Raw genomic sequence first — 224714 nt, forward strand, 5'->3', positions numbered from 1 at the left:
GATGAAAAACCGCTTGGCGATGTCTTTGGTCGCCTGCGTCATCGAGCCGGACACGTCCATCAGGCAAAACATCACCGCCTTGGAGCTGGGGTTGGGCTGTTTCACTAGCAAGTTGTATTTGAGGTCGAAGGTGTCCAGATACGGGACACGTTTGATCCGCGCCTGTAAGCGTGCTGCTTCTATTTCCAGCTCTTGAATGTCGCCGAAATTGTCGGGTTCTTCGCGTTTCAAACGCTCAAGTTCAGCGAGCACTTCACGGAGTTTGGCGCGGCTGCTGCCAGACAACGCAATGCGTCGTGCGTGGGCTGAACGCAGCGTGCGAATGATGTTGATGCGTGACGGGTTGCCTTCGTTGCTGATGCCTGCGCGCACGGTCTTGAAGGTGTCGGTGCCGCTCAGGTTGCGTTTGACGAGGTTGGGGAGTTCGAGATCTTCGAACATGAACTCTAGGAATTCTTCCTGAGTGATCTGGAACACGAACTCGTCCATGCCTTCGCCGGAATTGCTCGCCTTGCCAGGCCCTTTGCCCCCACCACCGCCCTGAGGACGGGCGATGTGCTCACCGGTGGTGAATTCTTTGTTGCCGGGATGCACGACGGTCTGTTTGCCGCCGCGACCATGATGCAGCACCGGCTCGTCGATATCGCGACCGGGAATGCTGATCTGTTCGCCATGTTCCATGTCAGTGATGGAGCGGCGGCTGACCGCTTCTTCCACTGCTTTTTTAATGTGGTCACGGTAGCGACGCAGGAAGCGCTGCCGATTCACCGTGCTCTTGTTCTTGCCATTGAGACGTCGGTCGATCACATAACTCATACGAGGGCCCCTTCGGGGAGCTGCAAGCCATAAGCCGCAAGCTGCAAGTTTTGACCGCAAACACCACACATCAAGCTACAAGCCTCAAGCCATGCGGTGGTCTATCGAACACGCCGGATCGCTTTTAGCTTGCAGCTTGAAGCTCACAACTTGTCGCTGCTTATTGTGATTTGCGGACGCGCAGGTACCACTCGGACAGCAGCCGCACCTGTTTGTCGGTGTAACCCCGCTCGACCATTCGGGTGACGAAGTCGTTGTGTTTCTGTTGATCCTCTTTGCTGGCTTTGGCGTTGAAGCTGATCACCGGCAGCAGGTCCTCGGTGTTCGAGAACATTTTCTTCTCGATCACCACGCGCAGCTTCTCGTAGCTGAGCCAAGTCGGATTTTTGCCGTTGTTGTTGGCGCGGGCACGCAGCACGAAGTTGACGATCTCGTTCCGGAAATCCTTCGGATTGCTGATGCCAGCCGGTTTCTCGATCTTCTCCAGTTCCTCGTTGAGGGCAACGCGGTTAAGGATTTCGCCGGTTTCAGGGTCACGGTATTCCTGATCCTGAATCCAGAAGTCTGCGTACAACACGTAGCGGTCGAAGATGTTTTGACCGTATTCGCTGTAGGACTCCAGATAAGCCGTCTGGATTTCCTTGCCGATGAACTCGATGTAGCGCGGCGCCAGGTATTCCTTGATGAAGCGCAGGTAGCGCTCGCGAGTTTCGGCCTGGAATTGCTCTTGCTCAATTTGCTGCTCCAGCACGTACAGCAGGTGAACCGGGTTGGCGGCCACTTCGTGCGGGTCGAAGTTGAAGACTTTCGAGAGGATCTTGAACGCAAAGCGTGTGGACAGGCCGTTCATGCCCTCGTCAACACCTGCGCTGTCGCGGTACTCCTGAATCGACTTGGCTTTCGGGTCGGTGTCCTTGAGGTTTTCGCCGTCGTACACCCGCATCTTGGAGTAGATGTTGGAGTTTTCCGGCTCCTTGAGGCGCGACAGAACGGTGAACTGCGCGAGCATTTTCAGTGTGTCTGGCGCGCAATGGGCCTTGGCCAGCGAGCTGTTGAACAGCAACTTGTCGTAAATCTTGATCTCGTCGCTGACACGCAGGCAGTAAGGCACCTTCACGATGTAAATACGGTCGATGAAGGCTTCGTTGTTCTTGTTGTTGCGGAAGCTGTGCCATTCCGATTCGTTGGAGTGGGCCAGCAGAATGCCGGTGAACGGAATTGCGCCCAGGCCTTCGGTACTGTTGTAGTTACCTTCCTGAGTGGCGGTGAGCAGTGGGTGCAGGACCTTGATTGGCGCCTTGAACATCTCCACGAATTCCATCAGGCCCTGGTTGGCCCGGCACAGCGCGCCTGAGTAGCTGTAAGCATCGGCGTCGTTCTGTGGATATTCTTCGAGCTTGCGGATGTCGACCTTACCCACCAGCGCCGAAATGTCCTGGTTGTTCTCGTCGCCGGGTTCGGTCTTGGCGACGGCGATCTGGTTGAGGATCGACGGATAAAGCTTCACCACCTTGAACTGGCTGATGTCGCCCCCGAACTCGGCCAGACGTTTGGTCGCCCATGGCGACATGATGGTATTCAGGTACCGGCGCGGGATGCCGTAGTCCTCTTCGAGGATCGTCCCGTCTTCGGTGGGTTTGAACAGGCCCAAGGGCGACTCGAAAACAGGCGAGCCCTTGATGGCGTAGAAAGGTATTTTCTCAACAAGCTGTTTGAGCTTTTCAGCCAGGGACGACTTACCGCCGCCGACAGGGCCGAGCAGGTAAAGGATCTGTTTCTTTTCTTCCAGACCCTGAGCGGCGTGGCGGAAGTACGAGACGATCTGCTCGATGCAATCCTCCATGCCATGGAAGTCCTCGAACGCTGGATAGCGCCGGATGACTTTGTTGGAGAAGATCCTGGATAGCCGCGAGTTGGTCGACGTGTCGAACAACTCTGGCTCGCCGATGGCCATCAGAAGACGCTCTGCGGCTGAGGCGTATGCACTGCGGTCGGTTTTGCAGAGCTCCAAGTACTCCTGTAGCGAGAGCTCTTCCTGGCGTGTCGATTCAAAGCGTTGTTGGAAGTGGCTAAAAATACTCATGACGTCACCTCGCTCGATACGTGGAGCCGGCGGCGGATCGTCAGTCGATGTTGGATGACAGCTATCAGTCAGCCGTCATTTACCCCCCAAACACCATAAAAGTAGCTACCGATGACCCACGCGCCGGTGTACCGGCTCTCCCCTGATTCGGATGGCCTGAGCACAAGGATAGTTCGGATTCGCACACAGAAAGAAGGAAGGCGTATGAATGTGGTGCAACCGTTCGTCAGTTAGCCTCGCGAGGCCGCGTAGCACGCGGCTTCGCGGCCTGAAAAAATATTTTCCGATCAGCCTTGCGCCGTTTCGGCCGGAAAAGTGTTTTTCCACAGCTCGAAACCGCCGTCCATGCTGTAGACCTCGGAGAAGCCCTGTCCTACAAGATAGGCCGCGGCGCTCTGACTTGAGTTGCCGTGATAGCAAACGACGACGAGCGGTTTATCCAGGTCGGCGTTACGAATGAAGTCGGCAATCGAGTGGTTATCCAGATGATGCGAATCGGGAATGTGATTGCTGGCAAAGGTCTGTGCGTCGCGAACATCGACCAGCACGGCACCGTTTTCACGCAGGGCCTGGGCCTGCTCCGGCGGGATGCGTTTGAAATCGGTCATGGCATGGGCTCCTGGGCCGTTGGGTTCCCGAACTGTCGAGAACTGAAAAAGGGATTCTAACGCTGGGCTGCGGTTTGGTCGCCAGCCGATGTGTCTGGAGATTTTGACGGAGCGAGGGAGCCACGTTCATCGCACTCACAGCGAATCAGTTCGCGGGTGTCGACGTTGAGCATGGTCATCGCGCCACCCCAGACACAACCGGTGTCGAGGGCGTAAACGCCGGGCTCTTCGCAACGGCCTTCAAGGGCGGCCCAATGTCCGAAGATGATGTTCAGGCCTTTGGTCTTGCGGTCCTTGTGGCTGAACCATGGCGCATAACCCGCCGGTGCGCTGTCCAGACCTTCTTTGCTCTTGAGGTCGAGCTTGCCGTCTGCGGTGCAGAAACGCATGCGGGTGAAATAATTGGTGATCACGCGCAGACGGGTGACGCCGTGCAGGTCCTTGTCCCATTTGGCAGGCTCATTGCCGTACATGCCATCCAGAAAAGGCTCAAGCAAGTTGTCGTCACGCAGGGCTTCTTCGACTTCTTCGGCACAGCGGAGGGCTTTTTTCAGCGTCCACTGCGGAGGGATGCCAGCGTGAACCAAGGCGATGTCACGCTCGGCGTCGTAGTGCATCAGTTTCAATTGACGCAGCCAGTCGAGGAGGACTTTGGCGTCAGGCGCTTCCAGTATTTCTCGCAGCGTGTCGCCTTTTTTCAGCCGCTCAATGTTGCGTCCCGCAGCGAGTAGATGAAGGTCATGATTGCCGAGCACGCTGACAACAGAGTCGCGCATGCCATACAGGAAACGCAGGGTTTCCAGCGACTGAGGTCCTCGGTTCACCAGATCACCCACCAACCACAGCTTGTCACTGGCCGGATCGAATGACACACGCTCCAGCAGACACTTCAACGGATCGAGGCAACCTTGCAGGTCGCCGACTGCGTACACCGTCATCAGTGAAGCGCCCCTGGCACTGCCAGCCGGAAAGGCGCGATAACGGCATCGAAGCGTTTGCCATCATCCGCCAGCATTTGATAAGTGCCCTGCATGTTGCCGACCTTGGTGGTCATGACTGTGCCGCTGCTGTAGGTGTGACTTTGTCCGGCCTGAATCAGCGGCTGCTGGCCAACGACGCCTTCCCCGCGAACTTCTTCGACGTGCCCGTCACCGTCGGTGATCACCCAATGGCGCGACAGCAACTTGGCTGGCAGCTCGCCATTGTTGTGGACGGTGACGGTGTAAGCAAAGGCAAAACGGTTCTGATCCGGCTGCGATTGTTCTGAAAGAAAACGGGTGACGACGCTGACGTCGATCTGATAACGAGGATCGGACATGCAAGAGGCCTTAAAAGCGGGAGCGGAAAAAGCCGGAAAAGCCCGGAGAAAGTTGAGTCTAGGACATGTCGCAGTGAAAAAACCAACAAGGGCTTTGACCGGACATGTCCCGAAGGGTTTAAGCGACGACAGGTTTGTCGGTCAACTTGTCGGCCAGACGCACGAACGCTGCCAGATCCAGCTGTTCCGGGCGCAGGCTGCCATCGACGCCCGCCTCAGTGATTTCCTCACTGGTGAGCAGAGCCTTCAGCGTGTTGCGCAACGTCTTGCGGCGCTGATTGAACGCTTCGCGAACGACGCGTTCCAGCGTGCGGTGATCCTTGGCCGGATGCGGCAGCGTCTCGTGAGGCACCAGACGCACAATGGCCGAATCGACCTTTGGCGGCGGATTGAACGCGCCAGGACCGACATTGAACAGATGCTCCACGCGGCAGTGGTACTGAACCATGATCGACAGACGGCCCCAATCACCGCCGCCCGGACCCGCGGCCAGACGCTCGACCACTTCTTTCTGCAGCATGAAGTGCATGTCACGAATCAGGTGTGCGTTCTGCAGCAGGTGAAAGATCAGTGGCGTGGAGATGTTGTACGGCAGGTTGCCGACCACACGCAGGCTGCTGGGCGCTGCGTTCAGGCTGGTGAAGTCGAACTTCAGGGCATCGCCCTGATGCAGGTTGAAGTTCGGCATGCCGCTGAACTGCTGCATCAGGATCGGTATCAGGTCCTTGTCCAGCTCCACGACGTCCAGTTGCGCGCCGCTGCCCAGCAGGCCTTCGGTCAGGGCACCCTGGCCCGGTCCGATTTCCAGCATGCGATCTTCGGCCTTGGCACGGATCGAGCGCAGAATCTTGTCGATTACGCCTGCATCGTGCAGAAAGTTCTGGCCGAAGCGCTTGCGCGCCTTGTGTTGGTATTGCTCAGTCATTAACGGGTCTCGGCCATCTGATAGGCGGTTTCCAGAGCGACCTTGAGGCTGCCGGTGTCGATCTTGCCGCTGCCTGCCAAATCCAGTGCAGTGCCGTGATCCACGGACGTCCGAATGATGGGCAGGCCCAGCGTGACGTTGACGGCGGCGCCGAAGCCTTTGTACTTCAGCACGGGCAGGCCCTGGTCGTGGTACATCGCCAGCACTGCATCACAGTGCTCCAGATATTTGGGGGTGAAAAGCGTATCGGCGGGGAGGGGACCACGCAGGTCCAGGCCTTCGCCGCGCAGACGCTCAAGGGTGGGTTCGATGATGTCGATTTCTTCGCGGCCGAGGTGGCCGCCTTCGCCTGCGTGGGGATTCAGTCCACAGACCAGAATGCGCGGGCGAGGGATACCGAACTTGTTCACCAGATCCGCATGCAGAATGCGCGTCACACGCTCCAGCTTATCGGGTGTGATGGCGTCAGCGATGTCGCGCAGCGGCAGGTGAGTGGTCACCAGGGCCACGCGCAAGTTGCCGGTGGCAAGCATCATCACCACTTGTTCGGTATGGGTCAGTTCAGCCAGAAACTCGGTGTGGCCAGAGAAGGCAATGCCGCTCTCGTTGATCACACCCTTGTGCACGGGGGCGGTGATCATCCCGGCGAAGTCGCCATTGATGCAGCCTTGTCCGGCGCGGGTGAGGGTTTCCAGTACGAAAGCGCCGTTGGCCTTGTTCAACTGTCCGGCCGTGACGGGCGCGTTCAGCGGCGTGTCCCAGACATACAGGCTGCCTGCAGGGGCAGGAATGTCGGGCCAGGCGGACGGTGTGACGGGAATCAGGCTGACAGCCACGCCCAGTTGAGCGGCCCGCTCATTGAGCAGGTCGCAACTGGTGATGGCAATCAGGGGGTGGGGCTGGGACTGCGCGGCGAGCAGCAGGCAAAGGTCAGGACCAATGCCAGCGGGCTCGCCGGGTGTCAGGGCGAAACGCTGGGGTTTCACTTGGCAGCCTGGTCAGCGCCAGGGAGCTTGATTTCAACGTAAGCTTCGTCGCGAATCTGACGCAGCCAGGTTTGCAGCTCTTCGTCGTATTTACGGTTACGCAGTACGGTCATCGCTTGTTGTTCGCGAGCCTGGTTGGTGCCGTCGGTGGCGCGACGACCCAAGACTTCCAGTACGTGCCAGCCGAATTGTGTCTGGAATGGCTTGGACACCACGCCTTGCGGCGTCTCGTTCATCACGTCACGGAACTCAGGCACCAGCGAACGTGGGTCTACCCAGTTCATGTCGCCACCGTTGAGCGCCGAACCCGGATCTTCGGAGAAGCTCTTCGCCAGAGCGCCGAAGTCTTCGCCGTTCTGGATGCGGTCGTAGATGCGCTGAGCCAGCGTCTTGGTTTCAGCTTCGCTGCGAATCTCGCTCGGCTTGATCAGGATGTGACGAACGTGAACCTCGTCGCGCATCTGGGTCTGATCTTCACCGCCGCGTTTCTCCAGCAGCTTCAGGATGATGAAACCACCCGGCGTACGGGCTGGTGGGGTCACCTGACCTGGGCTCATCGAGTTCAACATGTCGCCGAATGGAGGCGGCAGTTGAGCGGCTTTACGCCAGCCCATGTCACCGCCGTCCAATGCGCTTTCGCTGGCCGAAGAAGAAATCGCCAGTTGCTCGAAGTTCGCACCCTGTTGCAGCTTGCCGTAGATGTCCTTGGCCTTGGCTGCGGCGGCCTGGATCTGGTCCGAGGTCGCGCTGTCAGGGGTAGGCACCAGAATGTTGGCCAGGTGGAACTCTTCCGAGAACTGAGCCTTGCCTAAGTCCGAGGCGAGGAAGTTCTTCACTTCCTGCTCCGACACCTGGATACGCTCGGCAACGCGACGCTGACGTACGCGGCTGATGATGATTTCCCGGCGAATCTGCTCACGGGCGTTATTGAACGACAGGCCGTCATGGGCCAGTGCGGCCTTGAACTGGTCGATGCTCATGTTGTTGCGCTGAGCAATGGTGCCGACCGCCTGGTTCAGCTCTTCATCGGTGATGCGAATGCCGGAGCGCTCGCCAATCTGCAGTTGCAGGTTTTCGAGGATCAGACGATCCAGAACCTGCGACTCCAACGCGCTGGCAGGAGGAACGCCCTGGCCGCGCTTGGCGATGGTTTGCTGAACTTCGCGGGTGCGCTGATCGAGCTGGCTTTGCATGACCACGTCGTTGTCGACGATGGCTACCACCTTGTCGATGGTGCGCACTTCAGCGTGCGTCACCGTACCGATGAGCAGTGCGCCCAGTACTAGCGGGCGCAGAGAATCAGAAAGCTTGGTCTTCACGTTCACGATAACCTTGGATGCCTTTGTCGAGGAAGCTTTCAACTTTTTGGCCGACTACGCCACCAAGTCCCTTCAACACGATTTGTAGGAATACGCCGCGGTCGCCTTTCTCGTTCTGTGCAACCTCTTGAGTGGACTCGTCATAGTCGACCCAGTAACGGTTGATCAGGCGCAGCTTCCAGCAGCAGTTGTCATATTCAAAACCACCAAAGGCTTCGAGGGTGCGATCACGGTTGTAGTCATATTGCCAGCGACCAATGGCGCTCCACTGTGGCGCGACAGGCCAGATGACCGAGAAGTCATGCTGCTGGATTTTGTAGTAGTCCTTGATGACCGAGCCATCAGGCAGGGTTGCGTCGCCGCCGCCCACGGACCAGCGGCCAGTCGTCTGGTCGTAACGGACCTGGTCGTTGCGATAGCGGTAGCCAGCGTTGATGATCTTCCCGGGATTGTCTTCAGGCTGGTAATGCACCATCGCGCTGCCGGAGCGAGTGCTGCGGCTGTCCGGGTCCCAGTTGAAGTCCGACGTGGCACGCCAGTCGCGGTTGAAGCGGTATTCGTATTCCAGCGCGTACGGAGACACATCAGACTGTGCGTCTTTGCGGTCCTGGTAGCTGATGCCTGGCAGCTGCACCTTGCGATCGGCGAAGTAGACCGCCTGACCGAAGCTGACACGCTGACGTTCGAAACCGTTGTCTTCGATCCAGCGGTTGGTTACGCCCAGCGACAGTTTGTTCTCGTCACCGATGCGGTCAGAGCCGACGAAACGGTTGTCACGGAACAGCGACGCGTAGTTGAACGTCGTTTCGCCTGTGTCGAAAATCGGGATGTCGTCCTGATTTTTCTCAGGTACGTACAGGTAGTACAAGCGCGGTTCCAGTGTCTGGCGATAGTCCTTGCCGAACCAATTGGTGTTGCGGTCGAAATAGAGGCCGCTGTCCACGCTGAAAATCGGGACGGATCGATCTACGCCGCTATCGAAACCCTGACGCGTAGCGGAGTTCTGGTTGGCATCAGAGGCGATGAAGGCTTTACCTTGCCCGTCCAGGTCCAGATCGTATTTGGTGTAAACGTATTTGAGCTTAGGTGTCACGTAGCCGTAGCTAGCGGTAAGCGGCAAACTAATGGATGGAGCAAGGTTTAACCTGTTGCCGTTGGCGCGCTCGATCCCTTGGACGTTGTTGTCCAGACGGCCTGTTGGAATCCCATCTTCATCCACGAAATTGCCGTCGCGCAGATCACGTTCAAATCGCACCAGCTCCGACTCGTAGTCGAGCTTCAATCCGCCCGGATTGAAAGGCAAGGTGCCGTTCAGGGTCAGTTGAGGCAGACGGCCATACGGCGTGATCTGGGTAATGGTGGTCAGCTGATACTGCTGAACGTTCAGGCGTGCCTGATAACTGTCGCCACGGTAAGTCAGATCACCCTGCTGGTTCAGGAAGTTGTGCGTGCTGACGCCTTCCTGGCCGCTTTTCAGGTCCTTGAAGTAGTAAGGATCGCTGACTTTGGTGTAGTCGACGTGCGCAGTCAGGCGCTCGTCCAGACCACTGCGGTTCTGCCAGTTGATCATCCAGCGAGTGTCCTTCGAATCGGACTCAAGCTTGCGATCATCATTGTCGTCGTTCAGGTAGGCGGCGCCGAATTGACCTTCGCTGCTCTTGGTCAGGTAACGGAACTCGCCTTCAAGCAACAGGCCACGTTTGGCCATGTACGTCGGGTACAACGTGGCGTCGTAGTTCGGCGCCAGGTTGAAGTAGTAAGGCGTGAGCAACGAGAAGCCAGTGTCGCTGCTGGCACCGATGGTCGGTGGCAGGAAGCCGGACTGACGACGATCGTCGATCGGGAAATAGATGTACGGCGTGTAGAGGATCGGAATGTCCTTCACACGCAGGGTGGCGTTGGTTGCCGTACCGAAACCGGTGGCCGGGTTCAGGGTGATGTTGTTGCCCTTCACCGTCCAGGCGTTGCTGCTCGGTTCACACGTGGTGTACGTACCGTCCTTGAGGCGGATGATCGCGTTTTCTGCACGGCGGGCGTACAGCGCGTTACCCCGCACGTTGGACTTGTGCAGCACGTATTCGGCGTTGTCGACTTTCGCTTCACCGGTGTCCAGCTGGACTTCAGCGTGGTCGCCGACGATTAGGGCGCCGTTGTCGCGCAGACGGACGTTGCCGTTCAGCTCGCCACGGTTTTCCGCCTGATGCAGCGCCGCTTCATCGGACTCGACCTGCATGGAGCCCTGGCGCATGACGACGTCACCGGCCAGGCTCGCAATCTGTTCTTCCTGCTGATAACGCGAAGCCTTGGCGCCAATGAACGTCGGGGCGTCGCTTTTCGCGGTCTTGTCGTCCATGCCAGGACGAATCGGCTCGATGTAGGCGCCGGAGCAGTACGGACCTGTCTCTGCCAGTTGGGCAGCGGTCAGCTTCTCGCGTGGCACCCAGTCCAGATGGCTGTAGTCTGCGCTGCGCGATTGCAGGCCCCGGCCCTTGGCCTCGGTGACCAGCATCGTTTTAGGCACGACTTCACCACTTTCGGTGGTGATCGTGGACTCCGTCGTCCCGTTGCTGTTGGACGACACGCTGTTGGCGTCGTGCACCGGCCGCGGAGGCAACTGGGCTGCATTGGTTTTCGGGGAGCAATCCCACGCACCTGTTGCCGACACGGAGCAGTCATACTGCTCGGCCGCAACCACGTACTGGGTGGCCAGAGGTTGCATCGCCAGCAAACTGCCGGTTACGAGCAACGGAAATTTTTTACGAAACGCGGGGGATTTCAATGCCATCTTATTAGTCCGGGCTTCCTGCGCGCCATCTGCCCGCGGGGGGGCCGCACGCCTCTCGATGGGCTGAAAAAGATGTCGGATAATAAAGCATGACCCGCTTGACGGCTAGCGCCGTCGGAGACCCTTGCAATGCCAGATCAAGATGTACGCCTGCAACACCTGAAAGTTTGGCTCGATGAGCAACTGCCAACGTTGTTCGCGGCCCAAGGCTGGGGCGCCATACCCCCGGCCACGTTGACTGCGGCCAGCAGTGACGCGAGTTTCCGACGCTATTTCCGTTGGGAAGGTGAGGGGCGCACTTTTATTGTCATGGACGCGCCACCCCCCCAGGAAAACTGCAAACCCTTCGTCGACATCGCTCATTTATTGAGCGAATCAGGGATTAATGTTCCGAAAATTTATGCCGAAGACCTGAATCAAGGCTTTCTGCTACTCAACGACTTGGGCCAAAAAACGTATCTCGACGTGATCGATGAGCACAACGCCGATCAATTGTTCGCCGATGCCATCGAGGCGTTGCTGGCGTATCAGCAGTTGCCGATGGATGCGCCATTGCCCAGCTATGACGTCGCACTGTTGCGCCGTGAGCTTGAGCTGTTTCCTGAGTGGTACGTGAAGCGGCATCTCGGGGTGACGTTCGATGAGGCCCAGCAGGCCAGTTGGCAGCGGGTCAGCGAGTTGCTGATCGACAGTGCGTTGGCGCAGCCCAAAGTGTTGGTCCATCGCGATTACATGCCCCGTAACCTGATGCTCAGCGAGCCGAACCCCGGCGTGCTGGATTTTCAGGATGCTGTGTATGGCCCGGTGACCTACGACATCACCTGCCTGTTCAAGGACGCGTTCCTGAGCTGGCCGGAAGAACGCGTGGCGGGCTGGTTAAAGGCCTACTGGGAGAAAGCCGCTGGCTTGGGCATTCCCGTGCAGGATGATTTCAAAGAGTTTCGGCGCGCCAGTGATTTGATGGGTGTGCAGCGTCACTTGAAGGTGATCGGTATTTTTGCGCGCATTTGCCACCGTGATGGCAAGCCGCGTTACCTCGCCGATGTGCCGCGTTTCTTCTCTTATATAGAAGCAGTGCTGTCGCGTCGGCCTGAACTCGTTGAGCTGAGTAATCTGCTGACCAGTCTGCGTCAGCCGAAACCCGAAACGGCCGTGTGAAGGAATGGATGTGAAGACTGTTTTGAAGAGGGACGCATGAAAGCGATGATTCTGGCGGCCGGCAAAGGTGAGCGGTTGCGGCCGTTGACCCTGCACACGCCCAAGCCACTGGTGCGTGCCGGCGGTGTTCCGCTGATCGAATACCACCTGCGTGCCCTGAGAGCTGCGGGTTTCAGCGAGGTGGTGATCAACCACGCTTGGCTGGGGCAACAAATCGAAGACCATCTGGGTGACGGTCATCAATTTGGGCTGCGCATTCGTTACTCCCCTGAAGGCGAGCCGCTGGAAACCGGCGGCGGGATTTTTCGCGCGTTGCCATTGTTGGGTGACGAGCCGTTTCTGGTGGTCAACGGCGACATCTGGACCGATTGCGATTTTACGGCGCTGAAAGCGCCCATTCACGGATTGGCCCATTTGGTGTTGGTGGACAATCCACTGCATCACCCCTCTGGCGATTTTGCGTTGGTGGGCGGCGAGGTGCGGGACGAGTCCGCGCCTGCGCGCTTGACCTACAGCGGTATTGCGGTGCTGCACCCGAAGCTGTTTGCGGGGTGTAGCGACGGAGCGTTCAAGCTGGCGCCGCTGCTGCGCGACGCGATGGCGAAAGGGCAGGTGACTGGCGAACATTTCACCGGGCGATGGGTGGATGTCGGAACCCATGAACGGCTGGCGGAAGTCGAACAGATTGTCGCGGTGAAACCCTAGATGCTCTGGCCTTTCACACTGATCGGAGGCGGCGCCGGGTACGCAATTGCCAGCATTCCGGGTGCGATGCTCGGCGCTTTGTTGGGGCAGGCGCTGGATCGACGGCTGCATGTCCAAAGCCTTGCGGAGCTGCGCGAACGCCTCGCTGGTCGCAAGGTGCCACGGGATGACGAGCTGATTTTCATCCTGCTGGGTCGTGTCGCCAAAACAGATGGCCGTGTGGTCGACGGCCATATTCAGCAAGCCCGCGTGGAGATGCGTCGTCTGGACTTGAGCGAACCTGCCACGCGTCGTGCGATTGCGGCGTTCAACCGGGGCAAGGATGGCCGCGACAATCTGCGCGTGCACCTGATGCGGCTGAAAAACCAGCCTCATGCGGCCGAGGGTTTGCTGCGTGCATGCTGGCGCATGGCCTGGGCCGATGGCAGGGCGTCGAGGGGTGAGCGCGAGCTGATCGTGTCGTGGGGCAAATGGCTGGGCTGGACGGCAGAGAAAGTCGAGGCGTTGTCAGCGACCGAAGATGAACAGCGCAGCCGTTCGCCGGCCAGCAGCGGCGGTGAATATCAGGAGGCCTTACGCTTGCTGGGCGTGCGGTCGGATGCGGAGCCTGCACAGATCAAGCGGGCGTACCGTCGTCTGTTGAGTCGGCATCATCCGGACAAGGTGGCAGGGTCGGGCGCCAGTCCGGTGCAGGTGCGCGACGCCACCGAAAAAACCCGGGACCTGCACCACGCCTACGCGGTGGTGCGGGAGAGGCGCGGGTTTCGATGATTCGCCGGGCAGAATCAGACGTCGTTCGTGACCGCCGCTCGGCGCTTTGGATCACTGCCCCTCCAGCCACCCACGAACTCGACGAAACAGTTGTTCCTGTTCCATCGGCGCGTTGCCCGGAATAGCGTTCAGCGTCACCTGAGCGAAGCGCGCGTTTTTCACGCGCTTGCTGGCGTTGAGCCGGTCTTGAGCCTGTTGCCGGGGTACGGGTCGGTCCTTGCTGACAAAGTCTGCGGTGGCGACTTTGAGGGTCGGCAACACTTCCAGCAATGAAGGCGTGTCGGTTCCGGTGTCGACGGCGGTGATCATCACCAGCTTTTGAATCGCAGGCGAAGGGCGTTCACTCATGTATCGAGCTGCCCAGTAGGCCCCGGTGCCGTGACCCAGGAGCACGATGCTGTGCGCTTTGTTTTGTTGCGCGAACGCGATGGCACTGTCGATACGGGCGAAGATTTTCTCGGCATTGGCTTTGGCGATTTCTGCCTGAGCCGCCGCTTGTTCGGCGGCAGCGGCGGCCTCGGCTTCGGCGCTGGCGGCAGGATCAGCGGGCTTGGCGGGTGCGTCTTTTGCCTTGTCTTTGTCCGCAGCGGGCTTGTCACCTGTTGTCGGCGTATCGGCCGTGCGTGCGAAGACGCCGTCGTTGTAGGCATCGGGCAAACTCAGGCTCAGGCTGGACCAGCCCACATCTGGCAGCTTGCGGCGCAGCGGGCCGACCGCGTCAGGCCAGTCGGCTGACTCGTCGGCACCCGGCACGATCACCACCGCGCCCTTGGCTTCGTCTGCGTTGGCGGGTTTCCACAAGGCCAAGAAGTTTTGGTCTCCGGCCTGCAATTGCTGCTGCTCAGCCTTGGGCACCTGGCGTTCCAACGCCAGCGTGTCTTCTTGGCTTCGGGAGGGAAGCAAGGCGCGCTCGACTGGGGCTTCAGCGGGTTTGGCGTCTTTTGCGGGAGCGGGGTCCGCCGCCATTGCCATTGGATAGCAAGGTAATATCAGCGTCAGGCAAATCGCGGGAAACATTGCGCGAAGGGTGTAGGGCATCGGATATTCCAAAGGCCGGAAACAATTCCAGCAGCCTAATGGGTTGATGACGGTTTGTCAGGCCGGGTATAGCGCCTGAGATCAGAGCGGCGCACACGATTGATCGAGGATTCAGGGACGTGGAGATGACAGGTTGAGAATCCGCATGCAGTGCCTTTGGGTTATCGGCGGTCCGAGGGCACTCTTGATGTGTTTGCTGCTCGGCGTGCTGTCATCGAGCGTGCTGGCCGGGGTTCCCACTGCGCCGCCGGACACCCTGACCCGCGATCAGCGCGACTGGCTCAATCAGCGTGGACAATTACGCGTCGGTCTTGTGTTGCAGGCGCCCTACGCGCAATTCGACCGACGCGCCCAAGTCTTGTCCGGCGCCAACGTCGATCTGGTCAATCTCATGGCCAGGACCCTACAAGTCGAGCTGCTGTGGCGCAACTTTTCCGATCAGGCCGAGCTTGAAAAAGCCTTGAGCAAGGGCGAGATCGACTTCGCGCCGGGCCTTACGCAGACGCCCGCCGGGCTGCGCATGTGGCTGTATTCCGACCCGTACATGCGCGTTCCGCAACTGGTGGTCGGTGAGCGCGATGGCTCCGGTGCCGTGGATTTGGAGAAGCTCGACAGCAACGTCCGCGTAGCTGTGCGCATGCCCAGCGCCACGTCCGATTATCTGCGGGCCAACTACACCCACCTCAACGTCCAGGGCGTGCCGCTCGAACGCCAAGCCCTGCAACTGTTGCTCAGTCAGCAGGCGCGTTACGCGGTGGTCGATGAAGCGCAGCTGAGTCGCCTGTCGCGGGAAAGTGAGTTCGCCGGGTTGGCTGTGGTAGGCGACATCGGTTACCCCCAATTGCTGCGCGTGGCGTCACGGCGAGATGCACCGGAATTGGCGGACATCATCAGCAAGGCGCTGAATGTGATCGCGCCCAAAGACCTGGACCAGCTACACGCCCAATGGCTGCAGCCCAAATACCCGCAAGTCAGCCAGTCTCCCGGCCTGTGGAAAAACATCGCGCTGTTGCTGTTGGTCCTGTTGCTGGCCAGCGCGGCCATCGTGATGTGGCAGCGCAAACAACAGCAGTTGCTTGAGCGGGATTTGCTCGCCGCCCGAGAAGACATCACCAAGCGTCTGGCCAGCGAGGAGGCCTTGCGCCTGGCGCAGTTTTCCATCGACCAAAGCACCGTCGGCATTCTCTGGGTGAACTGGGACAGCCACGTGCGATACGCCAATCAGGCGGCCGAAGCCATGTTGGGTTACGCGCGAGGCGGAGTGGTTGACCGTCCGTTGATCGACTTCGAGCCGGGACTGAACATGGACCGTTGGCTGAATCTCTGGAAAAACGCACGCTCCAGCGACGAAGGCCCGCAGAACTTCGAAAGCAATTGCGTGCGCGCCGACGGCAGCATCCTGCCCGCTGACGTGTCCCTGAGTTTTCTGCGTTTTCGCGACGCCGAATACCTCGTGGTGTTCATCACCGACGTCACCGAGCGTCGCCGTTCCCTTGCCGCTTTGCAGGAAAGCGAGTCGCGATTGCAGGTGCTGGCTGAGCAGTTGCGCGAGCTGTCGGCGCATCTGGAAACGGTGAGAGAGGAGGAAAAGGCTCGCATCGCGAGGGAGGTGCACGACGAGCTGGGTCAGATGTTGACCGTGCTGAAACTGGAAACGTCGATGTGCGAATTGGCCTACGCCTATCTCGATCCGGGCCTGCGCGACCGATTGAACAGCATGAAGCGTCTGATCGCTCAGCTCTTCCAATTGGTGCGTGACGTGGCCACCGCGCTGCGGCCTCCGATCCTCGATGCGGGTATTGCGTCGGCCATTGAATGGCAGGCACGACGGTTCGAAGCACGCACGCAGATTCCGTGTCTGGTCGAAGTGCCGGACAACCTGCCGACGCTGCCTGATGCCACGGCGATTGGCCTGTTCCGGATTCTTCAGGAGTCGCTGACCAACGTCATGCGCCATGCCGAAGCGCACACGGTCGAGCTGAATCTGAGCCTGAGCGATGGCGTGTTGTGCATGACGATTGCCGACGATGGCAAGGGTTTCGATCAGCTTGAGGAACGCCCGGCGTCGTTCGGGCTGGTGGGCATGCGCGAGCGGGTGCTGATCATGGGCGGACGATTGCATCTGGACAGCACGTTGGGAGAAGGCACAACCTTGCGTATCCACATTCCGCTGGAACAGGTTGCGCAGGAGCAAGTGCAGTGATTCGTGTATTGGTTGCCGAGGACCACACCATTGTCCGCGAGGGCATCAAGCAGTTGATTGGTCTGGCCAAGGACCTGCAAGTGGCGGGGGAGGCCAGTAATGGCGAACAGTTGCTGGAGGCCCTGCGCCACATCGAGTGTGAAGTCGTGCTGCTCGACATTTCGATGCCGGGGGTTAACGGTCTGGAAGCGATTCCGAGGATTCGCGCGCTGAACAATCCGCCAGCGATTCTGGTGCTGTCGATGCACGACGAAGCGCAAATGGCGGCTCGTGCGTTGAAGATCGGCGCGGCGGGATACGCGACCAAGGACAGCGACCCGGCGCTGCTGCTGACGGCGATCCGACGGGTGGCGTCGGGTGGGCGTTACATCGACCCGGACCTGGCCGACCGAATGGTGTTCGAGGTGGGGCTGACCGACAGCCGTCCTCTGCACTCGCTGCTCTCTGAACGCGAGTTTTCGGTGTTCGAACGCCTGGCCCAAGGCGCCAACGTCAACGACATCGCCCACCAACTGGCGCTGAGCAGCAAGACCATCAGCACCCACAAAGCGAGGTTGATGCAGAAGCTCAATATCACGTCGCTGGCCGAGCTGGTGAAATATGCGATGGAGCATAAGCTGGTCTGAAAACGACCTGTGGGCCGGCACCGGATCGATCGGTAGGAGCGAATTCATTCGCGAGACGGCGGTCCGGACGGCGCAGAAGCAGCGTCTGAACGTCCGCCTTCCCGAATGAATTCGGTCCCACAGGTCCGGTGTCCTATCCCGCGATGTCATCCAGCTGACAAAACCCGCGGAAAGTGCCCTCAACGACACATACCTATCCCCGCCATCCGTGTAGGGCAATCCCTACAACCAACCTTCCATCCCGCCTAGCTCAATCTCTCCTGCGCCCCGATTTGCGTGGTCTGTAGCCTCATCTAGGCTTGTCCCCACGGTTGATTAAACAAAGGTGTGGGTAATGAGCAACGTCGATTCAAGCGCTGGGGCAAGTGATGTTCTGGTCAGCTTTCGTGGTGTGCAAAAGAGCTACGACGGCGAAGCCCTGATCGTCAAAGACCTCAACCTGGACATTCGCAAAGGCGAGTTCCTCACCCTGCTCGGGCCGTCCGGTTCCGGCAAGACCACCAGCCTGATGATGCTCGCCGGTTTCGAAACGCCGACGGCGGGCGAGATTCTGCTGGCCGGTCGTTCGATCAATAACGTGCCGCCGCACAAACGCGACATCGGCATGGTGTTTCAGAACTACGCGCTGTTCCCGCACATGACGGTGGCCGAGAACCTCGCGTTCCCGCTGTCGGTGCGTGGCATGAGCAAGACCGACGTCGCCGAGAAGGTCAAGAAGGCGCTGGACATGGTGCAGCTCGGCGCGCTGTCTCATCGGTATCCGGCGCAAATGTCCGGTGGTCAGCAGCAACGTGTGGCACTGGCCCGCGCACTGGTGTTCGAGCCGCAACTGGTACTGATGGACGAACCGCTGGGCGCGCTCGACAAGCAGCTGCGCGAACACATGCAGATGGAGATCAAACACCTCCACCAGCGCCTGGGCGTAACCGTGGTCTACGTGACCCACGACCAGGGCGAAGCGCTGACCATGTCGGACCGCGTCGCCGTCTTCCACCAAGGCGAAATCCAGCAGATCGCTCCGCCGCGCTCTCTCTATGAAGAGCCGAAGAACACCTTCGTCGCCAACTTCATCGGCGAGAACAATCGCATCAACGGCACCTTGCTCAGCCAGACCGGCGACCGTTGCCTGGTGGCCCTTTCCCGGGGCGAGAAGGTAGAGGCGCTGGCGATCAACGTTGGCCCGGCAGGCAGCCCGGTCACCCTGTCGATCCGCCCTGAACGCGTGAACCTGAATGGGCGCAGCGAAAGTTGTGTGAACCGTTTCTCCGGCCGCGTCGCTGAATTTATCTATCTGGGCGACCACGTGCGTGTGCGTCTGGAAGTGGCAGGCAAAACCGATTTCTTCGTCAAACAGCCTATTGCCGAGCTGGACCCGGCCATGAGCGTTGGCGACGTTGTGCCCATTGGATGGCAGGTCGAGCACGCGCGCGCGCTGGACCCGTTGCAGGACGCGCATTGATTCACCCGCGGTACGCGTAAATCGAGGCACCCAGAGGCGAATCGATCGCCCCATCGCTTAACCAACATTTGTTCGTGGAGAGAAAAATAAATGCTAAAGACATTGAAGCTCACCGCCTTATCGGTCGGCATGATGTGCGCGGCGCAAGCCATGGCGGCGGACCTGACCGTCATTTCCTTCGGTGGCGCGAACAAGGCGGCTCAGGAAAAGGCCTTCTACGCGCCGTGGGAAAAGACCGGCAGCGGCAAGATCATTGCGGGCGAGTACAACGGTGAGATGGCCAAGGTGAAAGCCATGGTCGACACCAAGAGCGTGACCTGGGATCTGGTGGAAGTGGAATCCCCGGAACTGTCCCGTGGCTGCGACGAAGACATGTTCGAAGAAATCGACCCCGCCATTCTGGGCAAGAAAGAAGACTACGTGCCGGGCGCCATTCAGACCTGCGGCGTGGGCTTCTTCGTGTGGTCGACCGTGCTGGCCTACAACGCCGACAAGCTGAAAACCGCGCCGACCGGTTGGACCGATTTCTGGAACACCGAAAAATTCCCGGGCAAGCGTGGCCTGCGTAAAGGCGCCAAATACACCCTTGAATTCGCACTGATGGCTGACGGCGTCGCGCCGAAAGACGTCTACAAAGTGCTGGCCACCAAAGATGGCCAGGACCGCGCCTTCAAGATGCTCGACAAGCTCAAGCCAAGCATCCAGTGGTGGGAAGCGGGTGCTCAGCCGCCGCAGTATCTCCAGTCTGGCGACGTCGTGATGAGCTCGGCCTACAACGGTCGTATCGCGGCCGTGCAGAAGGAAAGCAACCTGAAAGTGGTCTGGACGGGCGGCGTGTATGACTTCGACGCATGGGCCATTCCGAAGGGCGCCAAAAACGCTGAAGAAGCGAAGAAATTCCTTGCTTACACCCTCAAGCCAGAGCAGCAAAAGACCTACTCCGAGAACATCGCCTACGGTCCGGCCAACACTCAAGCGGTTTCGCTGCTGAGCGCCGACACCCTGAAAAACATGCCGACCACTCCTGAAAACATCAAGGATCAGGTGCAGATCGACGTGAAATTCTGGGCTGACTATGGCGAGAACCTGGAACAGCGCTTCAACTCTTGGGCTGCCAAGTAAGCGTCACGCGTCACGTTAAACCAGGTGCGTTTTCTTTCCCCTTGCGGGAAGAAAACGCACCCATCGTTGAAAGATTTTGGAGTTCACTATGGCCACCGCCGTGCCCCTGACTGAAGGCGCCAGCCCGACCTTGAAGCAACGCCTGGCCCGTGCCGAGCGCGTCAACCGCTGGAAGGCTCAGGCACTGATCGCGCCATTGGTGATTTTCCTGCTGCTCGTGTTTCTCGTGCCAATTGCGGCGCTGCTCTACAAGAGCGTGAACAACCCTGAAGTGGTCGGCGGCATGCCGCTCACTGTCACCGAAGTCGCGAAGTGGGACGGCAAAGGCCTGCCCTCGGAATCGGTGTACAAGGCGCTCAGCCAAGACCTGGCCGACGCACGCAAAAATCAGACCCTGGGCGACCTGTCCAAGCGCCTGAACCAGGAACTCGCCGGTTACCGCAGCCTGCTCGCGAAAACTGCACGCGCCGTTCCGTTCAAGGAAGAGCCTGCTTCCTATAAAGAAGCGCTCGAAGCCGTCGATGAGCGTTGGGGAGACCCAGCGTACTGGCAGGCGATCCGTCGCAACACCTCAAGCTTCACCCCCTATTACCTGTTGGCGGCCGTTGACCACCGCATCGATGACCTCGGTGAAGTGGCGCCGGCGACCCCCGATCAAGCGATCTACCTCGACATCTTCGCCCGCACGTTCTGGATGGGCCTGGTGATCACCGTGATCTGCCTGTTGCTCGCGTATCCGTTGGCGTACCTGCTGGCCAACCTGCCTGCCCGCCAAAGCAACCTGCTGATGATTCTGGTGCTGCTGCCGTTCTGGACCTCGATTCTGGTGCGTGTCGCCGCGTGGATCGTGCTGCTGCAATCGAGTGGTCTGATCAATGGCGCGCTGATGGCAATGGGCATCATCGACAAGCCGCTGGAGCTGGTCTTCAACCGCGTCGGCGTGTACATCTCGATGGTTCATATCATGCTGCCGTTCATGATCCTGCCGATCTACAGCGTCATGAAAGGCATCTCGCCGACCTACATGCGTGCGGCGATTTCCCTGGGCTGCAACCCGTTCGCCAGCTTCTGGCGGGTGTACTTCCCGCAAACCTACGCCGGTGTCGGCGCGGGCTGCCTGTTGGTATTCATCCTCGCCATCGGCTACTACATCACCCCCGCGCTGCTGGGCAGCCCGAACGATCAGATGGTCAGCTACTTCGTGGCGTTCTACACCAACACCAGCATCAACTGGGGCATGGCGACCGCGCTGGGCGGCTTGCTGTTGCTGGCGACTGTCGTGCTGTACCTGATTTATAGCTGGCTGGTCGGCGCCAGCCGTCTGCGCCTGAGCTGAGGAGAATGACCATGTTGAGCCCGTATTCCTCGCCCGCAGAACGGGTCTGGTTTTACACCCTGCGCATTATGTGCGGTCTGATTCTGCTGTTCCTGGTGCTGCCGGTGCTGGTCATCGTGCCGTTGTCGTTCAACTCCGGCAGCTTTCTGGTCTACCCGCTGCAAGGCTTCTCGCTGCACTGGTATCAGGATTTCTTCAACTCCGCAGAGTGGATGCGCTCGCTGAAGAACAGCATGATCGTCGCCCCGGCCGCAACGCTGCTGGCCATGGGCTTCGGCACGCTGGCGGCGATTGGCCTGACCCGGAGTAACTTCCCCGGCAAGTCGCTGGTGATGGCGCTGGTCATCTCGCCGATGGTGGTGCCGGTGGTGATCGTCGGTGTCGCGAGCTACCTGTTCTTCGCGCCCTTGGGCCTGGGCAACAGCTACACCTCGCTGATTTTGGTGCACGCGGTGTTGGGTGTGCCGTTCGTGATCATCACCGTGTCGGCCACGCTGCAAGGCTTTAACTACAACTTGGTGCGTGCTGCCGCCAGCCTGGGTGCTTCACCGGTCACAGCGTTTCGCCGCGTGACATTGCCGCTGATTGCGCCGGGCGTGATTTCCGGGGCGTTGTTCGCCTTCGCGACCTCGTTCGATGAAGTGGTCGTGACGCTGTTCCTGGCAGGTCCTGAGCAAGCGACCTTGCCGCGCCAGATGTTCAGCGGCATCCGCGAAAACCTCAGCCCAACCATTGCGGCTGCCGCGACGCTGCTGATTGGTTTCTCGGTGATCCTGTTGCTGGTGCTGGAATGGTTGCGTGGGCGCAGTGAGAAATTGCGTACGGCGGTGGAATGATCGGTCTGAGTTGAAATGCTTTCCCCTGGGGGAGCCGGCTTGCTGGCGAAAGCAGCGTGCCTGTGCCAGATGGCTTGACTGACACTTCGCATTCGTCAGCAAGCCGACTCCCACAGGTAAGACGCGTTTCTCAATGCCTATGTCGCCTCACCTATCTTCCGCGCAGCGTTTAAACTTCACCGCTCCTCACCCCGTCATGGAGCTCCTCGGTGAACGTCAACGACGCCAGTTTCGAAGAACTGCTCAATGCTCTGCACGACGGCGTCTACATCACCGATGGCGACGGCAAGACGCTCAAGGTCAATCGCGCCTATGAACGCTTGACCGGCCTCAGCGGCGCAGAGCTGGTAGGCCGTTCGATGCAGGAACTGGTCAAGGACGGTGTCATCTCCCAATCAGCCTCATTGCGCGTTTTGCAGGAAGGTCGCCCGGTGTCGGTGATGCAGAGCCTGAGCCAAGGCAAGCAGCTTCTCGTCAGCGCGACGCCGATTCTCGATGCCGATCACCGGATTTCCTATGTCGTCAGTACCGTTCGCGACATGACCGAACTGCTGCGCATGAAGCACGAGCGCGACGAGCTTCAGCAACTCAAGCAGCTGCGCAACAGCACCGCCAAACTCCATGCCGGTCAACGGGACAACCTGCTGCACTCGCCATTGATGGCCGATCAGGAAGTGTCCGGCCGGGTGTTCGCGCTCGCCCGGCAAGTGGCGGGCAGTTCGGTGAAGGTGCTGCTGCAAGGTGAAACCGGCGTCGGCAAGACCCTTGTGGCGCAGTTCATTCATAACGCCAGCCCCCGCGCCAGCGAGCCTTTTCTGGCCCTCAACTGTGGCGCGTTGCCCGAGAACCTGATCGAAGCCGAACTCTTTGGATATGCCCCCGGCGCATTCACTGGGGCGGGGCCGAAAGGCAAGCGCGGCCTGCTGGAACTGGCGCACCACGGCACGCTGTTTCTCGACGAAATTGGCGACCTGCCGCTCCCCGTGCAGGTCAAGCTGCTCAAGATCATCGAAGAAAACCGCTTTATCCCCGTGGGTGGGCTGGAGCTGAAAGAAGTGGACGTGCGCATCATCAGTGCGACTCATCACGACCTCAAACAGTTGGTGGCGGAAGGGACGTTTCGCGCCGACCTGTTCTACCGACTCAACGTGGTCCCCATCAGCATTCCGGCTTTACGCGAGCGCAGCGAAGAAATCCCGCCGCTCCTGCATTACTACCTCGACAGCTTTAATGCGCGTTATGAGCGGCAAATACAGTGGAGCCTTGAAGCGCTCGACCTCATGTGCGAGTACCCCTGGCCCGGCAACATTCGTGAGCTGATCAACATCGTTGAGCGGATGGTGGTCACGAACCAGAGCGGCACCATCGAGGCACTGGACCTGCCAGAAGAAATTCTCAACCTCGACCCGAAAAACACTGACGACAGCCGCTTGCCGCTGCGCAAGGTGCTAGAGAACGCCGAACGCTCGGCGATCCGCGCGGCGTTGCAGGTGCACAAGACCACGCGGCTCGCCGCCAAGGCGCTGGGCGTGAGCCAAGCCACGGTGGTGCAGAAGATGAAACGTTGGGAGCGGTCTGATTAGAATTTCAATCAGACCGCCTCAATTCGATCATAAAGCTGATCAAAACTGAGCGGTCAAACTCCCTTCTACCGACCTTCCTGTCACGCATGCCCTTATACCCAAAGGCTTTGCGAGGTTTGGCACAGCTTTCGCTATCTCATTCTGCACGTCTTCCAATAAAACTACGTACAGGACGAGCCCCGATGAGTCTCTCTGCCTCCACCATCAGCGCCTTTAAAATTGCCAACAAACTGATCACTGGCCAAGGCGCCATTGAGCAGCTTTCCGCTGAACTGACCCGCCTCAACGTCACCCATCCTCTGATCGTCACTGACGCCATTCTGGTGAAGTCCGGCACCGTTGACCTCGCGCTGGCGCAATTGGGTGGCCGTCGTTACGGCATCTTCGATCAGGTGAAACCCGAGCCGGAAATCTCAATCGTCGAGGACTGCACCCGCGCTTATCGCGAAGGTGGGCACGACGGTCTGATCGGTCTGGGTGGCGGCAGCGCCATCGATATTGCCAAAGGGGTCGCTGCGTTTGCCGGTCACGAAGGGCCGCTGGCCGAGCTGTTCGGCGTCGATCTGGTGAAACGCAAAGGCCCTGCGCTGATTGCGATTCCGACCACTGCGGGGACCGGTTCGGAAGTGACCAACGTCGCGATTTTTTCCGATAAAGAAGCGCAACTCAAAAAAGGCATCGTCAGCGATTACCTGCTGCCGGACGTCGCCCTGGTCAGTCCGGTCATGACCCTGACCTGCCCGCGCAGCGTGACCGCCGCGAGCGGTGTCGATGCGCTGGTACACGCGGTCGAATCCTACCTGTCGGTCAACGCTTCGCCGATCACCGATGCCATCGCGCTCGGTGCCATCAAGCTGATTGCCAAGGCGCTGCCCAAGGCCTACGCCAACCCCTCAAACCTGCAAGCCCGCGAGGACATGGCCACCGCGAGCCTGATGGGCGGCATGGCATTCGGTAACGCAGGCGTAGGCGCGGTGCATGCGCTGGCCTACCCGTTGGGCGGCCGTTACAACATCGCCCACGGTGTCAGCAATGCCTTGTTGCTGCCCTACGTGATGGAGTGGAACAAGATGGCCTGCGTCGAGCGCTTCCGCGACATCGCTGAAGCCATGGGCGTGCGCGTGGCTCACCTGAGCGACAAGGATGCCGCCGATCAGGCCGTCAAAGCCATGGCCGACCTGTGCGCCGCCGTGGACATTCCGACGGGCATGCGCAGCTTCAATGTGCCGGAAGATGCCATCCCGGCCATGGCCGAAGAGGCGAGCAAGATCGACCGCCTCATGCGCAATAATCCGCGCAAATTGACCGCTGCCGATATCGAGAAAATCTACCGCGCAGCGTACTGATCGAGAATGCTGGCTGTCTGACGCACCGTCTTCGCCACCGTCGTAACCTCCGGAAGATCCTACAAAGTTCACGGGAGGTCATGACTTCCGGGAAGCTGCGACATCGGTGGGAAAGTCCAAACGTCTCCGGCACGCCACACTCCCTGTCGGAGACGCCGGAGGTTACGACGGCAGCGAAAGCGGCCTATCTGACACATAACCCGCCTTCCAAACTCTGGAGTACAATGCGCGCCACCGTGATTTCGCTCAAAAAGGTGCGTCATGCAGCCCTTCGCTATTGCTCCGTCGATTCTCTCCGCCGATTTCGCCCGTCTGGGTCAGGAAGTCGACAATGTCCTGGCCGCTGGCGCCGACATCGTCCACTTCGACGTCATGGACAACCACTACGTCCCTAACCTGACCATCGGCCCGATGGTCTGCGCGGCCTTGCGCAAGTACGGCATCACTGCGCCGATTGACGTGCACCTCATGGTCAGCCCGGTTGACCGCATCATCGGCGACTTCGTCGAAGCGGGTGCGACCTACATCACCTTCCACCCGGAAGCGACCCAGCACATCGACCGCTCCTTGCAACTGATCCGCGAAGGCGGCTGCAAATCGGGCCTGGTGTTCAACCCGGCCACCCCGCTGAACCTGCTCGAATACGTCATGGACAAGGTCGACATGATCCTGCTCATGAGCGTCAACCCAGGTTTCGGTGGCCAGAAATTCATCCCCGGCACGCTCAACAAACTGCGCGAAGCCCGCGCGCTGATCGATGCGTCCGGTCGCGATATCCGTCTGGAAATCGACGGCGGCGTCAACGTCAACAACATCCGTGACATCGCCGCGGCTGGCGCTGACACGTTCGTGGCGGGTTCCGCCATTTTCAATGCGCCCGACTACAAAGAAGTCATTGAAAAAATGCGTGCAGAACTGGCGTTGGCCCGCGCATGAGCGGCTTCGAGCAGCTGTTTCCAGGTCGCCTGCCCAAACTGATCATGTTTGATCTGGATGGCACATTGGTTGATTCGGTGCCGGACCTGGCCGCAGCTGTGGACAAGACCCTCAACCAGCTCGGGCGCGCGCCAGCCGGTATCGAGCGTGTGCGGGACTGGATCGGCAATGGGGTGCGCGTCCTTGTGCGACGGGCCCTGGCCAACGACATGGACCATTCTTCGGTGGACGAAGCCTCCACCGAAGAAGCGCTGGCGATCTTCATGAACGCCTACGGCGACAACCATTCGCTGACCCGCGTTTACCCCGGCGTGCGCGAGACCCTGAAATGGTTGCAGAAGCAGGGCGTGGAAATGGCGCTCATCACCAACAAGCCGGAACGCTTCGTCGCGCCGCTGCTGGACGACATGAAGCTGGGCCGCTTCTTTCGCTGGATCGTCGGCGGTGACACGCTGCCCCAGCAAAAGCCCGATCCCGCTGCGCTGTTTTTCGTGATGAAAATGGCCGGCGTGCCCGGCTCGCAATCGCTGTTCGTGGGCGACTCGCGCAACGACGTGCTGGCCGCGAAAGCCGCTGGTGTTGCGTGTGTGGCGCTGAGCTACGGTTACAACCATGGTCGGCCAATTGCCGAGGAATCTCCGGCATTGGTGATCGACGATCTGCGCAAACTGATTCCCGGTTGCTTAGATGAGGGGGCTGAGATAACGTTGCCTCCAGTTGAAGCTCCCTCCTTTAGAGAATCCATCGTGGTGGTCACTCGCAATCTCTGGATGAAAGTCATGAAGGCCCTGGCCCGCTGGCGTTGGCGCGCCTGACTTGAATCTGGCCGGACGTCCGGCACGTTTGCACACCTGACCGTTTTACCCTCAGACCACGAGGCTGATCATGACCCGCGAAGAATTCCTGCGCTTGGCCGCTGAAGGCTACAACCGCATCCCGCTTGCTCTCGAAACCATTGCCGACTTCGACACCCCGCTGTCGATCTACCTGAAACTCGCTGATGAGCCGAATTCCTATCTGCTGGAGTCGGTGCAGGGCGGGGAGAAATGGGGCCGTTATTCGATGATCGGCCTGCCGTGCCGCACCGTGTTGCGCGTGCATGAGCACACCATCAGCGTGACCCACGACGGCGTCGAGATCGAGCGCCTGAAAGCCGAAGACCCGCTGGCGTTCGTCGAGACCTTCAAGGCCCGCTACAACGTGCCGACCATTCCCGGCCTGCCGCGCTTCAACGGCGGTCTGGTAGGGTATTTCGGTTATGACTGCGTGCGCTACGTCGAGCCGCGTCTGGGCAAGAGCCCGAACCCGGACCCGATCGGCGTGCCGGACATTCTGTTGATGGTGTCCGACGCGGTCGTCGTGTTCGACAACCTCGCAGGCAAAATGCACGCGATCGTGCTGGTCGACCCGTCTCAGCCGGAAGCGTATGAAGGTGGCCTCGCGCGTCTGGAAGCGCTGATGGAGAAACTGCGTCAGCCGATCACGCCACGTCGCGGTCTGGACCTGACCCGTCCGCAAGCCGCAGACCCGGTTTTCCGTTCGAGCTTTACCCAGGGCGACTACGAAAAAGCCGTCGACACCATCAAGGAATACATCTTGGCGGGCGACTGCATGCAGGTCGTGCCGTCGCAGCGAATGTCCATCGACTTCAAGGCCGCGCCGATCGATCTGTACCGCGCACTGCGCAGTTTCAACCCGACCCCGTACATGTACTTCTTCAACTTCGGCGACTTCCACGTCGTCGGCAGTTCGCCAGAAGTGCTCGTGCGAGTGGAAGACAACCTGATCACCGTGCGCCCGATCGCCGGGACCCGCCCTCGCGGTGCGACCGAAGAGGCGGACCACGCGCTGGAAGTCGATCTGCTGTCCGACGACAAGGAAATCGCCGAGCACTTGATGCTCATCGACCTGGGTCGTAACGACACTGGCCGCGTTTCGGAAATCGGCTCGGTGAAGCTGACCGAGAAGATGGTCATCGAGCGTTATTCCAACGTGATGCACATCGTGTCCAACGTCACTGGCCAACTGAAAAGCGGGCTGACAGCGATGGACGCGCTGCGGGCGATTTTGCCTGCGGGCACCCTGTCCGGCGCACCGAAAATCCGCGCGATGGAAATCATCGACGAGCTGGAGCCGGTCAAACGTGGCGTATACGGCGGGGCGGTGGGTTACTTCGCGTGGAACGGCAACATGGACACCGCGATTGCGATCCGCACGGCGGTGATCAAGAACGGTGAGCTGCACGTGCAGGCTGGCGGCGGCATTGTGGCTGACTCGGTGCCAGCGCTGGAATGGGAAGAAACCCTCAACAAACGCCGCGCGATGTTCCGCGCCGTGGCGTTGGCGGAACAGACGCCCGAGGCGTGATCGTCGACCTGTCGCCGCTCAATCGTGCGGCGGACACGGTTTTTCTGTAGGAGTGAGCTTGCTCGCGATCGGGGCCGATGGTTGACTCATTTATTGCCTGACACGACGCCATCGCGAGCAAGCTCACTCCTACAGGTCTGATGGTTGTTAGAAATCCAGGCTCAACGCCAGATTCAGCCCTTGCTGCGTCACGTCATCATTCTTGCGCCAGTTGTACCCCGCTCTCAGCGTCAGATCAGGCGCTAATCGCTGACTCAACCCCACACTCGCACGGTTCAAACTGCGCTGCGGCTCATATCCTTGCAGGTTGAAATCCACCCCCGGCACGCTGTTCAAGGCAATCGTCACGTCCTGCTGATCCGTGTCGAACTCCCGTTCGTGGGCCACTTCGCCGAAGAGCTGCGTCTGCGGCGTGACATCGAACTTGCCTTGCAGGCCTGCGCCCAGGCGTTTCGAGCGACGGGTTTGATCGTCATAGTTGAGCGCGGTGGCGCGAGTGCTGTTCTCCGAATAACCATCGACTTCGACGCGGGAATAATCAGCGCTAATGAACGGCGAAACATGCCAGCGACTGCTCTGCTCGGCCAGGTCGTAGCCGAGTCGGCCGCTGAGTGCCCACAGATTGCCGTCAGTGTCGCCTTTTTCTGCGCCTTCGCTGACGCCCAGCGCGAATTTGCGTTTCAGGTTGTCGTAATCGAGCTTGCCCCCCGATGCTGCCAGGTCGGCCCACCAGTGATTCGCCTGAAACTGCACGAAAGCCGTGGCGATGTAGCTGTTGAGCTTGTAGTCCGAATCCCGTGGCCCGGCTTCAAGCGTTTGCCGATAGGCCCCGGCAACCAGCCCTGCGCGCCAGTCCTCGGCAAACCGGTAGCTGCCGCCGACGGTGAGGTTGTAGCCATGACCGTCGCCGCTGGCAGAATTGCCTTGCGCATCGAAGTCCAGTCTCTGACCGCCCCCGGCGACAATGGCACGCCACTCTCCGACGGCCTGCCAGTTGCCCCAATCCGCCAGCCATTGACTGCGCAGTTCATCCTGCTGTGCGCGCAACGTGCCGTTGGCCATTTCCGGCAAGAGGGTGATTTCCCACGGCGCCGAGAGAATCGAGTACCCGTAGTCGGCAATCAGGCGCTGACCCGCGACAGTCGGGTGTACGCCATCGTTGAACAGCAACTTGGTCGGATCAGGCGAAGTGCCGTTGATGCCGTATACGCTGTTGGCGCGGCAGCCGTTGCCGCTGAAACAGGTGCCCACCAGATTCTGGTCCGCTGCCAGGCCGAATTGCGCGGGATTGTCGAGCACCTCTCGGACCAACCCCGGAACGTTCAGCGGGATTACTTCGGCGTTGATCTGCCCCAGACGGCTGACCAACTGCTGATTGAACACGCCGCTGAGCAAGGTCGATGGCCCTTGCAGAAAGGTCCCGGACACGGCGGGCGTTTGACCAATGTCGGGCAGCAGCCAGACCATGATGTAACGCGCTCCGGCCTGTGAGAGCACTTGCGCGCTGTCGGCCAGATTGTTGGCGGCGTTCACCGCTTGAGCCGGACTGATGACGCGTCCCTGCAAAAAGTCATTGCCCCCTCCCGTCAGGTAATACAGCGCGTTCGGGTCTGCGCGGAAATTGTTCTCCACCAGATAGCCCGGCCGGGTGCGGAACACCGTGGTCACGCCGGTCGACGTGTCCGTGTTCGCCACTTGCGACTGTGTGGTGATGGCTGCGAGGATCTGATCCGTCCGGTCGCCGCCGACCGCCCAGTTATTACCATCGGGCAAACCCTGAGCCGCACGGACCGGCGAGGTCGAGGCCTGCAAATCGCCTGGCGCAACCCCCAGCATCCCACCAAGCAACGTTGAAGAATTCAAACCAAAGGCTTCGCCGCTGCCGTCTTTGAACGTCGGCCCGGTGCGATTGGTGAAGCGCAACGTAGAACCCGGAGGTCCACCGGCATCGGGGAATTGGCCGGCGTCGGCAAGGCTGTCACCAAAGACGATCATCGTGGAGTAAGGGGAGGAGGCCGCGACTGCCGAGGAGCAGGCGAGGGAGAGCAGACAGGCAGCAAAAGGCCAGCGCAGAGTGGTTTTCAGCATCGAGAGGTCCCTTCTTATTGTGTGGTGCTGTACCAGAAGGTAGCAGCCTCGATACAGGATGACCTGCCTTGGGTCAGTTGGATGCGCCATTCTGTGTTGGCGTCGAGGTTTGCATCTGCCTCTTGCCAACCTCGAAATGCCGCCAAAAAGCGTTCAGGACCTGCCACCCGGGCACTACGATATTGCGCCACATGCGGCGGTACGCTACTGTGCGGCAACGTATGAACGAGACCTTTCCTGTGTCGATTGTCAGCAGCTTCTTGATGCGCGTTATCAAGGCTCACGCCCGTTGGCGTTGGCGCGCCTGACTATTTCCCTGCCGGCCTTGCCGGACCTGTATTGATATGCCTTCTGTACCTCGGTTTAGTGCCGTTTCGCCGGACAAGCGCCCGCGACTCATGTGTGCACAACTGCGGGTATTGAAAACGGAAGGCCACCCTTGAAGTCAGTTCAAAAGGTTAAGCGCAAAATGCTGCTGATGATCGATAACTACGACTCTTTTACCTATAACGTTGTGCAATACCTGGGCGAACTGGGTGCCGACGTTAAAGTGATCCGCAACGACGAAATGACCGTTGCCGAAATCGAAGCCCTGAATCCCGAGCGCATCGTGGTTTCCCCCGGCCCCTGCACCCCGAATGAAGCGGGCGTGTCCATCGACGTGATCAAGCATTTCTCCGGCAAACTGCCGGTGCTGGGCGTCTGCCTGGGCCATCAGTCCATCGGGCAAGCGTTCGGCGGCGATGTGGTACGTGCCCGTCAGGTGATGCACGGCAAGACCAGTGATCTGATCCACGAAGACAAAGGCGTGTTCGAAGGCCTGAAACATCCGCTAACCGTCACCCGTTACCACTCGCTGGTGGTCAAGCGCGAGACGTTGCCCGAATGTCTGGAAGTGACCGCATGGACTCAACTCGAAGATGGCTCGGTTGATGAAATCATGGGCCTGCGTCACAAGACATTGAACGTCGAGGGGGTGCAGTTCCACCCTGAGTCGATCCTCTCCGAGCAGGGCCACGAGCTGTTCGCCAACTTCCTCAAGCAGACCGGCGGCACTCGTCAGGGTTAAGGGCAAATCGACATGGCAATGGATATCAAAACGGCGCTGGGCCGGGTTGTGAATCAACTGGACCTGACCACCGATGAAATGCGCGACGTGATGCGCGAAATCATGACCGGTCAGTGCACCCAGGCGCAGATTGGCGCGTTCCTGATGGGTATGCGCATGAAGAGCGAGACCATCGACGAAATCGTCGGCGCGGTTTCGGTGATGCGTGAGTTGGCAGGTCAGGTCGAACTCAAGACGCTGGATCGCGTGGTCGACATCGTCGGGACCGGGGGTGACGGCGCCAACATCTTCAACGTCTCCACGGCTGCCTCACTGGTCATCTCGGCAGCAGGTTGCACCGTGGCCAAACACGGCAATCGCGCGGTTTCGGGCAAAAGCGGCAGCGCTGATTTGCTGGAAGCGGCTGGCGTCTACCTGAACCTGACGCCGGTTCAGGTGGCCCGTTGCATCGACGCTGTGGGCATCGGTTTCATGTTCGCCCAGACCCATCATCAAGCGATGAAACACGCCGCTGGCCCGCGCAAGGAGTTAGGCCTGCGCACGCTGTTCAACATGCTCGGCCCATTGACCAACCCGGCAGGCGTAAAACACCAAGTCGTCGGCGTGTTCAGTCAGGCGCTGTGCCGGCCACTGGCCGAGGTATTGCTGCGTCTGGGCAGTAAGCACGTATTGGTGGTGCATTCTCAGGACGGCCTGGATGAATTCAGCCTTGCGGCACCGACCTTCGTTGCCGAGCTGAAGAACGGCGCGGTCACTGAATACTGGGTGCAGCCGGAAGACCTCGGCATGAAGAGCCAGAGCCTGTTTGGCCTTGTGGTGGACAGCCCGCAGCAATCGCTCGAACTGATCCGCGATGCGTTGGGCCGTCGCAAGACTGAAAACGGTCAGAAAGCCGCCGAAATGATTGTGCTCAACGCGGGCGCAGCGCTCTATGCTGCTGATCATGCCTCGACGTTGAAAGAGGGCGTTGAGCTGGCGCACGACGCGCTGCACACCGGTCTTGCCCGTGAGAAGCTGGAAGAGCTGGGTGCCTTTACGGCGGTATTCAAACAGGAGAACGAAGGATGAGTGTGCCGACGGTACTGGAAAAGATTCTGGCCCGTAAGGCCGAGGAAGTTGCGGCGCGCCGTGCCAGCGTCAGCTTGTCCGAACTGGAAACCCTGGTCGCCACAGCCGGTGCACCGCGTGGTTTCGCCAAGGCGTTGATCGAGCAGGCCAAACGGAAGCAGCCCGCTGTCATCGCCGAGATCAAAAAGGCGTCGCCGAGCAAGGGTGTGATTCGCGAGAACTTCCAACCCGCCGAAATCGCCAAGAGCTACGAAGCGGGCGGCGCGACATGCTTGTCCGTGCTCACCGACATCGACTTCTTTCAGGGCGCCGACGCTTACCTGAAAGAAGCCCGTGGCGCATGCAAGCTGCCGGTCATTCGCAAGGACTTCATGATCGACCCGTATCAGGTCGTCGAAGCCCGTGCGTTGGGCGCGGATTGCATTCTGCTGATCGTTTCTGCCCTTGATGACGTGCAGATGGCCGAGCTGGCTGCCGTCGCGAAAGCCAACAAACTGGACGTTCTGGTGGAAGTGCACGACGGCGACGAGCTGGACCGCGCCCTGAAAACCCTGGATACCCCACTGGTTGGCATCAACAACCGCAACCTGCACACCTTCGACGTCAGCCTGGAAGTCACGCTGGACCTGCTGCCGCGCATTCCGCGCGATCGTCTGGTCATCACCGAAAGCGGCATTCTCAACCGTGCCGATGTCGAGCTGATGGAAATCAGCGAGGTGTATTCCTTTCTGGTGGGCGAAGCATTCATGCGCGCCGAGAAGCCGGGCGTGGAATTGCAGCGCCTGTTCTTCCCCGAGAAAGGTACTGCAGCGATCAAGTCCAGCACGCTGGATTGACGAAAAAGCGCGGTTTCGGCAGGCCCCTTCTCTGTAGGAGTGAGCTTGCTCGCGATAGCGTCGGTTCAAACAGTGCAGTGGTGTTTGATCCACCCCGATCGCGAGCAAGCTCACTCCTACAAGGGGCGTCGGGCCCATGAGGAGTTGAATGGCTATGACCGTTCGTGTGATAGACATCTGCGTTGAAGCCGGCCTCAAGGCCGAGCAGGATTTGCTGGCCTCTGTCTGCGCCGGGGATGCCGATTACGGCCTCTTGTTCTGGCGGCCCGATGATCACGCGCTGGTCATGCCTCGGCGCTCAAGTCGCCTTGACGGCTTTACCGAAGCCAGCGAAACCCTCGCCGATCTCGGTTGGCCGATTCTCCTCAGGGAAAGCGGTGGCGAGCCGGTGCCTCAATCCCCTGCCACGGTCAACGTGGCGTTGGTGTACGTACAGCCTCAATCCGAACCTGACCGCGATCGCATCGAAAACGCCTACCTGCGTTTGTGTCAGCCCATGCTTGATGTGCTGGGCGAATTGGGCGGCGCGGCCTCGTTGGGCGAAGTCGAAGGCGCGTTCTGTGATGGCCGGTTCAACGTCAATCTTGACGGTCGCAAGATGGTCGGCACCGCTCAGCGTTGGCGGCAGAGCCAAGGCGGCAAGCGGCCAGTGGTCTTGGCCCATGGAGCGATGTTGCTGGATAACGAACGGGTTGAAATGGTCAACGCCGTCAACCGTTTCAATCAGATGTGCGATCTTGACCAGCGGTGTCGCGCCGACAGTCACATCGCGCTGCACGAACAGTTCGCCGCCCCGGATTTCCTCGACCGGCTTGCCGAGCGATACGCGAAACTTTTCGCGGAACTGTAACGGCGATCAGCGCGTGCCGAAGACCACCATGGTCTTGCCGCGTACGTGAACCAGCTTCTGTTCTTCGAGCGACTTCAACACGCGACCGACCATTTCTCGCGAGCAACCTACGATTCGGCCGATTTCCTGGCGGGTGATTTTGATCTGCATGCCGTCAGGATGAGTCATGGCGTCAGGCTGTTTGCACAGGTCCAACAGGCTGCGTGCCACACGGCCGGTCACATCGAGAAATGCCAGATCACCCACCTTACGCGTGGTATTGCGCAGGCGCTCGGCCATCTGGCCGCCCATGGCGTACATCAGCTCTGGATCATGCTGGCTCAGCTCGCGGAATTTGGCGTAGCTGATCTCGGCCACTTCGCACTCGGTCTTGGTCCGAACCCAAGCGCTGCGCTGAGGCTCGGTGCTGGCCTGCTGGAACAAGCCAAGTTCGCCGAAGAAATCACCGCTGTTGAGATAAGCGACGATCATCTCCCGGCCATCAGTGTCCTCGATCAGAATCGTGACCGAACCCTTGATGATCAGGTACAGCGACTCGGACTGTTCACCTGCGCAGATAATGTTGGTCTTGGCGGCGCAGCGTCGTCGCTGTGCGTGGGGGAGGAGCTTATCGAGCAGTTTCATTTTGTTCGGTGGGGTCATGACAACCATCGGTGTGTCCCGTAAAAAACTGCGCCTTCCGGCATTCTTATAGGTATCGGCAGTATTTCCGATTTGTCGCAGTTCAGCAGCGGCAATTCCCCTTTTTTTCAGAAATTTCCTACATTTCTGTCGCTTCTCGACATTTCCGGTCCACTCAGCGACATCTCGGCCCTGTGCTAAGCTGGCCGCCTTTTTTCAAGCATCGGAGTCCTGGGGATGAAAGCGCGTATTCAATGGGCGGGTGAGGCCATGTTCCTCGGCGAGTCGGGCAGCGGTCATGTGGTCGTGATGGACGGCCCACCCGAGAGCGGCGGCCGTAACCTGGGCGTGCGCCCGATGGAGATGGTGCTGATCGGCCTGGGCGGTTGCAGTAACTTTGACGTGGTCAGCATCCTGAAGAAAGCCCGTCAGCCCGTTGAAAGCTGCGAAGCGTTTCTGGAGGCCGAGCGCGCCACTGAAGACCCGAAGGTGTTCACCAAGATCCACCTGCATTTCGTGGTCAAGGGGCGTGGGCTGAAAGAAACTCAGGTGAAGCGTGCGATCGAGCTGTCGGCTGAGAAATATTGCTCGGCGTCGATCATGCTGGGTAATGCTGGCGTCGAAATCACCCACGATTCCGAAATCATCGAATTGGGTTGAGGTGCTCTGTGTCGCAATGATTTGCTGGCGGGGGCAGCCATCACCGGCAAGCCAAAGCGCAGCCCAAAAACCTGTAGGAGCGAATTTGTTCGCGAGAGGTCAGTACATTCGACACCTTCCTGTCGCCTGTACCTACGTCTCGCGAATGAATTCGCTCCTACAGTAAAGCAGGCAACCTGCGGCAACGCTTAGATCAAACCCGATAGGTGCTCTTGGTCATGACCTTGGCCAGCAGGCTCATGCCAAACTTGACCGGCGCCGGGAACCGATAACCGCCCGCTTCGATGGCGCCCTCGGCATGTAACTCTTCGTCGGTGCGCATCTGCTGCAGGATCGCCCGGGATTTCTCGTCCTCGATCGGCAATTGCTCCAGATGCTCGTTCAGGTGCTTGCAAACCTGATCTTCTGTCGCCGCGACAAACCCCAGACTGACCTTGTCGCTGATCAGACCGGCCACCGCGCCGATGCCAAATGACATGCCGTAGAACAGCGGGTTCAGCACGCTGGTATGGCTGCCGAGCTGGCGAATGCGTTGTTCGCACCACACCAGGTGATCAATCTCTTCCTCGGCGGCGTGCTCCATTGCCTTGCGCACATGCGGCAGTTTCGCGGTCAGGGCCTGGCCCTGATACAGCGCCTGCGCACAGACCTCGCCGGTATGGTTGATGCGCATGAGCCCCGCGACGTGTTTCGCGTCGGTCTCATTCATCTTGGTGTCGGGTCGCACGATGGCGGGGGAAGGGCGATGAGCATGCGCGCTGGCGGGCAGCAGCGTTTTCATCGCGGCATCGGCCTGGAGCAGGAAGCGGTCGATAGGGGAGTAGTGACGTTCGGTAGCCATGGGCACCTCCGGATAAATCCACGGCGGCCAGTCTACCTCAATCGCCGTGACGAGGCTTGCCCTGCGTCAGCCCGCCGATGCCCGTGATAGACGCCCGGCGGGTGTAAGTCGTTGAAATCGCGACTCAGCCCGGCGGCCAAGTCATTTGACGCTTGCCCAACACGTGCATGTGAATGTGATAGACGGTCTGGCCGCCTTTCTCGTTGGTGTTCATCACCACCCGGAAACCGTCCTCGCAACCTTGCTCCTTGGCCAGGCGTTGCGCGGTGAAGAGAATGTGGCCCAGCAGACCTTTGTCTTCTTCGGTCACGTCGTTGAGGGTCGCGATGGGCTTTTTCGGGATGACCAGAAAGTGCACCGGCGCTTGAGGGGCGATGTCGTGAAACGCCAGGACCTGATCGTCTTCGTAGATGATCTTGGCCGGAATTTCCCGGTTGATGATCTTGGTGAACAGAGTCTCCACAGCCTTGTTACTCCGTTTTCGAGAGGGGTGAAGCGAGTGTACTGAGCGTGTCGGGTCACGCCCAGTCGTTTGTGAAAGGACAGCGTATCAGGCGGATGTGCGTGACTTGAGGATCGACCCCCAGATTTTCCGCGTCATCCAGCGCCCGGCGTAGCGAGGCAGGCGAGTCAGGAAGCGGTTTCGCCAGCCCGGCACGATCACCGCGCGGTTTTTGTCGAGCGCGCGGACGGTATACAGCGCGATCTCTTCGGCGCTCATGGTTTTATCGTTGGTGAACTTGTCCGCGTTGAGCTGCGCGGTTCTGAAGAACGAAGTTCGCGTGGGGCCGGGGCAGAGCACGGAGATCTTCACGCCGGTCTTTTTCAACTCTTCGCGCAATCCTTCGGAAAAATGCAGCACGAAAGCCTTGCTCGCGGCGTATGTGCTCATCCATGGCCCCGGTTGAAAGCCCATGATCGAAGACACATTGAGAATTTGCCCGCCACCTTGCACCGCCATCAGGTTGCCGACGGTGTGGCAGAGACGGGTAAGCGCCAGCACGTTGAGGTCCAGCAGATCCTGCTCCTGCGCCCATTCTTGCGCGAGAAACGGACCGCTGTTGCCGATGCCTGCGCAGTTTACCAACAGGTCGATCTGGCGTTCACCTTCTTCCAGCTCCAGCAAAAAACCCGACAGCCGCAGCGGCTCGCCCAGATCGCAGGCGCGGAACAGCACCTCAACGCCGAAACGCTGGGTTAACTCAAGCGCGATGCTTTCCAGCATGTCCCGATGACGGGAAACCAGAATCAGATTGCGGCCACGGCGAGCCAGGGCTTCGGCCATGGCCAGGCCAATACCGCTGGATGCGCCTGTGACCAAGGCGTAACGGGTCATGCAGTTCTCCAATGTTGCAAATGTCGAGACCGCTTCCATGCGATCAGGCAGTTATTGATCGTCGTCGCCGTCGCCTGCATCGGGAGGCGTTGCGGGGTCAACCTGTACATCGGGTGTGGCCTGGTCCGAGTCGTCGTCATAAGGCAACGATTGTTCATATTCGCCGGTTGTGGCTTTGACTTCCTCTTTGACTTTGTGGAAGCCGCCCAAGAGCGCTGCGACGAATACCAGAGAAAGGAAAACGACCCAAAGCACGGAGAGCACTTTCACCGCTCGGGTGTTTTTGGGAGGTGGCGGCCCGTAACGGTTAGGGCCCGCGTTGCCCGGGATCACCATCATGAGCAGCGGAAAAACGCTGTTCACCAGGGGTATCAGGTTCAGCAGCAACAGCCACGCGGACCAGCCTGCGTCGTGGAGGCGCTGAGCGCCCATCTGAATGCTCACCACAAGGAAGACGATAACCAGCACGGTGGCCAGCAGTCCTCCAGCCACCAGCGACATGCTCAACACCCCAAAACACAAGGCCGCAAGCAGCATCGCCACGAAGCTCAGCACCATTGACCACGCCAGATAACGCAGGCGTCCGATACGACCCTGAACAGTGAAGACTTTTAATTCGCCTTCGGTTGGCCACTCGGTGGTCACCGATGCACGGGGCGGCGCATAAGGCGACGCAGCGGGCTCGAACGCCGGCTTCGCCTGAGCGGGCTCTTCAATTTCCTCCAGCGTCCATGCGACGGCTGGTTCTGGCTCGATCCGGGCTTCGACACCGGCATCATTCAATGCCTTCAAATACCGTTGCGCATCATCACGGGTCAGGCCACGTTTGACCGTCATCGGTTTACCGGTGAATAGCCGATCGATACCGGACACATCACTCTTGAACAATTGCGCGAGATTGAGGCGAGCGGTTTCCAGGTCCACACCCGTTCGCAGCTGTCCTTCGAAAACGATCTTGAAGTGTTCTGCCATGCTTGGCTTCCTTGTCTTGGGTTAGAGGCGTCTAGTGCACTGGGATCAGAATGGCTTGACCACGACCAAGATGACAATCGCCAGCAGAATCAGTACGGGAATTTCGTTGAACCAGCGGTAGAACACGTGGCTGCGGCCATTCTCACCCCGGGCGAAGCGTTTGACCTGAGCGCCACACATATGGTGATAGCCAATCAGGATCACGACCAGTGTCAGCTTGGCGTGCATCCAGCCCTGTTGGAGGTAGCCGGGGATGAGTGTAATCAGCCAGATGCCAAACACCAGCGTGCCGATCATCGCAGGGCCCATGATGCCGCGATAGAGCTTGCGCTCCATGGTGCAGAATCGCTCACGGCTGACGGCGTCTTCGCTCATGGCGTGGTAAACGAACAGGCGGGGGAGGTAGAACAGGCCGGCGAACCAGCAGACCATCGAGACGATGTGCAGCGCTTTAATCCAGAGCATTTTTAAGTTTCCACAATCACGGTGGCGCAAATAGTAGTGGCATGGGTGCCCGTACGTCACGTTCACGGTTGTCCCGCAGGCTCTGGACTCCTATCATCTGCGGCTTTCCAGTGGTTTCGTTGAGGGGCACGTTATGGTCAAGGTCGGTATCGTCGGTGGCACGGGTTACACCGGCGTCGAGTTGCTGCGTCTTTTGGCACAGCATCCAGAAGCTGAAGTGGTCGCGATCACCTCGCGTTCCGAAGCCGGTCTGCCGGTGGCTGACATGTATCCGAACCTGCGCGGCCACTACGACGGCCTGGCATTCAGCGTGCCGGACGTGAAGGTACTGGGCGCGTGTGATGTGGTGTTCTTCGCCACTCCGCACGGCGTTGCACATGCCTTGGCGGGCGAGCTGCTGGCCGCGGGCACCAAGGTCATCGACCTTTCCGCCGATTTCCGCCTGCAAGACGCGGACGAATGGGCCAAGTGGTACAACCAGCCGCATGGCGCGCCGGAACTGCTGCCTGAGGCGGTGTACGGCCTGCCGGAAGTCAATCGCGAGAAAATCAAAGCTGCGCGGCTGATTGCTGTACCGGGTTGCTACCCGACCGCCACTCAATTGGGTTTCTTGCCGTTGTTGGAAGCGGGTCTGGCCGATCCATCCCGACTGATCGCTGACTGCAAATCCGGCATCAGCGGTGCGGGCCGTGGCGCCAGTGTGGGTTCGCTGTATGCCGAAACCAGCGAGAGCTTCAAGGCGTATGCCGTGAAAGGCCATCGTCACCTGCCGGAAATCAGCCAGGGCCTGCGTCGTGCAGCCGGTGGCGACATCGGCCTGACGTTCGTACCGCACCTGACCCCGATGATCCGCGGCATTCACGCCACCCTGTATTCGACTGTTGTGGATAAGTCTGTCGACCTGCAGGCGCTGTTCGAAAAACGCTACGCCAACGAACCGTTCGTGGACGTCATGCCTGCTGGCAGCCACCCGGAAACCCGCAGCGTGCGCGGAGCTAACGTCTGCCGGATTGCGGTGCACCGTCCTCAAGGTGGCGATCTGGTGGTGGTGCTGTCGGTCATCGACAACCTGGTCAAAGGTGCATCGGGTCAGGCGGTGCAGAACATGAACATCATGTTTGAACTGGACGAGCGTATGGGCCTGTCCCACGCAGCGCTGCTTCCATAACAGCAGCTTCAAGCGGCAAGCTCCAAGCCTCAAGCGTGAAGCCGGATCCCATGCTTTTCACTTGCAGCTTGTCGCTTGAGGCTCGTGGCTGCTTTTAGAATAGTTGACCAATTTTGTAGGAGAAGCGGATAATGCCCGTCATTACGCATTATGACGGCTTACCGCCGGGAGATATTGAGCATGAGTGTTGAAACCTTCACACCTACGGCTCTGGAATTCACGCACGGTGCAGCGCACAAAGTGAAAACCCTGGTCGATGAAGAGGGCAATGACCGCCTGAAGTTGCGGGTTTTCGTGACTGGCGGTGGCTGTTCCGGTTTCCAGTACGGTTTTACCTTCGATGAGGACGTTGCCGATGATGACACCATCGTTGAGCGCGAAGGCGTCAGTCTGGTGGTTGACCCGATGAGCTTCCAGTACCTGGCAGGCGCAGAAGTGGACTATCAGGAAGGTCTCGAAGGCTCTCGCTTCGTGATCAAGAACCCGAATGCCGCAACGACATGCGGCTGTGGTTCATCGTTCTCGATCTGAGTCATTCGCTGTAAACGAAAACGCCGCGCAGATGCGCGGCGTTTTGCATTCTGCCTTTTGGATCAGGCAGGGTAAATCGCACCCAACACACGCAGCCCTGCCGCACCTGTGACACTAGGGCGGTTGGCGGGAACGCTTTCCAGAGCGCAATGAGCCAGCCATGCGAATGCCATGGCTTCGACCCAGTCAGGATCGACCCCAAACTCGGCAGTGCTGGAAACTTTGGTGTTCGGAAGCAGAGCAGCCAAACGGGCCATCAGCGCCTTGTTGTGAGCGCCGCCACCACAGACTAACAACTCTTTGGTCTGGGCCTGGGCCGATTGCAGCGACTCAGTGATGCTCAATGCCGTTACTTCAAGCAGCGTTGCCTGAACATCCTCGGGCTTCAACGTCGGCAGCTGGAACAGGTGGTGATGCACCCAGCCGAGATTAAACACTTCGCGGCCTGTACTCTTTGGGCCCTTGGTCTGGAAGAACTGGTCGCTGAGCATTGATTTCAAAAGGTCGGCATTGACCGTTCCGCTTTCGCCCCATGCGCCATCCTTGTCGTAGCTCAAGCCGCGTTGGGCCTGAATCCACGCATCAAGCAACACGTTGCCCGGCCCGGAATCGAACCCGGAAACCGGCTTGTCGATCTCGATCAGGCTGAGATTGCTGAACCCGCCGACGTTCAAGACGGCGCGATAGTCCTTGTTGTCATCGAAGAGCGCTTCATGGAAGGCCGGAACCAGAGGTGCACCTTGGCCACCTGCCGCGATGTCACGCTTGCGGAAGTCACTGACGACAGTGATGCCGGTCAATTCCGCCAATAGGGCAGGGTTACCGATCTGGATCGTGAAGCCACGCGCGGGCTCATGCCGAATCGTCTGGCCATGGCTACCGATTGCGCGAATCTCGCCGGCCAGCTTGTTTTGCTGATCTAGGAGCGCGAGAACGCCTTGCGCGGCAAGACGGACCCATTTCTGTTCGGCGATACCGGCGCGGGCCAGCTCGTCCGGGCCGCTGGCACACAAGCCAAGCAGCTCTGCGCGCAGATCGTCGGGCATAGGAATGTAGTGGGTGCCGAGCAGACGCGGTCGGTCATCCTGTTCTACGAGTGCGAAGTCGAGTCCATCCAGACTGCTTCCGGACATTACACCTACATATAAAGTCATAGGTCAGCGCTTACTCGAGGCCAGCATGGTGGCCTTTTCCTGGTCCATGCGCGCCATCAGAGGTTGGCTTTCCTGCATGAACCGCTGTTTTTCGGACTTGGCGATCGGGTCTGCCATTGGCAGCTTCTGACCTAACGGGTCAACGTGAACGCCATTTACCTGGAACTCATAATGTACATGCGGACCTGTCGACAGGCCGGTTGTTCCAATATAGCCGATGACCTGGCCTTGCTTGACGCTAGAACCGTTCTGGATGCCCTTGGCGAATCCTTGCATGTGGCCGTACAGCGTGCGGTAAGTCTCGCCGTGCTGAATGATTACGGTGTTGCCGTAACCGCCACGGCGACCAGCCAGAATCACTTTCCCATCGCCTGTCGCCTTGATCGGTGTGCCCCGTGGTGCAGCATAGTCGATGCCTTTATGGGCGCGGATCTTGTTCAGGATCGGGTGCTTGCGGCCCATCGAAAACAAGGAGCTGATGCGAGCATATTCAACCGGTGTACGGATGAATGCCTTACGCATGCTGTTGCCATCGGCGGTGTAGTAGTTGGTATTGCCTTGTTTGTTGGTGTAGCGCACGGCGGTATAGCTCTTACCGCGGTTCGTGAAACGAGCAGACAGGATATTGCCGGTGCCGACGGTCTTGCCGTTGACAACTTTTTGCTCGTAGATCACGTCGAATTCGTCACCCTTGCGGATGTCCTGCGCGAAGTCCACGTCATAGCCGAAGATGTTGGCCATATCCATTGTCATGCTGTGGCTCAGGCCCGCTCGCTGCGCCGACTGCGACAGGGAGTTGCTTATGACGCCGTGGACATACGCGGTGCGTACGTTGGGTTTGCTGACATCACGGGTAAAGGTGTAGCCCTTGTCGGTTCTCGACAGACTGATGCTTTCGAGGTCGTTCAGCTTACTGTGCAGTTGTTTGAGCTTGCCTTCGGGGGACAGTTCGAACTGCAGGATTTGCCCATTCTTCAGTTGGCTGAATTGCTTGGCGTGCTTGTCGCTGGCAATCACTTCATGGACAGCGGCGGGTGGAAGGCCGACTTTCTCGAAAAGGGTAGAGAGGGTATCGCCCTTGGAGACCACGACTTCCCGATGAGTTGGGCTTTTTGCAGCCGCAGCGACTTCCTTTTCGGGTTTGTCAGGGGTGGCGGCTGGCGCAGTGCTGGCGGTGTCTTCCGGCTCATCTGCGTTGTTGTCGATCTGCGCAAAAGGGGAATCTGTGGAGGACTCTGTGGCTTGAGACTGCGTTTGAGCGTCTTCTTGTTGCTTGAGTTGATCGACCGGTGTGTCCAGTTCGAGGCTCAGGTTGGTTTTCTTGGCTTCGACATCACTGGATGGAAAAACCAGAAGGGCCAAGCTCAGCAGAGCAGCGATACCGCTGGCTGCAAGCAGGTGGCTCTTCGGATAAAGCGGAGGCGCTTTAGGCGGAGTGTCGTTCATAGGTAATTTTGACTTTGAAAAAAGATGAAATGGAAAAGATGAATGACATGATGAAGATGAAATAACTGTATAAAATATAACCAAATCCTGCCTGAGGCAAGCTTGCGTTCGGATCGTTCCCTGATTCGTCGAGCATCTGTTGCCAGAACTTGTATTTGGGCGGTGATCTTGTATGGTTGTTTCCCTTTGAAATAAGGCATTACGGGGCTGAAATGAAGTCGGTTGAAGAGCAGCTCGCGCTGATCAAGCGTGGTGCAGATGAACTCCTGGTCGAGTCCGAACTGGTCGCGAAGCTTAAGCGTGGTCAGCCACTGCGCATCAAGGCCGGTTTCGATCCTACGGCCCCTGACCTGCACTTGGGTCACACGGTGCTTATTAATAAGCTGCGGCAGTTCCAGGAGTTGGGCCATCAGGTCATCTTTCTGATTGGCGATTTCACCGGCATGATCGGCGACCCGAGCGGCAAAAGTGCCACGCGTCCGCCGCTCACCCGTGAGCAGGTGCTCGATTACGCCGAGACCTATAAGGCGCAAGTCTTCAAGATTCTCGATCCGGCCAAGACCGAGGTGGCGTTCAACTCCACCTGGATGGATCAGCTGAGTCCGGCCGATTTTATCCGTCTCTCGTCGCAGTACACGGTGGCGCGTATGTTGGAGCGCGACGACTTCGACAAGCGCTACAAGTCGAACCAGTCCATCGCCATTCATGAATTCCTCTATCCGCTGGTCCAGGGTTACGACTCGGTCGCGCTGCGTGCTGATGTCGAGCTGGGCGGCACCGATCAGAAATTCAACCTTCTCATGGGGCGTGAGCTGCAGCGTGCTTATGGTCAGGAGGCGCAGTGCGTGCTGACCATGCCGTTGCTTGAAGGTCTGGATGGCGTGAAGAAGATGTCCAAGTCGTTGGGTAACTACGTCGGCATCCAGGAAGCGCCGGGCATTATGTATAGCAAGCTCGTTTCTATTCCTGACGCACTGATGTGGCGCTACTTCGAGCTGCTGAGCTTCCGCTCCATGGAAGAGATCGAAGGCTTCAAGGCTGATTGCGAAGCCGGCGCGAATCCCCGGGACATCAAGATCAAACTGGCGGAAGAAATCGTGGCGCGTTTTCATGGTGAAGAGGCTGCTGCGTCTGCGCACCGTTCTGCGGGCAACCGGATGAAAGATGGCGAGCTGCCTGAAGACTTGCCTGAGATATCGGTGTCAGCGACTGAAGACATGCCAATCGGCGCCATCCTTAATAAGGCAGGGTTGGTGAAGAACGCTGCGGTTGCTCGCGACCTGTTGGCGTCTGGTGGTGTGCGTATAGATGGTGAAGTGGTTGATCGTGGCTTTGTCTTTAAAGTAGGCGCGACCCATGTTTGTCAGGCCGGGAAGAAGGCGTTTGGGCGTGTTACGCTGAATTTGGAATAAAGTTCAAATAAGTGCTTGACGCCCCTTTGGATGTGTCTATAATTCGCCCCACTTCCGGCGCAGTCGGAACCGAAAACTCCTTGAGGATCAACGAGTTACAGGTTCAAGATGGCGAGGAAGTGTTTCGGTTCTGGTGTCTGAATCGACAGCGGTGAAAAAGGTGGTTGACAGCAGGTTGTAACGCTGTAGAATTCGCCTCCCGCTGACATGAGACGCCAAGCCGAACGAAGCGCAAGTGGTTGAAGTTGATAAGGAAACTTTGAAAACTTCTGAAAATAACCGCTTGACAGATTGAGACGCTGCTGTAGAATGCGCGCCTCGGTTGAGACGAAAAGCTCTTAACCAACCGCTCTTTAACAATTGAATCAAGCAATTCGTGTGGGTGCTTGTGTTGTAAGACTGAAGTCAACTGATTATCAGCATCGCAAGTTGCTCCACGAGAAATCATGGTTTAACCAACGATTGCTGAGCCAAGTTTATAGGGTTTTCTCAAAACCCGATTGCAGTATTGAACTGAAGAGTTTGATCATGGCTCAGATTGAACGCTGGCGGCAGGCCTAACACATGCAAGTCGAGCGGATGAAGGGAGCTTGCTCCCTGATTCAGCGGCGGACGGGTGAGTAATGCCTAGGAATCTGCCTGGTAGTGGGGGACAACGTTTCGAAAGGAACGCTAATACCGCATACGTCCTACGGGAGAAAGTGGGGGATCTTCGGACCTCACGCTATCAGATGAGCCTAGGTCGGATTAGCTAGTTGGTGAGGTAATGGCTCACCAAGGCGACGATCCGTAACTGGTCTGAGAGGATGATCAGTCACACTGGAACTGAGACACGGTCCAGACTCCTACGGGAGGCAGCAGTGGGGAATATTGGACAATGGGCGAAAGCCTGATCCAGCCATGCCGCGTGTGTGAAGAAGGTCTTCGGATTGTAAAGCACTTTAAGTTGGGAGGAAGGGTTGCTGATTAATACTCTGCAATTTTGACGTTACCGACAGAATAAGCACCGGCTAACTCTGTGCCAGCAGCCGCGGTAATACAGAGGGTGCAAGCGTTAATCGGAATTACTGGGCGTAAAGCGCGCGTAGGTGGTTTGTTAAGTTGAATGTGAAATCCCCGGGCTCAACCTGGGAACTGCATCCAAAACTGGCAAGCTAGAGTAGGGCAGAGGGTGGTGGAATTTCCTGTGTAGCGGTGAAATGCGTAGATATAGGAAGGAACACCAGTGGCGAAGGCGACCACCTGGGCTCATACTGACACTGAGGTGCGAAAGCGTGGGGAGCAAACAGGATTAGATACCCTGGTAGTCCACGCCGTAAACGATGTCAACTAGCCGTTGGAATCCTTGAGATTTTAGTGGCGCAGCTAACGCATTAAGTTGACCGCCTGGGGAGTACGGCCGCAAGGTTAAAACTCAAATGAATTGACGGGGGCCCGCACAAGCGGTGGAGCATGTGGTTTAATTCGAAGCAACGCGAAGAACCTTACCAGGCCTTGACATCCAGTGAACTTACCAGAGATGGTTTGGTGCCTTCGGGAACACTGAGACAGGTGCTGCATGGCTGTCGTCAGCTCGTGTCGTGAGATGTTGGGTTAAGTCCCGTAACGAGCGCAACCCTTGTCCTTAGTTACCAGCACGTTAAGGTGGGCACTCTAAGGAGACTGCCGGTGACAAACCGGAGGAAGGTGGGGATGACGTCAAGTCATCATGGCCCTTACGGCCTGGGCTACACACGTGCTACAATGGTCGGTACAAAGGGTTGCCAAGCCGCGAGGTGGAGCTAATCCCATAAAACCGATCGTAGTCCGGATCGCAGTCTGCAACTCGACTGCGTGAAGTCGGAATCGCTAGTAATCGCGAATCAGAATGTCGCGGTGAATACGTTCCCGGGCCTTGTACACACCGCCCGTCACACCATGGGAGTGGGTTGCACCAGAAGTAGCTAGTCTAACCTTCGGGGGGACGGTTACCACGGTGTGATTCATGACTGGGGTGAAGTCGTAACAAGGTAGCCGTAGGGGAACCTGCGGCTGGATCACCTCCTTAATCGAAGACTCAGCTTCTTCGCAAGTTCCCACACGAATTGCTTGATTCATTGAAGAAGACGATTGGGTCTGTAGCTCAGTTGGTTAGAGCGCACCCCTGATAAGGGTGAGGTCGGCAGTTCGAATCTGCCCAGACCCACCAATTACCGGTGCACCCTGTAGCGATACGGGGCCATAGCTCAGCTGGGAGAGCGCCTGCCTTGCACGCAGGAGGTCAGCGGTTCGATCCCGCTTGGCTCCACCATACCGGTGTTCGGTGGTACAGACAGTTGTCATGCTAAAGCTTAGAAATGAGCATTTCCTTCGGAAGAAGGCTGAATGTTGATTTCTGATCTTTGTCAGAATCGTTCTTTAAAAATTCGGGTATGTGATAGAAAGATAGACTGGGCACCTCTTTCACTGGTGTGTGTCCAGGCTAAGGTAAAGTTTGTGAAATGCAAACTTTCGGCGAATGTCGTCTTCACAGTATAACCAGATTGCTTGGGGTTATATGGTCAAGTGAAGAAGCGCATACGGTGGATGCCTTGGCAGTCAGAGGCGATGAAAGACGTGGTAGCCTGCGAAAAGCTTCGGGGAGTCGGCAAACAGACTGTGATCCGGAGATGTCTGAATGGGGGAACCCAACCATCACAAGATGGTTACCTTGCACTGAATACATAGGTGCATGGAGCGAACCAGGGGAACTGAAACATCTAAGTACCCTGAGGAAAAGAAATCAACCGAGATTCCCTTAGTAGTGGCGAGCGAACGGGGACCAGCCCTTAAGTTGATTTGAGATTAGCGGAACGCTCTGGAAAGTGCGGCCATAGTGGGTGATAGCCCTGTACGCGAAAATCTCTTGTCAATGAAATCGAGTAGGACGGGGCACGAGAAACCTTGTCTGAACATGGGGGGACCATCCTCCAAGGCTAAATACTACTGACTGACCGATAGTGAACCAGTACCGTGAGGGAAAGGCGAAAAGAACCGCGGAGAGCGGAGTGAAATAGATCCTGAAACCGTATGCGTACAAGCAGTGGGAGCCCACTTTGTTGGGTGACTGCGTACCTTTTGTATAATGGGTCAGCGACTTATTTTCAGTGGCGAGCTTAACCGAATAGGGGAGGCGTAGCGAAAGCGAGTCTTAATAGGGCGTCTAGTCGCTGGGAATAGACCCGAAACCGGGCGATCTATCCATGGGCAGGTTGAAGGTTAGGTAACACTGACTGGAGGACCGAACCGACTACCGTTGAAAAGTTAGCGGATGACCTGTGGATCGGAGTGAAAGGCTAATCAAGCTCGGAGATAGCTGGTTCTCCTCGAAAGCTATTTAGGTAGCGCCTCATGTATCACTGTAGGGGGTAGAGCACTGTTTCGGCTAGGGGGTCATCCCGACTTACCAAACCGATGCAAACTCCGAATACCTACAAGTGCCGAGCATGGGAGACACACGGCGGGTGCTAACGTCCGTCGTGAAAAGGGAAACAACCCAGACCGTCAGCTAAGGTCCCAAAGTCATGGTTAAGTGGGAAACGATGTGGGAAGGCTTAGACAGCTAGGAGGTTGGCTTAGAAGCAGCCACCCTTTAAAGAAAGCGTAATAGCTCACTAGTCGAGTCGGCCTGCGCGGAAGATGTAACGGGGCTCAAACCATGCACCGAAGCTACGGGTATCACCTTTGGTGATGCGGTAGAGGAGCGTTCTGTAAGCCTGTGAAGGTGAGTTGAGAAGCTTGCTGGAGGTATCAGAAGTGCGAATGCTGACATGAGTAACGACAATGGGTGTGAAAAACACCCACGCCGAAAGACCAAGGTTTCCTGCGCAACGTTAATCGACGCAGGGTTAGTCGGTCCCTAAGGCGAGGCTGAAAAGCGTAGTCGATGGAAAACAGGTTAATATTCCTGTACTTCTGGTTATTGCGATGGAGGGACGGAGAAGGCTAGGCCAGCCTGGCGTTGGTTGTCCAGGTTTAAGGTGGTAGGCTGGAATCTTAGGTAAATCCGGGATTTCAAGGCCGAGAGCTGATGACGAGTGTTCTTTAGAACACGAAGTGGTTGATGCCATGCTTCCAAGAAAAGCTTCTAAGCTTCAGGTAACCAGGAACCGTACCCCAAACCGACACAGGTGGTTGGGTAGAGAATACCAAGGCGCTTGAGAGAACTCGGGTGAAGGAACTAGGCAAAATGGCACCGTAACTTCGGGAGAAGGTGCGCCGGTGAGGGTGAAGGACTTGCTCCGTAAGCCCATGCCGGTCGAAGATACCAGGCCGCTGCGACTGTTTATTAAAAACACAGCACTCTGCAAACACGAAAGTGGACGTATAGGGTGTGACGCCTGCCCGGTGCCGGAAGGTTAATTGATGGGGTTAGCTAACGCGAAGCTCTTGATCGAAGCCCCGGTAAACGGCGGCCGTAACTATAACGGTCCTAAGGTAGCGAAATTCCTTGTCGGGTAAGTTCCGACCTGCACGAATGGCGTAACGATGGCGGCGCTGTCTCCACCCGAGACTCAGTGAAATTGAAATCGCTGTGAAGATGCAGTGTATCCGCGGCTAGACGGAAAGACCCCGTGAACCTTTACTATAGCTTTGCACTGGACTTTGAATTTGCTTGTGTAGGATAGGTGGGAGGCTTTGAAGCGTGAACGCCAGTTTGCGTGGAGCCATCCTTGAAATACCACCCTGGCAACTTTGAGGTTCTAACTCAGGTCCGTTATCCGGATCGAGGACAGTGTATGGTGGGTAGTTTGACTGGGGCGGTCTCCTCCTAAAGAGTAACGGAGGAGTACGAAGGTGCGCTCAGACCGGTCGGAAATCGGTCGTAGAGTATAAAGGCAAAAGCGCGCTTGACTGCGAGACAGACACGTCGAGCAGGTACGAAAGTAGGTCTTAGTGATCCGGTGGTTCTGTATGGAAGGGCCATCGCTCAACGGATAAAAGGTACTCCGGGGATAACAGGCTGATACCGCCCAAGAGTTCATATCGACGGCGGTGTTTGGCACCTCGATGTCGGCTCATCACATCCTGGGGCTGAAGCCGGTCCCAAGGGTATGGCTGTTCGCCATTTAAAGTGGTACGCGAGCTGGGTTTAGAACGTCGTGAGACAGTTCGGTCCCTATCTGCCGTGGACGTTTGAGATTTGAGAGGGGCTGCTCCTAGTACGAGAGGACCGGAGTGGACGAACCTCTGGTGTTCCGGTTGTCACGCCAGTGGCATTGCCGGGTAGCTATGTTCGGGAAAGATAACCGCTGAAAGCATCTAAGCGGGAAACTTGCCTCAAGATGAGATCTCACTGGAACCTTGAGTTCCCTGAAGGGCCGTCGAAGACTACGACGTTGATAGGTTGGGTGTGTAAGCGCTGTGAGGCGTTGAGCTAACCAATACTAATTGCCCGTGAGGCTTGACCATATAACACCCAAGCAATCTGCGACCCGAGAGGGCATCAGATTGCGGTGACTGTGAAGACGACAGCAACCGAAAGTTTGCAGCACAGACGAACGACCTGATCACATACCCGATTTGCTGAGGCGAGGCCGCTGGCCACGACTTGGTACCCGAATTTCTTGACGACCATAGAACATTGGAACCACCTGATCCCATCCCGAACTCAGAAGTGAAACGATGTATCGCCGATGGTAGTGTGGGGTTTCCCCATGTGAGAGTAGGTCATCGTCAAGATTAAATTCCAGAACCCCATTTGCGAAAGCAGATGGGGTTTTGTTTTTGCGCGCGGAAAAACATCTCAACAGACCAAGTCGCGATTTGGCTTCTATGCATTGATGGTGCGCGCGGATATTATGCGTCCCTCATTGCAAGGCGTATGACAAATGCAGACGTTGTTGAGGCTTCTGGGGGATGGTGCGTTCCATTCTGGTGAAGACTTGGGGCAAGTGCTCGGGGTCAGTCGCAGCGCCGTATGGAAAAAGCTCCAGCAGCTGCAAGTCGAAACAGGAATCGAGATTCATAAGGTGCGCGGTCGGGGATATCGCCTGGCTAAACCCATTTCCCTATTGAACATGAAATGGCTCAATGACAATCAGGGTGTCGCTGGCTGGGATATTCGAGTCTACGAAACCATCGATTCTACGAACGCGGAAGCCATGCGGCTGGTGGCTCAAGGGGTGTCTTTGCCTTTGCTAGTTCTAGCGGAGCAACAGACAGCAGGGCGCGGTCGACGCGGGCGCAAGTGGGTCAGTCCTTTCGCCCAAAATCTCTATTACAGTTTGGCGCTACGGGTTGAGGGTGGGATGCGGCAATTAGAGGGCTTAAGTCTCCTTGTGGGGCTTGCCGTCGTGAAAATGCTCCGGGAAATGGGAGTTGAAGACGCTGGGCTAAAATGGCCCAACGATATTTTGGTAGGGCGACAAAAGCTCGCCGGTGTTTTGCTGGAGCTCACTGGTGACCCAGCTGATGTTTGTCATGTCGTGGTTGGCATTGGTATCAACGTCAATATGCAGTCTTCCGATCAGGTCGATCAGTCCTGGACTTCCATGGCGCTTGAGGCGGGAGTGGGTATGGATCGCAACCAAGTTGTAGCCCGCTTGAGTGTGGCCCTGGCCGAATATCTGGAGGCGCATAGTGAGAAAGGCTTTGGCGCTTTTAGAGATGAGTGGGAGCGCAATCATTTGTGGCAAAACAAACCTGTGACGTTGCTTTCGGGTCCAAACGCCATTGAGGGTACGGTGCTTGGGGTGGATGCGGTTGGCGGGCTCCGGTTGCGAGTGGGAGAGGATGTTCGCGTATTTAGTGGTGGGGAGTTGAGTCTGAGACTGCGTGAGCAGTCCTAGGTATGGCCGTAGTGCGGATGACAGCTGTCCTGGCATCTGAGGGTTTGTGAGGTCGTCATGCGGTGGGTATTTTTGCTGTTGGTTATGTTGAACGCATTTTATTACGTGTGGCATCAACAGGAGGCTCCTCTCAGACCCAAGGAGATCACGCCCCTGTCCCTCTATAAGGGCGCTCAGCAGGATATTCGACTCCTCAGCGAATCTGGAGCGGGTCGGCTGGAGGGGGGTACGAAAGCGGTGGGCGCCCGGTGTATCTACTTGGGTGGAGGGGTCTCGCAAAGTGATGCCAGGACAATGGAACAGCGACTAACGAGCCTTGATATACAGACCCAATTTGGTCGGTGGCAGGACGATTCGGGAGAGGTGTTTTGGTTGAAAGTAGCTCCTGAAAGTAGGCGTCTTGTGGATGATGTGCTGGTAGGAAGGTTAAGGCAGGATTTTCAGCAGTTAAAAAGTAAAATAATGTCGTGCGAAGGCATTGCAACTACAGAATAGTTTGCATAGAATGGCGCCCGCTTCGCAGTGCAAGACAAGTTGGAATGCACGCGAAGCTTGAGTCAACGTTTGTAACCTCAAGATTTTATTGAGAAAAAGGTTGACAGAAGGTCGGCATCATATAGAATGTCGGCTCGCTTAGGAGGGGTTCCCGAGCGGCCAAAGGGATCAGACTGTAAATCTGACGTCTACGACTTCGAAGGTTCGAATCCTTCCCCCTCCACCAAATTTGAGCGTAAGCAGCAAGCTCAGCGGGTATAGTTTAGTGGTAGAACCTCAGCCTTCCAAGCTGATGATGCGGGTTCGATTCCCGCTACCCGCTCCAGGTTTTGTTGGTTGTGCAATGCGTTTCGCTCTTGTAGCTCAGTTGGTAGAGCACACCCTTGGTAAGGGTGAGGTCAGCGGTTCAAATCCGCTCAAGAGCTCCATTACTAAGGCAGATATGAAAGTATCTGCCTTTGTTTTAGGTGTCGCGAGTCGCCTGGTTTCGTTGTATTTAGGTGGCAAGTGAAAGCCTGCGGTTGTTTGGTGAATCGCAAAAGGTTCGTCGAATAGCTGTTGAAATCTTCTTGTCAGGTCCGCATAATGGTCGGCCTGATTTTGCTTTTAGGTCAGTAGCTCAATTGGCAGAGCGACGGTCTCCAAAACCGTAGGTTGGGGGTTCGATTCCCTCCTGACCTGCCAGATTCGGTTCAACGTGTCTGGCTTTCTTTTCACAGGATTTTAGTAGATGAATCCAAAGGCTGAAGCCCAAGACTCCCGTTTTGATCTCGTAAAGTGGCTCGTGGTAGTCCTTTTGGTCGTAGTGGGTGTCGTCGGAAATCAATACTACTCGGCGCAGCCAATCCTGTATCGCGTGCTCGCTCTGCTCGTAATTGCTGCTGCTGCTGCTTATGTAGGGCTGCAGACGGGCAAGGGCAAAGCTTTCTTCGTGTTGGCCAAGGAAGCTCGCGCTGAGATTCGTAAAGTCGTATGGCCTACTCGTCAAGAAACCACCCAGACTACCCTAATCGTGGTGGCTGTGGTTTTGGTTATGGCGCTGCTGTTGTGGGGGCTCGACTCCCTGCTCGGCTGGCTTGTTTCCTTGATCGTCGGCTAAGGGTGTCCCGTGGCTAAGCGTTGGTACGTAGTGCATGCCTACTCGGGTTACGAGAAGCATGTTATGCGCTCTCTGATCGAGCGTGTAAAGCTGGCAGGCATGGAAGATGGTTTTGGCGAGATTCTGGTCCCTACTGAAGAAGTGGTAGAGATGCGTAACGGCCAGAAGCGCAAAAGCGAGCGTAAATTCTTCCCTGGTTATGTGCTTGTTCAGATGGACATGAATGAGGGTACTTGGCATTTGGTCAAGGATACTCCGCGTGTCATGGGCTTCATTGGTGGGACGGCTGATAAGCCTGCCCCAATTACCGATAAAGAAGCCGAAGCGATACTGCGTCGCGTGGCCGATGGCAGCGACAAGCCTAAGCCGAAGACGCTGTTTGAGCCGGGTGAAGTTGTTCGCGTGACCGACGGTCCGTTCGCGGACTTCAATGGTACGGTTGAAGAAGTTAACTACGAAAAGAGCCGGATCCACGTGGCTGTGCTCATTTTCGGTCGCTCCACTCCGGTGGAGCTCGAGTTCAGCCAGGTCGAAAAGGCATAGCTGAGCTGAAAATCCCATACCCCGCAGCCTTGGGCTGTGGGGTTTTGTCGTCACTGGGATAAACGCGCAAGTAACCGGGGAGCCTTTCGAGGCGTTTGAACCCGTAATTGGAGTGCCTCATGGCCAAGAAGATTACCGCTTACATCAAGCTTCAAGTGAAAGCCGCTCAGGCTAACCCAAGCCCACCTGTTGGTCCTGCTCTGGGTCAGCACGGTGTGAACATCATGGAATTCTGCAAGGCCTTCAACGCCCGTACTCAGGGTCTTGAGCCAGGTCTGCCGACTCCAGTGATCATCACTGTATACAGCGACCGTAGCTTCACTTTCGAAACCAAAAGCACCCCTGCTTCGGTTCTGCTGAAAAAAGCAGCTGGCCTGACCAGCGGTTCGGCTCGCCCGAACACCGTCAAAGTTGGCACTGTTACCCGTGCTCAGCTGGAAGATATCGCGAAAGCTAAAAACGCGGATCTGACTGCCGCTGACATGGAAGCAGCCGTGCGCACTATCGCCGGTTCTGCTCGTAGCATGGGCCTTAACGTGGAGGGTGTGTAATGGCTAAGCTGACCAAACGCCAAAAGGCAATCGCTTCGAAAGTTGAAGCTGGCAAGTCCTATAGCTTCAACGACGCGGCAGCTCTGCTGACCGAACTGTCCACCGTAAAATTCAGCGAGTCCGTTGACGTTGCTGTAAACCTCGGTGTTGACCCACGTAAATCTGACCAGGTTGTTCGTAGCGCTACCGTGCTGCCACACGGCACTGGCAAGACCGTTCGTGTAGCAGTTTTCACCCAGGGTCCGGCGGCTGAAGCTGCGCTGGCAGCGGGCGCTGATCGCGTTGGTATGGACGATTTGGCTGCTGAAATGAAAGGCGGCGACCTGAACTATGACGTCGTGATTGCCTCCCCGGATGCAATGCGTGTTGTAGGTCAGTTGGGTCAGATCCTCGGTCCACGTGGTCTGATGCCTAACCCGAAAGTTGGTACTGTAACTCCAGATGTCGCCACTGCGGTTAAAAACGCCAAGGCGGGTCAGGTTCGTTATCGCACTGACAAAAACGGCATCATCCACACCTCCGTTGGCAAAGTTGGCTTTGATGCTGACAAGCTGCGTGAGAACGTTGAAGCACTGATCGCAGACCTGAAGCGTATCAAGCCAGCTTCCTCGAAAGGTATCTATGTCAAGCGCGTTACCCTGAGCACCACTATGGGCCCAGGTTTGGTCATCGATCAAGGTTCGTTGAACGCGTAAGACCGCCGAGGTGCAGGGAACTGCGCCTTAGCAAAAAATTGGGGTCCCTGCCTGGCGGGGGCTATCCAAGACCGTAGGCGACGCAAGTCTTAAACCACAAGCCTACGCAGATGGTGCTCCCGGTTCCTTACCGAATCAGACACCAAAACGACATCCGGCTCCGGCCAGATGAAACGGTAACAAGCAGGAGTTAAACCCGTGGCAATTAAACTCGAAGACAAGAAGGCCATCGTCGCTGAAGTCAACGAGGCTGCCAAAGTCGCTCTGTCTGCTGTCGTGGCTGATGCCCGTGGCGTGACAGTAGGCGCGATGACCGGACTCCGTAAAGAGGCTCGTGAAGCTGGCGTATACGTACGTGTTGTACGTAACACCCTGCTCAAGCGCGCTGTTGCTGACACTGAATACAGTGTCCTCAACGACGCGTTCACTGGCCCGACCTTGATCGCTTTCTCCAACGAACACCCAGGCGCTGCTGCCCGTTTGTTCAAAGAGTTCGCCAAAGGTCAGGACAAGTTCGAGATCAAGGCAGCTGCGTTTGAGGGCAAGTTCCTCGCAGCTAATCAGATCGACGTACTGGCAACCTTGCCGACCCGTAACGAAGCAATTTCTCAGCTGATGAGCGTGATTCAAGGCGCTACCAGCAAATTGGCTCGTACTCTGGCGGCAGTTCGCGAACAGAAAGAAGCTGCAGCAGCCTAAGGGCTCGCACTCTCTCTCGCGTATTTTTGTTTATTTCGAAGGCCGCTTAGGCCCTCACACAATTCAGGAATTAGAGTCATGTCTATCTCTCAAGACGATATCCTCAACGCCGTAGCTGAAATGTCCGTTCTGCAGGTTGTTGAGCTGATCAAAGCTTTTGAAGAAAAATTCGGCGTTAGCGCTGCTGCTGCATCGGCTGGTCCAGCTGCTGCTGCCGCTGTTGTTGAAGAGCAAACCGAATTCAACGTCATGCTGACCGAAGCTGGCGAGAAGAAAGTCAACGTCATTAAAGCTGTCCGTGAGCTGACCGGTCTGGGCCTGAAAGAAGCCAAGGCAGTAGTTGACGGCGCTCCAGCCATTGTTCTGGAAGCAGTAGCAAAAGATGCTGCTGACAAAGCCAAAGCAACTCTGGAAGAAGCAGGCGCTAAAGTCGAGCTGAAGTAAGCATCGACCTTGCGTCTCCAGCCCAAGCGTTGAGCGAAAGGCTGATGGCTGGTGGCTTCTGCCACCGGCCTTTTTCCGTTATTGGCATCCGATCAGATCGGCGCCACTAACGTGCTTCAACCACCTCGAACGGTGGCGCAAACCATGGGGTTTGCACGATTTTCTGGTCGCTCCCGTCGGGGGAGGCCAAACAAGCAGGTGACCAAGCTGGGGAACGCTGATGGCTTACTCATATACTGAGAAAAAACGTATCCGCAAGGACTTTAGCAAGTTGCCGGACGTCATGGATGTGCCTTACCTCCTGGCCATCCAGCTGGATTCGTATCGTGAATTCTTGCAAGCGGGAGCGACTAAAGATCAGTTCCGCGACGTGGGCCTGCATGCGGCCTTCAAATCCGTTTTCCCGATCATCAGCTACTCCGGCAATGCTGCTTTGGAGTACGTCGGTTATCGTCTGGGCGAACCGGCTTTTGATGTCAAGGAATGCGTTCTGCGCGGTGTGACGTACGCAGTACCGTTGCGGGTAAAAGTGCGCCTGATCATTTTCGACAAAGAATCGTCGAACAAAGCGATCAAGGACATCAAAGAGCAAGAAGTCTACATGGGTGAAATCCCCCTGATGACTGAAAACGGTACCTTCGTTATCAATGGTACCGAGCGTGTTATCGTTTCCCAACTGCACCGTTCGCCAGGCGTGTTCTTTGACCACGACCGCGGCAAGACGCACAGTTCTGGCAAGCTGCTGTACTCCGCACGCATCATTCCTTATCGTGGTTCCTGGCTGGACTTCGAGTTCGATCCCAAGGACTGTGTATTCGTCCGTATCGACCGTCGCCGTAAGCTTCCTGCTTCGGTTTTGCTCCGCGCTCTTGGCTACACCACTGAAGAAGTGCTGGACGCTTTCTATACCACCAACGTTTTCCACGTACAGGGCGAATCCCTGAGCCTGGAGTTGGTGCCTCAGCGTCTGCGTGGTGAGATTGCCGTCCTGGACATCCTGGATGACAAGGGTAAGGTCATCGTCGAGCAAGGCCGTCGTATTACTGCGCGGCACATCAATCAGTTGGAAAAAGCCGGCATCAAAGCGCTGGAAGTTCCGCTCGACTACGTCATTGGCCGTACCACTGCCAAGGCGATCGTGCACCCGGCCACCGGCGAAATCATTGCCGAGTGCAACACCGAGCTGAACCCTGAAATCTTGGCCAAAATTGCCAAGGCACAGGTTGTCCGTATCGAAACGTTGTATACCAATGACATCGACTGCGGTCCGTTCATCTCCGATACGCTGAAGATTGATTCGACTGGCAACCAGCTGGAAGCGTTGGTCGAAATCTATCGCATGATGCGTCCAGGTGAGCCGCCGACCAAGGATGCAGCCGAGACGCTGTTCAACAACCTGTTCTTCAGTCCAGAGCGTTACGATCTGTCTGCTGTAGGTCGTATGAAGTTCAACCGTCGTATCGGTCGTACCGAGATCGAAGGGTCGGGCGTGCTGTGTAAAGAAGATATCGTTGCGGTCCTCAAGACCCTGGTCGATATCCGTAACGGCAAAGGCATCGTCGATGACATCGACCACCTGGGTAACCGTCGGGTCCGTTGCGTCGGTGAGATGGCCGAAAACCAGTTCCGCGTAGGTCTGGTGCGTGTTGAGCGTGCAGTCAAAGAGCGTCTGTCGATGGCGGAGAGCGAAGGCCTGATGCCTCAGGACCTGATCAACGCCAAGCCGGTCGCCGCTGCGGTCAAGGAGTTCTTCGGTTCCAGTCAGCTGTCGCAGTTCATGGACCAGAACAACCCACTGTCCGAAATCACCCACAAGCGCCGTGTTTCTGCACTGGGCCCTGGTGGTCTGACACGTGAGCGCGCGGGCTTTGAAGTTCGTGACGTACACCCGACCCACTATGGTCGCGTTTGCCCGATTGAAACTCCGGAAGGCCCGAACATCGGTCTGATCAACTCGTTGGCAGCCTATGCCCGAACCAACCAGTATGGCTTCCTTGAAAGCCCGTACCGTGTGGTGAAAGAAGGTCTGGTGACTGACGAGATCGTCTTCCTGTCCGCTATTGAAGAGGCCGATCACGTGATCGCGCAGGCTTCGGCGACCATGAACGACAAAGGTCACCTGATCGACGAACTGGTAGCTGTTCGTCACTTGAACGAATTCACCGTCAAGGCGCCGGAAGACGTCACTTTGATGGACGTTTCGCCGAAGCAGGTCGTTTCGGTTGCAGCGTCGCTGATTCCGTTCCTCGAGCACGACGACGCCAACCGTGCGTTGATGGGCTCGAACATGCAGCGTCAGGCTGTACCAACCCTGCGTGCCGACAAGCCGCTGGTAGGTACTGGCATGGAGCGCAACGTTGCCCGTGACTCCGGCGTTTGTGTCGTGGCTCGTCGTGGCGGCGTGATCGACTCTGTTGATGCCAGTCGTATCGTGGTTCGTGTTGCCGATGACGAAGTTGAGCCGGGAGAAGCCGGTGTCGATATCTACAACCTGACCAAATACACGCGCTCGAACCAGAACACCTGCATCAACCAGCGTCCGCTGGTGAGCAAGGGTGACCGCGTCCAGCGTAGCGACATCATGGCTGACGGCCCGTCCACCGATATGGGTGAGCTGGCTCTGGGTCAGAACATGCGCATCGCGTTCATGGCATGGAACGGCTTCAACTTCGAAGACTCCATCTGCCTGTCTGAGCGTGTTGTTCAGGAAGATCGCTTCACCACGATCCACATCCAGGAACTGACCTGTGTGGCGCGTGACACCAAGCTTGGTCCAGAGGAAATCACCGCTGACATCCCGAACGTGGGTGAAGCAGCGCTGAACAAGCTTGACGAAGCCGGTATCGTTTACGTAGGTGCTGAAGTTGGCGCAGGCGACATTCTGGTCGGTAAGGTCACTCCGAAAGGCGAGACCCAGCTGACGCCGGAAGAGAAACTGCTGCGCGCGATCTTCGGTGAGAAAGCGAGCGACGTTAAAGACACTTCCCTTCGCGTACCGACCGGTACCAAAGGTACTGTCATCGATGTTCAGGTATTCACCCGTGACGGCGTTGAGCGTGATGCTCGTGCATTGTCCATCGAGAAAAGCCAACTGGACGAGATCCGCAAGGATCTGAACGAAGAGTTCCGCATCGTTGAAGGTGCAACCTTCGAGCGTCTGCGTCAGGCGCTGGTTGGTCGTTCTGTCGAAGGTGGTGCTGGCCTGAAGAAAGGTCAGGAAATCACCAACGAAGTCCTCGACGGTCTCGAGCATGGTCAGTGGTTCAAACTACGCATGGTTGAAGACGCGCTGAATGAGCAACTCGAAAAAGCTCAGGCTTATATCGTTGATCGTCGTCGCCTGCTGGACGACAAGTTCGAAGATAAGAAGCGCAAGCTGCAACAGGGCGATGACCTGGCACCAGGTGTGCTCAAAATCGTCAAGGTTTACCTTGCCATTCGTCGCCGCATTCAGCCGGGCGACAAAATGGCCGGTCGTCACGGTAACAAAGGTGTGGTCTCCGTGATCATGCCGGTTGAAGACATGCCGCACGATGCCAATGGCACACCGGTGGATATCGTCCTTAACCCGTTGGGTGTACCTTCGCGTATGAACGTTGGTCAGATTCTCGAAACTCACTTGGGCCTCGCGGCCAAAGGTCTGGGCGAGAAGATCAACCGTATGCTCGAGGAGCAGCGTAAAGTCGTTGAATTGCGCAAGTTCCTGAACGAGATCTACAACGAGATCGGCGGCCGTCAGGAAAATCTGGACGACCTGTCTGATCAGGAAGTTCTGGATCTGGCGAAGAACCTGCGTGGCGGCGTTCCGATGGCAACTCCGGTATTCGACGGTGCCAAGGAAAGCGAAATCAAGGCGATGCTACGCCTGGCGGACATGCCGGACAGTGGCCAAATGCAACTGTTCGACGGTCGCACCGGCAACAAATTTGAGCGTCCGGTAACTGTTGGCTACATGTACATGCTGAAGCTGAACCACTTGGTGGACGACAAGATGCACGCGCGTTCCACTGGTTCTTACAGCCTGGTTACCCAGCAGCCGCTGGGTGGTAAGGCACAGTTCGGTGGTCAGCGTTTCGGGGAGATGGAGGTCTGGGCGCTGGAAGCATACGGCGCGGCATACACTCTGCAAGAAATGCTCACAGTGAAGTCGGACGATGTGAACGGTCGTACCAAGATGTACAAAAACATCGTGGACGGCGATCACCGTATGGAGCCGGGCATGCCCGAGTCCTTCAACGTGTTGATCAAAGAAATCCGTTCGCTCGGTATCGATATCGATCTGGAAACCGAATAACACGTGACGCGAATCGAGAGTGGGTCGGTATGACCACTCTCTGCTCCGCCAGGAGGAAAGGCCTTGAAAGACCTACTGAATTTGCTGAAAAACCAGGGTCAAGTCGAAGAGTTCGACGCCATCCGTATCGGGTTGGCATCGCCTGAGATGATCCGTTCGTGGTCGTTCGGTGAAGTTAAAAAGCCGGAAACCATCAACTACCGTACGTTCAAGCCTGAGCGTGACGGCCTGTTCTGCGCCAAGATCTTTGGCCCGGTCAAGGATTACGAGTGCCTGTGCGGTAAGTACAAGCGCTTGAAGCATCGTGGCGTGATCTGCGAGAAGTGTGGCGTTGAAGTTGCACTGGCCAAGGTCCGTCGTGAGCGCATGGCTCACATCGAGCTGGCATCGCCGGTTGCCCACATCTGGTTCCTGAAATCACTGCCGTCCCGTATCGGCCTGCTGATGGACATGACCCTGCGTGATATCGAACGCGTTCTCTACTTCGAGAGCTACGTCGTTATTGATCCAGGCATGACTACTCTTGAAAAAGGTCAGCTGCTGAACGACGAGCAGTACTTCGAAGCTCTCGAAGAGTTCGGTGATGACTTCGACGCCCGCATGGGTGCTGAGGCTGTCCGCGAATTGCTGCACGCTATCGATCTGGAGCACGAGATTGGCCGTCTGCGCGAAGAGATTCCGCAAACCAACTCCGAAACCAAGATCAAGAAGCTGTCCAAGCGCCTGAAGTTGATGGAAGCCTTCCAGGGTTCCGGCAACCTGCCTGAGTGGATGGTGTTGACCGTTCTGCCGGTTCTGCCGCCAGATCTGCGTCCACTGGTTCCGCTGGATGGCGGTCGCTTTGCGACTTCCGACCTCAACGATCTGTATCGTCGAGTGATCAACCGTAACAACCGTTTGAAGCGCCTGCTGGATCTGTCCGCTCCGGACATCATCGTGCGCAACGAAAAACGTATGCTGCAGGAAGCTGTGGATGCGCTGCTCGACAACGGTCGCCGCGGTCGCGCCATTACCGGTTCGAACAAGCGTCCTCTGAAATCCCTGGCCGACATGATCAAGGGTAAGCAAGGTCGTTTCCGTCAGAACTTGCTCGGTAAGCGTGTTGACTACTCGGGTCGTTCGGTAATTACCGTAGGTCCGACCCTGCGTCTGCACCAGTGCGGCCTGCCGAAGAAAATGGCTCTCGAGCTGTTCAAGCCGTTCATTTTCGGCAAGCTGGAAATGCGTGGTCTGGCGACCACCATCAAAGCCGCCAAGAAAATGGTCGAGCGTGAACTGCCAGAGGTCTGGGACGTTCTTGCAGAAGTGATTCGCGAACACCCAGTGCTGCTCAACCGTGCACCAACCCTTCACCGTCTGGGTATCCAGGCGTTTGAGCCGGTATTGATCGAAGGTAAGGCAATCCAGCTGCACCCGCTGGTTTGTGCGGCATACAACGCCGACTTCGACGGTGACCAGATGGCTGTTCACGTACCGCTCACGCTGGAAGCCCAGCTGGAAGCGCGTGCGTTGATGATGTCCACCAACAACATTCTGTCGCCAGCGAACGGTGAGCCAATCATCGTTCCGTCTCAGGACGTTGTATTGGGTCTTTATTACATGACCCGTGAGGCGATCAATGCTAAGGGCGAAGGCCGCGTATTCGCGGACCTGCAAGAAGTCGATCGCGTATTCCGCGCCGGCGAAGCCGCCCTGCACGCGAAAATCAAGGTTCGTATCAACGAGACCGTGAATGATCGCGATGGTGGCAGCGTCAAGAACACTCGTATCGTCGACACGACTGTCGGACGTGCGCTGCTGTTCCAGGTGGTTCCGCCGGGTCTGTCGTACGACGTCGTCAACCAGCCGATGAAGAAAAAGGCGATCTCAAAACTGATCAACCAATGCTACCGCGTGGTTGGTCTGAAAGAGACCGTGATCTTCGCTGACCAGTTGATGTACACCGGTTTTGCCTATTCGACGATTTCGGGTGTCTCGATCGGCGTTAACGACTTCGTTATCCCGGATGAAAAAGCTCGCATCATCGATGCTGCGACCGAAGAAGTTAAAGAAATCGAAAGCCAGTATGCGTCCGGCCTGGTTACTCAGGGCGAGAAGTACAACAAGGTGATCGACCTTTGGTCCAAGGCGAACGATGAAGTCTCCAAGGCGATGATGTCCAACCTCTCGAAAGAGAAGGTTGTCGACCGTCACGGCGAGACTGTGGACCAAGAGTCCTTCAACTCGATGTACATGATGGCTGACTCGGGTGCGCGGGGTTCCGCAGCCCAGATTCGCCAGTTGGCCGGTATGCGTGGTCTGATGGCCAAGCCAGACGGCTCGATCATCGAGACGCCAATTACAGCGAACTTCCGTGAAGGTCTGAGCGTACTGCAGTACTTCATCTCGACTCACGGTGCTCGTAAAGGTCTCGCGGATACCGCGTTGAAAACCGCTAACTCCGGTTACCTGACACGTCGTTTGGTAGACGTAGCGCAAGACTTGGTTGTCACCGAAGTCGATTGCGGTACGGAGCAAGGTCTGCTCATGACGCCGCACATTGAAGGCGGCGACGTTGTCGAGCCTTTGGGTGAGCGCGTACTGGGTCGTGTAATTGCCCGTGACGTGTTCAAGCCGGGTACTGAGGACGTTATCGTGCCGGCTGGTACGTTGGTGGACGAGAAGTGGGTTGAATTCATCGAGCTGAACAGCATCGACGAAGTCATCGTACGTTCGCCAATCAGCTGCGAAACTCGTTACGGGATTTGCGCGAAGTGCTATGGCCGTGATCTTGCACGTGGTCACCAGGTAAACATTGGTGAAGCTGTCGGTGTAATTGCCGCTCAGTCGATCGGTGAGCCAGGTACACAGCTGACCATGCGTACGTTCCACATCGGTGGTGCGGCCAGTCGTACTTCTGCAGCCGACAGCGTTCAGGTCAAAAACGGCGGTATTGTCCGCCTGCATAACCTGAAGCATGTTGAGCGTCTGGATGGCAATCTGGTGGCGGTATCGCGTTCCGGCGAGCTTGCCATTGCTGACGAGTTCGGTCGTGAGCGTGAACGCTACAAACTGCCTTACGGTGCAGTGATTTCGGTGAAAGAAGGTGACAAGGTTGATGCTGGCTCGATCGTAGCCAAGTGGGACCCGCACACTCACCCGATCGTTACCGAAATGAAAGGTACCGTGACCTACGTGGGCATGGAAGAAGGTATTACGATCAAGCGCCAGACCGACGAACTGACCGGTTTGACCAACATCGAAGTACTGGATGCCAAAGACCGTCCGGCAGCGGGCAAAGACATTCGTCCTGCGGTCAAGATGGTGGGTGTCGACGGTAAGGATCTGTTGCTGCCGGGTACGGACGTTCCGGCTCAGTACTTCCTGCCTGCGAACGCTTTGGTCGGCGTCGCGGACGGCGCTCAAGTGGGGGTGGGTGATGTTATTGCCCGTATTCCACAAGAGACGTCCAAGACTCGTGACATCACCGGTGGTCTGCCGCGCGTTGCGGACTTGTTCGAAGCGCGTCGTCCGAAAGAAGCGTCGATCCTGGCAGAGGTCAGCGGTACGATCGCGTTTGGTAAAGAGACTAAAGGTAAGCGTCGCCTGGTCATCACTCCGAATGACGGTAGTGATCCGTACGAAGAGCTGATTCCGAAGTGGCGTCACCTGAACGTCTTTGAAGGTGAGCAAGTTAACCGCGGTGAGGTTATCTCCGACGGTCCTAGCGATCCACACGATATCCTGCGCTTGCTGGGTGTCAGTGCGCTGGCGAAGTACATCGTCAACGAGATTCAGGATGTTTACCGTCTGCAGGGCGTGAAGATCAACGACAAGCACATTGAAACGATCCTTCGTCAGATGCTGCGTAAAGTCGAGATCAGCGAGTCGGGCGATTCAAGCTTCATCAAGGGTGACCAGATGGAGTTGACGCACGTACTGGTCGAGAACGAGCGTCTGGCGCAGGACGAGAAATTCATTTCGAAATTCACTCGTGTGCTGCTCGGTATTACCAAGGCGTCGCTGTCCACCGAATCGTTCATCTCGGCGGCTTCCTTCCAGGAAACCACTCGCGTTCTGACCGAGGCGGCGGTAACGGGCAAGCGCGATTACCTGCGCGGCCTGAAAGAAAACGTGGTGGTGGGTCGTCTGATCCCGGCCGGTACCGGTTTGGCCTATCACAGCGAGCGTAAGCGTCGTCGTGATGCTGACAAGCCGTTGCGTGTGAGCGCGAGCGAAGTTGAAGCCGCGCTGACCGAAGCGTTGAACTCAAGCAGTAATTGAGAGTAGGGCCCTGATTTTCATGTCCGCCCATCACTGACAGGCTGTTGCTGTGAGGGCGGGTGGTCATGAGGTCGGGGCTTTGCCTTGACTGGGGGAAGGATCGTCTTTAGACTCTTGTACCCCTAAATCTGGCGGGACAATGTCCTGCCATTTTGCTTTTCTTGTAAGACAATAGCGTCGCAAGACAACAGTGGAGCTAGTAGATGGCAACTATCAACCAGCTGGTACGTCAGCCGCGTAAGCGTATCGTCGAGAAATCCGACGTGCCTGCGCTGCAGAACTGCCCGCAACGTCGTGGCGTGTGCACTCGCGTGTACACCACTACGCCGAAAAAACCTAACTCGGCACTGCGTAAAGTATGCCGTGTGCGTCTGACCAACGGTTTCGAGGTTTCCTCGTACATCGGTGGTGAAGGCCACAACCTGCAAGAGCACAGCGTCGTCCTGATTCGTGGCGGCCGTGTAAAAGACTTGCCAGGTGTTCGTTACCACACCGTTCGCGGTTCGTTGGATACCTCCGGTGTTAAAGGTCGTAACCAGGGTCGTTCGAAATACGGTACCAAGCGTCCGAAGTAATTCGGCCGTCTTGCAGTTGTTCATAAATTTTATTGTGTCGATAAGAGTAAGGTCGGGCGATGCAGTTTCTGCGCTGTCCCGAGCGAACCTGAAGACCGTTTGAGGGCTTATCATGCCAAGACGTCGCGTAGCAGCAAAACGTGAGATTCTTGACGATCCGAAGTACGGGTCGCAGATTCTCGCCAAGTTCATGAACCACGTAATGGAAAGCGGTAAAAAAGCCGTTGCCGAACGTATCGTTTACGGTGCCCTGGACACAGTCAAGGCTCGTAAGGCTGGTACCGATCCCCTGGAACTCTTCGAAAAAGCACTCGACGCCATCGCTCCGCTGGTCGAAGTGAAGTCGCGCCGCGTTGGTGGTGCTACTTACCAGGTTCCGGTCGAAGTTCGTCCATCCCGTCGTAATGCTCTGGCAATGCGTTGGCTGGTAGACTTCGCGCGCAAGCGCGGTGAGAAGTCTATGGCTCTGCGTTTGGCTGGCGAACTGTTGGACGCCGCTGAGGGCAAAGGTGCTGCGGTCAAGAAGCGTGAAGACGTGCACCGTATGGCTGAAGCCAACAAGGCTTTCTCGCACTACCGCTTCTAATCTCAGCGTCACTATTTTTGCGAGGGCTTTATGGCTCGTACTACTCCGATTAACCGCTACCGTAACATTGGTATCGTGGCTCACGTGGATGCTGGTAAAACCACCACCACCGAGCGCGTCCTTTTTTACACCGGCGTGAACCACAAAATGGGCGAGGTGCATGATGGCGCCGCGACCATGGACTGGATGGTGCAGGAGCAGGAGCGTGGTATTACCATTACTTCTGCTGCCACCACTGCTTTCTGGCAGGGTTCTGTCAAGCAGCATAAAGACCGCTATCGCTTCAACATCATTGATACTCCGGGCCACGTTGACTTCACCATCGAAGTAGAGCGCTCGCTGCGCGTACTCGACGGCGCGGTCGTTGTGTTCTGTGGCACTTCGGGTGTTGAGCCGCAGTCGGAAACCGTATGGCGTCAAGCCAACAAGTACGGCGTCCCGCGTCTTGTTTATGTCAACAAGATGGATCGCGCCGGTGCAAACTTCCTGCGCGTCGTCGACCAGATCAAGAAGCGCCTGGGCCACACCCCGGTGCCGATTCAGCTGGCAATCGGTTCGGAAGACAACTTCCAGGGTCAAATCGACCTGATGACCATGGAAGCGGTTTACTGGGATGACGCCGACAAGGGTATGACTCCTCGTCGTGAAGCTATCCCTGCCGAGCTGCAAGAGTTGGCCGAAGAGTGGCGCAGCAACATGGTTGAGGCGGCTGCCGAAGCCAACGAAGACCTGATGAACAAGTACCTGGAAGGCGAAGAGCTGACTCTCGAAGAGATTAAGGCTGCTCTGCGTCAGCGTACTATTGCCGGCGAAATCGTTCTGGCAGTCTGCGGTTCTTCGTTCAAGAACAAAGGTGTCCCGCTGGTTCTGGACGCCGTCGTCGACTACCTGCCAGCACCTGTCGAGATTCCTGCGATCAAGGGTATCAACCCGGACGACAAGGAACTGGACAAGGACGATCCGGCTATTCGTCACGACGAACGTCATGCAGATGACAACGAGCCGTTCTCGGCTCTGGCGTTCAAGATCGCGACCGACCCGTTCGTGGGTTCGATCACCTTCGTGCGCGTCTACTCGGGTGCTCTGAACTCCGGAGACTCGGTTCTGAACTCGGTGAAAGGCAAGAAAGAGCGTGTGGGCCGTATGGTTCAGATGCATGCCAACACCCGTGAAGAAATCAAGGAAGTACTGGCTGGTGACATCGCTGCCTTGATCGGCATGAAAGATGTAACCACTGGTGAAACCCTGTGCGCACTGGATAAGCCGATTATCCTTGAGCGTATGGACTTCCCTGAGCCGGTGATCTCGGTTGCTGTTGAGCCGAAGACCAAAGACGACCAGGAAAAAATGGGTATCGCTCTGAGCAAGCTCGCTCAGGAAGACCCTTCTTTCCGCGTCAAAACCGACGAAGAGACTGGTCAAACGATCATCTCGGGCATGGGTGAGTTGCACTTGGACATCCTGGTAGACCGGATGCGCCGTGAGTTCAACGTCGAAGCCAACATCGGTAAACCGCAGGTTTCTTACCGTGAGAAGATCACTAAGAACTGCGAGATCGAAGGCAAGTTCGTTCGTCAGTCCGGCGGTCGTGGCCAGTTTGGTCACTGCTGGATCCGTTTTGCACCTGCTGACGAAGGTCAGGAAGGTCTGCAATTCGTAAACGAAGTGGTTGGTGGTGTTGTTCCTAAGGAATACATTCCTGCCATCCAGAAAGGCATTGAAGAGCAGATGAAGAACGGTGTTGTCGCCGGTTATCCGCTCATCGGCCTGAAGGCTACCGTCTTTGACGGTTCTTACCACGACGTCGACTCCAACGAGATGGCGTTCAAGGTGGCTGCCTCCATGGCGACCAAGCAACTTGCCTCCAAAGGTGGTGGTGTGGTGCTTGAGCCGATCATGAAGGTAGAAGTTGTAACACCTGAGGACTACATGGGTGACGTGATGGGTGACCTGAACCGTCGTCGCGGCATGATCCAAGGTATGGAAGATACGGTTTCCGGCAAGGTTATTCGCGCCGAGGTTCCGTTGGGTGAAATGTTCGGTTATGCGACCGACGTTCGTTCCATGTCTCAGGGTCGCGCAAGCTACTCCATGGAATTCTCCAAATACTCCGAAGCTCCGTCGAATATCGTCGAAGCTCTCGTTAAAAAACAAGGCTGATTCAGCCCCTTTAGGCTAGGAGTTCACTGTCGTGGCTAAAGAAAAATTTGAACGTAACAAACCGCACGTCAACGTCGGCACCATCGGTCACGTTGACCACGGTAAAACCACTCTGACCGCTGCTCTGACCCGTGTCTGCTCCGAAGTTTTCGGTTCGGCTCGCGTTGACTTCGACAAGATCGACAGCGCTCCAGAAGAGAAGGCTCGTGGTATCACCATCAACACTGCACACGTAGAGTACGACTCGCTTGCTCGTCACTACGCGCACGTTGACTGCCCGGGTCACGCTGACTACGTAAAAAACATGATCACCGGTGCTGCCCAGATGGACGGCGCGATCCTGGTTTGCTCGGCCGCCGATGGTCCGATGCCGCAAACCCGTGAGCACATCCTGCTGTCCCGTCAGGTTGGTGTTCCGTACATCGTAGTCTTCCTGAACAAGGCTGACCTGGTAGATGACGCTGAGCTGCTGGAACTGGTTGAAATGGAAGTCCGCGATCTGCTGACTACCTACGACTTCCCAGGCGACGACACTCCGATCATCATCGGTTCTGCTCGTATGGCTCTGGAAGGTCTCGACGACAATGAGATGGGCACTACTGCCGTCAAGAAACTGGTAGAAACTCTGGACAGCTACATCCCGGAACCAGTTCGTGCTATCGACAAGCCGTTTTTGATGCCAATCGAAGACGTATTCTCGATCTCGGGTCGCGGTACTGTTGTAACCGGTCGTGTTGAGCGTGGCATCGTTCGCATCCAGGAAGAAGTCGAGATCGTGGGTCTGCGTGAGACCACCAAGACGACTTGCACCGGCGTTGAAATGTTCCGCAAGCTGCTGGACGAAGGTCGTGCTGGCGAGAACTGCGGCGTTCTGCTGCGCGGCACCAAGCGTGACGACGTTGAGCGTGGTCAGGTTCTGGTCAAGCCAGGCAGCGTCAAGCCTCACACTCAGTTCGAAGCTGAAATCTACGTTCTGAGCAAGGAAGAAGGCGGTCGTCACACTCCTTTCTTCAAAGGCTACCGTCCACAGTTCTACTTCCGTACTACCGACGTAACTGGTAGCTGCGAACTGCCGGAAGGCACCGAAATGGTTATGCCAGGTGACAACGTTAAAGTTTCCGTCACTCTGATCAAGCCAATCGCAATGGAAGACGGCCTGCGTTTCGCCATCCGTGAAGGCGGTCGTACCGTCGGCGCTGGTGTCGTAGCCAAAATCATCGCCTAAGCGTTGATTTGCCAAAAGAGCCCCCGCCTTGCGGGGGCTTTTTTATTGGGTTGACACCCTGATTGCTCGTCTATAGAATTGCGCCTCCTTTTAACGGGCGTATTGCGCTCGCTGGGAATAGCAGCCGGAGTCTGAAATCCAATGCAAAATCAGCAAATCCGTATCAGGTTGAAGGCTTTTGACCATCGCCTGATCGACCAATCCACCCAGGAAATCGTGGAAACCGCGAAACGTACTGGTGCTCAAGTGCGTGGTCCAATTCCACTGCCTACCCGTAAAGAGCGGTTCACTGTTCTGGTTTCTCCGCACGTCAACAAAGACGCGCGCGACCAGTACGAGATTCGCACTCATAAGCGTGTTCTGGACATCGTCCAGCCAACGGATAAAACCGTTGATGCACTTATGAAGCTTGATCTTGCGGCAGGTGTGGAAGTGCAGATCAGCCTCGGCTAAGACTCGGGTCTTGGTCGTGTAACGCTCTGAAATGGGCGGCCATAGCGGGTGAAAGCCCCGTACACTTATGAGGTTTACAACATGACTATTGGTGTAGTCGGTCGAAAAGCGGGCATGACTCGTATTTTCACCGAAGAAGGTGTCTCCATTCCGGTCACGGTCATTGAGATCGAGCCGAATCGCGTCACCCAGTTCAAAACCGAAGAAAGCGATGGTTATCGTGCAGTGCAAGTCACTGTCGGTGAGCGTCGTGCTTCGCGCGTGACCGCTGCTCAAGCAGGTCACTTCGCTAAAGCGAACGTTGCCGCAGGTCGCACCGTTCTGGAATTCCGTCTTGAAGAAGGCGAGTACCAGGCTGGTGATCTGATCAATGCAGAAATCTTTGCCGCTGGTCAACTGGTCGATGTGACCGGTCAGTCCAAGGGTAAGGGTTTCGCAGGTACTATCAAGCGCCACAATTTCCGTGGTCAAGATAATACTCACGGTAACTCCGTTTCCCACCGCGTCCCGGGCTCTATCGGCCAGTGCCAGACTCCTGGTCGTGTATTCAAGGGCAAAAAAATGTCCGGTCATATGGGCGCTGAGCGCGTGACCGTGCAGTCCCTGGAAGTGGTGCGCGTGGACGCTGAACGCAATCTGTTGTTGGTCAAGGGCGCTGTTCCTGGCGCTACTGGCGGCAACCTGGTTGTACGTCCAGCAGCCAAGGCTCGCGGTTAAGGGGAAGCTGACATGCAATTAAATGTAAATGACGCTCAAGCGATCGAAGTTTCCGAACTGACATTCGGCGGCGAGTTCAACGAGACGCTGGTTCACCAAGCAGTTGTGGCCTACATGGCTGGCGGCCGTCAAGGTAGCAAGCAGCAAAAGACCCGTTCCGACGTTTCCGGTGGCGGCAAGCGCCCATGGCGTCAGAAGGGTACTGGCCGTGCTCGTGCCGGTACTATCCGTAGCCCAATCTGGCGTGGCGGCGGTACCACATTCGCAGCACGTCCTCAGGACCACTCTCAGAAGCTCAACAAGAAGATGTATCGCGCAGCATTGCGCTCCATCCTTGCTGAGCTGGTTCGTACTGATCGTCTGGTCGTGGTTCAGGATTTCGCCGTTGAATCGCCGAAAACCAAAGACCTGCTGGGCAAGCTGAACGACATGAGCCTGACCGACGTATTGATCGTGTCGGATGCTGTTGATCAGAACCTGTACCTGGCTGCTCGCAACCTGCCACACGTTGATGTACGTGATGTCCAAGGTTCCGATCCAGTTAGTCTGATCGCATACGACAAAGTGTTGATCACTGTGTCGGCCGTGAAGAAATTCGAGGAGCTGCTGGGATGAACCAGGAACGCGTATTTAAAGTTCTGCTTGGCCCGCACGTTTCCGAGAAGGCTACGGTTCTGGCAGACAAGAAAGGTCAGTTCGTTTTCAAGGTTGCTACTGATGCAACCAAGCTGGAAATCAAGAAGGCCGTCGAAAGCCTGTTCAGCGTGAAAGTAGAGCGCGTCACTACCCTGAATGTTCTGGGTAAGACCAAACGCACTGCTCGCGGTCTGGGCAAGCGTAATGACTGGAAGAAGGCGGTTATCTCCCTTCAGCCAGGCCAAGATCTCGATTTCAGCAGCAGTGCTGAGTAAGGAAGGGGTGCATCATGGCAATCGTTAAATGCAAACCGACTTCCCCTGGCCGCCGTTTTGTGGTCAAGGTGGTCAACAAGGAGCTGCACAAAGGCGCTCCTCACGCACCGCTGCTCGAGAAAAAATCGAAGTCTGGTGGTCGTAACAACAATGGCCGTATCACTACTCGTCACGTAGGTGGTGGTCATAAGCAGCATTATCGTCTGGTCGACTTCCGTCGCAACGACAAGGATGGCATCGCTGCCACCGTCGAGCGCATTGAATACGATCCAAACCGTACTGCTCACATCGCACTGCTGCTGTACGCAGACGGCGAGCGTCGTTACATCATCGCGCCTAAAGGCGTGAGTGCTGGTGACCAGCTGATTGCAGGCGCCTTGGCTCCAATCAAGCCAGGCAACGCTCTGCAACTGCGCAACATCCCGGTTGGTTCGACCGTTCACGGTATCGAACTGAAGCCAGGTAAAGGTGCTCAAATCGCGCGTTCCGCTGGTGCTTCGGCTCAGTTGGTCGCTCGTGAAGGTGTCTACGTGACTCTGCGTCTTCGCTCCGGTGAAATGCGTAAAGTCCTGTCCGAATGCCGTGCAACTCTCGGTGAGGTTTCCAACTCCGAGCACAGCCTGCGTTCGCTGGGTAAAGCTGGTGCCAAGCGCTGGCGTGGCGTTCGCCCAACCGTTCGTGGTGTTGCCATGAACCCGGTTGACCACCCACATGGTGGTGGTGAAGGTCGTACCTCTGGTGGTCGTCATCCGGTATCGCCGTGGGGCTTCCCGACTAAGGGCGCGAAGACTCGTGGTAATAAGCGTACCGACAAAATGATCGTCCGTCGTCGCAAGTAAATAGAGGGATACGACAGTGCCACGTTCTCTGAAAAAAGGTCCTTTTATTGATCTTCACCTACTGAAGAAGATCGAAGTGGCGGCGGAAAAGAACGATCGCAAACCGGTTAAGACCTGGTCGCGTCGTTCGATGATCCTGCCACAAATGGTCGGTTTGACCATTGCTGTGCATAACGGTCGTCAGCATGTTCCTGTTCTCGTGAACGAAGACATGGTCGGCCACAAACTGGGCGAGTTTGCCGGTACCCGCACTTATCGTGGGCACGTGGCAGACAAGAAAGCCAAGCGTTAAGGGGTAAGGAACGATGGAAGTAGCCGCTAAGTTGTCGGGCGCTCGAATCTCCGCCCAGAAAGCCCGCTTGGTCGCCGACCAGATCCGCGGGAAGAAGGTGGGCGAAGCGCTCAACCTGTTGGCTTTCAGCAGTAAGAAAGCCGCCGAGATCATGAAAAAAGTGCTGGAGTCGGCCGTAGCCAACGCCGAGCATAACGAAGGCGCAGACGTTGATGACCTCAAGGTCTCCACCGTTTTCGTCAACGAAGGGCGTTCGCTGAAGCGCATCATGCCACGTGCCAAAGGCCGTGCTGATCGCATCGTCAAGCGGTCTTGCCATATCACTGTCAAGGTTGCTGACAAGTAACGGAGTCGAAGAGATGGGTCAGAAAGTACATCCCATTGGCATTCGCCTGGGAATCGTCAAGGAGCACACCTCCGTCTGGTACGCAGACGGTCGGACTTATGCGGACTATTTGCTCGCAGATCTGAAGGTGCGTGAGTATCTCCAAGACAAACTAAAAAGCGCGTCCGTTAGCCGTATCGATATCCATCGTCCGGCTCAAACTGCACGCATCACCATCCACACCGCTCGTCCAGGTATCGTTATCGGGAAGAAAGGTGAAGATGTTGAGAAACTGCGTCAGGACCTGACCAAGCAAATGGGTGTGCCTGTGCACATCAATATCGAAGAGATCCGCAAGCCGGAGCTTGACGGTATGCTGGTTGCTCAGAGCGTAGCTCAGCAGCTGGAGCGTCGTGTGATGTTCCGTCGCGCCATGAAGCGCGCCGTACAGAACGCCATGCGCATTGGTGCCAAAGGCATCAAAATCCAAGTGAGCGGTCGTCTCGGCGGTGCTGAAATCGCACGTACTGAATGGTATCGCGAAGGTCGTGTGCCACTGCACACCCTGCGTGCCGACATCGACTATGCCAACTACGAAGCTCACACCACTTACGGTGTGATCGGTGTCAAGGTTTGGATCTTCAAAGGCGAAGTAATTGGTGGTCGCCAAGAAGAACTGAAACCACAAGCACCAGCGCCTCGTAAAAAAGCTGCTAAGTAAGGGGTACGCCAAATGTTGCAACCAAAGCGTACGAAGTTCCGCAAGCAGATGACCGGCCACAACCGTGGTTTGGCGCTGCGCGGTAGCAAAGTCAGCTTCGGCGAGTTCGCGCTGAAGTCTGTTGCTCGTGGTCGTCTCACCGCTCGTCAGATCGAGTCAGCGCGTCGTGCTCTGACTCGTCACGTTAAACGTGGCGGCAAGATCTGGATCCGTGTATTCCCGGACAAGCCTATTTCCAAAAAGCCCCTCGAAGTTCGGATGGGTAAAGGTAAGGGTAACGTCGAATACTGGGTTGCCCAGATTCAGCCAGGCAAAGTCCTGTATGAAATCGAGGGTGTTTCCGAAGAGTTGGCGCGTGAGGCTTTCGCCCTGGCTGCTGCAAAGCTGCCGCTCGCCACCTCCTTTGTTAAGCGGACGGTGATGTGATGAAAGCGAATGAACTTCGTGAAAAATCAGCACAGCAACTGAACGAGCAACTGCTCGGCTTGCTGCGCGACCAGTTCAATCTGCGTATGCAGAAAGCAACTGGCCAGTTGGGGCAGTCTCACCTGCTCTCGCAAGTTAAGCGTGACATCGCTCGCGTGAAGACTGTGCTCAACCAGCAGGCAGGTAAGTAATCATGGCTGAAGCCGAAAAAACCGTCCGTACGCTGACTGGCCGTGTCGTCAGCGACAAGATGGACAAGACCATCACCGTACTGATTGAGCGTCGCGTTAAGCACCCTATCTACGGTAAATACGTTAAGCGTTCGACTAAGCTGCACGCGCACGACGAAACCAACCAATGCCACATCGGCGACAAGGTCACTATTCGTGAAACTCGTCCGATGGCCAAGACCAAATCTTGGGCGCTGGTTGATGTTCTCGAACGCGCTGTGGAAGTCTAAGGGCTAGGGGTCGGAGAAATTATATGATTCAGACTCAATCCATGCTCGATGTGGCCGATAACAGCGGCGCTCGCCGCGTTATGTGCATCAAGGTGCTTGGTGGCTCTCATCGTCGTTACGCTGGTATCGGTGACATCATCAAAGTGACCGTCAAGGAAGCAATTCCGCGCGGTAAGGTGAAAAAAGGCCAAGTGATGACTGCTGTTGTAGTCCGCACTCGCCACGGTGTTCGTCGTGCAGACGGCTCCATCATCCGCTTCGATGGCAACGCTGCTGTTCTGTTGAACAACAAGCAAGAGCCGATCGGCACCCGTATCTTTGGGCCAGTGACCCGTGAACTTCGTACTGAGAAGTTCATGAAGATCGTCTCGCTCGCCCCAGAAGTGCTGTAAGGAGATCCGACATGCAAAAGATTCGTCGTGACGACGAGATCATCGTGATCGCCGGCAAAGACAAAGGTAAGCGCGGTAAGGTGCTCAAGGTTCTCGCTGACGACCGTTTGGTCGTTGGTGGGATTAACCTGGTGAAGCGTCATACCAAGCCTAACCCGATGTCGGGCGTACAGGGCGGTATCGTCGAGAAAGAAGCGCCACTGCACGCTTCCAACGTCGCCATTTTCAACGGCGCAACCAACAAGGCTGACCGCGTTGGTTTCAAAGTTGAAGACGGCAAAAAAATTCGTGTCTTCAAGTCGACCCAAAAAGCGGTTGATGCTTGAACACTGCTAGGTAGAAGACCATGGCACGACTGAAAGAGATTTACTGGAAGGAAATCGCACCGAAGCTTAAGGAAGAACTTAAGCTGTCGAACGTGATGGAAGTTCCACGCGTAACAAAGATCACCCTGAACATGGGTCTCGGCGAAGCAATCGGCGACAAAAAAGTCATCGAGCATGCTGTTGCTGACCTGGAAAAGATCACCGGCCAGAAAGTCGTTGTGACCTACGCTCGTAAATCCATCGCTGGCTTCAAAGTCCGCGAAGGCTGGCCGATCGGCGTCAAAGTGACTCTGCGCCGTGAGCGTATGTATGAATTCCTGGATCGTCTGCTGTCGATCTCCCTGCCTCGGGTTCGCGACTTCCGCGGCCTGAATGCCAAGTCCTTCGATGGTCGTGGCAACTACAGCATGGGCGTGAAAGAGCAGATCATTTTCCCGGAAATCGACTACGACAAGATCGATGCCCTGCGCGGTCTGGACATTACCCTGACCACCACTGCTCGTACGGACGAAGAAGGTCGCGCATTGCTGCGTGCTTTCAAGTTCCCGTTCCGCAACTGATTGGAGTAGGACCATGGCCAAGAAGAGCATGAAAAACCGTGAGCTGAAGCGTCAGCTCACCGTTGCCAAGTACGCCACCAAGCGTGCAGCACTGAAAGCAATCATCGTCGATCTGAACGCAAGTCCAGAAGCGCGTTGGGAAGCTACCGTTGCGCTGCAGAAGCAACCACGTGACGCAAGCGCATCGCGCATGCGTAACCGTTGCCGCCTGACTGGTCGTCCGCACGGCGTTTACCGCAAGTTCGGCCTCGGCCGTAACAAGCTGCGTGAAGCTGCAATGCGTGGTGACGTACCAGGTCTGGTTAAAGCCAGCTGGTAAGCCGAACTTCTCGTGTTATGAGGGCAGGTTTCTTCGGAAACCGACCGGCGTAACACTTGAATTGGAATCAAGCCCCTTTTGGGGCTTGATTCGTTTCTGGCGTACGTCTAGAATTGCCGGCTCGCCAGAGCCCGTGTCCGCACGTGGCCGTGTTTTTGTGGCGACAAGCAGTAGCCGTAAGGCTAATTATTTTGTATTAGGAGCGTCTAGCCCATGAGTATGCAGGACCCGTTAGCGGACATGCTAACTCGTATCCGTAATGCCCAGATGGCCGAAAAGCCCGTCGTAAGCATGCCATCCTCCACTTTGAAGGTGGCTGTAGCCAAAGTCCTGAAGGACGAAGGTTACATTGCGGGTTATCAGATCAGCAGCGAAACCAAGCCCTTGCTGTCTATCGAGCTGAAATACTTCGAAGGCCGTCCGGTTATCGAAGAAGTCAAGCGCGTTAGTCGTCCAGGCCTGCGTCAGTACAAGTCCGTCGATGATCTGCCAAAAGTTCGTGGCGGTCTCGGTGTGTCTATCGTCTCCACCAACAAAGGTGTGATGACGGATCGTGCTGCGCGCGCTGCCGGTGTCGGCGGCGAAGTGCTTTGCACAGTGTTCTAAGGGGGGATAAGCATGTCACGCGTAGCTAAGAACCCCGTTAAGTTGCCAGCAGGCGTCGAAGTTAAACTCGTCGGCCAGCAGCTTTCGGTGAAGGGTGCAAAAGGCACTCTGGACCTGAACATTCATTCGTCCGTTGAAATTGTTGAAGAAGCTGGTGAGCTGCGTTTTGCTGCTCGTAACGGCGATCAACAGACTCGCGCAATGGCCGGTACCACTCGTGCGTTGGTAAACAACATGGTCCAAGGCGTAAGCCAAGGCTTCGAGCGTAAGCTCCAGCTGGTCGGTGTTGGTTACAAAGCGCAAGCAAAAGGCACGGTGCTGAACCTGGCCCTTGGCTTCTCGCACCCAGTGGACTACGAATTGCCAGCAGGCATCACCGCTGAGACTCCCAACCAAACCGATATCTTAATCCGTGGTATCGACAAGCAGTTGGTTGGTCAAGTGGCCGCTGAGATCCGCGACTTCCGCCGTCCAGAGCCATACAAAGGCAAAGGCGTGCGTTACGCGGACGAAGTCGTCCGTCGTAAAGAAGCCAAGAAGAAGTAGGGCATAGCAAATGACCGTCAAAAAAGTTACCCGACTGCGTCGCGCTCGCAAAGCACGCCTGAAAATGCACGAACTCGAAGTCGTGCGTCTCTGCGTGTACCGCTCTTCGCAGCACATTTATGCCCAGGTCATTTCGGCCGACGGCAGCAAAGTCCTGGCAAATGCCTCGACTTTGGACAAAGAACTGCGTGATGGCGCCACTGGCAACATCGACGCGGCCACTAAAGTTGGCCAGCTGATCGCTGAGCGTGCGAAAGCCGCCGGTGTATCGCAAGTGGCTTTTGATCGTTCCGGCTTCAAGTACCACGGTCGCGTCAAGGCGCTGGCTGATGCTGCTCGTGAAGGCGGGCTGGAGTTCTAAGTTATGGCAAATAACGACCAAAAACGCGACGAAGGCTACATCGAGAAGCTGGTTCAAGTTAATCGCGTAGCAAAAACCGTAAAAGGCGGCCGTATCTTCACTTTCACCGCGTTGACCGTGGTTGGTGATGGTAAGGGCCGTGTTGGCTTCGGCCGTGGCAAGTCGCGTGAAGTGCCTGCTGCGATCCAGAAGGCAATGGAAGCTGCTCGCCGCAACATGATCCAAGTTGATCTGAACGGCACCACTCTGCAGTACGCCATGAAGTCCGCTCACGGCGCTTCGAAGGTTTACATGCAGCCTGCTTCTGAAGGTACTGGCATCATCGCCGGCGGCGCAATGCGTGCTGTCCTGGAAGTTGCTGGCGTTCAGAACGTTCTGGCCAAGTGCTACGGTTCGACCAACCCGGTCAACGTTGTTCACGCAACGTTCAAGGGTTTGAAGGCCATGCAGTCTCCTGAGTCCATCGCTGCCAAGCGCGGCTTGAACGTTGAGGAGATCATCTGATCATGGCTACCGTTAAAGTTACTTTGATCAAAAGCATGACCGGCCGCATCCCTAACCACAAACTGTGCGTTAAGGGTCTGGGTCTGCGTCGCATCGGTCACACTGTAGAAGTCGCTGATACCCCGGAAAACCGTGGGATGATCAACAAGGCTTACTACATGCTGCGAGTCGAGGGTTAATCGATGAAACTCAATGATCTGAGTCCTGCGCCGGGTTCCCGTCGCGAGAAGCATCGTCCGGGCCGTGGTATCGGTAGTGGTTTGGGTAAGACTGGTGGCCGCGGCCACAAAGGTCAGACCTCCCGCTCCGGTGGCACCATCGCTCCGGGCTTCGAAGGCGGCCAACAGCCGTTGCATCGTCGTCTGCCTAAGTTCGGCTTCGTCTCTTTGAAGGCTATGGATCGTGCAGAAGTTCGCACCTCCGAGCTGGCTAAAGTGGAAGGCGTCGTAACTGTGCAGTCCCTGAAGGATGCCAACGTGATCAACCAAAACGTACAGCGCGTGAAAATCATGCTGTCCGGTGAGGTTACTCGCGCGGTCACCCTCAAAGGTATCGCAGCCACCAAAGGTGCGCGTGCGGCTATCGAAGCAGCTGGCGGCAAATTCGAGGAATAAATGGCTAAGCAAGGTGCTCTCTCAGCGCTCAGCAAAAGCGGCGGGTTGTCCGAGCTCTGGGCTCGTCTGCGTTTTCTGTTCCTGGCGATTATCGTCTATCGGATCGGTGCGCATATCCCAGTTCCAGGTATCAACCCCGACCGGCTGGCGGACCTGTTTCGACAGAATGAGGGGACCATTCTTAGCTTGTTCAACATGTTTTCCGGTGGTGCGCTGGAGCGCATGAGCATCTTTGCGTTGGGGATCATGCCGTACATTTCGGCGTCGATCATCATGCAGCTCATGACCGCTGTCAGCCCACAGCTGGAGCAGTTGAAGAAGGAAGGTGAGGCTGGTCGTCGTAAGATCAGCCAATACACCCGCTATGGCACCGTTGTACTGGCCCTGGTTCAAGCTATTGGCATGTCCATTGGCTTGGCGGGTCAGGGCGTCGCTTTTTCTGCAGATATCGGCTTCCACTTCGTGGCGGTTACCACCTTCGTGGCAGGTGCCTTGTTCATGATGTGGCTGGGCGAGCAGATCACAGAGCGCGGTGTTGGTAACGGTATCTCGATGTTGATTTTTTCGGGTATCGTCGCCGGTCTTCCGAGGGCTATCGGGCAGTCTTTCGAGTCTGCACGTCAGGGTGATATCAACATTTTCGCTCTGGTCGCCATCGGTTTGCTGGCAGTAGCGATCATCGGTTTTGTGGTGTTCATTGAGCGTGGTCAGCGTCGTATCGCTGTTCACTACGCCAAGCGTCAGCAGGGCCGTAAGGTCTTTGCAGCGCAGACCAGCCACTTGCCGCTGAAAGTGAACATGGCTGGCGTAATTCCGGCCATTTTTGCGAGCAGCATCTTGCTGTTTCCGGCTTCGTTGGGTGCCTGGTTCGGTCAGTCTGAAGGTATGGGCTGGTTGCAGGACATCTCGCAGTCGATCGCTCCTGGTCAGCCGTTGAATATTCTGCTGTTTAGTGCAGGGATTATTTTCTTCTGCTTCTTCTATACGGCGTTGATGTTCAATCCGAAAGACGTAGCGGAAAACCTGAAGAAGTCCGGTGCCTTTATTCCAGGTATCCGTCCTGGTGAGCAGTCGGCACGCTATATCGATGGCGTTTTGACTCGTCTGACCATGTTCGGTGCTCTATATATGATGGCCGTGTGCTTGTTGCCCCAGTTTTTGGTGGTGGCTGCAAACGTGCCGTTCTACCTTGGCGGGACCTCGTTGCTGATCGTGGTCGTGGTTGTGATGGACTTCATGTCCCAAGTGCAATCTCACCTCGTTTCGCACCAGTATGAATCCCTGATGAAGAAAGCCAACCTGAAGGGCTACGGCAGCGGCATGCTGCGCTGAAGCACCCATAAGGTTCGAGGAGTTGGTGATGAAAGTTCGTGCATCGGTGAAAAAGCTGTGCCGCAACTGCAAGATTATTCGCCGCGAAGGTGTTGTTCGAGTAATTTGCAGCGCGGAACCACGTCACAAGCAGCGCCAAGGCTGAGTGTGATCTGTGCTAAAAGCCCAGCAGCTAGTGCGCTGCTGGGTTGATTATTTGTTATTACAGCGATATTATCTCGCGCCCTATTTCTTGGCTTCCGGGGCGTAGGTAGCTGTCAATTGGAGTCCCACTGAATGGCCCGTATTGCAGGCGTTAACATTCCAGATAACAAGCATACTGTTATCTCGCTGACCTACATCTATGGTGTTGGTCGCACGACTGCACAGAAAATCTGTGCTACCACCGGGGTTAACCCGGCGGCGAAGATCAAAGATCTGAGCGATGAGCAGATTGAACAGCTGCGTGGCGAAGTCGCGAAGTTCACCACTGAAGGTGACCTGCGTCGCGAAATCAACATGAAAATCAAGCGCTTGATGGATCTCGGTTGCTACCGCGGTCTGCGTCATCGTCGCGGTCTTCCAGTACGCGGTCAGCGTACCAAGACCAACGCGCGTACCCGTAAAGGTCCGCGTAAGCCGATCCGCAAGTAATCGCCCCAGCGAATCGACAGGAATTAAATCATGGCAAAACCTGCTGCTCGTCCTCGTAAAAAAGTTAAAAAGACAGTGGTTGATGGCATCGCCCACATCCATGCTTCTTTTAACAACACCATCGTGACCATCACCGACCGTCAAGGTAACGCTCTTTCCTGGGCTACCTCCGGTGGTTCGGGTTTCCGCGGTTCCCGCAAGTCCACCCCGTTCGCTGCTCAAGTAGCTGCTGAGCGTGCTGGTCAAGCTGCGCTGGAATACGGCCTGAAAAACCTCGACGTTAACGTCAAAGGTCCAGGTCCAGGTCGTGAATCTGCTGTCCGTGCTTTGAACGGCTGTGGCTACAAGATCGCCAGCATCACCGACGTGACGCCAATCCCGCACAACGGGTGCCGTCCGCCGAAGAAGCGCCGCGTGTAATCCAGGAGATTGTAAAGAATGGCTCGTTACATTGGTCCAAAATGCAAACTCGCTCGTCGCGAAGGCACCGATCTCTTCCTGAAGAGCGGCGTGCGCGCTATCGAATCGAAGTGCAACATTGAAGCAGCACCTGGTATCCACGGTCAGCGCCGCGGTCGCCAGTCCGACTACGGCACCCAGCTGCGTGAAAAGCAGAAAGTCCGTCGTATCTATGGCGTTCTCGAGCGTCAGTTCAGCGGTTACTACAAAGAAGCTGCCGGCAAGAAAGGCGCTACTGGTGAGAACCTGCTGCAACTGCTCGAATGCCGTCTGGACAACGTCGTATACCGTATGGGTTTCGGCTCCACTCGTGCCGAATCTCGTCAGCTGGTATCGCACAAGTCGGTTAGCGTAAACGGTAAAACCGTTAACGTTCCGTCCTACCAGGTTCGTGCTGGTGACGTAGTAGCTATTCGCGAAAAAGCGAAAAACCAACTGCGTATCGTCCAGGCTCTCGATCTGTGTGCCCAACGTGGCCGCGTAGAATGGGTAGAAGTAGACACTGAGAAAAAATCTGGCGTCTTCAAAAGCGTTCCAGCTCGCAGTGATCTGTCCGCCGACATCAACGAAAGCCTGATTGTCGAGCTCTACTCCAAGTAAGGGCTAGAAAATAGGTGCATCCATGCAGATTTCGGTAAATGAGTTCCTGACACCCCGTCACATTGATGTACAGGTTGTCAGTCCAACCCGCGCCAAAATCACTCTCGAGCCTCTCGAGCGTGGTTTCGGCCATACCCTGGGCAACGCGCTGCGCCGCATCCTGTTGTCCTCCATGCCCGGCTGTGCAGTAGTCGAGGCCGAGATTGACGGTGTACTTCATGAGTACAGCGCCATTGAAGGTGTACAGGAAGATGTCATTGAAATCCTGTTGAACCTTAAAGGTCTGGCTATCAAGCTGCACGGTCGAGACGAAGTTACGCTGACCTTGTCGAAGAAGGGTTCGGGGGTGGTTACCGCTGCCGATATTCAGCTGGATCATGATGTCGAGATCGTTAACCCCGATCACGTAATCGCTAACCTGGCGTCTAACGGCGCCCTGAACATGAAGCTCGTTGTAGCTCGTGGTCGCGGTTATGAACCAGCAGACTCGCGTCAGAGCGACGAAGACGAAAGCCGCAGCATTGGTCGCTTGCAGCTCGACTCTTCGTTCAGCCCGGTACGTCGTATCGCATACGTGGTGGAAAACGCCCGTGTCGAACAGCGTACCAACCTGGACAAACTGGTTATCGATCTGGAAACCAACGGTACTCTGGACCCTGAAGAGGCAATCCGTCGCGCTGCAACCATTCTGCAACAGCAGTTGGCTGCGTTCGTCGACCTCAAAGGTGACAGCGAACCTGTTGTAGTCGAACAGGAAGACGAGATCGATCCGATCCTGCTTCGTCCGGTTGACGATTTGGAACTGACCGTACGTTCGGCCAACTGCCTTAAGGCGGAGAACATTTACTACATCGGTGATCTGATCCAGCGCACTGAAGTGGAACTGTTGAAGACTCCGAACCTGGGCAAGAAATCCTTGACCGAAATCAAGGACGTTCTGGCTTCTCGTGGTCTCTCCCTCGGCATGCGCCTCGACAACTGGCCGCCTGCAAGTCTTAAGAAGGACGACAAGGCGACTGCCTGATCGTCGTAATCACCGAACGTTGTGTTTGGTAAGGAATGAACCATGCGTCATCGTAAAAGTGGACGTCACCTGAGCCGTACCAGCTCTCACCGCAAGGCCATGTTTCAAAACATGGCGGTGTCGCTGTTCGAGCACGAGCTGATCAAAACTACCCTGCCGAAAGCCAAGGAACTGCGCCGCGTTGCCGAGCCGCTGATCACTTTGGCCAAGATCGACAGCGTTGCTAACCGCCGTCTGGCTTTCGACCGTACTCGTTCGAAAGAAATCGTCGGTAAGCTGTTCAACGATCTGGGCAAGCGCTATGCGACCCGTGAGGGTGGCTATCTGCGTATCCTGAAGTGCGGTTTCCGCGCTGGCGACAATGCGCCTATGGCGTACGTCGAGCTGGTTGATCGTCCAGTCGGTGGCTCTGTAGAAGCTGCTGAGTAAGACATCAGTCTTCACAAAAAACCGGGCCTAGTGCCCGGTTTTTTGTTGCCTGTCATTTAGTTAAATACAACGCGTTATCAGTTGAGCGTGTGGTTATTGCGCTAATTCTTAGTGATAAAGAGAACTCACCTCATTTACCTGTATTTTTGGCACCAAATGTCACGTAATCGGTGATTTTCTTCAGTTTTCTGCTTCTTGAAAGGTGACCTGTCGCCAATGTTGGTCCAAACTATCGACTTTCATGAAGGAGATTCACGGCGATGCAAGGCCACCCGGACGTCATCGATTACCTCAACACGCTGCTGACCGGCGAATTGGCTGCACGCGACCAATATTTCGTCCATTCGCGGATGTATGAGGATTGGGGTTTCACCAAGCTCTACGAGCGTATCAATCATGAAATGGAAGAAGAGGCACAACACGCTGATGCGTTAATGCGCCGTATTTTGATGCTTGAAGGGACGCCGCGCATGCGGCCGGACGATCTGGACGTGGGCACCACCGTGCCTGAGATGCTCGCCAGCGATCTTCGTCTCGAATACAAGGTCCGCGCAGCATTGTGCAAAGGCATCGCGCTCTGTGAGCAGCACAAGGACTATGTGAGTCGTGACATCCTGCGTGTTCAACTGGCCGATACAGAAGAAGACCACACCTACTGGCTCGAAAAGCAGATGGGTTTGATCAAGTCCATTGGCCTGGAAAATTATCTGCAATCGCAGTTCTGATTCAGCTTAAAAAGCCCCTGTCATGCTCGCCATGACAGGGGCTTTTTCGTTTTTACGCGGTGATCAGGCTCGATCACGTTCGAGCAAAGGTTTGAGGTAATGCCCGGTGTAAGACTGTTTCATTTCCGCGACTTGCTCTGGCGTACCGGTGGCGATGATTTGCCCGCCTTTGGAGCCGCCTTCCGGTCCGAGGTCAACCAGCCAGTCCGCGGTTTTGATCACGTCCAGGTTATGCTCAATCACAACGACGGTGTTGCCGTGGTCCCGCAGGCGGTGCAAGACGTCCAACAGTTGTTGAATGTCGGCGAAGTGCAAACCTGTAGTGGGCTCGTCAAGGATGTAGAGGGTTTTGCCGGTATCTCGCTTGGACAGCTCGCGCGATAGCTTCACTCGTTGCGCCTCACCACCAGACAATGTGGTGGCCGATTGTCCGAGCTTGATATACGAGAGCCCGACATCCATCAACGTCTGCAGCTTGCGCGCCAATGCCGGAACAGCATCGAAGAACATACGCGCTTCCTCGATAGTCATTTCCAACACTTCGTGGATGCTTTTGCCCTTGTATTTGATCTCAAGGGTCTCGCGGTTATAGCGCTTGCTCTTGCACACGTCGCACGGCACGTAAATGTCTGGCAGGAAGTGCATTTCGACCTTGATCAGCCCGTCGCCCTGACAGGCTTCGCACCGGCCGCCTTTGACGTTGAACGAGAAGCGGCCCGGTCCGTAGCCCCGAGAGCGAGATTCAGGAACGCCGGAGAACAGCTCGCGAATCGGGGTGAACAGGCCCGTGTAGGTGGCAGGGTTCGAACGCGGCGTCCGGCCGATTGGGCTCTGATCGATGTCTACCACTTTGTCCAGGTGCTGAAGGCCATCGATGCTGTCGTGCGTGGCGGCCTCCAGCGTCGTCGCCCCGTTCAACGCAGTTGCGCTGAGCGGGAACAGCGTGTTGTTGATCAGCGTCGATTTGCCTGATCCGGAAACGCCCGTGACGCACGTCAGCAAGCCGATCGGGATTTCCAGATCGACATTACGCAGGTTATTCCCGCGCGCACCTTTCAGCTTGAGAGACAGCTTCTTGTTACGCGGGGTGCGCTTCGCCGGTACTTCGATCTTGACGCGACCTGACAGGTATTTACCGGTGAGCGAGTCCGGGTGGGACATGACCTCTTCTGGCGTGCCTTCTGCGACGATATTGCCGCCGTGCACGCCAGCTCCGGGTCCAATGTCCACCACATAATCCGCGAGGCGGATGGCATCTTCGTCATGCTCAACCACGATCACGGTGTTGCCGATGTCACGAAGATGACGGAGCGTGTCCAGCAGCCTGTCGTTGTCGCGTTGGTGCAGGCCAATGGAGGGTTCATCAAGGATGTACATCACCCCCACGAGGCCCGCGCCGATCTGGCTGGCAAGGCGAATACGCTGAGCTTCACCGCCCGACAGGGTGTCGGCGCTGCGGTCCAGCGTCAGGTAATCCAGGCCCACGTTCACGAGGAACTGCAACCGCTCGCGGATCTCTTTGAGAATCTTGTCCGCAATCTCGCCACGACGTCCTGTCAGCTTCAGTTCGCCAAAGTATTCAGTGGCGTCACCGATAGGCAGGTTGGTAACGGCCGGGAGCGTTTTCTCGCCCACCCAAACGTGCCGAGCCTCACGACGCAGTCGCGTCCCTCGGCAATCCGGGCAAGGTTGAGTGCTGAGGAATTTCGCCAGTTCTTCGCGCACAGTGGCTGATTCGGTTTCGCGATAGCGACGCTCAAGGTTAGGCACGATCCCTTCGAAGGGATGGGCGCGCTTGACGATGTCGCCACGGTCATTCAGGTAGCGGAAGTCGACGTTCTGGCTCCCGCTGCCGTTGAGCAGGACTTTTTGCAGATCGGCTGGCAGTTCCTTGAACGGCACTTCCAAACTGAAGCCGTAATGACTCGCTAAAGATCCGAGCATCTGGAAATAGTAAACGTTGCGTCGGTCCCAACCACGTATCGCGCCTTCGGCCAACGTGAGTTCGCTATTCACCAGTCGTTTGATGTCGAAGAACTGCTTCACACCCAGGCCATCGCAGGTCGGACAGGCGCCCGCCGGGTTGTTGAAGGAGAACAGCTTGGGTTCCAGCTCGCTGATGGCGTGTCCACAGATGGGGCAGGCAAACCGCGCGGAGAAAATCATCTCTTCGCCGGGTTCATCGTCCATCGGTGCGACCAGCGCGATGCCGTCGGCCAGTTTCAGTGCTGTTTCAAACGACTCGGCCAGACGTTGTTGCAGGTCGGCACGGACCTTGAAGCGGTCAACGACGACGTCAATGGAGTGCTTCTTCTGTTTGTCGAGTTTTGGCAGCTCGTCGAGTTCGCACAGCTTGCCGTTGACCCGTGCACGAACGAAGCCCTGAGCGCGCAGCTCTTCGAATACCGCCAAGTGCTCGCCTTTGCGCTCGCGAACAACCGGGGCGAGCAACATCAGCTTGGCGCCCTCCGGCTCCGCAAGCACCAGATCGACCATCTGACTGACGGTCTGCGCTTCGAGGGGGATATCGTGATCCGGGCAGCGTGGTGTGCCCACGCGGGCATACAGCAAGCGCAGGTAGTCGTAGATTTCGGTAATGGTGCCCACGGTCGAACGGGGGTTATGCGATGTGGACTTCTGCTCGATGGAGATCGCAGGCGACAGGCCTTCGATGGTGTCAACGTCAGGCTTTTCCATCATCGACAGGAACTGGCGCGCGTACGCCGAAAGCGACTCGACGTAGCGGCGTTGCCCTTCGGCGTACAGGGTGTCGAACGCCAGCGACGACTTGCCGGAACCAGAAAGGCCGGTAATGACGATCAGCTTGTCGCGGGGCAGGGTGAGGTCGATGTTTTTCAGGTTGTGGGTTCGTGCCCCACGAATCAGGATCTTGTCCAAGGTGGCCTCGCACGGCGGGCGTAAAACGCTGGAGTATACGGCCAAATACTGGATGGATGCACACTATTGAGCAGTCGGCCTACGTACAGGGGAAAAAGAAAATTCCCGCGATGCGCGGCAAAGCGTCGTATGTGCTGTACATCGATGGGACTGGTAGAATCGCCGCCGGTTCACATGAGGTTCTTCCATGCACGATTCTCACAGCGAGCGCATGAGTGGCAGCGAAACCCGCGCGGCGGGCGGTCTGGCGCTGGTGTTCGCGTTCCGTATGCTTGGCATGTTCATGGTGCTGCCGGTCCTGGCGACCTACGGTATGGACCTGGCAGGCGCAAGCCCGACGCTCATTGGTCTGGCGATTGGTGCATACGGCCTGACCCAAGCCGTACTGCAGATTCCATTCGGCATCATCTCCGACCGCATCGGCCGTCGCCCGGTGATTTATCTGGGGCTGGTGGTGTTTGCGCTCGGTAGCGTACTGGCTGCACAGTCCACGTCGATCTGGGGCGTTATCGCCGGGCGCGTCCTTCAAGGCGCGGGTGCGATCTCAGCCGCAGTCATGGCGCTGTTGTCCGATCTGACCCGAGAACAGCATCGCACGAAGGCGATGGCGATGATCGGGATGACGATCGGCGTGTCGTTTGCCATTGCGATGGTGGTTGGGCCGATCCTGACCAGTGCCTTTGGGCTTTCAGGTTTGTTCTTGGCGACAGGGGCCATGGCATTGATCGGTATCGTGATCGTCGCGTTTGTGGTGCCCAAATCCACCGTGACGCTGCAACACCGCGAATCTGGCCTCGCTCGTCAAGCCTTGGGCGCGACGCTCCGACACCCTGACTTGCTGCGCCTGGATTTGGGTATCTTCGCGTTACACGCGATGCTCATGTCCAGTTTCGTCGCGTTGCCGCTGGCGTTGGTCGAAAAAGCGGGCTTGCCCAAAGAACAGCACTGGTGGGTCTACCTGACCGCGTTGCTGATTTCATTCTTCGCGATGATCCCGTTCATCATCTACGGCGAGAAGAAGCGTCAGATGAAGCGTATCTTGCTCGGCGCGGTCTCCGTGCTGATGCTCACTGAACTATTCTTCTGGGAGTTCGGCAATACGCTTCGGGCGTTGGTCATCGGGACAGTGGTGTTTTTCACCGCATTTAATCTGCTGGAAGCGTCGCTGCCTTCGCTGATCAGCAAGGTCTCTCCGGCGGGCGGCAAAGGCACTGCGATGGGGATTTACTCCACCAGTCAGTTCCTCGGCTCGGCGGCGGGTGGCATCCTCGGCGGCTGGCTTTTTCAGCATGGCGGGTTGGGTGTGGTCTTCCTGGGAGGCGCGGCGCTGGCCGCCATCTGGCTCGCGTTTGCTGTTACCATGCGCGAGCCTCCGTACGTGACCAGCCTTCGCTTGCCGTTGTCGCCCGAGGCTCAACGCGACACAGGCCTTGCCGATCGCGTGTTGGCCGTACGTGGAGTAACAGATGCAGTAGTGGTAGCCGATGAGGCTGCCATCTATATCAAATTTGACAAAGAACTGTTGGATCGGGCGTCTTTCGACGAAGTGGTCAATCCAGCGTCGGAAACGGTTGAAGCCTAGGAGAACGTTATGGCCCGTGGGGTTAACAAAGTCATATTGGTCGGTACATGCGGCCAGGATCCCGAAGTTCGCTACTTGCCTAACGGTAACGCTGTGACCAACCTGAGTCTGGCGACCAGCGAGCAATGGACCGACAAGCAAACCGGTCAGAAGGTCGAAAAGACCGAATGGCATCGCGTTTCGATGTTCGGCAAGGTCGCAGAGATCGCCGGCGAGTATCTGCGTAAAGGTTCGCAGGTCTACATCGAAGGCAAACTGCAAACCCGCGAGTGGGAAAAAGACGGCATCAAGCGTTACACCACTGAAATCGTCGTGGACATGCAAGGCACCATGCAACTACTCGGCGGCCGTCCACAGGGTGATGCTCAACAAGGTCAAGGCGGTGGTGGTTATCAGAATTCCGCACCTCGTCCACAACAATCGCGTCCACAGGCTGCTCCACAACAACAGCCACAGCGCGAATCGCGTCCAGCTCCGCAGCAAGCGCCACAACCGGCTCCTGACTTCGACAGCTTTGATGACGATATTCCGTTCTGATTCATCCGAATCAAACGCAATAACGCATTAGAACGAAAGCCCCCGTACAGCTCAGCTGTCGGGGGCTTTGTTGTTTCATCGGCGAGGGCGTTTACAGCCCCAGTTCTGTCAGCCCCGGATGGTCATCCGGACGGCGTCCCAGCGGCCACAAGAACTTGCGCTCGGATTCCTTGATTGGCATGTCGTTGATGCAGGCAAAGCGGCGGTGCATCAGGCCGTCTTCGTTGAATTCCCAGTTCTCGTTGCCGTAGGAGCGGAACCAGTTGCCGGAGTCGTCGTGCCACTCGTAGGCGTAACGCACGGCAATGCGGTTGTCGGTGAAAGCCCACAGCTCTTTGATCAGACGGTAGTCCAGCTCCTTTTTCCATTTGCGGGTGAGGAAAGCTTTGGCCTCTTCGCGATTGGTCGCGAACTCGGCGCGGTTACGCCATTGGGTGTCGAGGGTGTAGGCCAACGAGACTTTTTCAGGATCGCGGCTGTTCCAGCCATCTTCGGCAAGGCGAATCTTTTGAATCGCCGATTCGCGGGTGAACGGAGGAAGCGGCGGGCGAGTTTGGGCAGTGGACATGGCAGAGCCTCCAGGCAAGTTGGATAGATCAGTGGGTGGAGCGTTCTTGAAGCTCAGGCCTCTTGGGGCAAGGCCTGTTTCAGCAACAGCTGCGCAACGTCTCTTGCGCTGTCGGCGGCGCTGTAGTCGCCCATGACGCGGGCCATGGTGATGGCGCCTTCCATCAGTATCAGCAACTGTCGGGCGAGTGCTGACGGTTGCTCGATGTTCAATTGCTCGGTCAGTTCTAGCGTGTAATCCAGCAATTTCTGTTTGTGCAGCTTGGCAATCAGGCGAATGGGGTCGTTTGGGTCACCGATTTCCCCTGCCGTATTGATGAACGCGCAGCCGTGGAACCCTTTCGATTCAAACCAGCCTTTGAGCACGTTGAACATGTTCAGGATGCGCGCCTGCGGGGTGTCCGCCTTGTCCGATTCGGTTCTGAACCATTGCATCCAGCGCACATCGCGGGCATTGAGCGCCGCGGCGGCGACCTCGTCTTTGGTCGCGAAATAACGGTAGATGCTTTTACGGGCGACGCCGGAAGTCTTCACCAGAAGATCCATGCCCATAGCGTGAATCCCGTTCTGATAGATGAGCTGCTCGGCGGTCGCGAGAATCTTGTCGCGTGTGTCGGTGGTCGTCGTATTCATGGGATTTAAGGTAGAACGATCGTTCTCCATCGTCAAGCGCGTTTATGAAAAGGACGTTTTCCGTTGGTCGGGCGAAGCTCAAAGCGGATGAAGGTTGCCGACCGCGCCGAACTTGCGTGGCGAATTTCGATCAGTTTCTGTGGGCCTTGATTTCGCCGTCCCTCATGACCGAAGGAGTGACCTGCGTTTTGTCGAATTTCAAATCTGTCCTGCTGCTGTGTCTAACGCTTTGTCTCGGCAGCCTCAACGCGCACGCAGCCAGTGCGCCTCCCACGAGCACCGCCCAGTCAACCGCGCCAGCCGATGCGGCACCAGCAGCCGAACCTCCTAAACCAGAGATCCTGGTAAAGGGCGGATTGCTCGGCGTCATCAGCACCAGTATCGACAGCGTCCAGGACAAGCTGGACCTGGACGGCCATTTGCTCGACTCCTGGCGTTTGCGTGCCGACCGTGCGGCTGATGAGCTGGGGGCGCTGGTTAACAAGCCGTCTTCCCGCTCGCCTTGGGCAATTGCGGGAGACTTCTTGATCCTGTCGGTGGTCTGGATCGGCGCGTTCCTGATCTTGAACCGAATCGGCACGTTCATCGTCAATCGCGTGTCGCGGCATCGGCTGCTGACCCGGCGAGAGCGTGTGCAAGGCGTGCTGAGTTACGTGCTGCCCTTCACGATTCCGGCTCTGATCTCTCTGCCGCTGACGCTGTACGTGAGTCATTTCATGCAACTGTCGATTGGCCGGGCGCTGGCACTGTGTCTGGCGTATTCGACGAGCAGCGGCATTTTCTCCACGTCGGTGCTGATGTCGGTGATCGTGCTCTTCAACTCGGGCCACAAGCGGCCGGCGGTTCGCATCATTCGTCACTACGCGCCGCATCCGCTGTTCATCATCGGGTTCTTCGCGGCCTTGAGTGACGCGCTGACCAGCCCGCAGATCTCCCGCCAGATCGGCGGTAACGTCACCACCAGCGTCGCAGCGTTTACTGGGCTGATGGCGTCGATCATGTTTTGCATTGTGGTGATTCGCATGCGCCGCCCCGTGGCCCATCTGATCCGCAACCGTCCATTGAGTGCACGGCTGTCGCGACCGGCGTTGCAGCAAACGTTGAAAATTTTTTCGAGCCTATGGCACCTGCCTATTTTGCTGATGATTCTGGTCTCGGGCGTCAACCTGATCGGCGCGGGCGAGGACAGCCAGGAAGCCCTGCGTTGCGCCTTGCTCACGACCGTTTTGCTAATCGGCACGGTGTTTCTCAGCACGTTGTTCCAACACATGTTCAAGCCCGCGGAGGAGCGCAGCTCAAGGGTTTACAAGGAGCGTTTGCTGAGCTTGTTGCACGCTGTACTGCGCATTGCGCTGGCGATTGGGTTCATTGAATTGTTGGGCCGGATTTGGGGTTTTTCGCTGTTCGAATTCGCGCAACGGAACGCGCTGGGCAAAGTAATCAGTGATTCCCTCAGCAGCATCGGGCTGATCTTTCTGGTGACCTGGCTGCTGTGGGTGGTGATGGACACTGCGATTCAGGAAGCCCTCAAGCCGCCGACCAGCACGCGCTCGTCCCGTCAGCCGAGTACGCGGGTCAAGACGATCCTGCCGCTGCTGCGCAACGCGATCAAAATCATTCTGGTGGTGATCTGCACGATCACGACCATGGCGAACCTCGGGATCAACGTCGCGCCGCTGCTCGCGGGTGCCGGGGTGGTCGGTCTGGCCATTGGTTTCGGTTCGCAGCAACTGGTGCAGGACGTGATCACCGGCCTGTTCATCATCATCGAGGACACCATTTCCATCGGCGACTGGGTGGTGCTGGATTCCGGCCACGCGGGCACCGTAGAGAGCCTGACCATCCGCACCCTGCGTTTGCGCGACGGCAAGGGGTTCGTGCATTCGGTGCCGTTCGGACAGATCAAAGCAGTGACCAACCAGTCTCGCCAGTTCGCTTACGCGTTCTTCTCGTTCCAGTTCACCTACGATTCGGATGTGGATTCCGCAACCTCGCTGATTCGCGAAGCCGGGCAGGCAATCACCGATGACTTCTTGCTCGCCAGCAAGCTGCAAGGGCCGCTGGAAGTGTTCGGGCTGGATCGCATGGACATGAACGGGATCGTCATCACGGCGCAGTTCCGCACGTCGTCGGGCGGGCAGTATGCGGTCAGTCGCGCGTTCAACGACAAACTCAAGCGCCTTGTGGATAAGTCCACGGATGTGCGATTCGCGCAAACTTATCCACAACTGGTGATGAGCCCGCACAACGGCCAGTATTCGCAGATGGAGGACGGTGACGAGCAGCAAGCGTTGCCGGGCAAGACGACGATTGTGAATAAAGACGGGTCAGAGAGCCCGGTTTGATCGCTGTATCCGAATGGTGCACCGATCATTGTAGGAGTGAGCTTGCTCGCGATTAGGGTGTTTCAGGCACTCATTCAGCGTTTGAGACGATGCCTTCGCGAGCAAGCTCACTCCTACAGTTTCCGGGTCGAGTTCATCTGAACAATCGATCCCGCACCTGCAGCATCATTGCTTCGTCCAGCTCGCCCCAATACTGCGGCTTGCCCGCCACGACCGCCGCGATGGGAACCCCGTCGCGGTAGACCAGCCGGTTGCCGACCACTGCCGCGACTTTCGACCCTGGCAACAGCGTGCCCGCCAGGTTCAGCGGGTCGACGCCGCTGACCCCGATCAAACTGCCATCCAGTGGGCGTTTGCGGACCTCCCGCAGCAGGGGAATCGCTTCGGGCAGCGCGAATTGCTCGCCCGCTAATCCGGCGATGAAGCGGCCGCCTCGAATGTCCCCTCTCGCTTCCAGCCGGTGGAAGGTCCGCAGCAGTTCGCGCCAGCTTGGCAGCCAATCGGCCTCTCGTTCCAACAGACGCCAGAAGACCACGCCATAGCGACGCAGCAGGGTCATGGCGATGTGTTCAAGGGTTTCGCTGTCCAGGCGTTGTGAAGCATTGGCAGGCGCCCGGCGCAGTAAAGCCCAGCGCCCGGCATCGTCCATCCCGCCAATGAACGCCCCGCGATTTCGTCGGCTGGTGTGCGCCGCGCGCTTGCTGGCGGGGGTGATCAGGGCGCGCAACCCGGCAAAGCTGTCGGCGTTAACCAACCCTGCACCGACCAATTCCTGTAGCGCGTTTTCCAGTTCAGTGCGCAGCAAGTGCGCCTCGATCATCAGTTCATCGAAAAACATCGCGCCTTGAGTCGATAGCACTTCGTGAACCCGTTGTGCCCGCAGCGACAGTTCGGTGGGCGCAGGTTGTTCGGTGAGACCGCTCCACAGCCGAACCTGTGGGCGCGGCAGCAACACGATCGGCGTGCTGCGCAACGCAGCGGCGCCAACCTTGTTGCGACTCGTCAGACGCATCCATACCACCTTACCGGACCGGCACAGGTCATCCAGCCAACTCTGGGAATAATCCTTCAGTCGTGCGGGAAGAATATCGCTGTCCCAAGCGCCAGCCGCCGCTGAAAACCCTTCGAGCTGATCGACCACCTCTGGTAGCGCGGCTTTGCCCTGGCTCTGGGTGGAGGTGGACAAGTGCTGCCAGTCGAACAGAAAACGCATGAAATCCTGCAGCGACACCGGTTCGATTTCTCGGCGCAGGCGCTTGACCGTGTAGCGATGGATGCGCGACAGCAAGTGCCGTTCGCACCACTGTTCGTCGCGGGCCCCGGGGCTGAAGCGACCGCGAAGGACGTACCCTTCGTTTTCCAGTTGCGCCAGCGCGTGGGCGACGTCAGCCTCGGGCAGCGCGAGCGGTTCAGCGATGGTGGATAAGCTCATTGGGCCGAACCCACTGAGCCGTGCGCGAACGACCTCGACTTTCGCGTCGTCCTCATTCCACGGCTCGTCGAACCCCGTCAGCGCTGCCAATGGCGGGTGCATCTCTGCGGTGGGGTAAACCGTTTGCAGGCAGGTGAGGCGTTCTAACGCAATCCACAACGCTTGCTCTGGCGTGACCTGCAAACGGGTGGCGCGACCCGAGCGAGCAAGGCTTTCCAGCCACTTCATCCAGTCTTTCTGATCCCGGGCTTCGGGGCCGCTGACACAGCCCAAGGTCATCAACGCTTCGTGCATTTCGTCGACGTTTTGCGGCTGCGGCCAAGCCTCTTCGGCCACCGCGACGATGGCGTCAGCGTCGAGCGCGCCAAGGTCATCGGCGGATTCCGGGTCGCTCCAGCGCCGATTCAACACGGCTTGGGTGCGGCGCTCTTCAAGGGGCGCGTCGTCAAGAAATGTGTAGGGCTTGGCGTTGAGAATCTCCGCAGCCAGCGGGGAGGGCGCAGGCAGGTCGCGGGCGATCAGGCGCACGTCGCCTGTTTCCATGCGGCGGAGCAGATTCAGCCAGCCTTCGGCGTCCATGGCTTCGTGCAGGCAGTCGTCCAGCGTTTGCTCGACCAATGGGTGTTCCGGGACGTCCCGCTCGCCGACGAGGTTTTCCAGGCAGGCAATCTGATCTGGAAACACCGTAGCGATGAGGTCTTCGCTCTTCATGCGTTGCAGTTGCGGCGCGACTTTTCGACCGCCCGCGTAACGAGGCAGCGCCAGTGCCACTCCCGCATTCCAGCGCCAACGCACGCCGAACAACGGGGCATCGAGCACGGCCTGTACCAGGATGTGCTCGGCGCTGTTGGAATGCAGGTAGCGCCAGACTTCGTCGAGCGCAAAGCTGTGGCTGGTCGAGAGCGACAGCACGATAGCGTCTTCGCTGGCGGCGGCCTGTAATTCGAAATTGAAGGTGCGGCAGAAACGCTTGCGCAGCGCCAATCCCCACGCACGGTTCATGCGGCTGCCGAATGGGGTATGAATGACCAATTGCGTGCCGCCGGATTCGTCGAAGAAACGCTCCATTATCAGCGTGTCTTGCGACGGCAATGCGCCCAACGCCGCGTGCGCTCGCGCCAGGTACTCGACCAGTTGTTCGGCACTGTCCGCGCCGAGGCCCAACGTGTTCATCAGCCAGTCGATGCATGGCCTGAGCTGGCCGGGGTGTTCGCTGAGCCGCTGATCAATGTCAGCCTGCAAGCGGGCCACGGCAAACGACAGCTCATCGCTGCGTCCCGGCGCTTCGCCCAGCCAGAACGGGATGTTCGGCGGCACCCCTTGCGCGTCCTCGACCCGCACGCGGCCGGACTCGATGCGCAGAATGCGATACGACGTGTTGCCCAGCTGGAAAATATCGCCCGCGATGCTCTCGACCGCGAAGTCCTCGTTGACCGTGCCGATGTTCAGCGCCTGGGGTTCGAGGATCACGCTGTAGTCGGCGTTGTCCGGAATCGTCCCGCCGCTGGTGACGGCCGTGAGCTTGCTGCCCCGTCGTCCGCGCAGGGTGTGGGTCACCGCGTCGCGATGCAGATACGCGGCCCGCACGCCCTGACGCCCGCTGTAGCCTTCGGCGAGCATGCTCAGCAGCGCTTGATAGTGCCGCTCATCGACGTCGGCGTAGGGTGATGCCTTGCGAAACATCGCGAGCAGCGCCTGCTCTTCCCATTCCTGGCAACTGACCTCGGCGATGATCTGCTGCGCCAGCACGTCCAGCGGCGCGCGGGGAATCTGCAAGGTGTCGAGTTCGCCGCGACGTACGCAATCCAGCAACGCGGCGCATTCGATCAGGTCGTCGCGGGAAATGGCGAACAGACGGCCTTTCGGCGTACCGCCCACATGGTGACCGGAGCGGCCAACGCGTTGCAGGAACGCCGCAATAGAGCGGGGCGAGCTGATCTGACACACCAGGTCGACGTCGCCAATGTCGATGCCCAACTCCAGCGAGGCCGTGGCGATCAGCACTTGCAGGTCGCCGCGCTTGAGCCGCTGTTCGGCATCCAGACGCTGCTCTTTGGCCAGGCTGCCGTGGTGCGCGGCCACGGCCTCTTTGCCAAGACGCTCGCTCAAATGGCGAGCCATGCGCTCGGCCAGCCGTCTGGTGTTTACGAATATCAGCGTGGTGCGGTGTTCGCGAGCGAGTTCCGCGAGGCGGTCATACACCAGTTGCCAGACGTCGTTGGCCATGACGGCGGTCAGCGGCACCGGCGGCACTTCAATTGCCAGGTCACGGGGGCGGGCGTGGCCGATATCGACGATGGCACACGGCCGACTGATCGGGTCGCTGCCCACCAGAAAACGCGACACGCGCTCGATGGGCTTTTGCGTGGCAGACAGCCCGATGCGCAGCAATGGTTTTTCGCACAGCGCCTGCAAACGCTCCAGGCTTAACGCCAGATGGCTGCCGCGTTTGCTGGCGGCGATGGCGTGGATTTCATCGACGATCACCGTTTGCGTGTTCGACAGCATGCGGCGGCCCGAATCGGAACCCAGCAACACGTACAGTGATTCCGGTGTGGTCACCAGAATGTGCGGCGCGGTCTTGCGCATCGCGTTGCGTTCTTTTTGCTGCGTGTCCCCGGTGCGCACGGCGGTGCGGATGCGCAACTCTGGCAGCCCTTGCTGTTTCAGTTGTTCGGTGATGCCCGACAGCGGGTTTTGCAGGTTGATCTGAATGTCGTTGGACAGGGCTTTCAGGGGCGAAACGTAGACCACGAAGGTCTGATCCGGCAGCTGGCCGCCCATCTCCAAGCCCTGATGCACCAGATCGTCGATCACCGCGAGAAAGGCAGTGAGGGTTTTGCCTGAACCGGTGGGCGCGGCGATCAGAGTCGATTGGCGCCGCTTGATCAGCGGCCACGCCTGAGCCTGCGCTGCGGTCACGGCGGGAAATGTCTGGCTGAACCACGCGCTGACCGCCGGGTGAAAGGCGTCGAGCACCGGATCGAGAGTCTGGGGAAGATTCATGCATGAATTTATGCGGGCGCAGGCGAGCAGATGCAAGGGCCGGTGATCGGTGAGGTCGGCGGAGCACGGGTTGGGACTTACCCGCCCAACGTGTTATGTTTGCGACCGTTTTTTCACCTATCTTTCTAACTTGAATTCCAAGACCGAGCCTGCTGACTCTATGCGAATGCGCCTTATGCTGTTGGGCGGCGGGAATGCCCTTGGGCAGGCGTTGATTCGTCTGGGTGCCGAGGAGGACATTGGCTTCCTCGCACCGCGTCCACCGCAAGACGGTTGGGACGCGGCAAGCCTGACGCAACTGCTCGATGACACCCGCCCGGATGCCTTGATCAATCTTGCCTATTACTTCGACTGGTTTCAGGCGCAGAGCGTGAGTGCGGAGAGGCTGGACACCCAGGAACGCTCCGTCGAGCGTCTGGCTGAGCTGTGCCAACATCACAACATCGTGCTGGTTCAACCTTCCAGCTACCGGGTGTTCGATGGCTCGCGGGCGACCGCCTACAGCGAGAAAGACGAACCCGTGCCGTTGGGCTCTCGTGGCCAGGCGCTGTGGCGGATAGAACAGAGCGTGCGCGCGACCTGCCCACAACATGTGCTGGTGCGTTTCGGCTGGTTGCTCGATGACAGCGCCGAGGGCGTGCTTGGGCGGTTTTTGAGCCTTGCTGAAACCCCTGATGAATTGCTGCTCGCCGATGATCGCCGTGGCAATCCGACACCGGTCGATGACGCGGCGCGAGTGATCATTTCAGTGCTGAAACAGCTGGATTGCGCGGCACCGCTGTGGGGCACCTATCACTACGCCGGTCACGAGGCGACCACGCCGCTGGCGTTGGGGCAGGCGATTCTCACCGAAGCCCGGTTAATGAAGCCGCTGGCCATCGAAGCACCGACCGCCCAGGCCCACGCCGCCAGCCCGGATGCCGCCGAAGAGCCGCAGAACGCGGTGCTGGCGTGCAAGAAAATCCTTCACACCTTTGGTATCAAGCCCCGCGCATGGCGTGCCGGTTTGCCCAGCTTATTGGACCGCTACTACCGTCATGTCTGATGCTCCTGTCCTCATCACCGGCGGCGCCGGTTTCATCGGTTCGCACCTGGTCGATGCCCTGCTCGCCAAGGGTTACGCCGTGCGCGTGCTCGACGATTTGTCAGCCGGTAAACGCAGCAATCTGCCGCTGGACAACCCACGGGTCGAACTGATCGAGGGCGATGTCGCCGATGCCGCCCTGGTGGCGCGCGCGGCGATGGGTTGCCAAGCGGTTGCGCATCTGGCGGCCGTGGCGTCGGTGCAGGCGTCGGTGGACGATCCGGTCCGGACGCATCAGAGCAATTTCATCGGCACGTTGAACGTCTGTGAGGCCATGCGTCAGGCGGGCATCAAGCGTGTGGTGTTCGCGTCCAGCGCGGCGGTGTATGGCAACAACGGCGAAGGCGAGGCGATTACCGAAGACACGGCGAAAGCCCCTTTGACCCCTTACGCGTCCGACAAACTGGCCAGCGAGTACTACTTCGACTTCTACCGTCGCCAGCACGGTCTGGAGCCAGTGGTGTTTCGCTTTTTCAACATCTTCGGGCCGCGTCAGGACCCGTCGTCGCCGTATTCGGGTGTGATCAGCATCTTCGCCGAGCGCGCCGTGAAGGGCCTGCCAATTTCAGTGTTTGGCGATGGCGAGCAGACCCGGGATTTTTTCTACGTCGAAGACTTGGTCGATCTCGTGGTGCAAGGGTTCGAATTGCCGGTGGTGGGCGAGGGTGCGGTCAACGTGGGGCTGAATGCCACGACGTCGCTGAACGAGCTGCTGGCGGCTTTCGGCGAAGTGGTAGGCAGTTTGCCGCCCGTGACCTATTTGCCTGCGCGCTCGGGGGACATCAAGCACTCCCGCGCTGACAATCAGCGTTTGCTCGAACGCTTCAACGTGCCTGAGCCGACGCCGCTGAATGTCGGGCTGGCGCGGTTGTTGGGGCGCTGAATCGCAGACAGCAAAAAGGCACCGATGAGGTGCCTTTTTTGTGCGCGCTGCTTCAGGTTAGTGGGGCGTCAGAATTTGTAACCCACACCCACCATGTACACCCATGGGTCGATGTCCACGTCCACTTTGGTTTTGCCGACGCTCAGGGCCGATGGCCCGTCGACACTGGCTTTGGTGTCGATGTCGATGTACCAGACCGACGCGTTCAGCATGATCTTGTCGGTCAGCATGTAGTCCATGCCGATCTGACCGGCCAGCCCGACGGAGTCCTTGAGTTTCAGGTTGCTGAAGCCCTGGTCCTTGCGATCACCGGCCAGGTCGGTGTCGAAGAATTTGGTGTAGTTCAGACCGACGCCGACATAGGGCTGGAATTTCGACGACGCTTCCATCGGGTAGTACTGCAGCGACAGGGTGGGCGGCAGTTGTTTCACGTCTGCCAGCTTGCCGTCGAGCCCAGGACCGAGGCCTTTGACGCCGATGGTGTGGCTGAACGGTGTCGCGGCCAGCAGTTCCAGACCGACGTGGTCGGTGAGCATGTAGGCGAAGGTCAGGCCCAGTTGGGTCGAGTTGTCAGCGGTTGCCTTGGTGCCCGCGACCTTGGCGCCGTCGAGTTTCAGGTTGCCGCTGTCTTCGTTGGGCACCACCCGCGCCGCGCCTGCGCGCACGATGAAATCGCCCGCCTCATGGGCGTCGGCAATGACCGGGGTACAGAGGGCGAGCGCAAGGACGGATGCGCCGAGCAGGGACTTGTTCATGGGGGCTCCAGAAGGGCATTGAAAAGGGATGCCCCCATGTTACGAACAGTACAGATTCGGGTTTTTGATGCAGCTCAACGAAAGGGCAGTTACGAGCGGCAAGTTACGAGCGACGAGCTTGAAGCGGATCGGCGGCGGGTCGGCTGGCAGAGTTCAGCTTGTAGCTTGCCGCTCGTTACTTGTCGCTGCTTTCAAGCTCGTAGATCAGGATCTTGTCCGCTTCCATCTGGTACCCGGCATCGGCCAGTTCGCTGGTGGTGGATTTGACCTGCATCGGGCCTTCGATCCAGTACGGCTGGTAGAGCTCGTCGACTTTCACGCCCAATTCGCTGGTGACGTGGACGATCTGGTTCGGCGGCGGGGGCGGGACGTGGATGCAGGCACCGAAGTATGGCACCAGCAGAAACTCCGTCACGCGGCCTTCTTCACTCACTTCCAGCGGCACGATGTACCCCGGCAAGCGCACCATTTGCCCGTCGAGGGATTTCACCACCGGGGCGTGGGGCGCCAGTTGGTGGGCGGCGGGGGCGGACTCCATCGCGAGGGTGTCGGCCATCTTCGACAGGTCGTGGATCGGCGCCGTAACCAGCTTCACCGGTGGCGCATCGGCCGGGATCATTTCCTGCCACGTCAAAACCCGCAGGTCTTGCGCCCACGATGAAGTAGCAACCAGCAACGACAACAACACCCACAACCTGCGCATCAGAACGTCCTCATAAGCGAATCGACAGACCGTCCGCCAGCGACTGGCGATAGGCGCGCCAGGCCGGCACGACGCCCATCAGCAGCGCAGCGCCAAGAATGCCGCCCAGCAGCGTCCATTCATACGCAGTAGGCAGCGACAGTGGCAAGTACAGACCGTAATTGGCCTGCACGTAACCCTGAGCCGACGCGATCCCGATGTACAGCAGCGCCAGACCGCTGACCGCCCCGGCGAAGGCCAGCGCAAAGGCTTCGAGGATCAACAGGCTCGCGACATGCCAGGGACGTGCGCCCACCGAACGCAGGATCGCCATCTCCCGACGGCGCTCGTTGAGGCTGGTGAGAATCGCCGTCAGCATGCCGATCAGACCGGTCAACACCACGAACAGCGAGATCACGAACAACGCCTTTTCAGCGGTGCCCATCAGGCTCCACAACTCCTGCAACGCTACGCCCGGCAAGATCGCCAGCATCGGCTCGCCACGGAAATCATTGATCTCTCGCTGCAGCGCGAAGGTGGAAATCTTGCTGTTCAGCCCGAGCATGAACGCGGTGATGGCCGTGGGCGTGAGGTCCATGTTGCGTGCCTGATCCGCGCTGATGCGGCCTGCGCCTTGAGCGGGCACGCCGTTGTGCCAGTCGATGTGGATCGCCTCCATGCCGCCAAGACTGATGTGCAGCGTGCGGTCCACGGGTGTGCCGGTGCGCTTGAGAATACCGACCACGGTGAACGGCTTGTCATCGTGTTTGACGAGGCTTACCACCGCCACGCCATGGGCCAGCACCAGCTTGTCGCCGAGCTTGTAATGCAGCGCATTTGCGACTTCGGCCCCGAGCACCACTTCGAAAGGGTCGGTGGCGAACGGTCGGCCCTCGGCCATTTCCAGGCGCTGCTGGCGTCCGTACTGGTAATGCTCGAAATACGATTCGTTGGTGCCCATCACTCGATAGCCGCGATGGCTGTCGCCGAGGGAAATCGGGATCGCCCACTTCACCTGCTTGCTGTTGGCGAAGTGCTGGAAGCTGTCCCAGCGGATGTTGTTGGTGGCGTCACCGATGCGGAACACCGAATACAGCAGCAGGTTCACCGAGCCGGAGCGGGCACCGACGATCAGGTCTGTGCCGCTGATGGTGCTGGCGAAGCTGGCGCGGGCTTCGGTGCGCACCCGTTCCACGGCCAGCAGCAGGCAGACCGACAGGGCAATGGCGAAGGCCGTGAGAAACGCGGTGAAGCGGCGGTTGGCGAGACTGGCCAGCGCCAGGCGAAGAAGATACATCTCAAACCTCGGGAGCGACGGCGGCGCGGTTGAGTTCGGCCAGCGACAGGTTGCGGTCGAACAGCGGCGCCAGGCTCTGGTCATGGCTGACGAACAACAGGCTGGCACCCGCCTCGCGGCATTCGGCGAACAGCAGTTGAATGAAGGCCTCGCGGGCGTCGGCGTCCAGCGCCGAGGTCGGCTCGTCGGCGATCACCAGCTCAGGTTGGCCAATCAAGGCCCGTGCGGCCGCGACCCGTTGTTGCTGGCCGATAGACAGCGAGTCGGCGCGACGTTCGAGCAGTTGCGGGTCTTTCAGGCCCAGGTGCGCGAGCAGCGTGGCGGCCGCTTTATCGACGCTGCCATGGCGCTGGGTTGCACGCTGGGCACGCAGCTTTGAAAAGTGACAGGGCAGTTCGACGTTTTCCCGCACCGAGAGAAACGGCAGCAGGTTGAACTGCTGAAAAATGTAGCCGGTGTGATCGACACGAAAACGGTCGCGGGCGCCTGCCGAGAGCTGTGTCAACTCCTGGCCGAGCAGGCGAATGCTGCCGCGATCGGGTTTCTGCACGCCGCCGAGCAGGCCGAGCAAGGTGGTCTTCCCGCTGCCGCTGGGGCCTTTGAGAAACAGCGTTTCGCCCGGTTCCAGGCGGAAGGCCGGGATGTCCAGCAACGGCGCGTGTCCTGGCCAGGCGAAGCCCAGTTCGGACAGTTCAATGAGTGCTTGAGTCATGGCCTGAGTCGCATTGGAAAGTGAACGACCGGGAAAGCCCCGGTCGCATGTGCAGGCGCAGGTTTAGAACTTGACGACCGGGTTGCTGGGACGCACTTCGGCGCCCATCTGACGTTTCGGCGTCACCAGTTGGACCTGAATGGTCTGGGTGGCGGGAAAGCTCTGGAACAGTTGCGTCAGGTCGAGTTTGTTCAGCACGGCGGGCACGCTGCATGTGAACTGGTAATGGCCGTGAATCTCGCTGTGTTCGTGTTCATGCTCGTCCGCATCACCGTCGTCATGATCGTCGTCCTTGTCACCGAACAGCGGGCTTTCCAGCTTGGCTTTCGTAACGGTGCAGCCTGCGGCTTCCGGAATGCTGAACAGACCGTGAGGCTTGAGCAAGGTTTCCCGGGCGAGCGCCAGTTTCATCTTGTCGGCATCGGTGGTGGCGGGGTGTTCGAACCCGACGATGTTCATCGCCGGGCTGTCCAGTTCCAGCTCCAGCGTGCGGCCATCCAGCGCCATGTCCAGACGCGCCACACCGTGCACATGCGCGCCGAGGCTGCCGTGTTCATGATCGTGGTCATGCTCGTCAGCGGCGTGGGCGATGGACAGGGGAAGCAGCGCGAAGGGCAAAGCGAGTAGCAGACGACGCATGAGGAGGGCTCCGGGAGGGGGTCGAAAATTTGTTATGTGATCTTATAACAATGTCTCGTGGCGTTTCTTAACTTTTTCAAGCGTTGCAGATAACTGTAGGAGTGAGCTTGCTCGCGATAGCGTTCTCGCTGACACATAAATGCCAGTAGACCGCAATCGCGAGCAAGCTCACTCCTACAGCGGTGGGTGCAACGCTTCAGGTCCTGTGGGACCATGCCCCGCAGAAAACCAGAGGACGCACACCATGCTGAGAATCCGTGGAACCGTCGGCGATGTGCCGGTGGACCTGACTGTGGAAATGGACGACAGCGATTGGGCAAAGTTGGGTATTCAACTGGGCGTGCAATCGGCAGAGGAGAAGCCAGACAGCGCGACGGCTGCCAAACCTCCAACCAGCCGCAACGACGCCGTGTGGGACATCGCGCAGGATTTGTTGCGCAAAGCCGGGCACATGAGCGGGCCGGATTTGCTGGGGCAGTTAGAGGGTTTGGCGGGAAGTACGGCAGCAGGCAAGCGCCTGATGGTGCGCATGCGCCACAGTTCCAGCGTCAGAGTCGAAAGTCATGGCGATGCGCCGGAGTATCACTGGGTGGAGTAATACTCGGCGCCGACGTTCCTCACCTGTGGGAGCGAATTCATTCGCGATAGGCCGGTACAACCGACACATCTCTATCGGCCATACGATTTTCGCGAATGAATTCGCTCCCACAGACCACGCCCGGCATGCCAGAACAGGGCGTGGCAGGGCGTTAAATCGCTGCGTTAATACAACGCAGCGAACAACTTGCGACGATAGGTCGTGACCAGCGGATGATCGTTGCCCAGCAGGTCGAACACTTGCAGCAGCGTCTTGTGCGGCTGGCCTTCGTTGTAGCTGCGGTTGCGAATGAACAGCTTGAGCAAACCGTCCAGGGCCGCATCGTATTGCTGGCGAGAGAGTTGCTGGATCGCCAGTTGATACGCCGCTTCGTCGTCCTGCGGGTTTTGCGCCAGACGGGTTTTCAAGTCGGCGGCGTCCGGCAGGGATTTCGCTTCGCCGAGGAACGTCAGTTGAGCCTTCGCACCGGCCAATGCGGCTTTGTGATCATCGCCTTTCACGGCGTCCAGCACGGCACGGGCTTCAGCCAGTTCACCGCGCTCGGCCAGGCAGCGGGCGTACAGAATCAGCGCGGCCGCGTTGGTGTTGTCTTCGGTGAGGATGGTTTGCAGCACCGCCTCGGCTTCCGCGAAGTGACTCTCGGCGAACATCGCCTGAGCGGTTTCCAGCGGATCGGCAGCAGCCGGTGGCGGCAGCTTCACATGAGGTTCGAGCAACTTGCGGATTTCGGATTCAGGCTGCGCACCGGCAAACCCGTCCACCGGCTGGCCATCCTTGAACAGCACCACGGTCGGCAGGCTGCGAATACCGAAACGGCCGACGATGTCCTGCTCGGCATCGCAATCGACCTTGGCCAGCAGCAGTTCGCCCTGATAGCTCTCGGCGATCTGTTTCAGCAGCGGCATCAGCACCTTGCACGGCGCGCACCACTCGGCCCAGAAGTCCACCAGCACAGGCTTGTGAAAGGAATTCTCGATGACCAACTGATCGAAAGTGGCAGTGGTCGCATCGAAGATGTACGGCGTGTCCTGGCTCATCGCAAGTCCCGAAAATAAGGCTTAATGGCGGCAACTATAAAGGGCTGGGGAGATTGTCGGAAGGCGCGTTGGGAATGTGACGCTGATTTCGGCCGGCGGACTTGAACCGCTTCTGGCCAAAGGCCGTGGGAGCCGGCTTGCTGGCGAATGCGGTGTGTCTGCGGTGAAGGAGGTGACTGACACCCCGCTTCGCCAGCAAGCCGGCTCCCACAAGGGGCTGGCGCCCGTCGTTAGACCTCCATCAACGCACCGCGTGATACAGACTCACCTTGCGAAACTCCCAAGGCTCGGCCAGATCTGGCAGGGTCAGCGCGTCTAGGATGCCGAGACGTTGGTAAGCCGGATGCTGAAAGTCCCGAACCCTCGAATCAGCCACCAACGCTTGCTTGCCACGGCTCAAAAACTGATCCAGCAACGGCAGGTTGGCGCGGTCGTACAACACGTCGGCCACCAGAATCAGATCGAAGCGGTCTTCCTCGGCGAAGAAGTCCGTTGAATAGCTCAGCGTCACACCGTTGAGCTGCGCATTGGCCTGGCATGCCTCGATGGCGATAGGGTCAAGATCGCAGGCCACCACTTCCAGCGCCCCGGCCATCACCGCCGCAATCCCCGCCACACCCGAACCTGCGCCGAAATCCAGCACACGCTTGCCCTCGACCCATTCCGGATGTTCCGCCAGAAAACGCGCCAGTGCCAGGCCGCTGGCCCAGCAGAAACTCCAGTAAGGCGGGTCTTCCAGAATGCGGCGGGTTTCGTCCGGGTTGAAGGCGCGGTCCATGTTGTCCGCGTCGATCAGCCACAGTTTCAGGTCTGTGCCCGGCAATGGCTCAGCGACCAATCGGGCATCGCCCAGCAGTTCGCTCAATGCCGCTTGCAGATGAGCCGGTGGCGTCATGGCATCTTGAAGAGTTGCAGTTGACCGACCGATTGGGTCTCAGGCCTGGCGATCAACACCGATGGCAGGTGCAGGATCAACTGGCCGGATTGGCTGGCCCGACCGCGCAGCTCAACCCGCGCACCCTGTGGGAACGCCTCCGGGTTGAAGCGCAGTTGAAACGGCAGCGACTGATTGTTGCCGGTGAGCTTGGTGCTGCTCAGCAATTTCTGCGGGCGATTGCGCTCGTCAATGACCAGCAACGCCAACTCGACCTCCGCGCCAGCGGGCACGCCCAGCAATTGACCGCTGATTTCGCGCTGATAAGGCAGCAGCGGCCCGGGGCCTTCCGGCAGTTTGATCGCGTTGGGCGCCGGTTTGGCGGGTGCGGCAGGCTTGGGGGGCTCAGTGGAGCTACAGGCGGCGAGCAGACCGAGCAGGCTGATGACAGCAAGCGAACGTAGCGACATGGACAGCTCCAGCAAAAACAGAATACGGGTGGAAAAACGCAGTATCGCCGAGGCTGACCGATTTCGCTGCACCGAATGCGCGTCTGTATACCTCAAACCCCGAGACTTGTCTTGCGAGCGGGATGCGCTACCATGGCCCTCCCTTTTTTTGTTGCCTGCCACCATGCACTGTCCCTTTTGCGGTGCCAACGACACCAAAGTCATTGACTCGCGCCTCGTTGCCGAAGGCGACCAAGTTCGCCGCCGCCGTGAATGCGTCGCCTGCGAAGAACGTTTCACCACGTTCGAAACCGCCGAACTCGTTCTGCCTCGTCTGATCAAGCAAGACGGCAGCCGTCAGCCCTTCGATGAAGAAAAACTGCGCGCCGGCATGCAGCGTGCGCTGGAGAAGCGCCCGGTCAGCGTTGAGCGACTGGAAGCGGCCCTGGCCCACATCAAGAGCAAGCTGCGCGCCACCGGTGAGCGTGAGGTCAAATCGCTGATCGTCGGTGAGCTGGTGATGGGCGAGCTGCAAAAACTCGACGAGGTGGCCTACATCCGGTTTGCGTCGGTGTATCGACGCTTCCAGGACCTCAACGAATTCCGCGAAGAAATCGACCGACTGGCCCGCGAGCCGGTTAAAGAGTGAGCATGTCCTCTACAGAGCAAAGCGTGCTCGACGCCTTCTACATGGCGCGGGCGCTGGAACTGGCGCGCAAGGGCGTCTACTCGACCCACCCCAACCCTCGTGTGGGCTGCGTGATCGTACGTGACGGCGAGATCGTGGGCGAAGGCTGGCATGTGCGTGCGGGCGAACCTCATGCCGAAGTCCACGCGCTGCGCCAGGCGGGCGACAAAGCCAAAGGCGGCACCGCCTACGTCACCCTCGAACCCTGCAGCCATCACGGACGCACCCCGCCGTGCGCCGATGCGCTGGTCAACGCAGGTGTCGGTCGCGTGGTCGCAGCGATGCAAGACCCCAATCCCGATGTCGCCGGACGCGGCCTGTTGCGTCTGATGAGCGCCGGTATCGCCGTGCAGAGCGGCGTGCTGGAGGGCGAGGCGCGGGCAATTAACAAGGGCTTCCTCAAACGCATGGAACATGGCCTGCCGTACGTGCGGGTCAAGCTGGCGATGAGCCTCGACGGCCGCACGGCGATGGCCAGCGGCGAGAGCCAGTGGATCACCGGGCCGGAAGCGCGCTCGGCAGTGCAGCGTCTGCGGGCGGAATCCAGCGTGGTCCTGACTGGCGCCGACACAGTGCTGGCCGACGACGCCCGCCTGACCGTGCGCCCGGACGAACTGGGCCTCAATGCTGAGCTGACCGCACTGGCCGTGGCCCGTCCGCCGTTGCGCGTGCTGGTTGATGGTCGCCTGCGAGTGCCCCTCGACGCGCCGTTTTTTCAGGCGGGCAACGCGCTGGTCGCGACCTGTGCCGCTGCTTCGGCGCGCGGGCGTTACCAGGATCAGGGCCACGAACTGCTCGCACTGCCGAGCAGTGGCGGCCATGTCGATCTGCGCAAGCTGCTGGTCGAACTGGCCGGGCGTGGGGTCAACGACGTGCTCGTTGAGGCCGGGCCGAAGCTGGCAGGTGCGTTCACGCGACTCGGGCTGGTCGATGAGTTCCAGATTTTCGTGGCGGGCAAGTTCATGGGTTCTTCCGCACGGCCTTTGCTGGACCTGCCGCTGGCGCAGATGAGTGAGGCACTGGAGCTGAAAATCGTCGAAATGCGCGCCGTGGGCAATGACTGGCGAGTCATTGCGATACCTGCACACGGCCCGAGCGTATAATCCCCCGCCATCGTATTAACGCTGGCTCTGTTCTCCCGGAGGACCCATGTTTACCGGCATCATCGAATCCATCGGCAGCATCCGCGCCCTGACTCCTAAAGGCGGCGATGTCCGCGTTTATGTTGAGACCGGCAAACTCGACCTTTCCGACGTCAAGCTTGGCGACAGCATTGCGGTGAACGGCGTCTGCCTGACCGCCGTTGAACTGCCGGGCGACGGTTTCTGGGCTGACGTCAGCCGCGAAACCCTGGACGTCACGGCGTTCATCGACCTGAAAACCGGCAGCCGGGTCAACCTGGAAAAAGCCCTGACCCCGACCACCCGACTGGGCGGCCATTTGGTCAGCGGCCACGTCGACGGCGTCGGCGAAGTGCTGTCCCGCGAAGAAAACGCCCGTGCGATCCAGTTCCGCATGCGCGCCCCTCGCGAGTTGGCCAAGTACATCTCGCACAAAGGTTCGATCACCGTCGATGGCACCAGCCTGACCGTGAACGCCGTCAATGGCGCTGAATTCGAACTGACCATCGTCCCGCACACGCTGGCCGAAACCATCATGGGCGACTACCGCCCAGGTCGTAAGATCAACCTCGAAGTGGACCTGTTGGCGCGTTACCTGGAGCGCTTGCTGCTCGGTGACAAGGCCGCCGACCCGACGCCCGCGCAGGGCGGCACCATTACTGAAAGCTTTCTGGCCGCCAACGGCTACCTCAAATCCTGAATGAAGGGGGTGCCGCGTGGCGCTCAATAGCATCGAAGAACTGGTTGAAGACATTCGCCAAGGCAAGATGGTCATCCTCATGGATGACGAAGACCGCGAGAACGAAGGCGATCTGATCATGGCCTCCGAGTGCGTCAAGGCCGAGCACATCAACTTCATGGCGCGTTATGCCCGTGGTCTGATTTGCATGCCGATGACGCGCGAGCGCTGCGAAACCCTGAAACTGCCGCTGATGGCGCCGCGCAACGGCTCAGGTTTCGGCACCAAGTTCACCGTTTCCATCGAAGCCGCCGAAGGCGTGACCACTGGCATCTCCGCCGCCGACCGCGCGCGCACCGTGCAGGCTGCTGCCGCGAAGGACGCCAAGGCCGATGACATTGTCAGCCCCGGCCACATTTTCCCGCTGATGGCGCAAGCCGGTGGCACGCTGTCCCGCGCCGGTCACACCGAAGCCGCGTGCGACCTGGCGCGCATGGCCGGTTTCGAGCCGACCGGCGTGATCTGCGAAGTGATGAACGACGACGGCACCATGTCCCGTCGCGCTGAACTCGAAGCCTTCGCGACTGAACACAACATCAAGATCGGCACCATCGCCGACCTGATCCATTACCGGATGATCCACGAACGTACCGTTCAGCGGATTGCCGAGCAGCCGCTCGACACCGAACAGGGCCACTTCAACCTGGTGACTTACCGCGATTCGGTCGAGGGCGACGTTCACCTGGCACTGACCTTGGGCAAGATTTGCGCCGAAGAGCCGACGCTGGTGCGCGTTCACAACATGGACCCACTGCGCGACCTGCTGATGGTCAAACAACCCGGTCGCTGGAGCCTGCGCGCCGCCATGGCCGCAGTTGCCGAAGCTGGCAGCGGCGTGGTGCTGCTGCTCGGTCACCCGCTCGACGGCGACGCCGTGCTGGCCCACGTGCGGGAAACTGCGGGCGCTGCGCCGGTGAAAACACCGACCACCTACAGCACAGTGGGTGCCGGTTCGCAGATCCTTCGCGACCTGGGCGTGCGCAAAATGCGCCTGATGAGTTCGCCAATGAAGTTCAACGCGATATCCGGTTTCGATCTGGAAGTTGTAGAATACGTGCCCTCCGAATAAACACCGGCGGGCTTTTATGCCCGCAGTGATCGATTCGTGGCCTAAAATCCCTGAAAGCGCGCGCCTGATGCGCGCTTTCTTGCTCTTTAATACGAAACACGAGACTCAGCCGAATGACCCTGAAGACCATCGAAGGTACCTTCATCGCCCCCCAAGGTCGCTATGCCCTGGTGGTTGGCCGCTTCAACAGCTTCGTCGTGGAAAGCCTGGTGAGCGGTGCCGTTGATGCCCTGGTTCGCCATGGCGTGAGCGAAAGCGACATCACCATCATCCGCGCACCGGGCGCGTTCGAAATCCCGCTGGTCGTGCAGAAAGTCGCTCAACGCAGCGAGTTCTCCGCCATCATCGCTCTGGGCGCTGTCATTCGTGGCGGCACCCCGCACTTCGAATACGTCGCAGGCGAATGCACCAAGGGCCTGGCCCAAGTCTCCATGGAATTCGGTGTGCCGGTCGCCTTTGGCGTGCTGACCGTCGACTCCATCGAACAAGCCATCGAGCGTTCCGGCACCAAGGCCGGTAACAAAGGCGCGGAAGCTGCCCTGTCCGCCATCGAGATGGTCAGCCTGTTGGCGCAGTTGGAGGCCAAGTGATTAACGACGACAGCGATCGCTTCAACCCACGCGATCCGCGCCCAGCGGACGCCGGCAAGCCATCGAAAAGCGAAAAGCGCCGCGCCGCCCGTCAATTGGCGACTCAAGCGTTGTACCAATTGCATATGGCCAAGCAATCACTGAACGAAATCGAAGCGCAGTTCCGCGTCGACAACGATTTCAGCGATGTCGACGGTGCTTACTTCCGCGAAATCCTGCACGGGGTTCCGACGAAAAAAGACCAGATCGACACCGCGCTGGCGCCATGCCTGGACCTGAGTATCGACGAGCTGGACCCGGTTGAACTGGCCGTACTGCGCCTGTCCGCCTGGGAACTCATGGAACGTATCGACGTGCCGTACCGCGTGGTCATCAACGAAGGCATCGAACTGGCGAAAGTCTACGGTTCGACCGACGGCCACAAGTTCGTCAACGGCGTGCTCGACAAGCTGGCTCCGCGTCTGCGCGAAGCCGAAGTGAAGGCTCACAAGCGCTGAGGCGTCTGGATTTCCAGAACCTCTGCGTTTGACGCCATGGGCGAGTTCGAGCTGATCCGCAATTACTTCGCCGCCGCGCCCTGCGCGCAGCCCGGTGAAGGGGTTGCATTGGGGATCGGCGACGACTGCGCCCTGTTATCGGTGGCCGCTGGCGAACAGCTGGCGGTGTCCACCGACACGTTGGTCGCCGGGGTGCACTTCCCCGACGTCTGCGATCCTTTCCTTTTGGGCCAGCGTGCCCTCGGTGTTTCTGCCAGCGATCTGGCCGCCATGGGCGCCAAGCCCCTCGCTTTTACCCTTGCCCTGACATTGCCCGAGGTTTCCGCCGCCTGGCTGGAAGCGTTCGCCCGTGGGCTGAATGAAATGGCCCAAGGCTGCTCGATGCGCCTGATTGGTGGCGACACCACCAAAGGGCGGCTCAGCCTGACTGTGACGGTGTTCGGCTCGGTTCCGGCGGGCGAGGCGCTGACGCGTGGCGGCGCCCGGCCGGCGGATTTGCTGTGTGTTGGCGGGCCATTGGGCGACGGGGCCGGCGCGCTGCCACTGGTGTTGAACCAGCGCAGCACCGAGGCGTCTACCACACAGGCTTTGCTGGCCCGCTACTGGTCGCCGCAACCGCAGCTTGAGCTGGGCATGGCGTTGCGCGGCAAAGCGACCTCGGCGCTGGACATCTCCGACGGGTTGCTCGCCGATTGCGGGCACATTGCGTTGGCATCGGGCGTACGCTTGCTGATCGAGCGGGACAAGGTGCCGATGTCTGACGCGCTGCTGGCCTTTTTCGGCGCAGACGAAGCGTTGAATGCCGCCCTCAGTGGGGGCGATGACTACAGACTGGCGTTCACACTCCCGGCATCATGGCTGGCTACCCTTGTCGATGCGGGTTGGCCTGTCTTTGTGATCGGTCGCGTGGTCGAAGGCCAAGGCGTGGCGCTTATCGACGAGCAGGGGCAGGACGTCACTCCGTTGACTCGGGGTTACCAACATTTTCGGGAGACACGGTGACAGATCATCCTAATCAGGTCCCGGCGGAAAACGTTCCGCCGTCGGTGTGGACCAATCCCTGGCATTTCCTGGCGTTTGGCTTCGGCTCCGGCACGTTGCCGAAGGCACCAGGCACCTGGGGTTCCATGGTCGCCGTGCCGTTCATTCCGCTGTGGCAGATGCTCCCGGACTGGGGCTACTGGCTGATGCTCGGCATCACCATGCTGTTCGGCTTCTGGCTGTGCGGCAAGGTGGCCGACGATCTGCGCGTGCACGACCATGAAGGCATCGTCTGGGACGAAATGGTCGGTATGTGGATCACACTGTGGCTGGTGCCCGAAGGCTGGGTCTGGCTGCTGGTGGGTTTTCTGGTGTTCCGGTTTTTCGACATCCTCAAACCGTGGCCCATCCACTGGATCGACAAACACGTGCACGGCGGTGTCGGCATCATGCTGGACGACGTCCTGGCCGGTGTTTTTGCGTGGTTGGCAATGCAGGGTCTAGTCTGGGTGTGGGGCGTCATATAGGAAACGGTTCATGGGTCGCGTGGGGATGAAATGGCTGCTGTGCCTGTCGATGCTGATGCTCGGCTTCGCGGTGGCTGCGAATCCTGTCCATGCTGACACGCTGTCCGACGTTTCTGAGGAGAAACCCGCCGATATCGTTCTGGTCAGTGAACACTGGAACGACTACACCGAAGCCAACGGCACGGGGCTGGGATGGGACCTGATGCGCGAACTGTTCGAATCTGCCGGGATCAAGGTCGAGCTGCGCACCGAACCCTACACCCGTGCAGTCGGGCTGGTGCAGCGGGGCGAAGCGGATGCGTGGGTCGGGGCCTACGAGAACGAGGTCGAGGGTACGCTGTACCCGAAATGGCATTACGACACTGATGAGATTTACGCACTGGGCCTGGCCTCCAATCCCGCGCCGACCCTCAAGACGCTCGGCAGTTACCGACTGGCCTGGGTGCGCGGTTACCAGTTCCAGAAGTATTTGCCCCATGTCGAGCATTTCAACGAGGTCGCCCGCCGCGAACACATCCTGTCGATGCTGGACCACAGCCGTGCCGATCTCTACATCGACGCCAAGCCGGAAATAGACTTCATTCTGAAGCAGACCCGAGAGCCGCAGCGATTTCGTACGACGTATCTGACCGACATCCCGTTGTATTTAAGCTTCGCTGATAACTCGCGAGGCCGTTTCCTACGAGACCTGTTTGATCAGCGCATGGCGCAACTGGTGCAGTCCGGAAAGCTGCGGCCTATCTTCGCACGTTGGAAACAGCCCTATCCGTTCGAAGCGGGTGATGGTCTCAGCAAGGCGAAGCGTGGGCAATGATCAAACTTCCTGATCTGAATGGCCGACAATTCGACCTAAGCGTCTGTCGGAACCTGCTGTTACAATGCCGCCTTGCTAATTTCCAGTCCTCATACTGATCAGGAGCACACGGTGCCCGTCGTATTTGTCGCGGCTTCCAAGCTGCCTACCCCCTTTGCCACTTTCAAAATGAACGGCTTTCTCGAAGAGGAAACCGGTCGCGAACACGTCGTTCTCAGCCTCGGTGACGTATCGGACGGCGCTCCGGTGTTGGGTCGCGTGCACTCCGAATGCCTCACCGGCGACGCGCTATTCAGTCAGCGTTGCGATTGCGGCTCTCAACTCGAAGCGGCCCTGCGTGCCATTGCCTCTGAAGGCCGTGGCGTGCTGCTGTACCTGCGTCAGGAAGGACGCGGTATCGGCCTGATGAACAAGATTCGTGCGTATGAATTGCAGGACGGCGGTGCCGATACGGTCGAAGCCAACGAGCGGCTGGGTTTCGCGGCCGATCAGCGTGACTACGCGATCTGCCTGCCGATGCTGGAGCATCTGGACGTGAAATCGCTGCGTCTGATGACCAATAACCCGCGTAAGGTCAAAGCCCTGACGGACATGGGCATCACGGTTGCCGAGCGTGTCCCGCTGCACACTGGCCACAACCCGCACAACAAACTGTACCTGGCCACAAAGGCAGGCAAACTTGGCCACATGATGGGCAATGAGCACCAAAGCGAGGTCGATCCTGCGTGACGCCTTCGCAGGCCCGTTTCCTTCATTCGATGACGCTCGCCCGATCTGCCGTGTTGCAAAAAAAATGATCCGCGGTGTCGTCGCGTGCCTGCTGTTGCTAACGGCCTGCTATGGCAACGCTGCATCGAGGGTCATCAGCCTGGCCCCTTCGCTGACTGAAATCGTCATTGAACTGGACGCTGCCGATCTGTTGGTGGGCGTTCAGGACGGCGGCGAACGACCTGCGGCGGTTGCGGCGCTGCCTTCGGTCGGGCGCTACGGGCAGCTGGAAATGGAGCAGTTGCTCAGCTTGCGTCCGGACCTGTTGTTGCTGTGGCCGGGGAGCGTCAGCGCGGCGCAGCGTGATCAGTTGCAGCGCCAGAACATTCCCACTTTCACCGCCGAGCCTCACACGCTGGATCAACTCGCCGATCAGATCGAGCAGATTGGCGAGCGTCTGGGGCGTGCGGAGCGGGGGAGGCAAGTGGCGAATGGGTTTCGTCAGCGACTGACAGAATTGAGAACACGCTACCACCGGGACGCACCGATCAGCGTGTTCTACCAAGTGTGGGATCCGCCGCTGTACACCGTGGGCGGCGGGCAGATCATCAGCGATGCGCTGAAGGTGTGCGGAGCGAAGAATGTGTTCGACGACCTGAAGCAGCCTGCGCCCCAGGTCAGCCTTGAGGCTGTTTTGCAGCGCAAACCTGAAGTCGTTGTTGCAGGCTCGACATCGCAGCTCGCGATGTGGAAAGCCTGGCCCTCGCTGAAAGCCCGCTTTGTGGTGGTGCCAGACAAAGGCATCGAACGGCCGAGCGGGCAGATGGTGGGGGCGGTGGCTAAGTTGTGTGAATCCCTCTCTTCAGAGCGTTAAGCGTGATGTCACCGGATCTTCCCACAGGGGGGGGACGGCGCTCAGACGATCTACAGCTCCGGCGTCCACGTCACGCCGAACATCCACGTCCGGCCTTCTTCGCGATAGCCATGATTGCTGCCGTCAAAGCTGTACAGCGTGCGGCTGTAGCGTGTGTCGAGCGCGTTATCCAGTTTGAATTCCAGCTTCACGTCGCGGCTGGCCTTCCAACTGCTGCGCAGACCGAACAGGGCGTAGCCGCCGATGTCCTGCGTGTTGGCCTCGTCGTTGTAGCTGCTGCTCACCGCCTGCCAACTTGCGCCAACGCCGAGACGGTCGAACTGACGGTCAAGGTCCAGGTTCAGCGTTCGGCGCGCACGGCGATTGAGGGTGTGGCCGGTGTCGCGATCTTCCGGGTCGATGATCGAAGCGCCGAGCTTGCCCGTCCAGCCGAACAGTTGTTGCTCCAGCGACGCCTCAAATCCGTTGATTCGCGCCGAGCCGATGTTCTGCGGGGTGAAGTCGGCATCCAGTGCGATGGCGTCTTTGAGGTCCGTACGGTACAGCGACGCTTCCAGTTTGCGGGTCTCGCTCAACCGGCTGCGCCATTGCACCTCGTAGCTTTTCGAGTGCTCGGGCTTGAGGTTCGGGTTACTGAAACCGGGGTAATACAGGTCGTTGAACGTCGGCGCCCGAAAGCCTTCGGTGTAGGAAAAAAGCACATCATTGGCGTCGTTGAGCGGGATCGTCAGCGCGCCGCTCCATGTGTTCTGGCTGCCGAATTGCTGGTTCTTGTCGTGACGCAGCCCCAGCTCAGTGGAAAACCCGTCGCCCTTGAAGCGGTGTTGAACGAACACGGCGCGGTTCCAGCGACTGTCTTCGTCGAACGCCGTGCTGCTGTTGACGCGATCCTCATACCCGTCCGCGCCGAGCGTCAGGCTGTTGCGGTCGTCGAGGGTCAGGTCGTTCTGCCAGTTCACCGAATCGCGGTAGGTGTTAAAGACGTAACGATCGTCGCTGAGCTTGTCGGCCGTCTTCTCGCGATTTTCGCTGTGGCCCACTTCGAGACGGGTTTTCCAGCGCTCGTTAATCCGTGCATCCAGGTACGTACCCAAGCTGCTCAACTCAAAATCGCTGTACTGCTGTTGCCCGACGCTGTTGAACGTGACCGGGTCGAACAGACCGAACGGGTTGTCGAACTCGGTCTTGCCCCTGTTATCCAGCACGTTGAAGCCGATTTCCACGTCATCGTTCAGCCAGTGGCTGAGGTTTAGGCTGTAGGACTTATTACGGTAGGCGTCGTGATCAGCGTCACTGGCGAAGGACGGGCCAGTGCGGTTGATGCCGTTGGTCTCGTCGAGGCTGGTGCTCAGGTTGAAATGGGTGCGCTCGTTGCCGCCGGACAGCCCCAGACTGTTCTGCGACGTGCCGCGATTGCCGAAACCCGTGTGCAACCGCGCTTGCAGGCCTTGTTCGGCGCCGCGTCGGGTGAAGATCTGGATAACGCCGCCAATGGCATCCGCTCCGTAGACCACCGAACGTGAACCGCGTAGCACTTCCACCCGTTCGATCTGGTCGACGTTGAGGTATTGCAGCGCGCTATCCGCAGACGTGGCGTTGGCAATGCGCTGGCCATCGACCAGCACCAGACTCTGCGCGGCCTTGGTCCCGCGAATGTAAATTCCCGGCAGACTGCCGCGCCCACCGCTCTGCGCCACCTGCACACCGGGCACCCGGTTCAGCAGGTCAGTGATGCTGGTGGGTTGCAGGCGTTCGATGTCGGCTAGGGTGAACACCGTGTTCGCCGCCGTGCTGGCGTCGCGCTGCTCGACTTGGCGATTGGCGCTGATGAGCACGTCGGGGAGTTTCAGGGCGTCTTCGCGGTTGGGGGTATCGGCGAAGGCGTGGGCGGATGGCAGCAGAGATAGAAGGAGAGCGACGCGAGAGAAATTCATGTTAGTTCGAGGGCAAAGTCTGTGGGAGCGAATTCATTCGCGAGAGGCCGGTACAGGCGACGCATCTCCATCGACAGAGATACCGCATCGCGAATGAATTCGCTCCCACAGATCATCTGGCATCCTGAATTAGCAGGGTGTCAGATGACCGGGGAGCGTATGGCGTTTAGATTTTGGCCAGACGTGCATTGATCGACGCTTCGATCCCGTCCGCGTCCAGCCCGCATTCCGCGAGCATCTGCGCCGGTTTGGCGTGTTCGACGTAGCTGTCCGGCAGGCCCAGGTGAAGCACTGACTTGAGAATGTTCTCCCGTGCCAGGAACTCGCTAACCGCCGCGCCCGCGCCACCCATGATGGCGTTCTCTTCAATGGTCACCAGCAGGTCGTGACGGGCTGCCATGTCGCGAACCAGTGCCTCGTCCAGCGGTTTGACGAAACGCATGTCGACCACCGTGGCGTCGATTTTTTCCGCAACGACCAATGCCTCGGCCAGTTGCACGCCGAATACCAGCATGGCGACCTTGCTGCCCTGACGACGGACGATGCCCTTGCCGATTTCAAGCGGCTCCAGGCCGTTGTCGATCACGGCATTCGGGCCAGTGCCGCGTGGATAGCGCACCGCCGCAGGGCCGTTGAACAAGTGGCCGGTGCTGAGCATTTTGCGCAGTTCGTTCTCGTCACTCGGCGTCATTACGAGCATGCCGGGGATGCAACGCAGGTACGACAGATCGAAGCTGCCTGCGTGGGTCGGGCCGTCTTCGCCCACCAGACCGGCGCGGTCGATGGCGAACAGCACGTCGAGGTTCTGCACCGCCACGTCGTGGATCAGTTGATCGTATCCGCGTTGCAGGAAGGTCGAATAAATCGCCACGACGGGCTTGGCGCCTTCGCAGGCCATGCCTGCCGCCAGCGTCACCGCATGCTGCTCGGCGATGGCCACGTCGAAATACCGCTCCGGGAAGCGCTCGCTGAATTCGACCAGGTCCGAGCCTTCTTTCATGGCCGGGGTGATGCCGACCAGACGCTCATCTGCGGCAGCCATGTCGCACAACCACTGACCAAACACACCGGAATACTTCGGCCCGCTGGCCTTTTTCGGCGCGACAGGGGCGTTGACCGGGTCGAGCTTGGTGATCGCGTGATAGCCGATCGGATCGACTTCGGCCGGGGCGAACCCCTTGCCCTTTTTGGTGACCACATGCAGGAACTGCGGGCCTTTGAGGTCACGCATGTTGCGCAGGGTAGCGATCAGCGTCGGCAGGTCGTGGCCATCGATAGGGCCGATGTAGTTCCAGCCCAGCTCTTCGAACAGGGTGCCGGGAACCAGCATGCCCTTGGCGTACTCTTCGGTGCGGCGGGCGATTTCCCACGCGCCGGGCAGACGCGACAGCACTTTCTTGCTGCCTTCGCGCATGCTGGCGTAGGTGCGGCTGGACAGAATCTTCGCCAGGTAATTCGACAGCCCGCCGACGTTGCGCGAGATCGACATGTCGTTGTCGTTGAGGATCACCAGCATATCGGCGTTGACTTCAGGAGCGTGGTTCAACGCCTCAAAGGCCATGCCTGCCGTCAGCGCGCCGTCACCGATCACGGCGATGGCCTTGCGACCGTTGCCTTGCAGGCGATTGGCAACGGCCATGCCCAGCGCGGCGCTGATGGAGGTGCTGGAGTGACCGACGCCAAAGGTGTCGTACTCGCTTTCGCTGCGACGCGGGAAGGCGGCCACACCGCCTTTCTGGCGCAGGGTCGCCATCTGCTCGCGGCGACCGGTGAGGATCTTGTGCGGGTACGCCTGATGGCCAACGTCCCAGACCAGCCGGTCGTCGGGGGTGTCGAAGACGTAGTGCAGGGCCACGGTCAGCTCAATGACGCCAAGGCCGGCACCGAAGTGCCCGCCGGTCTGGCCAACGGTGTAGAGCAGCTCCAGGCGCAGTTCGTCAGCCAGGGCTTCGAGCTCGGCTTCACCTAATCGGCGCAGGCCGTCCGGCGTCGCTGCCTTGTCGAGCAGTGGCGTGGACGGGCGCTCGCGGGGAATCTCTTTGAACGTCGTGGGCATCAGGCGAATCGTTATAAGTAAAAGAGGCGGCAGTTTACCTGATGCATCGCGAGCAGCGCACGCGAGACAGCAATGCGATGCTCAAGCCGGTCAGGTTTTTCGTGTAGGAGCGCGCTTGCCCGCGATGGCGTTGTGTCAGATAGCGCCTATGTAGCAGACAGATAGCAATCGTCGGAATGCCGCCCAGAGCAAACGCGCTCCTACAGATTGAGCCCGGCAGTACTGATCAGTTACGACGTTCGACGATATAGCGCGCCAACGCGCGCAATGGCTCGGCGGCCGCGTCGAAAGGTCGCAGCGCCACCAGCGCCTGATCGCGGAGTTCCAGCGCGTAATGTTTGGCTTCTTCCAGGCCCAATAGCGCAGGGTAGGTCGGCTTGTCGCGAGCGATGTCGGCGCCCTGGCGCTTGCCGAGGGTCGCGGTATCGCTTTCAACGTCGAGAATGTCGTCCTGCACCTGAAACGCCAGGCCGATGGCGCGGGCGTAGATTTGCAGCGAGTCGAGTTGCACTTGGCTGGCATGACCGCTGGCCAGCGCACCGAGACGAACGCTTGCTTCGATCAGTGCCCCGGTTTTATGCCGGTGCATGATTTCCAGCGCGGTCTGGTCCAGCTTGAGTCCGACCGAGCCAAGGTCGATGGCCTGTCCGCCAACCATGCCCGCCGGGCCTGCGGCCTGGGCGAGGGTGGCGACCATTTTCAGGCGGGTCTCGGCGTCTTGCGGGGTCAGCTTGCTGTCGCTCAACACGCTGAACGCCAGGCTTTGCAGACCGTCACCGGCGAGGATGGCACAGGCTTCGTCGAACGCCTTGTGGGTGGTCGGCAGGCCGCGACGCAGATCGTCGTCGTCCATGGCGGGCAGGTCGTCGTGCACCAGCGAATACGCGTGGATCAGCTCGACGGCGCAGGCCGCACCGTTCGCGTGTTCGGCGTTGCCACCCAGCGCTTCACAGGCTGCGTACACCAGCAGCGGGCGCACGCGCTTGCCGCCATTGGTGACGCTGTAGCGCATGGCTTCGTAGAGACGGTTCAGCTCAGGGGAGGGGGCGTTGAACAGGCTGTCCAGCGCCGCATTGACGCGTGCCTGACTGAGGGCCTGATACTCGGCAATCATTCTGGCTGTTCCGCGTCGAAGGGTTCCTCGGCCAGTTCGCCATCGCGTTCCAGCAACACTTGCACCTTCTGCTCGGCTTGCGCCAGCGCGCTCTGACACTCGCGGGTCAGACGGATGCCTTGTTCGAAAGCGGTCAACGAGTCTTCCAGCGACAGCTCGCCGTTCTCCAGACGCTCAACCAGCGTTTGCAAATCCGTGAGGGACTGTTCGAAATCCAGTGCAGCTTTCTTGCGGGCCATGGCGGCTATCCCGGTAGACGTTAAACCGGCGCGACACTAGCAGAGCGAGGGCATTGGGGCAAATGAGAGGTGCCGGGCGGAGGGCGTTCGGCGCCGGTCTATTGCCGCGACAATCACGCGATATGAGCATGCCACCGAACATTGTGGGCGCCGACATTGTAGCGGTAGCAGCATGGATTGCCGGTGATGGCGTGTTTGAGATCGTCGTCGCCAGTAAGCCGTGCGCTGATACCCCTGTGGGAGCGAATTTATTCGCGAAGGAGCGTCCGGGCGATGGAAATGTGCCGCCTGTACCGGCTTTTCGCGAATGAATTCGCTCCCACAGTGAGAGGGTGATCGTCCTGCAGCATGGCCTGCCGGTGGTGGCCTGTTTGAGGCGGCCACCGCTGAAAAACATGCTGCCACAGCGGATATCCGCCGAACGAGGGGTTAGAAACCTTCGAGAACGATCTTGCCCTTGGCTTTGCCGCTTTCGATCACGGCGTGGGCGCGGCGCAGGTTTTCGGCGTTGATGGTGCCGAAATGCTCGCCCAGCGTGGTTTTCAGCACGCCTTGGTCGATCAGGCTCGAAACCCGGTCAAGCAGTTCGTGCTGGGCGATCATATCTGGCGTTTCGAACAACGAGCGGGTGAACATCAACTCCCAGTGCAAGGACAGCGCTTTGCGCTTCATCGGCATCACATCGAGGGCTTTCGGGTCGTCAATCAGCGCCAGTTTCCCCTGCGGGCGCAGTGCCTCGATCAGTTGCGGAAAGTAACTGTCAGTGTGGGTGAGGCTTGCGACATGGCTGACCTGGCCCACGCCGATTTTCTCCAGTTGCGCCACCAGCGGCTGGCTGTGATCAATCACATGATGGGCGCCGAGGTCTTTGACCCATTCCTGGGTTTCCGGGCGCGACGCGGTACCGATCACGGTCAATTTGGTCAATTGACGCGCCAGTTGCACAAGGATCGAACCCACACCGCCGCCCGCGCCGATGATCAACAGACTGTCGCCTTCGCCCCCGCCTTCCTGAACACCAAGACGGTCGAACAGCAGTTCCCACGCGGTGATCGACGTCAGCGGCAGTGCGGCGGCGTGTGCGTTGTCGATACTTTTCGGTTTGCGACCGACGATGCGCTCGTCCACCAAATGGAATTCGCTGTAGTTGCCGGGCCGGGCGATGGAGCCCGCGTAGAACACTTCGTCACCTGCCTTGAACAGCGTGACGTCGCTGCCGGTTTCCCGCACGACGCCAACGGCATCCCAGCCGACGACTTTCGGTTCGGTGGTCGCCGAACCTGCGCGGACTTTGGTGTCCACCGGATTCACGGACAGGGCGCGGACTTCCACTAGCAGGTCCCGTGGGCCGGGGACAGGTTTAGGCAGGTCCATGTCCATCAGCGATTTCGGGTCTTCGATGGGCAGGCCGTGTTGGGTAAAGGCGATGGCTTTCATGGCGGTCTCTTTATGAATGCAAATGAATGTTCAGGTCGATGGGCGCATCTTGTTCTTCTCTACCGAAAAGAAAAACCGGCACACTCCACCAACACTTTCACAGCTGGAGTGAAAATGATCCGCATCGACGATCTGACGCTGTTCGTTCGAACTGCCGCGCTGGGCAGTTTTTCAAACGCGGCACGGGAGGTTGACCTGCTGCCAGGGCAAGTGGCCGCGGCGATCAAACGCCTGGAACGCGAATTGGACATTCGCCTGTTCGCCCGTTCGACCCGCAGCCTGCGCCTCACGGCAGAGGGCGAGCAATACCTGCCGACAGCGCGAGCGGTGCTCGATGCGTTGAAAGAAGGGCGCGAAAAACTTCGCCGCGAAAGCGCCGAGCTGCAGGGCACGCTGCAAGTGTCCATGCCGTCGGATTTGGGGCGCAATGTGATGCTGGAATGGCTGACCGGGTTTCGTCGGCAGCATCCTTCGTTGAACCTGCGCCTCTTCGTCTCCGATCAAGTGGCCGATATTTTCCGCGATCCAGTGGACGTGGCGATTCGCAGCGGCGTGATCGAAGACGCCAATTACATCGCGCTGCCGCTGGCCCCCTGGAATCGCCGCGTATTGGTGGCCTCCCCCGATTATCTGGCGCGCAAGGGGCGGCCTGCGGCGTCCGATGATCTGCTGCAGCACGACTGCCTGCTGTACATCATTCATGGCCGGGTTTATGACAAATGGCCGGTGGGCGGGCGGGTGTTCACGGTCGCGGGGCCGCTGCTGACCGACGATGCCGATCTGGTTCGTCGTTGGGCGGTGGCGGGCGAGGGCATCGCTTATAAATCGTGGGTCGATGTGCGCGAGGATGTGCTGGCGGGAAGATTGGAGCTGCTGCTGCCGGATTACCATGGCGAACTGGCGCCGCTGAATTTCGTTTATCCCCATCGTCAGCAATATTCTCCGGCAGTGCAGCAGCTGTATTCGATGTTGAAGAGCCGGTTTGCGGAGTCTGAAAGCGGGTTGCCGACGTTGTTGTAAGCGCAGTGCACATCTTGTCACTGGGCAAACACGGACTTCCTGTAGGAGCGAATTCATTCGCGAAAGGGTGTCCTGGCAACACGTCCTCGTCGTTTGGTCCACCTTTCACGAATGCATTCGATCCCACAGGTTTTGCCTTTCCACGCGATCAGGGTGTCAGCGAGCAGGTCAATGGGAATGCCGTGGCTCGCCGCTTCTGGCAATCACCCTCAAGTGCAACGTCGCGGGTTCCAGACACCCCCCTGTCGACAGTTGCCCCACCAACTGGCGATACAGCTCCTGCCACGGCGTTTGGGACGCAGGCATTTTCGGTTCGAAATGCGCGCGGCGCTCGGCCATTTCTTCGTCGCTGACCAACACATTCACGCTGCGGTTGTTCAAGTCCACCCGCAGCCGGTCATTGGTTTTCAACAGCGCCAAGCCGCCGCCCACCGCTGCTTCAGGCGACATGTTCAGGATGGAAGGGCTGGCCGAAGTGCCGCTCTGGCGGCCATCTCCCAGGCACGGCAAGGAGTCGATGCCGCGCTTGATCAGTTCGGCGGGAGGGGCCATGTTCACCACCTCGGCACTCCCCGGATAGCCCACGGTGCCTGCGCCACGAATCACCAGAATGCAGCGCTCATCGATTTCAAGCGCCGGGTCATTGATGCGCTCGTGGTAGTCCTCTGGCCCTTCGAAGACGATGGCGCGCGCGTCGAAGCTGTTCTCTGCGCCCGGCTCGGACAGATACGTCTTGCGAAACGCTTCGCCGACCACCGACATCTTCATGATCGCGCTGTCGAAGAAATTGCCGCTCAACACGATGAACCCCGCACGGTGCTTGAGTGGATCGTCGTAGGGGCGAATCACGTCGGCGTCGTGGGCGAGGGTGTTACGCACGATCTCGCCAATGGTTTTGCCCGACACCGAACCACAGTCCTCATGCAGTTTTCCGGCTTTTTGCAGTTCGTGCATCACTGCCGGTACGCCGCCTGCGCGATGGAAGCCCTCGCCGAGGTATTTCCCCGCCGGCATGCAGTTCACCAATAGCGGAATGTCCTCACCGATGCGCTGCCAGTCATCCAGACTCAATTCGACCCCCATGTGGCGAGCGATGGCGATCAGGTGCGGCGGGCAGTTGCTCGATGCGCCCAGCGCTGAGGCCACGGCAATCGCGTTTTCAAAAGCTTCACGGGTCATGATCTGCGAAGGCCGCACGTCTTCACGCACCAGGTCGCAGATGCGTTTGCCTGTGAGGTACGCCATCTGGCCCCGCTCGCGATAAGGAGCCGGAATGCTCGCGCAGCCGGGCAACGACATGCCCAGCGCTTCGGCCAGCGCGTTCATCGACAGCGCCGTGCCCATGGTGTTGCAGTGACCCACCGATGGCGACGCGGCGGTGGTCATTTCCATGAAACCTTCGTAGTTGATCTCGCCCGCCGACAACAAATTGCGCGCATGCCAAAGCACGGTGCCAGAGCCGATCAGCTCGCCCTTGTGACGGCCATCGAGCATGGGTCCGCCAGACAAGACGATTGCCGGGAGGTCAGTGGTGGCGGCGGCCATCAGGCAGGCCGGGGTGGTTTTGTCGCAGCCGGTGGTCAGCACGACCCCGTCCAGCGGATAGCCATGGAGGATTTCAACAAGGCCTAAATACGCAAGATTGCGGTCCAGCGCTGCCGTGGGGCGGCGGGTCTGTTCGGCCATTGGGTGCACCGGGAATTCCATCGGGATACCGCCCGCGTCTCGAATCCCCGCCTTCACCCGTTGCGCGAGTTCCAGATGATGACGATTGCAAGGGGCCAGATCACTGCCGGTTTGTGCGATGCCAATGATGGGGCGTCCAGATTGCAGTTCTTCCCGGGTCAAACCGTAATTCATGTAACGCTCGACGTAGAGCGCCGTCATGTCGGCGTGGGAGGGGTCATCGAACCATTGCTGGCTGCGCAGGGGGCGTTTGGGTGATTCGGACATGGTTCGGGCTTCTCTTGTCATTGGAATATCTGGCAACACGACTACAGCATGACGTCAGCGCGCGAATTAACGCGACAGTAATCCCCGCGCCGCCAGGTTGTGAAACAGCGCGCCGACCCCGAACGTCCACGGTGTTGCGTGGCTGCTGTGGGTGACTTCGTTATGCAGGCCGCCGAGCAACCGGCTGCTGATGCTGACCTGATCCAACAATTTGTGGGTAAAACCGCTGCCGACGGTATCCCGGTCTTCGGTCGGGGCGAACAGGGTGCCGAGAAACAGCAGGAAACCGTCCGGGTACTGGTGATTCGCGTTGAGGGTCTGGGCCGCGATGTCTTCCGGGTCGCGGCTGATCTGCGACATGGAACTGGAGCCCTTGAGAACGTAGCCGTCTTCACCTTTGACGCGCAGGTCGACCACGCAATGGCGCACGTCGTCCATCGAAAACGTCTCGTCGAACAATCGAATGAACGGGCCGATCGCGCAGGACGCGTTGTTGTCCTTGGCTTTGCTGAGCAGCAATGCGCTGCGACCTTCGAAGTCACGCAAATTGACGTCGTTGCCGAGGGTTGCGCCATGAATCTGCCCGCGACTGTTCACCGCCAGCACCACTTCAGGCTCTGGATTGTTCCATTCCGATTTCGGATGAATGCCGATTTGGCTGCCGCTGGCCACGGATGCCAATACGGGCGCTTTCGTGAAAATCTCGGCATCAGGGCCGATGCCGACCTCTAGGTATTGCGACCACATTTTCTGCTCGATCAGCAGTGCTTTGAGGGTTTTTGCCTGATCGGAGCCTGGCCTGATGTTGCGCAAGTTATCGCCGATGGCGCCTTGCACGATTGCCCGTACGCTTTCGGCCTTGGCCGGGTCGCCCGCAGCCTGCTCTTCAATGACGCGCTCAATCATGCTGGCGGCGAACGTCACACCCGCGGCCTTGATCACCTGCAAGTCGGCGGGTGCCAGCAGAAAGGCTTTGTCGAGGTCAGGGGTGGCGGTGGAATTGGCGAGCAGGTCTTCGAGGCTGGCAATCAACGTGCCTTGGGTTTCGCGCACCGCCTGGAGGGGGGATTGTGCCTCTAACAACTCGCTCAACGTGGCGAAGCGTTTGGACAGATCGAATACCCCGTCACTGCGCAAAACCACGGGTGAGGGTCCGCTGACCTTGCCGGGCACCCAGGCCCGACCAATCAATGTGCCGCTGAGGCCATCCGCAGGCAGCGTGTTCTCGGGAGTCAGTTGAATAGGCATGGCAGTCCTCGAAGGTTCTTGTGCTTTTGCTCCCGACCCTAATCAGCGACGGCGATAAACTCCAATGACATCTGCTCAATTATCGATAACACTGGGTTATCGAAAATTGAGGTTGCTCCCATGTCCGATCTGTCCTTTCAGACAGTCTGTAACTGGCTCAAATTCAAGCATCTGGTGTTGATTGACACCTTGGCGCGGACCCGTAACATGCACGCCGCCGCCTTGCACATGAACCTCAGCCAACCTGCCGTCAGCAAGATGCTCCGTGAAATCGAGCGGTTGCTGGGATTCGACCTCTTCGAGCGCCTGCCGCGCAACATGCCGCCCACTGCGTTGGGTGAACACGTCGTGCGTTACGCGCAAATTGCGTTGAATGACGCGAACAAGTTCGTTGACCAGATCAGCAGCCTGCGCGAAGGCGGTCACGGGTTTTTGAAGGTGGGCGCGATCTTCGCTGCCACCGCCGTCGTGCTGCCCAGCGCTATCGTGCAGTTGAAGCAGCGCTGGCCTTTGCTCTCAATCGAGATCGTGGAACAGACCAGCGATCACCTGATGGAAATGCTCGACGACAAAAAGCTCGACCTCGCTGTGGCCCGATACACCCATGAGAATCAGCAGCAGGTGTACGATTTTCAGGCGTTGGCGCCCGAGCCCTTCTGCATGGTCGTCAACAGTCAGCATCCGCTGAACGCATTGAAAGAAACGCCACTTGAGGAATTGGGAAACTGGCCCTGGATTCTCTACCCGGTGGGCACGCCGATCCGGGCGCGAATGGAGCAGGCCTTTGCCAAGGCGGGTATCGCGCTGCCGAGAAACACCATCGACACCATTTCGATGCAGACCTTCCTTCAAGTGCTGCAGTCGGGACCGATGATCGCCATGTTGCCAGCGCCGATGGCTCAGCCCCATCTGGAAAGCGGCCTGCTGAAGGTGCTCAACACTCCTTTGAAGCTGGCGCCCCAGGACTACGGAATCCTGACCCGCAAAGGTGAACCGCTGCTCGGCGCTGCGTCAGAGTTTGCTGAAATCCTGCTGGCGCATACGGAGAATGCTCGCGTGAGTCGATAACCTCGGGTTATCGATCAATGGAAACATCTCATTATTCTTCATCTGTCGGTTGTCAGTACCATCCGCTCGTGTCTTGACCCCCATAACAACAATACAGGCGCGTTCAGTGCCTGGAGGTCCCACCATGGCAACCGCATCCGCTCGCCTGCCCGAATCCTCGGGCGCCGAACAAGCCAGCTTCGAAGATCGCACTTACCGCAAAGTCATTCTGCGCATCCTTCCCGTCCTGCTGCTGTGCTACATGGCGGCGTACCTCGATCGTGTGAACATCGGCTTCGCCAAGCTGGACATGCTCAACGACCTGCAATTCAGCAACACGATCTATGCATTGGGCGCGAGCATCTTCTTCTGGGGCTATTTCATCTTCGAAGTGCCGAGCAACCTCTTGCTGCATCGCTTCGGCGCACGGTTCTGGATCGCACGGATCATGCTCAGTTGGGCCATCGTTTCAATGGCCGTTGCCTTCACGGTGCCATTGGCGAAGTTTTTCCACATCGAGTCGGAAACCATGTTCTACGTGCTGCGTTTTCTGCTCGGCATTTGTGAGGCAGGTTTCTTTCCCGGCGTCATCCTTTACCTCAACTATTGGTTTCCGACCCGTCGTCAAAGCCGGGTAATGTCCGGCTTCCTGATGGCTATGCCGATCAGTCTGACACTGGGCGGGGTGATTTCCGGCTGGCTGATGACTCGCATGCAAGGTGTGCAGGGTATGGCGGGCTGGCAATGGCTGTTGATCATCGAAGGCATTCCGTCGGTGATCATGGCCTTTGTAGTGCTGGCGTTCATGGCCAACAACATCGATGCCGCCAAATGGCTGTCCCCGCAAGAGAAGGCAATGCTCAAGGCCAACCTGCAGACCGATAGCACAGGTAAAGCGTCGAGCTTGCGCGAGGTGTTTTTCAACGGGCGAGTGTGGCTGCTGGTGCTGATTCTGCTGACCTTCAATACCGGCTTCTACGGCTTGGCGTTCTGGATGCCGTCGATCATCAAGAGTGCTGGCATCTCCAACCCGCTGGACATCGGCTTGCTGACGGCCATTCCCTACGGTATCGCCGTGATCGCCATGACCCTCAATGCGCGTCATTCCAACAAGACCGGTGAGCGCCGGCTGCACGCGGCGATTCCCGCGATCATCGGTGGCATCGGGCTGATCCTCAGCGCGTATTTCGCCAACAACGTCGTGCTGTCGATTGTCTTCCTCAGTGTGTCGGCGTCCGGCGTGCTGAGCCTGATGCCGATCTACTGGACGCTGCCCGGCACGGTGCTGTCAGGTGTCGCGGCCGCTGCGGGCATTGGCATGATCAACGCCATCGGCAATCTCTCGGGCTTCACCGGTTCGATGATTACGGCCGTTGCCGAGAACCTGACAGGCAACATCAACGACGGCACCTACGTGCTGGGGGCCTGTCTGTTCGTCAGCGCGGGCCTGATCCTGTCGATTCCCAAAGCCATGCTGGGCAACCACAAAACCGAGGCAGCGCAGCCTGTTGGTGAATTCTCCAACGCCTGACATCAACCTTGGACTTTTCTGACGCCTCTCTTTCTGTGGGAGCGAATTCATTCGCGAGAGGGGCGTTCGGGCGATGCATCCCTGTCGCCTGGCCATCTTTCGCGAATGAATTCGCTCCCACAGGGGCATAGGGTTCGGCCCGAAATCTGTGGCGCGCCACTGCTCACCTCATCCGCCTGCCATCGCCATCCGCGATGGCAGGCTCGCCAATGCCTGATATACGCCCCCACTCTGCACTCCTAACATCGGTCGCCTACCCGGTCGTTGCCGGCGAACTGAAAGGAGAACCCATGAAAAACTTTCGAATCGGCCAAATCGTTCCCAGCTCCAACACCACCATGGAAACTGAGATTCCGGCGATGCTGACCTCGCGTTACGGTCTGTTTCCGGAAGAGCATTTCACCTTCCACTCTTCGCGCATGCGCATGATGCACGTCAGTCCTGAAGAGCTGAAAAAGATGGACATCGACAGCGACCGCTGCGCGCTGGAACTGAGCGATGCGCGGGTGGACGTCATGGCTTATGCCTGTCTGGTGGCGATCATGTGCCAAGGCGCGGGCTATCACAAAGTCTCGCAGGAGCGTCTGGGCAAAACCGTTGTCGGCAACAAGTCCAGCGCCCCGGTGCTCAGCTCGGCGGGCGCGTTGATCGACAGCCTCAACCTGCTCAACTACAAGAAAATCTCGATCATCACCCCGTACATGAAGCCCCTGACCCAACAGGTCATCGACTACATCGAAGCGGCGGGCATTGAAGTGGTCGATTCCATCAGCCTGGAAGTGTCCGACAACCTCGAAGTTGGTCGTCTGGACCCGATGAACCTGGTGGCCCACGCCGACAAGCTCAACATCGGACAAGCCGATGGCGTCGTTCTGTCGTGCTGCGTACAAATGCCGTCGCTGCCTGCGATTCAGGTCGTACAGGATCGTCTCGACAAGCCGGTGCTGTCGGCGTCCGTCGCCACGGTCTACCAGATCCTGAAAAGCCTCGGTCTCAAAGCCCAGGTGCCGAACGCCGGCCATCTGCTGTCGGGCCAGTTCTGACCCACGACATGACGAGGTACTATGGCGGCCACGCAGGCCAACGCCCGGTACCTCTCATGAAGCTTGATCCCGTTTCGCTGCGCCTTTTCGTGAGTGTCGTCGAAGAAGGCACCATCGCAGCCGCCGCCCAGCGTGAACACATCGCAGCGGCGGCGGTGAGCAAGCGGCTCAGCGAGCTGGAAGAGCTGCTCGACTCCAGACTGCTCAACCGCACCAACAAAGGCATCACCCCCACCGATGCGGGGCTGTCGCTGCTGTTCATGGCCCGCAGCGCGCTGAACAACCTCAACGAAATCGTCGTGCAGATGCGCGACTATTCCCACGGGCGGCGCGGCTCGGCCAGCGTTTTGGCCAACATCTCGGCCATCACCCAATTCATGCCCGGCCTGATTCAATCCTTCATGGCCGACTACCCGCTGATCAACATCAGCCTCGAAGAACAGCAAAGCCTCGCCATCACCAAGGCTGTCGCCGAAAACCGTGCCGACATCGGCATCTTCACCCGGTTGCCACACGGCGCCGACATCGAAGTCTTTCCGTTTCGCACTGACCGCCTGGTCCTGCTCGTGCCCAACGACCACCCTTTGGCCGAGCGCGAAACCGTCGACTTCAACGACACCCTTGACCACCCTTACGTCACCTTGCGCAGCGGTACCCATCTCAATTTTCAACTGATCAAAGCCGCCAACGACCTCGGCCGCTCCCTGAAAATTCGCATGGAAGTCTCCAGCTACGATGCGCTCTGCCTGATGGTTCAGGCGGGTGTCGGCATCGGCATCATGCCCGAGGGCAGTGTCGGGATTTACAAACTCGATGGTGCAAAGGCGGTGCGTCTGGATGAAGCGTGGGCGAGTCGTGAATTGAGCGTTTGCGTGCGGTCGAGAGAAGGACTGTCGACAGCGGCAGGGCTGTTTCTTGAGCACATCCTAAAAGCCGAACCGCAGACGGATTGATGCTCCTGGGCTACAAAAAACCGTCTTCGCATCGAGCTTGATGCTCGCGAGCTACAACGTGTCCACTCTTTTCGATATCGCCGAGATGCTCAAGCACGCGCGCAGTGAGGCTCAACTGAGCCAGGAAGCCATCGCCAACCGAGCGGGCGTGTCGCGCTCGACCGTGGCCCGCATGGAAACCCTGGCCAAAGGCGATATGAGCGTTTCAGCGTTAGTCCGCCTGCTCGAAGCAGCAGGGTATGACTTGAGACTGGTGAAGGCCGGTCATCAACGGACGGTTGAGGACATCTTGGCGGAGCAGCGTTCAGGGGCTATGAAGTGACCTGTTCAGATTGGCCGTTCGGAATTGCTGGCACCCCGGCGACCCAAGTGGCTTGCACGAGCATCATGTAAGGAATGAATAGGGGGCCCATACGGACCCCTTATCAGTGCATCGGCTGCTTACATCGCTGTGCGGAAGATCTCTTCGATCTGGTCCTGGTTCGCCGGGCGTGGGTTGGTGAAGCCACAGGCATCCTTCATGGCGTTGGCCGCCAGAGTAGGGATGTCGTCGGCCTTGGCGCCCAGCTCGCCCAGACCACCCGGAATGCCGATGTCGCCCGACAGTTTGCGGATCGCCGCGATGGCAGCGGCGGCGCCGGCTTCGTTGTCCAGACGCTGCGTGTCAACGCCCATGGCCGTGGCCACATCTTTCAGGCGCGCCGGGCAGACGCTGGCGTTGAAGCTTTCCACGTGCGGCAGCAGCACCGCGTTGCACACGCCGTGGGGCAGGTCATAGAAGCCGCCCAACTGGTGCGCCATCGCGTGCACATAACCCAGCGACGCGTTATTGAACGCCATCCCCGCGAGGAACTGCGCGTACGCCATGTTTTCCCGTGCGGGCATGTCGCTGCCGTTGGCGACGGCGGTGCGCAGGTTGGCAGAAATCAGCTCGACGGCTTTCAGCGCACACGCGTCGGTAATCGGCGTTGCAGCGGTGGATACGTAGGCTTCGATCGCGTGAGTCAGTGCGTCCATGCCCGTGGCGGCGGTCAGGCCTTTCGGCATCGCGGCCATCAGCGACGGGTCGTTCACGGACAGAAGGGGTGTGACGTTGCGGTCAACGATGGCCATTTTTACGTGGCGGGTTTCGTCGGTGATGATGCAGAAACGGGTCATCTCACTGGCCGTACCGGCCGTGGTGTTGATCGCGATCAAGGGCATCTGGGGCTTGGCAGATTGATCGACGCCCTCGTAATCGCTGATCTCCCCGCCGTTGGCCGCGACCAGCGCGATGCCTTTGGCGCAGTCATGGGGCGAGCCGCCACCGAGGGAAATGATGAAGTCCGCGCCGCAGAGCTTCAGTTGCTCCAGGCCTTTCTCCACGTTGCTGACCGTCGGGTTGGGCTTAGCGCCGTCGAAGATCGTGGCATTGATGTCCTGCTGTTGCAGCAGCCCGGCCACCTTCGCCGCGACCCCTGCCTTGGCCAGCCCGGCGTCGGTCACGATCAATGCGTGACGAAACCCATACTTGCGGATCGCGTCTGTCGCCTCGTCGAGACTGCCGATGCCCATCATGTTCACAGACGGAATGAAGAACGTGCTGCTCATTGATTAATCCTCTTCTTATGGTTATTTGGCCGGGAGGCCGGAGGTCCACTCATCAAGTGAGGGTCATCCTAGGAGCATGAAGAGGGGGGCTAAATGGTTCTTTAGGGGGCAGGAGTGGGGGTCTTTGGTCGTAGTGGCGGTTTGGGTGCCATTGCAAAAGCGTAAATTTGGCAACACAAGCCAAGGCAGGTCGCTGGTCCTCGCAGCCCTGACCGGTTAAGGTTCTGACACCGATATCCAATCAACGCAAGACGGTTCCAATTTGATGTCCGTAAGAAGCCCTTGGTGTGTTCTGCTCGTTCAGAAGGACCTTCGTGTAAATCAGCAGAATCTAACCAGTTTCATTTTGAGCGTGGTCGATGTGCTGCCTTATGACTTCAAACAAGTGGAGGTTGGTTGCATCGCTTTGAGCACTGCAGCGGTCTGTGGCCAGCCTAGGGGCAATTCATGACTCTTGAGCGCAATGCTGAATACCTTGCCAGCCTCGTCCGAGAGTTGTGTAAGCTCCCAGCCGAAACACCTTGGCTAGAGTTCAAACACAACAACGCGGACCCGCAGGAGATAGGCGAATACCTCGCGGCGTTATCCAACGCTGCAGCGCTGGACGGTAAGAGCAATGCTTACTTGGTTTGGGGTGTGAGCGATAAAACTCATGAGCTTGTCGGTACGACCTTCAAGCCTCACAGCGCTAAAAAGGGCAACGAGGAGCTTGAGAGCTGGTTGTTGCGTCTTTTAAGCCCTCGCCTTCATTTTCGGTTCCATACCTTTGAAGTTAACGGTAGTCCTTTGGTTTTGCTTGAAATCCCGAGTGCGTACGGAAAGCCAACGACGTTCGAAGGCCGTGAACTGATACGTATCGGTTCGAATAAGAAACCCCTCAAAGATTTTCCTGAGCAGGAACGAACACTTTGGCGAGTATTTGACCAAACACCTTTCGAGGATCTGTCAGCAGCGAGCAATCTGGATGCTGCTGAAGCCTTGGCCCTCCTTGACTATCCCGCATACTTCCAGCTGTTGGGACTGCCTTTGCCTGCAGACCAGAGCGGTATCCTCAGTCGCTTGCAAGAAGATGGCATGTTGCGCTGTGATATCGCAAAACGTTGGGAAATCTCGAATCTTGGCGCGATTCTTTTTGCGCGTGAGCTGGAGAAGTTCAAGGGCTTGTCGCGAAAAGCAGTTCGCTTGATCGTCTATGAAGGTAAAGGGCGATTGAAGACGTTGCGCGAGCGGCAGGGGCACAAAGGCTACGCCAGCGGTTTCGAGGGACTGATTGAGTATCTCAGCGTCCTGTTGCCAAGAAATGAAGTCGTAGGCAAGGCGCTGCGCAAAGACGTCCCCATGTACCCAGATTTGGCTGTACGTGAACTCATCGCCAATGCCCTTATCCATCAGGATTTTTCAATATCGGGCGCCGGTCCGATGGTAGAGATATTTGAGGACCGTCTTGAAATCACCAACCCGGGTGAACCTCTGGTCGATGTAGATCGCTTTCTCGACAGCCCTCCCCGTTCGCGTAATGAGGGTTTGGCCTCTTTTATGCGCCGAGTAGGTATCTGTGAGGAACGCGGCAGCGGTGTAGACAAGGTCGTTTCCGAGACGGAGCTCTTCCAATTGCCACCACCTCGGTGGGAGCGACCAGTAGGGTCATTACGAGTCGTGCTCTTTGCTCACAGGGTTCTTAAGGACATGGACAGGCATGAACGAACCTACGCCTGCTACTTGCATGCTTGTCTGCGCTATGTACTTCGTGACCCTATGACCAACACGACGCTTCGCGAGCGATTTGGCATTGATGCCAAGAACAGTGCGATGGCGTCTAGGATCATTCGTGATGCCAAGGAAGCAGGGATGATCAAACCTTATGAGGAAGGGCAATCAAATAAAACCTCGCGTTATTTGCCCTACTGGGCCTGAGCCACGGCGTATTTGACTGGTATTTGACTGGGATGCCTTTCGTCTCATCAAAATTTAGCGTCTACGGGCCTAAATGGGGCCGCTTGAGGCCCTTGACCCTACGTTTTTTGTTTGATGGGTATTTGACTAGGGGTGAGATCTGCTATGGAACGACGCGACGCGCGGTCGTCATGACTTCAAGCCGACGGGTACTCGCCTGCCCTTGCAACAGGCGAGTATGAAAGTGCGGCTGAGCGTTAAGCGTTAGCCCGCAAAGCCCTGACCGACTCCTCAGCATTCGCCTTCCTCGCCATCTCGGCGACTTCCTTGGCTACGATGGTCTTCCCGATCGGTGCGAGAGCGATGCCAGCCAGTTTCAGATGCTGAATTCCGAAGGGGATGCCGATGATGGTGATGAAGCACGCGAGAGCCGACATCACATGCCCCAATGCCAGCCACAATCCACCGAGGACAAACCAGACGACGTTGCCCAGCAGGCCAAGGCCGCCGGTGCCAATGTCGTCTTTCAGGTGCAGTTCTTTGCGGCTGATCGCTTCTTTGCCAAACGGGAAGAAGGAAAACTGGCCGATCACAAAACAAGCTCTGCCCCATGGGATGCCGATGATGGTCACAAAGGCGAGGACGCCGATGATCCACCAGGCCAGGCCCATGAAGAGACCACCGAGGATGAACCACAGAAAGTTGCCGATAGCGCGCATTGCTTACTCCTTGTTTGAGAACTCAGTCCATTGAGATACAGCGGGGACGGAAGGCTAGCACGGTGCATGCATCTGGAAAAGATGCTGAAACGTGCAAAGTCTCAATAGGCGGGCATTAAAAAGCCGGCTTGTGGCCGGCTTCTCGGTGACAGGTTTGGTTAGTTTTTGGCTATCCGCACCCATCCGCAAAAGTGCGCGCTGCGTGCAGGCGCTTGTCAGGTAGACGAGGCGTCGCACAGGGCGGCGCCTGGTCGATCACCCATTAGCGGGTAGCCGATGGGTGTTGAAACGAAGGCGTGCAGGATACTCACTCTTGCTTCGTCTGCCCAGTCCTGGTGCGCTGCGATGAGTCGTTCAGGCGCCGCTTTTTATCCGTCATGGCAAGGTGGCGGGGTGGCGGCGGTTGTTGAGGGTGGACCACCAGAAGATCCAGCCCAGAATGTGGATGTGTTGGTCCTGTATCTGTTCGGCGCTGAAGATTTCATCGGGGTATTCGCTGGCGTTGTGGCTGCGCAGTCGCAGGCCACCGCCGGGAAGACGATAGAGGTATTTCACCCTGAGCATGCCGTCGTGTTCGAGGGCGTAAATTTCGCCGTCGATGACGTTAATGCGGCCGCGGTCTACGCCGATGAGCGAGCCGTCCTGAATCTTGTCGGCCATGCTGTTGCCGACCATGGCGACGCAGATGGCGTTATGCAGTTGGACGTCCATGGCATCGAGAACGCGGCGCGCCAGGCGCACTTTGTGACCATGGATTTCGCCGATGCTGCTCTGGCCGGGGGGCTGGGTCATGAGTTCGCTGTAGAACGGCATGTCCAGTTCATCGCGAGCACCTGTGCGTTCGGGCCGTGTTTTAGTCGAGACGTTCAGTCCGATGTTGCCGCCGTCTTCTCCGGGGTGTTTTGGACCTTCGCCGCTGCGCAGCCAGCGAACGTTGACGCTGAGCAGTTCGGCCACTTCTTCCATGCGCGCCATGGGGATGCCGCGTTTGAACCAGTTGTTCACGTGTTGCGGCGTTACCTTGCGGTTGGCGGCGAAGTCCGTTGCGGAGAGATGGCACTCCCGCAGAAGTACGCGTAGTCGATCACCTGATGTATTCATGGTGCAAAGTTTACGTGCGGTTCAAGTTTGTTTAAATGAACGAAGTGTTCAAATGCGCAGGCAGTCAAAGAGTTTGGGGATTATTTAAGTTATGACATCTGACTGTTTCTGTAGGGGGATTCATTCACTGTTTTGCAGTGGCTCAACAATGCCTGGAGAGCCTGAGTAGCGCGGCTCAGGGCTGTTCGGCCGAGAGCGTACGGAATAGAGCCGCAACTTCGAACATTCTTGAAAATTCTGTTGCCGAAAAGAGGCGTGCCGTTTGATGCGCTAAACAAAATGTTTGAAGGGCCAATGCTTTAAACATTTTTGTCGGCCGGACGGACGAAAAAAACAGAAAAAGACAAATATTGAGACACCGGGAGCGGCGTAGCGGGTATCGCGAGAAGGAAGTTGTTGCCACCTTCGAAGCGGCAGGCGCTTCGGAGGTGGCGAACCGGATCAGCCCTTGTAGGCAGCGACCGATTTGGTGATGGCTTCACGAGCGGCGTCTGCACCGGCCCAGCCTTCGATCTTGACCCATTTGCCTTTTTCGAGATCTTTGTAGTTCGCGAAGAAATGCTCAATCTGCTGGATCAGCAGCGGTGGCAGGTCGGTGTATTCCTTCACATCGACGTACAGCTGGGACAGCTTGTCGTGTGGGACTGCGATGACCTTGGCATCGCCGCCGCCGTCGTCGGTCATGTTCAGCACACCGACTGGACGGGCGCGGATCACCGAGCCTGGCGCAACCGGGTAAGGGGTCACGACCAGCACGTCGAGGGGATCGCCGTCGTCAGCCAGGGTGTTTGGGATGAAACCGTAGTTGGCCGGGTAGAACATCGGCGTGGCCATGAAACGGTCAACGAACAGAGCGTCGCTTTCTTTGTCGATCTCGTATTTGATCGGCGCGTGGTTGGCCGGGATCTCGATTGCGACGTAGATGTCATTCGGCAGGTCTTTACCGGCCGGAATCTTGCTGTAGCTCATTGGGCTTTGCCCCCCTTGGTTGACCATTCAGAATCTGGCGTCCAACGCCAAAAGTGGCCCGGATTATAGGCACATTCCAGACGCGATGCCACGCGTGGCGGGCGTCTTCCGGACGTTGGGACGAGCCTGATAGACCTGCGTTTGCGACTTAAGTGCCGGTCGGTAGCGCCATCAGTCGCGACAGAGGGTCCTGCCGATAAAAGGCCTTGAGTTGGGCGTAGACCTCGGGGTAGGTCTCAACCAGCAAGTCCGGCGCACTGAAGAAGTATTCGCTGGTGACGGCAAAAAACTCGGCAGGGTTTTCGGCCGCGTAAGGGTCAATGGCGGTTTCCGTGTCCGGGTTGGCGTCCAGCTGGCGGTTCATGTCATCGAACGCGGCTTGCATCACGCGCGCCCAGTCGGCGACGCGCATGTCATTGTGCAAAGGCGGATGACCATTGGCGTCGCCGTTGAGCATGTCGAGCTTATGCGCCAGCTCGTGGATGACCAGGTTGTAGGCCTCCCAGCCGCCACTCGACAGCACACCCGGCCATGCAAGAATCACCGGGCCTTGCGACCAGGCTTCGCCGCTGTGTTCGCCATCCCACTCGTGTTCAATGCCGCTGGCGTCGCGATGCCGCTGCGGGCTGATGAAATCGTCGCCGTACAGGACGATTTCGTGAAAGCCCTGATACCAGTTCAAATCCCCCAACGCCAGCAGTGGCAACTGCGCCTGCGCGGCCAGGAACAGGCGCGACTCATCGTCCAGCTCGACGCCTTCCAGCGCGGTGAGGTGTTTGGCGTGGAGAAACAGCACGCAGCTGTCGAGCAGGTAACGATCCTCTTCAGCGGTCAGGCCATCGAGGATCGGCAAGCGCTGACGGACCCGGCCCCACAGGTCCGGGTCGATCGGGTTCCGCGCCAGCGTGCGACGTTTGAGCCAGCCGCCCAATGACCACATGGTTTAGCGCGCGGCGGCGGAATTGCCCCGGCGGCTGCGGATCAGGCCAATGATCATCGGCAGCAGCGAGATCAGGATGATCGCGAGCACCAGCAGGGTCAGGTTTTTCTTGATGAAGGGGATGTTGCCGAAGAAGTAGCCCAGCGTGACCAGACTGCCGACCCAGAGGATCGAACCCAGCACGCTGAATCCCAGGAAACGGAAATAGTGCATTTTGCCCAGGCCTGCGACGAAGGGGGCAAAAGTGCGGATGATCGGAAGGAACCGCGCAAGGGTAACGGTCTTGCCGCCATGGCGTTCATAGAATTCGTGTGTCTTGGTCAGATAGTCGCGGCGGAAAATCTTCGAGTTGGGGTTCTTGAACAGTTTATCGCCGACCGTGCGGCCGATCACGTAGTTGGTGCTGTCGCCGATGATCGCAGCCGCCATCAGCAGGCAGGCCAGCAGAACAGGGTCCAGGCCGCCACCCGCTGCAACGGCGCCAGCGATGAACAGCAGTGAATCGCCCGGCAAGAATGGGGTGACCACAAGGCCCGTCTCACAAAAAATCACCAGGAACAGGATCGCGTAGACCCAAGTGCCGTAGTTAGTCACCAGCATGTCGAGGTAGACGTCGAGATGAAGAATGAGGTCAAGCGGGTTGAAATCCATGTACGGCACCTGATTGAGAGACCCGGACCGGGTCACGTGCGAGGTCGATAAGTACTGCTGATGTGGGGCGGCATTATAGAGGGAAGAAACGGGATGTTGCCGAGCGCCTTATGCAGATCGAAACATTTGGTAGTGATGGGATATGAGGCCCTGTAGGAGTGAGCGTGCTCGCGATGGCGGTTTACCGGCTACTGCACTTCAATCTGACAGATCGCAATCGCGAGCAAGCTCACTCCTACAGAGATAAGAGGCGGTGAGCCTTCGGAGAAGGTCCATTCACGCCACTGCCGGCAAGCCGGACTGCTACAGGGGCAGCACAACCCTTCAATTAATCGGCAAGGTGTAGTTCTTGAACTGCGTGTCTTCCTTGAAACCGATCGACTCGTACACCTTTTGCGCCACTTCGTTGTTCGCGCTGGTGGACACGCGCATGCGTACCGCTTGGGTTTCCCGGGCCATTTTCTTGGCTTTCTGCATCAGGTGATCGGCCACCAACTGGCGGCGCGCATCTTCGGCGACGTAGATGTCATTCAAAATCCAGACGCGTTTGAGGGACAGGGAGGAATAACTCGGGTACAGCTGACAGAAGCCCAGCAGCTTGCTGTCGTCATCGTCTGGCAGCGCCAGGTAAATCACCGACTCGTCGCGGCTCAGGCGTTTTTGCAGAAAGTCGCGGGAGGAATCGGGGAAGGGGTGTTCGCCGTAAAACTCACGGTATTTGACGAACAACGGGGTCAACAGGTCCAGGTGCTCCAGGGTGGCTTGGATGATCCGCATGGTTGGGCCTCAGCTTCATTTGCAATTCATGAAAGGGGGAGGACGCGCCTGGCACGGGGACAGACGATCTGGACTGTGCCTAAGCGGTTTAGAAAGCGCAATCCAAAAGCAGGTACAAGGTTTCCATACACCGCCGATCACTGTGGGAGACGCCGGAGGTACGACGGCAGCGAAGCGGTAGGTAAGCGATGGATGCGTTGCCTGACACACCGCCGTCGCTGCCGTCGTACCTCCGGCGTCTCCTACTGGTCCGGCGTATCCAAAAGCGTTGCCAATAAAAACGGCCTCCGAAGAGGCCGTCATTTGAAGCGCTATCGCCGAATCAGAAGAAGCCCAGCGGGTTGATGTCGTAGCTCACCAGCAGGTTTTTGGTCTGTTGGTAGTGCTCAAGCGCGACTTTGTGGGTCTCGCGGCCGACGCCGGATTTTTTGTAACCCCCGAACGCAGCGTGTGCCGGGTACAGGTGGTAGCAGTTGGTCCACACGCGACCGGCCTTGATGGCGCGGCCTACGCGGTAGGCGCGGTTGATGTCGCGGGTCCACACGCCAGCGCCCAGACCGAACTCAGTGTCGTTGGCGATGGCAATGGCTTCTTCTTCATCCTTGAAGGTGGTCACGCTGACCACTGGGCCAAAGATTTCTTCCTGGAACACGCGCATGGCGTTGTTGCCTTTGAGCAGCGTCGGCTGGATGTAGTAGCCGGTGGACAGGTCGCCTTGCAGTTTTTCCACCTTGCCGCCGGTCAGCAGCTCGGCGCCCTCGCCTTGAGCGATTTCGAGGTAGGAAAGGATCTTGTCGAACTGCTGCTGCGACGCCTGTGCACCGACCATGGTTTCGGTGTCCAGCGGGTCGCCGCGTTTGATCTTCAGGACCTTCTTCATCACCACTTCCATGAACTGCGGGTAGATCGACTCCTGAACCAGGCAGCGGGAAGGGCAGGTGCAGACTTCGCCCTGGTTGAAGAACGCCAGCACCACACCTTCAGCGGCTTTGTCGATGAATTCCGGTTCGGCCTTCATCACGTCTTCGAAATAGATGTTCGGCGATTTGCCGCCCAGTTCCACGGTGGACGGAATGATGCTGTCCGCCGCCAGTTTCATGATGTGCGAGCCAACCGGGGTCGAGCCGGTGAACGCAATTTTCGCGATGCGTTTGCTGCTGGCCAAGGCTTCACCGGCTTCGCGGCCATAGCCTTGCACCACGTTGAGCACGCCTTTTGGCAGCAGGTCGCCGATCAGCTCCATCAGCACCGCGATGCCCAGCGGGGTTTGCTCGGCAGGCTTGAGCACGATGCAGTTACCGGCGGCCAGGGCTGGCGCGAGTTTCCAGGCGGCCATCAGCAGCGGGAAGTTCCACGGGATGATCTGACCGACCACGCCCAGCGGTTCATGAATATGGTAGGCCACGGTGTTGCCGTCGATTTCAGCAGCGGTGCCTTCTTGCGCACGCAGGACGCCCGCGAAATAACGGAAGTGATCGACTGCCAGCGGGATGTCGGCGTTGAGGGTTTCGCGCACGGCCTTGCCGTTGTCCCAGGTTTCGGTCACCGCCAGCAGTTCGAGGTTCTGCTCGATGCGGTCGGCGATTTTCAGCAGGGTCAGCGAGCGTTCCTGAACGGACGTCTTGCCCCACGCATCGGCAGCGGCGTGGGCGGCATCCAGGGCTTTGTCGATGTCTTCGGCAGTGGAGCGAGGAAAGGTTGCGATCAGCTTGCCTGTGATAGGCGAGGTGTTTTCAAAGTATTGGCCTTTGACCGGCGGCACGAATTCGCCACCGATGTAATTGCCGTATTGGGACTTGAAGGTAACGATCGAGCCTTCAGTACCGGGATGGGCATAACGCATGGTGAATATCTCCTTGCTCTTGTGATTGTGTGGGGATAACGCGCTGCTTGCGCTTATGGAAAGCGTAGAGCAAAGCGCGGGCCATTGCCGTCTGGTGCCCGGTTTATAAGGGTTCGGTCGGAAAATCAGTGGCTTGGTGGCGCTTCCTGTTTCGATTGCGGCACAGCATGCGTGACACTTTGTATCGAATGTGGGACAGCCGAGGGGTTTGCGCCTTTGGAAGCATTGCAATGGCTTCGGGCGAGGAGGATGCTGGTTCGCAACTCCCCAAGCGCTCACCTTGGAAGAAGAATAAAAATGCACAGCAATCCTTTCGCTCGCCACGCCCAGCAAGTTCTGACAGTCGCCCAAGGCAAATCCCACCATCGTTACGGCCCCGGCGCCGACCCTTCCATCGCCCGCTCTTGGGTGCGTTGCCTTGAGGACTATCACCTCGACCCTGCCCAGGCGATGGCGCCGACGGTTCTGGAACACGCCCGTGTGCTGGAAAGTCGCGAGCGTTTGCAGCAGGTGCTGACCATCGCGGGCGGCGAGATGAACAGCCTGCATCAACAACTCTCGGGCGGTAATGCCGTGCTGTTGACTGACGCGCGGGGTGTGATCCTCAACTGCGTGACCGAGCCGGGCGAGCGCAAGATTTTCGAGCGTGCAGGCCTTTGGCTCGGCGCGGACTGGAGCGAAGCGCGAGAAGGCACCAACGGCATCGGCACCTGTCTGGTCGAGCGGCAATCGGTGACCATTCATCGCGACGAGCATTTCCGCGGTCGTCACACCGGCCTGACCTGCTCCGCCAGCCCGGTGTTCGATCCCCATGGCGAATTGCTCGCTGTTCTCGACGTTTCGTCAGCGCGGCACGACGTCTCGCGACAAAGCCAATTTCACACCATGGCGCTGGTGAACCTGTCCGCGAAGATGATTGAAGGCAATTATTTCCTGCGCCATTTCGATGATCAGTGGCTGCTGCGTTTTCATTTGCAGGCCGGATCGGTCGGGCTGTTCAGTGAAGGTCTGCTGGCGTTCGATGGCGAGGGACGGGTCAGCGCGTTGAATCAGAGTGCCTTGAACCTGTTGAGTCTGGCCCGTACCGATCTGATCGGTCAGCCGGTGGAGGCGCTGTTCGATTGTTCTCTCGACGAACTGATGAGCCGCGCGGCACCCGATGCGGCGGCCAGTTGGCCGTTGCGTACGCGGGATGGGCGCGGATTCTTCGCCGTGTTGCGTGGGCAATCTCGGCCCGGGCTGAAAGTGCTGTCGGCGCCTGTTGTGGACAAAGCCGTCGCGCAACCTGCATTGAGCGGAATTTGTCTGGGAGACGAAGGGCTGCGGACTCACTTTCGTCGGGCGTTGAAGGTCTTCGAACGGGACGTGTCGCTGTTGATCAATGGCGAAACCGGCTCCGGCAAAGAGGCGTTTGCGAAGGCGGTGCATCAGGCGAGTCAGCGTTCGGACAAACCTTTCGTGGCATTGAACTGCGCGGCGATCCCGGAAAGCCTGATCGAAAGCGAGCTGTTCGGTTATCGCGGTGGCAGTTTCACAGGGGCACGCAAGGAAGGCATGCGCGGCAAGCTGCAGCAGGCGGATGGCGGCACGCTGTTTCTCGATGAAATTGGCGACATGCCCGTGGCGCTGCAAACACGCCTGTTGAGGGTGCTGGAAGATCGGCTGGTGGTGCCAATTGGCGGCGAGCCGCAGCCTGTCGATGTAAGAATCATCAGCGCCACCCACCGGAATCTGCTGGGGCGCGTGGAAGACGGCAGCTTTCGAGAAGACCTTTATTACCGCCTGAACGGCCTGGAAATCGCCCTGCCGTCTTTGCGTGAACGGAGTGACAAAGCACAGTTGCTCGATTTCTTGCTAGAAGAAGAGGCGGGCGGTCATCCCGTGCAGATAGACACGGAAGCGAGGGAAGCCCTGTTGGGCTTCAACTGGCCAGGCAACGTGCGGCAAATGCGCAATGTGTTGAGGACGTTGGCGGCGTTGTGCGAAGACGATGTCATTGGCTTTGAAGATCTGCCTGCGGTCATTCGGCAAGGCGTTGTACAAACGAAGGCTGAAACTGACGACACCCCCGAATCTCCGCTGGACTGCGCCGAGCGTTCAGCCCTCATCGCCACCCTCGAAGCCCAACGCTGGCACATGACCCACGCGGCGCAGGAGCTGGGCGTGAGCCGCAATACCCTATATAGAAAGCTGCGCAAGCATGGGATTTCACGTTAGCGAGGCGTACAACAAACCACTGTGGGAGCGAATTCATTTGCGAGACGTCGGCACAAACGACGGGGGTTCATCGGCGGACATATCGCATCGCAAATGAATTCGGCTCGGATATGTGTTCGGCGACCCTCTCGCGATTCAATTGCCCCGTGCGCGCTGCCCACCTTCTACGCTAACCTGCGCCCATGTTTTAAGAGGTTGGTCATGCACATTCATATTCTGGGTATTTGCGGCACGTTCATGGGGTCGCTGGCGGTGCTCGCCAAGGATCTGGGCCATAAAGTCACGGGCTCCGACGCCAACGTCTATCCGCCGATGAGCACACAGCTCGAAGCGCAGGGCATTGAGTTAATGCAGGGTTACGACCCTTCCCAGCTCGATCCCGCGCCGGATCTGGTGGTGGTCGGCAACGCCATGTCGCGGGGCAACCCGGCTGTGGAATACGTTCTGAACAAAGGCCTGCCGTACGTTTCCGGCCCTCAATGGCTGGCCGATCACGTGCTGCGCGGTCGCTGGGTGTTGGCGGTTGCAGGGACCCACGGCAAGACCACCACCAGCAGCATGCTCGCCTGGGTGCTGGAACACGCGGGTATGGCGCCGGGCTTTTTGATTGGCGGCGTGCCGCAGAATTTTTCCGTGTCCGCCCGTCTGGGAGACACGCCATTCTTCGTGGTTGAAGCCGACGAATACGACAGCGCCTTCTTCGACAAACGCTCAAAGTTTGTTCACTACGGCCCGCGCACCGCGATCCTCAATAATCTTGAGTTCGATCACGCTGATATCTTCCCGGATCTGCCCGCCATCGAGCGTCAATTCCACCACTTGGTACGCACGATCCCGAGCGAAGGCCTGGTCATTCATCCGACCACAGAGCCTGCGCTGGAGCGTGTGATCAAAATGGGCTGCTGGACGCCGGTGCAAACCACTGGGCAGGGCGGTCAATGGCAGGCGAAGCTGCTCAGCGAAGATGGCTCGAAGTTCGAAGTGCTGTTCGAAGGCGTCGCGCAAGGCGTAGTCGATTGGGGCATGACCGGTCAGCACAACGTGGCCAACGCTTTGGCGACCCTGGCCGCTGCGCGCCATGTCGGCGTCGTGCCGCAGCAGGGCGTGGAGGCCCTGAGTGCGTTCAAGAGCGTGAAGCGCCGCATGGAGAAAGTCGCCGAGGTGCGCGGCATCACCATTTATGACGACTTTGCTCACCATCCGACTGCTATCGCCACCACGCTGGACGGCCTGCGCAAGAAAGTCGGCGACGCGCCGATCATCGCCATCGTCGAGCCCCGCTCCAACTCCATGAAGCTCGGCGCGCATCGCGACGGCTTGCCAGAAAGCGTCGACCAGGCTGATCAGGTGGTCTGGTACGCCCCGGCCAATCTGGGCTGGGACCTGGCCGCAACCGCTGCGCTGTGCACAACCCCGTCGGTCGTCTGCGACACGCTGGACGCCATCATCGAGCGCGTGAAGAGCCAGGCTCAGCCCGGCACTCACGTGGTGATCATGAGCAACGGCGGCTTCGGCGGGCTGCACGGCAAGCTGGCCGAGGCGCTGAAATGAGCGGCCCGGAACGCATCACGCTGGCCATGACCGGTGCGTCCGGCGCGCAATACGGGCTGCGTTTGCTGGATTGCCTGGTGCGCGAAGACCGCGAAGTGCACTTCCTGATTTCCAAGGCGGCGCAGTTGGTAATGGCGACTGAAACCGACGTCACGCTGCCGCCCAAGCCACAGATGATGCAGGCATTTCTGACCGAATACACCGGCGCGGCCGACGGTCAGATTCGCGTGTACGGCAAGGAAGACTGGATGTCCCCTGTGGCGTCTGGCTCGGGCTCGCCAGCCGCGATGGTCGTGGTGCCGTGCTCGACCGGCACGTTGTCGGCCATCGCCACCGGCGCCTGCAACAACCTGATCGAACGCGCCGCCGACGTGACGCTGAAGGAACGCCGCCAACTGATTCTGGTGCCTCGCGAGGCGCCGTTTTCCAGCATTCACCTGGAGAACATGCTCAAGCTGTCGAACATGGGCGCGGTGATTCTTCCTGCGTCGCCTGGCTTCTATCACCAGCCGCAGACACTCGATGATCTGGTGGATTTTGTCGTGGCGCGGATTCTCAATCTGCTGAACATTCCTCAAGACATGCTGCCGCGTTGGGGCGAGCATCACTTTGGCGCCGATGAATAAGAAACTGTTTGTCCTCACCCTCGGGTTGGTCATGGCCACCGGTTGCTCGACCGTTCGCACGCTGGACGCCAATCAACCGGGCGCGCCGGTGGTGTATTCCGGCACTCGGCTGGACCTGTACGCGATTAATGGCGGGTGCTGCGAAAAGGACCGGTTCGGCGCCGAAGCCCCGGAATACCCGATGCTGGACCTGCCCGGCAGTGCGTTGCTGGACACCGTGCTGTTGCCGTTGTCCGTGCTGACGGCGCTGGGCGTGGGGTATGGGGCGACAGGGGGGCTGTAGATGTCGCGACACTGTAGGGGTAAGTGGCCTGATTTACTTCCCTAGCCTTCGCAATTCATCCGACTCCACAATCCGCACCCCATCCTGTTCTTCCAGCGCCAGCCGCCACAGCGCGCGAGCCAGATTGCACGCTTCGATGCCGCCGTATTTGCCCGGAATCAACTTGGCGATGGGCGCCGCCAGTTGTTCCACCAGACGCTGATCCTCACGTTCGCCAATCAACAGCGAAGGGCGGGCGATGGTCAGTTGCGGCCAGTTCTGTTCCTTGAGCGCTTCCTCCATTTCGCCCTTTACGCGGCTGTAGAAAATGCTCGATTCGGGGTCGGCATTTACCGCGCTGATCACCAGCAAATGACGCGCGCCGAGTTCGCGGGCGCGTTTGCCGAAGGCGACGACCATGTCCATGTCCACCGCCCGGAAGGCGTCTTGCGAACCGGCTTGCTTGATCGTGCTGCCCAGGCAGCAGAAGGCGATATCGACCCGACCGCCCAATTGGGCCAGCAGCGAGGTGAAATCACCGACAGGGTTTTCCAAGTGGGGATGCTCAGCCAGCGGTCTGCGGCTGGGGGCCAATACACGGCTGACAGTGGGTTCGGCGAGCAGACGGTCGAGCAAGTGTTCCCCCGTCAAACCCGTCGCTCCGGCAAGCAGGATGTGTTGCGGCGTCAAGTACATGGTCGTTCTCCCTTGATACGCCACAAGCATAGGCGCTCTAACGCAACAGACTGCGCAGCGACCGGGCTGGTTTCACAAAAGCCGTGAAATATTCATCCAGACTGCCTGACCGTTAACGTTTGACGGTATTCAACGCTCGCTCTGCCTGGCTCTTGCGCAGCTTCTGCCAGTGGGCGATGACGCCTTTTGGTGCCCAGATCTGCGGTTCGGAGGCTTCGAAGTTTTCTTCGATTTCCCGCTGCGCGACGATGGCTTTGGCGCTGTCGAAAGCCTGTTGCAAATCGTCGGTTTCCACCAATGCCTTGCCGAACAACGCTTCGCCGAAGTACGTGAAATCGGCCTCTTCCGAGCAGCCAAACGACACGCGATCTTCCCGTGAGGCTGTGATGACCATGGTTTTGTCGTCTTTGATCGCGGGGATGAAGCCGCCGGAATAGCAGGCCGACACGACAACCACCTTGTCGCGATTCTTCAACGGGGCCAGGAGCCCCGCCATTTCGTTCGCCGGCAAGTCCGACAGCTCCAGTCGTGGCTGATCCAGCACCAGTTCGTGCTCATGCGTGCCGTGGCTGGTGAGGTAAATGAAGATCAAGTCTTCAGGGCCGCTGCGCTGCGCGAGGGTTTGCACGGCGCGGGAGATGTTCTCGCGGGTGGCCATTGGACGGTCGGCCATGTGGTCACGGTGATTGACCAGCTCGATCTGCCCAAATGCGCCGAAGCGGGAGGCCAGCAGTTTGTTGACGTAATCGGCTTCGCGCATGAACACGCTCTGCTTCCCGTCGCCGCCCACCACCAGGCTGTACAGCTCGACGGCAGGTGTCGAGGCCGGAACCGCCGCCAGGGTTTTGTCCAAAAGCGGGCCTTGGGCGAGCAATCCGGTTTCCAAAGGATCGGGCAGCAGCTTGCCCATTGCATCGCGCACGCGCTGGCCGTTGGACCAGGTGCCGCTTTGGACACTGCCGTCCGCCGAGGTCAGCACGCCTGAGCCTTGGTAGTTGTCGTTGTCGAATCGGCCCACGTAGACGCTTCCGTCAGGGAGCTGCAAACGGCCTTCGCCCGCGAAACGCCAGTTTTGAAACTGGCCCTGATAGTTGGTGCCGTCAGCGCCGATCAACTCGCCCTTGCCCGAAAAGGCGCCATCCTTGAACTGCCCGGACCACACGTCGCCATCGGCGTTTTCGTAGCGGCCGCGTCCGTTCAATTGGTTGTCGTGAAAGCCGCCGACGTACTGGTCGCCATCGGCGCTGGTGAAGTTGCCGACGCCCTGCAACTGGCCGTTGACGAACTTGCCGCTGAACTGATTCCCCGCGGCGTCGCTGCGCTGGCCTTCGCCGTTGGGTTTGCCGTGGGCGAATTCGCCTTGATATTCGCTGCCGTCTTCCAGCACGAGATGACCCGGCCCGTCGTACAGGTCGGCCTTGAACTGACCGCGATAGCTCATGCCGTGCTCTTTGAGCGTGCCTTCGCCGTCACGGCGCCCCAGTTTGTAGCCGCCAACGTAGCTGCCCGCGCTGGTGGTCAACTGACCCGGACCTTGAAACAGACCATCCTGAAAGCCGCCTTTATAGACGTCGCCGTTGCTGGCGTGCCACTCGCCCTGGCCGTTCCACTGACCGTTCCTGAACTCCCCGGCGTACCAGCTGCCGTTTGGGTAGTCGATGCGGCCCTTGCCTTGCAATACGCCATTGATCACCTCGCCGCGATAGCGACCGCCATCGGGCAGGCGTGCGTCAGGCGGCAATATCGATTCGCCGTCACCGCATGCGGTAATCAGAAGGGTCAGTGCCAGGGGGGCAAGCGCGCGCATGGTAAATCCCGAAAAAGAGGTATTTCGGCGTGATCGGACCGCGAACTTGTGTCCAGTCGCTCACACAGCCGCGCCGAGTATGCCGCAGCCGGGAAGCGTCATGAAACAGTCAGTTACGACTGTTTCATGTTTTGTGAGGTTTATACGAAGCAGAGCGACAGCGGTTCGGCGATGAAGGCGGGCTTGTCCTGACCTTCGATTTCCAGCGTTGCGGTGGCTTTGAGCAGCCACTGGCCGGGCTTCTTCTCGGTAACTTCGGCGAGGGTAACTTTTAGACGAACGCGCGAGTCGACTTTCACTGGCTGGATGAAACGAACGCTGTCCAGCCCATAGTTCACCGCCATCTTCATGCCTTCGGGCATCACCAGCAGCGACTCCATCAGTTTCGGCATCAGCGAGAGTGAGAGGAAGCCGTGGGCGATGGTCGACCCAAACGGCGTTTGCGCGGCCTTGACCGGATCGACGTGAATGAACTGAAAGTCGCCAGTGGCTTCAGCGAACAGGTTGATGCGCGCCTGGTCGATCAGCAGCCAGTCGGAACTTCCCAGTTCCTTGCCTTCATAGCGCTTCAGTTCTGCAACGGGTACATAGGGCATCGATACTCTCCTTGTGGATCGGTGGTGTTTTTCAATCTGACGCGGCGACCGGCGCTTTTATTGCTTCACTCTTTAAGAGTCGCAGCTGATTTTGTAGGAGTGAGCTTGCTCGCGATAGCGGTGTGCCTGTCACAGATTTGTCGCCTGACACACCGCTATCGCGAGCAAGCTCACTCCTACAGGGATGATGTGCTCCGGGCTAAAGATCAGCACGCCGCCCGAGGTTGGTCAAGAATCCTGCACCCCGCGAATACCGTCTCATAGGCCGGTGGGCGGCGTGCTTATAATGTTGCCGCGAATTGGCTGGAGTTTTTTATGTTGTTGAGAGGCCTGACATGGCTTGTGCTGTTCCAGTTGGTGGGAACCGCGTTGAATCATTTGTTTCTGTCGATACTGCCGGGGCCGATCATCGGTCTGGTGCTGTTGATGACTTACCTGATGATCCGGGGTGAGGTCAGCGAACCCATCAGTCTCGCCGCCAGTAGTCTGCTGCGCTATTTGCCTTTGTTGCTGGTGCCGCCCGCCGTGGGCGTCATGGTCTACGCCAGTCAGATCGCTGACGATTTCTGGGCCATTGTAGGGTCACTGGTGTTGTCGTTAATGATCTCGCTCACGTTTGCGGGCTGGCTGATGCAGAAACTCATTGACCGCCAGTCCGCGCGCCGGGAGCCATCATGAATCTGGATTGGCAAGGCGCCTGGCTGTCAGTGATTCACCACCCGCTGTTCGGCATCGCGATCACCCTGGGGGCCTATCAGCTGGTGCTGGCGGGCTATGAGAAAACCCGCTGGGTCTTTTTGCAGCCGGTGCTGGTGTCGATGATCGTTGTCATCGGCGTGCTGGTCGGGTGCGGCCTGGAATACGTTGAATACCGTAAAAGCACTGAAATCCTCAGCATCCTGCTCGGCCCCGCCACGGTGGCGCTGGCGGTGCCGCTGTACTTGAATCTGCGGCGGATTCGGCAGTTGTTCTGGCCGGTCTTGACTACGCTGGTGATTGGCGGCGTGGTGGCGACCGGTTTGTGCCTGATGATCGGGTGGGGGCTGGGCGCCAATCACATGATCCTGATGACCATGGCGCCGAAGTCGGTCACCTCGCCGATCGCCATGCTGGTGGCCGAGCAGATTGGCGGCGTGGCGGCGCTGGCAGCGGTTTTCGTGTTGATCACCGGCGTCATTGGAGGCATATTCGGCCCGGGCCTGTTGACCCTCGCGGGCGTGCACAGCCCTGAAGCGAGAGGCATGGCGTTGGGGCTGACGGCGCACGCGGTCGGCACCTCGGCCGCATTGCAGGAAGGCGAAGAGTGCGGGGCCTTTGCGGCGCTCGCCATGAGTTTGATGGGTGTCGCCACGGCGCTGTTCCTGCCGCTGGCGGTGTCTCTGGTTGCTTGAAGATGGGTGCTTGAGGGTAGGTCTATGTCGTTGCCGCTGTTTCCGCTGAACGCCGTGCTCTTTCCGGGGTGTGTACTCGATTTGCAGATTTTCGAGGCGCGCTACCTGGACATGATCAGCCGCTGCATGAAGCAGGGTGAAGGCTTCGGCGTGGTGTGCATCACCGAGGGCAGTGAAGTCGGTGACGTGCCTGAAGGATTCTCGCAGGTCGGTTGCGAAGCACTGGTGACTGACTTTCAACAGCAGGACAACGGCTTGCTGGGCATTCGCGTAGTGGGCGGTCGACGTTTCCGTGTTGTCAGCGCCGAGGCCCAGCGCGACAACCTGTTGTTGGCGGACGTCGAGTGGCTGGAAGAGCCGCAGGACAAGCCGTTGCAGGAAGAAGATGACGATCTGGTCGCGTTGCTGGCCGCTCTGGCCGAACATCCGATGGTGGCGGCATTGAACATGGGGCTCACGGCCAGTGGGCAGCAATCATTGTCGAACCAGTTGGCGTACCTGCTGCCGTTCGCGGAAGAAGACAAGATCGAACTGCTGGAAATAGACGACGCCGAAGAGCGGCTCGATGCGATTCAGGACCTGCTCGATGAGATGCAGGGGGATATGCAAGCCTGACTTGCATGCACTCCCCTGTGGGAGTGAGCTTGCTCGCGATGACGGCAGGTCATTCAATCCATCTGTGCCTGCCACACCTGATCGCGAGCAAGCTCACTCCTACATGTTCAGCGCTGCGTCAGTATTCGTACCTGATCAACCCATGGGTCAGCGAATGCGCCGCAAACCCACCTAACACCAGAACGATCGCTGGCAATATCAACCACCACACCCGCAACGGCAGCGCAGGCAACGACTGTTTGTTCTGCACGAATGCCAGGCTCGTCGCGCAGGTAAAAAACGCCAGCAGCATCCCCGCCAGCACATCCGTAGGCCAGTGCACGCCCAGATAAACCCGCGACACGCAAATCGACGCCGCCGGGATCACCCCCAGCGCCAGCCACGTCAATCGCAATCGCGCCGGTTGCCCGCGACCCGCCAGCACTGCCAGCGTCATGAACAGCGCAAACGAAGCCGAAGCATGTCCGCTGGGCATGCTGTACGTCACCAGTGGCTCGGCAAGAACCTCGGGGCGGGCACGAGCGAAGGTGTTTTTCATGGTCTGGTTGAGGATGGCCGCACCCAGCGTCGTCGAGCAGGCGAAGATCGCATGACGCCACTGGCGGGTGGCCACCAGAATGAGCAGCAGCACGGCAGCTGCACAAAACTGGGTTCTGAAATCCCCCAAGCCAGTCACCAGCACCACGAAGTTTTCCGCGGCGGCGCTGCGATGCTCCTGCACCAATGTCATGACGCCTTGGTCGAGGTGCGCCAGATACGGCCAGCCGAGAAACACCGCGATCAGCAGGATCAAGCTGAGCACGGCGATCAGCCGAATGGCGTAGGGCTTGCCTTGCACGCTGGCATGAATGGCGACGCCCAGGGACACCGCCAGCGCGGCAGCGACCACGCCGGCCTCGGGCCAGAAGCCTTCCGGCAGCGGCAAGCGAAAGGCTGCCCCGGTCGCCCAGCCGGGCAGGATGTACGCCACCGACCAGCCCGCCGCCGCGATGACGCTGACGGCCGCGAAGCGCACGAACGGCATGTCGCACATCCCGGCCACCATCGGCAGCATGGGGCGCAATGGACCAATGAAGCGACCGACCAGAAGGCTTGCGATGCCGTAGCGCTGAAAGTAGGTCTCCGCCCCCGCGATCCATTCGGGGTGATGCCTCAATCCAGGAAGCCGTCGAATGTTCTGGTGGAAACGTCGCCCCAGAAAGTAAGAAATGAAGTCACCCAGCAAACCGCCGAGGAAACCCAGCAGCAGCGCTTCGCTCAGGGGCAGGATGCCACTGCCCGCCAATGCGGCGATCGCGAACAGCGCGACGGTGCCGGGCACGATGATTCCAGCAATGGCCATGCATTCGAGAAACGACACGAGAAAGACCGCTGCGCCCAGCCAGGAGGGGTTGGCGCTCAGCCATGAAGTAATGCCGTCGAGCCATGAGCCCATGGGTCAGTTTCCTTGCTCGATGATGAAGTAGTCGCGGCCTTCGACTTGGCCACGTCGTAACGGGTTCCGCGTGCAGAAACGCGCGTACGCGGCATCCACGAAGCGGTACATCAGGTGTTCGTCTCGACCGGAGGGAATCCCGAGGCGAGTGGCCTGGATGATGCGCTCAGGCGGCTGGCCCACGTCTTCCACGAAAATCTGCTCGTGATCGAAGCGCTTGCCGTCCCACATCGGCACTTTCAGAACCAGTGCCTTGCACAGCAGCGTCTGCCCCGCGCACAGCCGCTCGGGTGCTCGCAGATTGCCGCTGGCGTCGGGATTGTTCAGCTGCATCTGCGCGAGGCTGTTTTCATCGGAGAAGGCGTCGACCCACGGATAGGCCGATTTGATCAGCACGGCGTTGCCTGGCCCTCCGGCGCTGAAGTTCAGCGAATCGCCACCCCTGGCGTAATACATATAGATGTGGCCGCCATCCAGAAACAAAGCCTTACGTTTTTCTGTGTAGCCCAAGGACGCATGGCTGCCTTTTTCCTCCAGGTAATAGGCCTCTGTCTCTATGATGCGTGCCGACAGCCATAATTCGCCGACCTTGTGCCGAACAACCTTGCCCAGCAAATCGCGGGCGAGGGTCTGGGCATCGCGGTTGAAGAAACTGTCGGGCAAGGCGCGGTGGGCGTGATCGGGCATGGGCGGGCAACGTGAAGGTGTGGCTGGCGATGATAGCAACCCCGGCCTTAATTGCAGCTGAATGGCTGCACGCCGTTCTCGCACGTTGATCGTTCCCACAGAAGCTCCGGAAACCGACTGCATTCCTTCGACAAATCCGGCCTATTTCGACCATCCGCCTGTCGCCGCTGTCGTTCGTCACGCCCGACAGCTATAATCGGCCGCTTTCTTCTCTGCCAAGACCTCTGAGACCATGACTGAGTCCGTTCTTGACTACATGACCCGTCTGGGTCGCGCCGCCCGCGAAGCTTCGCGCGTGATCGGCCGCGCCAGCACCGCGCAGAAAAACCGCGCCCTGGCCGCCACCGCCGCTGCGCTGGATGCTGCCCGCGACGAACTGACCGCTGCCAATGAGCAGGATCTGGCGGCTGGTCGCGCCAACGGTCTGGAACCCGCACTGCTTGAACGTCTCGCCCTGACCCCGGCTCGCATCGACAGTATGATCGCCGGTTTGCGTCAGGTCGCCAGTCTGCCGGACCCGATTGGCACTATTCGTGACATGAACTTTCAGCCTTCGGGCATTCAGGTCGGCAAGATGCGCGTTCCACTGGGCGTGGTCGGCATCATCTATGAGTCGCGTCCGAACGTGACCATCGACGCCGCCAGCCTGTGCCTCAAGTCCGGCAACGCCACCATCCTGCGCGGCGGCTCCGAAGCCATTCACTCCAACCGTGCCATTGCCGCCTGCATCCAGCGCGGTCTCGATGACGCCGGTCTGCCTGCCGCCGTCGTGCAAGTCGTCGAGACCACCGACCGCGCTGCCGTGGGCGCCTTGATCACCATGCCGGAATACGTGGACGTCATCGTTCCTCGTGGCGGCAAGGGTTTGATCGAGCGCGTCAGTCGCGATGCCAAAGTGCCGGTCATCAAACACCTGGATGGCATCTGCCACGTTTACGTCAGTGCCCACGCAGATCTCGCGGCCGCCCAGCGCATTGCATTCAATGCCAAGACCTATCGCTACGGCATCTGCGGTGCGATGGAAACGCTGCTGGTCGATCAGGCCATCGCCGCTGATTTCCTGCCGCAAATGGCTGCCCAGTTCCGCGAGAAAGGCGTCGAATTGCGCGGTTGCGAGCGCACCCGTGAGCTGATTGAAGCCATCCCCGCAACCGAAGAAGACTGGCACACCGAATACCTGGCCCCGATCCTCTCGATCCGCATCGTGACCGGGCTGGATCAGGCCATCGAACACATCAACCACTACGGCTCGCACCACAGCGACGCAATCATCTCCGACTCTCAGGCTCAGACCCGTCGTTTCATGGCCGAAGTCGATTCCAGTTCGGTGATGATCAATGCGCCGACCAGTTTTGCGGACGGCTTCGAATACGGCCTTGGTGCTGAAATCGGGATTTCCACCGACAAGATTCACGCGCGTGGCCCGGTCGGTCTTGAAGGCCTGACGTGCGAGAAGTACATCGTGGTGGGCGACGGTCGTCAGCTGCGCGGGCAGGGGCCTGCCTGACTTGGCCGACGTTCGGCAGCACGCAGGCAATGATGCGAACGCTGTGGCCGAGCCTGCCGGAGAAGGGGTTTCTGTCTCACGCACGCCGAGACGTATCGGGATGCTGGGCGGGACGTTCGATCCTGTGCACATCGGTCATTTGCGCGGCGCACTGGAAGTGGCCGCGTTGCTTGAACTCGATGAGTTACGCCTGACGCCCAGCGCCAGGCCGCCTCATCGCGACACGCCCAGTGTGTCGGCGCAGGACCGTCTCGCGATGGTCCAGAGTGCTGTCCAGGGCGTTTCGCCATTGACGGTGGATGACCGCGAACTGTTGCGGGACAAGCCGTCGTACACCATCGACACGCTGGAATCGATGCGCGCTGAGCTGGCCGTCGATGATCAGCTGTTTTTGTTGCTGGGATGGGACGCCTTTTGCGGGCTGCCCACCTGGCATCGTTGGGAAGAGTTGCTGGAGCACTGCCATATCGTGGTGCTGCAACGCCCGGACGCCGACAGCGAGTCGCCGGACGCCATGCGTAACCTGCTGGCGGCGCGCGCAGTCAGTGACCCGAAAGCCCTGAAAGGGCCTGGCGGACACATTACATTCGTCTGGCAGACGCCGCTTTCGGTGTCTGCCACCCAGATCCGCCACCTGCTGGCCAGCGGGAAGTCGGTACGTTTTCTGGTGCCAGACGCAGTACTGGCCTACATCGAGGCACACGGGCTGTACCGTGCGCCCAATTGAAACTGAATGAGTTTTTTATGACACAGCAAAAAATCACCCTTTCCGGCGAAACGCTGGTTGAACTGGCCAAGGCTGCGCTCGAAGACGTCAAGGCCCTGGACATCCTGGTCATCGACGTCAAGGACAAGCACAGCCTGACCGACTACATGGTGATCGCCACCGGTACGTCGAACCGTCAGATCAACGCGATGCTCGACAAGGTTCGCGAGAACGTCAAAGCCAAGGGCGCGCAGCCTCTGGGCGAAGAAGGCAAAGGCGAGAGCGACTGGGTGCTGCTCGACCTGGGCGACGTGATCGTACACATGATGACCGCCGCCGCTCGTCAGTTCTACGACCTGGAACGCCTGTGGCAGGGCGCCGAGCAGAGCCGTGCCGCCAGCGGCGCGCACCACAGCCCGGAAACGCCGCACGAGCATTTCGACAAGCTCAGCAAAGATCAGAACTAAGGGTTCGTTGTGCGCCTGCGTCTGATTGCTGTCGGTTCACGCATGCCCAAGTGGGTGGAAGAGGGTTGGCACGAGTATGCCAAGCGTCTGCCATCCGAGCTGGCCCTTGAACTGGTAGAGATTCCGCTCAACACCCGAGGCAAGAACGCCGACGTGGCACGCCTGATCCGACAGGAAGGCGAGGCCATGCTGGCGAAAGTGCAACCGGGCGAGCGGATCGTCACGCTTGAGGTTCACGGCAAGCCGTGGAGCACCGAGCAGCTGGCAACGGAGCTTGATCGCTGGCGACTGGATTCGCGCACGGTCAACCTTATGGTGGGCGGTCCGGAAGGACTGGCGCCAGAGGTGTGCGCCCGCGCCGAGCAGCGTTGGTCGTTGTCGCCGTTGACGTTGCCGCACCCGTTGGTGCGCATCCTAATCGGTGAGCAGATTTATCGTGCCTGGACGGTATTGTCCGGTCACCCTTATCACAAGTAGCGCTGCTGCCTTCACTGTGAACACGCCCTAAATGTCTCAGCCGATTCGCCTGAAAGACCACGAAAAGGACGCACGCCTTGTGCGCAACCGGGTCGTGGTCGGTGCTGTGATCGTGATCGTGCTGATCTGCGTGCTGGTGGCGCGTCTGTATTTTCTGCAGGTCATTCAGTACGAGTACCACTCGACGCTGTCGGAAAACAACCGGGTGCATGTGCAGCCGATCCCGCCAAGCCGCGGGCTGATTTTCGACCGCAACGGCGTGGTCATCGCCGACAACCGGCCCAGTTTCAACCTGAGCATGACCCGCGAGCGTTCGGGCGGGGAGTGGGCGAAGGTGCTCGACACCATCGTTGAGGTGCTGGAGCTCACGCCGGATGACCGGATCATCTTCGAGAAACGCATGAAGCAGGGGCGCCGGCCATTCGAGCCGGTGCCGATCCTGTTTGAGTTGACCGAAGAGCAGATCGCCCGCATCGCCGTGAATCAGTTCCGCCTGCCAGGCGTCGAGGTGGTCGCGCAATTGATGCGCCACTACCCGCAGGGCGCGCACTTCGCGCATTCGGTCGGCTACATGGGTCGGATCAACGAGAAAGAGCTGAAAAGCCTCGATTCGGTGAATTACAGCGGCACCCACCACATGGGTAAGACCGGCATCGAGCGTTTCTACGAACCGGAGCTGCACGGTCAGGTCGGTTACGAAGAAGTCGAAACCAACGCCCGTGGCCGTGTGTTGCGCGTGCTGAAACGTACCGATCCAGTCCCCGGCAAAGACATTGTCCTGAGCCTCGACATTCAATTGCAGGAAGCGGCCGAAGCCGCATTGGCCGGACGTCGCGGTGCGGTCGTGGCGCTGGACCCGAACACCGGTGAAGTGCTGGCAATGGTCAGTCAGCCGAGTTTCGACCCGAATCTGTTCGTCACCGGCATCAGCTTCAAGGCGTATTCAGAGTTGCGGGATTCGGTGGACCGTCCGCTGTTCAACCGCATTCTGCGCGGCCTGTACCCACCGGGCTCGACCATCAAGCCCGCCGTGGCCATTGCGGGCCTGGACTCCGGCGTCGTCACCGCCAGCACGCGGGTGTTCGACCCCGGCTACTACATGCTGCCCAATTACGATCACAAATACCGTAACTGGAACCGCACGGGTGACGGCTGGGTCGATCTGGACACCGCGATCATGCGCTCCAACGACACCTATTTTTACGACCTCGCGCACAAGGTCGGCATTGATCGGCTGTCTGCGTACCTGAACAAGTTCGGCATCGGGCAGAAGGTCTCGCTGGACATGTTCGAGGAGTCTCCGGGCCTGATGCCGTCCCGAGACTGGAAGCGCATCACCCGTCGTCAGGCCTGGTTCCCGGGCGAGACGCTGATTCTCGGGATTGGTCAGGGCTACATGCAGGCCACCCCGCTGCAACTGGCGCAGGCAACTGCGCTGGTGGCAAACAAGGGCAAATGGAATCGTCCACATTTGGCCAGGACCATTGAAGGCCAGAAGCCAGTGGATGAAAACCCGATGCCTGACATCGTGCTGCGCGATCCGTCCGACTGGGCGAAGGTCAATCACGGCATGCAACAGGTCATGCACGGCGCCCGGGGCACTGCGCGCAAAGCCGCGATTGGTGCGCAGTACCGCATTGCGGGCAAGAGCGGTACGGCCCAGGTTGTGGCCATTCGTCAGGGCGAAAAATACGACCGCTCGAAAGTGCAGGAACGTCACCGCGACCACGCCCTGTTCGTGGGCTTTGCGCCTGCCGACAACCCGAAAATCGTTGTGGCGGTCATGATTGAAAACGGTGAGTCCGGCTCCGGCGCCGCGGCTCCCGTGGTGCGACAGGTCATGGATGCCTGGCTGCTGGACCCGCAAGGTCGTCTGAAACCTGAATACGCCGCCAACACACAGCCTCCGGAGACCGCGGCCCGTGAAGAGTAATTTCGACCGCATCCTCTCAAGCGAAGACGTGATGCGCCGACGCGCCACGTTCCTGCAGAAAATCCATGTCGATGGCCCGCTGCTGATCCTGTTGCTCACGCTGGCCGCTGGCAGCCTGTTCGTCCTGTATTCCGCCAGCGGCAAGAGCTGGGACCTGTTGATCAAACAGACCACGTCGTTTGGTATCGGGCTGGTGTCGATGTTTGTCATTGCCCAACTGGAGCCGCGTTTCATGGCGCGCTGGGTGCCGATTGCCTACGTCCTCGGCGTGCTGTTACTGGTGGCGGTGGACGTGATGGGCCACAACGCGATGGGCGCGACCCGCTGGATCAACATTCCGGGGGTGATTCGCTTCCAGCCGTCGGAATTCATGAAGATCATCATGCCGGCGACCATCGCCTGGTACCTGTCCAAACGCACGCTGCCGCCGCACTTGAAGCATGTCGCTGTGAGCCTCGCGCTGATCGGCCTGCCGTTCATTCTGATCGTGCGCCAACCGGACCTCGGCACGTCGCTGCTGATTCTGGCGTCCGGGACGTTCGTGTTGTTCATGGCCGGTTTGCGCTGGCGCTGGATCATCGGCGTGATCGCGGCCGCCGTGCCAGTGGCCGTGGCGATGTGGTTCTTCTTCATGCACGACTATCAGAAGCAGCGAATCCTCACGTTCCTCGACCCGGAAAGCGATCCGCTGGGCACCGGCTGGAATATTATTCAGTCCAAAGCCGCCATCGGTTCGGGCGGCGTGTTCGGTAAAGGCTGGCTGCTCGGCACCCAGTCGCACCTGGACTTCCTGCCTGAAAGCCACACCGACTTCATCATCGCGGTACTGGGCGAAGAGTTCGGCCTGGTGGGGATCTGTGCGCTGCTGTTGATCTATCTGTTGCTGATCGGTCGCGGGCTGGTGATCACTGCGCAGGCGCAGACGCTCTACGGCAAGTTGCTCGCGGGTAGCCTGACCATGACGTTTTTTGTTTACGTTTTCGTCAACATCGGTATGGTCAGCGGTCTGCTGCCGGTCGTGGGGGTGCCGTTGCCCTTCATTAGTTACGGCGGAACTTCGCTGGTGACGCTGCTGTCAGCGTTTGGGGTTTTGATGTCGATCCATACCCACCGCAAGTGGATCGCTCAGGTTTGATTAAGGTGAACAACTCAATGCAAGTAGTGCGTGGCTGGGCTGCTCGATATGCGCCGCTGGTCGGTCTGATGGGCATCCTCGGGTCCGTGCAGGAATCGCTTGCCGGTGATTATGAAGGCTCGCCTCAGGTCGCCCAGTTCGTCAGCGACATGACCCGGGATTACGGGTTCGCGGGCGAACAGTTGATCGAAGTTTTTCGCAACGTCGAGCGTAAACAGTCGATTCTCGACGCGATTTCCCGCCCCGCCGAACGGGTGAAGCCGTGGAAGGATTACCGCCCGATGTTCCTCACCGAGGCGCGCATCGCACGGGGTGTGGATTTCTGGCGGCAGCATGAGGCGACCCTTGCACGCGCCGAGCAGGAATACGGCGTGCCGGCGCAGGTGATCGTGGCGATCATCGGTGTTGAGACGTTTTTTGGACGCAATACCGGAAATTATCGGGTGATCGATGCATTATCGACCCTGAGTTTCGATTACCCTCCGCGTGCTGACTTCTTTCGCAAAGAGCTGCGCGAGTACCTGTTGCTGTCGCGTGAGGAGCAGGTTGACCCGCTGACGCTCAAGGGCTCGTATGCCGGGGCGATGGGGTTGCCGCAGTTCATGCCGAGCAGTTTCCGGGCGTATGCGGTGGATTTCGACGGCGACGGCCACATCAACATCTGGAACGACCCGGATGATGCAATCGGCAGCGTCGCGAGTTACTTCAAGCGTCACGGCTGGGTCGCGGGTGAACCCGTGGTCAGTCTGGCGACCGTGCGCGGTGACCGTGCCGATGAGGGGCTGAGTCCCGGAATCGAGCCGGTAAAGACCGTCGGGGAGTTGCGAGCCTTGGGGTGGGCGAGTCATGATGCGCTGCGCGATGATATGCCGGTCACGGCGTTTCGCCTCGAAGGCGACAAAGGCCCTGAATACTGGATGGGTTTGAAGAATTTTTACGCAATCACGCGTTACAACCGCAGCGTGATGTACGCCATGGCCGTGCATCAGCTGTCTGAACTGCTTGTTCAAGCTCGGGGCGTCAAGTAATGCGGTCATTGCCGATCAAACAACCATTGAAGCTGATGGCCTTCACGGCGCTGACATTGCTCGTCGTCAGTTGCTCCACCAGTCGACCGACGCAGCAAGGCAACATCATCCGCTCGCAGCCGGGACTGGACATCAATCGGGCACACAAAGATGGCGCTCCGTGGTGGGACGTCGACGTTTCGCGCATCCCTGATGCCGTGCCGACCCTGCACACTGGCCCTTATAAAGCCAACCCATACACCGTGCTCGGCAAAACGTATTTCCCGCTGACCGATTCCGCGAGCTACAGCCAGACCGGCACCGCGTCGTGGTACGGCACCAAGTTCCATGGCCAGAACACCGCCAACGGCGAAGTGTATGACCTGTACGGCATGAGCGCGGCGCACAAGACCTTGCCGCTGCCGAGCTACGTTCGCGTGACCAACCTGGACAACAATCGCACGGTGATCCTGCGGGTCAACGACCGTGGACCGTTCTATTCAGACCGGATCATCGACCTGTCCTACGCCGCCGCCAAGAAACTCGGGTATGCCGAGATCGGCACGGCGCGCGTGAAAGTCGAAGGCATCGACCCCGCTCAATATTGGGCCCAGCGTGGCAAGCCTGCGCCGTTGATGCTGGATCAGCCGCAAGTTGCGATCAGCGGTCCGACCGCCAGGCCACAACCTGCTGCGCCGGTGATCACGGCATCGGCGGGTACCATCGAACAATGGACGCCACCACCGCAGCAGCACGCCGCACCCGTATCGCCTGTACCGATCGACGCAAAAAAAAACGCTTCCGGACAAGTGTCTGGGCTGTTTCTCCAAGTGGGAGCCTTCGCCAACCCGGACGCTGCGGAACTCCTGAGGTCGAAACTGAGCGGGATGGTTCGGGCCCCGGTTTTCGTGAGCTCGATAGCGCGCAATCAACAGACGCTCTATCGCGTGCGGATGGGACCGGTCGACACGCCGGGTGAAGCCCAGCAACTGCAGAACAGCGTCAGGTCGGCGAACCTGGGGTCGCCGAGCGTCGTGACGTCTGATCAGTAAAAAAAGGATCGATGATTCGAACCTTGGCAACGAGGCCGGATCAGAACTGGCCTGACGGACGACTGGCCGTCAGCGCGAGCGTTGTCAGCAGCATTTCACGGGGGCATCTGTAGAATGTCACCCCGTTCGCCAGGGTAGCCTGGCATTACCGCTTTGCCCGCGAGGGCATGTTTGCCCATTAGCAATTTCGAGAGACGGATGAACATCACCACCTTTGCAAAACGCCTTTGCCTTTTAATCCCGCTTTTCACCGCGCCTGCCGTGTTTGCGGCAGAGCAGATGACGCCATCGGCACCGCAACTGGCTGCCAAGGCGTACGTGCTGATGGACGCCAACAGCGGTAACGTGCTGGTCGAGAACAACGGCGATCAGAAGCTGCCTCCGGCCAGCCTGACCAAGCTGATGACCGCCTACATCGCGACTCTGGAAATCCGTCGCGGGCAAATCGGCGAAAACGATCCAGTGACCGTTAGCGAAAACGCCTGGCGCACCGGCGGTTCACGGATGTTCATCAAGGTGGGTAGCCAGGTGACCGTCAGCGACCTGCTGCACGGCATCATCATTCAATCCGGTAACGACGCCAGCGTGGCGCTGTCCGAGCACATCGCAGGCAGTGAAGACGCGTTCGCCGACATGATGAACAAGACCGCTGGCGACCTGGGCATGGTCAACAGCCACTTCATGAACCCGACCGGCCTGCCGAATCCTGATCATTACGCCACCGCCCACGATATGGCGCTGCTGGCCCGTGCGATCATCCACGAAGACCCGGCTCACTATGCGATCTACTCGCAGAAAGAGTTCTTCTGGAACGGCATCAAACAGCCAAACCGTAACCTGCTGCTGTGGCGCGACAAGACCGTTGACGGTCTGAAAACCGGCCACACCGAAGAAGCGGGCTACTGCATGGTGTCCTCGGCCGTCCGTGATGGTATGCGCCTGATCGCCGTGGTCTTCGGCACCAACAGCGAACAAGCCCGTGCCGCCGAAACCCAGAAGCTGCTGACCTACGGTTTCCGTTTCTTCGAAACCCAGACCTTCTACCAGAAGGGCACCGAACTGGCTCAAGCGCCGGTCTGGAAAGGCACCGAGCGTCAGATCAAGGCCGGCCTGGCTGAAGATCTGTCCATGACCATGCCTAAAGGCGAGATGAAGAAGCTCACCGCCAGCATAAGCATCAACCCGAAACTGGTTGCGCCTATCGCCAAGGGCGACGTGATCGGCCAGGTTGAAGTGAAACTGGAAGACAAGGTCGTGCGCACCGCTAATCTCATCGCCATGGACTCCGTTGAGGAAGGTGGTATCTTCCGCCGCCTGTGGGACAGCATTCGCATGTTCTTCTACAGTCTGTTCAACTGATCACGGGTTACTCACCGACTGACCGTTGACCCTATGCCCCTGCCGCTGATCGCGGTGGGGGACTGTCCGTTTTCCGGCTTACGAGGCCGTTACTGCCATGACAGATTCCGACGTTAAAGCACCAAAAATCGAATTTCCGTGTGCCGATTATCCGATCAAGATCATCTGCGATACCGGCGCGGGCAACAAAGACAAAGCCATCGAGATCGTTGGCAAACACGCCAAGATCAACGATGAGCGTGTGGACGAGCGCCAGAGCAGCAACGGCAAGTACACCACCGTGCAGCTGCATATCCTCGCCACCGATCAGGATCAGCTCTACAACATCAACAGCGAGCTGCGGGCCACAGGTTTCGTGCACATGGTGCTGTGATGGGCGAGCGTCTGGGCTTTCGCGATCTCGGATTGATCGACTACGAGCCTACCTGGCAAGCCATGCAACGCTTCACGGACGGCCGCACTCGCGAGACGCCCGATGAAGTGTGGCTGGTCCAGCATCCCCCGGTTTTCACCCAGGGGCAGTCTGGCAAACCCGAGCATCTCCTCCTTCCGGGTGATATTCCGGTGGTACAGGTCGATCGCGGTGGCCAAGTGACTTATCATGGGCCCGGTCAACTGGTGGCGTATCTGCTGCTGGATGTGCGTCGCCTTGGGTTCGGCGTGCGCGAACTGGTCACCCGGATCGAGCACAGCCTGATCGAGCTGCTGGCCAGTTATGGCGTCACGGCAGCCGCCAAACCCGAAGCGCCGGGGGTCTATGTCGACGGGGCGAAGATTGCCTCTCTGGGCCTTCGTATCCGCAACGGTTGTTCCTTCCATGGTTTGGCGCTCAACGTCGACATGGATCTGGACCCGTTTAAACGGATTAATCCCTGCGGGTATGCGGGGCTGGCGATGACCCAGCTGCGTGAACAGGCAGGCCCGATTGAATTTGCCGAGGTTAGTGCCCGGCTGCGTGCGCAGCTCGTCAAACACCTCGACTACGCTGAGCAGACGACCCTAACGGGCGGAATCGATTGATATGACTACTGCGCATGAGACGGCCGATGCCGTGCAAACCCTGATCCCCACTGTGAACGTGGTCACACCTGAGCGTGCGGCGCGTCCGAAAGTTGAAGCGGGTGTAAAGCTGCGTGGCGCGGAAAAAGTGGCGCGCATCCCGGTGAAGATCATTCCTACGGTTGATCTGCCGAAGAAACCGGACTGGATTCGCGTCCGCATCCCGGTTTCTCCCGAGGTTGATCGCATCAAGGCCCTGCTGCGCAAACACAAGCTGCACAGCGTGTGCGAAGAGGCGTCCTGCCCGAACCTGGGCGAGTGCTTCTCCGGTGGCACCGCGACCTTCATGATCATGGGCGACATCTGTACCCGTCGCTGCCCGTTCTGCGACGTTGGCCATGGTCGTCCGAAAGCACTGGACGTGGACGAGCCGAAGAATTTGGCTGTTGCCATCGCTGACCTGAAACTCAAGTACGTCGTGATCACTTCGGTGGACCGCGATGACCTGCGTGACGGCGGTGCTCAGCACTTCGCCGACTGCATCCGCGAAATTCGCGAGCTGTCGCCGAACGTGCAGTTGGAGACCCTGGTTCCGGATTACCGTGGCCGTATGGACATCGCGCTGGAAATCACCGCAGCGACGCCGCCAGACGTGTTCAACCACAACCTGGAAACCGTGCCGCGTCTGTACAAGGCCGCGCGTCCGGGTTCGGACTACCAATGGTCGCTGACCCTGCTCAAGCGCTTCAAGGAAATGGTCCCGCACGTACCGACCAAATCCGGCCTGATGCTGGGCCTGGGCGAAACCGACGAAGAAGTGATCGAAGTGATGCAGCGCATGCGCGAGCACAACATCGACATGCTGACTCTGGGCCAGTACCTGCAACCGTCCCGTAACCACCTGCCGGTTCAGCGCTTCGTGCACCCGGATACCTTCGCCTGGTTCGCCGAGGAAGGTTACAAGATGGGCTTCAAGAACGTCGCATCGGGGCCGCTGGTGCGTTCCTCGTACCATGCTGACGAACAGGCCAAGCTGACCAAGTCGTTGCTGACCGCGGGCTGACTTTTCTCGGTATTGCACGCAATAGAAAAAGGGCCGGATAGCGATATCCGGCCCTTTTTTTCGTGCATGACAAACGAACTGTAGGAGCGCGCTTGCCCGCGATGGCGATCGTTCGGATAGCCTGACGTGCCTGACACACCGCTATCGCGGGCAAGCGCGCTCCTACAAAGAGTCTCTTCAGGGTTTACGCAAACTCTCCAACAACTCCTGCGTCGGGTAACCGTCCGCTGGCCAGCCAAATGACTGCTGGGCGCTACGAATGGCTTTGCGGGTATTAGCGCCGATAATGCCGTCTGGCGCGCCTGCGTCATATTGACGGGCCGAGAGCAGGGTTTGCAGTTCGATGCGCTCAGTGCGGCTCAGAGGACGATCTCCGCGTGGCCACTGGCCAATCACATAACCGCCGCCCGTGAATCGCTCAGACAACAGCCCAATGCCCAGCCCGTAGGACGACGAATTGTTGTACTTGAGGATCGCCCGAAAGTTATCCATTACCAGAAATGCCGGGCCTTTATAGCCCGCCGGCAGCAAGAGTGCCGCCTGCTGTTGCAACAGGTTGGCGGGGAGGGGAGCGCCGTTGGGCAGCTTCAGACCCAACTGCTGCCACTCAGCGATGGTTTTGCGGGTAGACGCATCGGCCATGGCGTAGTCGAAGCCTTGCCGCAGTTGCACCTCAAAACCCCAAGGCTGGCCTTTCTGCCAACCCGAGCTTTGCAGGTAGTGCGCAGTAGAGGCCAAGGCATCGACGGGCGAATTCCAGATGTCGCGTCGGCCATCGCCATCGAAGTCCACGGCATGGGTGTTGTACGTCGTGGGAATGAACTGCGTCTGCCCCATCGCCCCGGCCCAGGAGCCGAGCATGTTCGGCGCATCGATGTCGCCGTGCTGAATGATTTGCAGCGCGGCGATCAGTTGATCCTGCGCGAACTGAGGACGGCGTCCTTCATAGGCCAGCGTCGCCAGCGAGCGGATCACCGATTGGGTGCCCTGGAACTGGCCGAAGCTGCTTTCCATGCCCCACACGGCGATCAGTGCCTGACGATCAACGCCATAACGCTGCTCGATGGCGTTCAGAGCGTCAGCGTACTGCGCAAGCAAGCCCTGGCCCTTGCGCACACGCACAGCCGATATGGCGCCGTCGAGGTATTCCCAGACCGGGCGCGTGAATTCAGGTTGGCTGCGATCGGCTTTGACCACGCTCATGTCCGGCGTCACGCCCGCGAAGGCACTGTCGAAGATGTCCGGGCGAATGCCCGCGCTCAACGCCTGATTGCGAAACATGGATTGCCATTCGGCGAAGCTCATGGCCGGCTGGATTTCAAAATTGGTGTCGTCGGGAGCGGCCACAGCGCTGGAAGGCGTGGGCGCAGCTTTCGCGACGTTCAGAGGGGCGGCTTGAAGCGGGGTGGCGACGGCAGCGGTGGGTTGCTCCGCACAGGCGACCAGTACGAAGAGACTGGAGGCGGCGATCAATTGGCGGACATGCCAACGACGGGGAAAACTAAAGGGCATTCTGGGGTCCACAGGGATAAACCGTAAGGTGCAGACCTTACCATGTCGGCCCTGTCGGCGGGGTGCCGGTCAGTCACCTGAAATGTTTCAAGCTGCCATAACGGAAGAAGCCTCCCAATCTCTCGACTGGAAGGCTTCGCGGCGGTAGCTGCCTTTGCCCTTGGAGGGTTGTTCCTGACGGCTGCGGAACAGGGGCTGGGCAATGATGGATTTGGCCTTGTTCGGCCGCTTTTTGGCTTTGCTCATGGCGATACTCTCTTTGGGTAGGGGGAAGCGGCGGGAATGATGCGACTGATCGAAGCGGGCGTCTAATTGATCTGTGCTATCACCGGAGCGAACGCCTTTGTAGGAGCGCGCTTGCCCGCGATGGCAATTGTTCAGACGATCTGACGTTGTCTGACACACCGATATCGCGGGCAAGCGCGCTCCTACGGGGGGGGCGATCTATTCCGACGGCAACGCCAATCGCTGGCCGGCCATCTGGATCGACAATCGGCTGAGGCTGTTCCACACCGATCCTTGCGCCTGACCCTTGATCTGCGCGTCGATGTGTTGAGCGTCCAGCAACAGCTGTGCCCAGCGTCGGGCGGAGTGGCGTTGCAGGGCCTTGCTCATCAGCGGTTTGCGCTTGTCCCAGATGGGCGGGCGGGCCTGGCTGAAGGCTTTGTCCAGCGGCACGCCTTGGCTGAACTGCAACGCCAGGTTCGCCAGCACCCGCAGCTCCCGAGACAGTGCCCAGAGAATCACCGGCGGCTCCACGCCTTCCCCGCGCAGGCCTTCCAGCATCCGTAGCGCGTGTGACGCTTCGCCATTGAGGATCGCGTCGGTCAGCCCAAACACGTCGAAGCGCGCACTGTCCGCCACGGCTGCCTGCACGGTTTCGACGGTAATCTGGCCTTGCTCGGCCATCAGTTTAAGCTTTTCGATTTCCTGAGCGGCCGCCAGAAGGTTGCCTTCCACGCGAGCAGCGATCAGCTCCACCGCGTCGGGGCTGGCGGCCAGCCCGGCCTGCGCCAGGCGCTGTCGAATCCATTGCGGCAACTGGCTGGCATCCACCGGCCAGATCTGCACGAACTGGGTTTGCGGTCCCTCGACCAGCGCTTTGCCCCATTTGGTCTTCTGCGCAGCACCGTCCAGCTTGGGGAGGCTGATCAACAGCAAGGTGTCTTCAGCCGGACGACCGCAGTATTCCAGTAACGCGGCGGCGCCTTTGTCCCCCGGTTTGCCGGATGGCAGGCGCAGCTCCAGCAGACGACGTTCGGCGAACAGCGACATGCTGGCCCCGGCTTGCAGCAGGGTGCCCCAATCGAAACTCGAATCGGCGCTGAAGACCTGACGCTCATCAAAACCCTGCTGACGGGCAGCAGAACGGATGGCGTCGCAGGCTTCCTGGCATTGCAGCGGGTCGTCGCCGCTGACGATGTAGACAGGCGACAACGCACCTTGAAGGTGTTTGGAAAGCTGGGCGGGGGCGAGTTTCATGGGTCAGAAATGATCAGGGCCGGCGAACCGGCCCTGATGCCATCACTTGGACGGGATTTCGATCGGAGACTGTTGAGGCGTCTCGTCGCGAACACGTTGAGCGGCGGCTTCGGCATCGGCCTGGGCACGAGCGGCGGCGTCAGCCTTGGCTTGCAGTTCGTCCAGACGCTGCGGCGACAGCTGCTGCAGGCGGGCAATCAGCTTCTGCACCAGGTCGCTGCGCATTTCCTTGCGGATCTGCTCGGCTTCCTGGTCGGAACCGATCAGGTTGTTGCCGTCATGCACATAGGTCTTGGTGGACTGTACGTTGTCATCGAGCAGCAGGACGTTTTTGGTGCCGTGGATTTCGTATTTCACCACGGTGGTCAGCTCATACTCGGCCGAGTTGCCGGAACCTGCGTAACTGGCGGTGCGCTGGGTCTCGTCCTCACGGGCCAGGAACAGCTTGTACTGAGCACCGGTGTAGACGTGCACGCCGCTGTTGGTCAGGGTGTTTTTCAACTCAGTGACCACCTGGCCGTAGACGTCGCGGGCGCTCACGTCCAGCTCCTTGATCGACAAGGCGTTGGTGCCAGTGCCGCGCAGCTGGAAACCGCAGGCGCTCAGCAATACCGCGAGGCCCATTACCAGCAGATTGCGTTTGATCATCTTGTTGCTCCCCTTGAATCCGTTTGAGCCCGAAGTGCGGGCTCTGGAGGTGTGTTGGGCGCCTGACGGTGTCAGGCGCCTGATCCAATCAGCTGGCGACGATGTTCACCAGTTTGCCGGGTACGACGATCACTTTGCGAATCGTCAGACCGTCGATGAAGCGCAGCACGTTTTCGTTGGTCCGTGCAGCGGCTTCGACGTCCTCGCGACTGGCACTGGCAGGCATTTCGATCTGACCGCGCAGCTTGCCGTTGACCTGTACCACCAGTTGCAGCGTGTCTTGCACCAGCGCGGACTCATCCACCACTGGCCAGCCTGCGTCGATCACCGGATCGGCGTGACCCAGCGCGTTCCACAGTTCATGGCTGATGTGCGGCGTGATCGGAGCGAGCAACAGGGCGACGGTTTCCAGACCCTCCTGCAACAGCGCACGATCCTGTTCCGACGCCTGCGGTGCTTTTTCCAGCACGTTCATCAGCGTCATTACCTGAGCAATGGCGGTGTTGAATTTGTGGTGCTGACCCACATCCTGACCGGCTTGCTTGATGGCCAGGTGGATGGCACGGCGCACGGCTTTTTGATCGTCGCTCAGTGTTGTTTTGTCCAGCGCGCCCGGCAGGCCAGCGGTGACGTGGGCCTGGCCCAGACGCCACACGCGCTTGAGGAAACGGTGCGAACCTTCGACGCCGGAGTCGGACCATTCCAGGCTCATGTCAGGCGGCGAGGCGAACATCATGAACAGACGGCAGGTGTCGGCGCCGTACTGATCGATCATCGATTGCGGGTCAACGCCGTTGTTCTTCGACTTGGCCATCTTCTCGATGCCGCCGATTTCCACCGGCAGGCCATCGGCGATCAGCTTGGCGCCGATGATCTTGGCCTTGCTGTCGCGTTCGAATTCAACGTCAGCCGGGTTGAACCAGGTTTTGCTGCCGTTGGCTTCGAGACGGTAGAACGTCTCGGCAACGACCATGCCCTGGGTCAGCAGATTCTTGAACGGTTCGTTGGAGCTCACCAGACCTTCGTCGCGCATCAGTTTGTGGAAGAAGCGCGCGTACAGCAGGTGCAGGATCGCGTGTTCGATACCGCCAATGTATTGATCGACCGGCAGCCAGTGGTTCGCGGCTTTCGGGTCGACCATGCCGCCTTCGTAATGAGGCGAGGCGTAGCGGGCGAAGTACCACGACGACTCCACGAAGGTGTCCATGGTGTCGGTTTCGCGCTTGGCCGGTGCGCCGCATTTCGGGCAGCTGCACTCGTAGAATTCAGGCATGCGCGCCAGTGGCGAACCTGCGCCGTCCGGTACGACGTCTTCCGGCAGCTTGACGGGCAACTGGTCTTCAGGGACCGGCACGTCGCCGCAGGTGTCGCAGTGGATGATCGGGATCGGGCAGCCCCAGTAACGCTGACGGCTGATGCCCCAGTCGCGCAGGCGGAACTGAGTGCGCGACTTGCCGAGGTCTTTCTTGGCCAGTGCGGCTTCGATGGCGTCGAAGGCGCCAGCAAAGTCCAGACCGTCGAACTCGCCGGAGTTGATCAGCACGCCGTGCTCGTTGTATGCGTCCTGCCAAGGCGCAGGGGTTTCATCGCCCGCGCTGGTGCGCACCACCGGTTTGACCGGCAGGTTGTACTTGGTGGCGAATTCGAAATCGCGCTCGTCGTGAGCAGGGACGGCCATGACCGCGCCGTCGCCGTAGTGCATCAGCACGTAGTTGGCGACCCACACTGGCAGCTTCTCGCCGGTCAGTGGGTGCTCGACGAACAGAGAAGTCGGCAGGCCTTTCTTTTCCTGCGTGGCGACGTCAGCTTCCGCAACGCTGCCGCTTTTGCATTCGTGGATGAAGGCTTGCAGCTCAGGATTGTTCTGCGAAGCCAGGGTCGCCAGCGGGTGCTCGGCGGCCACGGCCACGTAGGTCGCGCCCATCAGGGTGTCGGCGCGGGTGGTGAAGACTTTCAGGGCACCGGCTTCGCCGATGGAGGCCTGGTCGTACGGGAACTGCACTTCCATGCCGCGAGATTTGCCGATCCAGTTGCGCTGCATGGTCTTGACCTGTTCAGGCCAGCCCGGCAACTCGTCGAGGCTCTCCAGCAGCTCATCGGCGTAGGCCGTGATCTTGAAGTAGTACATCGGGATTTCGCGCTTTTCGATCACCGCGCCAGAACGCCAGCCGCGGCCGTCGATCACTTGCTCGTTGGCCAGAACGGTCTGATCGACCGGGTCCCAGTTCACGGTGCCGTTCTTGCGGTAGATCACGCCTTTTTCGAACAGGCGCGTGAACAGCCATTGTTCCCAGCGGTAGTAATCAGGCTTGCAGGTGGTGACTTCGCGGGACCAATCGATCGCCAGGCCCAGGCTCTTGAGCTGGGTCTTCATGTAGGCGATGTTTTCGTAGGTCCACTTGGCCGGCGCCACGTTGTTCTTCATCGCGGCGTTTTCTGCCGGCATGCCGAACGCATCCCAACCCATCGGCTGCAGCACGTTCTTGCCCTGCATGCGCTGATAGCGGGCGATCACGTCACCAATGGTGTAGTTGCGCACGTGCCCCATGTGTAGCTTGCCGCTAGGGTAAGGGAACATCGACAGGCAGTAGTACGTGTCCTTGCCTGGCTGTTCACTGACTTCAAAAGACTTTTGCTCTTCCCAGAAGGTCTGGGCGGCGGCTTCGATTTCGCGGGGCTGATAGAGTTCGTGCATGGCTACTTTTGACTAGAGATTGGTGACCCTTGACCGCTTCGCTGCCGTCCCGGACTGGAGGGGCGTCACGTGTCAGGCTGTGCCTTTGCCAACGCGACGGGTTCGAACCCGGAGGAGCGGAAGTGGAATAACAGGAAGCGCCGTAGCATACATGAGGGCAGACTATCGAGGGAAACCTTTGATTGCATGGTCAGGGCCCCCGAACCCCCGTCATTCGCCGTTGGTCGCGGCATCGCGCCGGTTTTTGCAGTGCCGCTAAGCTCATTGTCGAGGGTATGTGTTTATCTTCAGTGAGGTGAACGGATGGCAGAGCTGCGGCACCAAGTAGAGAAACCTGATCTGTATGACCGTTTGATTGATCGTCTGGGGCTGGCCCTGGACATGGCGAAAACAGCAGTCCGGCTTCGCAATGAGTACCCCACCGAACTGGAACTCCGTGGTTTGAGTCAGGCCGAGTTTCAGTTGATCGAGGCCTATCTGGATCGCAAGGACGTCGTTGTAAGAGAGGAATCACCGAACATCAAGAAAGGGAGTCTCAGCAGTTCCCGGGAGCCTTCGGAGTCGGCCCGCGGCCCGCAACTTTCAACCAATGTCATCTGGTTGAAGGACCAGCGTCGCGCCAAGGTGTCGGCAAAGTTGAGTCGCTACAGTTCCAGCAAACATTTCAAGCGGTAACGTTTACGGGTCCCAATCCCGTCTGATTAAGCATTGTTGCTTAGCGTCAATCCTTCTAGGCTTCGGGCATCTTCTGGAGATGCCCGATGCCTTTTCGTTACGCCATCAAGAACCTGCTCCTGCCGCCCGGCATCTTTCTGCTGCTCCTCTTATTCGCCTGGTGGCTGAGAACGGCCAGGCCACGGTTGGCGCGAGTGCTGTTTGTGATCGGCTTCGGTGGACTGCTGTTGACCAGCCTGCCGGTGGTGGTGGAGTGGACGGCTAAAGGCATCGAACGCATTCCGCCCCTGCAACAGGACCAGTGGGCAAACCTCGCCCAGCACGCTGACGCTATCGTGGTGCTCGGTTCCGGCCGTGAGCGCAACGACCCCAGTTGGGGCCGTGATATCCCGACGGGAACGGCCCTTGAACGGATGCGGTATGCGGCGCGTTTGTCCAAGGCCTCTGGCCTGCCGATTTTGACCACGGGCGGGTTGCATTACGGCGAGCCGCCGAGTGAAGCAGCGATCATGGCCGATTCGTTGCGCGACGATTTTGGAGTGACTGCCCGCTGGCAAGAAGGCGAGAGCCGGACCACGTGGGAAAACGCGACGATGACGGCGGCCGTGTTGCAGCCCTTGGGGATCAAACGAGTGGTCGTGGTGACGCAGGCCTGGCACATGCCGCGTTCGGTCTGGAGCTTTGAAAAGGCCGGTTTTGCGGTCGTGCCCGCGCCTGTCGGCTTTTTGAGCACGGACAACGCCAGACCCTTTGGTGGCTGGCTGCCAGAGTCCAAAGCCGTCTGGCAGATGGGCCAGTTGATCAATGAAGCGGCCGGGCTGGTGGGGTATCGGGTGTTTTATCGCTGACTTGAGTGCCCCGCGACTTTTGTAGGAGGAGCCGGCTTGCTGGCGAAAGCAGTGTGTCATCCAAAGTTGTTGCGTCTGGCACTCCGCTTTCGCTAGCAAGCCGGCTCCCACAAGGGAGCCGAGTTCTGGTCCTGCATCAAACCGTCTTGGAAATTCGGCTCGCGAGCAGCGCCCAGCCAATCAACAACACCGACAGAATGATCAGTGGCCACGAACGCCAGTGCAGGTACGGCGTCAGGTTGTGCATCGGGGTGACTTCGCCGTACATCACCGCCCGTTCGAACTGCGGAACGGTGGTGGTGATCTTGCCGAACGGGTCGATCAGTGCGCTTTTGCCATTGTTGGTGGCACGGATCATCCAGCGACCGGCCTCCAGCGCGCGCATCTGCGCCATCTGCAAGTGCTGCAGCGGGCCTATGGACGTGCCGAACCACGTGTCGTTGCTCACCGTCAGCAGCAGATCGCTCTGGGCGGAAAGGCTGGCGGCGAATTCGGGGTAGACGACCTCGTAACAAATGAACGGCGCGATCTGGTAACCCTTGGCCTGCAACAATGCCTGTTCGGCCGGGCCGCGTGCAAAGTCGGACATCGGCAGGTCGAAGAACGTGATCAGCCCGCGCAGCAGGTCCTGCAATGGCACGTACTCACCGAACGGCACCAGTTTCTGTTTCAGGTAGGTGCCGTCGCCTTCGCCGGTGACGGTGATGGCGTTGTAATAACGGAATTCGCCACGCCCGCCTTTCTGCCGCAGCGGCACGCCTGTGATCAGTGCTGAATCCCGATCTGCAGCAAACTTGCCCATCATCGTCAGGTAGCCCTCGACGGACTCTTTGAGCACCGGGACAGCGGTTTCCGGCCAAACGATCAGGTCGGCTTTTTGGGACGTGAACGTCATGTCGCGGTACAGGGCCAACTGAGCGTTCAGCGCAGCCGGGTCCCATTTCATGCTTTGTTCGACGTTCCCCTGCATCGCAGCAACTTTCAACGGCGCGCCTAAAGGTTCGGTCCAGGCATGGCTTTTCAGCGCCAGGCCCACAGCCCAAGGCGCCAGCAGCAGAGCGATGCCAGCAGCGAAGAAGCTTTTGCGTGCACGCAGTCGAGGCAGGTTGCACAGCAGGGCAGCAGTCAGCGCGAGGCTGAACGAAATCAACCACATGCCCCCCAATGGCGCCAGACCTTTCAGCGGGCCATCGAGTTGGCTGTAACCGGAATAGAGCCAAGGAAAGCCTGTGAGGAACCAGCCGCGAAACATTTCTTGACCGAACCACAGCGCAGCGAACGCCAGCGCATCGGCCAAAGGCGCTTCGTTGCGGCGAATCCAGCGAGCCCAGAGCCAGGCGGGCAGGGCGAAGAAGAAGGCGACAGAAGCGCAGAACAGCACCATCAGGAACCCGGCGAGCCAGACCGGCGCCTCGCCGTACGTGTGAATGCTGACGTAGATCCAGCTGGTGCCGCCGCCAAATAGACCGAATCCGTACGACCAGCCCCGCCACAACGCCTGACGAGGTGTCAGGTCGCGCAACCCGAGGTAGAAAACCACCAGCGCGACAATCGCCAGTGGCCAGATATCGAACGGCGCCAGGGCCAGGGTGACGAGTGCGCCAGCCGCCACGGCCAGCAGGTTACCGGGCCAGCCGGGGCGGGTGATCCAGCGCATTTACATTCCTTATGACAAACGGATACGACGTTACGAGCGCGAAATCGGACTCAGGCGCAGCAGGTGAATCCGGCGGCTGTCCGCGTTCAGGATGCGGAAACGATACGCGCCGATTTCGGTGATTTCATTACGCTTGGGCAGGTGCCCGAACGCATTCATCACCAGACCGCCGACCGTGTCGAATTCATCGTCAGAGAACTCGCTGTCGAAAAACTCGTTGAAGCTGTCGATGGGGGTGAGCGCCTTGACCAGGAAGTCGCCGCTGGGCAGCGGTTTGATGTAGCTGTCTTCCTCGACGTCGTGTTCGTCCTCGATGTCGCCGACGATCTGTTCCAACACGTCTTCGATGGTCACCAGACCCGCCACGCCGCCGTATTCGTCGATGACGATGGCCATGTGGTTGTGATTGGCGCGGAATTCACGCAATAGCACGTTCAGGCGCTTGGACTCCGGCACGAACGTCGCCGGACGCAGCAGGCTCTTGATGTCGCCGACGTCGCCGTTTTCCTTGAGGATCAAGGGCAGCAGGTCTTTGGCCAGCAATACGCCGAGGACGTCATCGTGGCTTTCGCCAATCACGGGGTAGCGAGAGTGGGCGGAATCGATCACGGCCGGGAGCAGCTCGCGAAGGCTCTGGCTTGCCTTGATGCTGACCATCTGAGAGCGCGGGACCATGATGTCCCGGACCTGGAGGTCAGCCACCTGAATGGCGCCTTCGGCGATGGCCAGCGCTTCGCTGTCCAGCAATTTGTTCTGATGGGCTTCGCGCAGCAGCTCTAGCAGCTCCTGGCGGTTCTTCGGCTCATGGGCAAATGCCTGGGTCAGTTTGCCCAACCATGACTTTTGCCCGTTGCTCGATCGGTCTTCGCTCATAGCCCTTACTCGTGGTCCTTGCCTGGTGTTTCTGTAGGTGGTGTGTCGACGATTTCGTCGTCGGCGTAGGGATCGGGGTAGCCCAGCTCTGCAAGCAACTCCCGTTCCAGTGTTTCCATTTCTTCGGCTTCGTCATCGTCGATGTGATCGTAGCCCAACAAATGCAGACAACCATGGATGGTGAGGTGCGCCCAGTGTGCGTCCAGCGCCTTGCCCTGTTCGGCAGCCTCGCGGGTCACGACCGGCACGCAGATCACCAGGTCACCCAGCAACGGAATGTCGAGGAGTTCGTCAGGCACGTCCGCGGGAAAGGACAGCACGTTGGTGGCGTAGTCTTTGTGACGCCAGGTGTGGTTCAGTTCCCGGCCTTCAGCCTCGTCGACCAGGCGAATGGTCATTTCCGAGTCGGCGACGCGCTGGCGCAGGCCCATCTCACACCAAAGGCGGAACTGGGCTTCGCTGGGGGCGCTGGCTTCACTCGCGACTTGCAGATCCAGCTCAAGCATCGCGGCGGTATTCCCGAGGGGCACTTTGCTCGTTGCGCTCCTCGAAGCGCTCGTAGGCTTCGACGATGCGTTGCACCAATGGATGGCGCACGACGTCCTTGGGCTTGAAGTGAGTGAAACTGATGCCCGGCACGTCCTTGAGCACTTCGATGACATGATTCAGCCCGGATTTGGTGCCTTTCGGCAGGTCGATCTGGGTGATGTCACCGGTGATCACGGCGGTGGAGCCAAAGCCAATACGGGTCAGGAACATCTTCATCTGCTCGACGGTGGTGTTCTGACTCTCGTCGAGAATGATGAAGCTGTTATTAAGGGTGCGTCCGCGCATGTAGGCCAGCGGCGCAACTTCGATCACTTGCTTTTCGATCAGCTTGGCCACGTACTCAAAGCCCAGCATCTCGTAAAGCGCGTCGTAGAGCGGTCGCAGGTACGGGTCGATCTTCTGCGCCAGATCGCCGGGCAGGAAACCGAGCTTTTCGCCTGCTTCAACCGCCGGACGCACCAGCAGGATGCGGCGAATCTGTTCGCGTTCCAGCGCATCGACGGCCGCAGCCACGGCAAGGTAAGTCTTGCCGGTACCGGCCGGGCCGATGCCGAAGTTGATGTCGTTGGCGAGGATTTCCTTCACGTACCGCTGCTGATTCAAGCCGCGTGGGCGAATCATGCCTTTCTTGGTACGCAGGGCTACGCCGACTTCGGCAGCAGGGTGGTTGTCCAGCTCTTCGACGCCAGATTCCTGCAAGAACAGGTGAACCATGTCCGGGGACAGCTCGGTACTTTTGGTTTCCCGATACAGTCGGCGTAACAGGTTTTCTGCCGAAGTGGTCTGTTTGCGCTCGCCGATCATCTCGAACTGGCCTCCGCGATTGCGGATTTCGATGTCCAGGCGCTGTTCGATCAGGCGCAAGTGCTCGTCGAATTGCCCGCACAGATTGGCGAAGCGGTGGGCCTCGATAGGTTCGAGGCTGAAACGATGTGGTTCGATAGGTGCGTTCAAAGTGGTTTTTAGCCGCCCGACGGCAATAAAGGTGAAATGAAGGATAACCCCTGTGGGCAGTGTCCGAAAGGGCTCACTTACTAATGGTTGAGTCGGCAGCCGCCATAACCTCTGTAGGAGTGAGCTTGCTCGCGATTGCCGACTGTCAGACACGGGCATGGTGGCTGAAGAAACGCAATCGCGAGCAAGCTCACTCCTACAGGGTTCGATGCAGCGTTAGATGAGGGCGTCTGGCCTTACTGCAACAACGACCCCCGCAGCGAGTGCGGTTGCGCGCTGTCGATGTAGACGTCGGCGAATTGCCCGATCAGCTTGGGGTTGTCGCAGCGGAAGTTGACGATGCGGTTGTTCTCGGTGCGCCCTTGCAGTTCGCCGGGGTCTTTCTTCGAATAGTCGGTGACCAGAATGCGCTGGACAGTGCCCGCCATTTTGCGGCTGATCTCGAAGCCCTGACGGTTGATCAGGTCCTGCAACTGCTTGAGGCGCTCTTTCTTGGTTTCTTCCGAGGTGTCATCGGCCAGATCCGCTGCCGGGGTGCCAGGGCGCGAGCTGTAGACGAACGAGTAGGAGAAGTCCATGCCGACGTCTTCTACCAGCTTCATGGTCTGCAAATGATCTTTTTCGGTCTCGCCGGGAAAGCCGACGATGAAGTCCGAGCTGATGCAAATGTCCGGCACCGCTGCACGCAGCTTGCGCAAACGGGATTTGTACTCAAGCACGGTGTGGTTGCGCTTCATCGCCGCCAGAATGCGGTCTGAACCCGACTGGACCGGCAAATGCAGATGTTTGACCAGCTCCGGCACGTCGGCGTGGGCCTGAATCAGGCTGTCGGAAAACTCCAGCGGATGCGACGTGGTGTAGCGAATGCGGTCGATGCCGTCGATGGCCGCTACCACGCGGATCAGTTCGGCGAGGTCAGCCACGCGCCCGTCGTGGGTCGTGCCGCGATAGCCGTTGACGTTCTGGCCGAGCAGCGTCACTTCACGCACGCCGTTTTCGGCGAGGTGGAAGACCTCGGTGATCACGTCATCGAAGGGCCGACTGACTTCTTCACCCCGCGTGTAAGGCACCACGCAGAACGTGCAGTATTTACTGCAGCCTTCCATGACCGAGACATAAGCGCTCGGGCCATCGACGCGAGGCTCGGGCAAATGGTCGAATTTTTCGATTTCCGGAAACGACACATCCACCTGCGGCAAGCGGGTGATGCGTGCGGCGTCGATCATGTCCGGCAGGCGGTGCAGGGTCTGGGGGCCGAACACGACATCGACGTACGGTGCCCGATCACGAATCGCCGCACCTTCCTGACTGGCGACGCAACCACCGACGGCGATCACCATCTCCGGGTTGGCAAGCTTCAGCTCGCGCCAGCGGCCAAGCTGGGAGTAGACGCGGTCCTGCGCCCGCTCGCGGATGGAGCAAGTGTTGAGCAGGATGACGTCGGCGTCTTCCGCGCGGGCGGTGACTTCCAGCGCTTGATGTTCGCCCAGCAGATCGACCATGCGCGAGCTGTCGTACTCGTTCATCTGGCAGCCGTGGGTTTCGATATAAAGCTTCTTGGCCATGCGGGTTCGGATTCATCAGGTGATTCGAAGAACCGCGCATTATAGGGACCCTGGCCTCGGGTTCCTAGCGTTGCCTAACCAGCGGCATGCTATAGTTCGCGCCCTTTTCAAAACACCGATCATTGCCTGCCTGTTATGACCAAACGCGAAGCTCCAATCTATAAGGTGATTTTTCTCAACCAGGGCCAGGTGTACGAGATGTACGCCAAGCAGATCTATCAAAGCGATCTGTGGGGGTTTCTTGAGGTTGAGGAATTCGTCTTCGGTGAGCGCACGACCGTGGTGGTAGACCCCAGCGAAGAGAAGTTGAAGCAGCAGTTCGACGGAGTGGTACGCAGCTTCGTGCCGATGCATTCGATCGTGCGTATCGATGAAGTCGAGCGAATGGGCACGGCGAAGATCAGTGAGGCGCGTCAGACTGGCAATGTCATGCCGTTCCCAATGCCGATGCCGGACAAATAAGGTCCGGCGACTCGATCAGGGTTTGCTGGTATCCGGGAAGGGCGCGAATGGCGTGCGCCCTTCGGCGGTTTGCAGCTCCAGAAGATACTTGCGGAAGATTTGCCCCAGCACTTGGGTCGCGACTTCCAGATCTTCCTTTTTCATTTGCCCCGAAACTTCGTCGGCCTGGTCGAGCGCATCTTCCGACCCGTTGACCGCCGCCATCTTCAGGACGATATAAGCCTGAATGTTATTGGCTTGCACACCCTCACCACGGAAGAACATCAGGCCCAATTGATACTGCGCCTGCGCATGGCCCTGCAATGAGGCCTGTTCGAAGTAGTTGAGTGCCTGAGTGAGGTCGCGCGGCGTGTTCTTGCCGTCGTAATAGAACTGTCCCAACTCGTATTGCGCCTGCGCATCCCCGCCTTTGGCCGCCTGCTGACACGCCGACAAGGCGGCTGGCAGGTTGTCTGGCTGGGTATTCAGGGTGCAGCGACCCACCGCTGGTATTAACAACGAGTTGCCACCTGCATTCGCCAGCAGGGGATGAAGAAGCAACAGGCAGCCCAATGCAAGGGTGCGGCCGGTGCGATTCATGGAAGTCGACTTACCTCTGAAAAAGGTGCGGGCATGCCCGTCCAGCTAAACGTGCTGGTTGCGCATTATGAAATAAGCGGGGCCTACCTTACAAAGTCTTTACTGATTTTCTGCTGCACGGGCTTGATTCGCCTGTATTCAGGGGGGCTTGAAGCGCCGCATACAACTAACGTTTAAACAAAATAGCCGAATAACACCGTCAATCAACTGTAGGAGCCGGCTTGCTGGTGAAGGCGTCAGTCCAGATACATCAATGTCGGCTGATAGATCGCTTTCGCCAGCAAGCCGGCTCCCACAGGGGGAGGGGCGTGTTACTTAAACTGCGCGAAGGCTTTTTCGGCGGCGTCGAGGGTCAGTTGCAGCTCCGCGTCGCCGTGGGCAATGGAGGTGAAGCCGGCTTCGAAGGCGCTCGGCGCCAGATACACGCCGCCTTCCAGCATCAGGTGGAAGAAGCGCTTGAAGCGGTCAGCGTCGCTGCTCATCACGTCCTGGAAGGTGACGATCTCTTTTACGTCGGTGAAATACAGGCCGAACATACCGCCCGCCTGAGTCGTCACGAACGGGATGCCCGCTGCGTCGGCACGCTGTTGCAGGCCTTCGAGGAGGCGCGTGGTGAACGTGCTCAGTTCATCGTGGAAGCCTGGGCGGCTGATCAGGCGCAGCGTGGTCAGACCGGCTGCCATGGCCAGCGGGTTGCCCGACAGCGTGCCCGCTTGATACACCGGACCCAGCGGCGCGATGTGGGACATGATCTCGCGCTTGCCGCCGAAGCAGCCCACAGGCATGCCGCCGCCGATGATCTTGCCGAAGGTGCTCAGATCAGGCTTCACGCCGTAATAGGCTTGTGCGCCGCCGAGGGCAACGCGGAAACCTGTCATCACTTCGTCGAAAATCAGCACCACGCCGTGCTTGTCGCACTCTTCGCGCAAACCTTGCAGGAAACCCGGCGCTGGCGGCACGCAATTCATGTTGCCTGCCACTGGCTCAACGATGATGCACGCCACTTCCTGGCCCACGTCCGCGAGCATCGCTTTGACCGCGTCGATGTCGTTGAACGGCAGAGTCAGCGTGTGTTTGGCGAACGCCGCCGGAACGCCCGGCGAGCTCGGCACGCCCAGGGTCAGCGCCCCCGAACCTGCCTTGACCAGCAAGCTATCGGAGTGGCCGTGGTAGCAGCCTTCGAACTTGATGATGCTGTCGCGACCGGTGTAACCACGGGCCAGGCGAATCGCGCTCATGGTCGCTTCGGTGCCGGAGCTGACCATGCGCACCATTTCCATCGACGGCACGATCGAGCAGACCAGGTCCGCCATCTCGGTTTCCATCGCGGTCGGCGCGCCGTAAGACAGTCCGTGCTCTAGCTGCTTGCGCACGGCGTCCAGCACGTCCGGATGGCTGTGGCCCAGAATCATCGGCCCCCACGAACCCACGTAATCCACATAGCGCTTGTCGTCTTCGTCGGTGACGTAGGCGCCTGCCGCGTGTTTGAAGAACAACGGAGTGCCGCCGACGCTCTTGAACGCACGAACCGGCGAGTTGACGCCGCCGGGGATGTGTTTCTGGGCGTTGGCGAACAGGGTTTCAGAACGGGACATGATGAAGCTCTCTGCTTGAATCGAATGAGGGTAAGTCGGCCCGACGAAGAGTCAGGCCGATTTGAACAGGTCGTTGAAGGCGCGAGCGCGACGGGTGACTTCTTGCGTGTTTTCCGCGCCAAACAGGCCATGCACCACCGCCAGCAGGTCGGCGCCATGGGCCACCAGCGGGGCCGCGTTTTCCAGCGTGACGCCGCCGATAACGGCAATTGGCAGCGAAATGCGCTTGCGTGCCTCGGCCAGCATTTCGAGGCTGCATGCAGGTGCGCCGGGCTTGGTGTTGGAGTTGAAGAAACGCCCGAACGCCACATAGGTCGCGCCGTCGGCCTTGGCTTTTTCTGCCAGTTCGAGCTGGGCGTGGCAGGTGGCGCCGACGATGGCCTTGTGACCGAGCAGGGCGCGGGCGTCGGGCAGCGAGCCGTCAGTCTGGCCAAGGTGCACGCCAACGCCGAGGCGTGCAGCCACCTCGGCGTCGTCATTGATGATCAGGCGGGTCTTGTAGCGCTCGCACAATTTCAGCAGTTCCGAGGCCTCACGCAGACGTCGGGTCTCGTCACCGGATTTGTCACGGTATTGCAGCAGGGTCACGCCGCCATCAAGGGCAGCCTCGACGTAGGACAGGAATTTGCCGGCCAACAGTTGGCTGTCGGTCACGGCATAAAGGCCACGCAGTTTCATCGGGGGTGCCTCTTGTTCGTGGCGTTACGAGCAGAAATCCAGCGGCAAACGACGAGGAACGAATTGGCCTTTGCCCAGTTGTTCAGCGTCGCGCAACGTGCGCCAAGTGTAGTCCAGGGCGGTTTGCACAGCGCTGATCACGTCTTGCCCGAGGGCCAGTCGACCGGCCAACGCACTCGCCAGCGTGCAGCCCGAACCGTGATAGCTGCCGGGTAGGCGCTGGCAGGTAAAGGTGCGCGATTCGCCGTTGCGAATGTACAGCCGGTTATGGACTTCGTGCTCGTCGCCATGGCCGCCGGTGATCAACAAATGTTCGCAGAACGGCAACAGCTTCTCGGCGCACTCGTCGGCGGTGCCTTCCGGCAGCTCGGCCAGAATGCGCGCTTCGGGCAGGTTTGGCGTGGCAATGGTGGCCAGCGGCAGCAACCGCTCGCGCATCGCATAGCCGACTTCATCCTTGCCCAGTCGCCCGCCGCCACCGGCACGCAGCACCGGGTCGCAGACCAGCGGCAGGTGCGGGTTCGCTTGCAGCAGTTCGACGACGGTGTCGACCATCTCCAACGAGCCGAGCATGCCCAGTTTCACCGCCGCGACCTGCGAATCGTTGAGCACGGCATTGGCCTGAGCCAGCACCCACTCGCGATCCAGCACGCGGAAATCGGTGACGTTGACGGTGTCCTGCACGGTCAGCGCGGTGACCGCAGGGGCGGCATGACAACCCTGAGCAAGCAGGGCTTCAATATCTGCCTGCAAGCCGGCGCCGCCACTGGGGTCGTGGCCGGAGAGACAGAGGACAACGGGGCGGGAGCTATAGATATTCATGGTGCGCGAGCTTACCACTAAAGCTTTTGCCGGGCCGCTGGTCGGCGGCAGATTTTTCTCCGGCAGCCCTGTACGGCCACAGGGGCAGCCCTTTCCTGCTGAATGACGATAATAATCCTAAAGAAAGTCACGAAAGTCTGACGTGTGACGATACAGATGGTATCACCCAGCTATCAGTGGCTATGCTGTCGGCTGTAAGTCTCATTTTTGTCCGAAGAGTAAATGCAAGTGCGTTGCCCGTTGCCTCCTTTTATTGCCTCAAACCTAGCGTCGTTTCCTACAGTCTGGGCGAACAGCATGGCCGCCCCCATGAATGTCGGCGGTGTTGTATGCGCGTTCTGCTGACGTTGTGGTTGATCCTGCTGCCTACGTTGGCTAGCGCGTTGGAGTTCGACGAAACCACGCGCACCTTGTCGCTGGGCCGCGCGACTCAGGTGTTCGAAGACCCGAGCGGTTCGGCGACGATTGAACAGGTAGCCTCGCCCGAAGGCCAGGCGCAGTTTCACGCGCTGGATGCCGGTGCGCTGAACGCCGGTTACTCCGAGTCCGCCTTCTGGTTAAAGGTGCAATTGACCTACAGGCCCGCGAACCCGGTGGCCTCGGCCGACTGGTTGCTCGAACTCGCCTACCCACCCATGGACCACGTCGATCTGTACATGGCCAGCGAGACCGCCGAGCCGAGCCTGACGTGGCGAACCGGCGACATGCTGCCGTTCCAGAGCCGTCAGATAAAACAGAACAACTACCTGTTCGACCTGAACCTGAAGGCCAACGAGACCAAGACCGTCTACGTTCGCGTCGCCAGCCATGGCTCCGTTCAGGCGCCGCTCAATCTGTGGGCCAGTCACGCCTACATCGAAGATCAGCCGTCGCGGCTGTATATCCTCGGCATGATCTACGGCGTGCTGTTGGTGATGCTGGTCTACAACCTGTTCATTTACGTGAGCGTGCGCGATACCAGCTACCTCTATTACATCCTCTACATCAGCTGTTTCGGGCTGTATCAGGTGTCGGTCAACGGTGCCGGTATCGAATACCTGTGGCCGGACAACCCGTGGTGGGCCAACGTCTCCACGACGTTTCTGATTGCGGCGGCGATCCTGTTCGCCAGCCAATTTGCGCGTAAATTCCTGCAAACGCCGGGGCTGGGGCGTTGGCTCGATTCCCCGCTCGTGCTGATGATGCTGTGCGCCGCCGTCATCATGATTCTGTCGTTGACCATGGATTACGGCATCGCACTGAGGCTGGTGACCGGGCTGGTTCTGTTGTTTACCCCGGTCATTCTGCTGATCGGCATCGTCGCCTGGCTGAAGGGGCGTCGGGTTGCCCGTTATTTCATCTTCGCCTGGTCGGCATTTCTGTTGGGCGGGGTGATCAACGCGACCATGTTGCTCGGTCACTTGCCGAACAATTTCTGGACCATGTACGCCAGCCAGATCGGCTCTGTCGTGGAAGTCGCACTGCTATCGCTGGCGCTGGCGGACCGCATCAACACCATGCGCGACCGGCAGACACAGATCATGGCGCAGTCGAGCAAGGAGCTGGAGACACTCAACCAGCAACTGGCGGTCAGCAACCGGCTCAAGGATGAATTCCTTGCCACCCTGACCCACGAACTGCGCACCCCAATGAATGGCGTGATCGGTTCCCTGGAGCTGATGCAGATGGAGGTCTGCGACGAAGAAATCGCGCTGTACCGCCAGACTGCTGCGGATTCCGCGCAAAACATGATGGGCATCGTTAACGGCATCCTCACCCTGACCGAGCTGCAAGCGGGGCGTATCGGCGTTCAGCGCGAAGCATTCAGCCTGCGGCATTTACTGTTTCAAGTGCGCAGTACGTTCGAACCTTTGGCTCGGAACAAGGCGCTGTCCCTGAGTGTCGAGCTGGACGAAACCTTGCCGGACAGCTTGCTAGGGGACTCGCTGAAACTGCGTCAATGCCTGGATTGCCTGCTGGACAACGCCATCAAGTTCACCAAAAGCGGTGCGATCAGACTGTGCGTGGGTGGACATGCTCACGACCAGCAAGTGCGTTTGCTGCTGGACGTGATCGACACCGGTATAGGCTTCGTGAGGCTGGACGAAGACACGCTGTACGCCAACTTCTATCAGGTCGACGGCTCCATGACCCGCGAGTACGGCGGCCTCGGGATCGGTCTGGCAATCTGCCGCAAACTGATCGAGCTGCAGGGCGGGCGCTTGAGTCACCAGTCCGAACCAGGCGTTGGCAGCCAGTTCCGGCTGAGCGTGGAGGTTGAGCGGGCGACGTTGTCGGTTACGTAGGACTGACTGATCCACCGCCGTCGCTGCCGTCGTTCCTCCGGCGTCTCCTACAGGATTTGTGGCGTATTGGAGTTTCGCGTACATCCCGGGTATTGCGGCGTTGGACGTAGATATCGCCGACGACAAGTCCGCTGCGGGAGACGTCTTCGCTGCCGTCGTTCCTCCGGCGTCTCCTACAGGATTTGTGGCGTATTGGAGTTTCGCGTACACCCCGGGTATTGCGGCGTTGGACGTAGATATCGCCGACGACACGTCCGCTGTGGGAGACGTCTTCGCTGCCGTCGTGCCTCCGGCGTCTCCTACAGGATTTGTGGCGTATTGGAGTTTCGCGTACACCCCGGGTATTGCGGCGTTGGACGCACATATCGCCGACGACAAGTCCGCTGTGGGAGCCGCCGGAGGCACGACGGCAGCGACGGCGGTGGATCAGGCGAAAGCAGACCACGCTCACCCCACGGCAAACCCGCCGTGATTTAGTCGGCTATGGCACTTTTTTCGATTTCGCGTGCGTGATTCACTGGCTCACATCTGCGCCATTGCCGTGCACCGATCCGAACCGGAGGCCGCCATGAACCTGCATCAGTTCGCCGAAACACACGACGTCACCAACCAGCCGCCCTCGCTGGACGGGGCGAACCTTTACCGCATTGACCTGCCGTTGCAGGAGTGGTCCAGACGCTACGGCGCGGGCTGGGCGGAATCAAAGATCGACGCGTATGGCGCGATGGCGGGCGGTCCGCTGATGGAGGCGGGCTTTCTCGCCAACCAGAACAAACCCGTGTTCGCCAGCCATGACCGCTACGGTCATCGCATCGACCTGGTGGAGTTTCATCCGGCTTATCACCAACTCATGCAAACGGCGGTCGAGCACGGCATTCCCTCATTGCCCTGGACCGATCGCCGGGAAGGTGCCCACGTCGCCCGCGCGTCCATGAGCTACCTGCACAGCCAGGCGGAAGCGGGGAGTGGTTGCCCGCTGACCATGACCTTCGCCAGCGTTCCCGCCTTGCGCTTGCAACCGGATCTGGCCGACATCTGGCTGCCAAAAATCCTCGCCACCCAGTACGACCCGCGCAATGTCGGCATCGCTCATAAAGCGGGTGTGACCATCGGCATGGCGATGACCGAGAAACAGGGCGGGACCGACGTGCGTGCCAACACCACTCGCGCCTATCCCGTCGGCCAGCCCGGCCCCGGTCAGGCGTATGAACTGGTCGGCCACAAGTGGTTCTGCTCGGCACCGATGTGCGATGCCTTTCTCACGCTGGCGCAGACCGACAAAGGCCTGACCTGTTTCCTGCTGCCGCGCCATCGTCCGGACGACACCCGCAACGAGTTCTACATACAGCGCCTGAAGAACAAACTCGGCAACTGGTCGAATGCGTCCAGCGAAGTCGAATTCCGGGGCGCGCTGGCGTGGATGGTGGGCGAGGAGGGGCGCGGTGTGCCGACCATCATCGAAATGGTCGCCATGACCCGCTTCGATTGCATGACCGGTTCCAGCGCGTTGATGCGTCAGGCACTCACTCAGGCAGCTCACCATTGCGCCCATCGCAGCGTCAGCGGGCGAGTGTTGAGCGAGCAGCCGCTGATGCAGAACGTGCTGGCCGATCTGGCGCTGGAAAGCGAAGCGGCGCTGGCGCTGACCCTGCGCATGGGCCGCTCGCTGGAGCGGCTGGACGACTCCCACGAAGCACGTTTTGCGAGACTGGTCACGGCGGTGGGTAAGTATTGGATCTGCAAACGCGCCCCGGCCATGATCAACGAAGCCGCCGAATGCATGGGTGGCGCGGGCTACGTCGAGGACACCATCCTGCCGCGTCTTTATAGAGAGGCGCCGGTCAACTCGACGTGGGAAGGCTCGGGGAACGTGCAGTGTCTGGACGTGCTGCGTGCCTTGTCGAAAGAGCCGGGCGTGCTCGACGCGTTGTTCGATGAACTGGGGGATGGCCATGGCGACGCTCGACTGGCCGCGCACATCGACCGATTGAAAACCGCGTTCAAGGACACCTCTGACATCCAATACCGTGCCCGGCAACTGACCGAAGACATCGCCATCGGTTTGCAGGCCAAGCTGTTGCTGGAAGCGGGGAACTCGGTGGTCAGCGACGGGTTTATCGCCGGGCGTTTGCAGCATCCGGGGCGCGTGTATGGCGCTCTCCCGCGAGGGGTGGATGTGGAAGCGCTGGTGACGCGTTCAACCCCAGCGATTTGCTAGGCCTGTAGGAGCGTGGCTTGTCCCGCGATCGGCGACGCAGTCGTCGTAAACCCGTATACGCGATGGGACTGACACACTGGTGGGGATGTTGTTGCGACTGCTGCGCAGCCGATCGCGGGACAAGCCACGCTCCTACAGAGACAGCGTTTTTCCGCTGCATCATTTCGTGCCTTCCCCCGCCGTTGCAGGCAAGATGGAGCCTTGCAAGATCAGAAGGATGCGCATCGTGACTGAAGCTTTCATTGTCGTAAAAACTGCCGAGCAAGCTGTGGACCGGCTTGCCGAGCTGCACGGACGTGCGACCACTGCGTTGAGCCAGGCGCTCAAGCGTTACCTCAAAGACCGCGTTGAACCGGACGCCGCCGAGCGTCTGCAGTTCCGCTACCCCGAATTGCGTCTGACCTACCACTGCCACGGCGAAGTGCCGCTGACCACCCGCGCATACGCCAAAGTCCAGCTGCCGGGCACCTACAGCGTCACCGTCACTCACCCGGCGGCGTTTCGCAAATACCTGATCGAACAGCTCACCCCGCTGATGAACGACTTCACCGTCACGGTCGAAGTGGGCGTCAGCGTGCAGAACATTCCGTATCCGTATGTCGTCGAGCAAGGCGATGAGCTGGCAGGCACCGGCGTGACCGCTGCGACCCTGGCTCGCGTGTTCCCGAGCACCGACCTGTCGGCCGCCACTGATGGCATCGCCGACGGTCTCTATGACTGGGCGAACACCGACCCACTGCCGCTGGCGCTTTTCGACGCCGCGCGCGTGGATTTCTCGCTGCGTCGTCTGGTGCATTACACCGGCAGCGATTGGCGGCACGTCCAGCCCTGGATTCTGCTGACCAACTACCACCGCTACGTTGACCAGTTCATCGTCCACGGCCTGGAAAAACTGCGCGACGACCCGCGTTTCGTGAAGATGGTCCTGCCGGGCAACGTCATCGTCGACAAGAGCATGGATCACGGCGAGGCGCAGGCCATCGTGTCCAGTGTGGTCTGGCACCGTTATCAGATGCCGGCCTATCACCTGATCGCCGAAGACGGCCATGGCGTGACGCTGGTCAACATCGGTGTCGGCCCGTCCAACGCGAAAAACATCACTGACCATCTGGCCGTGCTGCGCCCGCATTGCTGGCTGATGATCGGCCACTGCGGCGGCCTGCGGCAGTCGCAGACCATCGGTGACTACGTATTGGCCCACGCCTACATGCGCCGCGACGGCATTCTCGACCGTGTGCTGCCGCCGAACATCCCGATTCCGGCGTTGGCCGAGGTTCAACTGGCGTTGCAGGAATCGGCGGCACAAGTCACCGGCGAACGTGGCGACGACCTGAAAAAGCGTCTGCGCACCGGCACCGTGCTGACCTACGACGACCGCAACTGGGAACTCCGCTGGGCGCAAGAACGGCCGCTGATTAACCTGTCTCGTGCTGTCGCCGTGGACATGGAGAGCGGCACCATCGCGGCTCAGGGTTATCGTCTGCGAGTGCCGTACGGGACGCTGCTTTGCGTGTCCGACAAGCCACTGCACAGCGAAATCAAACTGCCGGGTTCGGCCAACGCCTTTTATGAGCGCGCCGTGACCCAGCATTTGAAGATCGGCATCGCTGCGCTGGACCTGATGCGCACGCAGCTCAACTCGCTGCACTCGCGCAAACTGCGCAGTTTCGACGAACCGCCGTTCCGTTGAGGCTAGGCGTTTAGCGAAAGGGCCACTAAAGTGGCCCTTTCTGTTTCCGCGTCTTGAGTTGTCATGTCCCGTCATCAACGCCCCGTTTCTCGCCGCCCTGCGCCCAGCCCTTCCAGCGCGTCTCGTCGCGTCGCAAAGGCCCCGCCTGCCGAGCCCCGTTTGATCCTGTTCAACAAGCCGTTCGACGTGCTGACTCAGTTCAGCGACGGAGAAGGGCGTGCGACCCTCAAGGACTTCATCGACATCCCCGGTATCTATCCGGCCGGGCGGCTGGACCGCGACAGCGAGGGGCTGTTGCTGCTGACCAACGACGGGCAATTGCAGGCGCGCATCGCCGACCCGAAATACAAACTGGCCAAGACCTATTGGGTGCAAGTCGAGGGCGAACCGAGCGACGAGCAATTGCAAAAACTGCGTGACGGCGTCGAACTGAACGACGGCCCGACCTTGCCTGCGCAGGCTCGGCAGCTGGACGAGCCTGAGCTGTGGCCACGCAACCCGCCCGTGCGGTTTCGCAAAAGCGTGCCGACGAGTTGGCTGGAACTGGTCATCAAGGAAGGGCGTAACCGGCAGGTGCGCCGGATGACGGCGGCGGTAGGGTTGCCGACATTGCGACTGGTGCGGGTGCGGATTGGCGACTGGAGCATTGAAGGGCTGGATCAGGGACAGTGGCGGGAAGTGCCCGCGAAGCTGTAATGCCGATTTTGGCCGTCACGCTGCTGCGATTGACATAACGCCGTCCATTGTAGGAGTGAGCTTGCTCGCGATACGGTCTATCAGACACTTTTTGTGTGTCTGGTGAACAGCATCGCGAGCAAGCTCACTCCTACAGGACCTGTGTTCAGCCGACCTATTTATGCTGCTCGATGTACGCAATCACCACGCTCTTGATCACAAACGCCAGCACGCCCAACCCCAGTACACCGAACAAAATGATCGTCCCGAAGCGTCCAGCCTTCGACTTCTTGGCCAGGTCCCAGACGATGAACCCCATGAAACCGATCAGCACGGTCACCAGAACGGTCATCATCCATTCTTCGAACACCTCGGGTTCCATGGTCGTCTCCTTCGAATCGGTAGTGCGGGGTGAATTGAACGGGAATCAGCTTCTCAGGTGCACCAGCGGTAATTCGGTGCTCGCCAGCACCTGATTGAGCACGAAGCTCGAACGCACGCTGGTCACGCCGTCGATACGGGTCAGGTGGCCCAGCAGAAATTTCTGATAGTGGTCCATGTCCGGCACCACGACCTTCAACTGATAGTCGGCATCGACGCCCGTCACGAGGCTGCACTCCAGCACTTGCGGCAAGCTGCGGATTTGCTGCTCGAAGTGTTCGAAGCGATCCGGGGTATGACGGTCCATGCCGATCAACACATACGCCGTGAGGCTCAGCCCCAGCTTCTTGCGATCCAGCAGGGCCACCTGACGAACGATATAGCCGTCGTCTTCCAGCTGTTTGACCCGCCGCGAGCAAGGCGATGGCGACAGACCGATGCGCTCGGCCAGCTCTTGGTTGGAAATGCGCGCGTCACGCTGCAGTTCGGCCAAAATACTCAGGTCATATCTATCGAGCTTGCTCACGACGGGTACCTTTATGAGATCGATTGCGCTGAATTATTCATCCGAAGGGAAAAATTGCGCAAGTGGTGTTTTCATCAGCAACATTCGCAATCCTGTGTCGCACGCTCAGGCCTATTCTTTTAACCAGAATCACTGCCCGGACACAGCGTCCAGCGCGGCCCGCCGAATCAGGCCAGCCGCGGCCTCCAATCCGACAGGGTTGACCAGGCCACCGGGCTACGCACTGTCTAGAAGACGATGCGAGGTGAGCCGGCGCCAAAAGCGTCGAGCCAGGACGAAGTATTCGAAAGAGGGCTCCCCAAAGGGCCCTCTTTTTTTGTGCACGCTTATAGAGTGCTGCGAACGGCGCACCCATAATGCAGTCCTACCATCAAGTATCCGCGCCGCAGTGAGGAAAGCATGAACATGCGCATCTGGCGTTTGGCAGGTGTCAGTCTTTTGGCCTTGAGCATCAGCGCTCAGGTGTTGGCCGACGATAACAATCAACAACAGCAGCGCAATGAGCAACGCCAGCAACAGCAGCGGGGCTTCGAACAGCGGCAGCAACAACAGCAGCAACAACAGAACCAACAGCGCAGTTTCAATATGGATCAGCAGCGCGAGCAGCAGCAACAACGCCAACAGCAACAGCAGCAATACCAGCAGCAGCGCCAGCAGGAACAACAGAACCAGCAGCGGCAGATTCAACAGAACCAGCAACAGCGGGCGGACCAGCAACGCCAGCAGCAGGACCGTGAGCGCAACCAGCAGCGTCAGGATCAGGTGCAGGAACAGCAGCGCCAACAACAGCGCCAGCAGGAGCAACAGCAACGTCAGCAGCAACAACAGTTGCAGCAGCGTCAGTTGCAAGACCGCCAGGGCAATCTGCCGATTCAGAGTCGCCCGGACACCGTGGTGCAGACGCAGCAGCCACGTCAGGGTTTCTATCGTGATCAACCTCGGGACAACAATCCGTGGCGCGGCGGTGATAACCGTCCCGGCAACAACGGTCGTCCCGGTGGGCACGGCGATGGATGGGGCGGCGGGCCGCGTTATCGTCCTGGCTATGAGATAGACCGGATGCCGGGCGGTTACTCCCGCGTGCCGTATCACGGCAGCGACTATTTCTACTCAGGCGGCTATTGGTATCGCCCGCAAGGTCCGCGTTATGTGGTCGTTGCCCCGCCACGGGGTGTGCGTGTGCGGTATTTGCCGGACTATGCTCAGCAAGTCTGGCTCGGCAGCGCGCTGTTTTTCGTCGCGGCGGGCACCTATTACACCTACGAGCAGAGCTCTCAGGAATACGTCGTCGCCGAACCGCCGCAGGGCGTGGAGCCGGTCTATTCGCCGGAACAGCAGGTGCAGCAACAGCAACCTGCCGATCCGTACGATGTGGTGGCCTACCCGGCGAATGGTCAGACGCAGCAGCAGGTCGAGCAGGACCGTTACGACTGTTACCGCTATGCCGTGCAGCAGAGCAACTTCGACCCGGCCGCCGCGACCTACCAGCCAGCGCCAGAGGTGGTCGGGATTTATCGTCAGGCCATGGCAGCGTGTTATGCAGGGCGGGGGTATAGCGTTCAGCAGTAACGGCTGAAGATCGGTGATGCCCTCAGGATGCCTGCTCGGTTGTCCCTGTGGGAGCGAATTCATTCGCGAAGCGGTGGTACATCCGACACTCATGTGTCGCCCATGCTGACGTATCGCGAATGAATTCGCTCCTACAGACAACACCCTCGGTTCGAGGGGGTTACCGCTTCAATTCATCACCGGGCTGTTCGCCCGATTCACCACTTCCTGCGGGTCGGCGTGCACCAGCACTTCGGCCTTGGGAAATTCGGCGATGATCGCCCGCTCGACCTGCTCGCACAGTTCATGCGCCACCAGCAGCGTCAATGCGCCCGGCAATTCCAGGTGCAGCTGCACAAACCAGTGATTCCCTGAAATCCGGGTGCGCAAATCATGCGTGCCCAATACACCTGGCACGCCTTGCGCCAACTCCAGCATCCGAGCACTCACGCCCGGTTCAAGCTCGGCGTCCATCAGCACCGACACCGTTTCTCGCGCAATCGAAATCGCGCTCCACAGAATGTAGAACGCGATCGCCAGACCGAAATACGCATCCAGTTGGTCATAGCCGAAATACGCCAGCCCTAGCGCGGCCATGATGCTGATGTTGAGCAGCAAGTCGGAGCGATAGTGCAGCGAGTCGGCACGAATCGCCGCCGAGCCGGTTTCCTTCACTACCTTGTGCTGCAACATCAGCAGCGCCACGGTCAGCGCGATGGACAGCAGCATGACCAGCATCCCCAGCCCCGGGGCTCCCAGCGCTTGAGGGTGTTGAATGCGCTCGATGGCCTGAAAGCCGATCAGAAACGCACTCACCGCGATGAACAATGACTGCGCCATGCCCGACAAGGCTTCGGCCTTGCCGTGCCCGTAGCGATGGTCTTCATCTGCCGGGCGCAGCGCGTAATGCACGGCCAGCAGATTGAGGAACGACGCTGCGCCATCGAGCAACGAATCGGTCAGGCCCGCCAGCAGACTGACCGACCCGCTCAACCACCAGGCAATCGCCTTGGCGAGGATCAGAATGCTCGCGACGGCCAGCGACGCGCGGGTTGCCAGGCGCAATAACCGGGCGTGTTCAGGGCTGCTGCTCATGGCGCTTCCTTCAATCTAACCTCGAAAACATCAGGCGGACGGCACCAGACCCAGCGACGCCAGCTGCTCGACGCTGCCCTTGTGCTGGATCAGGCGCGGATCGTCCAGCGGCAGGTTGGGGCCTAGTTCGGTCTTCAGAATGGCTTGCAGTCGCAGGTTGTCCACAGTGCCATCGGTGCGCACGGCCGGTTGCAACTTCTCCGGGTCGATTTGCGCTTGCTTGCCGTCTGGCAGGTAAATCGCGCCGGTGGCGAAGTCCACGCCAAACGCGATCACGCCGGGCAGGATGTAGAACAGCAGGCCAATGGCGTCGAGGACCACGATGGCCGGGTCCATGCGGCCGCTGCCTTGAATCTGGCCGCGACGGTCAGGGTAGAAAATACTGCCGCACGCGGTCAGTTGGGCCAGCAGGCTGACGACCAGGGCACCGCCAATCAAACGGGAAGGAATGCGCATGAAAATCTCCTCAGAGGAAGTCGCAACTATACAAGGCAAATGCCTAAGCAATAAGACTATCCAACGACGGAGACGGTTCTGTGTTGAGAGAAACAAAGCAGCGGCGCGCGCCCGTATAATCAGCGGTCTGTTTTGGAGCCCTCATGATTTCTCTGCCCATTGATGCCGTCCTGCCTGCCCTGCGCCAGGCCCTTGTCGACCGTGACGAAGCCGTCCTCGAAGCGCCGCCCGGCGCGGGCAAGACCACGCGCGTGCCGTTGGCGCTGTTGCAGGAGCCGTGGCTGGCGGGGCAGACGATTCTGATGCTCGAACCCCGGCGTCTTGCGGCCCGTGCGGCGGCGGAGCGGTTGGCGTCGGAGCTGGGCGAGAAGGTCGGGGAAACAGTCGGCTACCGGATTCGTCTGGAGAGCAAAGTCGGCCCGAATACGCGCATTGAAGTGGTCACCGAAGGGATTCTCACCCGTCGTTTGCAGGAAGACCCGTCGCTGGACGGCGTCGGCCTGCTGATCTTCGACGAATACCACGATTTGCTGATTGGTTCGCTTTTAGGCTTTTGCTTGTCAAGCTTTAGAGGCAACGCCCACAAGGCGTTGCCTGCTTTTGCTCTTGCTTGAAAGTCAAAGCCCACAAAGCTTTGATGCTCCTGCTCCTGCTCCTGCTCCTGCTCCTGCTCCTGCTCCTGTTCTCGCCTTGGAAAGAGATTCCCAAAGGATCTAACTGACTGGGAGTGCTCTAGGCAAGATCCTTCTGACACACCGCGATCTATGGCCAACCCCGGACGCCCTTTTTAGGTGCCAATGTCGATTCAGCTTGCCTCCGTTTCTGATGCTCTCCCCCCAGCCCGTCAAGATGGGCTAGACCACTAATCGCCCGTACTCTCGATTTGGCCCCAAAGGCGTCTTAGCGTGCTTTCCGCCATCCCTAGCTCTTTCCTGCGTGCGCTAGGGTGAAGCCCCTGAGGCGCAACTCTTTAACAGCCTGGCGCTTCCGAGCGGCTTCAATCGCACGGGCGAAGCCGCGAGGGACTAGAGCCGACTTGCCGCACTCGGTGGCTACCGGGTTTGAGAGGATAGATGCGCCTGTCATGATCAAGGGCTGGGCGACGGATTTTAGGAGCGGTGAGTGCGATGAAAAAGGCGCTGGAAAAATACGCCAAACGGCTTCAAAAAGACGCTGAGGTAGCTTACATCAGGCGAATGATGTGGATCGACATGGAAGCGCGCATCCGCGAGATGTTCAGAGAAATCGAAAGCTCGCCTCAAACTCGTTGGTACGGAGGTATGAGAATCCACAGCGGGCTACATCCTAAAGCCAACGAGATTCCAGTGAATAAGAAATTGAATCAACTCCAAGTCACTTGCATGACTAGGCTGCTTGGGCTTTCAAGCGTCAATGAAGTGGAGGAAGTCAGGGAGATTGAAGGTGTTGAGCAGAAGGTCAAAGTAACCAAGCGCACTACTCACGTAGAGAGTGATTCCGCAATGTGGTTCACGCAAACTCCAAGCGGGCGGGTCACGGTCTTGATGGCGCCCTACAGATCTGACCTCGTCTCTATGAATGAAAAGGAAATCGTCATTGGGATGTTCAAGGATCCTGTTCAGCTGACAGAGGGAAAACTCAGAAGACTATTCGCCAGGTATTTCAAATACGTGTCTATCACGAGTGCGCTTCACGACCACACTGTAATTGACTACGCCTGGAGGCTGCTGCTCATGTATTTCGACGTCCGCAATCGCCGGGTTTGGAAGACTTTTTGGCAATCAACGTGCTGGTCATCTTCGGCGCCGCGCTATTCACGATTTTGGGATATTTCATCAACTCACCAGCCCCATCACCGTAATTACCAACCCACAGGCATCTGCGCAGCAAGAGCCTGCCTACGTTAGGGCAGATCGGGTCAGAACCTGTTAATCAATCCCCTGACCAATGTTGTCAGACCTTGGACTGCGCTTGGTGGCACTCCAGCAAAAACAGGCCGAGCGCGCCGGCCACGTTGACGCACAGAGCTGCTTCAGCACTTGTGAGATCGGAGGAGGCGTCGCTTGGGCCATGGGCATCGCCATGCTTGTTCCTCACCTGCGCGATGCTCAGCAACAAGTTGTCGATGTCTTTGAGTAAGCCGGACATGGGAACCCCTTGGTCGGTCAGCCCGACTTGCTTAAGCGTCGCAAAAAGCAGCGTCTTACGATCTGAAGTCGAGATACCACCTTGCTCCAGAATCCATTTTTGAGTGGACTCCAGAAAGCTCCTCGCGGCTGTGATCGCTCCGCTAGGATCTGACTGGCGTCGACTCAGAGCCTTGTCCCATTGTGAGCGCAAATGTGGATCAGGAAGCTGCCCGAATGCGCCATTCAATGCTTGGTCAGTCGGTGTTAGCTGACCTTGGGCTTTTTCCAGCAGTTGTCTGCCTCGATGAGTGAGGTTGCCTGTGACAATAACCGTGCGGTACTCCAGTTTGCCTCCGTTGGATTCCTTTAGGGGCATGACTCCATCAACGTGACCTTGTCTTTGAGCTTCCACTAGCGCGCAAGCTAGGGGCTGGAAGTCTTGGAAAGCCTGCTTTGAGGTGTCTGCCGGATCGAATGCAGTATCTCCAGCTTCGATGCGTCTCAAGACTTCGACCAATTTCCAATCCAGTTCTTTACCCATCTGAACACACCTCTGTTCGGTCACTATGCTGATCATACTGGAGCTTATGGGTCTTGAGCTCGGCCCCCGGATGACAGTCGAAAAGCATTTTGGGTAGTGGCGTCGGGATACAAGAGGTCACTCCACCAACAAAGCGTGACCGGTCACAACGTCGATTTTTTTGACGTGAGAATCACGCTTAGGTACTATGAATTTGTCGCCACAGACCGGAACCTCGAAGGAGGGGTGGTGATGCCGGGAACGAGCTTAGGCGAGTTCCTCCCAGCCAGTGAGCGGGATTTGAAAGGCCAGGCCGATATCTGATTCAGCAAAAAGCCCTGTGGTGTGAGCCACAGGGCTTTTTTGCTTTATGTTTGTCCGATGAGCGACCGGCCTTAGAGTTTCACGCCTTCGTTGCGCTTCTCCAGCACGTAGCGCACGTTCCAGATCGGCCCTTTGGTGGGCAGACCCGAGCGACCCCAGTCGTTGACCTCGTACGCAGAAACCACATTCAGTCGAAGAAGATTCTCGACGTCCTGAGGTTTACGGATTTCGAAGAAAATCGCGTACTCGTGGGCGTCCAGACAAAAATAGCGCCTGTTGTCACCCGCAAAATGAGCCCTGACCTTCGACTCAATGAAGCGCCTGTCGATGTAGTCGAGGAGCTGCTTTGATAAGTCGTAACGTGTAGGGCAGAAATATCGCTCCTCCTTGGTTTTTGGATTAACGATCAGCGGCCCATTTTCCTTGTTGTCCGTAAAGCAATGGAATCCGAAGGTGAATTCAACGCTGACGCCGTGATCTCCTATCTGGAATGTCCGTACGGTCGGCTGGAGGTGTGCCATGCAGACTGTTCTTCCATTTATCGTCAAATCGTTCCAGCGCATACTCGTGGCCACATCTTTTCGACCCACGAGAATATTCGATTAAGGCATGATGTCAACGTACTGGCTCCTCAGTGGCCCAACGCTTGACGCAAACGCTTCGTGATGTGTTCTCAGGTATGCACCGGAACCAAGGAAGAGACCTGAATCTTATCGCTCGCTGGTGAGCACCCAAACCTTTAGGGGAGGAGTGCCCGCCGCCAAAATCCGGCTTTCAGGTGGACATTTAATGGACTATTCAAAAATCATCGGAAAGGACGATGGGCAAAGATTGTCTTTCGAGGAACTCGTCTGCCAACTTGCCCGGCGCGACCGCCCTGAGAACGCCGTAGAGTTCAGGCGGATCGAAGGCTCGGGAGGCGACGGAGGGATCGAGAGCTATTGGGTTCTTCAGGACGGTCCTGAGGTCGGTTATCAGGCCAAGTATTACCTTAGGTCACGGGATGTCGATTGGAGCAAAATCGACGAGTCGGTAAAGCAGGCTTTGAAATCTCACCCTGGGCTGAAACAGTATGTGATTGCCATTCCCTGCGACCTTACTGATCGCAGCGGGGCACAGGGCGCAGGGAAGAAAGGGTGGGAGCACTGGGATACACACAAGCTTGCCTGGGAAGCGCTTTGTGCTCAAAGCAGTATCCCCACGGTTGAGTTCGTGGCCTGGACGGCGTCTGACCTGACCGACAAATTGTTACACCCTACAGCTGAGGGCCTACGAAAGTTCTGGTTTGGCGAGTTGGAGATTTCTGGGCAATGGTTTCGCAAGAATGTAGAACTCGCCGTAGAGTCACTCGATGAGCGATATCATCCGGAAGATCACGTAGAGGTTGGAATCGAGAGCCTCTTTAAAGTGCTCCTTCGCGATGAGGAAGTCACCACCGAACTCACCTCTGCTTTTTCCACCGTAGCCAAAGCAGCCAAGCTCAGCAACTTCGTAAAGGATGACTCCGACGCCGGGCTCATCGCTGGTATCCAGCGTGTCGAGAAGGAAGCGTCCAAGGCTTCAGCATTCGGCAGCAGATTTCGCTCCGACTCTTGGGAGCCTTGGCCCATTCTCGATTGCGTTGCAGCCTTGTCAGACGCCTCTCATAGCGTCCACGAATTGAAGGGCTGGGCTTGGCAAAATATGCCTAAGTCTGAATCCAGAAGGGATTACTCCTCTTCGGACATGAACTATCTGAGCCATAAGCTGGACGAGCTTTCAAATGCTCTCTACGGCTTGATTTCGACGCTGGAGGGGAAATTCTATTCCGCTGAGCAAAACCGTTTTGCCCTTCTGACAGGGAAGGCTGGCACAGGCAAATCGCACACACTCGGTACTGTTGCTCAGAAAGCGATTTCAGATGGGCACCCGGTGGTTTTGATTTTGGGGCAGCAATTAGGCTCTCTGGGTTTTTGGAGGCAAGCGACAGAAACACTCGGGCTGGGGACTGTTGAGCCAGAGGTATTCTTGCAGGCCATGAGTTCTGCCGCTGAGGCCGCTCAAAAGCGCGGACTCATCCTGATCGATGCCATCAACGAAGGTGCCGGTGCACAACTATGGAGGACTGAACTTCCCGCTCTGATCGCCCGAGTCAACGCTTACGAGAACCTCGTTCTTGTCGTCACCTGTCGTACTGAGTACACGCCGTATGTAGTTCCGCCAAAAGTGATAGAGACGACAGTTGCCTTCTCCATTCGTGGTTTCGTGACGAATGTAGAGCAGTCGAGGGCCGCGAAGGTCTACCTGCACAAGAGAGGCATTTCCCAGCCTGATACGCCTTGGCTTTCCGCTGAATTTGTCAATCCGCTGTTTCTTCGCAGTGCGTGCGTTGCCCTTGCCCGAGACGGTTGTAAGCAATTCCCCAGAGGCCTGCATGGCACGAAGCAGGTTTTTGCATTTTACATCCGTAGTGTCGCGCGAAATCTAGGTGTCGGAAGAGACGGCAGCGACGATCTGCTCGCTCCTACTACAGCGGCAATCTCGGCCATCGCCAGGTTGATGGCCACCGACAGGCGCGATTACGTGCTTTTGGCCGATGCTGTGCGAATTTCGACGGAAGTGTTTTCGAGTTTTCCTTCGCCACCTTCCAAAACCTGGTTTGACGTCCTGCAGAAGAACGGAATTTTCCGACTCGACCCACCACCGCGCCAGCTTGAAATTGATCCATTTACTCCGGTCGAGGATATCGTGAGGTTCAGTTTCCAGCGACTCCAAGACCACCTCATGGCGGATGCGCTGCTCAAGGGGGTGACGGATCTAGGGCTCGAACTGGAGACTGGAGTTTTGAGCTTCATTCTTGACGGCGACAGATTCAAGTGGGAGTGGGCTGGTCTCGCTGAAGCCTTGTCTATCCAAGTGCCTGAGCGTTTCGGCTCAGAGCTTTTGGATGTGCTTCCGAGGGATATTGATATCTGGATCAACGACGACTCGGTCAGAGGCGCCTTCCTAGAGAGCTTGCGTTGGCGTAGCTCAAACGCTTTCACGGAGCGCACCTGGCGATATTACCAAGCTATCTTGGATGTCGATGACAGCCAACTCTATGTGCTGATCGAACTCTGTGCCAACGTTGATCACCCTTGGAACGCTAAACTACTCCACGACATTCTGATTACTAAAACGATGCCAGAGCGTGATGCTTCCTGGACGGTAAAAATCAACGACTTCGATATGGCGGATGGCAGCACGATCCGCCGCCTCCTGGACTGGTGCTTGACCAGTCAGACCGAGAAAACGGATCGACAGGTACAGCTTCTTTGCGGGCTTGCGGTCACGTGGCTGACGGCGTCATCGCATAGAGAAATCAGAGACAAAGCGACCAAGGCGCTATCCGCATTGCTGCTTTCGAAGGTTGAGCTCTACGGTGAACTGTGCGAGAGGTTCGCTGGCCTTGATGATCTCTACGTAATGGAACGGTTGCACGGGGCTGGTTATGGTGCATGTTGTATCGATCCATCTCCAATGCGGTTGAAGCATTACGCCCCGGTAGCTTACCGGATGGTTTTCTCTGAGCAGTGCGCTCCGCTATCGATCATGCTGAGGGACTATGCATCGGGGATTATTGAGCTGGCTGCCCACTATCGTTGCCTGCCTACCGAGGTCGATCTCAGCGCCTGTAGGCCACCTTATACATCTCAGCCTGTTCAATTAGCTGTTTCACAAGCTCTTCTCGATGATGTCGCCACAAAAGCTGGAGGTGACGAAATCAAGCGTTCTTGCACTGGCGGAATAAGTGAGTTCGCTGATGAGATCAAGCATCGTGTCAGCTCATTTTCGAGCGTTGCTTTGACTTCTCAAATGCCCCACACGCAATCCGAGATGAACGAGCGATTCGATACAGAGGTAATTGCCCCTTACCCAGACAGGCAAGAAATCGTCGATGCGATCAGTGCTCTTCAATTCAATCCATTCCGATTCTTGCTCCGCCCATTCGAAGTACTCGGGGAGCTTGAGGAAGCCGAGGGGGTAGAGGCAGTTGAGGAAGTCGAGGGGGTAGGGGCGGTAGAGGCGGTTGAGGAGTTCGAGGAACTGGAGACGCATGACCACTCCGAGGAACTTCAGCAGCTAGAGAAGAAGCTTGTTGATCTACTGAATGTTGACGAAAAAAGAAGATTTACCGACGAGTTCCGATGGTGCATCGCCCGCTCGGAAAAGTATCCGCGCACGTTGGAAGGTGTCGACATGGCGGCGGCCAAACGGTGGGTCGCAAAGCGCGCCTATGACTTCGGATGGACAGCAGAACTCTTCCCATCGGATAGCTCTCACCGTCACGGCTATTCCCGCGAGAGGCCACTCTTTGAGCGGATTGGTGCCAAATATGAGTGGCTTGCGCTCGATGAACTCCTTTGTCGGCTGGCCGATAGTAATTGGCTCGCCGAAGCTCGAGTCGATGGAACACGTGATTACCGTTCATCCATCGACCTAGGTTTCCATCGAGATATCGACCCTACTGTTCTTCAAGGGTTGTCCGACTCCAGTTTTGGTTCTGTAGATATCTCACCAATTGTTTCCGAGGAAACAGCCGAAGACTGCCTTCAGGAATGGCCTTTCAAGCTTGACCCGAGCCTCGGGATGCCAAGTCTCGTAGGCCGAACGGACAAGGTTGGGGAAAAGTGGCTTGTCCTTTACGAGCATCGCTCCGTGGCGAATCGTTACGACGATGGAGAGAGCCGAGAGCACGGGCTACGTCAGCAGGAATGGCGTTTCCTCATGCCTGTCGTCGTCAGGAAAAAAGATCAAAAACAGTTGATTCGCTTTCTGAGCACTCAGCGTTCCCTGGATGTTTCGAGGTGGTCGGGACGCAGTTGTACGGACGAGGGCTATCTGCTTGAGGCCCCATGGCGCTTTACCTGGGATCAGTTGATGTGGACACCTACCAGCTTTCATAATCAAGGAGAGCTCGAACTGGCCTTTCCCTGTTTTAGATATCATTGGGAGTCCCATTTGGATGCCTCACTTCCAGAAGGAGCGTCTGCACATTTACCAGCCCCTTGGCTGGCAAGTCAGCTATCCATTACCCCCATGCTCTCAGATCCACGAGTCTATGTGGATGCACTAGGGAAGCCCCAACTGATCAGCGGGACGGGCTCTGACGATAGCTCACACGCCTACATACGACAGGACATATTTGAGCGGCTGTTGAAAAATAAAGATTTGGCATGTGTGTGGACGTTTGTAGCAGAGCGGGGCGTGTGGCCAGGCGGAGGAAACTCTCATGCAGCATGGAGAAGATCTGAAGGTATAGTTTGGTTCGAGCGAGGGAGGCCAAAAATGGAATCATGGAAAGAAGATAAATGTAATGGTGCTGAAGATGGCTGAGCGTGGACGGTGTCGTTACTCTAGATCCCAACCTAGATTTCTAGGATTGGGCGTGTTGCTTATTGGCGTTGCGGTACCGATGCTGCATCCATGAAGAAATGGGGGGCGAAGAACCTCGCCATCTGATACATGACAGGTTTCAGCTCCCTCTCACTAATTCCGCTTTTCAATCTGCCGAGCATTGCTTTCGTGCTTGGCTCCTTCCTTTAAAAGTCGCTTCCAGCCCTGACGTCCCAGTCGCGTTGCTAGCCTTGCGTCTGACGCCAGAGCCTTCTCAACGTGGTCTCTGCCAACCCCAGCTCCTTTGCAGCCTGGGCCTGTGTGAGCCCTTTTGACTTCAGCGCCTGAACAGCTTGTCGTTTCCTTTCGGCTTCGATCATCGCCGGCGTCATCATCACTTCGGACTTGGATGGTAGTGCGACATCTGCGAGGCCAAGCTCCTCCAGTTCAGATAGGCAATCCATCAGCGTTTTCCGCGCAGTTTCTCCCTCAAATGAGGCGAGTGCCAGGACAAGCAATGAGATGCGTTGGACGTCCAACGCAGATGCCAGCTCACAGCTTACCTCGACTGTGGGACTCGTCTTGGCGGACTCCAGCTGGCTGATGTGGGATTGAGCCACGGTCTTTGAGATATCCCCTTGGGTCAGCCCCTTTTGTGTGCGAAGAAGCTGTAGCACCGCCCCAAACGATTCGCGCAGCGACATTTCAGAATCCCAAAAGGGGACGGTATGCCGCGTTTGCTTGCCGCCTCACAAATCTATATATTGATGCTGTCGGCGTTATGGCGCGATTGGCCCGTTCTTTCATGACTTGGCGCGGATTCGGGAACCCAGATTTTGAGATATTGACGAGCGAGGAAGAGGCAGATGGATAGCTCCGTAGACTACGGCCTACTCGGAGATCCTGGTGTGATCACCGCAGGATCCGACCTCTCCCTCGAGGACGTTCTCGCACACGCCAAAGCCCGCTACCGCTGGATGCCTTGTTGTGTTGTAGAGGACTGGATCATTTTCGACGTGATCGTGACTGAACAGGAGCTTGCGAAGGTTCATGCCGCCGGCTGTTTGCCCATGATCTTGTTCGCGCACAACGTTAGGCATGATGACAGCCGCAGGTTTGAACCAGGCCATTGGGTGAGGTCGACCATCGCCGCAGAGTTCAAGGAAGGCTTCCTATTCGTTACTCGAAATACTGTGTACGTCCTGAAGGGCAGTGGCCATCGTAAGCCGGCGTCCCTGCAGGCCATCTACGCCATTCACTAAATCACCGGCTTTTGAACGGTGCCTGAGGTTGAGACAGCTACAAAATGTTCTGCACGCACGAAAGCGAAATGGCCGGGTTTGTCGGGATGTTTGGTGACGGACTTGCGCATTGGCATGGCGTTTCCAGGGCGCTGAAGACCCACTGGTATCACGTAAGTGTTAAACGTTGGCAGGACGACCGGTTTGTCTCAGTCGAAGAGTTCGTTAATGATGAGACCCGGTTGTACGAGCTGCTCAGAAGACAGAACGATACCTTCAAAGTCTCTGAGGTGCAGGTCGTCACCCCGGCATGGGTCAATGGCGGAGAGTCTTGGCGCATGGAGCGGCTCCAATCGCTCGTGATGGGATTCGACTCCAATGACGTACCAACATGCGTTTTCCAGGTAGACAGCGGAGCTGTCTATCACGATTCACATCGCCCCGATTTTGACACCAACTCACTAAAAGTTGTCAGGAACGTGTACCGCGCCTCTAACTGATTATCTGCTAGCCAAGTACAAGCTGCCGTTTTGCTCATTATTAAGGAAGTTATATGGGTTTCGCTTTTAGTTACGTTGATGGTGTTGTTACCGGGATGCGTCATGGTACGGCGGATAACCTGTTTGACATATCATTAAACGGATATCGCTACAAAAACGTTTATATTGAACCGAGCGCGTACAATTATCTGCAGTACACTGGCGCTGGAACGAAAAATCGTCTGTATTTTGGCAGAAAAGGTAAGGCGCTCGTGCTAATGGCTATCAGAAACGAAGCAGGCGATACGCTTCGTGCTCCGATGGCCGGATCGCAGATGTTAGGCGCCACCGGTGGCGTATTGGCGATCAGTGTCCTCGTGACTGTGTTTTCCTGGATTCCATATGCGGTCATTTTCTCGATTTTGCGCGACGGTAATCTCGAAGCTGGCTGCGGTGACGCTGCGTATGCGTGTGTAGTAACCGGCATCTTTTATTTCATTTACAAATTGAAGCAGGTGTTTGCTTTCAAGGAGCAGATGACGAATCTGGAATCTATCTCTGAAGGCTCTCTGGAGGCATACGGCACTCATGAGTTCGGTGTCACGCCACAGAGAGCCTCCTAAAGTAAAGCTGCTGCTAGGGAGGTCATCTGCCATGGCCTCTCCTAGGCCCACGCTAGGCCTCAGCGCCATGTCACAGTGGCCTAGCTGAGACTCGCGGAAGAGGATTATCAAGCATGTCGCCAGAGCACCCCCAGCTTCCTCAGGATGAACACCGTGGATTGCGGCAACGAGAGACAGCCCGTCGCGAAGCACTCTGGCAGCTGACAGGAGTTCGTCCTGGAGACCCGGCGGCAACTGAGATTCTTCTCGTGCTTGATGAGGCCGACGCCGATGATCTCTCCAACCCTATAGGCAGTAGCCATGCTTTATCGGTGGAGGCGGTGCGCGATCTGGTTCCGCTGACCCAGATACGCAAGATGCTGGTGGTCAGGGATGAGGATATCCCGGAGCCATGGGCGGAGCGATTCCTACAAGCCTCGACGCTTTCCACCCGACTGGTTGAGGGCTCGTACAGCCACGACTGGTACAGCTTTTTGTCCCTCTGGATCAAGGAAATGGACTTCCTGGCCCACCATCGTGCTTGCCGCGAACTGTGGCATGTTGAAGGACGTAGATGGTGCATTCTAGAGCGCCTCTTGGCGTTAGAGCCACAAGATCCCGGTGCCATTTCTCTCTTGGCAGAGTTGTACGATCTGCAGGGGCTCGACGACAGCCAAATCCCCTCGCTTGCTGTGGTACGGGAAGCCATTCAACAGCGGCTCTCGGACGGGCATCTGACGGTTTGGGATTCGTGGCTGCCCCTACCTTGGAATTTGCGACTGGCCCATTACTTGGGCACGACCATCACTGCTCGGCGAGAGTGGCGGGTCGAAGACTGGGAGGAATTTGTGAGTGCTTGGGATGGTGCTATGTTGAAGCTATCAGCACATCAGACAGCGCAATCTCACATCCCGTACAAGCTGAGCGAGTGCTTGAAAAGACGACCAGGAGGCAGCGGATGTTGATCAGAAAGGGTGAAATCATAAGCATCGCCTCGGGAGCTTTTGAAGGGTTTGAAACCTCCGGGCCGTTCGTTGCGGAGCAGGATTTCGATTTTAGTGATTTTGTAGATGAGGCCAGGGCGACGTTGCCTGAGTCAGCTAGTCGTCTAGACGTTCAAGACCTGATGGATGCAATCCCTGATCAGTTGCTCAAGCGAGGCCTGATTGCAAAAGTACCTTGTCGAAATCTTCATCTTGGAGCGTTTGGGGACTGGGATCTCCAAGAAACGCTTGGCGATCATTAGCATGGCTTAACTCGGCAGCTCATACGAGAAGTAAGGGAGTTCACTGGTTGCCGACAACGATCAGTTGGTGGGCCGCTTTAGCGGACGGCTGTCTCGAACGGAGCCAGCGCGTTACCACTTCGTCTCGGCCCTAACGTGCTTCCATCCTCCCACCTGCGCGCTCCGCTTGCGCATGCGAGCATCCCACTGAATTAGGCTTGTTGGCCGTCTGAACGATGTCAGCGTTTAGCTTTATAGGCTTTGCACTCATACCACATTCTTTCAGCACTGATTGTCGGACGAGCTTCTACGCGATCTGAAGGATAGGCGCATTATGGCGTGAACATTCCAGCGATGATCCTGGCGTCGAGCAAGGCGTGGTGAGGCAGCACCGCCCCATCACTTTTGGGTGAAAGTGTCGTGGCATCGGTCGGATAATTTCGGACGTTCCTGGGCCATCGTCCATTGTCGTAAGCGAGCTCGCAAAACAGCTCCCAGTCGTATATAGGAGCGTCTGTGACAACCTCGAGCTCTTCGTCGTAGGTTGCCAAGAACCGGAGGAGTTCCTTCCTGGCCTCGATCATCGGCATGGCGTACTCATCACCCCACAGCTGCGGAAGCACGATGTCCTTAACGAAATCACTGCAATCATCGGGCTGCCACGTATCCTGCAATTCAACGTAGAATTCGCGCCCATTTTCAGCTATCAGTGCCAGCGATATCAGCTTCGCTGTCGCCGAGAGCTGGGTGAACTCGCAATCAAGAAAAAGCCTCATGCATTCAGAATCCTTTAATGACTAGAAGTCGCTTGGATATAGCGCAGGAACGCCAGCTGTGGGATATGGCGCTCGACCACCTGGGCCCAGAAGCCCTGCTCCTCGCGGTGGTAGAAATCTGGAGCAGCGCTTCTCCTCCTGCGAGGCGAATAGTTGAGCACCTGACCACCAAACAGGTCAGTCAGGATGTTCTGAATCTACTGAAAATTGCCCAGGAACAGGTCAGGGCCTTCGTACCGGGTCGAGCGCTAGTTGCGGGCACAGTGACCTTGTACGCTCGCCACGCCAGTGACCTAGCTGATGAGCTCATTACGCGACTGCCAAAGGAACTGCTTTCGCGGGCATGGAGAGGATCGTGTCTCGAAATCGACTTGGGCATTTGAAGTCCAGTCATGCTCCATAGGGCACCGTGGCGTAGCAATCCTACTAGAATTCCATTGAGCTAATTCCTGCTCCATTGAGATGTTTTATGAACGCTGATTTGACTGAAGAAGAAATGCGTCGTGCACTGTTTGGTACGGCTGAACGTGAAAGTCAGGTGCCTGCTGTTCCAGTTCAAGAGCCTGTGCCGGAAGTCGTATTCGCGAGGCCGGTGGCAGCTCCCGTAGCCAAGAAGAAAGTGGCGAAAGCATTCACGCAACGACTTAAGGTCACGCTACGGGTCGGGAACGTTTTCGAGGGGGAAACCTACGAGCTGATTCATGAGGCTGACACGTTGAGCTCGTTGCTTGCTGAGCAAGAAGCTGTGAAAGCTGCCAGGAAAAAGTACAAATACGTAGAGGTCGTCTCCGTCAAATCGATGTAGACGCAAACCTGAGCTAATGGTTACGAAAGGGGTGCGCCCGCCCCTACTGGCCTCCATTTTCATCAACGGGCGCTTCGCGAGGCTCAATCAGATGTGGGCCCTGATTGCGCACGTTGCCCACATCCTTGCCAACCTTGTACCAGTGGAAATCTGCGACGGGCCGGCAGTGCTCGACCGCGATCTCCGCTGCACGCTCGGGTGACGTCTGAGGATCTACCCATTCTCTCGCATGCTCAGGCGCAAGCACCAATGGCTTGCGATCATGGATATCGACCATGCCCTGGTCGCTCGCCGCTGTGATGATCACGAACCCATCAAGGTCATCCGGCTCAAGGCCTCCATGCACCTCAGCTAGGCCGGCGAAGAACATCGGAGTTTGCTCTCTCAAGGTGATGAAGTAGGGCTGCTTCTTTTTGGGATCAACTGGATCCTTGACCCATTCATACCATCCGTTCGCGGGCGCCAGAACTCGGCCATTGGGCCAAAGCTGTTTAAAAAACTTCCCGCTCATGACGGTCTCGACCCTGGCGTTGATCGGATCGGGTCGCTTGCCCTTGGCCCAGAACGGAGCCCATCCCCAACGAACCTTGTCGACGCTCAAGCCTTCCTGAACAGGGCGGATGATTTCTACCCGCGTGGTCGGTGCGACGTTGTAGCGCTCGATGGGCCAGAGGTCGTAGCCATTGATCACCAACTGCTTTGGAGCAAGCTCCTTGAGGTAGTGATCCATGGATTCGTAGATCGAGTAGCGTCCGCACATGATGTCACCTGTCGAATTTTCTCTCTTACGAGATTGACCGCAAGGCGAGGAGAACGTTAACTGTATATACGTACAGTAACTCACGACAAGGCTTGCATCATGAGCATCACAATCCTCGGCCCATTGGAAAACGGCGGCGAAAAGCTGCCTCTCTACTCGTTCAAGGTGCCGGCAGGCTTTCCATCGCCGGCTGCCGATCATATTGAGAAGCACATTTCACTGGATGAGCTTTTCGATGTCCGCGCACCTCACGTATACCTCGTGAAGATCGAGGGGGACAGCATGCAGGGGGCGGGGATCTACAACGGCGACATGGTGATCGTTGACCGCAGCCTGTATGCCGAGCACGGTGACATTGTCATCGCGGCGCTGAATAGCGAGCCGGTCTGCAAGCGCCTGGACATGCACGGTAACTCGGTGATCCTGAGATCTGAGAACCCGAAGTACCCACCTCGGCACGTGATGGAAGGCGACGAGTTGGTGATCTGGGGCGTCGTGAAATACAGCATCCGCGATCATGACAACGCCTGAGCCTGTCTTTGCCCTGATCGATTGCAACAGCTTCTACGCAAGTTGCGAGCGCGTCTTCCGGCCAGATCTTGCACGCACCCCCATTGTTGTTCTCTCCAACAACGATGGGTGTGTGATTGCCCGCTCATACGACGCCAAGCCTTTCGTGAAAATGGGCCAGCCGTACTTTCAGATCAAAGACCATCTGCGACGAAACGGCGTGGTTGCCTTCAGCAGCAACTACGCGCTGTACGGCGATATGAGCGAGCGCGTGATGACCATCATCGAGTCCATGGTGCCGGCGCTCGAGGTCTACAGCATTGATGAAGCTTTCGCAGATTTGACCGGCATTCCGGGCGACCTGACGGCCTTTGGCCGGAATATCCGCGCGACGATTTTCAAGCACACCGGCATCCCTGTCGGCGTCGGGATCGCTCGAACCAAGACCTTGGCCAAGCTTGCGAATCACACCGCGAAACGCTTGATCGATCAGACTGGCGGCGTGGTCGATTTATGCGATCAGTTCAAATGCGACTGGACGCTTCGCAACACCGAGGTTGGTGAGGTGTGGGGTGTCGGTAAGCGGATGAAAGCGCACCTTGAAGTCATGGGCATCAAGAGCGCGATGGACTTGGCCAAGGCCGATGCCTGGACGCTCAGGCAGAAATTCAGCGTGGTGATTGAGAAGACAGCTCGTGAGCTCGCCGGCACTCCTTGCCTGGAGCTCGGAGAGGCTGATCCGCCCAAGCAGGAGATTTGCTGCAGCCGGATGTTCGGCAATCGCTTGACCGACATCGAGCCGATCAAAGAAGCCGTGGCCACTTACACGCAGCGGGCGGCGGAAAAGCTTCGGGCGCAGAACTCTTTGTGCAAGAAGATCCGCGTGAGCATCCGCACCGGCATGTTCAATCCTGAAGAAGCGAAGTACGCCAACGGCGCGTTGGTTGAGTTGCCGTATCCCACCAACGACGTCCGGCTCATGACAAAAGCCGCGACGGAAGCGGTCAATCGCCTCTTCCGGCCCGGCTTCAAGTACAGCAAGGCCGAAGTCCTCCTCTTGGATCTACGTCAGCCAGGCGAGTTTACAGACGATCTGTTCGCGCATTCGCAGCCTGCTGTGGCTGACAAGGTGATGGGGGTGCTGGATGAGATCAATGGCCGCTGGGGGCGGGGCGTACTTCGTTTGGCCAGCGTCCCTTCGGCACCTGGATGGGCGATGCGCCGGGATCTCATGAGCCAAAGTTTCACCACGAGGTTGGATCAGCTATGGACTGTAAAAGCGAGGTGACAGTGAAAGACGGAGCCGGCATGCGGTGATACCGGTCAAGGCTTAGGGCGCCCGAAATGTTGGAGATGATCACCTCATGCCTCTCTCTGTTAACGCTGGTTCGACGCAGGGCGCCAAACCTTCCAGTAAAAGGTACACGCAAAAGCCATGGATACGACCAGCAAAGTCCACCAATTTTCGTTCCTTTGGGCCGTCGTAACCGCGACTTTGATGTTTTCACACTGAGGCCCTGAGGTGCATTTTGGAGTACAGAGCTGCTGACCATTTAGCTCACACGTCACGATTTGATCGTTGATGATCTGGAGGCTGAAGACCTTGCCCTTATCCCTATCAAATGACATCGCGGTGCGAGTGAAGAGGTCATACAGTTTTTTCAGCTTCCCCGTTTCAACGTCCACAAACAGATACTGTGATGGGGCATAGCGGGATTTTCCTGGCCCGATTACATGAGCGAATTTTCCATGCATCAGCCGAGGTTCCGCTTCAGCGTATCCGAATGGCCCGGGATGGCGACTATAGCCATATAGCGCCCAGGCGAGGAGGGACTCGACCAGAAGAAAAACGATAGTTATTGCGATAAACCCCGGACTCCTGAATTGCATCTCTCACCTCCTGTGGATGTGCAAAAGCGTAGGTGAGTCTGACGGACAGCGCACAGTTATCCCAATTCACTGCCGATAAAGCATTAGTGGAAACAGACAGGAGCGTCGAGCATGACCAGTAACAACCACACTCTTCAAAGAGATCTTCAAGGCTTGGCCGCAGATCTCAAATGGTCGGCAGTCGAGCTGGTCAGAATTGCTGACCGGTTGAGTCAGGCGGGTAACGAGCCTGACGCCCAAGCGCTTCATCGCATGATCGCGATGTTTCAGCGAGAGGAGAGCAAGCTCAGTTCTATTGTGACCGAGATTGTGGCTGGGCGGATCGTTCAGATAGACGAAGCGTCTGTGTGAGATGCGGCATCGAGTCTTTCGGCGTTCTCGTCGTATTGAGCAGCTAGTTGTCCGATCAGTCTGTTCACCTGGGCATTGAATTGCCCCAGTGTCCATAGCACTTCATTGATATCAACATCGGATGCTCCTTGCGACGCCTGATCTGAGACCTGGAACTCAATTGTTGAAGTCAGCTCGACTTGGTGTTGAACCACGTCGGCGAGGGCAGCGGTGAATGCGTCCTTCATCAGAAATCCTTTTCAAATCGCAGAGTTTGGGACTGGTTGAACGGTCAGTTTTGGAAGCATTTAACCTGAAGGGTTTTGAAGCCATTTTTTAACGATAGCTTGGTATGTGCCATCTCGCTTGATCCGATCCAGTTCTCCCCTGAACCGTTCTACAGTTGCGTCTGGCGTACCTGGACTGAAGGCCATGTACAGTCCTTCTTCACTGGATAGCTCGGGCAACGGCAGTGAACGCACCATCGTCGTTTCAGGATCATCCCCATTCTTGCGCATGAGGTGAATGGCGTTGAGCTCATTGGAGATCCACAGCTCAACGTGATCGACCTTGAGCTTGCGGTAATTATTCTCGTACATGCTGCTGGACTGTAACTCTTTACCAACTTGGAACCCGTGGGCCATCAGGTACTGCTCACCGACGTCCTGGTTGACGGTCGCGATGTGATACTGACGGGCATCGTCGAGGGAATTCAGCCAAACAGGTCTTTCGGACAGGCTGAACAGAAACCATGTCGTCGGTGCGATGGCTCCGACCCATTTGAAGAGATGTTCGCGCTCTTGGGTTCTTGCCATCGAATAGATTAGGACGTTGTCGGAGTGTTGCGCTAAATCAAAGGCGCGAGCCCAAGGCAGAATCTCGATCTTGGGGTTGAGCCCGAGACCGGCCATAACCGCTTGCACGATTTCCGTACTTAGGCCTGTGACCATTCCGTTTTCTGCCATGTTGTATGGCGGCAACTCCTCGGTGACTACTCGGATCGGAGCTGTAGCCGGATCTGAGGCGAAGGATAGGCCCGAGGCAGTGAGTAAAAAGACAACGCACAACTGCCTTAAAAGCTGGGAGACCATTTTGCACCTCTGTTCGCACCGAATACTGCCGGCAGGTCTGGCTGCGTGACCCTAGGGATTGTCTGTTTTATAAAGGTTAGGGCAGCCCTACTCGCTGGAGTTCATCCGCATGAAACCTAAGGTTTGGCTTGCGCATACCTTTGAGGGTTTGTGATCGAGTCATCCTCCCCATGTGGAGCACTGCCGCGAGCAGCACATCTCCTGTTACGGATGTCGTGAGCCCTGCAGGTTAAGTGCCCGCGCGCCAGCTTAAGAACCGCTGCCGTTTGATTACCTGAAGACGTGACTACACGAGCACGCCCATGACTGCACTCGCTAGGGCTACGGCCATGTTGTCTTTGCTGACTATGGCATCAGGATGGTCTCGCTGGATGACACTGATGGGCATGCTGGCTACGACCGCATCTTGCGGCTCCTGAACCAGGCACTTTCCACCAGCAGCTGCCACGGCGTTGGCTCCCTGGACGCCGTCGCAGTCCCCGCCTGAAAGAACAACGCAAATCACGCGTGGCCCAAATACCTCAGCCGCCGTCGTGAACAAACGGTCGGCTGCTGGCCGGGAATATCGAACCTTAGGCCCGTCGCTCAGGTGCAGCAGGCCTGGGGCAGCTATCTCTAAATGCCTGTCAGCGGGGGCCACATAGATCCGTCCCGACTCAATGTTTTCACCCTCTCTCGCATACTCAACTGGCAACGCCGTGTACCGGCCAATAATGTCAGCCAAATATCCGGGACTAGAAGGCCCAGAATGGAGAACGATCATGATCGCTGCGGGGAAATCTCGGGGCAGTGCACCTAGTAAGGTTCTCAAAACCTCAAGTGCGCCTTGAGACCCGCCGATGACAACTATGTCTCTTGCTGGTACTTCAACCTGCATATCCATGGGCGTCTCCTTTCACCTAAATCATGGACATAGACGGCCTTGGGATCGTTCAGTCTTATGGTGGTGCACGTTAACAATGCGCCAGGAAATGCTCGAAGGCCTAAGGGCTGCGGAGGTGGAATGAGCGCTAATTACTTTGCTCTTTTTGGGAGCGGTCATGGCTTCTGAAATTTTTTCTGAACCCGCGAAGATTCATCGCGAACAGGCATACCTGCAGGACGATCAATGCATAGGCATGAGCCGGAAGCCCCCAGATAATCCATAGGATATTGCTCAGGATGAAGCACCAGAACCCTGTCATTCTCCGCCGCGCTTGCTGCGAGCCAATGAGCCACGCCGCAAGGACGGTAACCAGCATCGCCGGCCACTGCACCCAGTCAACGCTGTTCACCATGCTGACTGCCCCTGAGGCCTGGGATTGAAACTAGCTTCAAAGCGCATTGGGCTCCCCTCGCTGAGTGGCTGTCCAGTTTTTCATAAAGCCCCTGATATTCATTCCACATAGTATTCCGTCCAGCAGAGCAAGGGCGTAAGCCTCTACATATACCCCCCAGACGATCCACAATAGGTTGCCGAGGATGAAGCCTAGGAAAGCGAGCTTTCGCCTTTTGGCACGCTGGGATGCTGCCAGCCATGATGCAACGAGTATCGTCACCATCGCGGGCCACTGAAGAAAATCCATAGGTTGCTTGGGCGCCTCGGTTGGGTTTGATGAGATGAGGGCGACGCCCATCAAGAAACTGGAGCACTGCGGTTATGAATGGTTTATGTGCGTGTTGCAAATGGGGACACAATACGGGAACGGAGATCGTGGTGATGCGACAGCACTCCTCAGGTAGACAGGCCTCGGCTGAAAGTGTTTTCGATTTGTCTCGGAACTCCTCGTTAACTATGGTGACAAATTGCCATCTTGGATTCTGAAGGTGTCATCCGATGCTGGAATCTCGTGCTCTAGATCTGCTTCTCACTTTCAGTGATGAAGTCTTCACTAAAATAGATCCCCTCGATTTCACGGCACTGCTGTATCTGAGTGAAAGAGGCTACGTGAATATCGATACGAGCTCTGGAAAGGTCTGCGCAGCGCGGACTCTTGCAGGGCGGCTGCTCTGTAGCCGACGCTTTGGTAGTCATCATGCGCCACCTAGCGGCAAGTGTTAGCGCGGATTGGGCTGATCATCGAGTTCGGCATTGTCGGGATCAGTGTCTGGCATCTTCTCCTGCTGACCAGCTTGATCGTCGGAGTCCTTTGGTGTGTCGCCATCGTTGTCTGGTAGCTCATCGACCCCTGGTGCATCGCTGGGATTGAGATCGGTTCGGCTTGGCGATAGAGGATCAGTCGTGCCTGGCACCGGGTCAGTAGCGCCCGTGCCGCCTTGCAGATCGATGTCATTGTTCATGGCGTTCTCCAGATAACTGTGGTGGTTGAGCCCGTCTATTTGATGCACGAAATTCTAGTGGGTTCGGGCCAAGCGAATTGCGGTCTTAACGTTGACGTTGTGCAGTACCGAGGCGCTGCCTTGCAGGATCCTCAAATTATCAACATGAGATTTTCGCTCTGTCGAACGTCCGATTAGCGTCCTCGGCGGGTTTCTAGAAGCCTGCCGACGATGTACCCAACAACGACCATGGCGGCAGTGGTCGCAATTAGGAAGGCTTGAGCTGGGTTTTGAATGGCAAGGCGCTGATTGGCTTGATCAAATGACTGATCTGCGGGGTCATCGACTTGGGCTGATACTTCAACCTCCGACAATGTGAGTGTTGTACCGTCCTCCAGATGGAGGTTCAGGTCGATAATTGTGCCTGCCAGCCCGCCTGGAAAAGCTGACTCCCCCACTGAGCTGACCTGATCAACCATAAACTGGTCGCCGTCCATCCAGCCGACGGCAGTTAAAAGCTCTGGATGAAGAAAGTATTTGCCGTCTAGAAAGAACCCCGTGAATTCTGGAGCACCATCTACGTTTTCGATGATGTACCGCTCACCTGCTTTCATGCCTGTGGGGTTGTTCATAAATCATTCCTCCAGTTAGTGAAGGATAGAGGTACTGCGTGGCGGGAACGTTCCCACTCCTGGATCAAGGGTGGTTCCAATGTCACTTTCGGCGCTAAGCCAGTCCGAGGAAAATGCTTGGCGTCACTGACCGAGGCAGATTTCGGTTGAAATTTAATTCGGAGTTCACGGCAACTTCAGGGCCTCCGACTTGATACCGAGGCGCCACAGTCCGAGCTCGACGAGGTGTCCACTACGGATGGCAATGCGCCGGACGTAGTGTTGTACCCTTCGTCTGCATGGCCGTCGGTCGGCCACGGGAAACGAGCTTCCATTGATCATCACTAAATGCATACGACAACCTGCGGATGTGATGTATGACGGCCACAGTACTCTTAGTTGAGGACGAGGAAATGCTGCGAGTACTGCTTAGCGAAGCGCTCTCGCTGATCGATCTGGAAATAGTCTGTTGCCGGAGTGCTGATGAGGCAATGATCACGCTTGAACAAGCCCATCCATTTTCGTTAGTAATTACGGATATCTGTATGCCCGGCACGCTTGATGGTATCGAGTTGGCCGAAAAGATCTGGCATCGTTGGCCTCATTTGCCGGTCATCATCTCCTCTGGGAACCGGGTAATTCGGAGAGAAAAGCTTCCTGATAATGCCTCGTTTCTACGCAAACCTTGGAGTCTTGAACAGTTACATCAAATCGTGCTGCACCACTTGGCGTCAGAATGACTCTTCAAATCATCTGAGAACGCTCGGCTACTCAACGGGTCAGATGTGAAATCCTTTTGAAGATCACCTAGTGGCTAATTGGTTTCGCCTGGAAGTAACGCGAGGAGTTGAAATGTTCGCCTGCCTTCGTCGGGTCAGACGACATATATCTTCCTCTCTCCCCACCGGGCAAAGCTGCACGGTGACTACGGGTGTTCATCGCTTTAGCGGAATCTCCTATATCTACGTTGATAACGAGACCGTCGCCACCTTGATCGGAGCAGTGCCTGCAAGGCCGCCCAGGGCATCGCCAGTATTCTTCGTTACCTATGGCGAAGATGTTTTCGGCGGCGGAGTTATTTGTGATTTTCCATGATCATGGCGACTCATCGATCTGCTGAACCATTGACGAGGCGGCACTCACCGCCGCGAAATATCAGGCTGGCGCCCAGTGAAGCAACGGAAGCCCAGTCCGGCTCAACGGGCGGTGCCCTGATCCCTTCACCTCCTCAATGGAGTCGTAGCCAATTACGCCAGACCTTTCTGATTCACCAGCTGTCGATTGCAGGAGTTTCGCACTTGGGCGGACAAGGGGGGCGTAAATGATCGGCGTGGTGATTCCTGCACACAATGAAGAAAATCACATTCACCAGTGCGTGCTTTCCATAATCGAAGCCGCCAATCACTCAGGCCTAAATGGCATGCCAGTCCGGCTGGTTGTGGTGTTGGATGCTTGCACGGACGCTACTGAGGGCGTGGCAGCTTCAGCGGGTGCTATGGTTCTGAACGTCCACCACAAAAATGTCGGAAAGGCTCGTGGAGCAGGTGCAGAACTGCTTCTAAAGCTTGGTGTGGGATGGCTGGCGTTCACTGACGCCGACACGATTGTCCCGCCGGACTGGTTGTTTCGGCAGATTGAAGCCAATGCTGATGCCGTGTGCGGAATCGTGGAGGTCGACAGCTGGCGTGGGTATGGTGACAGGGTGAGGGAACACTATCTGAACCTGTATCAATTTAAAGATGAACATCGCCATGTACATGGAGCAAATTTGGGCGTGAGTGCACAAGCCTACCGCCGGGCCGGCGGATTCCAGCCGCTTCCGAGCCATGAGGACGTAAGGCTTGTTGCAGATCTTGAAAGCACAGGGGCTCGCATCGCCTGGACATCTAGAAATCCAGTGATCACAAGCGCTCGGACGGACTACAAGTGTCGGGAAGGATTTGGTGAGTACCTTACGAACCTGGCGATTTCGTTGTGTTCCAACCCGTCTGCACTCGAATCTTCCAATCCAGTAAACACGCAATGGGGTGAGCCTTGACGGCTGGCTCCGTGAAATGGGACAGGGCTGACAGGTGCGTTTATGTTTCAGAAACGGAAGTTTAATGGAGCGAGCTAAATGGACACTCACGAACGAGAGATGCTCGACAGGCGTTATCCCGTTGAGGAGGACATCGCGCTTCAGCGGCGGATTTGGCGTTTTGAACGCATTGGCTGGTATGCCTTAGTCATCGTCGTCGCCCTGACGCTTTGCGGTCTGTTTTCGCATGGAGCCCTTAGTTCGGCCACGGCTACCTCCTCGGCAAAAGACCTAGTGGTCGAGTACGAGAGGTTCCACCGCAGCGGTGCGGTCAATCCAATGATCATCCATAGTCGTGGGGTTCCAGGCCAGACCCATACTGTCTTCATTTCTGAGGATATGCTTGAGGGCTTTAGCATTGACTCAATGCAACCCCAGCCCGTGGGTTCTACAGGTAGCCGGCAGGGGCTGCGCCTCCGGTTGATGGGAGACTCTCAAGGTGAAAGCGCTTTGTACTTGGCTTGGCGCAGCGACGGCGTAGGTGTTGTCAAAAGCGAGATCGCCATCGACGGCGGTGGGAAAGTTTCACTCACTCAATTCATCTATCCATAGGTACGAAATGGACGCAGTTTTGCGGGCAGCCGCCATTTATCTCGCACTGATGGTGCTCTTTCGGATTTCTGGACGAAGAGCCTTGGGGGAAATGACATCTTTCGACTTCGTCCTTTTATTGATTATTGGAGAAGCGACTCAGCAGGCACTCTTGGGCGACGACTTCTCAATCACTAATGCCGTTTTGGTGATCGTGACGCTGCTTTCCATTGATATCGGTTTCTCGCTTCTCAAGAGGCGCTCTAAACGCATCGGAAAGCTTATCGATGGTGGGCCAACAATCATCGTCGAGAACGGAGTGTTCCTGCGGCACCGGATGCACGAAGCGCGGGTGCAAGAGGATGACGTAATGCAGGCCGCTCGATTAGGCCCGGGGGTTGAAAGCGTTGATCAGATCAAGTTCGCGATTATCGAGCGCAATGGGAAGATTTCTATTATCCGCAACGAGTGACTGGCTGTCGCTCTACACTTCTCGAAAGCTATACGCGCACATCTGCAGCCTACCGCAGGCTGCAGAAGCATATCCTGGACAATCAGCCTTTACTGTGCTCTTTGGATGTAGGTGGTTCAGCGACGCCGCGTGGCCCGGCGATTCCCCATATGGCCAGCCCAATCACGGGCAGAATCAGGATGAGTACGGCCCACCCGGCCTTGGTGCCAGATGATTTGCTCGTTCGCCAGACGCTGGCGATTGCCCAAATATCAACCAGCAGGAGGACGAGTGCCAATATCCACCAGATAGCGGTCAGTTCCATTTAACACCTCCATTGCCTGATTAAACAGCGGGTATCGCAGCCGGGGAATCCGTTTCCGGCAGCACAACATCGTTCCTGCCCGGCGTAAGAATGACCTTGCGGCAATCTTCCTGCTTCTTGTCGAAAATCTTGTAGCCTTCAGCGGCCTGCTCCAACGACATCCTGTGGGTGATGATCGCTTCAGGAGAGATGTGTCCCAGCTCGATGTGCTCAAGCAGCTCTGGTAGGAAGCGCTGCACGTGAGTCTGGCCCATCTTGAACGTCAACCCCTTATCGAAAGCATCCCCAAACAGGAACCCGTGAATGAAGCCGGAGTAGACGCCCGGCACGCTGACGGTGCCCCCGCGCCGTACTGCAGCGATACATTGGCGTAGCGCCTTACCGCTGCTGCCTTCAAGTTTGAGGGTGGCGAGAATGGTTTCAGTGGTGCTGCCTTTAGCTTCAAAGCCGACTGCGTCCACTACGCCATCGACCCCACGCATGCCTGGGGTTTGCCGGATGATCGAGTCGGCAGGGTCGTCGTCTTCATCGAAGTTGATGGGAATAACATTGTAGGTCTGCTGCGCGTAGGCGAGCCGGTAGGGGTGGTGATCGACCATGAAGATGCGCTCTGCACCCAGCATTCGGGCGACGGCTGCGCACAGCAGGCCGACCGGGCCAGCGCCGTAGATGGCGATGCTCGAGCCTTGGCCGATGCCGGCGTTGGTGACCGCCTGATACGCGGTGGGCAGGATGTCCGACAGGAATAGCACCTTCTCGTCCGCCAGCGTGCCCGGAACCTTGAACGGCCCGGTGTTGGCTTTCGGCACACGCACATATTCGGCTTGGCCACCGGGAATACCGCCATACATATGGCTGAACCCGAACAGCGCCGCGCCCGGTGGGATGGCTTTCTTGTTCATGATCGCACCACGACCGGTATTGGTCGTTTCACAGGCCGCGAATAAATCCAGCTGGCAGAAGAAGCAGTCACCGCAGGCGATGACGAAAGGGATCACCACTCGATCCCCCGGCTGCACGGCGGTCACCGCCGAGCCCGTTTCTTCGACAATACCCATGAACTCATGACCGAAAATGTCTCCATGCTCCACGGTCGGGATCTTGCCGCGATAAAGGTGCAGGTCTGAGCCGCAGATCGCCGTCGCGGTGACCCGCAGAATGATGTCGTCCGGCGCTTCGATGATCGGGTCGGGAACGGTGTCGACCTTGACATCATGGGCACCATGATAGGTGAGAGCTCGCATATTGTTTTCTCCGCTGTTTAGTGTGGCTTCTAAGCAGCGGAGCCGGGCCGAACCTTTAAGTTCAGGACTTCGACAGCATATGGGATCAGTGGTTAGCAGTCGTGGCGCGCGGTTCATTAAATCTATCAGCGGTCAGAAATTTGAGAGGAAGGTCTGACGGCCAGGTCACAACAGTATTCGCGTTGCTGATTCAGCAATACTGAGGTGTCTCATGATCCCTGACGAAGCGGTTGCGTATTTGAAAGAGCACTCTTTGCTGCTGGCTACCGCTGAATCATGCACGGCGGGTCGCATCGTTGCGCTTTTGGCAGAGGTGCCAGGAAGTGGTTCGATGGTCGAATGCGGTTATGTGGTTTATTCGCCTGAGGCCAAACAGCGTCTCTTGGGCGTCAGCGCCGATACCATCGAGCGCTTCAATCTCACCAGCGTCGAGGTTGCCCGAGAGATGGCGCGAGGTGCATTGCAGGACAGCCCAGCTAATGTATCGATTGCCACGACTGGTTTGTGTGGAACCGAAGACGTCGACGGCATACCGGCTGGGACGGTTTGTTTCGCGTGGGGCTTTGTTCACGACGGGCGGATCAAGATTTTCACTCGAACTCAACGTTTCTTTGGAGACCGGCAGGCCATGCAACACGACGCGGCCATCCACGCGTTAGGCGCAATCTCGAGTTTTCATCAGCAGGTGGTGGCGGCTGAGCCGGTTGACCGTTAGAGAACGCCGATCACACACCGCACGGACGAAGAACTATGAAATTTAGCTTGATTGCTCGGGCACTTTCCAACTGGATGGGTAGCCCCAAGATGTTTTAACGGCTTTGTTTTTTGTATGCGTCTGGGCGGTTACGGGCCCCTGGTTTCACTACAGTGAGGCCTGGGAGCTAGTGATTAATACATCCACTACGATCATCACCTTTTTGATGGTTTTCCTTATCCAGAACACTCAAAACCGCGACACAGACATCATGCATCTCAAAGTGGATGAGCTGCTGCGCGCAACCAAAGACGCCCAAAATGCGTTGCTCAGCCTAGACAGCCTCGACGAGGACGAACTGCAAGCGCTTCGCAAGAAATACAAAGCGCTTGGCAGTGAGGAAGTCAACGATCCAAAAGTACCCCCAAATGATCACGTCGGACTTATTTCCTGAGTCGCTACCTGGCTGTCATGGTCGGCTTTTGACTTACCCAAAACGTAGCAAGGGTGAAGCTGACCGTTGGGATGCGTGGTCACTACCACGGTGAGCAATTTCCATCCTTCCTGCAGCTTGGTATTCGCGTCGTTGGTGTTCAGCGCTTCCATCACGTGATGGGCCTCGTACAAATGCATGGCAGTACCTTTGTTATGGCCTAAGTTGATGACGACAGGTCAGGTGCAATTCCTAGCCTTTTGTTTTTGCCGGATCCGCACGTCGCGGATAGGTGCGCTCCTCTTGAATCGTGCCGTCCTCCTTATGAATTTTCAGTGAGGCGGTTTTCCCCTCCAGAAACTCGCTGGCGAGCGAGGTGATCTCGGCTTTGGTCGAAGCGGTTTTAGAGGCGCGGCCAGCGCCTTGCTTCGTGAGTGCCCAGCCCTTATCGGTTTTGGTGATGTGGTAGTTATCCATGATGTTTTCCTCGAGTGATCCCGCTATTTGATGCCTACCCGCCGACGCATTTCGGCGGTGATGGTCTGCCGAGTTGTCGGCAAATCGGCCCACGGATCGCTATCAAGCTGCCCCAGGCGTTCATGAAGGTTGTGAATGTTCCAGACGTTGGCACCTTTGATCTCAAGCAGCTCCTCGCGAAAGATGGGTACCGAGACCGGAAGCCCCTCCCGCGTGCGCACTGAGTAAGCGCAGATCGTCGTGGCGCCCAGGCCATTTCGCAGGTAATCGATAAAGATGCGCCCCACACGGTTTTTCGGCCCCGAGACGGCTGAGAAACGATCCGGCAGCAGCTTGGCGATGTGTTTGACGATGGCGTGGCTGAAGCCCTTTACAGCCTCCCAGTCCGCCTTGGGTGTGAGCGGCACGACCAGGTGAATGCCTTTGCCGCCACTGGTCTTGAGGAAAGACTTGAGTCCCAGTTCATCGAGCACCGCCAAGGTCAATTGCGTGGCCTCCACCATGCTCTTCCACGGCAGCGCGGGATCAGGGTCGAGGTCGAGTACGAAACGGTCGGGGCGCTCCAGATCTTTGGAGACAGCGTTCCACGTGTGCAACTCCATCGCGGTCATCTGTACAGCCCCGATCAGGGCTTCGAGATTGTTGATAAGCATGACCGGATGGCCGGTGTACTCTTTGCCCATCGTCTCGATGCCCGGGATTGCCAGCCGATCAGCGTTCTTCTGGAAGAACAACTCGCCGGTGATGCCCTCAGGCGCCCTGACAAGCGCAACAGGGCGTTGCGCCAACTGTGGCAACAGCCAATCGGAGACGCTGATGTAGTAGTCCGCCAAGTCACGCTTGGTCGATCCGCTAGTGGGGTCAATGACGCGCCCGGGGTGGGTTAAGCGGATCTTTCCTGATGTCGACCCGGCAGCGGACTCTGATTTATGAGTTGGGGCACCCTTGGCGGCTTTGGCTCGCGTGGCTTTCGCATCAGCGCTCTTTTCGACGTCTGAGGGCGGGGTAGGGCGTTCTTCAGTGATGGACTTGGCCGGCTTGTCCGTGCGCAAGCCGTGGAACACCGCGTGTCTGACCGAGCCGTCCTTCGTGATCTCAGCGAATGCCACCTCGGCCAGCAACTGAGGCTTGAGCCAGTGCACGCCCTTGGCCTCGAAGCCAGTGGGTGGATTGACCACGGTCGCTTTCTTTACCTCCAGCGGGACGAGCTGATGGAAGATGGTGTTCAGTGTCGCTTCATTGAAGCCTGTCCCGACTTTGCCCGAAAACCGCAGTTCGCCGCTGTCGGCATCGTGAAGCCCCAGCAGCAGGGCACCGAATTTGCTCCGAGCGCCCTTTGGCTCGGTGTAGCCGACCACCACGAATTCCTGCCGGCGCTTGCACTTAAGTTTGATCCAGTCGCCGCTGCGCCTGGACACATAGGGGCTGCCTACGCGCTTTCCAATCAGGCCTTCCATCTTCATCTGACAGGCGCTGTTGAGCAGAGCGTCGGGGGCCTCCCCAAAGTCCTCAGAAAACCTGAGTATTTCGTCCTCGCTGGCTTCCAGCACTTTGGCCAAGGCAGCGCGCCTTTGCTCGACCGGCACCTCGCGTAAATCCATGCCGTTGAGGAAGGGCATGTCGAACAGGTAGTAAACGATATTGCCGCTGCGCTCGGATTCGAACGCGTTCTGCAATGCCTGGAAGTCAGGGACACCGTCCTCGTTGGCGACCACCATCTCGCCGTCCAGCCACGCAGAGGCCAGCCCGAGACTGGCGATGGCTTCGGCCTGGCGCGGGAGCTTGTGCGTCCAGTCATGGCCATTGCGGGTGAACAGTTGCACCTTCCCGTCATCCACTCTGGCCATGACCCGATAGCCGTCGAACTTGATCTCGTAGCGCCAGTCGCCGTCGGGGGCCGATTCCACCAGCGTCGCCAGCTCCGGTTTGATAGTGTCAGGGAGGTCTGCCGCCTGTGCCCCTTCAAGCTTGGCTTTCGCAGGCCTTATCTTGCGTGCTGGCACCTTCTCGACGGGTTTCGGCTCGGCAGCTTTGCCACCTCTTTTCCTGGCCACGATTGTCCGTTCGCTCAACACGCTGTCGGGCTGTTCCTTAACGATGTCGTAATCCGATTCGGCACGGGCAAACTCGTCCTGATGCTTGATCAGGAACCATTGCTCCTGTTTGCCGGGAATATGGGTCTTCACCAGGTTCCATACGCCGCCAAGCTTCTCACCCTGCAACTCGAACTTCAGTCGTCCCTTGGCGTAGGCTTCGGCGGGGTCTGACAATGGCTTCCAGATGCCCCGATCCCACACGATGACATCGCCAGCCCCGTAATGGCCCTCGGGGATGCTGCCTTCAAACGTCGCGTAATCGATGGGGTGATCTTCGACATGCACGGCCAAGCGTTTGGCTTTGGGGTCAAGGGAAGGGCCTTTGGGTACGGCCCAGCTCTTCAACGTACCATCCAGCTCCAACCGAAAATCATAATGAAGCCGGGTTGCATCGTGCTTCTGGATGCAGAACTGAAGCGCTTGATCGGAAGCTTTTTTCTTTGAGCCACGTTTGTGGTCGCTGCCGCCGGCTGGCTCGGACGTGGCGTTGAAGTCACGTTTGCGGTTGTACTCTTCAAGGCTCGAATGAGTTTCGCTGTGAGCTGGCAGCGAGGCAGCGGGTTGGCTTTTCTTCCGGGTTTTCTTTTCCGGCTTCTGTTGCGCATCCCCGATGCGAATCCAGGTGGGTGCGTGATCGCTCGCGTGCTCTTCGCCGCGCACCCAAGCGTCAACACCCGCATCTTGCAGACGTGGCGCCAGTACAGGGTTCAGCAGGAGGTGGTCGATGCGTAGGCCAGAGTTTTTCTGCCAATGCTGACGAAAGTAATCCCAAAACGTGTAGACGCGCTCGTCCGGATACAGGTGCCTAACCGAGTCGATCCAGCCTTGAGCCAGCAGCCGGCGGTAGCATTCGCGACTCTCGGGCTGAAGCAAAGCGTCCTTGAGCCACGAGCGTGGGTTGTAGATGTCTTCGTCAGTCGGCACCACATTGAAATCCCCGGCCAGCACGACTGGATGCTCACTGGCCTGCAATGACTTCGCGTGCTCGATCAGGTGTTCGAACCAACGGAGCTTGTAGTCGAATTTCGGGCCGGGCTGAGGGTTGCCGTTGGGCAGGTAGAGGCAGGCGACAATGACGCCATGCGCCGCTGCCTCGATGTACCGCGCCTGGGTATCGGCTTCCTCACCTGGCAAGCCCTTGTGAATCAGCAATGGCTCGGAGTCCCGCGCTAGAATGGCAACGCCGTTCCAGGAGGTCTGGCCGAGGTGCAGCGAGCCGTAGCCTGCGGCCTCAAGGTCTCGTGCCGGGAACGCTTTGTCCGGCGCCTTGAGTTCTTGTAGGCAGACGATGTCAGGCTGCTCACGGTCAAGCCATTGCAACAAATTGGGCAGTCGGGCGCCGATGCCATTCACGTTGTACGTGGCGATCTTCAGGTCTTGCACCTTTACGTACCTTCCAGCAGTCCGAGCCTACTCATGTGAGGGTTTGCAGGGGGAGGAGTTCGCGATTTATCACGAGGGAATGACCGTTCGAGAACTTCATCGAACGGGAAGCACAAAGCGATTTCGAAACCTGTAGATCGCGACTCTTTCGTGGTCGAGCGAGGTGCTTATGAACAGTTCCGCAATACCCGGTGATGACAGAGATGCCAATGATGCGATCAAGCCATTGGAACCAGGTCGTCCTGACGTCATGCCCAATCCTCCTCTTGGCAGCGACGAGGGTGATTCCAAGGACAACGAACCGGCGCCAATCCTCGATGGCGACATCCTGGTGGACGAGGACATGTCAGACGTAGAAGCCAATGACTCCGTGTCTCAGGAGCATCCACCGCAACGCTGATGGTGAAGGTGTTAATGATGGTTAAGGGCCGTCTTTCAAAGGCGGCTTTTTTTATCAGACCTTGATCGTCATGATGTGAATCAGCGCTGAGAACCCGCCGAGCAATATCCACAGAGTGAAAAAAATCCAAGGTGAGCGCATCGAAAACTTCAGTGCATCCCGGTACCCACGCTGATTGGATTCCCGTTTAGCGAACAGCGGGGAATCATCGTACGCATCGCTCATTTTGGGCTGGCTTTGCAACAGATTGCTTTGCTTCAGATACCAGTGGTCGATGATCTCGTACGCAGCCTTTATGCCCGACCAGGCATGCAGAGAAGTGATCAGGCCCAGAACTGACAAAAGAATTGAGACCACCAGCGAGAAAATGTTGCCCCATTGCGGATTGATGTTCGCCATGGAGGGGCAGTAGGCAATCACCAGAAACGACTGCGCCCCCAGATAGGCGTTTGTCCGACTGGAGAGCATGGTCGTTTCGTACTGAATTTCCTTCCGATAGAAGTCCAGCCGATCTTTCAGCGATCCGAACATGATCGCGTCAGAAGCATCCTGGACGACAGCCTCTGATCGCTGGGTGATGATTTGGCTCATGAGAGCCTGGTCACCGTCAGAACCACCGCCGCAATGCGTTCGGCCTGGGTATAGTTTTCAGTCTCAAGCTCTTCACCGAAGACGTCAGGGTCAACCTCGCGATACGACCAGGTGAAGCCTGGCAGATCCACAATAGGTCGGGCGTGCTCAAGGAACAGATCCACACCATCAATCCAGGGTGCGCCGGTGTAAAGCACGAGACTGCCGCCTGGCGTCAGACGATGTATGGCCTGTTCGACGATGCGGACGGAAAGAGCAGATCCCAGCCGCTCTCCGCCATGCCGGTAGGCTCGTTTCTGGGAGTCCTGCATGTACGGCGGATTGGCGACGATGAGATCGAAATCTCCCGATGCACTGTCGAGCAGATCGCTGTGCCATGCAGAGACGTTCTCTGTCTCAGCCAGTGCCGCATTCACTGCTGTGAACCTCAGGGCCGTGGGATTGATGTCCAATGCCAGTACCTGGGCGTCGTGCCTAGCCTTGGCGATGAGGATGGCGCCTGCACCGCTGCCGCAACCGATATCGACTGCCGTGCAAAT

At 58.4% G+C, this 224714-nt stretch carries 222 protein-coding genes, 6 tRNA genes, 3 rRNA genes and 3 pseudogenes (2 of these 234 only partly in view); 145 read left to right on the forward strand and 89 right to left on the reverse strand.

Features of this window, described 5'->3' with window-relative positions; all coding sequences use genetic code 11:
* The 9 genes from AAEO81_RS03065 to AAEO81_RS03105 form a co-directional block, all read right to left on the reverse strand.
* Positions 1 to 816, reverse strand: partial view of a YeaH/YhbH family protein gene (locus AAEO81_RS03065; protein WP_166595603.1) — the 5' portion only. 456 nt of this gene lie to the left of the window's left edge; only the first 816 of its 1272 coding nucleotides appear in the window; the start codon lies at positions 814 to 816; the stop codon falls past the left edge of the window.
* A gap of 160 nt (positions 817 to 976) precedes the next feature.
* Positions 977 to 2899, reverse strand: a complete 1923-nt coding sequence (locus AAEO81_RS03070) for a PrkA family serine protein kinase (protein WP_062385212.1) — start codon at positions 2897 to 2899, stop codon at positions 977 to 979.
* Positions 2900 to 3186: 287 nt separating this feature from the next.
* Positions 3187 to 3507, reverse strand: a complete 321-nt coding sequence (gene glpE / locus AAEO81_RS03075; protein WP_166595602.1) for a thiosulfate sulfurtransferase GlpE — start codon at positions 3505 to 3507, stop codon at positions 3187 to 3189.
* 56 nt (positions 3508 to 3563) lie between these two features.
* A complete protein-coding gene (locus AAEO81_RS03080) occupies positions 3564 to 4445 on the reverse strand; it encodes a symmetrical bis(5'-nucleosyl)-tetraphosphatase (protein ID WP_341961541.1) in 882 nt (293 codons plus the stop codon).
* Positions 4445 to 4825 carry a Co2+/Mg2+ efflux protein ApaG gene (gene apaG, locus AAEO81_RS03085; protein ID WP_166595600.1) on the reverse strand — a complete coding sequence of 127 codons (381 nt, stop codon included), beginning with the start codon at positions 4823 to 4825 and terminating at the stop codon, positions 4445 to 4447. Before apaG ends, AAEO81_RS03080 begins: the two co-directional genes overlap by 1 nt.
* Before the next feature lie 118 nt (positions 4826 to 4943).
* A complete protein-coding gene (rsmA, locus tag AAEO81_RS03090) occupies positions 4944 to 5750 on the reverse strand; it encodes a 16S rRNA (adenine(1518)-N(6)/adenine(1519)-N(6))-dimethyltransferase RsmA (RefSeq protein WP_341961542.1) in 807 nt (268 codons plus the stop codon).
* On the reverse strand, positions 5750 to 6736 hold the full coding sequence (pdxA, locus tag AAEO81_RS03095; RefSeq protein ID WP_341961544.1) for a 4-hydroxythreonine-4-phosphate dehydrogenase PdxA: 987 nt from the start codon (positions 6734 to 6736) through the stop codon (positions 5750 to 5752). Before pdxA ends, rsmA begins: the two co-directional genes overlap by 1 nt.
* The gene (locus AAEO81_RS03100; RefSeq protein ID WP_341961545.1) at positions 6733 to 8055 is read right to left on the reverse strand and encodes a peptidylprolyl isomerase; all 1323 of its coding nucleotides are present in this window, start codon (positions 8053 to 8055) and stop codon (positions 6733 to 6735) included. Before AAEO81_RS03100 ends, pdxA begins: the two co-directional genes overlap by 4 nt.
* Positions 8036 to 10840, reverse strand: a complete 2805-nt coding sequence (locus AAEO81_RS03105; RefSeq protein WP_341961547.1) for an LPS-assembly protein LptD — start codon at positions 10838 to 10840, stop codon at positions 8036 to 8038. Before AAEO81_RS03105 ends, AAEO81_RS03100 begins: the two co-directional genes overlap by 20 nt.
* 129 nt (positions 10841 to 10969) lie before the next feature.
* On the opposite strand from AAEO81_RS03105, the gene AAEO81_RS03110 reads away from it, so the two are divergent.
* From AAEO81_RS03110 to AAEO81_RS03120, 3 genes are read left to right on the forward strand one after another with little or no spacing between them, the layout of a single operon-like run.
* The gene (locus AAEO81_RS03110; protein ID WP_341961548.1) at positions 10970 to 11998 is read left to right on the forward strand and encodes a phosphotransferase; all 1029 of its coding nucleotides are present in this window, start codon (positions 10970 to 10972) and stop codon (positions 11996 to 11998) included.
* Between the two features lie 36 nt (positions 11999 to 12034).
* Positions 12035 to 12703 carry an N-acetylmuramate alpha-1-phosphate uridylyltransferase MurU gene (murU, locus tag AAEO81_RS03115; RefSeq protein ID WP_341961549.1) on the forward strand — a complete coding sequence of 223 codons (669 nt, stop codon included), beginning with the start codon at positions 12035 to 12037 and terminating at the stop codon, positions 12701 to 12703.
* Positions 12704 to 13474 (forward strand): TerB family tellurite resistance protein, encoded by a 771-nt coding sequence (locus AAEO81_RS03120; RefSeq protein WP_341961551.1) that lies wholly within the window; start codon positions 12704 to 12706, stop codon positions 13472 to 13474.
* Positions 13475 to 13525: 51 nt separating this feature from the next.
* Here AAEO81_RS03120 and AAEO81_RS03125 read toward each other — a convergent pair whose 3' ends face one another.
* Positions 13526 to 14512 (reverse strand): alpha/beta hydrolase family protein, encoded by a 987-nt coding sequence (locus tag AAEO81_RS03125; protein WP_341961553.1) that lies wholly within the window; start codon positions 14510 to 14512, stop codon positions 13526 to 13528.
* A 187-nt stretch (positions 14513 to 14699) separates the two neighbouring features.
* Here AAEO81_RS03125 and AAEO81_RS03130 point away from each other — a divergent pair, with 187 nt between their 5' ends.
* The 11 genes from AAEO81_RS03130 (at position 14700) to trpE (ending at position 28326) form a co-directional block, all read left to right on the forward strand.
* Entirely contained in the window at positions 14700 to 16715 is a 2016-nt protein-coding gene (locus tag AAEO81_RS03130) for a transporter substrate-binding domain-containing protein (protein ID WP_341961555.1), read from the forward strand.
* Entirely contained in the window at positions 16712 to 17341 is a 630-nt protein-coding gene (locus AAEO81_RS03135; RefSeq protein WP_341961556.1) for a response regulator transcription factor, read from the forward strand. Before AAEO81_RS03130 ends, AAEO81_RS03135 begins: the two co-directional genes overlap by 4 nt.
* Before the next feature lie 334 nt (positions 17342 to 17675).
* Positions 17676 to 18800 (forward strand): ABC transporter ATP-binding protein, encoded by a 1125-nt coding sequence (locus AAEO81_RS03140; protein WP_166595589.1) that lies wholly within the window; start codon positions 17676 to 17678, stop codon positions 18798 to 18800.
* 90 nt (positions 18801 to 18890) lie between these two features.
* A complete protein-coding gene (locus AAEO81_RS03145) occupies positions 18891 to 19922 on the forward strand; it encodes an ABC transporter substrate-binding protein (RefSeq protein WP_166595588.1) in 1032 nt (343 codons plus the stop codon).
* A gap of 88 nt (positions 19923 to 20010) precedes the next feature.
* Complete coding sequence (locus AAEO81_RS03150) at positions 20011 to 21258, forward strand: ABC transporter permease (RefSeq protein ID WP_341961557.1); 1248 nt, start codon at positions 20011 to 20013, stop codon at positions 21256 to 21258.
* Between the two features lie 11 nt (positions 21259 to 21269).
* Positions 21270 to 22094, forward strand: a complete 825-nt coding sequence (locus AAEO81_RS03155; RefSeq protein WP_341961558.1) for an ABC transporter permease — start codon at positions 21270 to 21272, stop codon at positions 22092 to 22094.
* Between the two features lie 209 nt (positions 22095 to 22303).
* Positions 22304 to 23677, forward strand: a complete 1374-nt coding sequence (locus tag AAEO81_RS03160) for a sigma 54-interacting transcriptional regulator (RefSeq protein ID WP_341961559.1) — start codon at positions 22304 to 22306, stop codon at positions 23675 to 23677.
* Positions 23678 to 23859: 182 nt separating this feature from the next.
* Complete coding sequence (locus AAEO81_RS03165; protein WP_341961560.1) at positions 23860 to 25023, forward strand: iron-containing alcohol dehydrogenase; 1164 nt, start codon at positions 23860 to 23862, stop codon at positions 25021 to 25023.
* A gap of 261 nt (positions 25024 to 25284) precedes the next feature.
* Entirely contained in the window at positions 25285 to 25959 is a 675-nt protein-coding gene (rpe, locus tag AAEO81_RS03170) for a ribulose-phosphate 3-epimerase (protein WP_166595583.1), read from the forward strand.
* On the forward strand, positions 25956 to 26774 hold the full coding sequence (locus AAEO81_RS03175; protein ID WP_341961561.1) for a phosphoglycolate phosphatase: 819 nt from the start codon (positions 25956 to 25958) through the stop codon (positions 26772 to 26774). The genes rpe and AAEO81_RS03175 overlap by 4 nt, the downstream gene beginning before the upstream one ends.
* A gap of 70 nt (positions 26775 to 26844) precedes the next feature.
* A complete protein-coding gene (gene trpE, locus AAEO81_RS03180) occupies positions 26845 to 28326 on the forward strand; it encodes an anthranilate synthase component I (RefSeq protein WP_341961562.1) in 1482 nt (493 codons plus the stop codon).
* A gap of 147 nt (positions 28327 to 28473) precedes the next feature.
* Here trpE and estP read toward each other — a convergent pair whose 3' ends face one another.
* Positions 28474 to 30414 (reverse strand): esterase EstP, encoded by a 1941-nt coding sequence (gene estP, locus AAEO81_RS03185; protein WP_341961563.1) that lies wholly within the window; start codon positions 30412 to 30414, stop codon positions 28474 to 28476.
* 469 nt (positions 30415 to 30883) lie between these two features.
* Here estP and AAEO81_RS03190 point away from each other — a divergent pair, with 469 nt between their 5' ends.
* From AAEO81_RS03190 to AAEO81_RS03205, 4 genes are all read left to right on the forward strand, one after another.
* A complete protein-coding gene (locus tag AAEO81_RS03190) occupies positions 30884 to 31483 on the forward strand; it encodes an aminodeoxychorismate/anthranilate synthase component II (protein WP_166595885.1) in 600 nt (199 codons plus the stop codon).
* 18 nt (positions 31484 to 31501) lie between these two features.
* On the forward strand, positions 31502 to 32551 hold the full coding sequence (trpD, locus tag AAEO81_RS03195; protein ID WP_341961564.1) for an anthranilate phosphoribosyltransferase: 1050 nt from the start codon (positions 31502 to 31504) through the stop codon (positions 32549 to 32551).
* Positions 32548 to 33387: an indole-3-glycerol phosphate synthase TrpC gene (gene trpC, locus AAEO81_RS03200; RefSeq protein ID WP_341961565.1), complete on the forward strand. Its 840-nt coding sequence runs from the start codon at positions 32548 to 32550 to the stop codon at positions 33385 to 33387. Before trpD ends, trpC begins: the two co-directional genes overlap by 4 nt.
* 154 nt (positions 33388 to 33541) lie before the next feature.
* Complete coding sequence (locus AAEO81_RS03205; protein ID WP_341964453.1) at positions 33542 to 34237, forward strand: lipoate--protein ligase family protein; 696 nt, start codon at positions 33542 to 33544, stop codon at positions 34235 to 34237.
* A 6-nt stretch (positions 34238 to 34243) separates the two neighbouring features.
* On the opposite strand, the gene crp is transcribed toward AAEO81_RS03205, so the two are convergent.
* Positions 34244 to 34888: a cAMP-activated global transcriptional regulator CRP gene (gene crp / locus AAEO81_RS03210; protein WP_341961566.1), complete on the reverse strand. Its 645-nt coding sequence runs from the start codon at positions 34886 to 34888 to the stop codon at positions 34244 to 34246.
* Between the two features lie 207 nt (positions 34889 to 35095).
* Between crp and AAEO81_RS03215 the strand changes: the two genes are divergently transcribed.
* A complete protein-coding gene (locus AAEO81_RS03215) occupies positions 35096 to 35518 on the forward strand; it encodes an OsmC family protein (RefSeq protein WP_341961567.1) in 423 nt (140 codons plus the stop codon).
* Between the two features lie 193 nt (positions 35519 to 35711).
* Here the strand turns inward: AAEO81_RS03215 and coq7 are convergent, their stop codons facing one another.
* The 5 genes from coq7 to hemJ all read right to left on the reverse strand — a co-directional run bounded on the left by coq7 (position 35712) and on the right by hemJ (position 39132).
* Entirely contained in the window at positions 35712 to 36359 is a 648-nt protein-coding gene (gene coq7, locus AAEO81_RS03220) for a 2-polyprenyl-3-methyl-6-methoxy-1,4-benzoquinone monooxygenase (protein ID WP_341961569.1), read from the reverse strand.
* A 124-nt stretch (positions 36360 to 36483) separates the two neighbouring features.
* Positions 36484 to 36822: a histidine triad nucleotide-binding protein gene (locus tag AAEO81_RS03225; RefSeq protein ID WP_166595575.1), complete on the reverse strand. Its 339-nt coding sequence runs from the start codon at positions 36820 to 36822 to the stop codon at positions 36484 to 36486.
* Positions 36823 to 36909: 87 nt separating this feature from the next.
* Entirely contained in the window at positions 36910 to 37695 is a 786-nt protein-coding gene (locus AAEO81_RS03230; protein ID WP_341961572.1) for an SDR family oxidoreductase, read from the reverse strand.
* Between the two features lie 51 nt (positions 37696 to 37746).
* Positions 37747 to 38667, reverse strand: a complete 921-nt coding sequence (locus AAEO81_RS03235; protein WP_341961573.1) for a DUF805 domain-containing protein — start codon at positions 38665 to 38667, stop codon at positions 37747 to 37749.
* A gap of 45 nt (positions 38668 to 38712) precedes the next feature.
* On the reverse strand, positions 38713 to 39132 hold the full coding sequence (gene hemJ / locus AAEO81_RS03240) for a protoporphyrinogen oxidase HemJ (RefSeq protein ID WP_166595572.1): 420 nt from the start codon (positions 39130 to 39132) through the stop codon (positions 38713 to 38715).
* 133 nt (positions 39133 to 39265) lie between these two features.
* Between hemJ and argC the strand changes: the two genes are divergently transcribed.
* Together argC and erpA are read left to right on the forward strand one after the other, a co-directional pair.
* A complete protein-coding gene (gene argC, locus AAEO81_RS03245) occupies positions 39266 to 40300 on the forward strand; it encodes an N-acetyl-gamma-glutamyl-phosphate reductase (RefSeq protein ID WP_341961574.1) in 1035 nt (344 codons plus the stop codon).
* A gap of 180 nt (positions 40301 to 40480) precedes the next feature.
* The gene (gene erpA, locus AAEO81_RS03250; RefSeq protein WP_166595570.1) at positions 40481 to 40831 is read left to right on the forward strand and encodes an iron-sulfur cluster insertion protein ErpA; all 351 of its coding nucleotides are present in this window, start codon (positions 40481 to 40483) and stop codon (positions 40829 to 40831) included.
* Between the two features lie 62 nt (positions 40832 to 40893).
* Here the strand turns inward: erpA and AAEO81_RS03255 are convergent, their stop codons facing one another.
* The gene (locus AAEO81_RS03255; RefSeq protein WP_341961577.1) at positions 40894 to 41985 is read right to left on the reverse strand and encodes an anhydro-N-acetylmuramic acid kinase; all 1092 of its coding nucleotides are present in this window, start codon (positions 41983 to 41985) and stop codon (positions 40894 to 40896) included.
* A 3-nt stretch (positions 41986 to 41988) separates the two neighbouring features.
* Entirely contained in the window at positions 41989 to 43431 is a 1443-nt protein-coding gene (locus AAEO81_RS03260; RefSeq protein WP_341961579.1) for a peptidoglycan DD-metalloendopeptidase family protein, read from the reverse strand.
* A 212-nt stretch (positions 43432 to 43643) separates the two neighbouring features.
* Here AAEO81_RS03260 and tyrS point away from each other — a divergent pair, with 212 nt between their 5' ends.
* From tyrS to bfr, 53 genes are all read left to right on the forward strand, one after another.
* On the forward strand, positions 43644 to 44843 hold the full coding sequence (gene tyrS / locus AAEO81_RS03265) for a tyrosine--tRNA ligase (RefSeq protein ID WP_341961580.1): 1200 nt from the start codon (positions 43644 to 43646) through the stop codon (positions 44841 to 44843).
* 510 nt (positions 44844 to 45353) lie between these two features.
* Positions 45354 to 46890: ribosomal RNA gene (locus AAEO81_RS03270) — 16S ribosomal RNA — on the forward strand.
* Positions 46891 to 46954: 64 nt separating this feature from the next.
* Positions 46955 to 47031, forward strand: a tRNA-Ile gene (locus AAEO81_RS03275).
* Between the two features lie 26 nt (positions 47032 to 47057).
* Positions 47058 to 47133 (forward strand) — tRNA-Ala (locus tag AAEO81_RS03280).
* 248 nt (positions 47134 to 47381) lie between these two features.
* Positions 47382 to 50273 (forward strand): 23S ribosomal RNA (locus tag AAEO81_RS03285).
* A 154-nt stretch (positions 50274 to 50427) separates the two neighbouring features.
* Positions 50428 to 50543, forward strand: a 5S ribosomal RNA gene (gene rrf, locus AAEO81_RS03290).
* The 16S, 23S and 5S rRNA genes sit together here with 2 tRNA genes alongside, the layout of an rRNA operon.
* Before the next feature lie 149 nt (positions 50544 to 50692).
* Entirely contained in the window at positions 50693 to 51652 is a 960-nt protein-coding gene (birA, locus tag AAEO81_RS03295; RefSeq protein ID WP_341961582.1) for a bifunctional biotin--[acetyl-CoA-carboxylase] ligase/biotin operon repressor BirA, read from the forward strand.
* Positions 51653 to 51709: 57 nt separating this feature from the next.
* The gene (locus AAEO81_RS03300) at positions 51710 to 52147 is read left to right on the forward strand and encodes a hypothetical protein (RefSeq protein WP_341961584.1); all 438 of its coding nucleotides are present in this window, start codon (positions 51710 to 51712) and stop codon (positions 52145 to 52147) included.
* A 141-nt stretch (positions 52148 to 52288) separates the two neighbouring features.
* Positions 52289 to 52373: transfer RNA gene (locus AAEO81_RS03305), tRNA-Tyr, on the forward strand.
* A gap of 25 nt (positions 52374 to 52398) precedes the next feature.
* Positions 52399 to 52472: transfer RNA gene (locus AAEO81_RS03310), tRNA-Gly, on the forward strand.
* 27 nt (positions 52473 to 52499) lie between these two features.
* Positions 52500 to 52575: transfer RNA gene (locus AAEO81_RS03315), tRNA-Thr, on the forward strand.
* Between the two features lie 180 nt (positions 52576 to 52755).
* Positions 52756 to 52831: transfer RNA gene (locus AAEO81_RS03320), tRNA-Trp, on the forward strand.
* A gap of 46 nt (positions 52832 to 52877) precedes the next feature.
* Complete coding sequence (gene secE / locus AAEO81_RS03325) at positions 52878 to 53246, forward strand: preprotein translocase subunit SecE (protein WP_166598565.1); 369 nt, start codon at positions 52878 to 52880, stop codon at positions 53244 to 53246.
* Between the two features lie 9 nt (positions 53247 to 53255).
* Positions 53256 to 53789: a transcription termination/antitermination protein NusG gene (gene nusG, locus AAEO81_RS03330; protein ID WP_341961585.1), complete on the forward strand. Its 534-nt coding sequence runs from the start codon at positions 53256 to 53258 to the stop codon at positions 53787 to 53789.
* Between the two features lie 119 nt (positions 53790 to 53908).
* Complete coding sequence (gene rplK / locus AAEO81_RS03335) at positions 53909 to 54340, forward strand: 50S ribosomal protein L11 (protein WP_020290713.1); 432 nt, start codon at positions 53909 to 53911, stop codon at positions 54338 to 54340.
* Positions 54340 to 55035 carry a 50S ribosomal protein L1 gene (gene rplA / locus AAEO81_RS03340; RefSeq protein WP_341961587.1) on the forward strand — a complete coding sequence of 232 codons (696 nt, stop codon included), beginning with the start codon at positions 54340 to 54342 and terminating at the stop codon, positions 55033 to 55035. The genes rplK and rplA overlap by 1 nt, the downstream gene beginning before the upstream one ends.
* A gap of 198 nt (positions 55036 to 55233) precedes the next feature.
* Positions 55234 to 55734 (forward strand): 50S ribosomal protein L10, encoded by a 501-nt coding sequence (gene rplJ / locus AAEO81_RS03345; protein ID WP_081569202.1) that lies wholly within the window; start codon positions 55234 to 55236, stop codon positions 55732 to 55734.
* Positions 55735 to 55812: 78 nt separating this feature from the next.
* Entirely contained in the window at positions 55813 to 56178 is a 366-nt protein-coding gene (gene rplL / locus AAEO81_RS03350) for a 50S ribosomal protein L7/L12 (RefSeq protein ID WP_166598562.1), read from the forward strand.
* A gap of 220 nt (positions 56179 to 56398) precedes the next feature.
* Positions 56399 to 60472 (forward strand): DNA-directed RNA polymerase subunit beta, encoded by a 4074-nt coding sequence (rpoB, locus tag AAEO81_RS03355; RefSeq protein ID WP_166598561.1) that lies wholly within the window; start codon positions 56399 to 56401, stop codon positions 60470 to 60472.
* A gap of 63 nt (positions 60473 to 60535) precedes the next feature.
* Positions 60536 to 64735 (forward strand): DNA-directed RNA polymerase subunit beta', encoded by a 4200-nt coding sequence (gene rpoC, locus AAEO81_RS03360; protein WP_166598560.1) that lies wholly within the window; start codon positions 60536 to 60538, stop codon positions 64733 to 64735.
* Between the two features lie 203 nt (positions 64736 to 64938).
* Entirely contained in the window at positions 64939 to 65310 is a 372-nt protein-coding gene (gene rpsL / locus AAEO81_RS03365; RefSeq protein ID WP_003186084.1) for a 30S ribosomal protein S12, read from the forward strand.
* A gap of 112 nt (positions 65311 to 65422) precedes the next feature.
* Positions 65423 to 65896, forward strand: coding sequence for a 30S ribosomal protein S7 (gene rpsG, locus AAEO81_RS03370; RefSeq protein WP_007970418.1), 474 nt, complete (start codon positions 65423 to 65425; stop codon positions 65894 to 65896).
* 30 nt (positions 65897 to 65926) lie between these two features.
* Positions 65927 to 68056 carry an elongation factor G gene (gene fusA, locus AAEO81_RS03375; RefSeq protein ID WP_166598559.1) on the forward strand — a complete coding sequence of 710 codons (2130 nt, stop codon included), beginning with the start codon at positions 65927 to 65929 and terminating at the stop codon, positions 68054 to 68056.
* A 31-nt stretch (positions 68057 to 68087) separates the two neighbouring features.
* Positions 68088 to 69281 carry an elongation factor Tu gene (gene tuf, locus AAEO81_RS03380; RefSeq protein ID WP_341961601.1) on the forward strand — a complete coding sequence of 398 codons (1194 nt, stop codon included), beginning with the start codon at positions 68088 to 68090 and terminating at the stop codon, positions 69279 to 69281.
* Between the two features lie 141 nt (positions 69282 to 69422).
* On the forward strand, positions 69423 to 69734 hold the full coding sequence (rpsJ, locus tag AAEO81_RS03385) for a 30S ribosomal protein S10 (RefSeq protein ID WP_003186070.1): 312 nt from the start codon (positions 69423 to 69425) through the stop codon (positions 69732 to 69734).
* A gap of 81 nt (positions 69735 to 69815) precedes the next feature.
* Positions 69816 to 70451, forward strand: a complete 636-nt coding sequence (gene rplC / locus AAEO81_RS03390) for a 50S ribosomal protein L3 (protein WP_166598557.1) — start codon at positions 69816 to 69818, stop codon at positions 70449 to 70451.
* Positions 70452 to 70463: 12 nt separating this feature from the next.
* Entirely contained in the window at positions 70464 to 71066 is a 603-nt protein-coding gene (gene rplD / locus AAEO81_RS03395) for a 50S ribosomal protein L4 (protein WP_037017717.1), read from the forward strand.
* The gene (gene rplW / locus AAEO81_RS03400) at positions 71063 to 71362 is read left to right on the forward strand and encodes a 50S ribosomal protein L23 (protein ID WP_008374165.1); all 300 of its coding nucleotides are present in this window, start codon (positions 71063 to 71065) and stop codon (positions 71360 to 71362) included. The genes rplD and rplW overlap by 4 nt, the downstream gene beginning before the upstream one ends.
* Positions 71363 to 71376: 14 nt before the next feature.
* Positions 71377 to 72201 (forward strand): 50S ribosomal protein L2, encoded by an 825-nt coding sequence (rplB, locus tag AAEO81_RS03405; protein ID WP_166598556.1) that lies wholly within the window; start codon positions 71377 to 71379, stop codon positions 72199 to 72201.
* A gap of 16 nt (positions 72202 to 72217) precedes the next feature.
* Entirely contained in the window at positions 72218 to 72493 is a 276-nt protein-coding gene (rpsS, locus tag AAEO81_RS03410) for a 30S ribosomal protein S19 (RefSeq protein ID WP_002555486.1), read from the forward strand.
* 13 nt (positions 72494 to 72506) lie between these two features.
* Positions 72507 to 72839, forward strand: a complete 333-nt coding sequence (rplV, locus tag AAEO81_RS03415) for a 50S ribosomal protein L22 (protein ID WP_003103908.1) — start codon at positions 72507 to 72509, stop codon at positions 72837 to 72839.
* 13 nt (positions 72840 to 72852) lie between these two features.
* On the forward strand, positions 72853 to 73539 hold the full coding sequence (gene rpsC / locus AAEO81_RS03420) for a 30S ribosomal protein S3 (protein WP_008065719.1): 687 nt from the start codon (positions 72853 to 72855) through the stop codon (positions 73537 to 73539).
* A 12-nt stretch (positions 73540 to 73551) separates the two neighbouring features.
* A complete protein-coding gene (rplP, locus tag AAEO81_RS03425) occupies positions 73552 to 73965 on the forward strand; it encodes a 50S ribosomal protein L16 (RefSeq protein ID WP_003228729.1) in 414 nt (137 codons plus the stop codon).
* Positions 73965 to 74156 (forward strand): 50S ribosomal protein L29, encoded by a 192-nt coding sequence (rpmC, locus tag AAEO81_RS03430; protein WP_002555481.1) that lies wholly within the window; start codon positions 73965 to 73967, stop codon positions 74154 to 74156. The genes rplP and rpmC overlap by 1 nt, the downstream gene beginning before the upstream one ends.
* Before the next feature lie 2 nt (positions 74157 to 74158).
* Positions 74159 to 74425 carry a 30S ribosomal protein S17 gene (gene rpsQ / locus AAEO81_RS03435; protein ID WP_003194644.1) on the forward strand — a complete coding sequence of 89 codons (267 nt, stop codon included), beginning with the start codon at positions 74159 to 74161 and terminating at the stop codon, positions 74423 to 74425.
* 23 nt (positions 74426 to 74448) lie between these two features.
* Positions 74449 to 74817, forward strand: coding sequence for a 50S ribosomal protein L14 (rplN, locus tag AAEO81_RS03440; RefSeq protein WP_002555479.1), 369 nt, complete (start codon positions 74449 to 74451; stop codon positions 74815 to 74817).
* 11 nt (positions 74818 to 74828) lie between these two features.
* Positions 74829 to 75143: a 50S ribosomal protein L24 gene (gene rplX, locus AAEO81_RS03445; protein ID WP_002555478.1), complete on the forward strand. Its 315-nt coding sequence runs from the start codon at positions 74829 to 74831 to the stop codon at positions 75141 to 75143.
* Between the two features lie 20 nt (positions 75144 to 75163).
* Positions 75164 to 75703 (forward strand): 50S ribosomal protein L5, encoded by a 540-nt coding sequence (gene rplE, locus AAEO81_RS03450; protein WP_037017720.1) that lies wholly within the window; start codon positions 75164 to 75166, stop codon positions 75701 to 75703.
* A gap of 13 nt (positions 75704 to 75716) precedes the next feature.
* Positions 75717 to 76022, forward strand: coding sequence for a 30S ribosomal protein S14 (gene rpsN / locus AAEO81_RS03455; RefSeq protein ID WP_003228726.1), 306 nt, complete (start codon positions 75717 to 75719; stop codon positions 76020 to 76022).
* Positions 76023 to 76235: 213 nt separating this feature from the next.
* Positions 76236 to 76628, forward strand: coding sequence for a 30S ribosomal protein S8 (gene rpsH / locus AAEO81_RS03460; RefSeq protein ID WP_020290698.1), 393 nt, complete (start codon positions 76236 to 76238; stop codon positions 76626 to 76628).
* 12 nt (positions 76629 to 76640) lie between these two features.
* The gene (rplF, locus tag AAEO81_RS03465) at positions 76641 to 77174 is read left to right on the forward strand and encodes a 50S ribosomal protein L6 (protein WP_341961635.1); all 534 of its coding nucleotides are present in this window, start codon (positions 76641 to 76643) and stop codon (positions 77172 to 77174) included.
* Between the two features lie 10 nt (positions 77175 to 77184).
* A complete protein-coding gene (rplR, locus tag AAEO81_RS03470) occupies positions 77185 to 77535 on the forward strand; it encodes a 50S ribosomal protein L18 (RefSeq protein WP_037017727.1) in 351 nt (116 codons plus the stop codon).
* 3 nt (positions 77536 to 77538) lie between these two features.
* Positions 77539 to 78039 carry a 30S ribosomal protein S5 gene (rpsE, locus tag AAEO81_RS03475; RefSeq protein WP_093468883.1) on the forward strand — a complete coding sequence of 167 codons (501 nt, stop codon included), beginning with the start codon at positions 77539 to 77541 and terminating at the stop codon, positions 78037 to 78039.
* Positions 78040 to 78041: 2 nt separating this feature from the next.
* Complete coding sequence (rpmD, locus tag AAEO81_RS03480; RefSeq protein ID WP_093468886.1) at positions 78042 to 78218, forward strand: 50S ribosomal protein L30; 177 nt, start codon at positions 78042 to 78044, stop codon at positions 78216 to 78218.
* 3 nt (positions 78219 to 78221) lie between these two features.
* Positions 78222 to 78653, forward strand: a complete 432-nt coding sequence (rplO, locus tag AAEO81_RS03485) for a 50S ribosomal protein L15 (RefSeq protein WP_037017733.1) — start codon at positions 78222 to 78224, stop codon at positions 78651 to 78653.
* Complete coding sequence (gene secY / locus AAEO81_RS03490) at positions 78654 to 79985, forward strand: preprotein translocase subunit SecY (protein WP_062384496.1); 1332 nt, start codon at positions 78654 to 78656, stop codon at positions 79983 to 79985.
* Between the two features lie 28 nt (positions 79986 to 80013).
* A complete protein-coding gene (gene rpmJ, locus AAEO81_RS03495) occupies positions 80014 to 80130 on the forward strand; it encodes a 50S ribosomal protein L36 (protein WP_002555468.1) in 117 nt (38 codons plus the stop codon).
* A gap of 131 nt (positions 80131 to 80261) precedes the next feature.
* A complete protein-coding gene (gene rpsM, locus AAEO81_RS03500; protein WP_004883692.1) occupies positions 80262 to 80618 on the forward strand; it encodes a 30S ribosomal protein S13 in 357 nt (118 codons plus the stop codon).
* A gap of 30 nt (positions 80619 to 80648) precedes the next feature.
* Entirely contained in the window at positions 80649 to 81038 is a 390-nt protein-coding gene (gene rpsK, locus AAEO81_RS03505) for a 30S ribosomal protein S11 (protein ID WP_002555466.1), read from the forward strand.
* A gap of 18 nt (positions 81039 to 81056) precedes the next feature.
* On the forward strand, positions 81057 to 81677 hold the full coding sequence (gene rpsD / locus AAEO81_RS03510) for a 30S ribosomal protein S4 (RefSeq protein ID WP_037017742.1): 621 nt from the start codon (positions 81057 to 81059) through the stop codon (positions 81675 to 81677).
* A 22-nt stretch (positions 81678 to 81699) separates the two neighbouring features.
* A complete protein-coding gene (rpoA, locus tag AAEO81_RS03515) occupies positions 81700 to 82701 on the forward strand; it encodes a DNA-directed RNA polymerase subunit alpha (protein WP_007970428.1) in 1002 nt (333 codons plus the stop codon).
* A gap of 42 nt (positions 82702 to 82743) precedes the next feature.
* On the forward strand, positions 82744 to 83130 hold the full coding sequence (gene rplQ / locus AAEO81_RS03520; protein WP_166598553.1) for a 50S ribosomal protein L17: 387 nt from the start codon (positions 82744 to 82746) through the stop codon (positions 83128 to 83130).
* 260 nt (positions 83131 to 83390) lie between these two features.
* Positions 83391 to 83855, forward strand: coding sequence for a bacterioferritin (gene bfr / locus AAEO81_RS03525; protein ID WP_166598552.1), 465 nt, complete (start codon positions 83391 to 83393; stop codon positions 83853 to 83855).
* Between the two features lie 63 nt (positions 83856 to 83918).
* On the opposite strand, the gene uvrA is transcribed toward bfr, so the two are convergent.
* A complete protein-coding gene (gene uvrA / locus AAEO81_RS03530) occupies positions 83919 to 86753 on the reverse strand; it encodes an excinuclease ABC subunit UvrA (RefSeq protein WP_341961653.1) in 2835 nt (944 codons plus the stop codon).
* 187 nt (positions 86754 to 86940) lie between these two features.
* On the opposite strand from uvrA, the gene AAEO81_RS03535 reads away from it, so the two are divergent.
* Together AAEO81_RS03535 and AAEO81_RS03540 are read left to right on the forward strand one after the other, a co-directional pair.
* Positions 86941 to 88335, forward strand: coding sequence for an MFS transporter (locus AAEO81_RS03535; protein ID WP_166598550.1), 1395 nt, complete (start codon positions 86941 to 86943; stop codon positions 88333 to 88335).
* A gap of 9 nt (positions 88336 to 88344) precedes the next feature.
* Positions 88345 to 88872, forward strand: a complete 528-nt coding sequence (locus AAEO81_RS03540; protein ID WP_166598549.1) for a single-stranded DNA-binding protein — start codon at positions 88345 to 88347, stop codon at positions 88870 to 88872.
* A 91-nt stretch (positions 88873 to 88963) separates the two neighbouring features.
* Here AAEO81_RS03540 and AAEO81_RS03545 read toward each other — a convergent pair whose 3' ends face one another.
* The gene (locus AAEO81_RS03545) at positions 88964 to 89440 is read right to left on the reverse strand and encodes a nuclear transport factor 2 family protein (RefSeq protein WP_341961655.1); all 477 of its coding nucleotides are present in this window, start codon (positions 89438 to 89440) and stop codon (positions 88964 to 88966) included.
* A 53-nt stretch (positions 89441 to 89493) separates the two neighbouring features.
* A complete protein-coding gene (locus AAEO81_RS03550; protein ID WP_341961657.1) occupies positions 89494 to 90072 on the reverse strand; it encodes a TetR family transcriptional regulator in 579 nt (192 codons plus the stop codon).
* A 188-nt stretch (positions 90073 to 90260) separates the two neighbouring features.
* On the opposite strand from AAEO81_RS03550, the gene AAEO81_RS03555 reads away from it, so the two are divergent.
* Positions 90261 to 92417 (forward strand): mechanosensitive ion channel family protein, encoded by a 2157-nt coding sequence (locus tag AAEO81_RS03555; protein WP_341961658.1) that lies wholly within the window; start codon positions 90261 to 90263, stop codon positions 92415 to 92417.
* Between the two features lie 133 nt (positions 92418 to 92550).
* On the opposite strand, the gene AAEO81_RS03560 is transcribed toward AAEO81_RS03555, so the two are convergent.
* Positions 92551 to 96855, reverse strand: a complete 4305-nt coding sequence (locus AAEO81_RS03560; protein WP_341961659.1) for a DEAD/DEAH box helicase — start codon at positions 96853 to 96855, stop codon at positions 92551 to 92553.
* 160 nt (positions 96856 to 97015) lie between these two features.
* On the opposite strand from AAEO81_RS03560, the gene AAEO81_RS03565 reads away from it, so the two are divergent.
* Both AAEO81_RS03565 and AAEO81_RS03570 read left to right on the forward strand, forming a co-directional pair.
* Positions 97016 to 97900 (forward strand): sugar nucleotide-binding protein, encoded by an 885-nt coding sequence (locus AAEO81_RS03565; protein WP_341961661.1) that lies wholly within the window; start codon positions 97016 to 97018, stop codon positions 97898 to 97900.
* A complete protein-coding gene (locus AAEO81_RS03570; RefSeq protein WP_341961663.1) occupies positions 97893 to 98822 on the forward strand; it encodes an NAD-dependent epimerase/dehydratase family protein in 930 nt (309 codons plus the stop codon). The genes AAEO81_RS03565 and AAEO81_RS03570 overlap by 8 nt, the downstream gene beginning before the upstream one ends.
* A gap of 68 nt (positions 98823 to 98890) precedes the next feature.
* On the opposite strand, the gene AAEO81_RS03575 is transcribed toward AAEO81_RS03570, so the two are convergent.
* The 5 genes from AAEO81_RS03575 to AAEO81_RS03595 all read right to left on the reverse strand — a co-directional run bounded on the left by AAEO81_RS03575 (position 98891) and on the right by AAEO81_RS03595 (position 102907).
* A complete protein-coding gene (locus AAEO81_RS03575; protein WP_341961666.1) occupies positions 98891 to 99577 on the reverse strand; it encodes an OmpW family outer membrane protein in 687 nt (228 codons plus the stop codon).
* 175 nt (positions 99578 to 99752) lie between these two features.
* The gene (locus AAEO81_RS03580) at positions 99753 to 100280 is read right to left on the reverse strand and encodes a DUF3299 domain-containing protein (RefSeq protein ID WP_341961668.1); all 528 of its coding nucleotides are present in this window, start codon (positions 100278 to 100280) and stop codon (positions 99753 to 99755) included.
* Between the two features lie 10 nt (positions 100281 to 100290).
* On the reverse strand, positions 100291 to 101556 hold the full coding sequence (locus tag AAEO81_RS03585) for an ABC transporter permease (RefSeq protein ID WP_341961670.1): 1266 nt from the start codon (positions 101554 to 101556) through the stop codon (positions 100291 to 100293).
* Position 101557: 1 nt separating this feature from the next.
* Positions 101558 to 102268 (reverse strand): ABC transporter ATP-binding protein, encoded by a 711-nt coding sequence (locus AAEO81_RS03590; RefSeq protein ID WP_341961671.1) that lies wholly within the window; start codon positions 102266 to 102268, stop codon positions 101558 to 101560.
* Positions 102269 to 102331: 63 nt separating this feature from the next.
* The gene (locus AAEO81_RS03595; RefSeq protein WP_341961673.1) at positions 102332 to 102907 is read right to left on the reverse strand and encodes a DUF2796 domain-containing protein; all 576 of its coding nucleotides are present in this window, start codon (positions 102905 to 102907) and stop codon (positions 102332 to 102334) included.
* 244 nt (positions 102908 to 103151) lie between these two features.
* Here AAEO81_RS03595 and AAEO81_RS03600 point away from each other — a divergent pair, with 244 nt between their 5' ends.
* Positions 103152 to 103505 carry a hypothetical protein gene (locus AAEO81_RS03600; protein ID WP_341961675.1) on the forward strand — a complete coding sequence of 118 codons (354 nt, stop codon included), beginning with the start codon at positions 103152 to 103154 and terminating at the stop codon, positions 103503 to 103505.
* 164 nt (positions 103506 to 103669) lie between these two features.
* On the opposite strand, the gene trxA is transcribed toward AAEO81_RS03600, so the two are convergent.
* The 3 genes from trxA to AAEO81_RS03615 all read right to left on the reverse strand — a co-directional run bounded on the left by trxA (position 103670) and on the right by AAEO81_RS03615 (position 105886).
* Positions 103670 to 104542, reverse strand: coding sequence for a thioredoxin (gene trxA / locus AAEO81_RS03605; protein ID WP_341961677.1), 873 nt, complete (start codon positions 104540 to 104542; stop codon positions 103670 to 103672).
* Between the two features lie 241 nt (positions 104543 to 104783).
* Entirely contained in the window at positions 104784 to 105437 is a 654-nt protein-coding gene (locus AAEO81_RS03610) for a 50S ribosomal protein L11 methyltransferase (protein WP_341961678.1), read from the reverse strand.
* A complete protein-coding gene (locus tag AAEO81_RS03615) occupies positions 105434 to 105886 on the reverse strand; it encodes a YbaY family lipoprotein (protein WP_166597431.1) in 453 nt (150 codons plus the stop codon). Before AAEO81_RS03615 ends, AAEO81_RS03610 begins: the two co-directional genes overlap by 4 nt.
* Before the next feature lie 163 nt (positions 105887 to 106049).
* Here AAEO81_RS03615 and nrdR point away from each other — a divergent pair, with 163 nt between their 5' ends.
* From nrdR to AAEO81_RS03670, 11 genes are all read left to right on the forward strand, one after another.
* Positions 106050 to 106514 (forward strand): transcriptional regulator NrdR, encoded by a 465-nt coding sequence (nrdR, locus tag AAEO81_RS03620; protein ID WP_065988433.1) that lies wholly within the window; start codon positions 106050 to 106052, stop codon positions 106512 to 106514.
* Positions 106515 to 106516: 2 nt separating this feature from the next.
* Complete coding sequence (gene ribD / locus AAEO81_RS03625; RefSeq protein ID WP_341961681.1) at positions 106517 to 107656, forward strand: bifunctional diaminohydroxyphosphoribosylaminopyrimidine deaminase/5-amino-6-(5-phosphoribosylamino)uracil reductase RibD; 1140 nt, start codon at positions 106517 to 106519, stop codon at positions 107654 to 107656.
* A gap of 46 nt (positions 107657 to 107702) precedes the next feature.
* Positions 107703 to 108374 carry a riboflavin synthase gene (locus AAEO81_RS03630; RefSeq protein WP_166597433.1) on the forward strand — a complete coding sequence of 224 codons (672 nt, stop codon included), beginning with the start codon at positions 107703 to 107705 and terminating at the stop codon, positions 108372 to 108374.
* 16 nt (positions 108375 to 108390) lie between these two features.
* Positions 108391 to 109482 (forward strand): bifunctional 3,4-dihydroxy-2-butanone-4-phosphate synthase/GTP cyclohydrolase II, encoded by a 1092-nt coding sequence (gene ribBA, locus AAEO81_RS03635; RefSeq protein WP_341961682.1) that lies wholly within the window; start codon positions 108391 to 108393, stop codon positions 109480 to 109482.
* A 113-nt stretch (positions 109483 to 109595) separates the two neighbouring features.
* Entirely contained in the window at positions 109596 to 110072 is a 477-nt protein-coding gene (gene ribE, locus AAEO81_RS03640) for a 6,7-dimethyl-8-ribityllumazine synthase (RefSeq protein WP_074756916.1), read from the forward strand.
* On the forward strand, positions 110069 to 110569 hold the full coding sequence (nusB, locus tag AAEO81_RS03645) for a transcription antitermination factor NusB (RefSeq protein ID WP_341961685.1): 501 nt from the start codon (positions 110069 to 110071) through the stop codon (positions 110567 to 110569). The genes ribE and nusB overlap by 4 nt, the downstream gene beginning before the upstream one ends.
* 36 nt (positions 110570 to 110605) lie before the next feature.
* Positions 110606 to 111571 (forward strand): thiamine-phosphate kinase, encoded by a 966-nt coding sequence (thiL, locus tag AAEO81_RS03650; RefSeq protein WP_341961686.1) that lies wholly within the window; start codon positions 110606 to 110608, stop codon positions 111569 to 111571.
* Positions 111568 to 112077 carry a phosphatidylglycerophosphatase A gene (locus AAEO81_RS03655; RefSeq protein ID WP_166597437.1) on the forward strand — a complete coding sequence of 170 codons (510 nt, stop codon included), beginning with the start codon at positions 111568 to 111570 and terminating at the stop codon, positions 112075 to 112077. The genes thiL and AAEO81_RS03655 overlap by 4 nt, the downstream gene beginning before the upstream one ends.
* 10 nt (positions 112078 to 112087) lie before the next feature.
* Complete coding sequence (locus AAEO81_RS03660) at positions 112088 to 112891, forward strand: transporter substrate-binding domain-containing protein (protein WP_341961688.1); 804 nt, start codon at positions 112088 to 112090, stop codon at positions 112889 to 112891.
* A 111-nt stretch (positions 112892 to 113002) separates the two neighbouring features.
* Positions 113003 to 113620, forward strand: coding sequence for a GTP cyclohydrolase II (gene ribA, locus AAEO81_RS03665; protein ID WP_341961690.1), 618 nt, complete (start codon positions 113003 to 113005; stop codon positions 113618 to 113620).
* Between the two features lie 64 nt (positions 113621 to 113684).
* Positions 113685 to 114473: a cobalamin-binding protein gene (locus AAEO81_RS03670; protein ID WP_341964454.1), complete on the forward strand. Its 789-nt coding sequence runs from the start codon at positions 113685 to 113687 to the stop codon at positions 114471 to 114473.
* A 50-nt stretch (positions 114474 to 114523) separates the two neighbouring features.
* Here the strand turns inward: AAEO81_RS03670 and AAEO81_RS03675 are convergent, their stop codons facing one another.
* The 5 genes from AAEO81_RS03675 to AAEO81_RS03695 form a co-directional block, all read right to left on the reverse strand.
* Positions 114524 to 116407: a TonB-dependent receptor gene (locus AAEO81_RS03675; protein WP_341961692.1), complete on the reverse strand. Its 1884-nt coding sequence runs from the start codon at positions 116405 to 116407 to the stop codon at positions 114524 to 114526.
* A gap of 166 nt (positions 116408 to 116573) precedes the next feature.
* Entirely contained in the window at positions 116574 to 118463 is a 1890-nt protein-coding gene (gene dxs / locus AAEO81_RS03680; protein ID WP_341961694.1) for a 1-deoxy-D-xylulose-5-phosphate synthase, read from the reverse strand.
* A gap of 226 nt (positions 118464 to 118689) precedes the next feature.
* On the reverse strand, positions 118690 to 119577 hold the full coding sequence (gene ispA, locus AAEO81_RS03685) for a (2E,6E)-farnesyl diphosphate synthase (protein ID WP_341961695.1): 888 nt from the start codon (positions 119575 to 119577) through the stop codon (positions 118690 to 118692).
* Positions 119574 to 119816, reverse strand: coding sequence for an exodeoxyribonuclease VII small subunit (locus AAEO81_RS03690; protein WP_062384761.1), 243 nt, complete (start codon positions 119814 to 119816; stop codon positions 119574 to 119576). Before AAEO81_RS03690 ends, ispA begins: the two co-directional genes overlap by 4 nt.
* 429 nt (positions 119817 to 120245) lie before the next feature.
* Complete coding sequence (locus AAEO81_RS03695) at positions 120246 to 121253, reverse strand: zinc-binding alcohol dehydrogenase family protein (RefSeq protein WP_341961698.1); 1008 nt, start codon at positions 121251 to 121253, stop codon at positions 120246 to 120248.
* Between the two features lie 114 nt (positions 121254 to 121367).
* Between AAEO81_RS03695 and AAEO81_RS03700 the strand changes: the two genes are divergently transcribed.
* On the forward strand, positions 121368 to 122273 hold the full coding sequence (locus tag AAEO81_RS03700) for a LysR substrate-binding domain-containing protein (RefSeq protein ID WP_341961700.1): 906 nt from the start codon (positions 121368 to 121370) through the stop codon (positions 122271 to 122273).
* Between the two features lie 168 nt (positions 122274 to 122441).
* Here the strand turns inward: AAEO81_RS03700 and AAEO81_RS03705 are convergent, their stop codons facing one another.
* Both AAEO81_RS03705 and AAEO81_RS03710 read right to left on the reverse strand, forming a co-directional pair.
* On the reverse strand, positions 122442 to 124226 hold the full coding sequence (locus AAEO81_RS03705) for an IlvD/Edd family dehydratase (protein ID WP_341961702.1): 1785 nt from the start codon (positions 124224 to 124226) through the stop codon (positions 122442 to 122444).
* Positions 124227 to 124292: 66 nt separating this feature from the next.
* A complete protein-coding gene (locus AAEO81_RS03710; RefSeq protein WP_341961703.1) occupies positions 124293 to 125474 on the reverse strand; it encodes a fumarylacetoacetate hydrolase family protein in 1182 nt (393 codons plus the stop codon).
* A gap of 120 nt (positions 125475 to 125594) precedes the next feature.
* On the opposite strand from AAEO81_RS03710, the gene AAEO81_RS03715 reads away from it, so the two are divergent.
* The 5 genes from AAEO81_RS03715 (at position 125595) to AAEO81_RS03735 (ending at position 130370) form a co-directional block, all read left to right on the forward strand.
* A complete protein-coding gene (locus AAEO81_RS03715) occupies positions 125595 to 126542 on the forward strand; it encodes a LysR family transcriptional regulator (protein WP_341961704.1) in 948 nt (315 codons plus the stop codon).
* Positions 126543 to 126666: 124 nt separating this feature from the next.
* The gene (locus AAEO81_RS03720; RefSeq protein ID WP_341961706.1) at positions 126667 to 128052 is read left to right on the forward strand and encodes an MFS transporter; all 1386 of its coding nucleotides are present in this window, start codon (positions 126667 to 126669) and stop codon (positions 128050 to 128052) included.
* 290 nt (positions 128053 to 128342) lie between these two features.
* On the forward strand, positions 128343 to 129095 hold the full coding sequence (locus AAEO81_RS03725; protein ID WP_341961708.1) for an Asp/Glu racemase: 753 nt from the start codon (positions 128343 to 128345) through the stop codon (positions 129093 to 129095).
* A 56-nt stretch (positions 129096 to 129151) separates the two neighbouring features.
* On the forward strand, positions 129152 to 130048 hold the full coding sequence (locus tag AAEO81_RS03730) for a LysR family transcriptional regulator (RefSeq protein WP_341961709.1): 897 nt from the start codon (positions 129152 to 129154) through the stop codon (positions 130046 to 130048).
* Positions 130049 to 130106: 58 nt separating this feature from the next.
* A complete protein-coding gene (locus AAEO81_RS03735) occupies positions 130107 to 130370 on the forward strand; it encodes a helix-turn-helix transcriptional regulator (protein WP_341961711.1) in 264 nt (87 codons plus the stop codon).
* 119 nt (positions 130371 to 130489) lie between these two features.
* Here the strand turns inward: AAEO81_RS03735 and yiaY are convergent, their stop codons facing one another.
* Entirely contained in the window at positions 130490 to 131638 is a 1149-nt protein-coding gene (yiaY, locus tag AAEO81_RS03740) for an L-threonine dehydrogenase (RefSeq protein ID WP_341961713.1), read from the reverse strand.
* A gap of 447 nt (positions 131639 to 132085) precedes the next feature.
* Between yiaY and AAEO81_RS03745 the strand changes: the two genes are divergently transcribed.
* Positions 132086 to 133552, forward strand: a complete 1467-nt coding sequence (locus tag AAEO81_RS03745; RefSeq protein WP_341961715.1) for an ATP-binding protein — start codon at positions 132086 to 132088, stop codon at positions 133550 to 133552.
* A gap of 236 nt (positions 133553 to 133788) precedes the next feature.
* On the opposite strand, the gene AAEO81_RS03750 is transcribed toward AAEO81_RS03745, so the two are convergent.
* From AAEO81_RS03750 to AAEO81_RS03780, 7 genes are all read right to left on the reverse strand, one after another.
* The gene (locus tag AAEO81_RS03750; RefSeq protein ID WP_341961717.1) at positions 133789 to 134250 is read right to left on the reverse strand and encodes a YccF domain-containing protein; all 462 of its coding nucleotides are present in this window, start codon (positions 134248 to 134250) and stop codon (positions 133789 to 133791) included.
* A 375-nt stretch (positions 134251 to 134625) separates the two neighbouring features.
* Positions 134626 to 135351, reverse strand: coding sequence for an XRE family transcriptional regulator (locus AAEO81_RS03755; protein WP_341961719.1), 726 nt, complete (start codon positions 135349 to 135351; stop codon positions 134626 to 134628).
* A 441-nt stretch (positions 135352 to 135792) separates the two neighbouring features.
* On the reverse strand, positions 135793 to 136320 hold the full coding sequence (gene ppa / locus AAEO81_RS03760) for an inorganic diphosphatase (RefSeq protein WP_110947834.1): 528 nt from the start codon (positions 136318 to 136320) through the stop codon (positions 135793 to 135795).
* 148 nt (positions 136321 to 136468) lie between these two features.
* Positions 136469 to 137260 (reverse strand): M90 family metallopeptidase, encoded by a 792-nt coding sequence (locus AAEO81_RS03765; protein ID WP_341961722.1) that lies wholly within the window; start codon positions 137258 to 137260, stop codon positions 136469 to 136471.
* Between the two features lie 3 nt (positions 137261 to 137263).
* Positions 137264 to 137911 (reverse strand): DedA family protein, encoded by a 648-nt coding sequence (locus tag AAEO81_RS03770; RefSeq protein ID WP_166597459.1) that lies wholly within the window; start codon positions 137909 to 137911, stop codon positions 137264 to 137266.
* A gap of 324 nt (positions 137912 to 138235) precedes the next feature.
* Entirely contained in the window at positions 138236 to 138688 is a 453-nt protein-coding gene (locus tag AAEO81_RS03775) for a GNAT family N-acetyltransferase (protein WP_166597460.1), read from the reverse strand.
* A 322-nt stretch (positions 138689 to 139010) separates the two neighbouring features.
* Complete coding sequence (locus AAEO81_RS03780) at positions 139011 to 140531, reverse strand: aldehyde dehydrogenase family protein (protein ID WP_341961723.1); 1521 nt, start codon at positions 140529 to 140531, stop codon at positions 139011 to 139013.
* A 297-nt stretch (positions 140532 to 140828) separates the two neighbouring features.
* Between AAEO81_RS03780 and AAEO81_RS03785 the strand changes: the two genes are divergently transcribed.
* The 4 genes from AAEO81_RS03785 to AAEO81_RS03800 all read left to right on the forward strand — a co-directional run bounded on the left by AAEO81_RS03785 (position 140829) and on the right by AAEO81_RS03800 (position 145208).
* Entirely contained in the window at positions 140829 to 142748 is a 1920-nt protein-coding gene (locus AAEO81_RS03785; RefSeq protein ID WP_341961724.1) for a sigma-54-dependent Fis family transcriptional regulator, read from the forward strand.
* A gap of 201 nt (positions 142749 to 142949) precedes the next feature.
* Positions 142950 to 144299, forward strand: a complete 1350-nt coding sequence (mpl, locus tag AAEO81_RS03790; RefSeq protein WP_341961726.1) for a UDP-N-acetylmuramate:L-alanyl-gamma-D-glutamyl-meso-diaminopimelate ligase — start codon at positions 142950 to 142952, stop codon at positions 144297 to 144299.
* Complete coding sequence (ubiX, locus tag AAEO81_RS03795; protein ID WP_341961727.1) at positions 144296 to 144925, forward strand: flavin prenyltransferase UbiX; 630 nt, start codon at positions 144296 to 144298, stop codon at positions 144923 to 144925. The genes mpl and ubiX overlap by 4 nt, the downstream gene beginning before the upstream one ends.
* Entirely contained in the window at positions 144918 to 145208 is a 291-nt protein-coding gene (locus tag AAEO81_RS03800) for a YceK/YidQ family lipoprotein (RefSeq protein ID WP_341961728.1), read from the forward strand. Before ubiX ends, AAEO81_RS03800 begins: the two co-directional genes overlap by 8 nt.
* A 33-nt stretch (positions 145209 to 145241) precedes the next feature.
* Here the strand turns inward: AAEO81_RS03800 and AAEO81_RS03805 are convergent, their stop codons facing one another.
* From AAEO81_RS03805 to AAEO81_RS03815, 3 genes are all read right to left on the reverse strand, one after another.
* Positions 145242 to 145883: an oxidoreductase gene (locus tag AAEO81_RS03805; protein WP_341961729.1), complete on the reverse strand. Its 642-nt coding sequence runs from the start codon at positions 145881 to 145883 to the stop codon at positions 145242 to 145244.
* A 112-nt stretch (positions 145884 to 145995) separates the two neighbouring features.
* Positions 145996 to 147690, reverse strand: a complete 1695-nt coding sequence (locus tag AAEO81_RS03810) for a C13 family peptidase (RefSeq protein ID WP_166597467.1) — start codon at positions 147688 to 147690, stop codon at positions 145996 to 145998.
* Between the two features lie 140 nt (positions 147691 to 147830).
* Positions 147831 to 148286 (reverse strand): MaoC family dehydratase, encoded by a 456-nt coding sequence (locus AAEO81_RS03815; RefSeq protein WP_341961731.1) that lies wholly within the window; start codon positions 148284 to 148286, stop codon positions 147831 to 147833.
* A gap of 315 nt (positions 148287 to 148601) precedes the next feature.
* On the opposite strand from AAEO81_RS03815, the gene AAEO81_RS03820 reads away from it, so the two are divergent.
* From AAEO81_RS03820 to AAEO81_RS03830, 3 genes are read left to right on the forward strand one after another with little or no spacing between them, the layout of a single operon-like run.
* Positions 148602 to 148964 carry a CidA/LrgA family protein gene (locus tag AAEO81_RS03820; protein ID WP_166597469.1) on the forward strand — a complete coding sequence of 121 codons (363 nt, stop codon included), beginning with the start codon at positions 148602 to 148604 and terminating at the stop codon, positions 148962 to 148964.
* The gene (locus AAEO81_RS03825) at positions 148961 to 149677 is read left to right on the forward strand and encodes an LrgB family protein (protein ID WP_341961732.1); all 717 of its coding nucleotides are present in this window, start codon (positions 148961 to 148963) and stop codon (positions 149675 to 149677) included. The genes AAEO81_RS03820 and AAEO81_RS03825 overlap by 4 nt, the downstream gene beginning before the upstream one ends.
* 24 nt (positions 149678 to 149701) lie before the next feature.
* Positions 149702 to 150292, forward strand: a complete 591-nt coding sequence (locus AAEO81_RS03830) for an LON peptidase substrate-binding domain-containing protein (RefSeq protein WP_341961733.1) — start codon at positions 149702 to 149704, stop codon at positions 150290 to 150292.
* A 118-nt stretch (positions 150293 to 150410) separates the two neighbouring features.
* On the opposite strand, the gene AAEO81_RS03835 is transcribed toward AAEO81_RS03830, so the two are convergent.
* Positions 150411 to 151727, reverse strand: coding sequence for a bifunctional DedA family/phosphatase PAP2 family protein (locus AAEO81_RS03835; RefSeq protein ID WP_341961735.1), 1317 nt, complete (start codon positions 151725 to 151727; stop codon positions 150411 to 150413).
* A 3-nt stretch (positions 151728 to 151730) separates the two neighbouring features.
* Positions 151731 to 152414, reverse strand: a complete 684-nt coding sequence (locus tag AAEO81_RS03840) for a DNA-3-methyladenine glycosylase (protein ID WP_341961737.1) — start codon at positions 152412 to 152414, stop codon at positions 151731 to 151733.
* Positions 152415 to 152646: 232 nt separating this feature from the next.
* On the opposite strand from AAEO81_RS03840, the gene AAEO81_RS03845 reads away from it, so the two are divergent.
* The 12 genes from AAEO81_RS03845 (at position 152647) to lipA (ending at position 164119) form a co-directional block, all read left to right on the forward strand.
* Positions 152647 to 153921, forward strand: coding sequence for a glutamate-5-semialdehyde dehydrogenase (locus AAEO81_RS03845; RefSeq protein ID WP_341961739.1), 1275 nt, complete (start codon positions 152647 to 152649; stop codon positions 153919 to 153921).
* Between the two features lie 43 nt (positions 153922 to 153964).
* Entirely contained in the window at positions 153965 to 154648 is a 684-nt protein-coding gene (nadD, locus tag AAEO81_RS03850) for a nicotinate-nucleotide adenylyltransferase (RefSeq protein ID WP_341964455.1), read from the forward strand.
* A gap of 17 nt (positions 154649 to 154665) precedes the next feature.
* Positions 154666 to 155094: a ribosome silencing factor gene (rsfS, locus tag AAEO81_RS03855; protein WP_341961740.1), complete on the forward strand. Its 429-nt coding sequence runs from the start codon at positions 154666 to 154668 to the stop codon at positions 155092 to 155094.
* A 9-nt stretch (positions 155095 to 155103) separates the two neighbouring features.
* Positions 155104 to 155571, forward strand: a complete 468-nt coding sequence (rlmH, locus tag AAEO81_RS03860; protein ID WP_166597476.1) for a 23S rRNA (pseudouridine(1915)-N(3))-methyltransferase RlmH — start codon at positions 155104 to 155106, stop codon at positions 155569 to 155571.
* A gap of 31 nt (positions 155572 to 155602) precedes the next feature.
* Positions 155603 to 157504, forward strand: coding sequence for a penicillin-binding protein 2 (gene mrdA / locus AAEO81_RS03865; RefSeq protein WP_341961741.1), 1902 nt, complete (start codon positions 155603 to 155605; stop codon positions 157502 to 157504).
* A 31-nt stretch (positions 157505 to 157535) separates the two neighbouring features.
* Positions 157536 to 158639, forward strand: coding sequence for a rod shape-determining protein RodA (rodA, locus tag AAEO81_RS03870; RefSeq protein ID WP_166597533.1), 1104 nt, complete (start codon positions 157536 to 157538; stop codon positions 158637 to 158639).
* A 17-nt stretch (positions 158640 to 158656) separates the two neighbouring features.
* Entirely contained in the window at positions 158657 to 159667 is a 1011-nt protein-coding gene (gene mltB, locus AAEO81_RS03875; RefSeq protein ID WP_341961742.1) for a lytic murein transglycosylase B, read from the forward strand.
* Positions 159667 to 160698 (forward strand): septal ring lytic transglycosylase RlpA family protein, encoded by a 1032-nt coding sequence (locus AAEO81_RS03880; protein ID WP_166597479.1) that lies wholly within the window; start codon positions 159667 to 159669, stop codon positions 160696 to 160698. Before mltB ends, AAEO81_RS03880 begins: the two co-directional genes overlap by 1 nt.
* Positions 160699 to 160896: 198 nt before the next feature.
* Positions 160897 to 162057: a D-alanyl-D-alanine carboxypeptidase family protein gene (locus AAEO81_RS03885; RefSeq protein ID WP_341961743.1), complete on the forward strand. Its 1161-nt coding sequence runs from the start codon at positions 160897 to 160899 to the stop codon at positions 162055 to 162057.
* 97 nt (positions 162058 to 162154) lie between these two features.
* The gene (locus AAEO81_RS03890) at positions 162155 to 162430 is read left to right on the forward strand and encodes a DUF493 domain-containing protein (protein WP_166597481.1); all 276 of its coding nucleotides are present in this window, start codon (positions 162155 to 162157) and stop codon (positions 162428 to 162430) included.
* On the forward strand, positions 162430 to 163077 hold the full coding sequence (gene lipB, locus AAEO81_RS03895) for a lipoyl(octanoyl) transferase LipB (RefSeq protein ID WP_166597482.1): 648 nt from the start codon (positions 162430 to 162432) through the stop codon (positions 163075 to 163077). Before AAEO81_RS03890 ends, lipB begins: the two co-directional genes overlap by 1 nt.
* A gap of 1 nt (position 163078) precedes the next feature.
* Complete coding sequence (gene lipA / locus AAEO81_RS03900; RefSeq protein ID WP_341961746.1) at positions 163079 to 164119, forward strand: lipoyl synthase; 1041 nt, start codon at positions 163079 to 163081, stop codon at positions 164117 to 164119.
* A 177-nt stretch (positions 164120 to 164296) separates the two neighbouring features.
* Here lipA and AAEO81_RS03905 read toward each other — a convergent pair whose 3' ends face one another.
* The 5 genes from AAEO81_RS03905 to leuS all read right to left on the reverse strand — a co-directional run bounded on the left by AAEO81_RS03905 (position 164297) and on the right by leuS (position 170456).
* A complete protein-coding gene (locus AAEO81_RS03905) occupies positions 164297 to 165631 on the reverse strand; it encodes a lytic murein transglycosylase (RefSeq protein WP_341961748.1) in 1335 nt (444 codons plus the stop codon).
* Between the two features lie 87 nt (positions 165632 to 165718).
* Positions 165719 to 165877, reverse strand: a complete 159-nt coding sequence (gene arfA / locus AAEO81_RS03910; protein ID WP_341961750.1) for an alternative ribosome rescue factor ArfA — start codon at positions 165875 to 165877, stop codon at positions 165719 to 165721.
* Between the two features lie 198 nt (positions 165878 to 166075).
* Positions 166076 to 167113, reverse strand: a complete 1038-nt coding sequence (gene holA, locus AAEO81_RS03915; protein ID WP_341961752.1) for a DNA polymerase III subunit delta — start codon at positions 167111 to 167113, stop codon at positions 166076 to 166078.
* A gap of 42 nt (positions 167114 to 167155) precedes the next feature.
* Positions 167156 to 167761 carry an LPS assembly lipoprotein LptE gene (lptE, locus tag AAEO81_RS03920; protein WP_166597486.1) on the reverse strand — a complete coding sequence of 202 codons (606 nt, stop codon included), beginning with the start codon at positions 167759 to 167761 and terminating at the stop codon, positions 167156 to 167158.
* Positions 167762 to 167849: 88 nt separating this feature from the next.
* Complete coding sequence (leuS, locus tag AAEO81_RS03925) at positions 167850 to 170456, reverse strand: leucine--tRNA ligase (protein ID WP_341961755.1); 2607 nt, start codon at positions 170454 to 170456, stop codon at positions 167850 to 167852.
* A gap of 303 nt (positions 170457 to 170759) precedes the next feature.
* On the opposite strand from leuS, the gene AAEO81_RS03930 reads away from it, so the two are divergent.
* A complete protein-coding gene (locus AAEO81_RS03930) occupies positions 170760 to 171131 on the forward strand; it encodes a hypothetical protein (protein ID WP_341961756.1) in 372 nt (123 codons plus the stop codon).
* An 86-nt stretch (positions 171132 to 171217) separates the two neighbouring features.
* On the forward strand, positions 171218 to 171979 hold the full coding sequence (locus tag AAEO81_RS03935; protein ID WP_341961758.1) for a YdcF family protein: 762 nt from the start codon (positions 171218 to 171220) through the stop codon (positions 171977 to 171979).
* Positions 171980 to 172115: 136 nt separating this feature from the next.
* Here the strand turns inward: AAEO81_RS03935 and lnt are convergent, their stop codons facing one another.
* The 5 genes from lnt to miaB all read right to left on the reverse strand — a co-directional run bounded on the left by lnt (position 172116) and on the right by miaB (position 177577).
* The gene (lnt, locus tag AAEO81_RS03940; protein ID WP_341961760.1) at positions 172116 to 173636 is read right to left on the reverse strand and encodes an apolipoprotein N-acyltransferase; all 1521 of its coding nucleotides are present in this window, start codon (positions 173634 to 173636) and stop codon (positions 172116 to 172118) included.
* A gap of 30 nt (positions 173637 to 173666) precedes the next feature.
* Positions 173667 to 174509 (reverse strand): HlyC/CorC family transporter, encoded by an 843-nt coding sequence (locus AAEO81_RS03945; RefSeq protein WP_166597491.1) that lies wholly within the window; start codon positions 174507 to 174509, stop codon positions 173667 to 173669.
* A 5-nt stretch (positions 174510 to 174514) separates the two neighbouring features.
* On the reverse strand, positions 174515 to 175015 hold the full coding sequence (gene ybeY, locus AAEO81_RS03950) for an rRNA maturation RNase YbeY (protein ID WP_341961762.1): 501 nt from the start codon (positions 175013 to 175015) through the stop codon (positions 174515 to 174517).
* A complete protein-coding gene (locus AAEO81_RS03955) occupies positions 175008 to 176012 on the reverse strand; it encodes a PhoH family protein (RefSeq protein ID WP_166597493.1) in 1005 nt (334 codons plus the stop codon). Before AAEO81_RS03955 ends, ybeY begins: the two co-directional genes overlap by 8 nt.
* A 236-nt stretch (positions 176013 to 176248) precedes the next feature.
* Positions 176249 to 177577: a tRNA (N6-isopentenyl adenosine(37)-C2)-methylthiotransferase MiaB gene (miaB, locus tag AAEO81_RS03960; RefSeq protein WP_166597494.1), complete on the reverse strand. Its 1329-nt coding sequence runs from the start codon at positions 177575 to 177577 to the stop codon at positions 176249 to 176251.
* A 135-nt stretch (positions 177578 to 177712) separates the two neighbouring features.
* Between miaB and AAEO81_RS03965 the strand changes: the two genes are divergently transcribed.
* A complete protein-coding gene (locus AAEO81_RS03965) occupies positions 177713 to 178039 on the forward strand; it encodes a DUF1820 family protein (protein ID WP_166597495.1) in 327 nt (108 codons plus the stop codon).
* 15 nt (positions 178040 to 178054) lie between these two features.
* On the opposite strand, the gene AAEO81_RS03970 is transcribed toward AAEO81_RS03965, so the two are convergent.
* The 4 genes from AAEO81_RS03970 to AAEO81_RS03985 form a co-directional block, all read right to left on the reverse strand.
* On the reverse strand, positions 178055 to 178618 hold the full coding sequence (locus AAEO81_RS03970; protein ID WP_341961764.1) for a tetratricopeptide repeat protein: 564 nt from the start codon (positions 178616 to 178618) through the stop codon (positions 178055 to 178057).
* Positions 178619 to 178929: 311 nt separating this feature from the next.
* Positions 178930 to 180213: a glutamate-1-semialdehyde 2,1-aminomutase gene (hemL, locus tag AAEO81_RS03975; RefSeq protein ID WP_341961766.1), complete on the reverse strand. Its 1284-nt coding sequence runs from the start codon at positions 180211 to 180213 to the stop codon at positions 178930 to 178932.
* Between the two features lie 51 nt (positions 180214 to 180264).
* Complete coding sequence (gene thiE / locus AAEO81_RS03980) at positions 180265 to 180891, reverse strand: thiamine phosphate synthase (protein WP_341961768.1); 627 nt, start codon at positions 180889 to 180891, stop codon at positions 180265 to 180267.
* 24 nt (positions 180892 to 180915) lie between these two features.
* Entirely contained in the window at positions 180916 to 181713 is a 798-nt protein-coding gene (locus tag AAEO81_RS03985) for a hydroxymethylpyrimidine/phosphomethylpyrimidine kinase (protein ID WP_166597499.1), read from the reverse strand.
* Between the two features lie 329 nt (positions 181714 to 182042).
* Here AAEO81_RS03985 and AAEO81_RS03990 point away from each other — a divergent pair.
* The 5 genes and pseudogenes from AAEO81_RS03990 to AAEO81_RS04010 all read left to right on the forward strand — a co-directional run.
* Positions 182043 to 183968: pseudogene (locus AAEO81_RS03990) on the forward strand (7TM diverse intracellular signaling domain-containing protein); the annotation flags it as partial.
* A 130-nt stretch (positions 183969 to 184098) separates the two neighbouring features.
* Complete coding sequence (locus AAEO81_RS03995) at positions 184099 to 184470, forward strand: hypothetical protein (protein ID WP_341961772.1); 372 nt, start codon at positions 184099 to 184101, stop codon at positions 184468 to 184470.
* Between the two features lie 96 nt (positions 184471 to 184566).
* Entirely contained in the window at positions 184567 to 186216 is a 1650-nt protein-coding gene (locus AAEO81_RS04000) for an acyl-CoA dehydrogenase family protein (protein WP_341961773.1), read from the forward strand.
* A 193-nt stretch (positions 186217 to 186409) separates the two neighbouring features.
* Positions 186410 to 187906: an AMP nucleosidase gene (gene amn, locus AAEO81_RS04005; RefSeq protein WP_341964456.1), complete on the forward strand. Its 1497-nt coding sequence runs from the start codon at positions 186410 to 186412 to the stop codon at positions 187904 to 187906.
* Positions 187907 to 187969: 63 nt separating this feature from the next.
* Positions 187970 to 188602, forward strand: a complete 633-nt coding sequence (locus AAEO81_RS04010) for a pseudouridine synthase (RefSeq protein ID WP_341961774.1) — start codon at positions 187970 to 187972, stop codon at positions 188600 to 188602.
* A gap of 154 nt (positions 188603 to 188756) precedes the next feature.
* Here AAEO81_RS04010 and AAEO81_RS04015 read toward each other — a convergent pair whose 3' ends face one another.
* Both AAEO81_RS04015 and AAEO81_RS04020 read right to left on the reverse strand, forming a co-directional pair.
* Positions 188757 to 188963 carry a DUF2788 domain-containing protein gene (locus AAEO81_RS04015; RefSeq protein ID WP_341961776.1) on the reverse strand — a complete coding sequence of 69 codons (207 nt, stop codon included), beginning with the start codon at positions 188961 to 188963 and terminating at the stop codon, positions 188757 to 188759.
* Between the two features lie 45 nt (positions 188964 to 189008).
* The gene (locus tag AAEO81_RS04020) at positions 189009 to 189488 is read right to left on the reverse strand and encodes an Lrp/AsnC family transcriptional regulator (RefSeq protein ID WP_166597505.1); all 480 of its coding nucleotides are present in this window, start codon (positions 189486 to 189488) and stop codon (positions 189009 to 189011) included.
* 399 nt (positions 189489 to 189887) lie between these two features.
* On the opposite strand from AAEO81_RS04020, the gene AAEO81_RS04025 reads away from it, so the two are divergent.
* Entirely contained in the window at positions 189888 to 191057 is a 1170-nt protein-coding gene (locus AAEO81_RS04025; RefSeq protein WP_341961778.1) for a DUF6515 family protein, read from the forward strand.
* A gap of 168 nt (positions 191058 to 191225) precedes the next feature.
* Here the strand turns inward: AAEO81_RS04025 and AAEO81_RS04030 are convergent, their stop codons facing one another.
* Together AAEO81_RS04030 and AAEO81_RS04035 are read right to left on the reverse strand one after the other, a co-directional pair.
* Complete coding sequence (locus tag AAEO81_RS04030; RefSeq protein WP_341961779.1) at positions 191226 to 192131, reverse strand: cation diffusion facilitator family transporter; 906 nt, start codon at positions 192129 to 192131, stop codon at positions 191226 to 191228.
* Positions 192132 to 192161: 30 nt separating this feature from the next.
* Positions 192162 to 192587, reverse strand: a complete 426-nt coding sequence (locus AAEO81_RS04035; protein ID WP_341961781.1) for a polyribonucleotide nucleotidyltransferase — start codon at positions 192585 to 192587, stop codon at positions 192162 to 192164.
* A gap of 143 nt (positions 192588 to 192730) precedes the next feature.
* Here AAEO81_RS04035 and AAEO81_RS04040 point away from each other — a divergent pair.
* Together AAEO81_RS04040 and AAEO81_RS04045 are read left to right on the forward strand one after the other, a co-directional pair.
* Positions 192731 to 193114 (forward strand): annotated as a pseudogene (locus AAEO81_RS04040) (DEAD/DEAH box helicase); the annotation flags it as partial.
* 600 nt (positions 193115 to 193714) lie between these two features.
* A complete protein-coding gene (locus tag AAEO81_RS04045) occupies positions 193715 to 194473 on the forward strand; it encodes a hypothetical protein (protein WP_341961783.1) in 759 nt (252 codons plus the stop codon).
* Between the two features lie 46 nt (positions 194474 to 194519).
* Here AAEO81_RS04045 and AAEO81_RS04050 read toward each other — a convergent pair whose 3' ends face one another.
* Both AAEO81_RS04050 and AAEO81_RS04055 read right to left on the reverse strand, forming a co-directional pair.
* A complete protein-coding gene (locus AAEO81_RS04050) occupies positions 194520 to 195236 on the reverse strand; it encodes an abortive infection family protein (protein WP_341961784.1) in 717 nt (238 codons plus the stop codon).
* 374 nt (positions 195237 to 195610) lie between these two features.
* Positions 195611 to 196060 carry a hypothetical protein gene (locus AAEO81_RS04055; protein WP_341961786.1) on the reverse strand — a complete coding sequence of 150 codons (450 nt, stop codon included), beginning with the start codon at positions 196058 to 196060 and terminating at the stop codon, positions 195611 to 195613.
* Between the two features lie 268 nt (positions 196061 to 196328).
* Between AAEO81_RS04055 and AAEO81_RS04060 the strand changes: the two genes are divergently transcribed.
* Positions 196329 to 200894: an ATP-binding protein gene (locus AAEO81_RS04060; RefSeq protein WP_341961787.1), complete on the forward strand. Its 4566-nt coding sequence runs from the start codon at positions 196329 to 196331 to the stop codon at positions 200892 to 200894.
* A 245-nt stretch (positions 200895 to 201139) separates the two neighbouring features.
* On the opposite strand, the gene AAEO81_RS04065 is transcribed toward AAEO81_RS04060, so the two are convergent.
* Positions 201140 to 201598, reverse strand: coding sequence for a helix-turn-helix domain-containing protein (locus AAEO81_RS04065; RefSeq protein WP_341961788.1), 459 nt, complete (start codon positions 201596 to 201598; stop codon positions 201140 to 201142).
* 162 nt (positions 201599 to 201760) lie between these two features.
* On the opposite strand from AAEO81_RS04065, the gene AAEO81_RS04070 reads away from it, so the two are divergent.
* The 5 genes from AAEO81_RS04070 (at position 201761) to AAEO81_RS04090 (ending at position 204462) form a co-directional block, all read left to right on the forward strand.
* Positions 201761 to 202156, forward strand: coding sequence for a hypothetical protein (locus AAEO81_RS04070; protein WP_341961789.1), 396 nt, complete (start codon positions 201761 to 201763; stop codon positions 202154 to 202156).
* A gap of 68 nt (positions 202157 to 202224) precedes the next feature.
* Positions 202225 to 202635, forward strand: coding sequence for a hypothetical protein (locus AAEO81_RS04075; RefSeq protein ID WP_341961790.1), 411 nt, complete (start codon positions 202225 to 202227; stop codon positions 202633 to 202635).
* Positions 202636 to 202688: 53 nt separating this feature from the next.
* The gene (locus AAEO81_RS04080; RefSeq protein WP_341961792.1) at positions 202689 to 203237 is read left to right on the forward strand and encodes a hypothetical protein; all 549 of its coding nucleotides are present in this window, start codon (positions 202689 to 202691) and stop codon (positions 203235 to 203237) included.
* A 113-nt stretch (positions 203238 to 203350) separates the two neighbouring features.
* Entirely contained in the window at positions 203351 to 204181 is an 831-nt protein-coding gene (locus AAEO81_RS04085; protein ID WP_341961793.1) for a hypothetical protein, read from the forward strand.
* Positions 204175 to 204462, forward strand: coding sequence for a hypothetical protein (locus AAEO81_RS04090; RefSeq protein ID WP_341961795.1), 288 nt, complete (start codon positions 204175 to 204177; stop codon positions 204460 to 204462). The genes AAEO81_RS04085 and AAEO81_RS04090 overlap by 7 nt, the downstream gene beginning before the upstream one ends.
* A gap of 311 nt (positions 204463 to 204773) precedes the next feature.
* On the opposite strand, the gene AAEO81_RS04095 is transcribed toward AAEO81_RS04090, so the two are convergent.
* Positions 204774 to 205217 (reverse strand): hypothetical protein, encoded by a 444-nt coding sequence (locus tag AAEO81_RS04095; RefSeq protein WP_341961797.1) that lies wholly within the window; start codon positions 205215 to 205217, stop codon positions 204774 to 204776.
* A gap of 469 nt (positions 205218 to 205686) precedes the next feature.
* Between AAEO81_RS04095 and AAEO81_RS04100 the strand changes: the two genes are divergently transcribed.
* Positions 205687 to 206022 (forward strand): hypothetical protein, encoded by a 336-nt coding sequence (locus tag AAEO81_RS04100; RefSeq protein ID WP_341961800.1) that lies wholly within the window; start codon positions 205687 to 205689, stop codon positions 206020 to 206022.
* Between the two features lie 43 nt (positions 206023 to 206065).
* Here the strand turns inward: AAEO81_RS04100 and AAEO81_RS04105 are convergent, their stop codons facing one another.
* The gene (locus tag AAEO81_RS04105; protein WP_341961802.1) at positions 206066 to 206782 is read right to left on the reverse strand and encodes an SOS response-associated peptidase family protein; all 717 of its coding nucleotides are present in this window, start codon (positions 206780 to 206782) and stop codon (positions 206066 to 206068) included.
* A gap of 99 nt (positions 206783 to 206881) precedes the next feature.
* Between AAEO81_RS04105 and umuD the strand changes: the two genes are divergently transcribed.
* Complete coding sequence (gene umuD / locus AAEO81_RS04110) at positions 206882 to 207313, forward strand: translesion error-prone DNA polymerase V autoproteolytic subunit (RefSeq protein WP_341961804.1); 432 nt, start codon at positions 206882 to 206884, stop codon at positions 207311 to 207313.
* A complete protein-coding gene (umuC, locus tag AAEO81_RS04115) occupies positions 207300 to 208580 on the forward strand; it encodes a translesion error-prone DNA polymerase V subunit UmuC (RefSeq protein WP_341961806.1) in 1281 nt (426 codons plus the stop codon). The genes umuD and umuC overlap by 14 nt, the downstream gene beginning before the upstream one ends.
* An 89-nt stretch (positions 208581 to 208669) precedes the next feature.
* Here umuC and AAEO81_RS04120 read toward each other — a convergent pair whose 3' ends face one another.
* Complete coding sequence (locus AAEO81_RS04120; protein WP_341961808.1) at positions 208670 to 209182, reverse strand: hypothetical protein; 513 nt, start codon at positions 209180 to 209182, stop codon at positions 208670 to 208672.
* Between the two features lie 111 nt (positions 209183 to 209293).
* On the opposite strand from AAEO81_RS04120, the gene AAEO81_RS04125 reads away from it, so the two are divergent.
* Positions 209294 to 209533 (forward strand): hypothetical protein, encoded by a 240-nt coding sequence (locus AAEO81_RS04125; RefSeq protein WP_341961810.1) that lies wholly within the window; start codon positions 209294 to 209296, stop codon positions 209531 to 209533.
* Here AAEO81_RS04125 and AAEO81_RS04130 read toward each other — a convergent pair.
* From AAEO81_RS04130 to AAEO81_RS04160, 7 genes are all read right to left on the reverse strand, one after another.
* A complete protein-coding gene (locus tag AAEO81_RS04130) occupies positions 209509 to 209760 on the reverse strand; it encodes a hypothetical protein (RefSeq protein WP_341961812.1) in 252 nt (83 codons plus the stop codon). The two genes, AAEO81_RS04125 and AAEO81_RS04130, sit on opposite strands and share 25 nt — an antisense overlap.
* A gap of 60 nt (positions 209761 to 209820) precedes the next feature.
* Positions 209821 to 210603: a transporter substrate-binding domain-containing protein gene (locus AAEO81_RS04135; protein ID WP_341961814.1), complete on the reverse strand. Its 783-nt coding sequence runs from the start codon at positions 210601 to 210603 to the stop codon at positions 209821 to 209823.
* A gap of 286 nt (positions 210604 to 210889) precedes the next feature.
* A complete protein-coding gene (locus AAEO81_RS04140; protein ID WP_341961816.1) occupies positions 210890 to 211486 on the reverse strand; it encodes a chemotaxis protein CheB in 597 nt (198 codons plus the stop codon).
* Positions 211487 to 211613: 127 nt separating this feature from the next.
* Positions 211614 to 211877 carry a hypothetical protein gene (locus AAEO81_RS04145; RefSeq protein WP_341964457.1) on the reverse strand — a complete coding sequence of 88 codons (264 nt, stop codon included), beginning with the start codon at positions 211875 to 211877 and terminating at the stop codon, positions 211614 to 211616.
* Positions 211878 to 211916: 39 nt separating this feature from the next.
* A complete protein-coding gene (locus AAEO81_RS04150; protein ID WP_341961818.1) occupies positions 211917 to 212168 on the reverse strand; it encodes a hypothetical protein in 252 nt (83 codons plus the stop codon).
* Between the two features lie 472 nt (positions 212169 to 212640).
* Positions 212641 to 212883 carry a hypothetical protein gene (locus AAEO81_RS04155; protein ID WP_341961820.1) on the reverse strand — a complete coding sequence of 81 codons (243 nt, stop codon included), beginning with the start codon at positions 212881 to 212883 and terminating at the stop codon, positions 212641 to 212643.
* A gap of 173 nt (positions 212884 to 213056) precedes the next feature.
* The gene (locus AAEO81_RS04160; RefSeq protein ID WP_341961822.1) at positions 213057 to 213494 is read right to left on the reverse strand and encodes a short chain dehydrogenase; all 438 of its coding nucleotides are present in this window, start codon (positions 213492 to 213494) and stop codon (positions 213057 to 213059) included.
* Between the two features lie 356 nt (positions 213495 to 213850).
* On the opposite strand from AAEO81_RS04160, the gene AAEO81_RS04165 reads away from it, so the two are divergent.
* The 4 genes from AAEO81_RS04165 to AAEO81_RS04180 all read left to right on the forward strand — a co-directional run bounded on the left by AAEO81_RS04165 (position 213851) and on the right by AAEO81_RS04180 (position 216553).
* A complete protein-coding gene (locus AAEO81_RS04165; protein WP_341961823.1) occupies positions 213851 to 214213 on the forward strand; it encodes a response regulator in 363 nt (120 codons plus the stop codon).
* 581 nt (positions 214214 to 214794) lie between these two features.
* Positions 214795 to 215511 (forward strand): glycosyltransferase, encoded by a 717-nt coding sequence (locus AAEO81_RS04170; RefSeq protein WP_341961825.1) that lies wholly within the window; start codon positions 214795 to 214797, stop codon positions 215509 to 215511.
* Between the two features lie 78 nt (positions 215512 to 215589).
* Positions 215590 to 216102, forward strand: coding sequence for a hypothetical protein (locus tag AAEO81_RS04175; RefSeq protein WP_341961827.1), 513 nt, complete (start codon positions 215590 to 215592; stop codon positions 216100 to 216102).
* A 7-nt stretch (positions 216103 to 216109) separates the two neighbouring features.
* Positions 216110 to 216553, forward strand: coding sequence for a YetF domain-containing protein (locus AAEO81_RS04180; protein WP_274134371.1), 444 nt, complete (start codon positions 216110 to 216112; stop codon positions 216551 to 216553).
* Between the two features lie 82 nt (positions 216554 to 216635).
* Here AAEO81_RS04180 and AAEO81_RS04185 read toward each other — a convergent pair whose 3' ends face one another.
* Positions 216636 to 216857: a PLD nuclease N-terminal domain-containing protein gene (locus AAEO81_RS04185; RefSeq protein ID WP_341961830.1), complete on the reverse strand. Its 222-nt coding sequence runs from the start codon at positions 216855 to 216857 to the stop codon at positions 216636 to 216638.
* Between the two features lie 20 nt (positions 216858 to 216877).
* On the reverse strand, positions 216878 to 218101 hold the full coding sequence (locus AAEO81_RS04190; protein WP_341961832.1) for a zinc-dependent alcohol dehydrogenase: 1224 nt from the start codon (positions 218099 to 218101) through the stop codon (positions 216878 to 216880).
* A gap of 211 nt (positions 218102 to 218312) precedes the next feature.
* Here AAEO81_RS04190 and AAEO81_RS04195 point away from each other — a divergent pair, with 211 nt between their 5' ends.
* A complete protein-coding gene (locus AAEO81_RS04195) occupies positions 218313 to 218816 on the forward strand; it encodes a CinA family protein (RefSeq protein WP_341961834.1) in 504 nt (167 codons plus the stop codon).
* Positions 218817 to 218851: 35 nt separating this feature from the next.
* A pseudogene (locus AAEO81_RS04200) lies at positions 218852 to 219249 on the forward strand (low affinity iron permease family protein).
* On the opposite strand, the gene AAEO81_RS04205 reads toward AAEO81_RS04200, so the two are convergent.
* The 3 genes from AAEO81_RS04205 to ligD are packed head-to-tail and all read right to left on the reverse strand — an operon-like array spanning position 219228 to position 223184.
* Positions 219228 to 219428 carry a hypothetical protein gene (locus tag AAEO81_RS04205; RefSeq protein ID WP_341961836.1) on the reverse strand — a complete coding sequence of 67 codons (201 nt, stop codon included), beginning with the start codon at positions 219426 to 219428 and terminating at the stop codon, positions 219228 to 219230. The pseudogene AAEO81_RS04200 and the gene AAEO81_RS04205 overlap by 22 nt on opposite strands.
* Positions 219429 to 219480: 52 nt before the next feature.
* Positions 219481 to 219705, reverse strand: coding sequence for a DUF2188 domain-containing protein (locus AAEO81_RS04210; RefSeq protein WP_341961837.1), 225 nt, complete (start codon positions 219703 to 219705; stop codon positions 219481 to 219483).
* Between the two features lie 23 nt (positions 219706 to 219728).
* Positions 219729 to 223184, reverse strand: a complete 3456-nt coding sequence (gene ligD, locus AAEO81_RS04215; RefSeq protein ID WP_341961840.1) for a DNA ligase D — start codon at positions 223182 to 223184, stop codon at positions 219729 to 219731.
* 169 nt (positions 223185 to 223353) lie between these two features.
* On the opposite strand from ligD, the gene AAEO81_RS04220 reads away from it, so the two are divergent.
* The gene (locus AAEO81_RS04220) at positions 223354 to 223584 is read left to right on the forward strand and encodes a hypothetical protein (protein WP_341961842.1); all 231 of its coding nucleotides are present in this window, start codon (positions 223354 to 223356) and stop codon (positions 223582 to 223584) included.
* 54 nt (positions 223585 to 223638) lie between these two features.
* On the opposite strand, the gene AAEO81_RS04225 is transcribed toward AAEO81_RS04220, so the two are convergent.
* Together AAEO81_RS04225 and AAEO81_RS04230 are read right to left on the reverse strand one after the other, a co-directional pair.
* The gene (locus AAEO81_RS04225) at positions 223639 to 224175 is read right to left on the reverse strand and encodes a hypothetical protein (protein WP_341961844.1); all 537 of its coding nucleotides are present in this window, start codon (positions 224173 to 224175) and stop codon (positions 223639 to 223641) included.
* Positions 224172 to 224714, reverse strand: the 3' portion of a protein-coding gene (locus AAEO81_RS04230) for a class I SAM-dependent methyltransferase (protein WP_341961845.1). The gene runs 444 nt beyond the window's last position; 543 of the gene's 987 nt are visible here — the last part of the coding sequence; its start codon lies beyond the right edge, outside the window; the stop codon is at positions 224172 to 224174. Before AAEO81_RS04230 ends, AAEO81_RS04225 begins: the two co-directional genes overlap by 4 nt.

Origin of the sequence: Pseudomonas sp. RC10 (genome assembly GCF_038397775.1) — a bacterium.
GTDB lineage: Bacteria > Pseudomonadota > Gammaproteobacteria > Pseudomonadales > Pseudomonadaceae > Aquipseudomonas > Aquipseudomonas bambusae.

Coding starts and splice junctions, on each gene's coding strand:
- rplE (WP_037017720.1), top strand. CDS start 75,164: ATGGCACGACTGAAAGAGATTTACTGGAAGGAAATCGCACCGAAGCTT.
- AAEO81_RS04130 (WP_341961812.1), bottom strand. CDS start 209,760: ATGAAGGACGCATTCACCGCTGCCCTCGCCGACGTGGTTCAACACCAA.
- hemJ (WP_166595572.1), bottom strand. CDS start 39,132: ATGCTCTGGATTAAAGCGCTGCACATCGTCTCGATGGTCTGCTGGTTC.
- AAEO81_RS03150 (WP_341961557.1), top strand. CDS start 20,011: ATGGCCACCGCCGTGCCCCTGACTGAAGGCGCCAGCCCGACCTTGAAG.
- trxA (WP_341961677.1), bottom strand. CDS start 104,542: ATGAGCCAGGACACGCCGTACATCTTCGATGCGACCACTGCCACTTTC.
- ribD (WP_341961681.1), top strand. CDS start 106,517: ATGTCCTCTACAGAGCAAAGCGTGCTCGACGCCTTCTACATGGCGCGG.
- thiL (WP_341961686.1), top strand. CDS start 110,606: ATGGGCGAGTTCGAGCTGATCCGCAATTACTTCGCCGCCGCGCCCTGC.
- rpsD (WP_037017742.1), top strand. CDS start 81,057: ATGGCTCGTTACATTGGTCCAAAATGCAAACTCGCTCGTCGCGAAGGC.
- AAEO81_RS03590 (WP_341961671.1), bottom strand. CDS start 102,268: ATGACTCAAGCACTCATTGAACTGTCCGAACTGGGCTTCGCCTGGCCA.
- ribE (WP_074756916.1), top strand. CDS start 109,596: ATGACCCTGAAGACCATCGAAGGTACCTTCATCGCCCCCCAAGGTCGC.
- rplC (WP_166598557.1), top strand. CDS start 69,816: ATGACTATTGGTGTAGTCGGTCGAAAAGCGGGCATGACTCGTATTTTC.
- AAEO81_RS04085 (WP_341961793.1), top strand. CDS start 203,351: ATGTCGCCAGAGCACCCCCAGCTTCCTCAGGATGAACACCGTGGATTG.
- AAEO81_RS03145 (WP_166595588.1), top strand. CDS start 18,891: ATGCTAAAGACATTGAAGCTCACCGCCTTATCGGTCGGCATGATGTGC.
- AAEO81_RS04045 (WP_341961783.1), top strand. CDS start 193,715: ATGAAAAAGGCGCTGGAAAAATACGCCAAACGGCTTCAAAAAGACGCT.
- AAEO81_RS04015 (WP_341961776.1), bottom strand. CDS start 188,963: ATGGAACCCGAGGTGTTCGAAGAATGGATGATGACCGTTCTGGTGACC.
- rplQ (WP_166598553.1), top strand. CDS start 82,744: ATGCGTCATCGTAAAAGTGGACGTCACCTGAGCCGTACCAGCTCTCAC.
- rodA (WP_166597533.1), top strand. CDS start 157,536: ATGCGCCGACGCGCCACGTTCCTGCAGAAAATCCATGTCGATGGCCCG.
- rpmJ (WP_002555468.1), top strand. CDS start 80,014: ATGAAAGTTCGTGCATCGGTGAAAAAGCTGTGCCGCAACTGCAAGATT.
- AAEO81_RS03880 (WP_166597479.1), top strand. CDS start 159,667: ATGCGGTCATTGCCGATCAAACAACCATTGAAGCTGATGGCCTTCACG.
- AAEO81_RS03970 (WP_341961764.1), bottom strand. CDS start 178,618: ATGAATCGCACCGGCCGCACCCTTGCATTGGGCTGCCTGTTGCTTCTT.
- AAEO81_RS03130 (WP_341961555.1), top strand. CDS start 14,700: ATGTGTTTGCTGCTCGGCGTGCTGTCATCGAGCGTGCTGGCCGGGGTT.
- AAEO81_RS04170 (WP_341961825.1), top strand. CDS start 214,795: ATGATCGGCGTGGTGATTCCTGCACACAATGAAGAAAATCACATTCAC.
- crp (WP_341961566.1), bottom strand. CDS start 34,888: ATGGTTGTCATGACCCCACCGAACAAAATGAAACTGCTCGATAAGCTC.
- AAEO81_RS03730 (WP_341961709.1), top strand. CDS start 129,152: ATGAAGCTTGATCCCGTTTCGCTGCGCCTTTTCGTGAGTGTCGTCGAA.
- AAEO81_RS03105 (WP_341961547.1), bottom strand. CDS start 10,840: ATGGCATTGAAATCCCCCGCGTTTCGTAAAAAATTTCCGTTGCTCGTA.
- AAEO81_RS03190 (WP_166595885.1), top strand. CDS start 30,884: ATGCTGCTGATGATCGATAACTACGACTCTTTTACCTATAACGTTGTG.
- AAEO81_RS03750 (WP_341961717.1), bottom strand. CDS start 134,250: ATGCGCGCTATCGGCAACTTTCTGTGGTTCATCCTCGGTGGTCTCTTC.
- secE (WP_166598565.1), top strand. CDS start 52,878: ATGAATCCAAAGGCTGAAGCCCAAGACTCCCGTTTTGATCTCGTAAAG.
- AAEO81_RS03890 (WP_166597481.1), top strand. CDS start 162,155: ATGACAGATTCCGACGTTAAAGCACCAAAAATCGAATTTCCGTGTGCC.
- AAEO81_RS04000 (WP_341961773.1), top strand. CDS start 184,567: ATGAACCTGCATCAGTTCGCCGAAACACACGACGTCACCAACCAGCCG.
- AAEO81_RS03125 (WP_341961553.1), bottom strand. CDS start 14,512: ATGCCCTACACCCTTCGCGCAATGTTTCCCGCGATTTGCCTGACGCTG.
- AAEO81_RS04105 (WP_341961802.1), bottom strand. CDS start 206,782: ATGTGCGGACGCTACTCGATCTACGAATCCATGGATCACTACCTCAAG.
- rplR (WP_037017727.1), top strand. CDS start 77,185: ATGACCGTCAAAAAAGTTACCCGACTGCGTCGCGCTCGCAAAGCACGC.
- rpsE (WP_093468883.1), top strand. CDS start 77,539: ATGGCAAATAACGACCAAAAACGCGACGAAGGCTACATCGAGAAGCTG.
- AAEO81_RS03815 (WP_341961731.1), bottom strand. CDS start 148,286: ATGCCCTATGTACCCGTTGCAGAACTGAAGCGCTATGAAGGCAAGGAA.
- AAEO81_RS03230 (WP_341961572.1), bottom strand. CDS start 37,695: ATGACCCGTTACGCCTTGGTCACAGGCGCATCCAGCGGTATTGGCCTG.
- AAEO81_RS04210 (WP_341961837.1), bottom strand. CDS start 219,705: ATGGATAACTACCACATCACCAAAACCGATAAGGGCTGGGCACTCACG.
- AAEO81_RS04120 (WP_341961808.1), bottom strand. CDS start 209,182: ATGCAATTCAGGAGTCCGGGGTTTATCGCAATAACTATCGTTTTTCTT.
- leuS (WP_341961755.1), bottom strand. CDS start 170,456: ATGCACGAACTCTATCAGCCCCGCGAAATCGAAGCCGCCGCCCAGACC.
- AAEO81_RS03725 (WP_341961708.1), top strand. CDS start 128,343: ATGAAAAACTTTCGAATCGGCCAAATCGTTCCCAGCTCCAACACCACC.
- AAEO81_RS03710 (WP_341961703.1), bottom strand. CDS start 125,474: ATGCCTATTCAACTGACTCCCGAGAACACGCTGCCTGCGGATGGCCTC.
- AAEO81_RS03140 (WP_166595589.1), top strand. CDS start 17,676: ATGAGCAACGTCGATTCAAGCGCTGGGGCAAGTGATGTTCTGGTCAGC.
- AAEO81_RS03935 (WP_341961758.1), top strand. CDS start 171,218: ATGCCTTTTCGTTACGCCATCAAGAACCTGCTCCTGCCGCCCGGCATC.
- rpsG (WP_007970418.1), top strand. CDS start 65,423: ATGCCAAGACGTCGCGTAGCAGCAAAACGTGAGATTCTTGACGATCCG.
- rplN (WP_002555479.1), top strand. CDS start 74,449: ATGATTCAGACTCAATCCATGCTCGATGTGGCCGATAACAGCGGCGCT.
- AAEO81_RS04165 (WP_341961823.1), top strand. CDS start 213,851: ATGACGGCCACAGTACTCTTAGTTGAGGACGAGGAAATGCTGCGAGTA.
- AAEO81_RS03805 (WP_341961729.1), bottom strand. CDS start 145,883: ATGTACTTGACGCCGCAACACATCCTGCTTGCCGGAGCGACGGGTTTG.
- AAEO81_RS04180 (WP_274134371.1), top strand. CDS start 216,110: ATGGACGCAGTTTTGCGGGCAGCCGCCATTTATCTCGCACTGATGGTG.
- AAEO81_RS03595 (WP_341961673.1), bottom strand. CDS start 102,907: ATGCGTCGTCTGCTACTCGCTTTGCCCTTCGCGCTGCTTCCCCTGTCC.
- mpl (WP_341961726.1), top strand. CDS start 142,950: ATGCACATTCATATTCTGGGTATTTGCGGCACGTTCATGGGGTCGCTG.
- umuC (WP_341961806.1), top strand. CDS start 207,300: ATGACAACGCCTGAGCCTGTCTTTGCCCTGATCGATTGCAACAGCTTC.
- AAEO81_RS03300 (WP_341961584.1), top strand. CDS start 51,710: ATGCGGTGGGTATTTTTGCTGTTGGTTATGTTGAACGCATTTTATTAC.
- AAEO81_RS03755 (WP_341961719.1), bottom strand. CDS start 135,351: ATGAATACATCAGGTGATCGACTACGCGTACTTCTGCGGGAGTGCCAT.
- lptE (WP_166597486.1), bottom strand. CDS start 167,761: ATGATCAAACGCAATCTGCTGGTAATGGGCCTCGCGGTATTGCTGAGC.
- AAEO81_RS04010 (WP_341961774.1), top strand. CDS start 187,970: ATGTCCCGTCATCAACGCCCCGTTTCTCGCCGCCCTGCGCCCAGCCCT.
- rsmA (WP_341961542.1), bottom strand. CDS start 5,750: ATGACTGAGCAATACCAACACAAGGCGCGCAAGCGCTTCGGCCAGAAC.
- mltB (WP_341961742.1), top strand. CDS start 158,657: ATGCAAGTAGTGCGTGGCTGGGCTGCTCGATATGCGCCGCTGGTCGGT.
- AAEO81_RS04125 (WP_341961810.1), top strand. CDS start 209,294: ATGACCAGTAACAACCACACTCTTCAAAGAGATCTTCAAGGCTTGGCC.
- AAEO81_RS03905 (WP_341961748.1), bottom strand. CDS start 165,631: ATGCCCTTTAGTTTTCCCCGTCGTTGGCATGTCCGCCAATTGATCGCC.
- rplB (WP_166598556.1), top strand. CDS start 71,377: ATGGCAATCGTTAAATGCAAACCGACTTCCCCTGGCCGCCGTTTTGTG.
- rplP (WP_003228729.1), top strand. CDS start 73,552: ATGTTGCAACCAAAGCGTACGAAGTTCCGCAAGCAGATGACCGGCCAC.
- tyrS (WP_341961580.1), top strand. CDS start 43,644: ATGAAGTCGGTTGAAGAGCAGCTCGCGCTGATCAAGCGTGGTGCAGAT.
- secY (WP_062384496.1), top strand. CDS start 78,654: ATGGCTAAGCAAGGTGCTCTCTCAGCGCTCAGCAAAAGCGGCGGGTTG.
- AAEO81_RS04220 (WP_341961842.1), top strand. CDS start 223,354: ATGAACAGTTCCGCAATACCCGGTGATGACAGAGATGCCAATGATGCG.
- rpsH (WP_020290698.1), top strand. CDS start 76,236: ATGAGTATGCAGGACCCGTTAGCGGACATGCTAACTCGTATCCGTAAT.
- AAEO81_RS03235 (WP_341961573.1), bottom strand. CDS start 38,667: ATGGCAGAACACTTCAAGATCGTTTTCGAAGGACAGCTGCGAACGGGT.
- AAEO81_RS03630 (WP_166597433.1), top strand. CDS start 107,703: ATGTTTACCGGCATCATCGAATCCATCGGCAGCATCCGCGCCCTGACT.
- trpD (WP_341961564.1), top strand. CDS start 31,502: ATGGATATCAAAACGGCGCTGGGCCGGGTTGTGAATCAACTGGACCTG.
- AAEO81_RS03775 (WP_166597460.1), bottom strand. CDS start 138,688: ATGCGGATCATCCAAGCCACCCTGGAGCACCTGGACCTGTTGACCCCG.
- AAEO81_RS03610 (WP_341961678.1), bottom strand. CDS start 105,437: ATGACGCCACCGGCTCATCTGCAAGCGGCATTGAGCGAACTGCTGGGC.
- miaB (WP_166597494.1), bottom strand. CDS start 177,577: ATGGCCAAGAAGCTTTATATCGAAACCCACGGCTGCCAGATGAACGAG.
- ispA (WP_341961695.1), bottom strand. CDS start 119,577: ATGATTGCCGAGTATCAGGCCCTCAGTCAGGCACGCGTCAATGCGGCG.
- rplA (WP_341961587.1), top strand. CDS start 54,340: ATGGCTAAGCTGACCAAACGCCAAAAGGCAATCGCTTCGAAAGTTGAA.
- AAEO81_RS03205 (WP_341964453.1), top strand. CDS start 33,542: ATGACCGTTCGTGTGATAGACATCTGCGTTGAAGCCGGCCTCAAGGCC.
- rpsC (WP_008065719.1), top strand. CDS start 72,853: ATGGGTCAGAAAGTACATCCCATTGGCATTCGCCTGGGAATCGTCAAG.
- rplO (WP_037017733.1), top strand. CDS start 78,222: ATGAAACTCAATGATCTGAGTCCTGCGCCGGGTTCCCGTCGCGAGAAG.
- AAEO81_RS03830 (WP_341961733.1), top strand. CDS start 149,702: ATGTCGTTGCCGCTGTTTCCGCTGAACGCCGTGCTCTTTCCGGGGTGT.
- AAEO81_RS03615 (WP_166597431.1), bottom strand. CDS start 105,886: ATGTCGCTACGTTCGCTTGCTGTCATCAGCCTGCTCGGTCTGCTCGCC.
- AAEO81_RS03780 (WP_341961723.1), bottom strand. CDS start 140,531: ATGCGTTATGCCCATCCCGGTACTGAAGGCTCGATCGTTACCTTCAAG.
- AAEO81_RS03575 (WP_341961666.1), bottom strand. CDS start 99,577: ATGAACAAGTCCCTGCTCGGCGCATCCGTCCTTGCGCTCGCCCTCTGT.
- coq7 (WP_341961569.1), bottom strand. CDS start 36,359: ATGGCTACCGAACGTCACTACTCCCCTATCGACCGCTTCCTGCTCCAG.
- AAEO81_RS03765 (WP_341961722.1), bottom strand. CDS start 137,260: ATGTGGTCATTGGGCGGCTGGCTCAAACGTCGCACGCTGGCGCGGAAC.
- rplV (WP_003103908.1), top strand. CDS start 72,507: ATGGAAGTAGCCGCTAAGTTGTCGGGCGCTCGAATCTCCGCCCAGAAA.
- AAEO81_RS03215 (WP_341961567.1), top strand. CDS start 35,096: ATGAAAGCGCGTATTCAATGGGCGGGTGAGGCCATGTTCCTCGGCGAG.
- fusA (WP_166598559.1), top strand. CDS start 65,927: ATGGCTCGTACTACTCCGATTAACCGCTACCGTAACATTGGTATCGTG.
- rplW (WP_008374165.1), top strand. CDS start 71,063: ATGAACCAGGAACGCGTATTTAAAGTTCTGCTTGGCCCGCACGTTTCC.
- AAEO81_RS04190 (WP_341961832.1), bottom strand. CDS start 218,101: ATGCGAGCTCTCACCTATCATGGTGCCCATGATGTCAAGGTCGACACC.
- thiE (WP_341961768.1), bottom strand. CDS start 180,891: ATGAAACTGCGTGGCCTTTATGCCGTGACCGACAGCCAACTGTTGGCC.
- AAEO81_RS03770 (WP_166597459.1), bottom strand. CDS start 137,911: ATGGATTTCAACCCGCTTGACCTCATTCTTCATCTCGACGTCTACCTC.
- AAEO81_RS03165 (WP_341961560.1), top strand. CDS start 23,860: ATGAGTCTCTCTGCCTCCACCATCAGCGCCTTTAAAATTGCCAACAAA.
- AAEO81_RS04075 (WP_341961790.1), top strand. CDS start 202,225: ATGGCCGGGTTTGTCGGGATGTTTGGTGACGGACTTGCGCATTGGCAT.
- ybeY (WP_341961762.1), bottom strand. CDS start 175,015: ATGCTTGAGCTGGATCTGCAAGTCGCGAGTGAAGCCAGCGCCCCCAGC.
- AAEO81_RS03070 (WP_062385212.1), bottom strand. CDS start 2,899: ATGAGTATTTTTAGCCACTTCCAACAACGCTTTGAATCGACACGCCAG.
- rpe (WP_166595583.1), top strand. CDS start 25,285: ATGCAGCCCTTCGCTATTGCTCCGTCGATTCTCTCCGCCGATTTCGCC.
- AAEO81_RS04070 (WP_341961789.1), top strand. CDS start 201,761: ATGGATAGCTCCGTAGACTACGGCCTACTCGGAGATCCTGGTGTGATC.
- dxs (WP_341961694.1), bottom strand. CDS start 118,463: ATGCCCACGACGTTCAAAGAGATTCCCCGCGAGCGCCCGTCCACGCCA.
- rpsQ (WP_003194644.1), top strand. CDS start 74,159: ATGGCTGAAGCCGAAAAAACCGTCCGTACGCTGACTGGCCGTGTCGTC.
- AAEO81_RS03660 (WP_341961688.1), top strand. CDS start 112,088: ATGGGTCGCGTGGGGATGAAATGGCTGCTGTGCCTGTCGATGCTGATG.
- AAEO81_RS03800 (WP_341961728.1), top strand. CDS start 144,918: ATGAATAAGAAACTGTTTGTCCTCACCCTCGGGTTGGTCATGGCCACC.
- rpsN (WP_003228726.1), top strand. CDS start 75,717: ATGGCCAAGAAGAGCATGAAAAACCGTGAGCTGAAGCGTCAGCTCACC.
- mrdA (WP_341961741.1), top strand. CDS start 155,603: ATGTCTCAGCCGATTCGCCTGAAAGACCACGAAAAGGACGCACGCCTT.
- rpoB (WP_166598561.1), top strand. CDS start 56,399: ATGGCTTACTCATATACTGAGAAAAAACGTATCCGCAAGGACTTTAGC.
- rplF (WP_341961635.1), top strand. CDS start 76,641: ATGTCACGCGTAGCTAAGAACCCCGTTAAGTTGCCAGCAGGCGTCGAA.
- AAEO81_RS04095 (WP_341961797.1), bottom strand. CDS start 205,217: ATGAGGCTTTTTCTTGATTGCGAGTTCACCCAGCTCTCGGCGACAGCG.
- argC (WP_341961574.1), top strand. CDS start 39,266: ATGGTCAAGGTCGGTATCGTCGGTGGCACGGGTTACACCGGCGTCGAG.
- lnt (WP_341961760.1), bottom strand. CDS start 173,636: ATGCGCTGGATCACCCGCCCCGGCTGGCCCGGTAACCTGCTGGCCGTG.
- AAEO81_RS03840 (WP_341961737.1), bottom strand. CDS start 152,414: ATGCCCGATCACGCCCACCGCGCCTTGCCCGACAGTTTCTTCAACCGC.
- glpE (WP_166595602.1), bottom strand. CDS start 3,507: ATGACCGATTTCAAACGCATCCCGCCGGAGCAGGCCCAGGCCCTGCGT.
- AAEO81_RS04065 (WP_341961788.1), bottom strand. CDS start 201,598: ATGTCGCTGCGCGAATCGTTTGGGGCGGTGCTACAGCTTCTTCGCACA.
- AAEO81_RS03930 (WP_341961756.1), top strand. CDS start 170,760: ATGGCAGAGCTGCGGCACCAAGTAGAGAAACCTGATCTGTATGACCGT.
- AAEO81_RS04155 (WP_341961820.1), bottom strand. CDS start 212,883: ATGAACAATGACATCGATCTGCAAGGCGGCACGGGCGCTACTGACCCG.
- AAEO81_RS03540 (WP_166598549.1), top strand. CDS start 88,345: ATGGCCCGTGGGGTTAACAAAGTCATATTGGTCGGTACATGCGGCCAG.
- holA (WP_341961752.1), bottom strand. CDS start 167,113: ATGAAACTCGCCCCCGCCCAGCTTTCCAAACACCTTCAAGGTGCGTTG.
- hemL (WP_341961766.1), bottom strand. CDS start 180,213: ATGTCCCGTTCTGAAACCCTGTTCGCCAACGCCCAGAAACACATCCCC.
- AAEO81_RS03845 (WP_341961739.1), top strand. CDS start 152,647: ATGACTGAGTCCGTTCTTGACTACATGACCCGTCTGGGTCGCGCCGCC.
- amn (WP_341964456.1), top strand. CDS start 186,410: ATGGAGCCTTGCAAGATCAGAAGGATGCGCATCGTGACTGAAGCTTTC.
- AAEO81_RS03565 (WP_341961661.1), top strand. CDS start 97,016: ATGCGAATGCGCCTTATGCTGTTGGGCGGCGGGAATGCCCTTGGGCAG.
- AAEO81_RS04225 (WP_341961844.1), bottom strand. CDS start 224,175: ATGAGCCAAATCATCACCCAGCGATCAGAGGCTGTCGTCCAGGATGCT.
- AAEO81_RS03550 (WP_341961657.1), bottom strand. CDS start 90,072: ATGAATACGACGACCACCGACACACGCGACAAGATTCTCGCGACCGCC.
- umuD (WP_341961804.1), top strand. CDS start 206,882: ATGAGCATCACAATCCTCGGCCCATTGGAAAACGGCGGCGAAAAGCTG.
- AAEO81_RS04160 (WP_341961822.1), bottom strand. CDS start 213,494: ATGAACAACCCCACAGGCATGAAAGCAGGTGAGCGGTACATCATCGAA.
- yiaY (WP_341961713.1), bottom strand. CDS start 131,638: ATGAGCAGCACGTTCTTCATTCCGTCTGTGAACATGATGGGCATCGGC.
- ubiX (WP_341961727.1), top strand. CDS start 144,296: ATGAGCGGCCCGGAACGCATCACGCTGGCCATGACCGGTGCGTCCGGC.
- estP (WP_341961563.1), bottom strand. CDS start 30,414: ATGCTGAAAACCACTCTGCGCTGGCCTTTTGCTGCCTGTCTGCTCTCC.
- AAEO81_RS03570 (WP_341961663.1), top strand. CDS start 97,893: ATGTCTGATGCTCCTGTCCTCATCACCGGCGGCGCCGGTTTCATCGGT.
- trpC (WP_341961565.1), top strand. CDS start 32,548: ATGAGTGTGCCGACGGTACTGGAAAAGATTCTGGCCCGTAAGGCCGAG.
- nrdR (WP_065988433.1), top strand. CDS start 106,050: ATGCACTGTCCCTTTTGCGGTGCCAACGACACCAAAGTCATTGACTCG.
- erpA (WP_166595570.1), top strand. CDS start 40,481: ATGAGTGTTGAAACCTTCACACCTACGGCTCTGGAATTCACGCACGGT.
- AAEO81_RS03110 (WP_341961548.1), top strand. CDS start 10,970: ATGCCAGATCAAGATGTACGCCTGCAACACCTGAAAGTTTGGCTCGAT.
- AAEO81_RS03825 (WP_341961732.1), top strand. CDS start 148,961: ATGAATCTGGATTGGCAAGGCGCCTGGCTGTCAGTGATTCACCACCCG.
- AAEO81_RS04135 (WP_341961814.1), bottom strand. CDS start 210,603: ATGGTCTCCCAGCTTTTAAGGCAGTTGTGCGTTGTCTTTTTACTCACT.
- AAEO81_RS03080 (WP_341961541.1), bottom strand. CDS start 4,445: ATGACGGTGTACGCAGTCGGCGACCTGCAAGGTTGCCTCGATCCGTTG.
- rplD (WP_037017717.1), top strand. CDS start 70,464: ATGCAATTAAATGTAAATGACGCTCAAGCGATCGAAGTTTCCGAACTG.
- AAEO81_RS04025 (WP_341961778.1), top strand. CDS start 189,888: ATGAACATGCGCATCTGGCGTTTGGCAGGTGTCAGTCTTTTGGCCTTG.
- AAEO81_RS03120 (WP_341961551.1), top strand. CDS start 12,704: ATGCTCTGGCCTTTCACACTGATCGGAGGCGGCGCCGGGTACGCAATT.
- AAEO81_RS03705 (WP_341961702.1), bottom strand. CDS start 124,226: ATGTCCGAATCACCCAAACGCCCCCTGCGCAGCCAGCAATGGTTCGAT.
- rplK (WP_020290713.1), top strand. CDS start 53,909: ATGGCCAAGAAGATTACCGCTTACATCAAGCTTCAAGTGAAAGCCGCT.
- AAEO81_RS03155 (WP_341961558.1), top strand. CDS start 21,270: ATGTTGAGCCCGTATTCCTCGCCCGCAGAACGGGTCTGGTTTTACACC.
- AAEO81_RS03675 (WP_341961692.1), bottom strand. CDS start 116,407: ATGAATTTCTCTCGCGTCGCTCTCCTTCTATCTCTGCTGCCATCCGCC.
- rpsL (WP_003186084.1), top strand. CDS start 64,939: ATGGCAACTATCAACCAGCTGGTACGTCAGCCGCGTAAGCGTATCGTC.
- AAEO81_RS03260 (WP_341961579.1), bottom strand. CDS start 43,431: ATGAACGACACTCCGCCTAAAGCGCCTCCGCTTTATCCGAAGAGCCAC.
- AAEO81_RS03820 (WP_166597469.1), top strand. CDS start 148,602: ATGTTGTTGAGAGGCCTGACATGGCTTGTGCTGTTCCAGTTGGTGGGA.
- AAEO81_RS04080 (WP_341961792.1), top strand. CDS start 202,689: ATGGGTTTCGCTTTTAGTTACGTTGATGGTGTTGTTACCGGGATGCGT.
- AAEO81_RS03785 (WP_341961724.1), top strand. CDS start 140,829: ATGCACAGCAATCCTTTCGCTCGCCACGCCCAGCAAGTTCTGACAGTC.
- rpmC (WP_002555481.1), top strand. CDS start 73,965: ATGAAAGCGAATGAACTTCGTGAAAAATCAGCACAGCAACTGAACGAG.
- AAEO81_RS03695 (WP_341961698.1), bottom strand. CDS start 121,253: ATGAAAGCCATCGCCTTTACCCAACACGGCCTGCCCATCGAAGACCCG.
- AAEO81_RS03585 (WP_341961670.1), bottom strand. CDS start 101,556: ATGTATCTTCTTCGCCTGGCGCTGGCCAGTCTCGCCAACCGCCGCTTC.
- rpsJ (WP_003186070.1), top strand. CDS start 69,423: ATGCAAAATCAGCAAATCCGTATCAGGTTGAAGGCTTTTGACCATCGC.
- AAEO81_RS04175 (WP_341961827.1), top strand. CDS start 215,590: ATGGACACTCACGAACGAGAGATGCTCGACAGGCGTTATCCCGTTGAG.
- AAEO81_RS03835 (WP_341961735.1), bottom strand. CDS start 151,727: ATGGGCTCATGGCTCGACGGCATTACTTCATGGCTGAGCGCCAACCCC.
- AAEO81_RS03535 (WP_166598550.1), top strand. CDS start 86,941: ATGCACGATTCTCACAGCGAGCGCATGAGTGGCAGCGAAACCCGCGCG.
- AAEO81_RS03545 (WP_341961655.1), bottom strand. CDS start 89,440: ATGTCCACTGCCCAAACTCGCCCGCCGCTTCCTCCGTTCACCCGCGAA.
- AAEO81_RS03560 (WP_341961659.1), bottom strand. CDS start 96,855: ATGAATCTTCCCCAGACTCTCGATCCGGTGCTCGACGCCTTTCACCCG.
- AAEO81_RS03700 (WP_341961700.1), top strand. CDS start 121,368: ATGATCCGCATCGACGATCTGACGCTGTTCGTTCGAACTGCCGCGCTG.
- AAEO81_RS03985 (WP_166597499.1), bottom strand. CDS start 181,713: ATGAATATCTATAGCTCCCGCCCCGTTGTCCTCTGTCTCTCCGGCCAC.
- AAEO81_RS04185 (WP_341961830.1), bottom strand. CDS start 216,857: ATGGAACTGACCGCTATCTGGTGGATATTGGCACTCGTCCTCCTGCTG.
- AAEO81_RS03745 (WP_341961715.1), top strand. CDS start 132,086: ATGACTCTTGAGCGCAATGCTGAATACCTTGCCAGCCTCGTCCGAGAG.
- AAEO81_RS03670 (WP_341964454.1), top strand. CDS start 113,685: ATGATCCGCGGTGTCGTCGCGTGCCTGCTGTTGCTAACGGCCTGCTAT.
- lipA (WP_341961746.1), top strand. CDS start 163,079: ATGACTACTGCGCATGAGACGGCCGATGCCGTGCAAACCCTGATCCCC.
- AAEO81_RS03810 (WP_166597467.1), bottom strand. CDS start 147,690: ATGCGCGCGCTTGCCCCCCTGGCACTGACCCTTCTGATTACCGCATGC.
- AAEO81_RS03255 (WP_341961577.1), bottom strand. CDS start 41,985: ATGACTTTATATGTAGGTGTAATGTCCGGAAGCAGTCTGGATGGACTC.
- rplL (WP_166598562.1), top strand. CDS start 55,813: ATGTCTATCTCTCAAGACGATATCCTCAACGCCGTAGCTGAAATGTCC.
- AAEO81_RS04030 (WP_341961779.1), bottom strand. CDS start 192,131: ATGAGCAGCAGCCCTGAACACGCCCGGTTATTGCGCCTGGCAACCCGC.
- AAEO81_RS03720 (WP_341961706.1), top strand. CDS start 126,667: ATGGCAACCGCATCCGCTCGCCTGCCCGAATCCTCGGGCGCCGAACAA.
- AAEO81_RS04090 (WP_341961795.1), top strand. CDS start 204,175: ATGTTGATCAGAAAGGGTGAAATCATAAGCATCGCCTCGGGAGCTTTT.
- AAEO81_RS03965 (WP_166597495.1), top strand. CDS start 177,713: ATGACCAAACGCGAAGCTCCAATCTATAAGGTGATTTTTCTCAACCAG.
- rpoA (WP_007970428.1), top strand. CDS start 81,700: ATGCAGATTTCGGTAAATGAGTTCCTGACACCCCGTCACATTGATGTA.
- AAEO81_RS04060 (WP_341961787.1), top strand. CDS start 196,329: ATGGACTATTCAAAAATCATCGGAAAGGACGATGGGCAAAGATTGTCT.
- AAEO81_RS04100 (WP_341961800.1), top strand. CDS start 205,687: ATGAACGCTGATTTGACTGAAGAAGAAATGCGTCGTGCACTGTTTGGT.
- arfA (WP_341961750.1), bottom strand. CDS start 165,877: ATGAGCAAAGCCAAAAAGCGGCCGAACAAGGCCAAATCCATCATTGCC.
- ppa (WP_110947834.1), bottom strand. CDS start 136,320: ATGAGCTACAGCAAGATTCCGGCCGGTAAAGACCTGCCGAATGACATC.
- murU (WP_341961549.1), top strand. CDS start 12,035: ATGAAAGCGATGATTCTGGCGGCCGGCAAAGGTGAGCGGTTGCGGCCG.
- AAEO81_RS04035 (WP_341961781.1), bottom strand. CDS start 192,587: ATGCGCATTCCTTCCCGTTTGATTGGCGGTGCCCTGGTCGTCAGCCTG.
- AAEO81_RS04195 (WP_341961834.1), top strand. CDS start 218,313: ATGATCCCTGACGAAGCGGTTGCGTATTTGAAAGAGCACTCTTTGCTG.
- AAEO81_RS03690 (WP_062384761.1), bottom strand. CDS start 119,816: ATGGCCCGCAAGAAAGCTGCACTGGATTTCGAACAGTCCCTCACGGAT.
- AAEO81_RS03600 (WP_341961675.1), top strand. CDS start 103,152: ATGCTGAGAATCCGTGGAACCGTCGGCGATGTGCCGGTGGACCTGACT.
- lipB (WP_166597482.1), top strand. CDS start 162,430: ATGGGCGAGCGTCTGGGCTTTCGCGATCTCGGATTGATCGACTACGAG.
- AAEO81_RS03945 (WP_166597491.1), bottom strand. CDS start 174,509: ATGAGCGAAGACCGATCGAGCAACGGGCAAAAGTCATGGTTGGGCAAA.
- AAEO81_RS04150 (WP_341961818.1), bottom strand. CDS start 212,168: ATGGATTTTCTTCAGTGGCCCGCGATGGTGACGATACTCGTTGCATCA.
- AAEO81_RS04050 (WP_341961784.1), bottom strand. CDS start 195,236: ATGGGTAAAGAACTGGATTGGAAATTGGTCGAAGTCTTGAGACGCATC.
- AAEO81_RS03175 (WP_341961561.1), top strand. CDS start 25,956: ATGAGCGGCTTCGAGCAGCTGTTTCCAGGTCGCCTGCCCAAACTGATC.
- apaG (WP_166595600.1), bottom strand. CDS start 4,825: ATGTCCGATCCTCGTTATCAGATCGACGTCAGCGTCGTCACCCGTTTT.
- rsfS (WP_341961740.1), top strand. CDS start 154,666: ATGACACAGCAAAAAATCACCCTTTCCGGCGAAACGCTGGTTGAACTG.
- rpmD (WP_093468886.1), top strand. CDS start 78,042: ATGGCTACCGTTAAAGTTACTTTGATCAAAAGCATGACCGGCCGCATC.
- birA (WP_341961582.1), top strand. CDS start 50,693: ATGCAGACGTTGTTGAGGCTTCTGGGGGATGGTGCGTTCCATTCTGGT.
- AAEO81_RS03885 (WP_341961743.1), top strand. CDS start 160,897: ATGAACATCACCACCTTTGCAAAACGCCTTTGCCTTTTAATCCCGCTT.
- bfr (WP_166598552.1), top strand. CDS start 83,391: ATGCAAGGCCACCCGGACGTCATCGATTACCTCAACACGCTGCTGACC.
- AAEO81_RS04140 (WP_341961816.1), bottom strand. CDS start 211,486: ATGGATATGCAGGTTGAAGTACCAGCAAGAGACATAGTTGTCATCGGC.
- AAEO81_RS03580 (WP_341961668.1), bottom strand. CDS start 100,280: ATGCGCAGGTTGTGGGTGTTGTTGTCGTTGCTGGTTGCTACTTCATCG.
- rpsM (WP_004883692.1), top strand. CDS start 80,262: ATGGCCCGTATTGCAGGCGTTAACATTCCAGATAACAAGCATACTGTT.
- AAEO81_RS03715 (WP_341961704.1), top strand. CDS start 125,595: ATGTCCGATCTGTCCTTTCAGACAGTCTGTAACTGGCTCAAATTCAAG.
- AAEO81_RS04205 (WP_341961836.1), bottom strand. CDS start 219,428: ATGCATTTGTACGAGGCCCATCACGTGATGGAAGCGCTGAACACCAAC.
- trpE (WP_341961562.1), top strand. CDS start 26,845: ATGACCCGCGAAGAATTCCTGCGCTTGGCCGCTGAAGGCTACAACCGC.
- rpsK (WP_002555466.1), top strand. CDS start 80,649: ATGGCAAAACCTGCTGCTCGTCCTCGTAAAAAAGTTAAAAAGACAGTG.
- rplX (WP_002555478.1), top strand. CDS start 74,829: ATGCAAAAGATTCGTCGTGACGACGAGATCATCGTGATCGCCGGCAAA.
- AAEO81_RS04055 (WP_341961786.1), bottom strand. CDS start 196,060: ATGGCACACCTCCAGCCGACCGTACGGACATTCCAGATAGGAGATCAC.